This window comes from Neorhizobium sp. T7_12 (assembly GCF_002968535.1).
GTDB classification, from domain to species: domain Bacteria; phylum Pseudomonadota; class Alphaproteobacteria; order Rhizobiales; family Rhizobiaceae; genus Neorhizobium; species Neorhizobium tomejilense.
The window spans coordinates 833,735-1,064,420 of record NZ_PVBK01000001.1; the positions used below are offsets into that span (position 1 = coordinate 833,735).

Below are 230,686 nucleotides of genomic sequence, written 5' to 3' on the forward strand. Positions count from 1 at the left end.
CATCCAGCTCGGTGCGACGCCGGTGGTGCGCAAGGCGATCACCGCTGGCGAGATCGACATCTATCCGGAATATACCGGCAATGGCGCCTTCTTCTTCGAGAAGGGCGACGATCCGGCCTGGAAGAACCCGCAAAAGGCCTATGAGGCGGTCAAGAAGCTCGATTACGACGCCAACAAGATCGTCTGGCTGGCGCCGTCTTCGGCCAACAACACCTGGGCGATCGCGGTGCGCAAGGACGTTGCCGACGCCAACAAGCTGAAGACGCTGACCGACTTCGGCAAATATGTGACCGGCGGCGGCAAGATCGTGCTGGCTGCCTCCTCCGAATTCGTCAATTCGGCCGCAGCCTTGCCGGCATTCCAGACCACCTACGGCTTCAAGCTGAAGCCCGACCAGCTGATCACGCTCTCGGGCGGCGATACGGCTGCAACTATCGGTGCCGCCGCTAATAAGACCAACAATGCCAATGCCGCCATGGTTTACGGTACTGACGGCGGAATCGCGCCTTCCGGGCTCGTTGTTCTCGAAGACGACAAGGGCGTCCAGCCGGTCTACCAGCCGACCCCGATCATCCGCGAAGAGGTGCTCAAGAAGAACCCGAACATCGAGGCGGTGCTGAAGCCTGTCTTCGCCAAGCTCGATCTCGTCACGCTGCAGGACCTCAATGGTCGCGTGCAGGTGGGTGGCGAACCGGCTAAGGCGGTTGCCGAGGATTTTCTCAAGAAGAACGGCTTCCTGAAGTAATTCCTTTTCGGACCGGTTTCGTGTCAACATGGGCCGGGCGCTCCAGCGTCCGGCTTTTTCATCGGTCGCAGGTTGCTTATAGGCAGGGACGGTTTGAGAGTTCAGTTCGATAAGCTCGGCATCGTCATCGCCCTTCTAGCCGCTTACGGCTCGCTCTGGGCGTCGTTTGCGACGCTCAAGCCCAATCGGATCGTACAGGGCCAGGCGGAGGCGATGCTTCAGTCGCTGCCGGCTTGGGCGGGCTGGGGCCTGATCGGCGTGCTAGTTCTTGCGACCGCAGCAGCACTTTTTCGCACGTCACCCTGGATAAAGCTGGTCGCCGCCGTCGCAGCACTTGCGGCGCTGACGCTTTCGATCGGTTACGCCGCGACATTCCTGACGCCGGCCGGCAATACCTATGCCCGCGTCTCTCCCGCCTCGGGCTTCTGGATCCTTCTGTTCGCCTTTGCGCTTCTGGCTGCCGATGCGATCACGCGACTTGATCCTCCGCCGGGGATGCGGGTCCTGTTTCTGGTCCTGGCAGCGGCTGCGATCGGCGGGCTGCTGATGTCGGGAAGCTGGAACGGGCTGTCGATCATGAAGGAATATTCCGGCCGCGCCGATGTCTTCTGGGTCGAAGCGGGCAAGCATGTCGAATTGGCGCTTGGCTCGCTGTTTGCCGCAGTCCTGGTTGGGCTGCCGCTCGGTATCCTCTGTCATCGGGTGGCGCCGTTGAGGGATGGCGTGCTCAACACGCTGAACCTCGTCCAGACCATCCCCTCGATCGCGCTTTTCGGCCTGTTGATCGCGCCGCTCGGCTGGATCGCCGCCAATGTGCCGGGCGCTGCGGCGATCGGCATCCGCGGCATCGGGGGAGCGCCTGCCTTTGTCGCGCTGTTTCTCTATTCGCTGCTGCCTGTCGTCGCCAACACCGTCGTCGGGCTTGCGGGCGTGCCGCGCGCGGCAAACGACGCTGCCCGCGGCATCGGCATGACCGGCCGGCAGCGGCTGTTCAAGATCGAGTTCCCGCTGGCGCTGCCGGTGATCCTGACCGCGATCCGCATTGTGCTCGTCCAGAATATCGGCATGGCGACGATTGCCGCGCTGATCGGCGGTGGCGGTTTCGGCGTCTTCGTCTTCCAGGGCATCGGCCAGACCGCCATGGACCTTGTCCTGCTCGGCGCCGTGCCGACGGTGGCGCTCGCCTTTGCTTCGGCCGTCGTCCTCGACGCGCTGATCGAAATGAACTCCCGCGTCTCCAACGGAGCCAGATCCGCATGATAGAGATCGACGCCATCACCAAGCGCTATGACGGCATCACCGTCGTCGATAATGTTTCAATGGTGATCGAGCCGCGCACCGTCACAGTCGTCGTCGGCACGTCCGGCTCCGGAAAGACGACGTTGATCCGGATGATCAATCGGCTGGTGGAGGCGACCGAAGGAGCCATCCGGCTTGACGGGGAGGACAACCGGTCCATCCCGGGCTACGAGCTGCGGCGCCGGATCGGCTACGCAATTCAGGGCCATGGGCTTTTCCCGCACCGGACGGTGGCGCAGAACATTGCGACGGTGCCCGGCCTGCTCGGCTGGACGAAGGCCCGCACCGAGGCCAAGGTCGAGGAACTGCTGACGCTCTTCCAGCTCGAGCCGAAGACGTTCGGGCCGCGTTATCCGCACGAACTCTCCGGCGGCCAGCAGCAGCGCGTCGGGGTGGCACGGGCGCTTGCCGCCGAACCGAACGTGCTGTTGATGGACGAGCCCTTCGGAGCGCTCGACCCGATCATCCGCGCCAAGGCGCAGGAGGATCTGCTGGCGATCCAGAAATATTTCGCCACGACGATCGTGCTCGTTACCCATGACATGAACGAGGCTTTCCATCTCGCCGACAAGATTGCCGTGATGGACAAGGGCAGGGTGGTGCAATACGGGCCGCCGGCGGAACTCGTCCGTGCTCCGGCCACGCCCTTCGTCGAGACGCTGATCGGCGATGCGGAACGGCCGTTCCGGCTGCTTACGATTGCAACGATCGGAGCGGCGGCGGAGCCGGGCGAGGCGGAAGGAGAGCCGATCCGCGAGGACAGGAGCCAGCAGGAAGCGCTTGCCGATCTCATCTGGAGTGGTCGCGATGCACTTCCGGTCATCTCCAGGAGCGGCGCTCCGATGGGGCGGGTGACGCTTGACGCGATCCTCAAGCGCGCCGCGAGGCCGCGATGAAGGTTTGGGTGCCGACTATCCTGCGCAGCCTTCTGCTTCTCGTGCTGATCGCCTTCCTGGTATCGCCGGACAGTTTCGAGCCGCTGCTGAAGCCGCTCGTGCAGCCGAACGCGCCGGCGATCTACAATCAGGGCAGCCTGCTCAGCCTGACGCTGCTGCATCTGCGGACGGTCTTGATCGCGACGTTGGCGGCGACGATCATCGCCGTGCTGCTGGCGATCCTCGTCACCCGGCCGTTCGGGGCGGAGTTCCTGGCGCTTTCCCGGAGCCTCGTCAATATCGGCCAGACGTTTCCGCCTGTCGCGGTTCTGGCGCTTGCCGTGCCGGCTGTCGGTTTCGGCGAAAAGCCGACGCTGATCGCGCTGTTTCTCTACGGGCTTCTGCCAATCTTTGAAAACACGCTGACCGCGCTCACCAATCTGCCGCGATCGGTGATGGAGGCGGCGCGTGGTTCCGGCATGACACCTCTCCAGCGGCTCATTCAGGTCGAGTTGCCGCTGTCCTTGCCGGTGGTCGTCGCCGGCATCCGGCTTTCGGTGGTGATCAGTCTCGCCACGGCGACGATCGGTTCGACGGTTGCGGCAAAGACTCTCGGCGAAGTGATCATCGCCGGACTGCAATCCAACAACCTCGCCTTCGTGCTGCAGGGCGGACTGATCGTCGGCGCGCTGGCCGTGCTGATCTATGATGGGCTCTCGGCGATCGAGGCCATGATCGCCCGCCGGACGGGTGCGGCCTAGCCGTGGCTGGAATCGGTCGGCACGACCGGTTCGACATCCTGTTTCAGGTTGCCGCGATGGAAGATGAACAGGCCGGCGATGACGATGATGCCGGCGCCCGTCAGCGTCTGGACATCCGGGAAATCGCCGAAGAAAATCCAGCCAAGCACGATCGCCCAGAGCAGCAGCGTATATTGCAGCGGCGCCAGCACCGAGGCGGGCGCCAGTTTCAGCGAGCGGGTGATCAGCAGATGCGCGCCGCAGGAGACGATGCCGAGCAGCAGAAGGGCAAGCAGTTCTCCGGTATTGAACGGGCTCCAGCTTCCGATTGTGAGAAACGCACCGGCCACGAGACAGGCAAGCGTCTGCCAGGTGACGAGCGTCGCATCCGGGGTCGAGCGCAGCGTGCGATTCAGCACCAGCGTCAGCGCGAAGGAAAGACTGCCGATCAGCCCGAAGATCGAGGGCAATGACAGCATTTCCGAGGAGGGACGAAGGGCGATCACCACACCGATGAAGCCGATCAGGACTGCGAGCCAGCGCCGCCATCCGATGCGCTCGCCGAGCAGGAAATGCGACAGGGCGGCCACATAGATCGGGCCTGCCATGTAAAAGGTCATGACGTCGGCGAGCGGCATGTAGGCAACAGCGGCGTAGAAGAGGCCGGTGTCTGCGGTCGCCAGAACGATGCGCAGCACATGCAGTGATGGCTTCTCGACCTTGTAGAGTGCCGAAATCGGCTGGCGGGCGAGCATCGGGCCGAGCACGAAAAAGGCGCCGACCGACCGGATCAGCAGAACCTGGCCGACCGAAAAGCTCGCCACCAGCCATTTGCCCATGGCATCGTTGAGGGCGAACATGAAATCGCCAAGCAGCATCAGCAGTATGCCTGCCAGTACCGCATTGCCCGCTATCGCCGAGGCCGCTCTCTTGTTCATGCTGTGCGAGCGCTCCCGACTCTGATCATGCAATTTCGAAAGTGCGGACTTACCCGGCGAGCCTGCCACCTTGCAAGGGTCTTGGTGCACCGGTGGTTGTGGGAAAACTGATCGGCAGGCCGCGCTGCACGCGAACCGCAAGGAACGCGAAGCACTCGGCCTCGACTGCATCGCCGCGCCAGCCGAGCGTATCGGCGGAAACGGCCTTCACGCCGGCACGGCTTTCGAGCATCGACATGATCGTCGGGTTGTGGCGGCCGCCGCCGCTGACGATCAGGCGCTTCGGTCGATGTGGCAGCAGATCGAGCGCCTTGCCGACTGCGGACGCCGTGAAGGCCGAAAGCGTTGCCGCGCCGGTGGCCTCGTCAAGACCGTCCGCCATGGCGGCGGTGAAGTCGAAACGATCGAGCGATTTCGGATAGGGCGCCGTGAGGTAGGGATGCTCGAGAAGCTTTGCGAGGCGTTCTTCATCGACCTTGCCGGAGGCGCCAAGCGCCCCGTTGCGGTCCATCTCGCCGAGGCCCCGTGCCTTGATAAAATCGTTGAGCGGTGCATTGGCCGGGCCGGTGTCGAAGGCGATCATCAGATCCTTGCCGTCCCACCAGGTGATGTTAGCGACGCCGCCAAGATTGAGCACGGCCGTATCGCCGCTGGTATCGACGCCGCGCAGCAGAGCCGAATGATAGGCGGCGGCAAGCGGTGCGCCCTGGCCGCCAGCGCGTACATCCGCCGAGCGAAAGTCGTAGGCGACTTTGGTGCCGAGGATTGAGGCCATCAGCTCGCCATCGCCGAGCTGGCGGGTGTCGCCGAGCCTGTCTTTGGTGGGTGCCCGGTGCAGCACGCTCTGGCCGTGGAAACCGACGATGCCGATATCGGCCATGGTCAGCCCCGTGCCTTCGACCAGTTCCCTGACGGCGTAGGACTGCGCCTTTGTCAGCGCCTGTTCGGCCTCGCGGAAGATCGCCGGATCGGGTCCTTCGAAATTCCAGACGCGGGCCTGCGCGAGCGTTTCCTCCAGGAGGGTGCGGATTTCCGGCGGGTAAGGGGCGAGCGTATAGGCTCCGAACGTATCGATCGTCTCGCCGTCCGTCTTCAGGAGCGCCACGTCGATATTGCCGTCGAGGACGGTTCCGGTCATCAGGCCGACAGCCCAGATTGGCTCCATGATCAGCTCCTCAGGTTTGGTTCACGAGATTGCAGACCGCCTGCCTGAGCGGCAGGATGCCGCTGTCGAAATGGCGGGTCGGGTGGATGCGGTTGGTGAGCAGGGTCACGGCACGGCCCCTGTCGAAATCGATCAGCAGGCTTGTGCCGGTAAAGCCCGTGTGGCCGATCGTTCCGGGACTGCACAGGTTTCCACCCCACCAGTCGGCATAGGGATGTTCCCAGCCATGGGTCCGCCTGTTCGAGAGTGGCGCACGCATCAGCGCGATCGCATTCCTGGACGCCCCGGTGCCGTCGAGCAGGCTTTCGGCGAAGTCCAGAACCGACTTTACCGTGCCGAACAGGCCCGCATGACCGGAACCCTGCAGCGCCGAGCAATTTTCGTCGTGCGCTTCGCCCGACAGGATCCGCTGCCGCCAGGCGCAGTCTTCGGTCGCGGCCGATTGTTCCGGATCGGCGGACCAGGCGAAGCCCGGACCGGGATCGAGGTCGCGGATCGTCTTCTTCGCCAGCCGTTCGAGCGCGAAACCGAGCAGGATGAAGTTGATGTCGGAATAGACCGGCGGACCGGCCTTCCATTCCCGCTGCAGGATAAAGGCGCGGAGCAGGTCCGGATCGCGGCCGTAGGTATAGATCGGCTCGACACTCGGGAACGACGTCTGGTGGCCGAGGCACTGTCGGAAGGTGATTTTCCGTTCCCATGCCTCAACGTTGTATTGGCGCAGGTCCGGCAGCAGGGAGGTGAGCGGCGCGTCGAGATCGATCGTGCCTTCGTCGGCGAGCTTCAGAATGCGCGCCGTGGTGAAGATCACCTTGGTGAGCGAGGCGAGATCGAACCACGTGTCCACGGTCATCGGACGTTCAATCGGAACGACCTGCGCCGAGCCGATGGCGCGGGTCATGCGCCCATGTTTTAGGTCGACGATACCGAGCACTCCGCCGGGAATGCGTCTGTCGGTGACGGAACGCTCGAGCGGGGCGAAGGCGCGCTCGAAGACGGCAGCAAGCTCGGTACTGGCGGACGCTTTGTCTTTCATGTCGTTACATCCTCAGGCTTCCGCCCGCGCCCGGTGATCCGGTCCACAGATCTGCCACTCGGCGGGCGGCGGCTCAAAACCCGGTGGCCGAACCAGAGACGGGACCTGGCGCGTGTCGAGCTCGAAATGCTGGTTGCGGCGCTCGATGCTCGGCACGGCGGAGATCAGCCGCCTGGTATAGGAATGTTGCGGGCTGGACAGGACCGACGCGGCATTGCCGATCTCGACGATCTGGCCAGCATAAAGCACGGCGATGCGGTGGGCGATACGTTCGACGACCGCCATGTCGTGCGATACGAAAAGATAAGCGAGGCCATATTCGTGCTGCAGGTCGACCAGCAGTTCCAGCACCTTGGCCTGGACGGAGACGTCCAGCGCCGAAACCGCCTCGTCGAGCACGACGATCGACGGATTGAGCATCAGCGCGCGGGCGATGCAGAGGCGCTGGCGCTGGCCACCGGAGAACTCGTGCGGGTAGCGCAGCAGACTGTTTTCGGGCAGGCCGACGCGCTTCAGCAGCGCCACCATCTTTTCCCGCGTTCCGGTATCGATCCGGCCACCGGCGGCGATCACCGGTTCGGCAAGGATGCTGTCGATCCGCAGGCGCGGATTGAGCGAGGCGTAGGGGTTCTGGAAGACCATCTGCACGGAGGGGTCGCTGCCGTCGACGATCGTTCCGTTGTTGGCGGAGAAGCTGCCGCGCGTCGGCTTCACGAGCCCCAAGATGGCGCGGGCCGTGGTCGACTTGCCGGAGCCGCTTTCGCCGACGATCGCCAGTGTCTCGCCCGGCATCAGGTCGAAGCCGACATTCTCGACCGCATGGACCGAGCCCGGCGAACGGTTGAGGATGCTGCCGGCCACCTTGAAGCGCACCGTCAATCCATCGACCATCAGCGCGGGCGTGATCGCCTCGGATTTTTCTCGGCTGAAATCGGAACGGGCGGCGCGGCCGGATTCGAAATGCGGCACGGCGCTCAGGAGATGCTGGGTATAGGAATGTTTCGGCTGGTCGAGGACGTCGCCGAGCGGTCCCTGCTCGACCGCTTTGCCGGCCTGCATGACCATGACCTTGTCGGCAATGCCGGCAACGAGGCCGATGTCATGGGTGATGAAGATCATCCCCATGTCGGTCTCACGCTTCAACTCGCCGAGCAGCGCCATGATCTGGGCCTGGACGGTCACGTCGAGCGCCGTCGTCGGCTCGTCGGCGATCAGCAGGCGCGGATTGCAGGCGAGCGCCATGGCGATCATGACGCGCTGAAGCATGCCGCCGGAAAGCTGGTTCGGCGTGTATTTGAGGCGCCGGGCGGCATCGGGAATGCGGACCCGATCGAGTGCGTCCTTGGCCGCGGCCGTCGCCTGACGTCCGGTCAACCCGCGATGCAGGCGAAACGATTCCTCGATCTGGCGGCCGATCGTCAGCACCGGGTTCAGCGAGGTCATCGGCTCCTGGAAGATCATGCCGATCTCGGAGCCACGGATCTTTTCGAGCACCGGTTCCTGCGCCTTGGTGATGTCGAGAATGCTGCCATCGGCCCGTCTCAGCGTGATCGAACCGCCGATGATCCGGCCGCCGCCGAAATCGACCAACCGGTTGATGGAGAGCGCCGTGACCGATTTGCCGGAGCCGCTCTCGCCGACGATTGCCAGCGTCTCGCCGGCGTCGAGTTCGAAGCTGACGCCCTTGACGATCTCGTTCTGCTTCGGATCACGCCCGAAGCCGACACGCAGACCGGATACCGAGAGAAGCGATGTCATGGCGCGGACCTCCGCGTCTTGGGGTCGAGGATGTCGCGCAAGGCGTCGCCGAGCAGGTTGAAACCGAGAATGCTGATCATGATGGCGACGGCCGGGAAGATCAGCAGCCAGGGCGCGTTTTCCATCAGGTTGCGGCTGTCGGCGAGCATCAGGCCAAGCGAGGAGGCCGGCGGCTGGGTGCCGAGGCCGAGGAAGCTCAAGCCGGCCTCGGTCAGCAGCGACCATGCGAGCGCCAGCGTCACCTGTACGGTCAGCGGCGCGACCAGGTTCAGGAGCAAATGCCGGGTCAGGATATAGCGTCGGCTCGAACCGAAGGTGCGGGCAGCGTCGACGAATTCGCGGGCTTTGATCGAGAGCGCCGGGCCACGCACCACGCGGGTGAAAATCGGCGTATAGACGATGGCGATCGCTGCGACGCTCGTCCAGGTGCCGGGGCCGACAACGGCGATGATCAGGAGCGCGAGCAGGATGGCCGGGAAAGCGAGCAGCACGTCCATGATGCGCATGACAAGGCCGTCCCAGGCCTTTCCGAACCAGGCGGCGGTCAGGCCGAGCACGGTTCCGGCGAGCGTTGCCAGCGCCACCGAGCAGAAGGCGACGAGGAAGGACTGACCAATGCCGTTCATCAGCCGGCTGGCGACATCGCGGCCGAACAGGTCCGTGCCCATCCAGTAGGCCGCGTTCGGCGCATGCAGCCTGTCGATTCGGAACTGCTGCAGCGGATTGTGAGGTGTGATGCCGGACATGCCGAGCAGCGCGACGATCACATAGATCACCACGATCGTACCGCCGATCCTGCCGCTGGAATGGCTGAAAATTGCGCGCAGCATCGACATCAGTTGCCCTCACCGAGCCGGATGCGCGGATCGAGCGTCACATAGGCGAGGTCGACGAGCAGGTTGACCACCATGAAGTTGAAGGCAATGAACAGTACGCAGCCCTGCACCAGCGCATAATCGCGCTGCAGGATCGCTTCGAGCACCAGTCGGCCGAGGCCGGGCAGGGCGTAGATCTGCTCGACCAGCACGGCGCCGCCGAGCAGATAGCCGAACTCGACGCCGCTCAGGGTGACGACCGGGATCAGTGCGTTCGGCAAGGCATGGCGCCAGATGACGCTGCGTTTCGGCACGCCCTTGGAGCGGGCGGTGCGGACATAGTCGTCGGAGAGGACATCCAGCATGGCGGAGCGCGAGATGCGGGTGACGGAGGCGGCGAAGGCAAAACCGAGCGTGATCGCCGGCAGGATCATCTGGCCGAGATTGCGCAAGGGGTCGGTGAAGAACGGCGTGAACTCGCCCATGGCCGGCAGGATGCCGAAACCGGCCGACAGCGCATAGATGATCAGCAGGCCGACAACGAAGTTGGGTGTCGACTGGCCAATCATCGCGAAGATGCGCACCGCCAGATCGGACATCTTTTCGTTGCGGGTGGCGGCGAATACGCCGGCCGGCAGGCCGACGAGCAGCGCCACGCACATGGACATCAAGGCGAGCTGCAGCGTCAGCGGGAAACGTTCGAGGATGATGGTGAGCGCCGGCTTGCCGTGGATCACGGAAATGCCGAGATCGCCCTGGAGGACCCCCAGAAGCCAGCTCCAGTATTGCACCAGGATCGGCTTGTCGATGCCGAAATAGGCCGAGAGCGCCGCCCTCTGCGCCGGTGTCAGTAGGCCGGCTTCGGTGCCGAGCATCGCGGTGATCGCGTCACCCGGCACCAATCGAATTGCGACGAACACGAGGATGGAGACCCCGAGCATCACGAGCGGAAACGTCAACAGCCGTCGCGCCAGGTAACTCATTCGCCCACCAACCTCGTATCCGTCATGCTTTCGCGATTACTGCAACGTCACCTTGCTCAGGCCGAACAGCGAGCCTTCCGGCGTCGGCACGAAGCCCTGCACGTTCTTCTGCTGTGCCGTATAGCTGTAAGACGTGTAGAGCCAGGCCCAGGGGGCGACTTCGACGAGGTGCTTTTCGAAGTCGGCGAAGATGACCTTGCGCTTGGCAGGGTCGGTCTCGACGCGGCCCTTCTGCATCAGGCTGTCGAGCGTGTCGTCGATGTAGTTCGTGACCTTCTGCAGGTTGCCGGTCTTGGTCCAGTAACGGTTGTACATGGAATAAGGATCGGCACGGCCGCCGTTCAGCGCCACCGCCATGTCGAAGTCGCCCTTCAGCCAGGCGTCGACATAGACGTTGAGCTCCATCATCTTGATGTTGAGCTTGACGCCGATTTCGGCGAGCTGGGACTGGAGGACCTGCGCTTCGGCGGCGGCGGTCGCGGGTTCGCCATTGGCGGCGATCACGGTCGCGGTAAAGCCGTTCGCAAAACCCGCGTCAGCCATCAGCTTCTTCGCCTTGGCGATATCCTGCTTGTAGCAGAACAGCGTGCTGGCATCGGAGGTATAGCCGGGCATGGTCAGCGGGCCGGTGACCTTGCCTTCGCCGACCGAAGCCGTGTCGAGCACGTCCTTGCGGTCGATGGCGCAGGAGATTGCCTGGCGCACGGCGAGAACGTCCATCGGCTTGCGGGACGGGTTCATCTGCAGGACGTGGTAGGCGAGAACCGGCGTGCGGTTGAGCACAAGGCTTGGTTCCTTGGGCACGAGGGTTGCGACCAGCGGATCGTTGATCAGCGCGAAATCGACCTGTTTGGTGCGAAGCGCCGCAAGGATAGCCGTTTCGTCGGGCAGGACGCTGATGTCGATGCCGTCGATCGCGACCTTGCCACCGGCCCAATCCTTGTTGGCGGAGAGCGTTTCCTTGGAGTTCGGCTCCCACTTGTCGAGCTTGAACGGGCCGGAACCGAGCGCCTTGGTGCCGATGGTGCCGGCAGCGATTTCAGCGGCTGGTACGATGGCGGCGTTGATGCTCGCGATGGCGGTCAGGAGCGGCACGTCCGGCTGCGACAGCTTGAAGACGACGGTTGTCTGGTCCGGGGTCTCGATCGAGGCGATCGACAGGAAGTTGGCGCGCGCGGCGGCGGCGGTCTTTTCGTCGAGAAGGCGCTCGAACGAGGCCTTCACGTCGGCGGCGGTCACCAGCTTGCCGTCCTGGAATTTTGCGTTCGGATTAAGCTTGAAGGTCAGTTGCTTGGCGTCGGCTGCAAATTCCCAGGAGGCTGCGACGGCCGGGACGATCTGCAGGTCCTTGTTGAGGCGGACGAGCGGCTCGTAGATCAGTTCCAGGAGACGGATCGAGGAAAATGCAGTCTGCTTGTGTGGATCAAGGCCGGTCGCATCCTGCTTCCAGGCCATTTTCAGCGACGCGGCCGATGCCGGCGAGGCGATCGCGGTGGCGCCGATGGTGACGGCCAGCGCAAGGCCGGACAGCAGTTTAGTCGAAAGATGTCTTCCCATTTTTATTCTCCCTCTTTTGATATCTGTTCGTCGTCTCGACCCAGCCACATTCGAGCAGCGGCCCGTCATTCAGCAGCTTTACGCTGTCTTCCCATCAATTGCCTTGCGGAGGAAGCCTCCGGCATCGTTGAGCGCCACGCGCGCCGTATCGACATCCATTCCCGTCAGCGCGATCAGGATCGCCAGTTTGACGTCGTTGCCGGTGAGGTCAAGCACGCGGCGCGCCTCTTCCGTCGTGCAGCCGGTCGCCTGCATGACGATGCGGGCGGCGCGGGCGACGAGCTTCTGGTTGCTGGCATGCAGGTCGACCATCAGGTTCTGGTAGCTCTTGCCGATGCGGATCATGCTCGCCGTGGTCAGCATGTTGAGCACGAGCTTCTGGGCCGTGCCGGATTTCAGCCGCGTCGAGCCGGTGAGGATTTCCGGGCCGACCACCGGCGAGATGGCAATATCGGCAATGTCGGCGATAACGGCGTCGGGATTGCAGGAGAGGGCGACCGTCTTCGCTCCAAGCCCCTTGGCATAGTTCAGGGCACCGATGACGTAAGGGGTGCGGCCGCTGACGGCGATGCCGACAACGACGTCGTCGGCGGTCAGGCCGATGTCGACGAGATCCTGCTGGCCTTGTTCCGGGCTGTCCTCGGCACCTTCGACGGCGTGCTGCAGGGCGTGGCTGCCGCCGGCGATCAGGCCGACGACCATGCCTTCGGGGACGCTGAAAGTCGGGGGGCATTCGGAAGCATCGAGTACGCCGAGGCGGCCGCTGGTGCCGGCACCGATATAGACCAGCCGCGCGCCCTTCTGGAAAGCGCGAACGATTTCTTCCACGGCCTCGGCGATCTGCGGGATCACCTTCTCGACGGCTGCGGGAACGCCCTGATCTTCCCCGTTTATTTCACGCAGGACATCGACTGTCGGCAGCAGATCGATATCCATGGAGCGGGGATTGCGGTCTTCCGAAACCAGTCTTTCCAGTTCGGATATCAGCCGTTCGTCGCTCATGACCCTGCCTTCGAGATCAGAGTGCGGTGCAGCGCTTCGCAGGATCGGCGTCATACGATGTTGCTCCTCACCCTTTGTTACTCTTTCTCAAAGGATTAGGATCATCCATTCCATGAGTCAATTGAAAATTGGAATATATTATTCCATGTTGCCCAGCCTTTTCAGGAGGCTTTGACAGCTTGGCGGGCGAGGATGATTGCGCCTGAGACGGCATCGCCGTCGGCGGGCTTCAGGCGGCGGCGGACGTCGGGCGCCAGCCAGGCCTCGAGCGGGCTCGACAGGCCGCCAAGCAGGGTAACGCGCGGCGCGCCTTGATCGAACAGCGTGCGGACCAGCGTGTCGATCTGCTCGGCAGCACTTTGGACGATGCGACGGCCGGCGGAATCACCCTGGTCCGCATGCCGCATCACCATCGGCGCAAGCGAGGCATAGTCCGTGGCAGACGAACGATCCATCCAGGCTATGGCTTCGAAAGGATCGTTCTGGAAGCGCTGCATGACTTCGATCAGCAGAGCGGTTTTCTCGATCCGCCCGTCATGCGCGCGAAGCGCAAGTTGCACGGCTTTGAGGCCGAGATCTGCGCCGCTGCCTTCATCGGAAATGGGAAATCCATAACCGCCGACGCGCAGGCTGCGGCCTTCGGCAAAACCGAGACCGATCGAGCCGGTGCCGGCGATGACGATTGCGCCGTCGCGGCCGGAATGGGCGCCGAGGCAGGCGCCCATTCCGTCGCTGACGAAATCGATGCTGGCGAACGGATGCGGGATCGCCTTCAAGGCCTCGACCGAACCCTTGCGGCCGGTGCCGGCAAGCCCGATGCCCACATGGGTGCGGCCTATCTCGTCGGACCCGAACCCAGCCTCGTCGAAGGCGGCATTGAACGCGCGCGAGATCGAGGCCCAGGCCTGTTCGATGCCGAGCCGGGTCGTTGCAGGGCCGGAAAGACCCTGTCCAAGAACGGAGCCGGATTCGTCCTCAATACGGGCGCGGCAGCCGGTACCGCCGCCATCGACACCCAGGAAAAAGCGTTCGGTTCCGGCCGTCATGCGCTGATCCGCTCGATATCGGCTCCGCATTGGCCAAGCTTGCGGTCGAGTTGTTCGTAACCACGGTCGAGGTGGTACACGCGGTTGATGGTCGTTTCGCCTGACGAGACCAGTCCGGCGAGTACCAGCGAGACGGAGGCGCGCAGATCCGTCGCCATCACTTGCGCGCCCTTCAACGGCGCGCCGCCGCGTACCAGTGCGGTCGTGCCTTGTAGTGCAATACTGGCGCCGAGGCGCATCAGTTCCGGCACGTGCATGAAGCGGCTTTCGAAGACGGTTTCGCGGATCAGCGAAGCGCCTTCGGCACAGGCGGCGAGCGCCATGAACTGCGCCTGGAGGTCGGTCGGGAAGCCTGGATAGGGTTCGGTGGTGATATCCGTCGGCCTTAGCGGACCTTCGCGAGAAACGACAAGGCCGCGATCGCTCGGCCAGATACTGACGCCCATCGCCTCCAGCACCTGCACGATGGAGGCCATGTTTTCCAGCCGTGCGTTGGTGAGCTCCAGCATGCCACCGGTGATGGCGGCCGCTACGGCGTAGGTTCCGGCCTCGATGCGGTCGGGAATGCCGTGATGTTTCGCCGGCTGCCAGGTTGTTGAGCCCTGGACCAGGATGCGGTGGGTGCCGGCGCCTTCGATGCGTGCGCCCATGGCGATCAGGCAGGCGGCGAGATCGGCGACTTCGGGTTCGCGGGCGGCGTTGAGGATCTCGGTTTCGCCCCTGGCGGCGGTGGCGGCCATCATCGCCGTCTCCGTGGCGCCGACGGAGGGGGAGGGAAGCACGATGCGGCCGCCCTTCAATCCGCCCGGTGCCGAGGCGACGATCAGGCCGTTCTCGATATTGACGTCCGCCCCCAACGCGGCGAGCGCCTTGATATGCATGTCGACCGGACGCGCACCAATGGCGCAGCCGCCCGGCAGAGATACGCGTGCCTGGCCGAAGCGGGCGAGCAGTGGTGCAAGGACGAGCACGGTGGCGCGCATCTTGCGAACGGTGTCGTAGGAGGTCTCTTTCGAGACGATTGCCTTGGCGTCGACGATGGTGGAATGGCCCGTGCGGGTGACGGCGGCACCATGCAGCTCGACGACCCCCAGCATGTTTTCCACATCGCTGACCTGTGGCAGGTTGGTGAGCTCGACCGGGTAGGGGCTGAGCAGCGTCGCCGCGATCTGCGGGAGCGCCGCGTTTTTCGCCCCGGCAATGGTGACGGCTCCCTGGAGCCGATGACCGCCGACGATCCGTAATCTGTCCATGACGAAACCTGTCGAAGAGGTGCGGTGAATCTCAAATCAATCTGCGCTTCCTCGAAACTAAACCACGGCGCGTCTCTGTCAATCATTCGGAATTTTTTATTCCTTTGTGCGGCATTATCTGCGATAATCCATCCTCGGCTCGGGAATGGAAACGCTGTTGCGGAGGACCGTTCCGGTGATATCCTCCATCCGACCCAAGGCCGTATCGCGGAGCTTCCGAAGGAACGCATGTCAGTCTTAAAGAAGATCAACGCGCAGCTCGAGGATATGGCACCGGCAGACCGGGAGATTGGCCAGTTCATCCTCGACAATCCGGACCAGATGCTGCGGCTTTCCTCGGCAGCGCTTGCGGCCGAGACGGGGCGCAGCCAGTCGAGCGTCGTGAAATTCAGCCAGAAGCTGGGTTTTGCCGGATACCAGGAGCTGAAACTCGCCGTCAGCGAGGCGAAGGCGCAGGAATGGCATGCGCCTCCCGGAATGATCCACGGCTCGATCGAGGTCGGCGACAGCTATCTGACGATCCTGCAGAAGCTGATCGGCAGCAAGATGCTGTCCATGCAGCAGACGCTTGCGGTCAACAACGAGCAGGAGATCGAGCGAGCCCTGACGGCTCTCAACGATGCGCGACGCATCCATATGGCCGGCGTCGGGGCATCGTCGCTGGTCGCCCGCGATTTTTCCTATAAGCTGATGAAGCTCGGGCGCAACGTGCTGCATGACAGCGACAGCCATGTGCAGATGGCGAACGTCTCGACGCTTAACAATCAGGACGTGCTGCTGGCACTTTCCTATTCCGGCACCAGTTTCGAGACATTGAGGATCGCCGAACTGGCGCGCCAACGCGGCGCGACGGTGATCGCCATTACCGGTCTCAACGGCAATCCGCTGATGCAGGCGGCGGATATCCGACTTTATACGGTCGCGGACGAGGAGCGGGTGCGCTCGTCCTCAATCACCGCGCGCGATGCGCAGCTGATGCTGACGGACTTGCTGTTCATCCTGCTCGTCCAACGCCAGCCGGACGCCAATGAATACGTCCACAACAGCGAACTTGCGGTCTCGGTCCTGAAGGCCAAGTGATCCGCGAGTTCACGCGGCCATGCGATGCTTCAGACGCATGACCTTGAAGAAACCATTCGGGAACACGCGACGGATTTCCGCCACCTCGAAATCGCCTCGGCGCTTCGCCCATTCGACAATCCGGGCGATGCGGAAGGACGAGCTCCAGCCGACCCGATGCACCAGCGGCGCTACGGCTTCCTCGATCGCCCCTTGCAGGCCGCGCCCGTCGCCAAGCTTGCTCGCGACGATGATCTCGCCACCCGGGCGTAGCACGCGGGCGCACTCGTCAAGAGCACGTTCGGGATCCGGGATCAGCGTGATGACGAAGGGCAGGCAGACTACGTCGAACGAACGATCGGCAAATTCGAGATTGTGCGCATCCATGACATGCAGTGACTGAACGTGGGCGAGGCCGGCGCGCGCGACCTTCTCGCGCGCCTTGGCGATCATGTGTTCAGAAAGATCGATGCCGGTGACACGGCAGTGTTTCGGATAATAGGGCAATACGAGCCCGGTACCCACGCCGACTTCGAGGATGTCTCGTCCGGCTTCGGCGGCGAGCTTTGCGACAGTGCGATGCCCGTCGCGTAGCAAGCCTCGATAGACCCGGTCATAGACCGGCGCCCACCGTTCATACACCTTCTGCTGATGTTCGGCGCTGTTGCGGATAACTGCCAAGATCGTCCCCTCCGGTTTGCCGCGAATTGGGCTGAAACTCAGGACGAAAACGATAGTTCCGCTTCACGACGGTTTTGCGACGGAGGCTCAGACCTCAGAGCGCACGCATCGCGTCGATGAATTCTCTCGCCTTTTGCCCGATGGAGGCGAGGTCGACACCCGGTTTGTAAAGGGAGGAACCGATGCCGAAACCGGCTGTGCCCGCCTGCGCGTAGACAGCCATATTCTCGGGCGTGACACCGCCGACGGCGAGCACCGGGATATCCTTCGGCAATACTGCCTTCCATGCCTTGATGACATAGGGCGGGATCGCTTCCGCCGGAAAGGCCTTGATGCCGCTGGCGCCGGCCTCGATCGCCGCGAAGGCTTCTGTCGGGGTTGCGACGCCCGGCAGGCTCACCATGCCTGCCGCGCGACTGGCCTTGATGACCTCGACATTCGCGTTCGGCGAGATGATCACCTTGGCGCCGGTCGCGGCGACGTCGGCGACCTGGGCAGGTGTCAGTACGGTGCCGGCCCCGATCAGTGCCTGGTCTCCGAAACGTCTGACCAGCTTTTCGATGCTCTTCAGCGGGTCGGGGGAATTCAGCGGGACTTCGATGATCCGCCAACCCGCCTCGACGAGTACCTCGCCCACCGCTTCCGCTTCTTCCGGCTTGATGCCGCGCAGGATGGCGACGAGATTGCATGCCTTGAGCGCCTCTTGGAAGGTCATCTCGAAACTCCTTTATTGCGCGGCTTCGGCCGCGATCAGCATGATGCCGCGTTTCGCGGCGTTTTCCGGAGCGGGTTCGACTGTCAGGCCAAACAGCGGCGCGATCCGGCCGTAGCGGCTGTTGAGCACGTTGTTGCCGACGATGCCGATCGTATCGCCGTTCTTGAACCAGCCGGCGGCACGGGCCTGGCGGAATTCCGAGCCGATGACGAGGCCGGAGACGTAATCGAGGATATCTTCGGGCTTCAATTTGCCGTCGAGAATGCCGGTGCGGGCGCTGAAGATCGCCGACAGGAAGGCATCGGCGGCGGCCGATTCGCTCGCTGCGAAGTCCGCCCCGCGATCGAAACTCTGCCAGTCCGGCTCGGCGCCCGGCTGCGGCTCGAGAGCCTTGGCGATGAAGGAATGTTTGGTCAGAAGCGAAAATACCTCGCCGGTCGCGTAGGTCTGGAAACCGTCGACGCGGTTGTCCTTGACCCGTGCCCATTTGCTATGGGTGCCGGGCAGGACCAGGGTGCGTTCGCGCCCGAGGCCGTAGCCGACGATTTGGGTTTCCTCGCCACGCATCACATCCGGAAAGGGTTTTGCAGCCGGATCGCGCATGCCGGGCAGGAAGGTGATGACGGCGCCATTCTGAAGAACAAGTTTGCGCGTGCCGGCGGCAAGCTCGGCGATCCCCCCGGGCGTGTCCACATAGGGTACTTCGACCCAGCCGTTGCGGCTGGTGATCATGCCGCTTGCCAGGACGGGCAGGGGGCCATGCGCCGAAAACCATTCGCCCACGGTTTCCATCAACGCCTGCTCGAAGGCGCCGTTCTTGACGAACTGGATGCCACCGCTCGACGTATCGCGGGTATCGAGCGTTTCGCCGGTTTCCGAAACCAGCATGGCGCGCAGCGAACTCGTTCCCCAATCGAGGATGATCGAGGTGGGTTTTGGCATGGTCACATTTCTCCCGAAGCGGCTTTCGCCCCTTCGATAGCCCGTGACGTATCACCCTGTCGAGAGGCGACCCGGCGGAAACCGGCGGCGATGTCGGGCGTGACGAGATTTGTGCCCGCCCCGAAGATCTCGAGCGCCGTCTTGTAACGCTCGGCGAGCGCGGCGTGACCGACAATGTTGATTTTCCTCGGTTTGTCCTGTCCGAGCGCTTCCGATATTTCCGCGCCGATCATCAGGCCGGTCAGATAGTCGGCGATCTCTTCCGGCGCCAGACGATCGAACAGGACCAGGCTGCGCGCTGAAAAGACGCGGGCGAGGATGCGGCCGGGCAGCGTCTCTTGTTCAAGCGCCGTCTGGACCCCGCGGCGAAAGGCGTCCGGGCGCTCCTCGTAGGTTGCCGGGATGAGGCGCGAGACAAGCGAATCCTTGTTGAGCAGATTGAGGATTTCGCCCGACATGTAGGTGGTGATCGCCGTGATGCGGCCGCCCTCCATCGTCACCCATTTGGCATGCGGACCGGGCAGCACGAAGATGCCGTCGGTTTCCGTGAGACCGAAGAGCGACATTTCCTCACCGCGCATCACGTCGGGCAAGGGTTTGGTCTGGGCGATGCCGGGCAGGAAGATCAGCGGCGGCAGACCTTCGACCTCATGCGTAACCGCTTGGGCCAACAAATCCGCAGGCCCAGCCGGCACCGGGGCGAAGGGGCTTTCGATCCAGCCGTTGCGGCTGGTGATCATGCCGGAAAACAGGATTTTTTCGGCCCTGTCGATCCAGTCGCCGAGTTCTTCGCGGAGTGCGGTCTCGAAACCGCCGGCTGCGACCTTGGTCGTGCCGCGGTCGCTCTTCTTTTCGCCATGCACCGTGTCGTCGTCGAGAAGCAGCGCACGGAAGGCGGCGGAGGTCCATTCGATTGCAATATACATGAAACAATCCTCAAGGAATCAATAGGCAGGTTTGACCGGGAACCAGTCCTTGCGCTCGGTATCGAGATAAGCGCCGGCAATGCCTGGCACGCGGTATTTTTCAAGCATTTCGATATCCACCTCGACGCCGAGGCCCGGCCCTTCCGGCACCTCGAAGCGGCCATCCTTGAGAGCCGGCGGATTGGGCGAGATATCGCCGCCGAGATAGGCGCGCTCGGTATCGATGGCGATCGACATGTTGGGAAGCGATGCCGCGAGATGGATATAGGCCGATTGCGACAAGGCCAGTTCCGCGCCGGAATGCAGCGTCACCGGGATGCCGACCGCCTCGCAGATGGCCGCGGCCTTGATCGTCTGCCACAGGCCGCCAGCCTCGTGCGGATCGAGGAGCACGACATCGGCTGCATTGGCGCGGATGATGTTTCCGACATCGGACAGCGTATAGGCACTTTCGTCGAGCGCGATCGGCACCGTTGAGCGGGCAACGAGCGCCGCATGGCCGGCGAGATCGTCGAGCTCCAGCGGCTGTTCCACATAAGCCGGGTCGAAAGCCTTCAGCTTTTCGAGCTGGCGTTTTGCGGTCGCCGGGTTCCAGGCGCCGTTGACGTCAAGCCGCAACGGGTGGTCGCCTATCACCTTTCTGGATGTCTCGGCGAGCGCGATGTCGCTCCTTTCGTCGAAGCCGATCTTTACCTTGAAGGTGGTGTATCCAAGATCGAGGAACCGCTTCAGGCGTTCTGAAAGACCTTCGGGGTCGTTGGTGAAGAGATAGGCGGCGGCTTCGACATCGTTGCGCCAGCGGCCGCCCCACATGGCATAAAGCGGCAGGTTCGCCTGTTTGCCGAGCGCATCCCACATCGCCATTTCCATGGCGCAGATCGCCATCACTGCGGCGCGCTTGTGGTGATAGAAGCCGGCGCCGAGCACATGGCGGTGGAAACGTTCCGCATCCGCGACCGGGTAGCCGATCGCGAGGGGTGCGACGACATCGGCGAAGACTGCGGGCACGTTGGCGATTAGCGAGATTGTCTCGCCCCAGCCGATGATCCCGGCATCCGTCTCAATGCGGCAGATCAGCCGGGTCGTGCCGATTCGCCGCCCGGAACCCCAGAGAATGTCCTCGGTGAACGGCATACGGACCAGCCAATGGTCCACTTTGGTAATGCGCAAGATGTCCTCCCATGGACGGCAACTTCCTTGCCGCTTCAGTTTCGCTGTTGACATGGAACTTAGTTCCAAGATAACTCTCTTGGCAAGAGCGAGGCGGCGTGCTGTGGGAGCGGCATCAAAAATCGTCGTCCAGGGAGAGGGCATGGCCAAGGTACAATTGGAAGCGATCGACAAGGATGTCGCCAATGATACGGGCGGCGTGCCGGGTGTTCAGGCGCTGACGCGCGGCATCCAGATCGTCGATGCGGTGGCGGCGGAAGCCCGCGGCCTGCGCTTCACCGAACTGCTCGACCAGACCCAATTGCCGAAGGGCACGCTGCACCGGCTGCTGCAGGCGCTGGTCGACGAGCGGCTGCTCCACTTCGATACCCGCGACCAGGTCTACCGACTGGCGCCGCGGCTGTTCCAATGGGCGCACAAGGTCTGGGACAATTTCGATCTGCGCGGCGCGGCCGAACCGGAACTGGCGCGGCTTCGCGACCTGACGGGCGAGGCGATCCGCCTCGGCGTGCTCGACGGCGGCAGCGTCCTTTACATCGACCAGCGGGAAGTGCCGCAACCGCTGCGCCTCAACAACGGCGTCGGCTCGCGTGCAGCACCGCATGCCAGCGGCCTCGGCAAGGCGATCCTGGCGCATCTGTCGCTCGAAAAACGCCGCGCGCTGCTCGACGGCATCGAACTGGAACGGCTGACCCCGAACACGATCGTCAATGCCGAGGAACTGGGCCGCCAGCTCGATCTTACCAAGGCACGTGGCTACGCCGTCTCGGTCGACGAGCAGCATATCGGCATTTCCTCGGTCGCAGCACCCGTCCTCAACCATCGCGGCGAACCGATCGGCGCCATTGGTATTATCGGCCCGTCCTTCCGCCTGCCGGTCGACCGGCTGCACGCTTTCGGCCGCGACGTCATCGAGGCGGCGCGCCGCACATCCGGCAATTTTGGAGAGTTTCCCATGTCGCTTGCGGTCAAGCCGCGTCCTCTCGGCCCCGATCGCGCCGACGTGCGCTGCGTCATTCCGGCAAGCACGTTTCTCGGCGAAGGCCCGCACTGGTCGCCGGAGCACAAGAAGCTCTATTTCGTCGATATCCTGGCGCCCGCTGTCCATACCGGCGACCCCGCCAAGGGCACCTATACATCCATGCAGGTGCCGGAACTGATCGGCTTCGTCATCCCTCGCTCGCGCGGCGGCTTTGTCGCCGCCATGCATGGCGAGATTCGCGGCATCGATCTTTCGACCGGCGACATCACGACGATCTCGCGGCCGGAGGCCGACCGTCCCGGCAATCGCTTCAACGACGGCAAATGCGACCGTCGCGGCAGGCTCTGGGCCGGGACGCTGGCGATCGACACGACGCCGGACCAGGGGCGGCTCTGGAGGATCGATCCGGACGGTCGGTCGCGGGAGATGGATCGCGGTTTCCACGTCTCGAACGGTCTCGGCTGGAGCCCGGACGACCGCACCTTCTACTTTACCGATACCAACCGGCAGACGGTCTATGCCTACGACTTCGATATCGAAAGCGGCGAGGTCGCCAACCGGCGTGTGTTCATCACGGTGCCGGAGGCCGAGGGCAAGCCGGACGGCATGACGGTCGATGCGGAAGGTTTCGTCTGGATCGCCCATTGGGACGGCTGGTGCGTTACCCGCTACGACCCGCAGGGCAAGGTGGAGCGGGTGATCAACCTGCCGATCCCGCGCCCGACGAGCTGCGTCTTCGGCGGTGCCGACATGCAGACCCTGTTCGTGACATCCGCCCGCATCCGGCTTTCGGCAGCGCAGCTTTCCGAAGCGCCGCTCTCCGGCAGCGTGTTTTCCATCGATACCGGCATCAAGGGCCAGGCAGCCCAGATGTTCGGGGGCTGAGACATCAAGAGACACCCATGGCCAAGCTTGAACTCAAAGACATCCGTAAATCCTTCGGCTCGGCCGAAGTCCTGAAGGGCATCGACCTGACGGTCGAAGACGGCGAATTCGTCGCCTTCGTCGGCCCGTCCGGCTGCGGAAAATCGACGCTCCTGCGTCTCATCTGCGGCCTCGACGAGATCACCTCGGGCAAGATGGCGATCGACGGCGAACTGGTGAACGACGTGCCGCCCGCCAAGCGCGGCATTGCCATGGTCTTCCAGTCCTACGCGCTCTATCCGCATATGACGGTTGCCGAGAACATGGGTTATGCGCTGCGGCTTGCCGGCACGCCAAAGCAGGAGATCGAGACGCGTGTCACCCAGGCCGCCAAGAAACTCCGCATCGACACCTATTTGGAGCGCAAGCCCCGCCAGCTTTCCGGCGGCCAGCGCCAGCGCGTTGCGATCGGCCGTGCCATCGTTCGCGAACCACGTATCTTCCTGTTCGACGAACCGCTTTCCAACCTCGACGCCTCGCTGCGCGTGGAAATGCGCATCGAGATCGCCCGCATGAAGGATACGCTCGGCACGACAATGGTCTATGTCACCCACGACCAGATCGAGGCGATGACGCTGGCCGACAAGATCGTGGTGCTGAATTCCGGCCGCGTCGAGCAGATCGGTTCGCCGCTCGATCTCTACAACAAGCCTGTGAACCGCTTCGTTGCGGGCTTCATCGGCTCGCCGCGCATGAATTTCCTGGGCCTCGGCGCCAGGAAGAGCGAAGGCGTCTTTGCCGTTCCGGGCGGAGAGGTGCGTCTGCCGCGTAACCTGTCCTCCGCGCCGGCGGAGATCGGCATCCGGCCGGAGCATGTGGAACTGGTCGGCCGTGGCGCACCGGATTCGCTCGCTGGGACCGTGACCATGACCGAACATCTCGGCAGCGACACCTATGCCTATGTGGCGCTCGAAGGCTCCGAGGAGATGGTCGTCGTGCGGCTTTCCGGCGATCGGGCCGTCAAGCGCGGGGAACCGATCGGCGTGCATGTCGATCCGGCCATGATCCACGTCTTTTCCGTTGATGGCCTGTCACTGGCTTCGGCGCGTCCAGTCGCCCTGGAGGCCGCATGACCATTCATCCGGAACTCATCGCAAAGGCCGAGGTGGAGGCCGCGAAGTACCCCAGCCTCAAGGGCAGGGGTGTGCTGATCACCGGCGGCGGTTCGGGAATCGGCGCTTCGCTGGTCGAGCATTTTTGCGCCCAGGGCTGCAAGGTCGGGTTCCTCGATCTTAATGCCAATGTCGCCGACGAGACGGCCGCGGTAGTCGCGAGAAAGACCGGCAACAAGCCGTTCCATGGTACCGCGGACCTGCGCGACATCGACGCCCTGAAGGACGGGATCGAGGCGCTGCGATCCGAAATAGGACCGATCCGGGTGCTCGTCAACAATGCCGGCAATGACGACCGCATGCCGCTCGAAGACGTGACACCGGACTATTGGGACGAGCGTTTCCAGACCAACCTGCGCCATCAGTTCTTCGCGGTCCAGGCGGTCGTGCCGGAAATGGCGGAGGCTGGCGGCGGGTCGATCATCAACATGGGATCGATCTCGTGGATGCGCGGCGCGGCCGGGCTGATCTTCTATACGACCGCCAAATCCGCCGTCATGGGTATGACCAAGTCGCTCGCCCGCGAACTGGGGACACGCAATATCCGCGTCAATTCGATTGCGCCCGGCTGGGTGTTGACCGAGCGTCAGGTGGAGCGCGCCAAGCGCGTCTATCAGGGCAAGTTTTCTGAATACCTCGAGGTCCAGTGCCTCAAGGAGCATCTGCTGCCGCCCGATATCGCCCGCATGGCGCTGTTCCTGGCGGCAGACGATTCCCGCCTCATCACGTCGCAGACATTCATCGTCGATGGAGGCGTCGTTTAACGAGGGAAAGCGGATCCGGCGCTCGCCGCTTGACCTTTTTCGGGTTGAAACAGAGTTCCATCATCATCGTTTCGGGAGGATTTGATGAACACCTTTACCAGACTGATCGGCACCGCCGCCGTCGCGCTTGCGCTCGGCTCGGGTGCCGCCAAGGCAGCCGATCTCAGCTTCATGAGCTTCACGTACGCGGAAGAGGCTAACAAGGCGATCGTCCAGGGCGTCCTGGACAATTTTCAGAAGGCCGAGAAGCTGACGGTCGAGCCGCTCGGCTTCGCCTGGGGCGACATGCAGAAGAATATCTTTCTGCGCGCCCGGTCGAAGACCTTGCCCGATGTCGCCCAGCTTTCCGAACGCTGGCTGCCGACTTTCGCGAGCCTCGACAATCTCGTCGACCTGAACACGGTCTACGGCAAGGACAAGCTTCAAGCGGCTTTCGCGCCGGATGCGCTCGCCATGGGCAATATCAACGGCAAGCAGCTTGCGCTGCCGCTTCTGTCCGGTTCGATCGGCATGGTGGCCAACAAGGAAGTGCTCGCGAAGGCCGGCATCAATGACGCGCCGAAGACCGTCGACGACTTCAAGAAAGCTCTGATCTCGGTGCGCGACAAGGTGCCCAACTCGGTGCCGTACTCCATGGCGACCAAAAACAATGGCTCGATCCTGATCGACTTCATGGTCTGGAACTGGGTGCATGGCGGCCGGATCATCGACGACGCCGGCAAGGTCGTCGTCGACAGCCAGCAGAGCCGCGATGCGCTCGGCTTCATGGTCGGCCTGCTGAAGGACCGACTGGCGGCTCCGGAAATAGACCGCCCGGATTCGCGCCGCCTGCTGGCGCAAGGTGCGTCAGCCTTCTATCTCGACGCCCCGCAGACCCGCACTTTCCTGCGGGATTTCTCCGGCAAAGGCCAGGCATTCGATGCCAACGTGCTGCCGATGCCGACACCTGTGCTGAAGGCTGGCGACAAGTCCGTTTCCGTCCAGTGGGGACATCTGCTCGTGCAGTTCGCCGCCGGCGGCAAGGCCAAGGCCGACGATCCGGCCGACAAGTTCCTGACCTACATCATTTCGGACAAGGTGCAGACGGACCTTCCGTTGAAGATGAGCGCGCTGCCGGTCACCAAGTCCGCCCGCGCGGCGGTTGCCGACGACGCCTATCTCAAGAACTGGTCGGCCGCGACGGGTGACGCCCGCCGCAACGAAGTCGGCATCTGGTCCAATGCCGCCGACCTCACCAACATCATCGGCGAGGAAGTGCAGGGCGCGCTGCTCGGCCAGAAATCGGCCGACGATGCCATCAAGTCCATGCAGGCTCGGCTGACGACCAGCATGGAGAAGGCGAAGAAGTCGGAATAGGTCGGCGATCGCGGGTGAGGGCGATCCCCTCACTTGCGATTTCTAACACTTAGCTGCGCTAAGATGTTGAAATCGCGTTCTCTCCCGCAAGGGGAGAGATACCGGTGCCGCAAACTCGGCGTTCTACCTCTCCCCTTGCGGGAGAGGTTACAAAATCACGATCTTAGCTTCAGCTAAGTCGTAGATTTTGTTGGTGAGGGGACCGTACTTGCACAGGTCCCAAACTCGAAAGTGTATCGAACAGGAAATAGCCTCTATGGCCGTGATCGAAAACAATGTCGGAGCCTATCCGGTCTCGCCGCATGCGAACCGAGGGGGCCTGAAAGCGGGGCAGAACCGCATCGGGCTGCTTCTGCTGTTGCCGGCGGCGATCGCCTTTGCTGCGGTCATTCTCTATCCGTTTCTGTCGGCACTTGGCCTGTCGCTGTTCGAATATACCGTCGAGATGATGGAGCCGCGTTTCATCGGCTTCGAGAATTTTTATAAGATCGCATCGGATCCCGATGTCTGGGTGGCGTTCTGGACGACGGCCATCTATGTGGTGTTGACGACAACGGGCACGCTGGTCGCCGGTCTCGGCTGGGCGTTGATCATGAACCAGCCGTTTGCCGGCCGCGCGGTGCTGCGGTCGCTGTCGCTGCTGCCCTGGGTATTGCCCTCTACGGTCAGCGCCTTCATCTGGGGCTGGATCTTCAATTCCCGCTACGGCGTGCTGAACGCCTTCCTGATGGAGCTTGGCCTGATCGACTACCCGCAGGCCTGGTTGTCGACGCCTGAAGGCGCGATGCTCGCGGTGGTGCTGACCAAGATCTGGCTCTCCATCCCACTTTTCATGTCCTTTTTCCTGGCCGGCCTGCAGAACCTCGACAAGGAGCAGATCGATGCGGCGCGCGTCGACGGCGCCGGCAACTGGGCGGTGCTGCGCGACCATATCCTGCCGCATCTGCGTCCGGTTCTGATGATCGTCGTGGTTCTCGGTGTGATCGGCAATCTGCAGCAGTTCGATACGATTTACGCGCTGACCGGCGGTGGGCCGGTGCGGGCGACGACGGTTCTGTCCGTCGAGGTCTATCGCCGCGCTTTCGAGCAGTGGGATATCGGCTTTGCCTCCGCCGTCGGCGTCCTCTGGGTTGCGGCGCTCCTGCCGCCTGCCTTCCTCTATCTGCGCATGCTGGTGAAAGGAAACTGAGATGTTCGACCTTTCCTCCCGTCAGGCAAAAATCGTCTTCTTTGCCGCCCTTGCGGTGATCGGCTTCTTCCTGTTCTTCCCGCTCTACTGGCTGGTGATCTCGTCCCTGAAGGCGAATGCCGAGCTTTACCGGGTCGTGCCGACGCCGTTTCCGACCATGCCGAGCCTTGAGCATTTCATCCGGGCGCTGACCACCGGCAAACTGCCGATGTACCTGATGAACAGCCTGATCACCTCGACCTGCAGCGCCGCGCTGGTGACACTGCTGGCGCTCTATGCCGGCTTCAGCTTCGCCAAGTACCGCTATTTCGGCCGCCAGCCGGTGATGTTGTTCATGCTCTCGGCGCAGATGTTCCCGTTCGGCCTGCTGCTGATCTCCATCTATCCGCTGATGAGCGAGCTGAACCTGCTCGACACAAGGCCGGGACTGATCCTCAGCTACATCGTCTTTGCGCTGCCGGTCTCGACCTACATGCTCTACAGCTACTTTACCCAGGTGCCGGACGAGCTGATCGATGCGGCGCGGGCGGACGGTGCGAGCGATCTCCGGATCTTCCACACGATCGTCATCCCGATCTCGATCCCCCCGATCGTCACGGTGTTCCTCTATTCCTTCATGTGGTCCTGGAACGACCTTCTCTATTCGATGACGCTGATCGTCTCGGACGAGAAGCGCACCATCGGGCCGGGCCTGCTTCTCACCTATCTCAACGAGGTCAATTCCGACTGGGGCGGCGCCATGGCGGCATCGCTGATCGCGTCTGCGCCCATCGTCGCGGCCTTCATGTTCCTCCAACGTTACTTCATTCAGGGCGTCACCGCCGGAGCAGTCAAATGAGCAAGATCCTTGCCGGGGCTTTCCCCGTTCTTCCCACACCGTTCCGCGACGACGGATCGATCGACGAGGCGGACTTCCTGTCGATCATCGATTTCGCGTTGGAGAGTAACGTTGACGGCGTTGTGTATCCCGGTGTCGCCAGCGAGGTGGACACGCTGACGCCGGAGGAGCGCAAGCGGCAGGTCGAGGTGCTTGCGGATCGGATCGGCGGACGCATCCCGATCATTATCGGCGCCAGCGATCCGGACCCGAAGGCTGCGGCGAAACATGTGGCGCAGGCGGCCGAGATCGGGGCAGGGGCGGCGATGGTGATGGCGCCGTTGTCTCTCGGTAACGACATCGCTGCCCAGACCGCTTATTTCCGGGAAGTGGCGGCTGATGCGGGTGTGCCGATCATGCTGCAGAACCAGCCGAAGCCGATCGGCGCGGGGCTGACGCCGGAAGAAGTGGCGGCGGTTGCCAATGCCGTGCCGGAAATTCGCTACGTGAAGGAGGAGACCGCGCCCTGCGGCCAGCATCTCACACGCATCAAGGCTGCTGCCAACGGTTCGCTTGACGCGATCTTCGGCGGCGCCGGCGGACGTTACGTTACCGATGAACTGGCGCGCGGTGCGGCCGGCACCATGCCTGCTGCCGAGCTTGCCGATATCCATGCGCAGATGATCCATGCCTGGCAGAAGGGCGATGTCGCGACGACACGAAAACTCTATAACGTCTCTCTGCCGCTTCTGAATTTCCAGGCCATCTTCCGTATGCATATGACGAAGGAAGTGCTGCGCCGGCGCGGTGTCATCAAGCACACGTTCGTCCGCGGCAAGGGGCCGAAATTCGACGAGGGCGATGCCAAGGAACTGGCGTTGCTTCTGGCGGAGGCCGATCTGCCCTATACCAATCACAAGCCGAACTGAGCTAGAACCCATGCCGAAAAACGTCGTCGATGCGATCGTCTCGGTCGAGACCTTCATCATTTCCATTCCCCGCGAGGTGCCCTATCTCGGACCTCTGAAGGAAGGCGAGGCGATCAACGCGCGCGGTTACCTGATCCGCAAGGGCAACCGCACCATCTATCCCTCGACCGACATGACGCTGCTGATCAAGGTCACCGGCGAGAGCGGCAAGGTCGGCTGGGGTGAGTGTTATGGGATCGTCGCGCCGGAGGCGACCAAGGCGATCATCGACGACGTGCTCGGCCCGGTCATCATCGGCCGCGATCCGGGCGATGCGGCGGTCATCCACGAGGACCTCTACGACCTGATGCGGGTGCGCGGTTTCTTCGGCGGCTATTATCTCGACGCGCTGGCAGGCGTCGACATCGCGCTCTGGGATTTGACCGGCAAGAACCTCGGGGTGCCGGTCTCGACACTGCTCGGCGGGCGACGGCACGATACGATCCGCGCCTATGTCTCGGGCCTGCCGAAAGCGACGCTGAAGGAGCGTTGCGATCTGGCCGTCCATTGGGTCGGCAGGGGCTACAAGGGCATCAAGTTCGCGGCGGTGGTCTCCGAGGAGGATATCGTCAAGGAAATGGCGGCTCTGCGCGAAGCGGTCGGGCCGGATATCGACCTGATGGTCGACCTGCACTGGAAATTCGAGGCGGGCGAGGCGATCCGCATCATCCGGCGGCTGGAGCCCTACAATCTCTATTTTGCCGAAGCGCCGGTACAGCCGGAGAACCTCGAGGGGCAGGCGCGGGTTGCGGCCGGTATCGGCGTGCCGCTGGCGCTCGGCGAGGAATTGCGCACCACCTACGAATACAGGCCGCGCTTCGAAAAGCGGGCGATGAGCATCGTGCAGCCGGAAATGGGGCATACGGGCATTACCGAGTTCATCCGCATCGGCCAGATGGCGCAGGCCTTTCATATGAACATCATGCCGCACGCATCGATCAGCGTCGGCATCTTCATGGCGGCCAGCCTGCAGGCCGCGTCGGCGCTGCAGAACGTGCCCTATCACGAATACCAGCACTCGATCTTCGACCGGAACCTCACCTATACGGAGGGCGACATGGCGTCAGGCGAGGGCACCTACGTGGTGCCGACCGGTGCAGGTCTCGGCGTCGAGCCGAAGGAGGACGTGTTCGAGTTTGTCGTCAGACGGTGACAGGATCGTGAAGGGGCTGTCGCCGCATGGCGACTGCGGCGCAGCGCCTGAGATCATCACCGTGCGGCATCTCGGAACGCTTCGAAGATCACCCGGTGGCCGGCGTCGTTGGGGTGGGTGATGTCGGGTGAGGCGAGAAGTCCATCGCCGGGCTCTAACATCCGTTCGTAGACTGGGGCGTAAAAAATCGAGAATTGCCGGGCAAGCTCGCGGACCGCTTCCACATAACGCTCGAACCCCTGGCGGGTCTGGCCGGTGAACCCTGCGCTTCCAACCGAAAATCCGGCATCCGGAATATAGGGCGGGCTGCCGATCGCGATCCTTTGCCCGTGCCCGGCGGCGATCAGCCCCTTCAGGATACGGCTATAATCCCGCACGAAGCCTGCAACGTTCATGGTTTCGGGGGCCGCAGTGTAGCGAGCGTCATTGTAGCCGTAGAGGATCAGGATCGCGTCCTCGTGCGGTCGATCAAGAAGCGCTTGAACAAACCTCCCGATGCCATTGTTCAGTCTCGGCTTTCCATCGACAAATTTTGAGCCCTGCAACACCGTTCCCGGGATGGCGTGATGGCGGATCGGGAAGCCTTCGACCGCACCGGCAAACAGTGCCGGCCAGGCAAGTTCGGCCCGGGAGGCATTGAAGCCGGCGGTGATGCTGTCGCCGAATACGCGGGTGCCTGAAATTTCCAGCGATTTCAAATGCTCCGCAAACCTCATCAACTTTTCCTTCATTTTCCCGCTTGACAGCCACCGCCATAATCTTGTTTATACGTATTAGCTGCTAATACGCATTAGCAGTCAAGAGGAGAGAGGGAGGACCTTGCGTGGCTGCGCCTAAGCGTTTGACTCAGCACGACATTGCGAAATTGGCCGGCGTCAGCCAGGCGACCGTTTCGCTTGTGCTGAACGGCGCGCCAACAGCTCTGGCGCGTATTCCGCAGGAGACCCGCGAGCGCGTCCAGCAGGTCATCCGTACCACCGGTTACGTCGCCGATCCGATCGCGCGCCGGATGGCGAAGGGGCTCAATCGCATTCTCGGCGTGTTCACCTACGAGCCGGCGTTTCCAAGCGCCCAGGCAGACTTCTTCACGCCCTTCCTGCTCGGCATCGAGGAAGAGGCGCAGATCCAGAATTACGACCTTCTGCTCTTGACCGGCGCGGGCGTTGGGCAGGATCGAAAGATCTTTGCCGACGGCAATCGCTTGAGGATCGCCGACGGCTGCCTCGTGCTCGGCCGCGAATTCGACCGCGCCGAGCTGACGCGGCTGGTATCCGGCGACTATCCGTTCGTGGCGATCGGCCGGCGCGAGGACGCCGGCGGGCCCGTTCCTTATGTCGGCGGCGATTATGCGAACGGCACGCGGGCGCTGGTCGAGAAGGCAAGGGTGCTCGGGCATTCGAAGCTTGCCTATATCGGCCCGCCGGGACCGGCGGAATCGACTGCCGATCGGTGGTCGGGCTTCGATGGAGCCCTTGGTGACGGTCTCGAGCTTGTCCTGCATATCGAAACAGTGGGCCGCGCGGCAGACGAGATACTGGACGCGCTTTTCGGCAGCGGTGCGACCGTCGCCTTCTTCGTCGAGCTCGCCGATGCCGTGCGCGTCGAGGCGGCTGCCCGCGCGCGCGGCCTGTCCATTCCCGGTGACTTTTCCGCCGTCGTGCTGGGCAGCCATATCCGCGCCGAGCGCAGCCATGTGCAGTTCACCGCCTTCGACATCCCCCGCGAGGAGATGGGCCGGCAGGCGACTGCGATGCTGGTGCGCCGCATCGAGAGCGGCGAGCCTGGCCAACAAATTCTTCTGACCTGTGAACCGGTCGAGGGGGAAACCCTTGGACCCGCAAAAAGACGGACATGATCAACGTGACAGAGATGCATACGGATATTCTGGTGGTAGGCGGTGGTCTTGGCGGCGTTGCGGCAGCACTCGGTGCGTGCCGGGCAGGCCGCAGCGTGATCATGACCGAGGAGTTCGACTGGATCGGCGGCCAGCTGACCAGTCAGGCGGTGCCCTCCGACGAGCATACCTGGGTCGAGCAGTTCGGCATTACCCGCTCCTACCGGAAGCTGCGCAGCGGCATCCGCCAGTATTATCGCGACCACTATCCGCTGACCGAGGGTGCCCACGCCTGGGGCGACCTCAATCCCGGTGCCGGCTGGGTCAGTCGCATCTGCGCCGAGCCGCGCGTCAGTCTTGCCGTCATGGAAGCGATGCTGATGCCTTATCGCGGCGCCGGCAAGCTGAAGGTGCTGCAGCCGTATCGCCCGGTCGCCGCCGATGTCGACGGGGATACGGTGCGCTCCGTCACCGTTCGGCATCGCGACACCGGACGGGAGATCACCATCTCCGCCGCCTATATCCTCGATGCAACGGAGCTCGGCGATCTGCTGCCGATGACCGGCACGGAATATGTGAAGGGCTTCGAGGCCCAGTCCGACACCGGCGAGCCGAGTGCGCCGTCTGAAGTGCAGCCGGACAATGTCCAGGCCGTGTCGATCTGCTTTGCGATCGATCACGTCGACGGCGACCAGACGATCGACAAGCCGGAAAATTACGACTACTGGCGCACGTACCAGCCGCATTTCTGGGGCGGCCCGCTGCTCGGCTTCACCGCCCCGCATCCGCGTACGCTCGATTTCACCACCCGCTCGTTCACACCCAATCCGAATGACGATCCGCTCGCCGTCGATGCCGACCAGCGCAAGGGCGGCGGCGACGAGAACCTGTGGATCTTCCGGCGCATTGCCGCGCGCAATAACTTCGTGGCCGGCGCCTACACCTCAGACATCTGCCTCGTGAACTGGCCGATGATCGACTACATGGAAGGCACGATCATCGACCTTTCCGAAGAGGACAAGGCGAAACAGCTGAAATCGGCTGCCGACCTCTCCTATTCGCTGTTCTACTGGCTGCAGACCGAAGCGCCGCGTGTCGATGGCGGCCAGGGCTTTCCGGGGCTTCGCCTGCGCGGCGACATTACCGGCACCGAGCACGGGCTTGCCATGGCTCCCTATATCCGCGAGAGCCGCCGCATCAAGCCGGTTACCCGCGTCGTCGAGCAGGACCTGTCCTATTCGGTGCGCGGCGAAAAGGGCGCGGTCAACTACCGCGACAGCATCGGCATCGGCATGTACCGGATCGATCTGCATCCCTCGACCGGCGGCGACAACTATATCGACGTGCCGTCCTGCCCGTTCGAGATCCCGCTCGGGGCGCTGCTGCCGCAGCGGGTGAAGAACCTCATTCCGGCCGGCAAGAACATCGGCACGACCCACATCACCAATGGCTGCTACCGGCTCCATCCGGTCGAGTGGAACATCGGCGAGGTCGCCGGCATGCTCGCCGCCCATTGCCTCGACAAAAATCTTACGCCGCATCAGGTCCAGGAAAACGACGAGAAGCTCCAGAGTTTCCAGAGAGAGCTTACCCGTGAAGGCATCGAAATGCGCTGGCCGGACGTCGCCGCTTATTAGGACCGGCCGGGGGCCTGTCTATCAAACCAATCTTTGGAGGAGGAACGGGAATGAACTATTACAAGACATTGAAATCGGCGGTCGCCGCAATCGCGGTTGCCGTGCCGCTCGGCATTTCGCTCGTGGGGAGCGGCATTGCCAACGCCCAGGACGCGATCAACCTGCGCATGACCATCTGGAGCGCCAACGAGGCGCATCTGAAGCTGTTCAGCGACATCGCTGCCGGCTTCAAAAAAGACCATCCGAACGTGACGGTGACCTATGAGTCGCTGCCCTTCGATACCTATACGACGGCGCTGACGACCCAGATCGCCGGCGGCAATGCGCCTGACATGGCCTGGATCTTCGAGACCGCCGCCTATGACTTCGTCAATTCCGGCGCGCTCTATCCGCTGACGGACACGCTCAAGGCCACCAAGGGCTACAATGCGGAAGAACTGAGCACCACGGCCGCCGAGCGCTGGACCAAGGACGGCAAGCTGTTTGCCTATCCGTTCTCGACCTCGCCGTTTGCGATGTTCGTCAATAACGACCTCATCAAGGCTTCCGGCGCCAAGACTCCGGCGGAAATGATTGCAGCCAACCAGTGGACTTGGGACAACGCCATCGCCACCGCATCCACCGTTGGCAAGACCGGCAAGGGTGGCCTGATCGTCCGCGACTTCAACTATCAGATCTGGCAGAACCTCGCCTCCGTCTGGAACGGCTGGGGGGCTTCGCCCTGGAGCGCCGACGGCAAGACCTGCACGATGACCGAGAAGCCGATGGTCGACGCGCTGACCTTCATTCACAACGCCGTCTTCAAGAACAAGGCGATGCCGGGCCCCGGCGAAAGCGTCGACTTCTTCGCCGGCAATGCGGCAATGACGATCACCCAGATCAGCCGCGCCTCGCTGCTGCCGAAGGACAAGCCGTTCTCCTGGGATCTCGTGCCGCTGCCGAAGGGTCCGGCCGGCAATTATGCGCTGATCGGCCAGGCCGGCGTCGGTGTCATGCAGTCGGGCAAGAACGCGAAGACGGCCGCCGAATTCGTCGCCTATATGACGAACCCGGAAAACTCGGCCAAGCTCAGCCAGTTTTTCCCGTCGGCTCGCAAGTCGTTGCTGAATGCCGAAGTCCTGAAGAAGACCAATCCGCTGCTGAGCCAGGAACAGATCGACAAGGTCGTGATCTCCGGCATTGCCACCGGCAAGGTCATTCCGGGCCACACGGGCTTTGCGCAGATCCAGCAGGTGGTTCGTTCGGGCCTCGATGCCGTCTGGCGTCCGGATGCGAATATCCCGGCAGCCCTCCAGCAGATCTGCGGCCAGATCGGCCCGCTTCTGAAGCGCTAAGGGGGCTCGTGTCGATGGCTGTCGTGCAGCAAACCGCCCGTCCGGAAGGCCGGTCCTCATCGTCGTTCTGGACGGTCGCGCGGCGCGACAGCCTCGCCGGGTTTCTCTTCATCGCCCCGCAACTGATCGGGATCACGCTGTTCGTGCTGATCCCGCTCTGCCTCGTCTTCTGGTATTCGCTGCACGAGTGGAACGTGCTCGCCAATACCTTCACCTATACCGGCCTCGCGAACTACCAGATGCTTCTCGAAGACACGAGCCTGCCTTCGGTGCTCGGGGCGACGACGATCTTTTCCGCCGGGCTGGTGATCTTCAACCTGAGCCTGGCACTGCTGCTTGCGGTGCTGCTCAACCAGAAGCTCGCCGGCATCACCATCTTCCGCACGCTGTTCTTCTCGCCGGTCGTGGTGTCGCTGGTCGCCTGGACGATCGTTTGGGGTTTCCTGTTGCAGAAGAACGGCGGCATCAACGGCGTGCTGCTCGTCTTCGGCATCGATGGGCCGAACTGGCTGCGCGAACCGGTAACGGCGATGATCTCGGTCATCGTGGTGCAGGTGTTCAAGAATGTCGGCCTCAACATGATCCTGTTCCTCGCAGCCCTCCAGGGCGTGCCGAACGAACTCTACGAGGCGGCCCGCATCGACGGCGCCCCGCGCTTCAAGCAGTTCCGCCGCATCACCCTGCCGCTGATCAGCCCGACCATTCTGCTGACTTCGATCATCACCATCGTCGGTTCGCTGCAGGTGTTCGCGCAGATCGCGGTGCTGACGCAAGGCGGCCCGGGTCTCACGACAACGGTGCTCGTCTATTATCTCTACCAGCAGGCCTTCCAGTTCCATTTCTTCGGCTACGGCTCGACGCTGTCGATCATGCTGTTTGTGATCGTCGCCGTGCTGACCTTCGCCCAATGGCAGATGCGCAAGAGGATCGTTTTTTATGAAAGCTGAGCTCTCCCCGCGCAGACAAGTGTTTCTCTACGGCCTGCTCTGCATTCTCCTGATCCCCTTCGTCTTTCCGACCTGGTGGATGGTGACGTCGTCGGTGAAGCCGATCAGCGACATTTTTGCCTTTCCGCCGCAACTCCTGCCGGAAAGCTACGACTGGACGACCTATTCGAAGGTCTTCGAATTGCAGCCCTTCGTAAAGCAGTACTGGAATTCCGCCTATATCGCCGCACTGGTGACGATCGGCACGATGGTCGTGTCCTCCATGGCGGGCTATGCCTTCGCGCGCATCAAGTTTCCGTTCGCCAATGCGATCTTCATGGTCGTGCTGCTCGGGCTCCTGATCCCATCGGAAGTGACGATCGTGCCGCTTTTCCAGATGTTCCTGAAGGCGGGCATGGTCAACACCCACTGGCCCTTGATCCTGGTGCCGATCTTCGGCGCACCGAGCGTGTTCGCGACATTCGTGATGCGGCAGTTCTTTATTGCGCTGCCTGTCGAACTCGAAGAGGCGGCGCGGGTCGATGGCCTCGGGCGTTTCAAGATCTTTCGCAAGATCGCCTTGCCGCTTGCACGGCCGGCGCTCGCGTCTGTGGCGATCTTCACCTTCCTGCATTCCTGGAACCTCTATCTGGAGCCGATCGTGTTCCTGTCGAGTGCCGACAAATTCACGCTGCCGCAGGCGCTGACTCAATACACGGACGCCTATGGCGGCCCGATGTGGAACATCCAGCTTGCAGCCGCGACCCTGACGGCGCTGCCCGTTCTCATCGTCTTCATCATCGCGCAGAAGCAATTCGTCGAAGGGCTCGCGCATACCGGCCTCAAGGGTTGAAAAACTCACCTTTTGAAACACTGGGGCTGAAGAAACGGAAATCTGATTGATGGCTGAAGTTACCCTTTCCAATGTCCGCAAGAGCTATGGCGCCGTCGATATCATCCACGGCATCGACCTCGGCATCACCGACGGCGAGTTCGTGGTGCTGGTCGGCCCGTCCGGCTGCGGCAAATCCACCCTGCTCAGAATGGTCGCGGGGCTGGAGACAATTACCGGCGGCGAGGTGAATATCGGCGGGCGGGTGGTCAACGACCTCGATCCGAAGGACCGCGACATCGCCATGGTCTTCCAGAATTACGCGCTCTATCCGCATATGACGGTCGCGACCAATATGGGATTCTCGCTGGAACACCGCGGCGGCAGCAAGGCGGAGATCGCCGAACGGGTCAAATGGGCAGCCGACATTCTTGGTCTTGCGCCGTTGCTCGATCGCTACCCGCGCCAGCTTTCCGGCGGCCAGCGCCAGCGCGTTGCGATGGGCCGGGCGATCGTCCGCGACCCCAAGGTCTTCCTGTTCGATGAGCCGCTTTCCAATCTTGACGCGAAACTGCGCGTCGTCATGCGCGGCGAGATCAAAAGCCTGCATCAGAGGCTGAAGACGACCACCATTTACGTCACTCACGACCAGGTCGAGGCGATGACCATGGCGGACAAGATCGTCGTGCTGAACGGCGGGCGGGTCGAGCAGATCGGCGCGCCGCTCGACCTCTACGACCGGCCGGCCAACCAGTTCGTGGCAGGCTTCATCGGCTCACCGTCGATGAATTTCCTCACCGGCACGATTACGCCGGAAGGCTTCTCCGCGCCCGGTATTTTGCTGCCACTGCCCGAGGCAGCGCACGGGCACAAGGACCGAAAGACGGTCTACGGCATTCGTCCCGAACATTTCGCCCTGGACGACAGCGGCGTGCCTGCGGAAATCGTGCTGGTCGAGCCGATGGGTTCCGAGACGCAGGTGACGATGAAACTGGGCGAAACGCTGGTGACCGGCGTGTTTCGCGAACGGGTATCGTTGTCGCCGGGAGCGACGATCCGGGTGCGGCCGGAACTCGGTAATATCCATCTCTTCGCCGCCGATGGCGGCCAGCGTCTGAATTGAGGCCTGCGATGCCGAATTATCTCGAAACCAGGCTCACCAAGGCGCTGCGCGGCGGCGAATTTCCGGTCATCGTCTCGCTTGCCCGGCACGACCTCGATCTTGCCAAGGCGGCGATCGGGGTGGGGGCATTTGCGATCAAGGTGCATCTCAACGCCTATCACCGCGCGACCGGCACGACATTCGGCAGTTTTGCCGAGGAGCGGCCGTTTTTCGAGACGCTTGCGCCGCTCGGGGCGCCGCTGCTGGTGATGGCCGGCCAGGAGACGGTGCCGACGCCGGACGAACTCGATGCCTTGGCCAAACTGGGTTTTGAAGGTTTCAACGTTTATTTCGACCATCTTCAGCCGCATTTGCTGCAGTCGAAGCTCCGCCCGATCCCGGCGCTCGGCGAAGGGAGCACTGACGAGGATTTGAAGACCATCGTCGCCATTCCCGGCGCCATGATGGAGGCGTCCGTCGCGTCGTTTGCCGATTACGGCAAGCCGCTCAACGAGACCGATCTTGATCGCTACAGGGAAATCACGTCGAAGGCCGGCATTCCGGTCATCGCTCCGAGCCAGAAGCGTTTCGTGGCCGGCGATATGGCAAGGCTGAAGGCGGCGGGCATTGCGGCGCCGCTGCTCGGCGTCATCGTTACCGGTACGACGCCGAAGAGCCTGGAAGAGGCGGTCCGTCCGATCGTCGAGGCGGCAGTCGGCTGAGTGGTGGCGATGGATTGAATTTCTTCCGCCGGATCGCCATTTTAGGTGCAAATCCAAAACCGAAGGAGGAAAGCATGACGACGTCTACCGAACGGGCCGTATTGGCCGGTGGTTGTTTCTGGGGCATGCAGGACCTGATCCGGCGTCTGCCCGGCGTGGTTTCGACCCGCGTCGGCTATAGCGGCGGCGACGTGCCGAACGCGACCTACCGCAATCATGGCACCCATGCCGAAGCGATCGAAATCATTTTCGATCCGGCCAAGACCAGTTATCGCGATATTCTTGAATTCTTCTTCCAGATCCATGATCCGTCGACGAAGAACCGCCAGGGCAACGATATCGGCATGAGCTATCGTTCGGCGATCTATTACGAGAACGACGAACAGAAGCGCGTCGCCGAAGATACGATCGCCGATGTCAACGCATCGGGCCTATGGCCGGGCAAGGTGGTGACGGAAGTGGAGCCGGTCGGCGATTTCTGGCAGGCCGAACCGGAGCATCAGGATTACCTGGAGCGCTATCCGAATGGCTATACATGCCATTTCCCGCGTCCGAACTGGAAGCTGCCGAAGCGCGCCAGTGTTGCTGCCGCCGAATAAGCTATCTCGATTGCTGAATTGAAGGCGCTGCCATTTCGAAATGGCAGCGCCTTTTTTGTTTAGGCGAGCGTGTAGGCGGTCTTCACCACGGTGAAGAACTCCGCGGCATACTTGCCCTGTTCGCGCGGGCCGAACGACGAGGCCTTGCGGCCGCCGAACGGCACGTGGAAATCGACGCCCGCCGTCGGCAGGTTGACCATCACCATGCCGGCCTCGGAATTACGTTTGAAATGCGTCGCATGCTTGAGGCTGGTGGTGGCGATGCCCGCCGACAGGCCGAACGGCGTGTCGTTGGCGGTTGCCAGCGCCTCCTCGTAGTTCTTCACCCGGATGACGGAAGCGACCGGTCCGAAGATTTCCTCGCGCGAAATCCGCATCTGGTTGGTCGCTTCGGTGAACAGCGTCGGCTGCAGATAGAAGCCGGGCGTGTCACGCTTCACGAGTTCACCGCCGAAGGCGAGCTTGGCGCCCTCGTTCTTGCCGATCTCGATGTAGTCGGTGTCCTGCTTCAGCTGCTTGTCGTCGACGACCGGGCCCATATGGCTGCCGGCCTTCATGGCGTTGTCGACGTTGAGCGTCTTCAGCTTCTCGGTGAGTGCTGCGACGAACTTGTCGTGGATGCCTTCCGTCACGATCAGGCGCGAGGAGGCGGTGCAACGCTGGCCGGTCGAGAAGAAGCCCGAATTGGCGGCGGCTTCGACGGCCACGTTGAGGTCCGCGTCGTCGAGGATGACCATCGGGTTCTTGCCACCCATTTCGAGCTGGAACTTGCGGTTATGCTCGATCGAGGCGAGCGCGACGCGCTTGCCGGTGCCGGTGGAGCCGGTAAACGTGATGCCGGCGAGGTCCGGGCTGTCGAGCATGGCTTGGCCGACGACCGAGCCGCGGCCCATGACGAGGTTCAGGACACCTTTCGGCAGGCCGGCGCGGTGGAGGATGTCGACGATCGCCCAGCCGCAGCCAGGCACGAGATCGGCAGGCTTGAAGACGACGGTGTTGCCGTAGCAGAGCGCCGGCGCGATCTTCCATGCGGGAATGGCGATCGGGAAATTCCACGGCGTGATGATGCCGATGACGCCGAGCGGTTCGCGGGTGATCTCGACGCCGATATTCGGACGGGCAGACGGCACCAGTTCGCCGGTCAGGCGCAGCGCTTCGCCGGCGAAGAAATCAAAAATCTGGGCGGCGCGGATGACTTCGCCGGTCGCTTCGGGAAGGATCTTGCCTTCCTCGCGGGCGAGAAGGGCGCCGAGTTCGTCCTTGCGGGCGAGGATTTCGTCGGAGGTCTTTCTGAGGATCGCGTGGCGTTCGAGGATGCCGGAACGCGACCAGGCGGGGAATGCCGCCTTTGCCGCGGCGATCGCCTGTTTGGCGTCTTCGGCGCTGCCCTGGGCATACATGCCCACGACATCATTCGTGTCGGACGGGTTGATGTTCTTGGAAGCGTCCGAGCCGACCCATTCGCCGGCGATCAGGTTCTGGTAGATGGTCATGGACCTCTCCTTTCATGTGAAAGGCCCCGCCATGGGGGCGGGACCGTCAGATAGAGCTTGTTCAGTCGCTTACCTGAAAACGCTTGGCAGCCAGAGCGACAGGGCAGGGATGTAAGTCACGAGCAGCAATACTGCGATGCTGGCTCCGAAGAAAGGCCAGATTGTACGCATCGCTTCACGTATCGTGATGCCGCCGACCGCGCAACTGACGAAGAGCACGGTTCCGACCGGCGGCGTGTTGAGGCCGATGCCGGCATTGAGGATCATGATGACGCCGAAATGGACCGGATCGATGCCGAAGGCCTTGACGACGGGAAGCAGGATCGGTGTCGAGATGATGACCATCGGCGCCATGTCCATGAACGTGCCAAGGACCAGCAGGATGACGTTGATCATCAGAAGCACGATGATCGGGTTGTCCGAAACCGCGCTGATCGCCGCGATGATCAGCGTCTGGACCTGCAGGAATGCCATCAGCCAGCCGAACGCGGCCGCGGTGCCGATGACCAGCAACACCATGGCGGTGGTGCGCACGGCGCCCATGACGGCCTCGACGAAACCTTCCCAGTTCAGCTCTCGATAGACGAGCATCGCAACGAGGAAGGCGTAGATGACGGCAATGCAGGAGCTTTCCGTTGCCGTGAACACGCCGGAGCGGACGCCGCCGAAGATGATGGCGATCAGAAGGATGCCCGGCAGCGAAGCCAGCAGGTAATAACCGACACGGGCGAAGCCCGGGAAGGGGTCGGCCGGATAACCGCGCTTGACGGCAACCCACCAGGCCGTGATCATCAGCGCCCCGGCCAGCAACAGGCCGGGAACGATGCCGGCGGTGAAGAGGTCGGCGACGGAGACGTTGCCGCCCGCTGCGATCGAATAGAGGATCATGTTGTGCGAGGGCGGGATCATCAGCGCGATGATGGCGGCGTTGGCCGTCACGTTGACTGCATAGTCCCTGTCATAACCGCGCGCAGCCATCTGCGGGATCATCAATCCGCCGACGGCCGATGCGTCCGCCACGGCCGAGCCCGAGATGCCGCCGAACAGCGTCGATGCGACGACGTTGACCTGGCCGAGACCACCGCGCATGTGGCCGACAAGGCCTGCGGCGAAGCGGATCAGCCTCTGTGCGATGCCGCCGCGCACCATCAGGTCGCCGGCGAAGATGAAGAACGGGATCGCCATCATGGCGAAGACGTTCATGCCGGAATTCAGCTGCTGGAAGACGACGATCGGCGGCAGGCCCATGTAGAGGACCGTCGCGAAGGAGGCGATGCCGAGGCAGAAGGCGATCGGCATGCCGACCAGCATGAGGAATGTGAACGAACCGAAAAGAATGGCGTAGGCCATTACGCAGCCTCCTGCACGAGTACGTCGGCAGCAACTTCCTCGCCGATGGCGACGTCAACGAAGCGCTCCAGAGCGAAAAGGGAGATCATGGCGCCGCCGACGATCATCGGGAAGAAGTCGGTGCCGCCCGGCCAGCCGAGAACGGGAATGGTGGCCGACCAGGTACCCATGGCTAGCAGCGTCGAATAATAGGCCATGCCGATGCCGAAGAGCACGATCAGGCCCAGGCTCAGGAGATCCATTGCCTTCTGGATTGCCGGCGGCATGACGTAGCGAACGATATCGAGCCCGAGATGCACGCTCTCACGCACGCCGACGGCGGCTCCGAGCATGATGAACCAGGACATCAGATAGAGCGACAGCGGCTCGGACCAGCTCGGCGAGTCGTTGAGGACATAACGGCCGAACACCTGCCAGCCGACGATGAGGGTCATGGCGATCATGCCGATGCCGGAGATATAAAGTGATATGCGGCTAAGCCCGCCCAGGTAGGGCTTTATGGCCAGCATGAAGTTTCTCATGATCCTGTCCTCTTCGCGGCAGCAAGGCTGCCGGATATGCAAGAAAAAACCGGCCCTCTTGGCGAGGGCCGGTCTCTGGTCGGCTTACTTGACGGCCTGAATCTGTTCCAGCAGGGCCTTCTGCTTCGGATCGGTGACGAACTTGTCGTAGACCGGCTTCATGACGGCCGAGAACTCATCCTTGTTGACCTTGATGACGTTGGATCCACCGGCACGAACCTTGGCTTCCGAGGACTTTTCGCGGGCGGTCCAGAGTTCGCGCATCTTGACGACCGAGTCCTTGGCGGCCTGGCGGAAGATCTTCTGGTCTTCCGGAGTCAGCTTGTCCCAGGAGATCTTCGACATGACCAGGATTTCCGGGTTCAGGGAATGTTCGGTCAGCGTGTAGTTCTTGGCGATCTCGTAGTGACGGGCCGATTCATAGGAAGGCCAGTTGTTTTCCGCGCCGTCGACCACGCCGGTTTCGAGCGAGGAATAGACTTCGCCCATCGGCATCGGCGTCGGGTTGGCGCCGAAGGCCTGCATCATGGCGATCCAGAGGTCCGACTGCTGGACGCGGATCTTCATGCCCTTCAGGTCGGCGAGCTTGGTGATCGGCTTCTTGGTCGTGTAGAAGGAGCGCGCGCCGGAATCGTAATAGGCAAGGCCGACCAGGCCATGCGGTTCGAAGGCCTTCAGGATTTCGTCGCCGATCGGGCCGTCGACGACCTTGTGCATGTGCTCGGTCGAGCGGAACAGGAAGGGCAGGCCGAGAACGGTGGTCTGCGGCACGAGGTTGTTGAACGGCGCAGCATTGACGCGGTTCATATCGATGACGCCGAAACGGGTCTGCTCGATCGTGTCCTTTTCACCGCCAAGGACCGAGTTGTTCATCACCTGGATCTTGATGCGGCCGTTGGTGCGCTGGGAGACCAGTTCGCCCATGTATTTGACGGCATCAACGGTCGGATAACCGTCCGGATGGATGTCGGCGGAACGCAGGGTAACCTGTGCATTGGCGGCCGTCGCGCCGAGCGCGAGGCCGAAGGCAAGGCCGAGCAGTTTCGTGAGTTTCATGTTGTCCTCCTCTGTGTGAGCGCCGGAGCCTCCACGCCCCGGTCGTTGAATTTATCAGTCTTCCTCAGGCCTCCCGTGCCGTTTATCGGGCGGGCAGGCCGTAAAGTTCTTCGGGGTTTTTCACGAGTGCGAGCTCGCGTGCCGCATCGTCCCGCAACCAGCCGAGCACGGTATCGGTCAGCGCCGCATCATCCGGATAATCGGCCTGTTCGCGGGCGAGGTTATGCGGCCAGTTGGTGCCCCAGACGATGCGTTCCGGTGCATATCTGGCGATTTCCCGGGCGACCGCGGCGACATCGGCATAGTCCGGACCGCCGGCCTTCGAGGATTCGTAGACGCCGGCGAACTTGAACCAGCACTTGCCGCCGTCGATGAGGCGCTTGACGGCATCGACCTGCGGGCTATCGGGCGTGACGCCGGCGAAGAACTTGCCGTGGTGATCGAACACCCAGCGGGACTTAAGGTTCTTCAGGCGCTCTTCGTGGTCGAGAATGTTGCTGCCGTCGAACTGGACGGCGACCATCCAGTTGCGGGACGCAGCCTTGGCGTCGACGGCTTCGAGTTCCGACAGGTTCACCGCGCCGCCCGGCAGGTCCATGATGCGGGCGCCGACATTGCCGGCTGCTACGAGGCTGTCCAGTTCGGCTTCCGACGTGGTGCTGTCGATCACGCAGACGCCGCGGGCAACCGAACCGAATTCCGCAAGGCAGGCGTTGAGATTCGAATTATCACGCTGCTGGGCATTGCCCTGGGTGACGATGACCCGATCGATGCCGATCCAGCGCATGAACTGGAGATACTGGGCCGGGGTCGGCAAATCTCCGGCCGGAAGGCCGGGGCCGCCGGGCAAAGAGGGAAAGCCCGGCAGATATGCATGCATCTGGGTGTCGACCGCCCCCTTGGGCAGCCTGGTCTTGGGCGGAGTGCCGGAAAGGGTGCGGACGAGCATCAGATGTCTCCCATGCGGAATTCTTTGAGCGCATCGCGGTTGATCTCGATGCCGAGGCCTGGGCCGTTCGGGATCTGCACCACGCCGCGCTCGTGTTCGATCGGGGTTTTGATCACCGCCTGACGGAACGGATTGTGGGTACGGTCGAATTCGAGGATCGGTTCGATCGGATTGACCCGAACCGGGCTCGGGATCATCGCCGCCATGAACTGCAGGGCGGCCGCGATGTGCACGCCGGTGCCCCAGACATGCGGCACGACGCGGATGCCGTGAAGGGCTGCCATGTCGGCAACGCGCTTGGCTTCGGTAAAGCCGCCGACGCCGGCAAGGTCGGGCTGCAGGATATCGACGGCGCGGGTTTCCACCGGCTCGCGCATGCCCCAGCGGCTGTGCCAGGTCTCGCCGCCGGCGACCGGGATCGGCTGGCGGGCGCGGACTTCGCGATAGGCAGCGAGCTGTTCCGGTACGACCGGTTCTTCGAACCAGTCGATGTTGAGTTCAGCAGCCGCCTGGCCGAACTTGATCGCCTCGATGGCGTCGTAACCATGGTTGGCGTCGACCATCAGCCGCATGTCGGGGCCGACGGCGTCGCGCACCGCGCGGATGACCCGCAGATCTTCCTCGACGCCGAAGCCGATCTTGATCTTGCTGGCGTGAAAACCCTGTTGCCAATAACCGGCGACGTCGGTCGCATTGTCTTCCACGCGATCGACGCCGTCGCGCTTGAAGCTGCCGGTCGCATAGGCCTTGACGCTCTCGCGGAAGCGTCCGCCGAGCAGGATCGAGACCGGAACGCCGAAATGCTTGCCCTTGATATCCCAAAGCGCGATGTCGATGCCGGACAGTGCCGTGACGGCGAGGCCGCGCTGGCCCTGGTCGCGCAGCGCGTTATAGAGCCGCGCCCAGATCTTTTCGGTTTCGAGCGGATTTTCGCCGATCAGCCAATTTGCATAGGCCGCGACCACGGCGGCATTCGGCCGGGCCGGGCCGAGGCATTCGCCCCAGCCGATCGTGCCGTCGTCGCACTCGATCTCGACGAGCACATGGGCGCGGCGATCGAAGCGCATCGAGGCGCTTTCGAAGGCAACGTCGAGCCTGTGTTCGAGGAGATGGGTGCGGACGGACGCGATCTTCATGGATTAGCGCTTCCAGGGGCCGATGAGCTTCAGGAGCATCTCTTCTTCTTCCGCCGTCAGGTCGTCGAGCGGCGGGCGCACCTTGCCGGCGTCGAAACCCTGCAGGCGCACACCGGCCTTGATGGCCGAGACGGCATAACCCTTGCGGCGATTGCGGATGGCCATGAAGGGATAGAAGAAGTCCTTGAGGATTTCCTCGCAGCGGGCACGGTTGCCTGCGCGCAGCGACTTGTAGAAGTCGACCGCAAGACCCGGCACGAAGTTGAAGACCGCCGACGAATAAGTGGTGAAGCCGGCGCCGAGATAGGCTTCGGCGAAAAGTTCGGCGGTCGGCATGCCGCCGAGATACATCAGCCGGTCGCCCATGGTGGCGGTGATCTGTCGGACAAGCCCGATATCGCCGCTGCCGTCCTTGAAGCCGATCAGGTTCGGGCACTCGTCGCAGAGGCGCTTCAGCGTGTCGACCGACAGGATCGAGTTGTCGCGGTTATAGACCATGACACCGATGCCGACCGACTGGCAGATGCGCTTCACATGCTGGTAAAGGCCTTCCTGCGGCGCATCGATCATGTAATGCGGCAGCAGCAGGATGCCATCGGCGCCGGCCTTTTCGACCGCGCGGGCCATTTCCACGCCGACATGGGTGCCGAAACCGCAGCCGGAGACGATCGCCGTCTTGCCGGCGGCCTCCTTGGCGGCGGAAACGATTGTGGGGACTTCATTGGGAGACAGCGAGAAGAATTCGCCCGTGCCGCCGGCGGCAAACAGCACCGGTGCATCATAGCCCGACAGCCATTCCACATGGCGGCGATAGCTTTCCGGCTGAAACTCCCCTTCCGCGTCGAAATGGGTGACCGGAAAGGACAGCAGGCCGGCACCAAGTGCAACCTTGATTTCTTCAGGCGTCATCATTCAGAAAATTCCTTTGTAAGCGTCTCCTCCAGACAAAAATTGTCGTACAGGTCGCCTCGACTTGTGTCAACAAGTCATCTTACAGATTCGCGCAGCTCCCGGAGGAGGGTGCGATAGCGCAGCTGCGCGCCCCGCAGATGCCGGCGCATCGCGTCGCGGGCGCGTTCCTCGTCGCCGTCGGAAATCGCCACGACGATGGCGTTGTGCTCCTCGTCGAGCAGCTTGATATAGGCAGCCTGGTCAGCCTCCGAATCGTCCGGGCGCAGGGCCGCGCGCGGGATCAGGCTGCGGCCGATCATGGTCAGGAATTCGCGGAAACGCGGATTGTTGGTGGCTTCGGCAATGGCAAGATGCAGCGCGAAATCCGCCTCGCTGGTTGGTTTTGCGGCCTCGAGACAGGCGCGGACCGCATAATGGCGATCGAGAATGACCTCTTCCTGTGCGGGGGAGCGGCGAAGGGCGGCAAGCCCCGCAGCCTCGACTTCCACCGCGGTTCTAAGCTCCAGGAGTTCGATCATCGAGGATACGCGGGCAAGATCGATATTCGAGAGGGAGAGCATGACCGGCTGCACGTTGCGCGACGGCTCCAGCACGAAGACGCCGGCGCCCTGACGCGCTTCCACCAACCGGTCGGCGCGCAGCGATGCGATCGCCTCACGCACGACGGTGCGGCTGACGCCGTGCGCCTCGGTCAGCTGCGCTTCGCTCGGCAGGCGGGAGCCCGGCGGAAACTGGCCTGCCGCAATCGCCTGGCGCAGCGTTTCTCCGAGGCGGGAAACAAGCGTCCTCGATCCCTTGCCGGTATCGAGTCTGGTTTCAACGCTCATTCGTTCCTCCCTGCGCAGCGGCGCATCACAATATCGTGTCAACCCATATGTCAAGTCGAGCGCCGCTCCGAACCGCTCCAACTTATTGACCAGGTTTCGTCAACATGTATGATAAGTGTCGACGCTTGTCACGAATAAGTTGGCCGACAGACCGGCCATCACTGGATTGCCGCGGCCAATGCGCCGCTTTCGGAGGATGATTTCTTGAAAAGACTTTTGATCACCGGTGCCGGCGGCGGCCTCGGACGCGCCATGCGCTCGCGTCTCGCCGGTTTTGCCGAAACGCTTCGCCTCTCCGATATCGTCGATCTCGGCCCCGCCGGCCCCAATGAGGAAACGGTCGTCTGCGACCTCGGAGATGCCGACGCGGTCATGAAGCTGGTCGAAGGCTGCGACGGTATCCTGCATCTCGGCGGGGTTTCGGTCGAGGACAAGTTTTCGAAGATACTCAACGCCAACCTGCTCGGCCTCTACAATCTCTATGAAGCCGCCCGTGCACATGGCCAGCCGCGCATCCTGTTCGCCAGTTCCAACCATGTCGTCGGTTTCTACCGCCAGGACGAGCACATCGACATCAAGGCTCCGATGAAGCCGGATGGTCTCTACGGCGTTTCGAAATGCTTCGGCGAGGCTCTGGCGCGCATGTATTTCGAGAAATTCGGCCAGGAGACGGCGCTCGTCAGGATCGGCAGCTGCTTCGAAAAGCCGATCAACCACCGCATGCTGTCCGGCTGGATGTCTTATGACGATTTCGTGTCGCTGATCGGCTGCGTCTTCCGTGCGCCGATGCTCGGCTGCCCGATCATCTGGGGCATTTCCGACAATGACAGCAAGTGGTGGGACAATTCCCACGCGTCCTACCTCGGCTGGAAGCCCAAGGACAATGCCGAACGCTTCCGCGCCGAGCTTGATGCCAAGGGGCGTCCGGAGCCGACATCCCCGGCCGCTGTCTATCAGGGCGGCATGTTCACCCAAGACCCGATCTTCGCGGAGGACTGAGCCCGCACGGCGGGTTTTTGTTTCCGCCTTTTAGGCCCACCACATCAGCTTCTTCTACAACCTTCCCTCTTCCGGGAAGGTGTTTCCGGAGTTCTTGTGATGGGATTTATCGATATCAATCCTCCCGTCCCCGAAGATAGCGTGCTTCTCGACGCCTATTCGGAGACGGTTGCCGGCGCGGTCGACCGCGTCGGTCCCGCCGTCAGCCGCATCGAGCGGCTCGGCGGCGTTGCTGGCCAAGGCGGCCACGGATCGGGCTTTGCGATTTCGCCAGACGGCCTGATCATCACCAACCATCACGTCGTTTCCGACGCCAAGACCGTTCGTATCCGCAGCGCCAACGGAGCGGTCGGGCAGGGAGCTGTTCTCGGCCGCGACGCCGATACCGATATTGCGCTGGTGCGCGCCGACATGGACGTGCAGGCCTGGGCGCGGCTCGGCGATTCCCAGAAACTGCGGCGTGGCCATATCGCCATTGCGATCGGCAACCCTCTCGGTTTCGACTGGTCGGTGACATCAGGCGTCGTTTCGGCTTTGGGTCGCTCGATGCGGTCGTCGACAGGGCGGTTGATCGACGACGTCGTGCAGACCGATGCGGCTCTTAACCCGGGCAATTCCGGCGGGCCGCTGGTATCGGCCTCGGGCGAGGTGGTCGGCGTCAATACGGCGGTCATCCGCGGCGCACAGGGCATCGCCTTTGCGGTTGCCTCCAACGCGGCCAATTTCGTCGTCTCGGAGATCCTGCGCTTCGGCCATGTGCGGCGTGCCTTCATCGGTATCGTCGTCGATACGACCGCTCTACCGCGCCGCGTCGCGGTGAAGGCCGGCATGTTGCAGGAGACGACGGTGCGCATTCGCCGCATCGATCCCGGCAGCCCGGCCGACCAGGCGGGGTTGAAGGAGGGCGATTTCATCCTGGCCATCGACGGCCAGCCCGTCGGTGGCGCCGATGATCTGATCCGTCTGCTGGACGGGACGCGGATCGGCAAGGAGACGCCGATCTCCGTCTACGACCTCGACTCGCGGATCGTCGACCGCGTGCTGGTCCCAGCCGCACGGCCGCAGAGCTGAGCATGCTGTTGCTCTTCAGGTGCTCGTCCTCGAGGTCCTAGGCCAGCCGGTTGCGAAGTCTTTCCCGTGCGGTTTCATCGAGGCCGAGCGAAGATAGATAGGCCCCAATACCGTCGTGGCGATAACGGATATGGTCCAGCGCCTGCCGCATGCTGCGCGGCTCCGAGGCAAGAACGATATCGACCAGCTCGGGCGAGGTGCCGCGGCCGAGGGCGCGGTCCCTGAGGCGCGCGATCAGCGGCCCGGAGATGGTCGCCGTCAGAGCATAGTCTTCAACGATGGTCGCCTCATCGACGCCGGCATTGGCAAGCAGCAGCGCCGAGATCACGCCGGTGCGGTCCTTGCCGGCGCTGCAATGGAAGAGCACCGCTCCGTCCGGCGCGTCAGCAATGGTCTTCAGGACTTCGGCAATCGCCGGCTGGCAGTCGTCGATCGCCTGGCTATAACGGTCGCCCATGTCGTAGCTCAACACGGCATTCGCCATCATCTCGACCGGCGCCAGCGCCGAAAACAGCGGCGTGTTGTGGTAGCGCACTTCGGCATGACCCACAAATGGGTTGGCTTCGACGGCGATCTCGTGGGCGTTGCGCAGGTCGATGACGGTGGTCAGTCCGTTGTCCAGCAAGGTTTCGATATCGGCCTCGCTCAGGCGATGCAATGCGTCGCCGCGCAGGATCGAGCGCCAGCGGGTCAGGCCACCGTTGGCGGTTCCGTAACCGCCGAGGTCGCGGACATTGTGGGCGCCTTCCAGCGCGATCAGGCGTTCATGCGCGTTTTCTGGGGCTAACATCTCAGCGGATTCCGGATTTCATGAAGGATTCGATGACGTGGCGCTGCAGGACCAGATAGATGATCAGGATCGGCAGGCTGGCGAGTGCGGCAGCCGCCATCAGCGGCCCCCAGAGATTGCCCTCCTGGGTCATGAACATCTGCAGGCCGATCTGGACGACCGAGTTCTCCGGCTTTCTCGACAGAAGCAGCGGCCAGAAATACTCGTTCCAGGCGGAAATGAAGGCGATGATCGACAGGGAGGCGATCGGAGCGCCCATGTTCGGCACGACGATCTGCCAGAGAATCTTCCAGCTTCTGGCTCCGTCGATGCGCGCCGCTTCGAGGATCTCGGTCGGGAAGGAGCGCATCGCGTTATAGAGGAGCAGGATCGCGAAGGCATGCGCCGCATTCGGCACGATGAGACCGGTCAGCGTGTCCAGGAGGCCGAGCCGCGAGGCGAGCACGTAGTTGGGGATCATCGTGACCTGGAATGGCACCAGCCAGGAGAGCGCGATAAGGCCGTGGATGACGCCGGAGAGGCGCATGCGCCAGCGCACTAGCGCATAGGCCGCGAACAGGCCGGTCACGACCTGCAGCAGGGCGGTCGCCGCGGATACGATCGTGGTGTTGACCAGCATGCCGATCATCGGAATGCGGGTCAGCACGAAGACATAGTTTTCGAGCGACGGGTTGGACGGCCAGAGCGAGGTGGAAAAGGTCTCGTTTTCCGGCCGGAGCGAGGTGACGATCATCCAGTAGATCGGAAAGATCGACAGGAAAGACAGGAGGATCATCACCGCATGCACCGCAAGCCGGCGGGCGCCACCGGACTTGGCACCCTTAGACGCGCGTGAGGCGAGATCGGGTGAAACGTCAGTTGTCATAGATCGCAAACCTCTTGGTCAGCCACATGCATCCCGCCGCGATGACCGCAAAACCGGCAAAGGCGATCATGCCGGCCGCCGAACTCCAGCCGGCAGACATGGTCTGGAAACCGTATTCCCAGAGCAGGTAGAAGATGTTGGTGGTCGATTTCAGCGGGCCGCCATTGGTCAGCACGTTGATATAGGCAAAGCTCCACTGCGCCCCGAACAGGATCGTCATCATCGATAGAAGCAGGATGGTCGGCGAAAGCAACGGCAGTCTTATATCGCGGATGATCCCCCAGCGGCTGGCGCCGTCGATGCGCGCCGCCTCGATATAGGAGGGATTGATGCCGGCATTGGCGGCGGAAAATAAGAGAGTGGAAAAGCCGATCAGCTTCCAGCCGGTGATCCAGGTGAGCGTGGCGAGCGCGTATTTCGGGTCGGTCAGGAAGCCGATGCGGCCGAGACCGATCGTCTCCAGGCCGAGCGTGATCAGCCCCTGATCCTCGTTGAGCAGCCAGCGCCAGAGGATGGCGGCAACCACGGGCGCCACGATCATCGGTACGAAGATCAGCGCGCGGTAGATCGTCCGGGCGCGGCCTTCGAGATCCTGGGTCCAGATCGCCACGAAAAGGGGAATGATCACCGACATCGGGAAGAGGCCGAGAATGTAGAAAAGCGTGTTCCAGAGCGCGGCGCGCATCTCCGGCAGGGCGAACAGGCGCTGGTAGTTGGTGAGGCCGACATAGCGCTGCGGCGCGGTCGGCAGCATGTTCCATTGGTAAAAGGAGAGTTGGAACGCCTCGACCAGCGGCACATAGGTCCACATCATCAGGAGGCAGAGCGCCGGTGCGAGATAGAGCCAGGGCTGCACGGTGAACGTACCACGCTGGCGGGCAGCCGTGGACGCTCGGGCAAGGATGGGCGGTCTTGCGAGATCGGCCTGGATATCGGTCATGGAATTTTCCCCCGAAAGAACCCCGAGAGGGCAACGACGCCGGACGGGAAAGCGAGACCCGCCCGGCATCTCCTCGTAACGGTTACGGCATCAGGTCCTGGCCCTGATCCTGGGCGGCTTTCAGGGTTGCGATCGGATCGCCCTTGCCGAAGACGGCTTCGCGCACCGAGTCCATCATCATCTTCTCGACCTGGCGGTAGTTCGGGCCGGGGAAGGCGACGTTGGCGGTGAGGCGGTTCAGCTGTTCCAGGTTGGCGCGGAACATCGGGTTTTCCTTGACCCAGGGGCCGAGGTAGTTCGGGTCGTCGACGATATCGAGGCGCAGCGGCAGGTAGCCGATCTTGCTGGTGATGATCGTGTAGGCTTCCTTGCTCGTCAGGTACTTCAGGAGCTCGTAGGCCGCACGCTGCTTGGCCGGATCCTTGCTGAAGACGAACAGGGCGCTGCCGGAATTGGTCGGAGCGGTCGGCTTTTCGCCGAAGGACGGCATCGGGGCGATACGCAGGTCGAATTTGCCCTGGGCGGCCTTCTTGTAGGAGCCAAGCACCGCAGTCGTATAGACGAACATGCCGAGATTGCCCGCTGCAAAAGTGTCGGAACCGCTGGCCGGATCGATCCTGGCATGAGCCCCGCTATCGACGATGTCGCGCAGCATCTTGACGGCCTCGGCGGCATTCTTGTCCGCGTAAGTGAGCTTGTTGCCGTCGCGCACCTTGCCGCCGTTCGACATGACGATCGCCTGGTAGACGAAGGTGCCGTCGCTCGGGCCGTAGGCGCCCGGGAAGAAGCCGTTCTTGCCGGTCTTTTCCTTGATCGCCTTGCCGGCGATGTTGACGTCGGCCCAGGTCTTCGGCGGGTTGTTCGGGTCCAGACCTGCCTGCTTGAAGAGGTCGCCGTTGTAATAGAGGACTGGCGTCGAGAAGGTGTAGGCGAGACCGTAGGTCTTGCCGTCGACCTTGCCGAGTTCGAGACCCTTGGGGATCATGCCGGCGAGATGCTCTTTCAGTTCCGCCGGCTTCACCATGTCCTCGAGCGCATTGCCGCCGAGGTCGCTGGCGACGAAGATCAGGTCGCGGAAGGTCAGCTGGGCGACGTCCGGCTGCTTGCCGGCGACGATATCGGCCTGGACGCGGTTGATGATCTCGTTCGACGGAACGGCGATCGTCTCGACCTTCACGTTCGGGAATTTCTTCTCGAAACCAGCGATCAACTCTTTGGTGGCCTCGGAGCCTATGCCTGCGGAGGCTAGGTTGTAGTTGTAGAAGCTGATCGTGACCGGCTTATCGACCGTGGCGGGCATTTCGGCGAAGGCGCCGACCGGGAGGCCAAGAGGAAACATCGAGGCGGCGGTGAGTGTTGCCATCAGCTTGAGCGTGGTTCTGCGCAGCATTTGCGTGTCTCCGGGTGAGGGTTATTCAGCAGCGACGGGCATTGCCCGGGCCATCAGAAGTTCCAGCGGATAGGTATTGAGTTCGGCGCGGTCGGACGGCAGCGGAACGAAGGCCATGGTGAGGCCGGACGGGCGGATGGTGCCGATGCCGAAGGAGGCGCCCCTCACCATGCGCAGGATGTCGGTGCGCAGGATATCGGTCGCGGCGTGCTGGCCGGTGCCGACGACGACCGGGATGCCATGCCAGACCGAGACGCGGTCGTGATGGATATGGCCGCTGAGGATGCCGATGATGTTGCGGCCCTTCAGCAGTTCGCGGAAACGTTCCGACTGCGGGAAGTGGATCGTCCGCCAATGGGCGGCATCCGCTTCCTCGCCGAGCGCCGGTGGATGGTGGACGACGATCAGCTTCGGCAGGTCCGGATGGCTGTCGAGCGTCGAGGCGAGCCAGTCGAACTGTTCCGGATCGATGGTGCCGCCTATCAGGCCGGGGGTCGTCGAGTCGATGGTGATGATGTGGATGCCGTCGATGATCGTGTCGTGGTCGTAGGGTGCATCCGGATCATGCGCCTCGATGCCCATGCCCTCGTAGAAGCCGGGGCGGGTGTCGTGATTGCCGAGCGCATAGATGACCGGCACGTCGATCCTGGCGTCGATAATGTCCTTCAGCCGACGAAAACTTTCCGCATCGCCGCGATTGGTGAGATCGCCGCTGGCGATGACGAATTGCGGTTTCGGCGTCACGGTCGCGACGAGATCGAGCACCTGATGCAGCGTCTCGGTCGTGTCGCTGTGCAGATGGCTGTCATCGGCGGTGCCGATGTGCAGGTCGGTCAGATGGATGAATGTCGTTTCGCGTCGCACCGGATGCCTCCATGGAAGACGGTTTCGTCAGGAGGACCGTTAGAAGGGGTTTGTTTCCTGCTCGTGACGGATTTCGAATGCCGTTCGAAACCGGCTCAGCGGCGGAACATCGGCGCGATCACCTCGACCATGCGGGCGATGACGATGTCCGGATCATCGAGGTCGATGCCGTAATTGGTCAGCACTTCGGTGCGCGACCGGGAGCGGGTGACCTGTGAGCGGATGCCGAGCGCGCAATTGAGCCGCCAGCCGATATCGACCTCGTCGAGCCAGGGCGCGATCCGCTTCAGATGCGGGACGAAAGCCCGGTGATGTTCGACATTATCGATGATGCGGCGGTAGTGCGGTGCGCGTTCCCGGTGGGTCTTCGCCATCGAGGTGAAATGCGACAGGACCGGATAGCTGGAGGTCGGGTCGAGGCTCCAGCGGATCGAGGGACCGACTAGAGCTGCGATGACTTCATCGAGATCGGGCGGATCGGGCGCCCGTCGGTCGACAGCTTTGCGGAGCAGGCTCAACCGTTCCGCATTGAGCCGCCGATAGACACGCTCTGCGACCGCTGCGACAAGTTCTTCCTGCGAGCCGAAATGGTAGCTGATGGCGGAAGGCGTCGCATGTGCCTCGATGGCGATCCGCCGGGCGGTCAGATCCTCGAAAGCCTCGGCTTCGCAAAGCAGATGCTCGCAGGCATCCATGAGCCTCATGGCTGTGAGATTGGCGCGGCCGTGCATGAACTCACCCTCGACAACCGCAATCTAGGCAGATTTTGTGTAGGGCGGATGACAGCAGGCGGCCGACTGGGCCAGGTCGGCGCGGGCCGTTTCCTTGTCGAGCGGCCGGGCGAAAGGCACGGGCCAGCTGTCCCTTTCGTCATCTCCATCCTCGCCATCCCGGAACTCGTCCATGCGGTGCTTGATGGCCAGCGCATAGATCGTGTCCAGAATGTTCCGGTCACGCAAGTGCGGATCGCTCAACCCGAGCAGGGCCGCCCTGACGATCTTCTTGCTCGACGTCTTCGGGCAACGTTTGGTGACAAATTTGAACAATGCCTCGTCGGTCAGACCTTCCATGGCACCGTCGACCAGCGCCTCGTAGACCTTTCGCTTTTCTCCCATTGAACTCTCCAGCACCAAATCAGAACGTCTTGTCACGCAACTGTCATCATTCATTTCGAGGGAAATATGGCAAGGGGCTGGAACCAAAGTTGTAATGTATAGCGTTCACTGAAACATATCTGGCCAGTTGAAACTGCGGCGTCGTCTCCCTAGTTTCGCGGCGATCGAAGCGGGAGGGAACGGGTGAGGATAGGTGCAGGAATTCTCCGGGCGATGATTTGTCTCGTCCTGGTGCCGATAAATGTATCGGCGCAGAGCCAATGGCAGCCGGTGGAGCAGATTCAGACCTATCCCGTGACCGGTGATTCCGGCGTCGATCTCTACGCTTCCATCGGACAGCGCGGCCCCAAGATCGGCAAGGAAGTGCGCGCCATCGCCCACACCAATTTCAAGCTGACCTGGACCCGCGATTACCGACCTCAGACTGATGGCGCCTGCACGCTCGTTTCGGCGCGGCCGAAGCTGATCATCACCTACACGCTGCCAAAACCCGCATCGGCGCTTGCTCCCGATCTGAAGAAGAAATGGGATGTCTTCATTGCCGGCGTCTACAAGCACGAACTGGTCCACGGCGTCATGATCATCGACATGGTGAAGGAGATCGAGCGGGTGAGCGTGGGTCTCAGCGTCGCCAACGACCCGAAATGCACGAAAATCAGGACGGAACTGACGGCCAAGCTCGGCGAGATTTCGAAGGCGCAGCAGAAGCGCAGCAACGACTACGATCGGATGGAGATGAGCGAGGGCGGCAATGTCCACCAGCTCATTCTCCAATTCGTGAACGGCGCCGGTAAATAGGGCGCCGCCTGCATTGCTTCATCTGCAGTTTACCGGATCGCGGCGGCTCACCTATCTCCTGCGCATGACATTGACGACGAGCACGCCGACGATCGCCATGATGCCGCCGATCGCGCCGATCAGCGTGGGCACTTCGCCGAGCCAGAGGAAACCGATCAGGGTTGCGGTCGGAGGAACGCCGTAAAGGAAATTGGAGGCTCGGGCTGCCGACAGGCGCTTCAGGGCTATTGCCCAGGTGACGTAACCGATCACCGTCGGGAAGAGCACGAGATAGGCGATGCCCCAGTTCACCTCGGCAGGGGCGGAGGCGAGCGCCTGCAGGGCCGACGGTACGGCCGGCAACAGCGGAACGGAGCCGATCAGCATCAGCCAGGCCGTGACGGCCAATGCGGGCATACGGCCGAGGATCGGCTTCTGCAGCACGCTGGCAATCGCGGAGCAGAGGGCGGCACCGAGGATGAGGATCGCGTTCGGATCGAGATCGAAGCCGTCTTCTCCCGAGGCCGCGATCAGCGCCACGCCGGCAAAGGAGATCGCCGTTCCGACCCAGCCCCAGTGGCCGAACCGCTCGCCGAGCGCGAAAATGGCGATCAGTGCGGTGAAGACCGGCATGGTGTTGATGATGAAGCTCGCCGGACCTGCCGCGACCGTCCGTTCGCCCATGTTGAGGAGAACGGCATAGGCGGCGATGAAGAGCACTGCCGCGACGACGAGGCGGAGGATATCGCCCTTGGCCGGAAGAGCCGGCCGGGCAATTGCGAGATAGACGACCGCGATCAAGGCGGCCGGAACATATCGTGCCGTGGCGAGCTCGATCGGCGTCAGCGGCCCGAGCGCGATACGGATCACGGCGAAGGACGAGGCCCAGAAAACGATAGTCACCAGGATCGCCAGGAAGGCGATCACATCGAATCCCTGTTTTTCATCCGTTCCCGTGCTCATGGCGACCGTGCTCATCTCTTTCTCCCTCAAACTTGAAGTCTGGCAAAACTTGAAGTCAGGATTTAGCGCCTCTCATCCATGCTTGAAAAGCAACGCAATCGATGATCATATGTGCGTATGGTTCACAGCTCACAGACTTTGCCGCCACTTGATACGCTCGAGACCTTCGCGCGGGCCGCGCGTCTCGGATCGTTTTCCGCAGCGGCGGAAGAGGGCGGCGTCACCCATGGTGCCGTCTCCCGGCAGATATCCCGGCTGGAGCGCTGGATGGGCGTGCGGCTTTTCTCCCGCGAGGCCCGCGGCGTAACGCTGACACCGGAAGGCACACGGTTTTTCGCCCGCGCGGAGGAAGCGTTGGCCCTGCTCGGAGATACGGACGAGCGGTGGCTGCCCCGCCGAAACAAGGCGGTCGTCCGGCTTTCGGTGACGCCATCGGTCGCCTCGCTCTGGCTGTTTTCGCGCATGCCGAAGCTGGAGGCCAGCGATATCCACCTGGAAGTGATACTGGAACATCGGCTGGCGGACTTCAGCGAGGGCATCGACCTGGCGATCCGTTGCGGCAAGGGGCCATGGGCCGGCGTGCGCAGCCTGCCGCTCTGGCAGGAGAAACTCGTGCCGATCGCCGCTCCGGCGGTGGCCGAGCGTCTCGGCGGACGCACCGATGCAAAATCACTGCTCGAATTGCCGATCCTGCACGATTCCAATGTCGAGGCCTGGCGGCGATGGCTGGCTGTCGAGAGCGTCGATTACGTGCCGCGCGGGCAGGACCGGCGGTTCGAGGATTATAACCTGGTGATCGACGCCTGCGCGCATGGCCTCGGCATCGCGCTCGCCCGGCCCCCGCTTGCCGACGCCGCGCTTGCCTCCGGCCGGGTCGTCGCCGTGTCCGACAGGACCATCGATCACCACGTCGCCTTTCACCTGATCCGCCCGAACGACGCGATGAAAGCTTCTGCCGCCGAGTTTGCCCGGCGCTTCCTGCAGGAGGCCGGGTTCGACGAGACGGCGATCGCAGCCTTCATCGCGCCGGGACGGGGAAAGGGATAAACCTAGGCACCTACCGCATGCACTGAATACCGCCGATATCGGTAATCAGCTCAGCTTGGGCTGGAGGGCTCACTCGCCGCCATTCTCCCTGGCGAAGCGGGCGATATCGGCATGGGTGGCGAACCAGACGCCCTCGTGGCCCTGGATGTGCCTGATCAGATCCTCCAGCACGAAGATGCGCGAACGGTACCCGGACACATGCGGATGCATGGTCAAAAGGAACAGCCCGCCTTCGATATAGGCGCGGTCGAACTCCCGCTTGAAGATGTCGAGCACGGAGGTCGGCGGGGTGTAAGGGCGGAGCGCGGTAAACCGGTTCATATTGAAATAGACCGCATCGTCGCGGATCCACTCGACCGGCAGTTCGACCATGCCGGTCGGCTCGCCGTCCTCGACCAGTTCGTAAGGATCGTCGTCGGCCATCAGCGAGGAATCATAGATCAGCCCGAGCTCGCGCTCGATCTTCAGCGTCTCGTAGGAAAAGTCCCAGGAAGGCGTGCGCATGCCGACAGGGCGGATGCCGGTGATCTTTTCGAGCGTGTCGGCGGCGCGAAAATGCAGTTCCCGTTCCTTGTCGGCCGGAACCTTGGTGTTCACCTCATGGATCCAGCCGTGCAGGCCGATCTCATGGCCCTCGGCGATGACGCGCCGCTGCTCATCCGGGTAGAGAAGGGCTGCCACTGCCGGCACGAAGAAGGTCGCCGGAACATCGGCATTCTTCAGCGTCTCCAGGATGCGCGGCACGCCCATGCGGTTGCCGTATTGCCCCTGGGACATGCGGCCGATCGATTGACCGCCGTCGCGCAGTTCGTTGGTCTCATGGTCGCTGTCGAACGAAAGGGCGACCGCGCAACGCGCGCCGTCCTTCCAGGCTTTCGGTTTCAGCGAGCGGCCGGCGCGCACCTTGTTGACCTTGCCACGCCAGGTGGCCTCGTCCCACTCCCAGGGTTCCATATCCGTTCTCCCTTTTTATTCGGCCGCCTCCGGCAGGACCGGCACGGCCGCGAGCAGCCGCTTGGTATAATCGTGCTGCGGATCGGCATAGATCGTAGAGGCCACGCCTTCCTCGACGATTTTGCCGCGATACATGATCGCGACGCGGTCGCAGAGATGCCGGACGACGGACAGGTCGTGGCTGATGAAGATCAGTGAAAGGTCGAGCTCGGCGCGCAGGCGGATCAACAGATTGATGATCTGCGCCTGGATCGACACGTCGAGCGAGGCGACCGGTTCGTCGCAGACGACCACATCCGGCTGCATTGCGAGCGCGCGGGCGATCGCGATGCGCTGCCGCTGGCCGCCGGAGAACTGGTGCGGGAAACGGTTGGCGAAAGTCGGATCGAGCCCGACCGCTGCCAGCCATTCTTTCACATAGACCAGCGCTTCGGCGCGTGTCACCAGCTTGTGGGCGAGCGGACCTTCGGCGATGATATCGCCGATCCGCATGCGGCCGTTGAGTGACGCGAACGGATCCTGGAAGATCGTCTGGATGCGGGTGGTGATTTTTCGCGCATTGCGGCCGTCACTCATGACCGGCTTGCCGTTGAGACGGATCGTTCCGGAGGTTGGAATCGCAATGCCGGCAGCCATGCGGCCGAGCGTCGATTTTCCGGAACCGGATTCGCCGACAAGGCCAAGCACTTCGCCACGCTTCAGCGTGATCGACACGCCGTCGACCGCCTGGACGACCGGCATCGGCTGGGAAATGCCGGACTTGATCGCCAGGTTCCTGAACAGGCCCGCCGGCTTTTCGAAGCGCTTCATCGCATCGTCGATGACGAGATAGGGGCTGCCGAGCGGCGGCAGGTTCAGTGTCGCCGACTTGCGCGGCGGCGGTGCCGCATCCGCGATGCCGCTGCCGCGCAGCAGCAGTTGCCCGGGCTTGGCGCGTGAGGGCAACGCATCGAGCAGCGCCTTGGTATAATCGTGCTGCGGGCGGGTCAGCACGCCGAGCGCCGGACCGATCTCGACGATCTTGCCGTATCTCATCACCGCGACGCGGTCGGCGATCGACGAGACGATCGCCAGATCATGGCTGATCCAGATCAGCGCGGTGCCGAGTTCTGCCACCAGTTCCTTCATCTCGACGAGGATTTCCGCCTGGATCGACACGTCGAGCGCCGTTGTCGGTTCGTCGCAGATGATCAGCTTCGGCCGGTGCAGCAGGGCGATGGCGATGGCCACGCGCTGGCGCATGCCTCCGGAAAACTGATGCGGGAAGAAATCCACCTTGCGTTCCGGCTCGCTGATGCGGACCTGGGCGAGTGCCTTGATCGCTCTTTCCCGTGCGTCCGATGCGCTGATTTTTTCATGGGCTTCGAGTGCGAGCCTGATCTGGGTGCCGATACTCAGGACCGGATTTAAGGTCATCATCGGGTCCTGGAAGACCATCGAAATGGTCTTGCCGCGGATGGCGCGCAGTTCATGCGCGGGCAAGCCGATCAGCTCGTGGCCTTCGAGCCTGATCGAACCCTCGACGATGCGGCCGGGTTCGTCGATCAGGCCTATGATTGAGAAGCCGGTGATCGACTTGCCGGAACCGGATTCTCCGACCAGGCCGAGCACCTCGCCGGGCGCCAGCGAAAACGAGACGCCGTCGACCGCCTTGATCTCGCCGCGTCCGCTCGGGAACCAGGTCCTGAGGTTGGTGACTTCGAGAAGCGGAGCACTCGTCGTTTCGGTCATCGGCGGAGCCTTGGATTGAGCTGGTCGCGGATCTGGTCGCCGACGAGGTTGAGCGAGACGATGAACAGGATCAGCGCGACGCCGGGATAGATCGAGATCCAGTAGCGGCCGGAAAGCAGATACTGGAAACCGTTGGCGATCAGCATGCCGAGCGACGGTTCGGTCGGCGGCAGGCCGACGCCCAGGAAGGAGAGGGTGGCTTCGAGCGAAATGGCGCTTGCCACCTGCACCGTCGCGACGACGATCAGCGGCGGCAGCGAGTTTGGCAGGATGTGCTTGACGACGACGCGCCAGGGCGACAGCGGGATGGAGAGCGCCGCCTCGACATAATCCTTCTGCCTTTCGGCCGATGCCGCGCCGTGGGCGGTGCGAGCGAAATAGGCGTACTGGGCGAAGATCAGCGCCATGATCAGCTGATAACGCCCCTGGCCGAGAAGGGCCGCGATGACGAAGGCGAGCAGGATTGCCGGGAAGGAAAGCTGCAGGTCGACGATACGCATGGCAAGGCTCTCAAAACGGCCACCGATATAGGCGGCCGAGCAACCGACCACCGCGCCGATGACGAAGGCGATGCCGCCAGCGATCACGCCCATTTGCAGGGAGATGCGAAGCCCGTAGATGATCGCCGACAGGAGGTCGCGGCCTTGCGAGTCCGTGCCGAGCCAATGGGTGTAACCGCCGGTGCCGACATAACCCGGCGCACGGCGGGCATCGCGCAGCACGAGGCTGGTCAGGTCGTACGGATCTTGCGGGGTGACCAGCGGCGCGACGATCGCGGTCAGGACGATCAGCAGGACGACGATCGCGGCGCCCGTCGCGACCTTGTTGCGGAAGAATTCCTCGAGGAAACGGCCAAGCAGAGTATCGCGCATCAGGCACGGCCCTTTCGCAGGCGCGGATCAAGCAGCGCATAGGTTAAATCGACGATCAGGTTGATGACGATGAACAGAAAGGCGACGAGCATCAGGTAAGCGACCATGACGGGCCGGTCGAGCGAGGTGATGCTGTCGATGATCAGCTTGCCGAGGCCGGGCCAGGAAAAGATGGTTTCGGTGACGACCGCAAAGGCGAGCGTCGAGCCGAGCTCCAGGCCGAAGACGGTGACGAGCGGAATGGAGATCAGCCGCAGCACGTGCCGGCTCAGCACCGTGAATTCGGACAGGCCGGCGGCGCGGGCGAATTTCACCGTATCGCTCAGCATCAGTTCACGGGTGCCGGCGCGGGCGAGGCGGATCATCAAGGAGAACTTGAAGAGCGCCAGGTTCAGCGCCGGCAGCACGAGATGCGAGAGCCCGTCGCTGGTCAAGAAGCTGAAATCGACGCCGAACAGGTTCACCGTCTCGCCGCGTCCGCCGGCCGGCATGCAGCCGCACTGAACGGCAAACACCATGATCAGCATCAGGCCGAACCAGAAGGTCGGCACCGAGAATCCGAGGATCGAGATCGCCATGATGGCACGGGAAATCAGGCTATGCGGCCGGTAACCGGCATACATGCCGATCGGGATGCCGACGAGGCTAGCAAATAGAACGGCCGCCAGCGTCAGTTCCAGCGTCGCCGGCAGACGGGTGAGAATGAGTTGGCTGACCGGTATGCTGTAGACGAGCGAGCGGCCGAAATCGCCTTCGATCAGCCGGCCGAGAAAGGCGAAATATTGCCGCCACAGCGGTTGATCCAGGCCATACTGGGCAATAACCGCAGCACGAATGTCCTGCGTCGCATCCGGCGAGATCAGCACGTCGATGGGATTACCGACGGCATAGACGCCGCAGAAGACGAGCGCCGACATCGCGATGACCACGATCGCCGCCTGCCACAGGCGTTGCAAGACGAAACCTAACATATGTTCCCCTGTTCTTGTCCCCAGTCCCGTCTTCTGCGGGTTTCGTAGGGCGAGGCGCCCTGAAGGGTGCCTCGCCGTCAGTGCCAGTCGTTTTCGAGAAGATCACGGGTTTCGGCGACCGCCACGTCCCAGATCGCCAGCATGTCCTCGTCGGGCCGCTGGTAGAGGCCGTGATAGTTTCCGTCCCCGAGCAGTTTCCGCTTGCGGCCCGCACCGACCTGGGCAAGGCCGGCGAAATCCACTTTCGGCTTGGCGGTTGTCGGCTGACGCTGGTCCTTCGTACGGGTCCAGGGGAAGTTTTCCATCCAGGAAGCGTGCGAGGCGGCGGGATCGATCTCCTGAACCTTTGCCCAGGTCCGCGGCGCTCGCCACCAGTCATGGAACTTTACCGAACTGTCCGGATGGGCATTCAGCCATTCGGAGATGACGGCTGTCGCCGGCGTATTGCCGCCGTGGCCGTTGACGATCAGGATGCGGCGGAAGCCGGAACGGTGGATGCTATCCATCAAGTCGCGGATCACGCCGATATAGGTGGAGAGCGTCAACGTCAGGGTGCCGGGAAAGGTCGCAAACGACGAGGCGAGGCCATAGGGCACGACAGGGAAAACCGGGATGCCGAGGGGCTCGGCCGCGTCGAGCGAGATCTTTTCGGCAAGGATCATGTCGGTCGCGAGGCTGAGATAGGCGTGCTGCTCGACGCTGCCGATCGGAAGCACGCAACGGTCGTCTTCAGCCGCCCGTTCCTCCACCTGCATCCAGTTCATATCCGCGATCTTCATGAAATCTCCATGCGATGCGCGTGACGCGCAAAAACTAATCACAATCTCGCACAAAAGCACAAAAAATGTGCCTTGACAGGCGCTGCGCCGATCAAATGCAAAGTTCCATACGGAACTAAAAAAAGAGATTGACAGCCAAATAAGCTACCGTCAAGTTCCATACGGAACAAAATCCGGGCCGGGATTTCTGCGGGAGCTGACGGCATTGCAAATGGAAATCTCATCCTTCGATGCGCTCCTCAGGCAGGGTGGCAAGGCCGCGGCCGGCAGTCATGGCGTCGATGATCTGGTCTCCGTGAAGCTGTGGCAGAACCCCTGCTGGCTTTCGTTCCGCATCAATTTCCTGGCGCTGCAGTTCAACGAGCCGATCTATCGCTGGATCGAAAAAGAGTATGGGCTGGCCCGGCCGGAATTCGTTGTTCTCTATTCGCTCGGCCTTTCGAACGGCCTGACGGCGAGTGCCATCAGCAGCTCCTCGGGTTTCCCGAAGAATACGATGAGCCGGGCGATCCAGAAGCTGATCGACAAGAACATCATCCGGCGCGAGGTCGACGCGGCGGATCTTCGAAGCTTCGTCCTGTTCATCACGGACGAAGGAAAGCGCATCGTCGATCAAGCCATGCAGCCGATGGTGGAGCGCGAAAAGGTCATGCTGTCGGGGCTGACGCCTGCCGAAAAGCTGATGCTCTCCGAGTTGCTGGCAAAAGTCGTCGTGGACTCACCCAACTGGCCCCCAATGATAAATATAGAGGAGAACGAAGAATGACTATTCTCAAGACATTCCGCACAGCGGCTCTCGCCGCCGTACTGCTCGGCAGCGTTTCGGGTGCTGCACTTGCCGCCGACCTGATGATCGGCGTGCGCGCCGGCCCGCTGTCGGTCGATCCGCATTTCACCGCCGCCGGCACCCACGCCGAAGCGGTCAAGCATATCTATGACTCGCTGGTGAAATCCGGCAACAACCTCGAACTCGAGCCTGGGCTTGCGACCAGCTGGACCGCCATCGACAATACGACCTGGGAGTTCAAGCTCCGCCCCGGCGTCAAATTCCACGACGGCTCCGACTTCACCGCCGAGGACGTGAAGTTCTCGATCGAGCGCATTCCGGCAGTCACCGGCCCGAACCCGACCACCATCTATGTGCGCCGCGTCCGAGGTATCGAGATCGTCGATCCGTTGACGATCCGCATCAAGACCGATGGTGCCGCGCCGAACCTGCCCAATGACTTCATCCGCCTGTTCGTCGTGTCGCACACGGCTGCCAAGGACTTTTCCGCCAATGCCGACAAGGCTTCGGAGGGTTTCAATTCCGGCAAGGCGGCGATCGGCACCGGCCCCTACAAGTTCGTCTCCTGGACGCCGAAGGAACAGCTCGTTTTGCAGAAGTTCGACGGTTACTGGGGCGCAAAGGAGCCTTGGGACAAGGTGACCCGCAAGGAGATCCCTAATGATGCGGCCCGCGTTGCGCAGCTGAAAGCCGGCCAGGTCGACCTGATCTCGCGCATCCCGGCTTCCGATGTCCCGACGCTGGAGAAGGATACCAAGCTTACCGTCGTGCGCCAGAATAGCGTCTACCTCTTCAATATCGCCTTCGACTTCCGTGAAAAGCCGCCGCAGGTGAGCGCCAAGGACGGCTCGCCGCTGCCCAAGAACCCCTTCCAGGATCCCAAGGTGCGCGAAGCCTTCGATCTGGCGATCGACCGCGAAACGGTCACCGAGATCGCCATGGAGGGCATGGGCACCGTCCAGTCGCAACTCGTGACGCCGAACATCTTCGGCTGGAACCCTAACGTCAAATCCACCAAGGCCGATCCGGCAAAGGCCAAGAAGCTGCTTGCCGAAGCCGGATATCCGAACGGCTTCAAGGTGACCTTCTCCTTCACCAACGACCGCCTGCCGGGCGACAAGGATGTGGGCACGACGATCGCCCAGATGCTGACCGCAGTCGGCATCCAGGTGGAAGCGAACTCTCAGCCGGGCGCCGTCTTCTTCCCGGCCAACACGCGCGGCGACTACTCGATGACCATGTCGGGCTGGGGCACGCTGACGGGTGAATCGAACTATACGCTGTCTTCGCTGGCCCACAGCAACGATGCGACCACCAAGCTCGGCGCCTTCAACCTTCGCGGCTATGTCAACAAGACGATGGACAAGCTGATCGAGGACGCCGCTGTCGAGATGGACCCCAAGAAGCGCGAAAAATTCCTGATGGACGCCAATGCGCTGGTGTCGACCGATCGGCCCTATCTGGCGATCGCTTCGACCGTCTCGGCCTGGGGCATGAAGAAGGGCATCACCATCGTTCCCCGTTCCGACGAGGACACGCTGGCAATGAACATCCGCCCGGCGAAATAGGCCATCCCCCACCTACGAGCTACCGGCCGGGCATCTCGCCCGGCCTTTTTTCTGAAAACTTCAAGTTCGGACGGGGAGAAGGACCGATGGGAAAGATTGCGCTGGCGATCCACGGCGGCTGCGGCGTCATGGCAAAGCTCGACCTGAGCGACGAGGAATGGGCGTCTGCCCGCGTCGATCTCGGACGGGCGCTGAAAGCCGGCTGGGAAATCCTGACGGCAGGCGGTGCGGCGCTCGACGCGGTGCAGGCGGCCGTGGTCGTCATGGAGGATTCGCCGCATTTCAACGCCGGTTACGGCGCAGCGCTCAACACCAACGGCAAACATGAGCTCGACGCCTCGATCATGGACGGCCGCACGCTCGAAGCCGGCGCGGTGACGCTGGTTCGGCGTATCCGCAATCCGATCAAGGCGGCCCGCAAGATCATGGAAAAGGGCGATGCGATCCTGCTTGGCGGCGATGCGGCCGACGATTTCGCCCGCGAGGCGGGGCTCGACATGGTCGAGCCGGACTATTTCACCACCGAGCGCCGCATCAAGGCGCTGGCGGCGATGAAGGCGCATGCGGCGGCGGGTACAGCGGCGAAAGCCAGCGAGTCGGAAAAGCACGGCACGGTCGGTGCGGTGGCGCTCGACAGCGCCGGGCATCTGGCGGCGGCGACCTCGACCGGCGGCTACAACAACAAGCCGGAAGGCCGGATCGGCGACACCCCGATCATCGGCGCCGGAACTTACGCGCGCGACGGCGCCTGCGCCGTTTCCGGCACCGGCAAGGGCGAATATTTCATGCGTTATGCCGTCGGCCATGAAGTGGCGGCCCGCGTCTCCTATCTCGGCGAGAGCCTTGAGAAAGCCGCCGCAAAGGTCATCCAGGAGGACCTGAAGCAGCACGATATCGGGGCTGGGCTGGTGGCGGTCGGCGCTGACGGTTCGATCACCGCGCCTTACAACACGGACGGCATGTTCCGCGGCTGGGTGACGCCGGAAGGCGAATTCCACGTTGCCACCCATGGTGAGGTTTTCCCGATCAAACCCTGAACCGGCAGAGCTTCCGGCACGAAAAACCCGGCGGGATGACCGCCGGGCCTCGCGCCCTCCGGAGCCGCTCTTTTATTCGGCGGCTTGCTGCGGCTTCAGGACGCCGCGGCGAATCTGGTCTTCCTCTATGGATTCGAAGAGGGCGCGGAAATTGCCTTCGCCAAACCCTTCGTCGCCCTTGCGCTGGATGAACTCGAAAAAGATCGGGCCGATCACCGTTTTCGAGAAGATCTGCAGCAGGATCTTGGTCGTGCCGCCATCGACCACGCCTTCGCCATCGATGAGGATGCCGTGTTTCTTCATGCGGTCGATCGGTTCGTCGTGATCATGCACGCGGGCGCCGGACTTTTCATAATAGGTGTCCGGCGGGCCGGGCATGAATTTGAGCCCGTTTTCGGCGAGCTTGTCGGTCGCTTCGTAAATGCCGTCTGTTCCGACCGCGATGTGCTGGATGCCTTCGCCCTTGTACTTCTTCAGGAATTCCTCGATCTGGCTGGTCTCGTCCTTCGACTCGTTCAGCGGGATGCGGATCTTGCCGCAGGGCGAGGTGATCGCCCGGCTCACCAGGCCGGTGATGCGGCCGTCGATGTTGAAGAAGTGGATCTGCTTGAAATTGAAGAGTTCGCGGTAGAAGTCCCACCACTTGTCCATGTTGCCGCGATAGACGTTGTGGGTCAGGTGGTCGAGGTAATAGAAACCGACGCCTTCGGGCCTGGGGTTGCGTGTCTCCAGCCACTCGAATTCGGCCTCATAGGCCGACCCCTTCTCGCCGTAGGTCTCGATGAAATAGAGAAGCGAACCGCCGATGCCGACGATGGCCGGCACGTCGAGCGTCTTGTCCTTGCCCTCATAAGGCGTCGCACCCTTGGCGACCGCGTGGTCGAAGGCATGTTTGGCATCGACGACGCGCCATGCCATCGCCGGCGCGCAGGGGCCGTGTTCATCGACGAAGCGCATGGCATGGCTGCCCGGCTCGGCATTGACGATGTAATTGATGTCACCCTGGCGCCAGACGGTGATGTTCTTCGTCCTGTGCTTCGCCACCGGCCTGTAGCCCATGCGGGTGAACAGCTCTTCCAGCTTCTGCGGCTCCGGATGGGCGAATTCGACGAATTCGAAACCGTCGGTGCCTGCCGGGTTGTCAGTGGTGATCTCGGAAACCGGTGCGTCGTGCGGGAAAGGACCCATGGCAAACTCCTCCTGTCATTTGATCATCATGATGATGCAGGAGAGGCGCATTGTGCTTGCAATCTTGGCGAGGTTCTGCTCGATTTGTGCATGAAATGTGCGGATGTGAGGGGTTTCATGCACGATGGACGCGCTGGACGGATATGACCTGAAGATCTTGAGCCATCTGCAGACCGACGGACGGCTGACCAACAACGAATTGTCGGAACTCGTCGCGCTCTCCCCGTCACAATGTTCGCGCCGCCGGGCGCGGCTCGAGGGCGAGGGGTTCATCCAGACCTATCGGGCACATCTCAACCGCCAGAAACTCGGCCTCGACCTCCTGGTGGTGATCGCCGTGACGCTCGCCACCCACAACCGGGACAACGCCAAGCGGTTCGCACGCCTTGTCGAGGACCTGCCGGAAGTGCTGGAGTGCTTCTCGCTGACCGGCGAGATGGACTATCACCTGAAGGTGGTGACGCGCGATCTCGCGGGCCTCTCCCATTTCGTCAACGACATATTGTTGCCGCACGAGAGCGTGCAGCATGTCAAAACATCGATCGTTCTCAGCGTGTTGAAGGATTTTGGTGGGATTCCGATTCAAAAGCCCGCCAAGGCTTGAAGTTCGTCCGGCTCCGGCGGTTTCCCTTTGCCCGAGCGGCGGATGACCTGCTCGATTGCCGCTAGACCGGTCGATAGAGCCTCTATGCCACTCCCACCGAGTTCCGCCTCCAGTTCGGCCTGATAGCGGCGGGCGAGCTCGATCAGCTCCCGATAGGCTTGCTGCCCGCCGGCGGTCAGTTCCAGATGCTCGACCCGGCGGTCCGCATCGTCCTGGCTGCGCTTCAGCCAGCGGCGTTGTTCGAGCGCGAAGACGGCACGGCTGACCTTGGTCTTGTGCATGGAGGAATGCGCACCAACGGCTTTGGAGGTCATGCGGCCCGAACTGCCGAGCGCCGCAAGCGTGCGCCATTCCGGCCGGGTCAGGCCGTATTTCGCCTTGTAATGGGCGGCGAAGCGCAGGCCGACGAATTCGGCGGCGCGGTTGAGCCTGTAGGGGAGGAACTGTTCGAGTTCGAAACTATCGGTCGTCATGACGTTGATCGGGCGTTGATGGTTACAAAATTGATGGTTACGTTTGCAACCATATCGTCATCATGGGAGGAAACAAGCCATGCTGGACAAGATCGATCCGAACGCCACGCAATTTACCGGGGCGAATGCCGAAACGCTTGCCTACATGCCGGGTTTCGGCAACGATTTCGAAACAGAGAGCCTGCCCGGTGCCTTGCCGCAGGGGCAGAACAGCCCGCAGAAATGCAATTACGGGCTTTATGCGGAACAGCTCTCCGGTTCGCCTTTCACCGCGCCGCGCGGCACCAATGAGCGTTCCTGGCTCTATCGCATCCGCCCGAGCGTGCGCCATACCGGCCGGTTCACGAAGATCGACTATCCGCTGTGGAAGACGGCACCTCACATCGCCGAACATTCGCTGGCGCTCGGCCAGCTCCGCTGGAGCCCGGTGCCGGCGCCGACGGAGAAGCTGAACTTCCTCGAAGGCATCCGCACGATGACGACGGCGGGCGATGCGCTCTCCCAGTCAGGCATGGCGGCGCATGTCTATGTCTTCAACACCGACATGGTGGACGACTATTTCTTCAATGCCGACGGCGAAATGATGATCGTGCCGGAGACGGGGTCGATCCGCGTTTTCACCGAGCTCGGCAAGATGGATCTGGAGCCTTCGGAGATCTGCATCATCCCGCGCGGAACCATGTTCAAGGTGACCCGGCTCGGCGAGGAAAAGGTCTGGCGCGGGTATATCTGCGAAAATTACGGCGCCAAATTCACGCTGCCCGATCGCGGGCCGATCGGCGCCAACTGCCTTGCCAATCCGCGCGATTTCAAGACGCCGATGGCGGCCTACGAGGACAAGGAGACGCGCTGCCGCGTGCAGGTGAAGTGGTGCGGTTCCTTCCATCTGACCGAGATCGGCCATTCGCCGCTCGACGTGGTCGCCTGGCACGGCAATTACGCACCGTACAAATACGACCTGCGCACCTTTTCGCCGGTCGGCGCCATTCTCTTCGACCATCCCGATCCGTCGATATTCACGGTTCTCACCGCTCCCTCGGGAGAGGAGGGAACCGCCAATGTCGATTTCGTGATTTTCCCACCGCGCTGGCTGGTGGCCGAGCACACGTTCCGTCCGCCCTGGTATCACCGCAACATCATGAGCGAGTTCATGGGCCTGATCTACGGCCGCTACGATGCCAAGGAGGAGGGCTTCGTGCCGGGCGGCATGAGCCTGCACAACATGATGCTGCCGCACGGACCGGATTTCACCGGCTTCGAGAAGGCCTCGAACGGCGAGCTGAAACCCGTCAAGCTCGACAACACCATGGCCTTCATGTTCGAGACCCGTTTCCCGCAGCAGCTCACCAAATACGCGGCTGAACTGGAGACGCTGCAGGACAATTACGTGGATTGCTGGTCAGGCCTCGAGCGAAAGTTCGACGGTACGCCGGGGATCAAGTGAGGCGGCGCCACATAACGGTTGCCTTCTTGCGCGATCTCCACACATTCTGGGAGCAATACCAACGATAAAACGGGAAACACTCATTCATGAAGCTCGCGACACTGAAGGATTCCACCCGCGACGGCCGCCTGGTCGTCGTCTCGAAAGACCTGACCCAGTGCTCGGAGGTCGGCCATATCGCCCGCACCCTCCAGGCCGCGCTCGACGACTGGGACTATGTCGGTCCACGGCTTGAACGGGTCGCGGAGGGTATAGAGACCGGTTCGCAGCCGACCATCCGTTTCCACGAACATGATGCCGCATCGCCGCTGCCGCGTGCCTACCAGTGGGCGGACGGATCGGCTTACGTCAATCACGTCGAGCTGGTGCGCCGGGCGCGCAATGCCGACATGCCGGAAAGCTTCTGGACCGATCCGCTGATCTACCAGGGCGGGTCCGACAGTTTCCTCGGACCTCGCGATCCGATCCTGCTCGAAAACGAAGCCTGGGGTGCCGATATGGAAGGCGAGGTCGCGGTGATCCTCGGCGACGTGCCCATGGGGGCCTCTGTGGATGAGGCGCGGGAGGCGATCCGTCTCGTGCTTCTCGTCAACGACGTGTCCTTGCGCGGGCTGATCCCATCCGAACTCGCCAAGGGTTTCGGCTTCTTCCAGTCGAAACCATCCTCCGCTTTTTCTCCGGTCGCGGTCACGCCCGACGAGCTGGGTTCGGCCTGGGATGGCGGCAAGCTTTCCCTGCCGCTCAAGGTCGATCTGAACGGCAAGCCTTTCGGCCGGGCCAATGCCGGCGTCGACATGACCTTCGATTTCCCGCAACTGATCGCCCATGCGGCGAAGACGCGGCCGCTGATTGCCGGCACGATCATCGGTTCGGGCACGGTCTCCAACAAGCTCGACGGAGGTCCCGGCAAGCCGGTGGCCGATGGCGGAGCCGGTTATTCCTGCATCGCCGAAATCCGCACCATCGAGACGATCAACTTCGGCGTTCCGAAGACGCCTTTCCTGCATTTCGGGGATACGGTGCGAATCGAGATGAAGGACGACAAGGGGCATTCGATCTTCGGTGCGATCGAACAGACCGTGACGAGATACGAGAAGGCAGGATGAGCGATACGGTCCTCTACGATTACTGGCGGTCCTCGGCGAGCTACCGGCTGAGGATCGCCCTCAACATGGCGGCCGAAACATTCCGCACGGTTCCGGTCGACATCCTCGCCAAGGAGCACAGGGCGCAGGAACATCTCGCCCGTAACCCGCAGGGCCTGGTGCCGGTGCTGGAAATCGACGGCCACAGTTTCACGCAGTCGCTGGCGGTGATCGAATATCTCGACGAGACGCGCGGCGGCGCCTTCCTGCCGGGCGATGTCGTCGGGCGGCAGCGGGTGAGGGCGCTTTCCTACGTCATCGCCATGGAAATCCATCCGGTCTGCAACACGCACGTTGTCGGCCATGTCTTATCGATGACCGGCGGTGGCGACGACGCCCGGCTGGCCTGGATGCAGAAGTTCATCGGCGAAGGGCTTGCAGCCTTCGAGATACTACTCTCTTCCCCTTCGACCGGCACATTCTGTCACGGCGACCGGCCGGGGATGGCGGATATCTGCCTCGTGCCGCAGGTCTACAACGCCCGACGGTGGAGCGTCGATCTTTCGGCCTGCCCGAAACTTGTCGGGATCGCCGACCGCTGCGCCGAACTGAAACCCTTCGCCAACGCCCATCCCGATAAGGCCGGTCCCGACAGGGCGGTTCATTAAGTCTTCAGGTAGCTGATCACCGCGTCGGCGATCATGCCCTTGTGGCGCTCCATGGTCGCCGGTTCCGAAAGGTCACGGCGGAAGATCGTGCCGAACGTATAACGGTTGGAGACGCGGAAGAAGCAGAAGGCACTGATCAGCATGTGAATGTCGATCGGGTCGGCTTGCCGGGCAAATACACCGGCCGCGACGCCGCGATCGAGGATCGCCGCAATGGTCTCGATGACCGAGACGTTCAGGTCGCGGATCGCCTCGGACCGCAGCATATGTGCGGCGTGGTGGATGTTCTCGATGCTGACCAGCCGGACGAATTCCGGATTGGCCTCGTCATGTTCGAAGGTTGTCGAGATCAGCACCCGCAGCGCCTGTTCCGGCGGAAGGTTGGAAAGCTGCAGGTCCTCTTCCAGCGTGCGGATCTTGCGGTAGGCTCGCTCGAGAACGGCGAGATAGAGCCCCTCTTTGCTGCCGAAATAATAATAGATCATCCGCTTCGAGGTGCGGGTCTTCTCCGCGATCGCATCGACGCGGCCGCCGGCAAGGCCATGGGTCGTGAATTCCTCCGTCGCCACATCCAGAATGTCTTCCTGGGTGCGCTGCGGATCGTTTTTCCTGCCGTTTTCGCGTTTCGCCGCCATCCCCGAATCCGCCTTCACCGTTTCGTCCGCCATGCTCACAGAAACAGGCCTTGTGGACAACCGATTGTCCACATCGAATTTTCGTATTTGTTCCAAAGTCATAATGGGCCTGTGTGAGGCTTTCAATAGATGCTGCTTGACATACGCACTAGTTCGTACATTTTATCCGGATTGCCGGTCGATCCCTGAGGAGGCGGTCCCGGCGGAGGTTATCTTGTCAAAGGACCGAGTGGGCAGCCGTATCAGCGGTGGCCCTGGTCGACATCCGGTGACGGAAGCCTTGGGAGGACCGGAAGTGACACGAATAATCGATTTCTATTTCTTCGCGCTGAAGGTCGTCATCGCCCTGCTTCTGGCAGGCATGGTGGTGCTCGTCTTCGGCAATGTCGTGCTGCGTTATGCCTTCAACCAGGGGATCACCGTCTCGGAAGAGCTGTCGCGGGTCTTCTTCATCTGGCTGACGTTTCTCGGTGGCGTCGTTGCGATGCGCGAACACGGCCACCTCGGTGTCGATTCGCTTCTGAAGCGGCTGCCGCCGACAAGTGCCAGGATCGCCGTGCTAATGGGGCAGGGGCTGATGCTCGTCGCCACATGGCTGTTGATCAGCGGAAGCTGGACGCAGACGCTGATCAACCTGCCCGCCACCATGCCGGCAACCGGCATTTCGATGGGCTGGTTCTACGGGGCCGGCCTTGCCTTCGGGGTTCCGACCTTCCTCATCATCCTCTGGGACGCCTTCCAGGTGGCCACCGGCCGCATCGATATCGCGACTGCCCAACTGGTGCGCGACAGCGAGGAGGAAGTGGCGCTCGACCATCATCCGGAAGCCGCGGTTGCCGCCGCCGTCACCAAGGCCTGAGGAGAGACTGATGACGCTCACCATTTTTCTCGGCGCCCTTCTCGGCCCCATGGCACTCGGCGTGCCGATCGCGTTTGCGCTCATCCTCAGCGGCGTGGCGCTGATGATGTACATGGACATCTTCGACGCCCAGATCGTCGCACAGAACGTGCTGAACGGCGCCGACAGCTTTCCGCTGATGGCCGTTCCCTTCTTCCTGCTTGCCGGCGAGGTGATGAATACCGGCGGCCTGTCGAAGCGCATCGTCAATCTCGCCATGGCGCTGGTCGGCCACGTGCGCGGCGGTCTCGGTTTCGTGGCGATCTTCGCCGCCTGCGTGTTGTCGAGCCTTTCGGGTTCGGCGGTGGCGGACGCCGCCGCGCTCGGCGCGCTTCTTTATCCGATGATGATCAAATCGGGCCATGATCCGGCGCGGACCGGCGGACTGCTGGCATCGGCTTCGGTCATCGGGCCGATTATCCCGCCTTCGATCGGCTTCATCCTCTATGGTGTCATCGGCGGCGTCTCGATCACCAAGCTCTTCCTCGCGGGCATCGTTCCCGGCCTGCTGATCGCGCTGGCACTCTGCATCACCTGGCTGATCGTCGCCCGCAAGGAGCAGTTCGAACTGCCTCCGAGACAGAGCCGCGAGGTGCGCGTCAAGGCGCTCGTCGACAGCATCTGGGCGCTGATGCTGCCGGTCATCATCATCGTCGGGCTGAAGTTCGGCGTGTTCACGCCGACCGAAGCCGGCGTCGTCGCCGCTGTCTATTCGCTGTTCGTCTCGATGGTCGTTTATCGCGAGCTTGCGCCGTCCGAACTCTTCAACGTCTTCGTGGCGGCAGCGAAGATCACCGCGGTCGTGATGTTCCTGGTCGCCTGTGCCGCGGTTTCGGCCTGGCTGATCACTGTTGCCGACGTACCCGGCGATCTCGTCGCGCTGCTGGAGCCGCTGATGGACAACCAGACGCTGCTGCTGCTCGCGATCATGGTGCTGATCGTCCTGGTCGGTACCGCGATGGACATGACGCCGACCATTCTGGTGATGACGCCGGTGCTGATGCCGATCATCAAGCAGGCGGGTATCGATCCGGTCTATTTCGGCGTGCTGTTTATCATCAACAACTCGATCGGCCTGATCACCCCGCCGGTGGGCACGGTACTCAACGTCATCTGCGGGGTCTCCAAGCTGTCGATGGAAGACCTGATGAAGGGTGTGATGCCCTTCCTGATCGCCGAACTGATCGTTCTCTTCCTTCTCGTCCTCTTCCCGCAATTGGTGACCGTGCCGGTCGCCTGGTTCGGGCGCTGAGGCCGGGAAGCTTCTGCCAACCTAGTGCATATCAACCGGCCGTGGGGGACCCCGGCCACCAGTGGGAGGAAAGCATGTTCAACAAGATGATGAAACTGGCGCTCGGGATCGCCTTGCCGGTGATGCTGTTTGCCGGCACGGCATCCGCCGAAGTCCGCGCGCATACGCTGAAGTTCGCGGCCGCCAACAACAAGGGCCATCCGCAGGTCACGGGCATGGAAAAATTCGCCGAGATCGTCAAGGCGAAGAGCGGCGGCAAGATCGACGTCAAGCTGTTTCCGGGCGGCGTGCTCGGCGGCGACGTGCAGACCGTCTCCGCGCTGCAGGGCGGCGTGGTCGAGATGCTGGTGCTGAATGCCGGCATCCTGTCGAGCAACGTCAAGGCGTTCGGCGCCGTCGACCTGCCGTTCCTGTTCAACAGCGGGGAAGAAGCCGACAAGGTCATGGACGGCGCCTTCGGCAAGAGCCTTTCCGAAAAGCTGCCGGCGACCGGCCTCGTCGGTCTCGCCTATTGGGAACTCGGCTTCCGCAACCTGACCAACAACCGCCGCGCGGTCACCAAGCTCGAAGACATCAAGGGCCTGAAGATCCGCACGCTGCAGTCGCCGATCCCGATCGAGCTGTTCAACAGCCTCGGCGCCAATGCCGTGCCGCTCCCTTATACGGAACTCTACACCGCGCTTGAAACCGGAACGGTCGATGGTCAGGAAAACCCGTTCGCGAACATCATCAACGCCAAGTTCTACGAAGTGCAGAAGTACCTGACGGTCACCCGTCACCAGTACAATCCGCAGATCGTGCTGGTCAGCAAGAAGTTCTGGGACGGCCTCAACGAAGAGGAGAAGGGCATTCTCCAGTCGGCCGCGACCGAGGCCCGCGACTTCCAGCGCAAGGTTTCCCGCGAAGCGGACGCCAAGGCGCTCGACGAGATCAAGAAGACCGGCATGCAGGTCACCGAACTCAACTCCGCTGAAACCCAGAAGATCCGCGATGCCGTGAAGCCGCTGATCGACAAGTTCAGCGCCGATGTGGGTGCCGATACCGTTTCGCTGCTCTTCAAGGAACTGGACGCCGTCCGCAAGAAGTAACTTCCGCGCCGGCCCGTCTTCCCGGCGGGCCGGCTCTTCCACCGAAACGAGGCGCGATACCCATGGCCGAGACATTGCTGAAACCCTTGAAGGCCGGGCTGATCGGCGCCGGCATCCAGGCCTCGCTGACGCCGGCCATGCATATGAAGGAAGGCGCAGCTCAAGGCTTTCGCTACGAGTATGAGCTGATCGATCTCAATCTGCTCGGCCTGACGCCGAGCAGCCTGCCGGAGCTTCTGGACGACGCGGAAGCACGCGGGCTGATTGGCCTCAACATCACGCACCCCTGCAAGCAACTGGTCATTCCCTATCTCGACGACCTCTCCGACGAGGCGAGGGGGCTCGGCGCCGTCAACACGGTGGTGTTGAAGGACGGCAAGCGTTTTGGCCACAATACCGATTGGTGGGGTTTCGCTGAAAGTTTCCGGCGCGGTCTGCCGGGCGCCGATCTGAGTGCGGCGGTTCAGATCGGTGCCGGTGGCGCAGGCGTTGCGACAGCCTACGCGATCCTGTCCCTCGGTCTGAAGGCACTCACGGTGTTCGATCGCGAGACTGATCGGGCCGAGCAGCTCGCCCAAACGATGTCGGCACTTTTCCCGGACGCCTCGATCCAAGCATCATCGGACATCGTTTCGGCGATGCAGGACGTCTCGGGCATCATCCATGCAACGCCGACCGGCATGGCGAAATACCCGGGCCTGCCGCTGCCGCCGGAACTTCTCCAGCCGCATCACTGGGTCGCGGAGATCGTCTATTTCCCGCTCGAAACCGAGCTGCTAAGCGTTGCCAGCCAGCGCGGCTGCCAGGTGCTGAACGGCGGCGGCATGGCCGTCTTCCAGGCAGTCGGCGCCTTTCAGCTGTTCACCGGCCGGGAGCCGGATGCCGCCCGCATGCTCCAGCATTTCGAAGCACTGACAGGCTGACGGAAAACCTTCCGGCCCTGCTCGTCACATAGTGCCCATCTGCGGCGCCTGCGATTTTTGCCGGCTATCTCGGCAGTGGGTCTGGCGATCCTGGTTTGGCCGACTATAGTGGCCGGGCCGCACTTCTGCGGCATCATCCCCGCCGAAGAACGCCCAGGGTTATTGCCATGACGCTTGCCATTTCCGCCAAAGACATCGACGACAAGGCTCTTATCGACGAGTTGAAGCAGTGGGTCGAGATCGAGACGCCGACGCCGAATGCCGCGGCTGTCAATGTATTGGCGGATCGGGTCGAGGCGATCGGCAAGGCAGCCGGTCTGGAGACGGAGCGGGTGCCGGGCACGCTCGGTTTCGGTGATATCCTGGCGGTCCGCTCGCCGCGCCCGGCCGGCAGCAACGAAAAGACCGTTTTGATACTGGCGCATCTCGACACCGTGCATGCAGTCGGCGTGATCGACAACCAGCTGCCGCTGCGTCAGGAGCGAGACCTACTCTATGGCCCCGGCGTCTACGACATGAAGTCTGGCGCGCTGATGGCGCTCGAGGCGATGAAGCTCGCAGTCAGGCACGGCAGCAGGATGCCGATCGACCTGATTTTCGTGCCCGACGAGGAGATGGGAAGCCTTTCGTCGCGCGCCTTCATGGAAGAGGCGGCGAAGAATGCAGGTTATGCGCTGGTGGTGGAACCTGCCCGCGACGGCGGCAAGATCGTCGTCGCCCGCAAAGGGGTCGCCATGTACGATGTCACCGTGCGGGGGCATGCCGCTCACGCCGGTACGAGGCCGCAGGATGGTCGCAGTGCCATTCGCGGCGCCGCGCGGCTGGTTCTGGAGCTTGAGGCGCTCAACGACAGCGAACGCGGCGTTACCGTTACGGTCGGCACGATCCAGGGTGGGACGGGCCGCAACACCGTGCCGGCGGAATGCCGCCTGCAGGTTGACGTTCGTGTTCCCGACGATGTGATCGCCAGGGAGATCACCGGCAAGATCGAGGCGATGAAGACTGTCGATCCGGATATCACCTTCGAAATCGACGGCCAGATGAACCGTCCGCCGTTCGCGCAGACCGAAGAAGGCAGGCGTCTTTTCGATGTTGCCGCAGAGATCGCCGGCGGTCTTGGCATCGCGCTGGAAGGAATGACGACGGGCGGCGGCTCGGACGGCAATTTCACGGCAGCGCTCGGCGTGCCGACGCTCGACGGGCTCGGCGCAGACGGTGCCGGCGCCCATACGTTCAACGAACATATCTTCGTCAGCAGTGTTGCGCCGCGCACCGCCCTGCTCGCCAACCTGATGATCTCGCTCGACGCGAGATAACCTGTCTCAGGCCGGCAGGGTCACTTCGAACGAGTTGGCGATGCGGACCTTGCCGACCTCGATGACGTGCCGCATGGCGGAGATCGCCCTGTCAGGATCACGCGAGGCGACCGCATGGGCGATCCTCAGGTGGTTGGTGGCGACCTCGTCGATCTTTTCCGGCGAAGCAGCCGGCGAGGAGAGCTGGAAGGAAATGGCAAGCGCGGCCTCGATGAGTGCGCTCGCCGAGCGCATGAACGGATTGCCCGACATGCGGGCGATGGCGAGGTGGAATTCGAGGTCCACCTTGGCGATGGTTTCCGGGGTATGGGAGAGATCGTCGAATTTCGCGGCGATCGCGTAGAGCGCAACGATGTCGTCGCTGGAGGCGCGCAGCGCTGCTGCTGCTGCCGCTGCCGGTTCCAGCGCCATGCGCATTTCGGCGAGATGCTCGATGAATTCGAAATCCAGCCCGGATTCGAAACGCCAGCCGAGCACGTCCGAGTCGAAGAAGTTCCAGCTGGCCTTGTCGAGCACGCGCGTGCCGACCTTGGCCTTGGCTTCGACCAGCCTTTTGGCGGCGAGCGTCTTCATGGATTCTCGCAACACCGTGCGGGACACGCCGAAACGGGCCGAAAGCTCGGTGTCGCCGGGCAGCAGGGAGCCTTCCGGGATCTTGCCGGAAACGATCCCCCGGCCGAGCTCCGCCACCACATGCGCGTGGTTGCTGCGGCGCTTTCGCCCACTGATCGTCGTTTCCAGAAGTCCCACTCAGATCTCCTTCAGCCGGCTCTCGGCCAGTCGCCGGTTTGAATACCAGATGATTCCGCGCTGCAATACAATGAACACGAAGAGCAGGATGCCAATGACGATTTTCGTCCACCACGACGACAGCGTGCCGTCGAAGACGATGTAAGTCTGGATCAAGCCCTGGATCAAAATACCGATGAACGTTCCCGCGACCAGGCCGACGCCGCCAGTCAGAAGCGTGCCGCCGATGACGACGGCCGCGATTGCGTCGAGTTCGACGCCGACCGTCGCCAGCGAATAACCGGACGAGGTATAGAGCGTGTAGGCAATGCCGGCGAGGCCCGAGAGGAAGCCGGACAGCGCATAGATGCCGACCGTCGTGGAGCCGACGGGGACACCCATCAGCTCGGCCGACTGCTCGCTGCCGCCGATCGCATAGACATTGGCGCCAAAGCGGGTGCGAGCCGCGACGAAGGCGCCGACGACGAACACCAGCAGCATCAGCATGGCAAGCATGGTCAGACGGCCGCCGCCCGGGAAGCGGAAGTAGAAGCCTTGGATCGTGTCGATCATCTCGTGGCTGATCGGCACGGATTCCGTCGAGATCAGGTAGGCAGCACCGCGGGCCAAAAACATGCCGGCGAGCGTCACCACGAAGGGCGGAATGCCGAGATAACGGATCATCGCTCCCATCAGGCTGCCGAAAAGGGTCGAGATGACCAGGACGGCCGCAAAGGCGATCAGCGGGTGAACGCCGAGGGAGCCGACCAGGACGGCGACGAAAACGCTGGTAAAGGCGATCACCGAGCCTATCGACAGATCGATGCCGCCCGATAGGATGACGAAAGTCATGCCGACCGCGGCGATGCCGAGAAACGCGTTGTCTGTCAGAAGGTTGCCGATGACGCGCATCGACAGCATGTTCGGAAACTGCAGCACGCAGAGGGCATAGGCGATGACGAAGATGCCGAGCGTGGTGACGAAGGGCAGGTTGCGGGTATGGATCATCGAACCGTTCCTTCCGCCTTGTGGGATGTCTCGCGGGATGCGGTCTCGCCCTTGCGCCGCGAGGCCTTGACGAAGCCGAACAGCGCCATGATCGCCGGCGACTGCAGGGTCAGGACGACGATGATGATACCGGCCTTGATGATCAGGTTGAATTCCGGTGGGAAACCCGAGACCAGAATGCCGGTGTTGATCGACTGGATGATCAGCGCGCCGATCAGCGATGCGGTGATGGAAAACCGTCCGCCATTCAGCGAGGTGCCGCCGATGACCACGGCGAGGATCGCGTCGAGCTCAAGCCAGAGACCGGCATTGTTTGCATCGGCGCCGCGGATATCGGCGGTGACGATCAGGCCGGCGATGGCGGCGCAGATGCCGGAGATCGCATAGACGAAGAACAGCAGGAAGCGAGCGCGCACACCGGCAAGGGTCGCGGCGCGGCGGTTGATGCCGGTCGCCTCGATCAGGAAGCCGAGTGCGGAGCGGCGCACCAGCAGGCCGATGATCAGTGCCGCGCAGATCCAGATGAGGATCGGGATCGGAATGCCGCCGAGCGAACCGGAGCCGAGCGCCGCGAAGCTGTCATTGTTGAAGGTGAGGATGACGCCTTCGGTGATCAGCTGGGCGATGCCGCGGCCGGCCACCATCAGGATCAGGGTGGCGATGATCGGCTGGATATCGAGGAGGGCGACCAAAATGCCGTTCCACAGGCCGCAGAGGAGGCCGACGCCGAGCGAGATCAGGATCACGACCGGCAGCGGATAATCGTGTGCGATCAGCGTCGCGGCGACTGCACCGCAGATGGCGATCACCGCGCCGATCGACAGGTCGATGCCGCGGGTGGCAATGACCAGCGTCATGCCGATCGTCAACAGCGCAACGGGGGCGGCACGCACCAGGATGTCGATCAAACTGCCGTAGAGACGGCCGTTCTGGAACGAAACGTTGAGGAAGCCCGGCGCAACCGCCGTGATCAGAGCGAGGATGACCGCAAGCGCGATGATCTGAGGTGCCAGTCGTTTCAGCCGGCGGGTGAGGCGGTCCATCATGCTGCCTCCGTGTGGCCCGGCGCTGCGATCGCCTGCATGATGTTGTCGGCAGTCACCCGATCGCCCTTGAGCTCGGCGATATGCTTGCGGTCGGAAAGCACGATGACACGGTGGGCGATGGCGGTCAGTTCCTCCAGTTCCGAGGAGATAACGACCAGCGACATGCCATCGGCGCAGAGTTTTTCGATCATTTTCAGGATTTCCGCATGCGCGCCGATATCGATGCCGCGAGTCGGTTCGTCGAGGATCAGCAGACGGGGTCCGGTCGCCAGCCAGCGGGCGAGGATCGCCTTCTGCTGGTTGCCGCCGGAGAGGAATTTCATCTGCCTGTTGGCATCGGCCGGCCGGATATCCAGCGATTTGATGAAGCTTTCGGCAAGGGCTGCCTTTTCCCGCGAGGAGATCGGTTTTGCCCAGCCCTGGCGGGCCTGCACCGCAAGCGCGATATTATCCGCGACGGAAAAATCGCCGATAATTCCGTCCGTCTTGCGTTCTTCCGGGCAGAAGCCGAAGCCGTTGGCAATCGCCGCTTCCGGAGAGGAGAGGGCGACCTGCTGGTTGTCGACGGTCGCCGTGCCGCTGTCGGCACGGTCGATGCCGAAAAGCAGGAAGGCGGTCTCGGTGCGGCCGGAGCCGAGCAGGCCGGCGACGCCGACCACTTCGCCGGGCCGGATGTCCAGATCGAAAGGTGCGACGCTGCCGCGCTTGCCGTAGCCCGAGAAGCGGATCGGCGCTTCGGCGGTCGAGGCGATGGTTTCTTCCTGCGCCTGATGCTCGCGGGTGATGTGCTGCAGCTCGCGGCCGAGCATCATCGAGATCAGCTCCAGCCGCGGCAGTTCGGCCAGCTTGCGGGTACCGACGAGCCGGCCGTTGCGCAAAACCGTGACACGGTCGGCGACCGCATAAACCTGGTTGAGGAAATGGGTGATTATGATGATGCCGAGGCCTTCCTCGCGCAGCCGGCGCAGGACGACAAACAACATCTCTACCTCGTGAGCGTCGAGGCTCGCGGTCGGCTCGTCGAGCACCAGGACCTTGCCGGACAGATCGACGGCGCGGGCGATGGCGACAAGCTGGCGGACGGCAACGGAATAGGACGAGAGCAGGGCGTCGACGTCGATATCGAGGCCGTAGCGTTCCAGAAGCGCCTTCGAGCGGCGGCGCATTTCGCGGCGGTCGATCAGACCGAAACGGCGCGGCTGGCGGCCGAGGAAGAGGTTTTCAGCGACCGTCAGGTTTTCGAGGAGATTGACCTCCTGATAGACGGTGCCGATGCCGAGGCCTTGCGCCTCCGCGACGCTGGCCGGCGTCACTTCCGCACCGTCGAGGCGCATGGTGCCGTGATCGCGGCTATAGACCCCGGTCAGGATCTTGATCAGAGTCGATTTACCGGCGCCGTTTTCGCCGAGCAGCGCATGGATTTCGCCGCGCTCGAGCGTGAAGTCGACGGCGTCGAGCGCTGTGATGCCGAGGAAGGCCTTGCCGATGCCCCGGGCTTCCAAAAGTGAGTTTGTATCCGACATGCCTAAAGTCCCGCGTCTATCGAAGAACCGGAGCGGCGAGGTGCACCGCTCCGGTTGCTGAGTTGCCCGGCTCTAAGGGGTATGAGGTGGAGCCGGGCGGCGGGAGGTCAGTAACCGAGGCCCTTCTTGGCTTCGTAGACCTTCATCGGGTCATCCTTGGCGGTGTAGAGCTTCGATTCCGTCTGGATCCACTTCGGCGGAGCCTTCTTGTCCTTGAGATAGGCATTGAGGGCTTCGAAGGCGGGGCCGGCCATGTTCGGCGTCAGCTCGACCGTCGCATTGGCTTCGCCCTTGGCCATCGCCTGGAAGATATCCGGCACGGCGTCGATCGAGACGACCTTGATGTCGGTACCGGGCTTCAAGCCAGCTTCCTTGATCGCCTGGATGGCGCCAACGGCCATGTCGTCGTTATGGGCATAGACCGCGCAGATATCCTTGCCGCCGCCTTCAGCCTTGATGAAGCTTTCCATGACTTCCTTGCCCTTGGTGCGGGTGAAGTCGCCGGTCTGCGAGCGGGCAATCTTGATGTTGGAATGGCCCGCGAGCGCCTGTTCGAAACCCTTCTTGCGGTTAATGGCCGGCGAAGAACCGGTGGTGCCCTGAAGTTCCACGACCTTGCAGGTCTTGGAGCCGATTTCCTTGACCAGCCAGTCGCCGGCTACCTTGCCTTCAAACACCTGGTCGGACGTAACGGCCGTCAGGTAGAGGTCCTTCGGTGCGTCGATGTCGCGGTCGAGCAGGATGACCGGGATTTTCTCTTCCTTGGCTTCCTTGAGAACCGCATCCCAGCCGGTGGCGACCACCGGTGCGATGAAGATCGCGTCGACCTTTTGGGCGATGAAGCCACGGATCGCCTTGATCTGGTTTTCCTGCTTCTGCTGCGCATCGGCAAACTTCAGGGTAACGCCGCGTTTTTCGGCTTCCTGCTTGGTGACCGTGGTTTCAGCAGCACGCCAGCCGGATTCGGATCCGATCTGCGAGAAACCGACTGTAAGGGACGCGGCGGAAACGCCGGATGCCAACGATAGGGTAAGAGCGGCTACAGCTGCCGCGAGAGCTCTTTTCATCCTAAATCCTCCCAGAGATGATAAGCGAACTGACGGCCCAAGGATTGGCATATAATATTACTTTTTCAAGCGCTATTTTTGAAAAAATTTCAAGAAAGGCGGCATCCTGCCACTTTCGAGGGCAACAATCGATTGAATCCCTGGGATAAATGGCATTCTTAAAAAGATCTGGATTGCCGGAAGCGGTTTTCCTCCTCCTTGACAAGCCCGATGCCAATCCAATAGTCGTATTAATGACTACATCGGGCCTGATGGTTCTGATGGGAGGAGTGGCATGGCGGCAGGAGACGTCATGTTTGTATTGGAAGCATTTGGGTGATGAAATCGATGTTGCGGGTTCTTCAGGTCTTGGATGGCGCTGGTGCGTCTATTGTTGTCGCGTGGGATGGCGAAGGTGCTGCCCGGGCGGTGAACGGCGTTTCGTCAACCTATGATCTTGCCTGCCAAGCGATTGCCGCCGGCCAGACATTGGCTCAGCGGATCGAAGCGGCTGGTCTCGGCGATGTCGTCGATCTTGAAAAGGCCACGGGCGAGGGGCGCCTTGGCCTGCCGATCACCCATCCGGACCCGGCACATTTCATCGTCGCCGGCACCGGTTTGACGCATCTCGGCTCGGCCGATGGTCGCGACAAGATGCACAAGGCGGCACAGGCGGCGGAAAAGCCGACCGATTCGATGCGCATGTTCCTGATGGGCGTCGAAGGCGGCAAGCCGAGACCCGGCGAGGCCGGCGTGCAGCCGGAATGGTTCTACAAGGGCAACGGCTCGCAGCTTCGCGCCACCGGCAGCGATCTGGTATCGCCGGCCTTCGCGCTCGATGGCGGCGAGGAGCCGGAACTGGCGGGCATCTATCTCATCGGTCCGGACGGCACGCCCTTCCGGCTGGGTTTCTGTCTCGCCAACGAATTTTCCGACCACGTGACGGAGAAGGGCAACTATCTCTGGCTCGCCCATTCCAAGCTGCGCCAGGCGGCCCTCGGCGCTGAACTTCTGGTCGGCGACCTGCCGGATCACGTGGAAGGCACATCACGTGTGCGGCGCGGCGACGAGGTGATCTTCGAAAAGCCGTTCCTCTCGGGCGAGGCGAACATGTCGCACACGATCGCCAACCTCGAACATCATAATTTCAAATACGATATCTTCCGTCAGCCCGGCGATCTGCATGTGCATTTCTTCGGCACGGCGACGCTGTCGTTCTCGGAAGGGATCAAGACGGAGCCCGGCGACGTTTTCGAGATTTCCGCCGCCCCCTTCAAGCTGCCGCTCGTCAACCGGCTGACCGTCGCGGCGGATGCGCCCGTGACGATCAAGAAGCTCTGAGGCGGCCATGGCTCCCATCCGCGTCGCCATTGTCGGGCTTGGAAAGATCGCAAGGGATCAGCATCTCGGCGCGATCGAAGCGACCGACGGCATCGAGCTCGTCGCTGTCGCCAGCCGTCACGCCAAGCTCGACCACATCGCCTGTTTCCATGAGGTCGGCGATCTGCTCGCTTCGGACGTCAAATTCGACGCTGTTTCTCTCTGTACGCCGCCCGTCGGGCGTTTCGAGCAGGCAAAGGCGGTACTCGATGCCGGCAAGCATGTGATGCTCGAAAAGCCGCCGGGTGCGACGCTTTCGGAAGTCTACGCGCTGGAGAAGCTCGCCAGGGAAAAAGGCGTCTCGCTGTTTTCAACCTGGCATTCGCGCGCCGCCGCAGCTGTCGAGCCGGCGCGGGCGCTGCTTGCCAAACGCAGGATCCGCAGCGTTGCGGTGGAGTGGAAGGAAGATGTCCGCCACTGGCATCCCGGTCAGGCCTGGATCTGGGAGCCGGGTGGCCTCGGCGTCTTTGATCCCGGCATCAACGCGCTCTCGATCGTCACGCGCATCCTGCCGGAAAGTTTTCACCTCACCCGTTCCGAACTGACCTTCCCGGCCAACCGGGCGGCCCCGATCGCGGCAAGCCTCTCTTTCGAGACCGATGGCGGAGTTCCGGTCTCGGCCGAGTTCGACTGGCGCCAGACCGGGCCGCAGACCTGGGATATCCGCGTCGAGACCGATGAGGGTCCAATCGTTCTGACCCATGGCGGCAGCCGCCTTTTCGTCGATGGCAAAAGCGCGATCGTCGAGGAAGACAAGGAATACCGCAATCTCTATCGTGATTTCGTGACGCTGGTGGCAGAAAGCCGCAGCGACACCGATTTCTCGCCGCTGGTGCATGTCGCCGATGCCTTTATGCTGGGCCGGCGCATTCAAACAGACGTATTTGAGGACTGATGATGACCAATTCCGAAAACGTAACCTCGAACGAGATCGCCGAAACCGACCAGCGCCGACAGGAGGTCCGCAAGCTCCGCTCTCGCGCCTGGTTCGACAACCCGTCGAATGTCGACATGACGGCGCTCTACCTCGAGCGCTACATGAATTTCGGTCTCAGCCAGGCCGAGCTGCAGTCCGACCGGCCGATCATCGGCATTGCCCAGACGGGTTCCGATCTTTCGCCGTGCAATCGGCATCATCTGGAACTGGCACATCGCCTGCGCGAGGGTATCCGCGAGGCAGGCGGGATCGCCATCGAGTTCCCGGTCCATCCCATCCAGGAAACGGGCAAGCGCCCGACCGCCGGCCTTGACCGCAACCTTGCCTATCTCGGCCTCGTGGAAGTGCTCTATGGCTATCCGCTCGATGGCGTCGTGCTGACGATCGGCTGCGACAAGACCACGCCGGCCTGTCTGATGGCGGCGGCCACCGTCAACATTCCGGCGATCGCGCTGTCGGTCGGTCCGATGCTGAACGGCTGGTTCCGTGGCGAGCGCACCGGCTCCGGCACCATCGTCTGGAAGGCTCGCGAGCTGCTGGCCAAGGGCGAGATCGACTATGCTGGCTTCGTGAAGCTCGTCGCCTCCTCGGCGCCGTCCACCGGTTATTGCAACACGATGGGCACGGCGACGACGATGAACTCGCTTGCCGAAGCGCTCGGCATGCAGCTTCCGGGCTCTGCCGCGATCCCGGCGCCCTATCGCGACCGGCAGGAGGTTTCCTATCTGACCGGCCTTCGCATCGTCGAGATGGTCAAGGAAGACCTGAAGCCTTCCGAGATCCTGACCAAGGAAGCCTTCATCAACGCCATCCGCGTCAATTCGGCGATCGGCGGTTCGACCAACGCGCCGATCCATCTTAACGCGCTTGCCCGTCATATCGGCGTGGAACTCACCGTCGACGACTGGCAGACCTACGGCGAGGAAGTGCCGCTGCTCGTCAACCTGCAGCCGGCCGGCGAATATCTCGGCGAGGACTATTATCATGCAGGCGGCGTACCGGCCGTCGTCAACCAGTTGATGACCCAGGGCCTCATCCATGAGGACGCCATGACGGTCAACGGCAAGACGATCGGCGAGAACTGCCGTGGTGCCATCATCGAAGACGAGAAGGTCATCCGCCGCTATGACGAGCCTTTGAAGGCCCATGCGGGCTTCCGGGTGTTGCGCGGCAACCTGTTCTCCTCGGCGATCATGAAGACCAGCGTCATCTCGCCGGAATTCCGTCAGCGTTATCTCTCCAACCCGAACGATCCGGAGGCCTTCGAAGGCAGGGCGGTCGTGTTCGACGGGCCAGAGGATTATCATCACCGGATCGATGATCCGTCGCTCAAAATCGATGCGCATACGGTCCTGTTCATGCGCGGCGCCGGCCCGATCGGGTATCCGGGCGCTGCCGAAGTCGTCAACATGCGTGCGCCGGACTATCTCCTGAAGCAGGGTATTTCGTCGCTCGCCTGCATCGGCGACGGCCGCCAGTCGGGAACGTCGGGCAGCCCCTCGATCCTCAATGCCTCGCCGGAAGCTGCTGCCGGTGGTGGTCTCGCCATCCTGCGGACCGGCGATCGCGTGCGCATCGATGTTGGTCGCGGCACCGCGGACATCCTGATTTCCGACGAGGAGATGGCGGAGCGTCGCAAGGCACTCGAAGCGGCGGGGGGCTACCAGTACCCGAAGCATCAGACGCCCTGGCAGGAAATCCAGCGCAACTATGTCGGACAGCTCGAAACCGGCGCAGTGCTGGAGCCGGCCGTCAAATACCAGCGGATTGCCCAGACCAACGGCATTCCGCGCGACAATCACTGACCGTTTTGGTCCCCAGGGTGGCGGGGACCGCCCTTAGACAAGATTGGCGGCTCGAAGGGAGCCGCTCCAAAGGAGGAGTAATCCATGCGAATGTTCAAATATCTCGCGACCGCGGCCATGTTGGCCGGTCTGGTCGTCGCGGCTCCGGCCAGCGCACAGGAAAAGGGTCTCGTCGGCGTCGCCATGCCGACCAAGTCTTCCGCCCGCTGGATCGCGGACGGCGACAACATGGTCAAGGTTCTGAAAGAACGCGGTTACAAGACCGACCTTCAGTACGCTGAAGACGATATCCCGAACCAGCTCGCGCAGATCGAAAACATGATCACCAAGGGCGCCAAGGTTCTCGTCATCGCCTCGATCGATGGCACGACGCTTTCCGACGTGCTGCAGCAGGCCGCCGACCAGAAGATCAAGGTCATCGCCTATGACCGCCTGATCCGCGATACCCCGAACGTCAGCTACTACGCCACCTTCGACAATTTCCAGGTCGGCGTTCAGCAGGCTACTTCGCTGGTGAAGGGCCTCAAGGCCGACACCGAAAAGGGCCCGTTCAACATCGAACTCTTCGGCGGTTCGCCGGACGACAACAACGCCTTCTTCTTCTACAACGGCGCAATGAGCGTGCTTCAGCCGCTGATCGACAAGGGCGTGCTGAAGGTGGGCAGCGGCCAGGTCGGCATGGACAAGGTCGCGACGCTGCGCTGGGACCCGGCAACCGCCCAGTCCCGCATGGACGCAATCCTCTCGTCGACCTATTCCGGCAAAAAGCTGGACGGCGTTCTGTCTCCCTATGACGGCATCTCGATCGGTATCCTGTCGTCGCTGAAGGGCGTCGGTTACGGTTCGGGCGGTCAGGCGATGCCGATCGTTACCGGCCAGGATGCTGAAGTTCCGTCCGTCAAGTCGATCATTGCCGGCGAGCAGTCTTCGACGATCTTCAAGGACACGCGCGATCTTGCCAAGGTCACCGTCGACATGGTCGATGCTGCGATGAGCGGCAAGGAGCCTGTTGTCAACGACACCAAGACCTATGACAACGGCAAGAAGGTCGTTCCGTCATACCTCCTGAAGCCGGTCGTGGTTGACAAGACCAACTGGAAGCAGGTTCTGGTGGATGGCGGTTACTACAAAGAATCGCAGCTTAAGTAAGCCTTTTAATCCGCGCGGTGGTATTCTGCCGCGCGGACCTTTTTTTCGGAGTGATCATGCTCGATCCCGTTCAGCTTGCCGAAAAGCCACCCATCCTCGAGATGCGGGCGATTTCGAAGAGCTTTGGCGCCGTAAAGGCGCTTTCCGATGTCAGCTTCGCCGTTCAGGAGGGTGAGATCCATGCCCTCGTCGGCGAAAACGGCGCTGGCAAATCAACCCTCATGAAAGTGCTTTCCGGCGTTTATCCGCACGGTTCCTACGAGGGCTCCATCTTTTTCGGGGGTGAGGAGCGGCATTTCCGCGACATCAACGATTCCGAAAAGCTCGGCATCATCATCATCCATCAGGAGTTGGCACTCATTCCGTTGATGTCGATCGCGGAAAACATCTTCCTGACCAATCCCCCGGCGAGCCGCGGGGTGATCGACCGAAGCGAACGGCACAAGCGCACCCAGGCATTGCTCGCAAAGGTGGGGCTTACAGAACAGCCGGATACGCTGATCACCAATATCGGCGTCGGCAAGCAGCAGCTGGTCGAAATCGCCAAAGCGCTGTCCAAGGACGTGCGGCTGCTGATCCTCGACGAGCCGACCGCGTCGCTCAACGAGACCGACAGTGCCGCACTTTTGGAACTGCTCAAGGAATTCCGCCGCAACGGCATTACCTCGATCATGATCTCGCACAAGCTCAACGAGATTTCCGAGGTCGCCGACCGTATCACGGTGCTGCGCGACGGCCGCACCGTCGGCACGCTGGACTGCCATGCCGGTCCAGTCGACGAAGACGAGATCGTGCGACGCATGGTCGACCGCGACCTGGAAAGCCGCTATCCGAAGCGCGAACCAAAGATCGGCGACGTTATCTTCGAAGTCGAGAACTGGTCCGCCTATCATCCGATGCACTCGGACCGGCAGGTGGTGAAGAACGTCTCGCTGAAGGTGCGGTCAGGCGAGGTCGTGGGCATTTCCGGCCTGATGGGCGCCGGGCGCACCGAATTCGCCATGAGCCTGTTTGGCCGGTCCTGGGGGCGCCACGTCACCGGCACCGCCAAGCTGCACGGCAAGGAACTCGACCTTTCCGACGTCCACAAGGCGATCAAGGCCGGCCTTGCCTATGTGACCGAGGACCGCAAGCAGCTCGGGCTGGTTCTCTCGGAGGATATCCGCAAGAACGTCTCGCTCGCCCATCTCGGCGGCGTTTCTTCCCGCGGCGTCATCGACGACATCGCAGAGATGAAAGTGGCGCAGGAATTCCGTGGCCGGATGCGCATCCGCAGCCACAACGTCTATCAGGAGACCGGCAAGCTATCCGGCGGCAACCAGCAGAAGGTGGTATTGTCGAAATGGCTGTTCACCGGTCCCGACGTGCTCATTCTCGATGAGCCGACGCGCGGTATCGATGTCGGCGCGAAATATGAAATCTACACAATCATCAACGAACTCGCCGATGCGGGCAAGGCGGTGATCGTCATCTCGTCGGAAATGCCTGAGCTGATCGGCATCTGCGACCGTATCGTGGTGATGCACGAAGGTGCGTTTGTCGGCGAAGTGGCCGGCGAGGAAGCCACGCAGGAAAATATCATGCGCGCCATCATGCGGCGCAAAGGGAGAGAATAATGAGTACTCCGCAGGAAACGATATCGGCGCCTCAGAGCGTGGGCGGTTTTCTGAAGGACAATCTGCGCGATTTCGGCATGCTGATCTCGCTGGTCGTGATCGTCATCTTCTTCCAGATCGCCACGGACGGCGTGCTCCTGAGGCCGCTCAACGTCACCAACATCGTGTTGCAGAACTCCTATATCGTCATCATGGCACTTGGCATGCTGATGGTGATCGTCACCGGCCATATCGACCTGTCGGTCGGTTCGGTCGCGGGCTTCATCGGCGGTTTTGCCGGGTTGCTGATGGTTCAGTGGGGCCTGAATTTCGCCGTCGTCATCGTCATCAGCCTTGCTGTCGGTGGCTTGATCGGGGCGACCCAGGGCTATTTCGTCGCCTATTTCAAGATACCGTCCTTCATCGTCACACTGGCAGGCATGCTGGTCTTCCGCGGACTGATGATCGCCATCCTCGGGAGCCAGGCAATCGGTCCTTTCCCGCCGATTTTCCAGAAGCTTTCGTCCGGTTACGTCGTCGAGCTGATCTCGTCGACCGGCGGCCTCTACATCACCTCGTTCCTGCTCGGGTTGGTGCTTGCGGTCATCCTCATCGTGCAGAATTTCGCAAGCCGTAAGCGGCGCGTTTCGCATGGCGTCGAGACGGAGCCGTTCGGCTTCTTCGTGGCCAAGAACCTGCTGATCCTGGCGGGCGTCGGTTACATCGCCTTCCTGATCTCGTCGCATCGCGGCATGCCGAACGTGCTGATCATCATGGCGGTGCTGATCGCCGCCTATAGCTTCCTCACCACCCGCACGGTGATCGGCAGGCAGATCTATGCGGTCGGCGGCAACGCCCGCGCAGCCGAGCTTTCCGGCATCAAGACGACGCGGCTGGTGTTCCTCACCTTCGTGAACATGGGCGTGCTTGCGGCTCTCGGCGGCCTCGTCGTCGCCGCACGACTGAACAGCGCTACGCCGAAGGCCGGTACCGGCTTCGAACTGGACGTCATCGCGGCCTGCTTCATTGGCGGCGCATCCGCCTATGGCGGCGTCGGCAAGGTGACGGGTGCGGTCATCGGCGCCTTCCTGATGGGCGTGATGAACAACGGCATGTCGATCCTCGGTATCGGTATCGACTACCAACAGGTGATCAAGGGCCTGGTTCTGCTCGGCGCCGTCTGCGTCGACGTCTACAACCAGCGCCGCTGAGGCGCCGCTTTCCTTCAGGGATTGCTAGAACAAAACTCGAAAGCCCGGATGCGTCAGACGCCTCCGGGCTTTTTTTGCGTTTGACCTGTCAACCGCGACGGCTTTCAGGGGCGATGAGTGGAGCGATCCAGACCGGCTTCAGGTCGCCTGCTCGGTCACGGCCTCTTCGATGACATCCTCTGGGATATCGTCGAAGGACGAGTAGTTGAGGTTGTAGAGCTTCGAATAGAGCTTCTTGTTCTTCATCAGCTCGCGGTGATTGCCGCTCTCGATCAGCTCGCCGTTCTGCAGCACGATGATACGGTCCGCCTCGCGGATGGTTGCAAGGCGATGGGCGATGACGAGGCCGGTGCGGCCTTCGAGCAGCTTTACGAGCGCCTTCTGGATCAGCATTTCCGTATAGCTGTCGATATTGGCGGTCGCCTCGTCGAGCACCAGGATTTTCGCGTCCGCCACAAGCGCGCGGGCAAAACTCAGAAGCTGGCGCTGGCCGAGCGAGAGATTGCCGCCGCGCTGGCCAAGGATGCTCTCGTAACCCTCCGGCATGCGCATGATGAAGTCGTGGGCGCCGACTGCCTTGGCCGCCTCTATCACCTGTTCGCTGGTCGCGTCCGTCTTGTGGTAGCGGATGTTCTCGAACACCGTTCCGGTGAACAGGAACGGCTCCTGCAGCACCATGGCGATCTGCCGGCCGAGCGATTCCTGCGTCAGGTCGCGCACGTCGTGACCGCCGACCAGAACCTGGCCCTGCTGCACGTCGTAGAAACGGTGGATCAGCGACATGCAGCTGGACTTGCCCGAACCCGTCGGGCCGACCAGCGCGACCGTCTCGCCCGGGTTCACCTTGAAGCTTACATGTTTCAGGACGGGGTGCTTGGGATTGTAGCCGAAGACCACGTCCTTGAACTCGACCGAGCCGTCCATGCTCGATGTGAGGACCTTGGCGTTCGGCGCATCCCGGACGTCGACCGGCACGTCCAGCACTTCGGTCAGGCGCTGGCCGGATGCCATGGCGCGCTGCATCACCGAATATTGCAGCGTCAGCGAGCGGATCGGGTCGAAAAAGCGCTGGATGTAGAACAGGAAGGCGACCATGACGCCGACATCGAGCGCCTGGTTGAGCACGCGGGCGCCGCCGACCACGACGACCAGCGCCATCGCAAGGCCAGTCAGCGAGTCGACGATCGGCACCATCACCTGGGCGTATTTCGCTGCGTTCAGATGCGTGTTGAGGTTGGCGCGGGCCTTGTCGTCATAGAGCATGAAGTTGACGCTCTGGCGGTCCATGCTCTGGACGGCGCGCACGCCATGGATGGCTTCGGCAAGCGCGCCGTTGGCGATCGAGTTGGTTTCGTGCGCGGCCATGAACGATTTTCGCGCCCGTGGCAGCCAGAACAGGCGCACGACGAAGAGGACGGGCAGGGCGCAGAGCGTCAGCAGGCCGAGCTTGAAATCGAGCGTCAGCATCACGAAGACGATGCCGAACAAAAGGGTGATATCGCCGACCGAGAGAACCGAGGTTTCGAGGAATTCCTGCATGGAGTTGACGTCGCCCTGCAGGCGCGACATCAGGCGGCCGACCTCCGTCTTGTCCATCCAGGAGAGCGAGACGCGCTGTAGATGCGTGAACATCGCCCTGCGGATATCGAAGAGCACGTCTTCGGCCACACCGCCGACCAGCGTTTCCTGGGCATAGCTGGCCCCGAAATTGATGAGGATCGCCACGAGAAAGGCAACGATCGACCAGATCAATATCGACTGGCTGTCGCTGCCCGCCTGCATGCCGTGGTCGATCGCGTAACGGATGATCAACGGGATCAGGAGCTGCATGGCCGTGAAGGTCAGCACTGCAAGCACGGCCCAATAGATCTTGGTGCGGTAGGGCCGCACGAAACTCCAGATGCGCCTGACGATATTGCTGTCGAAGACCTTGCCGAAGATTTCCTCTTCGATGCGGTGCGAGCCGACCACCGCGCGGGGCGGGCGCCTGCCGTCGTCACGAACGTCGGAGCGTTCGGTTTCCAGTTCCTCGGCCATATATCCTCCCTCAGGCGCTGAGCGCGTCGTCGCCCGGACGTACCTGCAGATCGTAAAGCGCCTTATAGCGGCCGCCGAGCGCCAGCAGCTCGTCATGCGTTCCGCTTTCGACAATGCGGCCTTCTTCCATGAACAGGATCCGGTCGGCATGCATCAGCGAGCTCAGGCGATGGGCGACGATGATCGTCACCCGGTCGGCTGCATATCTGCGCATCGCGGTGCGGATGCGCTGTTCGGTGCCGGCATCGATTGCCGCCGTCGAGTCATCGAACACCATCACCGCCGGGCGCAGCATCAGCGCGCGGGCGATCGACAGGCGCTGCCGCTGCCCGCCGGATAGCGAGACGCCGCGTTCGCCGACGACCGTGCCGTAACCGGTCGGCAGGCCGAGCACGTAGTTATGGAGCTGGGCGCTTTCGCTGGCGCGCTCGATGCGTCCTTCCTTGGCCCACGGGTCGCCATAGGCGATGTTGTTTTCGATCGTCGTGGTGAACAGGAAACTGTCCTGCTGGACCACGGCCACCGACCGGCGCAGCGATTGCAGCGTGGCGCTGTGGATGTCCTGGCCGTCGATGGTGATCCTACCGCCCGTCGCATCGTAGAAACGCGGTATCAGGTGGGCCATGGTCGATTTGCCGCTGCCGGGCGGGCCGACGATGCCGATCGTCTCGCCGCGCTTCGCCTCGAAGGACACGCCGGTCAGGACCTGGTGCTTTTCGGCGCCCGGATAGGCGAAATCGACATTCTCGAACCGCAGCGTGCCGTCGGTGACCTTCAGCTCCTTGGCGTCCTTCTCGTCCTTGATGGCGATATCGAGGTCGAGCAGTTCGAACAGGCGTGCACCGCAGGTCGAGGCGCGGGCAAAGGCGTTGACCATCAGGCCGAGCTGGCGCACCGGCATCTGCAGGATGGTCATGAAGGTGAGGAAGGAGGTGAGTGTGCCGACGGTCATCTCGCCGGCCATTACCTTGGTGCCGCCGACCCAGAGAACGAGGCCCATGGAGGCGAAGAAGGACAGCGTCATGGCGCTGGTATTGGCGACCCGGATGCCGACGCGCTGATGCGCCAGCGACACCGCGCTCTTCGAGGCCGTGTCGAATTTTTCGAGCTCGTGGTCCTGGGCGGCGAAGGCACGCACGACGCGGATGCCGCCGAGATTTTCCTCCATCACGCGGGTCAGAACCGAAAGCCGTTCCTGGAGGTCGAGCCAGGTGGCGCGCAGCCGGAGCTGCGTCACCGACGACCGCCAGCCGACGAACGGCACGAAGCTCAGGGCCAGTAGGCCGAGCACCACGTCGGTCGACAGCAGAAGGTAGGCGCCGATGCCGATCAGCACGGTCAGCAGGACCATGCGCACCAGCGCGGTCGAGAAATACATGCGCACGCCTTCAAGGTCGAGCAGCCCGACGGTGATCAGGTCGCCCGAATGCATGCTGTCATGGAAGCTGAAGGAGAGCCGCTGGATCTTTTCGTAACAAGCAAGCCGGAGGCGATAGCCCATATGGTGGCCGACCGCCTCGCTGTAGTAGTTCTGGAAGAGGGTGAAAACGCCGCGGAGCACGCTGGCGCCGAGGAGCAGCAGGGCAGTCGTCAGAAGCGCATCCTGAGCCGCCTGGCCGGCATCGCCCCCGGTCAGCGCCACCTGCGTGTGGTCCACCGCCTGCCCGAGCAGCCGCGGGATCATCAGCTGGAAGGCGCAGGCGATCAGGGTCGCGCCGATCGCGAAGCTCGATTGCCACGGATGACGGAAGGCCATGACGGTAATGCGGGTCAGTATCGAGAAGCCTTTGCCCCAACCTGCCGCATTCACCAGCGCCAACGAAGCCGACGGCTTCGCAGCGCGAACTGTTGCATCGCTGCTCACGGTTTTATTCCAAAATGAATTACAGAGCCGGAAAAATATCCGGAAAGACGGCCATTATGAGATGAAGATTCGGGACCTCGATCTAGCCTGCATAATGGTGCTGAATCAGTCAACCGATTTGGACCAAAAACCGAGCCCGCTGTGGTGAATTTTTGACCTGTGTGGCGCCTGAATTTTCAGCAACGAGCCTGCCGGTATTCCAATGCCTGAGCATGCGGATGCGGGAGGAAAACGTCCATCAGGATGTTGACCGCGGTTTCTTTTGTCTCCGTGCATATCGCAAGCTCGGTTCCGTGCTGATATCGTCGCGCCGTAACTCACCAGAAAAGGTTCGGCTTTCGCATGACCAGCGGCCTGCATCACATCACCGCCATCACCCGCAAGATCCAGGCGAATGTCGATTTCTACACTGGCTTTCTCGGCCTGCGGCTCGTCAAGAGGACGGCGGGCTTCGAGGACGCCCGCCAGCTTCATCTGTTCTACGGCGACGGCGCTGCGACCCCCGGCTCGCTGATGACTTTCCTCGCCTGGGAGGATGGCTCGCTTGGGCGAGTCGGGCATGGGGCGCCGAGCGAGATCAGTTTTGCGATCGCGCCCGACGCGATCGGTTTCTGGCTGACGCGGGCGCTGCAGTTCAACGTCAAATTTTCCGGTCCGGCCCAGGAATTCGGCGAACCGGTGCTGCGGCTGACCGGCCCCGACGGCATCATCGTCAAGCTGGTCGGCGTCGAAGACACGACGCCCTGGGTCTGGTGGAGCGGCGGCGGCATAACCGAGGCGGATGCGATCCGAAAACTCCACGGCGCGACGATCCTTTCCGAAAAGCCGGAGCAGACGGCGGAATTTCTAACACGGCACATGGGCCTCAGGCTCGGGCCGAAGGACGGCAATATCCAGCGGCTGGTGTCGGATGCGCGAGATATCGTCGATGTCCGCGATGCCGGCGGCTTCTGGACTGCTGCACCCGGCACCGGCACGATCGACCATATCGCGTTTCGCGCCGTCGATCGACCCGAGGTCGAGGCAGTGCATGCGAAATTGCTGGCGGAGGATGCCGGTGAGATGAACATGCATGACCGGCATTATTTCCATTCGCTCTATGTCCGCGAGCCGTCCGGTACGCTGATCGAACTGGCGACGGACGGGCCGGGTTTCGCGGCCGACGAGCCGATTGAAACGCTCGGGTCCGAGCTGTTTATCCCGGCGCATTTCAAGGAAGACCATGACGTCCTGCGGGTCATGCTGCCGCAGTTCGGCCTGCCGGGGGAGGAGCGCATCATTTATCGCGACCTGCCTTTCGTGCACCGCATCCACATGCCGGAGAGCTGGGACGGTTCGACGCTGGTGCTGCTGCACGGCAGCGGCGGCAATGAAACGACCATGCTGCCCTTCGGCCGCAAGGCGGCTCCGAACGCCATGCTGATCGGGGTGCGCGGGCGGTCTACGGACGAGGGGCATCCGCGATATTTCCGTCGTTTCACGGAGACGACGTTCGATCAGAAGGAGATCGTCTCGGAAGCGGAGGCCTTCGTCGCCTTCGTGGAGGAACTCGGTCCGGCCTATGGCGTCGATCCGGCGCGGACGGGTTTTGCCGGCTGGTCCAACGGCGGCAACATGATCGGCGCGGTGATGCAGCTTCATCCGGACCTGATCCGCAAAGCGGTGCTGCTGCGGTCGATGAACTGCCTGGAAGATCGGCCGGCAGTCGATCTTTCCGGCACGCATGTCCTGTCGCTCAGCGCGACCGACGATTTTTACGGGTCGCTGGCCCGGGAACTCGAAGAGCGGCTTCTCGCTGACGGGGCGGAACTTACCGTCAGGACGCTCGATGCCAACCACGGGATCGGCACCGAGGACGAGATGATCGCCCGTGACTGGTTAGTGGAAAAAGGCTTCTGATCAATCGCCGTAATGCAGGGCGATGGCGTCGACGGCGGCGGATATGTCTGCCTTGAACCCCCGCCGCCGAAGCGCCATTCCATAGGCCGTCAGGTTGCCGAGCACGATATCGAAACGGGCGCGCTGGCCGGTGTGGTTGAGCCGGATCAACCGTTCGGCGCCGGGACCGACGCCGGCGGAAAGCTCGATACCGCGCGGGGCGACGGAGAGCACGGCGGTTGGATCGGCTGCGGCCGGAAGGCGGGCCGCCGTCACCAGGTTCGAACCGTGCAAGGCATCGACCCACAGTTCGCCGCCCATGGCGGCGAGTGCCGCACGTGTCGCGCGAGCGGCGCGGACATGCCGGGCGACGATCGCATCGATGCACTCCGCCTCGACGCGATCAAGGGCGGCTTCGAGCGCGAAAAATTCCAGCGGGGCGGTGGTGCCGGATAACGCGCCGCGGCCGGTTTCGAGCCAGGCTTTCTGGTCGATAAGCGAGAGAATGGAATCCCTTGGCGCCCCTTGTTCAGAAATCAGTTTCCAGGCGGCCGGGCTGACGGAGAGCGCCGAAACCCCGGCTGGTCCCGCCAGCGCCTTCTGCGGGCCGATAACGGCGATGTCGATGCCGAGTTCGTCGATGCCAAGTGCATGGCCGCCGATCGAAGCGACCGCATCCACCACCGTGACGATGCCGCGCGAGCGGGTGAGCGCTATGATCTCCTCCAGCGGGTTGCGGATGCCGCTTGCCGATTCCGCATGGACGAGGGCCAGGACCTTGATGTCCGGATGCGTATTCAGCGCCGCCTCGACCACTTCCAGCCCGATTGGGCGGGCGGGCTCTGCGGCGAGATCGACGACCTCGGCGCCGCCGCGCCTGAGCCAGGTGCCGAACCAGCCGCCATACATGCTGGTGACGATGTTGATCGCCTTCAGGCCGGGGCGGGCGAGGCTGAGGGCAGCCGCTTCCAGCGCGACGACGGCCTCCGCCTGGATCAGCAGGACGTCGTTTCGGGTCTTCAGGATTTTGGCTATCCGGTCAGCGATCACAGCGTAACGCGCGGTGGGGAAAGAGGGGGCGTCGTTCAGCGGGTTCCAGCGGTCAAACGTCATGGGATGGTCCTTCCGTTGGTTCTGTCAAAAGGCGTGGTATGGCATGGACCAGGGCCCTGGCCGCAGGTGATTGCGGATTTTCGATTACCTGCCGCATCGGCCCGGTCTCGACCAACTGCCCGGCATCCATGACGGCGATCCGGTGCGAGACGGCGCGCAGGACGGCGAGATCGTGCGAAACGAAAAGATAGCTGATGCCGCGCTCTTCTTGTAGCTCGACCAGCAATTCGAGGATCTTGCCTCGGATCGAGACGTCCAGCGCCGATACCGCCTCGTCGAGCACGATCAGCGACGGTTTTGTGGCGATGGCACGGGCAATGGCGATACGCTGCCGCTGGCCGCCGGACACTTCGCGGATCGACCGCTCGGCATAGTTCGCGGGCAGGCCGACGCGATCAAGCAGCGCCGCGATTTCTTGTCTGCGCTCAGCTCTCGGCACGAGGTTGTGGATGCGGAGCGGATCGTCCAGCACGGAGGCGACCGTGGCGCGCGGGTTGAAGGCGCCCAGCACGTCCTGAAACACCATCTGCATCCTGGCGCGACGATGGCGGAGATTCGCGCCGGACAGCGAAAGCCAGTCCTCGCCTTCGAACCGGATCGAACCGGCGTCGGCCGGTAAAAGCCGCATCAGGAGGCGGGCGAGGGTCGATTTCCCGCTGCCCGAGGCGCCGACGAGGCCGAGCGTTTCGCCGGATCCAAGCGTCAGTGAAACATCGCTGACCGCCGCGACTTCGCGGCCGCCGGACGAAAAACGCTTCGAGAGATTTTCGATCGCGAGCAGCGTCACGGCGCGGCCTCCCGGATGAGCGGAGGCGTCGTGAGATCGCGGTGGCTGGCGATCAGCGTCCTTGTGTAGGCCTCTCTGGGGGACGAGAGAACAAGTCCGGTAGGCCCGGCTTCAACGAGCCTGCCGTCCTTGAAGATTGCCACCCGGTTCGCAAAACCTGAAGCCAGTCCAATGTCGTGGGTGATGAAGATCAGCGTCATGCTGGCCTCGCGAACCAGTTCGTCGAGCAGCGAGACAATCTCGGCCTGCACGACCATGTCGAGCGCACTGGTCGCCTCGTCGGCGATCAGGATGCCGGGCTTGGCGGCAAGGGCGGCGGCAATCGCGACACGCTGTCGCTGGCCGCCGGAAAGCTGGTGCGGGAAGGCCCGCATCGCCTTGTCCGGCTGGGACAAGCGGACCCGCTCCAGCATTTTTAGCGCATGGGCATAGGCCTCTCTCCACGACAGGCGGAGATGCCGGCGGACGCCTTCCGCCACCTGTTCGCCGATCGTCAGAACCGGGTTCAGGCTGGAGGATGGGTCCTGGAAAACGAAGCCGAGATCGCGGCCGGGCAAAGGCGACCCGCCCGAAGACCATCGCATCTCGCCCGCCAGTTTCGCACCCGGCGGCAAGAGGCCGGCCACTGCGCGCGCAAGCGTGCTTTTACCGGAGCCGCTTTCGCCGATGATCGCCAGCCGTTCGCCCGTGGTGATGTCGAGGTCGATATGGTCCAGCGCCGGCAGCGTCTGGCCGCGATAGGTGACCGACAGGTTTCTGATCTCGCAAAGCGTGCTCATGGCTCCAGCCTCCGGCCGCCAAGCGCCTTGGTGAGGCCTTCGCTGAAGAGGTAGACGCCGACGACGGTCACCACCAGCGCGGTGCCCGGGAAGATCGACAGCGACGGTGAGGAGCGCAGGATGTTGCGGCCCTCGGCGATCATCGAACCCCAGGTGACGACGTTCGGGTCTCCGAGACCGAGGAAGGAAAGGGCGGCTTCGGTGAGGATCGCCGCCGCGACGATGATGGCGGAGAGCGCCAGAACCGGCGGCAGAGCGTTCGGCAATATCTCCCGGAAGGCGATTTCGGCCGGATGCATGCCGATCACCCGCGCGGAAGCCACATAATCCCGCTCGCGTATCGAAAGCACCTGCGCTCGTGTCAGCCGTGCCGGATCGGCCCAGGCGCCGAGCGCGATCGCCAGCACCACGACCGGCACCGAGGCGCCGATGACGCTGACGAAGGCGAGCGCCAGCAGGAAACTCGGGACGATCTGGAAGGCATCGACGACGCGCATCAGTCCCTCGTCGACCAACCCGCCGGCAAAGCCGGCCGTCAGCCCGATGCAGAGGCCAATTGCAATCGCGGCCAGCGCTGACGCAAGGCCGACCGCCAGCGACGTGCGAGTTCCGTGGATTATGCCGGCCAGCACATCGCGACCAAGCCGGTCTGTGCCGAGCGGAAAAGCGGGGTCGGTGAAGGGCGGCAGCAGCGCCCGGCCGGCGATGCGCAGCGGATCGCCGGCGGACAGCACCGGCGCGAACAATGCCACGAGCACCAGAGCCGCCAGGATACCGAGCCCGATCACGCCTTCCGGCGTCCGGACGAGATCGCGTAGGAGCCTCATGCACGCCCTCTCATGAATTGGGCTCCGAGGCATCGACGCGGGGGTCGAGTGCCGCATAGACGAGATCGACGAGAAGGTTGACGCAGATCACCAGCACGGCGCTGACGACGATGATGCCCATCAGCAGCGGCGCGTCGCGGCCGCTGACCGCCTCCTGCGCCAGCCGGCCGAAACCGGGAATGGCAAAAATGCTCTCGATGACGACGCTGCCCCCGAGCATGGCGGCCGATTGCAGGCCGAGCATGGTGACGAGCGGCAGAGCCGCGTTGCGCGCCACATGACGCAGCACGATGCGGCTGCGGGACAGCCCCTTGGAACGGGCGAAAAGCACGAAATCCAGCGTCCATGCCTCCGCCATGCCGGAGCGCATCACCCGCAGGAACAGCGCCATGTAGATCAGCGCCAGAGCGCCGACCGGCAGGACGAGGTGCCGGGCGATATCCATGACGCGGGCAAGGCCCACCTTGCCGGAGGCGATGGTCTCGATGCCCGAGGTCGGCAGCCAGCGGAGCTGCACCGCAAAGACGATGCTAAGAACCAGACCGAGCCAGAAGCTTGGGATCGCGTAAAGAATGAGGGAACAGGTGGAAAGTGCTCTGTCCATTATGCTTTCTGGTTTTGCGCCAGCGACGATCCCGAGCGCCGAACCGAGCCCGAAAGACAGTGCCGTGGCGCTGCCCATCAGCAGCAGCGTGTTCGGAAGGCGTTCGAGAATGAGGTCGAGGACGGGCCTGCCGAAGGCGACCGACCAGCCGAGATCGAATGTCGCCAGCGACGAGAAATAGAGCCAAAGCCGGGCGAGCATCGACTGGTCGAGGCCATAGGCCTGACGCAACGACTGGGCGACTGTCGCGTCGCCGCCGCCGATCGACAGGAGATAGGCATCCACCGCATCGCCGGAGGCGGATTCGAGCAGGAGGAAGGTCAGGACAACGACGATCAGCAGCACCGGAATGCTGCTGATCGCGCGACGTCGGATCAATCGAATGGCTCGGTTCACGCCGAAAAGCGCCTCTGAATCGGATAGTCCGTCAAGCCTATCACGATTTCAGCGCGGTATCCGACCAGTTCGATACGGCCCAGCGCGGATTGTTGGAGACGTTCTGCACCGTGTCGCGCGCCACCGTGATGAAGCCCCATTCGGCGACGTTGATCAGCGGCAGGTCGGTGGCGACGATCTTCTGGAACTGCTTGTAGAGTTCCGTGCGGGCCGCGGTATCGACCGTTTCCGCAGCCTTGGCGATGATGCCGTCCAGCTCCTTGTTCTCGTAGCCGCCCTGATTGGAGAAGGGCACACCGGCCGGAATTCCGGACCGGACGAGGATGGTCGTCGAGATCGCCGGGTCGCCACGGAAAACCGGCGGGCCGATGGCAAGATCGAAGTCGTGATCCGTGTAGACCGCCTTCTGGTGGGCGGCGGCATCGGCATTGATGAGCTGTGCATCGATGCCGACTGCCGCGAGCGCCTGGCGCAGGTAGTCGCCGAACTGCTTGGTCTCGTTGAAATAGGGCGCCGGGCGCAGTTTCAGCGAGAAACGGGTGCCATTGGCGCCCTTCTTGTAGCCGGCCTCGTCGAGCAGCGCATTCGCCTTGGCGGTGTCGAAAGCGTAGGTCGGCACGCTGGCGTCATAGAATTCCGGGGCGTTCTTCGGCACGGGGCCTGTCGAGGCGGCGGCGTAACCCAGGAAGATCGTGTCGACGACGAACTTCTTGTCGATCGCATGGTCGATCGCCTGTCGGACCTTGGCGTCGGCAAGCTCCTTGCGGCGGTGGTTGATCTCGACCACGAGCTGGTAGGTCAGCGCCTCATAGCCCTTGGAGATCACCTTGATGCCCGGCACCTTGGAAATGCGGGCGAGATCGGTGAGCGGCACGGCTGAGAAGGCGGCGAGCTGGATCTCTTCCGCTTCCAGTGCAGCACCTGCGCCGGCGCGATCCGGCAGGACCCGGAAGATTATCTCGTCGAGCTTCGGTTCGCCCTTGCCCCAGTAGTCGGCGTTCTTGGTCAGGCGGTAATATTCGCCCGGCTTGTATTCGGTGAACTTGAACGGACCGGTGCCCACCAGCTTCACGTTGGCAGGGTTGGTGGCGATATCGGTGCCTTCATAGAGATGTTTCGGCACGACGCTGCTGACCACCGGCAGGGCGTTGCGGATGAGCTGCAAGGGCGTCGGCTTGGAGAACTTGAAGACGGCGGTCGTCGCATCCGGCGTGTCGACGGCTTCGAGATTGGCGAAGACGAGGCGGCCGAGGTTCTGCAGCGGCTTCCAGATGTTGAGAGCCGAATAGGCGACGTCGGCCGAGGTGAATGGCTTTCCGTCATGCCATTTCACACCTTCGCGTAACTTGAAGGTTACGGACTTGCCATCGTCCGAGCCTTCCCAGGACGTGGCGAGGCGCGGCGCCAAGCCGTCCTTGCCGTCGAAGGAGGCTTCGGCGAGCGGCTCGACCACCTTGCTCGCGATGAAGAACACGCCGTTCGAGGCGACGATCGCCGGGTTGAGGTTTTTAGGTTCGGAATCTGCGGCGACGATCAACCGGTTGCCTGCACCTTGAGCAAGGGCGAAAGTCGGCAAAGCTGTCGAGGCGAGCAATGCACCGCCTGCCTGCAAAAGGGTCCGTCGGGATAGGTTGGCGATCGTCATTGCTCTCTCCTGCATCCAGCCATTTTCCAGCATATTGCCAGCGAAATGAACGGCCGCACAGGCAGGAAATTCCTCTGCGGAGCATTCGGAAACAAATTCTTGGGCGCGCAGGGATGGAAGGTGAATTTTCCATTGCGCTGTAAAGGCTTAGTGCCGGGTCTCCAGCTTGTCGCGAAGGGTAGCGAGGATCTCCTCCGCGAGCGGTGTATCGCCGACCGCGCGGGCGAGCGTCATCCCTCCGACCATCTGGGACAGGATGACGATCGACTTGCGGCGCCGACCCTCATCGCCGTTGCCATCGACGATCTCCTGCAGTAGCTGGAGGTGGTTTTCGATGCCTTCGGCGAACACCGATTGCACCGCTTCGCCCTGCCGAGAGGCGTCGGCGCAGAGAGAGGCGAGAGTGCAGCCCTTGGCCTTGAAGATCAGGTTCGGCCGGGACAGATACATGCTTGCGATCGCCTTGAGGGCCCTTTCGCGTGTATGTCCGATCGTCTGCCGCCAGTTCGCGGCATTGAGCGCCAGCGCCTGGCGCGTCGCCTCGGCTGCCAGGTCCATCTTGGATTTGAACTGGCCGTAAAATCCCCCATGCGTCAGGCCCGCCGCCTTCATCAGGTCGGCGATGCCGATGCCGTCAAAGCCGTATTCGCGGAACAGTTCGCCCGCTTTTAGCACCACGCGGGCGCGGTTCTCCTCGGCTTCCTGGCGGCTCACCTTCATCGTCTTCTCCTTCGAACATCTTGACTCTTATATTCTGATCGTCATCTAAAGGAGATAAATGATGATCAAAATTTAAATCGAGGTGAAACATGCCGGCAAGACCGAGCGACAGAATAGTGATCACCGGCATGGGCATGGTATCGCCTCTCGCCAGCGGCGTGGAAGCCACCTGGAAACGCCTGATCGAGGGCCGTTCCGGCCTGCGCCGGCTGTCCGACGAGATGGTACCGGATATCGACGCCAAGGTCGGCGGCGTGGTGCCCGGGATCGACGAGGACGAGTTCGGTTTCGATATCGACCTTGCGGTGCCGCACAAGGAGCGCAAGAAGATGGATCGCTTCATCGCATTTGCGCTCGAAGCCTCGCGGCAGGCGCTGGAGCAGTCCGGCTGGGTCGCCGATACCGACGACAAGCAGGACCGCACCGCAACGATCATCGCCTCCGGCATCGGTGGGTTCCATTCGATTGCCGAGGCGGTGCGCACGGTGGACGCGCGCGGCGCCGGCCGGCTTTCGCCCTTCACGGTCCCGTCCTTCCTCGTCAATCTCGCGGCCGGCCATGTCTCCATTCGCTACGGTTTCAAGGGGCCGATTGGCGCGCCGGTGACGGCTTGCGCAGCAAGCGTCCAGGCGATCGGCGACGGCGTGCGGATGATCAGGAGCGGTGAAGTCGATGTCGCGCTCTGCGGCGGCACCGAGGCCTGCATCAACCGCGTGGCGCTTGGCGGATTTGCGGCTGCACGTGGTCTCTCCACCGCATTCAACGACACGCCTGAAAAGGCGTCGCGGCCGTTCGATGCCGCACGCGACGGTTTCGTCATGGGCGAGGGCGCCGGCATCGTCGTCGTCGAAACGCTCGAACACGCGCTTGCGCGCGGCGCGACCCCGCTCGTTGAAGTGGTCGGTTACGGCACCAGCGCCGATGCCTATCACCTGACCGCCGGTCCGGCCGATGGTTCCGGGGCGAAAAGGGCGGTCCAGCGAGCACTGCAGATGGCAGGCCTTCAACCCGATGCGATCGGTTATCTCAACGCGCATGCCACATCGACACCGGTGGGTGACGCGGGCGAGCTCGCGGCCATCAAATCGGTTTTCGGCACCAGCAACGGCCCGGCGATCTCTTCGACCAAGTCGGCGACCGGCCATCTGCTTGGTGCGGCCGGTGGGCTCGAAGCGATCATCACCGCACTGGCGCTGCGCGACGGCATATTGCCGCCGACCCTCAACCTCGAAGATCCCGATCCGCTCGCCGAAGGGCTCGATCTCATCGGTCCGCAGGCCCGTAACGCGGAGGTCGAATACGCGCTGTCCAACGGTTTCGGCTTCGGCGGCGTCAATGCCAGCGTCATCCTACGCCGCTTCGACGAAAACGCATTTTAGGGAGAACCGCCATGTCTGAAGTCGTCATCGTCCAGCCGGTGCGCACCGCGATCGGCAAATATAACGGCTCGCTCGCCGGCATACCGGCGGTCGATCTCGGTGCTGCGGTCATCCGCGAGACGATCGCGCGCTCCGGCCTCAGCACCGCCGAGGTGGCCTCGGTCACCATGGGCAATGTCGTCCAGGCCGGCAACAAAATGAACCCGGCGCGGCAGGCGGCGATCCACGGCGGCCTGCCGGTCTCGGTGCCGGCAGTCACGGTCAACCGCGTCTGCGGCTCGGGCGCGGAAGCGATCGCCAGTGCGGCCAAGGATATCTGGCTCGGTCATGCCAAGGCGGCGATCGCCGGCGGCATGGAGAACATGGACCGCGCGCCCTACCTGATGAGCGGCGGCCGCTGGGGGTATCGCATGGGCCATGCGGAAATTTATGACAGCATGCTGCTCGACGGCCTGCACGATGCATTTTCCGACCGCCATTCCGGCTGGCATACCGAAGACATGATTGCCTCGCAGCAGATCAGCCGCGCCGATCAGGATCGCTGGGCGGCGCGTTCGCAACAGCGGTTCAGCGCCGCGCAGGCGGAAGGCAGGTTTGCAGCCGAGATCGTTGGCATCGACCTTCCGGTGAAGGGCGGCGTGAAAAGTTTTGCCGCCGACGAAACGCCGAGGCCGGATACCACGATAGAGGCGCTTGCCAAGCTCAAGCCGGCCTTCCGCGACGAGGGCACGATCACCGCCGGCAATGCGCCGGGCCTCAACAGCGGCGCGGCGGCGATGATCGTCGCCGACCGGGCGTTTGCCGAAGGTAGGGGCCTGCGCCCGATGGCGCGGCTGGTGTCCTATGGCGTTGCCGCCGTCGAACCCGGCATGTTCGCGCTCGCGCCGATCCCGGCCGTCAATGAGGCGCTGGAGCGTGCCGGCTGGGCGGTCGGCGATATCGAGCGGATCGAGATCAACGAGGCCTATGCGGCGGTGCCGCTCGCGGTCCTTAAAGGGCTCGGCCTGCCGGAGGATATCGCCAATGTCGAAGGCGGGGCGGTGGCGCACGGCCATCCGATCGGCGCGACCGGCGCGATCCTGACCACGCGGCTTCTCCATTCGATGCAGCGCGACGGCCTGAAGCGCGGTGTGGTGACGCTCTGCATCGGCGGCGGCCAGGGCATCGCGCTGGCGCTCGAAATGCTGTGATAGGAGCGGCAAAAAGCGCGGCAAGAGGGATTGCCGCGCTTTCCGTCTATCCAGGCAGAGAGGACCTTAGGGTCTTGGAGACCCTTACGGATAGATTTTCTTGGCCAGATCCATCATCGGGCCGTATTCGTTCATCTCGCGGGTGCCGAGCAGCTTGGCGCCGGCGAAGCGCTTGGATTCCGGGTCGAGCTGATCCTCGACACCCTTGGCCACCGGCAGCATCCAGGCCTTGGCGTAGGTGACCTGCGATTCCATGTCGAGGAAGTGGTTGATGAACAGTTTTGACGCGTTCGGATGCGGCGCGTTCTTCATCATCGCGAAATGGATCGAGACGTAGGGCACCCCTTCCGGCGGCACGATCACCTTGATCGGCAGGCCCTTCAGGTCGTTGGCGAATGCGAACATCTGCGGAATGTAGACTGGATATTCGCCCCGGGCGACACGCTTTGCGTCATTGCGTAGGTCGCGGCTGAAGACCGGCTTGTTTTCGGCGAGCTTCTCGTTGAACGCCTGGCCGAGGGCCTTGTGGAAGACCACGAACATCGTGCCGCCGGAACCGAGCGGGCGCATGTCGTCGGAGAGGATCTTGCCCTTCCATTTCGGGTCGGCAAGGTCCTTCCAGCTTTTCGGTTCGTCTTCCGGCTTGACCAGGCTTGTGTTGACCAGGATGCCATAGGCCTGCAGGAAACCCGGCACGTGGGTCTCGGTGATCTCCTTTCTCATGTCTTCGCGGATATTGGCGACGTTCGGGATGGTTCCGAGCGGCTGTACGAGGGTGCCCTGGGTGACGCCGGTCTCGATCGAGTTCGCCGAATGCATCTGGATATCGGCGATGAAACGACCGGCGGCCTGTTCGGCGCGCAGGCGCTCGGTCAGCTCGCTGGCGCGCAGATCGAGCGACTCGACCTTGATGCCGTATTTCTTCTGAAAGCTTTCGACGACGGCGAGAAAGTTCGGGGCGCCGAGCTGCGAATTGTAGACGGTGACGGTGCCTTCCTTCTTGGCGGCTTCCACCACCTTGTTCCAGTCGGCATCCTGCGCAAGCGCTGGGCTACAGAGCATCGCGCCGAGCATGAGCGCGGCCAATTTGGTGATGAGCGACATTTTTCCTCCCGAGATATTCGCTTGTGAAAAGGTTTCAGATCTCGACGATCACGTAGTCCTCGTCGATGGAGACCGGAAAGGTCTCGGCCTGGTACGGGCCTTCCGCGAGCGCGCCGCCCTTGGCGACGCTCACGTCGAAACTCTTGACGCGGGTGCGTGCCGGATCGCACCAGGATTTGCCGGTGCGGATGTCGAATTCCCAGCCGTGCCAGGGGCAGCGGACGAGTTCGCCATGGCGCGTCATGCGGTATTTGCCGGGCTCGTCGGATTCGGCGAGGCCGACGACCTGGCCGCGGCAGAGATCGGCGCCCTCGTGCGGGCAGCGGTTGGCAATGGCGAAAAACTCGCCCTTGACGTTGAAGAGGGCGATGTCGCGGCCGGCGACCTTCACCAGCTTGGACTTGCCGATATCGAGTTCATCGACCTTGGCGATTACGTGACGGGCCATGCTCAGCTCAATCCATAGAAGTTGACAGCGTTTCCGGCGAAGATTGCCGCTTTTTCGGCCGCCGACAGCGGCACCTTGAAGGCGTAGCGGGGATCGTCGAAATCCCAGTGGGGATAGTCGGTCGAGAACATCAGCCGGTCGGTGCCGATCCAGTTCAACGTGTCGGTGAGGTTCCTGGCCGGGTTCGGCTCTTCCATCGGCTGGGTGGTGAACCAGATGTTGGCCTTGAGGTATTCCGAGGGCGGCCGCTTCACATGCGGGACCTCGTCGCGCATCGCACCCCAAGCCTTGTCCATGCGCCAGCCGAAGGCCGGCACCCAAGAGAAGCCGCCTTCGACGAAGGAGATCTTCAGGCCCGGAAAATGCTCGAAGACGCCCTCGAAGATCAGGCTAGATATCACCGACTGCATGGTCTGCACCTGGCTGTGGTGCTCCTCGATGTAATAGGAAGGCCAGCCGGCGCCGGTCGCCTGATGCCCGCCGACGCCGCCGACATGCAGGGAGATCGGCAGACGGTGACTGACGGCCGCTTCGAAGATCGGCCAGTGGCGGCGTTTTCCGAGCGGCTCGATCGAGCGCGGCGGCAGCAGGACCTGCACGAAGCGCTTATCGGAGGCGCGGCGGTTGATCTCGGCGATGGCGCTTTGCGGGTCCTCCTGGGTGGCGATGATCGAGCCGCGCAGGCGCGGTTCCGGCTCCAGGAATTTGCCGACCTGCCAGTCGTTGATGGCAGACGCGATGGCGGTGGCGAAATCCGGGTGTCGCTGGCCGCTGGCGTTGAAGCGCAGCGGCACGAGCACGCCGATATCGATGCCGAGCCCGTCGAGGTGCTGTTCGCGCAGAAAGGGGAGGTCGGAACCCGGGGGACCGCCTGCCGGCGGCCAGCTGTCTACGCGCGAGACCTCCGGCACCATGCGCGGATGGGACAGGGTTTCAGACAGTCCCTGGCGGGTATGGCCGCCATAGGTTGCGAGATGATCCCGCCAGCGCTGCGACAGATAGGGATGTATTTCCGCCGGCGTCTTCATCGACGGATGGATATCGCAGTCGATCAGATTGTACTTGGCCTTCGCCTCGACCGGGCGTTCCAGCGTTTGGGTTTCGGTCATCGTGCGGCCTCCTTCTCAAAGCCCGCGGCGATCCGCGGATAGGTGGCGAGCGGGTTGTCGATCAGGATCTTCTTCGCCAGCGTCTCGCCGAACCTGGCCGAAAGCGCCTTGGTGCCTTCGAACTGCGCATGCGGATAGTCGGTCGAAAACAGCAGAAGATCGTCGCAGTCGATGTGTTCGAGCGTGCGGGCGAGCGCATCGGCTTCGAGCGGCGCTTCGACCGGTTGCAGCGTGAAGCGGACATGCCGTTTGACGATGTCGCTCGGCTGTTCGGTGACCCAGGGCGTCTCGGCCCGCACGCCGCGCCAGGTCTTGTCGGCCCGCCAGAAGAACGACGGCAGCCATGTGAAGCCGCTTTCGGCAAACACGACCTTGAGGTCCGGTACCTTGTGGAAGACGCCCTCGGCAATGAGGCTGAGGAGCTGGCTTTCGAAGATCGAGCCTTGAGCCACATAGGCCTCGACGAAGAAGCTCGGCCAGCCGGTGGCGGTCGGCGCGTGGCGGTTGCTGCCGCCGGCATGGATACAGAGCGGCAGCCTGTTGCGGGCGGCGGCCTCGTAGATCGGCCAGTAACGGCGCCGCCCGAGCGGCTCGTCGTTCTGGGCGAGGATCATCACCTGCACGAAACGCGGGTCCGCCGCGCGCTTCTCGATCTCGGCGACAGCGAGTTCGGCATTCTGGGCCGAGACGATGATCGAGCCGCGCAGGCGCGGCTCCTTGTCGAGCCATTCCCGCGCCAGCCATTCGTTGACGGCGCCGCAGAGCGCTGCGGCCATGTCGTCGGAATGCATGATCATCGAGCCGTGCAGCACGTTGCAGATCGCCAGCCGCGTTCCGAACGGATCGAGCGCCTGGGCGCGGACGGCTTCCAGCGTATCGCCGGCGAAGCCGCTTGCCGCCTTCCAGTCAGGACGGACATTGATCGGCGCGCGCGGCGGCGATGCGGTCATTGCCAGGCTCATCCGGTCGACGCCGCGCATGACAAAGGTCTCGCGCCAGTAGTCGTCGAGATAGGGCAGCAGCGTCGCGGTCGCCGGCGAGGCCGGATGCAGGTCGCAGTCGATGCCGCCGATGGTCGACAATCCAGGTTCGTTGCCCAGCGATCTCACCATTTCATTCATGTGAGTACTCCCATGTTCAGGGCAGGCGGTAGACGCGCTTTGCGTTGTCGCGAAAGATCTGAGCGCGCTCCGTCGGCGACAGCGGCACCTTGAAGGCGTAGCGCGGATCGTCGAAATCCCAATGCGGATAATCGGTCGAGAACATCAGCTTGTCGGTGCCGACCCAGCGCAGCGTGTCGAGCAGGTGGCGGTTGTTTTCCGGCTCCTCGATCGGCTGGGTGGTGAACCAGACGTTCTCGCGGATATATTCGGACGGCGGCCGTTTCACATGCGGCACCTCGGAGCGCATCCGTTCCCACTGCTTGTCGAGCCGCCACATCAGCGGTGCCGCCCAGGCGAAGCCGCCTTCGACGACGATCAGCTTCAGCTTGGGGAACCGTTCGAAGACGCCCTCGAAGACCATGCTGGTAACGACGCTCTGCAGGCTGTGCGAAAAGGCGTAGTGCTCCTCGATATAGAAATTCAGCCAGCCGGCGCCGCTATTCGCATGTTGGCCATAGGCTGCCGAATGCATGCCGATCGGCATGTCGTAATGTTCGGCAGCCTCGTAGATCGGCCAGTAGCGGCGACGTCCCGCCGGCTCGATGGTACGCGGCGGAATGGCGATCTGGGCGAAACTCCGGTCGCCGATACGCGCCTCGATTTCGGCAAGCGCCGCCGGCACGTCTTCCTGGGTGACGGAGATCGAGCCTTTCAGACGCGGGTCCGGGCCTGTCCATTTGTCGAGCTGCCAGTCGTTGACGGCAGCGCACATCGCAGCGCCGAGCTCCTGGTTCAGCGTCGAGGAACCGGCCGCCAAGGGTTGCAGGATGCCGTATTCGATGCCGAGCGGATCGAGCAACTGCTCCTGCAGATAGGCAAGGTCGGAGGCCGGCGGTCCGCCGTTCGGCGGCCAGGCGTCGCGGCGCATGCCGTTGCCGGGCGTCATGCGCGGGTAAGGCAGGGTGCCGACCACCGGATTGGCACTGCGCTGGCCGTAATCGGCCAGATGGTCGCGCCAGCGGACGGGCAGGAATTTCGCAAGTTCCGCAGGCGAACCGAAGGCGGGATGGATGTCGCAATCGACGATCCCGAGCTTGGCCTCGGTTTTGGTCTCCTTGTCCAGAACGGCTTGGTTCATGGCTTAGTCCTCCAGTCGCGAATAGGTGGCGAGTGCGTTCTCCCGAACCAGCCGGTCGATCAGGCGTTCCGGGAAACCGGCGGGGATCGCTGCCTCACCTTCGAATTGCGCATGCGGATAATCGGTCGAGAAGAGCAGCATGTCGTCGCAATCGAGATGCTCGATGATGCGTTCCAGTTCGGCCGGGTCGCGCGGCGCATCGAAGGGCTGCGTCGTCATGCGGATCTGGCGGCGGACGAGGGCCGACGGCGGCTCCTTGACCCAGGGGATCTCGATGCGGGCGCCGCGCCAGTCCTTGCTCATCCGCCACATCTGGCCAGGCAGCCAGGAGACGCCGGACTCGATCAGCACGATCTTCATGTCGGGGAACTTGCCGAGCACGCCTTCGGAAACGAAACTGCCAACCTGGGCTGCAAAACCCTGGACCTGATGGGCGTAATCCTCGGCGAGATAAGAGAGGAAACCACTTTGGCTCGGCGCATGGCGATAGGCGCTGCCGGCATGGACGCCGAGCGCAAAACCATGGCGCTGGGCGGCCTCGTAGACCGGCCAATAGATGCGGCGGCCGAGCGGCATTTCGCCCATGCAGAGCGTCAGCACCTGCACGAAACGCTTGTCATCGGCGAAGCGCTCGATCTCCTCGACGGCGGCTTCCGGGTTCTGCATCGGCAGAACGAGGGAGGCGCGCAGGCGCGGGTCGCGATCCAGCCATTCCGCCTTCAGCCAGTCGTTGGTGGCGCGGCAGACGGCGGTCGCAAGATAGGGATCGTAGATCGCATGCACGGCGGTGACGCAATTGAGGATCGCGTATTTGAGACCGTAGGGATCGAGCAGGTTTTTTCGCAGCTTTTCGACGCCCTTGCCCTCCGTCGCCTTCCAGTCTTCCCGGAAGAACGGCTTGGTGCGGGTCGGGAAATTGGTGAGCTCGAGACGGTCGACATCGCGCGTCGTGACGATCTCGCGCCAGTAATCGTCGAAATAGGGAAGAAGATCCTCTCGCCCCGGCGCGTCCGGATGAACGTCACAATCGATCGCGCCCAATTGCGAAAGCACAGGGCGCTGCTGGGTCACAGCAGTATCCACCGCTTAAAACCTCCCTTGTCTGTCGGCCCGGCCGCTCGTTTCGCGGCGGACCTGAACCTCACTCCCGGCCGGCGCGTCGACAGGCGATGGCCAACCTCGCATCAGCGATGCGTTTCCTCGATTTGGGAGGGTAAGCGGCACGGGGAGCCAAGAGAATATGCTTTTTCATCGTAGCGGCTTTCTCGATTCGAGAAAGCCAATCGGCTTTCAGTTTTTCTCCTGGAGCAAAGGCGTGGCGCTCACGCTGCTCGATCACCCGGAACGAGAGCCGCGTGCATATGGATGCGCAGCCATTCCATGAGCGCACGCACGGTCGGTTTGCGCGCCTGGGTCTGGGGGATAAGCGCCTTCAGCCAGAGTTCCGCCACGGGATAGTCCGGCAGGAGCTCGATCAGCTTGCCGGTCCGGATCGACTCTTCCGCCACGTAATTCGCCACCATGGCGACGCCACGGCCTCGCAGCGCTAGGTCGTGCAGGATCTGGGTATCGTTGGCGCTGAAGGAGGAGCGCACCTCGACATCGATCGGCCCGCCGGGGCTGCGGAAGGACCAGGTCGAACCCGTCGCGTGGAACGTCAGGCAGATGTGATTGACCAGATCGCGCGGATGTTTCGGCAGGCCGCGGTTTTCGAGATAGTCCGGAGCGGCGCAGAGTTTTCGCGGATAGGGGCAGAGCGGTTCGTCGACGACGTTGGAATAGGAGGCGGGCAGGGCGCCGAGCGCGATGTCGTATCCTTCTTCCGCCGGATTGACGGAGCGGTCGACCAGCGCAAGATCCATCGTGACGTTCGGGTTCTCCTGCTGAAAGTCGCTCAGGATGCGGGCGAGGAAGGCGATCGTCACCGTCGTCGGCGCCTTTATCCTCAAATGGCCCTCGATCCGCTGGGCGACGGCCGCCGCTCCGCTGATGGCGTCGTCGATCTCCTTGACCAGGGATTGGTAGCGGGGAAGGTAGCGCTCGCCGATCTCCGTCAGGATGATCTGGCGGGTCGAGCGGACGAAGAGTTTCACCCGCATCTGGTCTTCCAGCCGGCTGATGCGTTTGGTCACGACCGAGGGTGCGACGCCGAGATGACGGCCCGCCGCCGAAAAGCTGCCGGACCGGGCAACCGCCAGAAACGTGCGGATATTGATAAGCGTATCCAATGTCTTAGGTCTCCCATGCCGCCACGTCGGGCGGCCCTCCGTGTAAACGGTAACACAATTCATCTTTCTATTTTCGAGAAAAGTGAATGTAAAAAAATGGTGCTTTTCCCCTGCACGGGAAAAGGTCAATCTAACAGAAGAGGGAATTCCGGTGCCGGGTGGCATCGCCGCGACCGGCAGGGAGAGCCGGCGCTGATCGGAATTCAGATAAAGGGAGTTTGCAGTTGGCCAAGGCCAATCCGGTCCGAACCGAAGGCCCAAATGCTCCGCATCATGCGGTGCTTATCAGGGACCTTGTCAATCGCACGGTGCGCGCCAGATCGTTTCTGGAACATCGGTGAGCGGTCGGGATTGAGCCGGGGTTTTGGGCTCGGTTGCAGCTGTTCGGGAAAACGCCACCGCTTGCGGTGAAAAGGGAGATCGCGGTCGGTGGCCGCAGAAATTTTGAGCGTCGAGTGCCGGGATCGGGTCCCGGGCGCGATGCTCGATCGTCGGTTCCAGGGAGGAGAGACACGTGACGACAAACACATCCATGACTTCGGCCATTCAGAAGGCTTCGGCCATTCAAAAATGGTCGCGCCGGGTTTTCATGGCGGCTGCGGGCAGCCTTGCCATCTCGGCGGCGGCTGGCCTTCCTGCCTTCGCGCAGGATGCCGAGTGGCAGAAGGTGATCGACGCGGGCAAGAAGGAGGGCTCGCTCGTCCTCTATACCGCGCTCGTCGGCCAGCCGAGCACCAAGCAGATCGCCGAGGCCTTTACCAAGCAATACGGCATCTCGGTCGAAGTGCTTGAAGCGCGCGCCAGTGAAATCCGCGAGCGCGTCCGCGTCGAGCAGGCCGCGGGCCGCTTTGCTGCCGACGTGATGTTCACCAGCGAAGGGCAGACCATGCTCTACGACAAGGAGGACAAGTCCGTCGATCCGCTGCCGGTGACCCCGAATTCGCAAAAGATCGGCGACAAGTTCAAGCTCAAGGTGCCGATGGCCTCGGTCATGACCATTCCCTACGGGATCATGATCAACACCGGCCTCGTGAAGCCAGCCGACGAGCCGAAGAGCTGGAAAGACATTGCCGATCCCAAGTGGCAGGGCAAGATCCTGTCCGACGACCCGCGCGCGATCGGTGCCGGTTACCTCTGGTTCTTCTCGACCCATGACAAGATCGGCGAAGACTATTTGAGGAAGGTCGCGAGCCAGAAGCTCGTCTTCACCCGCGACCAGCGCGAGTCGCAGCGCCGCACCGCACGCGGCGAATATTCGATCTACATGCCGGTCATCATGACCGATTTCTCGGATCTGAAGGGGCTGCCGGTCAAGTTCATCATTCCGGAGGAGGGCGTTCCTTACGTTCTTTACGGCACCGTCATGCTCAAGAAGGCTCCGCACCCGAACGCCGCCAAGCTCTATCTCGATTTCATGCAGGGCCCGGTCGTGCAGAAAATCTATGCGAGCCTCGGCTACGGTCCCGTCCTTCCCGGCATGACCGAGGGCCTGCCGGCGGACGTCAAGGCGATTTCCGAAGCCAAGCTCTACGGCACGACGGACACGACCCGCCAGAACGAGATGCTGGCCAAGTCCAAGGACATCTTCAAGTAAGCCTCCCAGGCCGCCGCCGGTCCGATGTTCGGGCCGGCGGTGCCGTTTTTCATACCCGGAGCCGCGAGGATCCCATGACGATTATCCACAATCGCCCCCTAGACGACATCGCCGAAACTGCGCCGACGATTGCCGGCAATGCTTTCACGCGCGCCTTTTCGGGCGGATCGCTGTGGCGTCTGATCGGCATGCTGGTGCTGATCCTGATCCTCGGCTTCCTGACGATCTATCCACTCGCCATGCTGCTCTACGGCAGCCTGCATTCCACACCGCCCGGCATGGCCGGCGAGTTCAATCTGAACGGCTACCGGTCGATTATGACCACCCAAAACCTCATCGTTCTGGCCAACACGATCGGCATATCGCTCGCCAAAACCATACCGTCGCTGACGATCGCAGTGTTTCTCGCCTGGATCGTCGCGCGCACCGACACGCCCTTCCGGGGCACGCTGGAAGTGCTGATCACGCTGCCGTTCTTCATTCCTCCGATCCTGACCGCCATGGCCTGGGGCATGCTCGCCAACCCGCAGGTGGGCGTCATCAACATGGTGTGGCGCTGGCTGACCGGTGGTACCGATCCGCTCGTCAACATCTATTCCTATGGCGGCGTCATCTGGCACATGTGCCAATATTCGATCCCGTTCCTCTTCCTGTTCATGGTCGACGCCTTCCGGGCGATGGATCCGTCGCTCGAGGAATCGAGCCGCATGTGCGGCGCCTCGCGCTGGACGACTTTTCGCAAGATCACGCTGCTCCTGATGCTGCCGGTGCTGACCAGCTCCTTCATGCTGAGCTTCATCAAGGGCATCGAGACCTTCGAGTCGGCGCTGTTCTTCGGCCTGCCCGCAGGCATCAAGGTGATCACCACCGACATCTACGAGTCGATCAACCACCGCGCGACGCCCGACTACCAGTACGCGACGTCGCTTTCCTTCGCGATCATGGGGCTGATGTTCCTGCTCGTCATCTGGCAGTGGTGGATGCTGCGCGGCAAGAGCTTCCAGACCGTCACGGGCAAAGGGTTTCGCCCGAGCGTCATGGAACTCGGCCCGTGGCGCTGGGTCACCTTCGCCTTCTGCGTGCTGTTCTTCTTCGTCACGGTGGTGTTGCCGATCGGGCAGCTGATGCTCGGCTCGTTCTTCCGTTTCTTCGGCTTCTACACCTACGACATGCTGACGCTGGAGCACTACCGGAACGTCTTCGCCAACAGCGAATTCTGGCGGGCAGTCCGCAATACGATGGTGCTCGGTCTGCTCGGCGCCACCGCGACCATGGCGCTCGGCGCGATTGTCGCCTACATCTCGGTGCGAACCCGCTGGCGCGGACGCAACCTGATCGACAGCATGGCCTGGCTTCCCTGGATGATGCCGGGCATGGTGCTCGGCGTCGGGTTCCTATGGGCGTTTGCGATGCTGCCCGGCCCGATCCCGATCTACGGCACCATCTGGGCGCTGCTGCTGGCCTATATCGCGCTCGGCACGCCGGTTTCCGTGCGGGTGATGACCGGCGCCTATCACCAGCTTTCCTACGACCTGGAAGAATGTTCGCGTGTCCACGGAGCCAGCTGGTTCCAGACCATGTGGCGGATCATGGTGGCGCTTGCCTGGCCAGCCTTCGCCGTCGGCTGGGTACTGACTTTCTTCGGCATCATGCGCGAACTGTCGGCGTCGATCCTTCTCTACTCGGTGGGGTCGGAAACGCTGGCGGTCGTGCTGATGAAACTCTGGGCCAACGGCAATGCCGAACAGGTGAGCGTCATCGGCCTGATGATGATGCTTCTGGTCATCGTATTCCGCTGGGTCCAGCTCAGCTTCATCAAGGCCCGCATCAGCAAGCTTTAGGTTTCAGGCCCGGCGGCTGCGGCCGCCGGCCGATTTTTGGTTGTCGTTTAAGCGGATCCTGGCATCCGCTCCGAAAGGAAGAGAAATATGGCTTCGGTGACGCTCGAAAACGTGAGCCGCATGTATGGCGCGATAACTGCCGTGGACAACGTGAACCTGAAGATCAAGAGCGGCGAGTTCGTCACGCTGCTTGGGCCATCGGGCTGCGGCAAGACGACGACGCTGCGCATGGTGGCGGGCCTCGAGAAGAATACCGGCGGTCGCATCGCGATCGGCGACAATGTCGTGTCGGATTCGGAGAAGGGCTATTTCGTGCCCTCCGAACGCCGGCGTCTCGGCATGGTCTTCCAGTCCTATGCGATCTGGCCGCATATGACGGTGTTCGACAACGTCGCCTATCCGCTGCGCATCCGCCGTCGACCGGACAAGGAAATCAACGATCGCGTCATGAACGCGCTGCGCCTCGTCGAGATGGAGCAATATGCCGAGCGTCCGTCGCCGGCGCTGTCGGGTGGCCAGCAGCAGCGCGTCGCGATCGCCCGTGCGCTGGTGTTCGAGCCGGAAGTGCTGCTGCTCGACGAGCCGCTTTCCAACCTCGACGCGCGCCTGCGCACCCAGATGGGCGACGATTTTCGCGCGCTGCAGCAGCGGCTGAAGATCACCGCGCTCTACGTCACCCACGACCAGGCGGAAGCCATGGCGCTGTCCGACCGCGTGGTCGTCATGCATGGTGGCAGGATCCTGCAGGTCGGCGCACCGGAGGAAATCTACCGCCGGCCGGAAAACCGCCAGGTGGCCGCCTTCTTCGGAACGCCCAATCTCCTGAACGCGACGGTCAAGGACTGCCGTCCGAACGGCGGGCAATATTTCAAGCTCTCGGTCGAAGGCCAGGGCTGGTCCGGCGACTGTCATGCGGCGACCGAAATGCCGAAGGGCGCGGATGTCACGGTGATGGTTCGGCCGGAAAACCTGCATGTCCGCGACGCGGGCCAGGTGAACGGTGATCTTTCATGGTCAGGCGAGGTTTCGCAGGCGATCTTCCGCGGCTCGCACCGCTCGATCATGGTCAAGACGCCGGCGCAGATGCTGCATGTCGAGGCCTCCTCGCTCTCCAATGTCGATATCGGCCGCCCGGTCACGGTTGCTGCACCCGTGGAGGCTGCCTGGGCCGTGCGGAACTGATTGTTCTGGGCAGCCGGGGACTATCCGGCTCGGGTTTGGGCCGGAGATACGGAAAACTTGCGTTTTGTCGCAGATCTTCAATATTGAAGCGATGTTCCGGGCCGCCCTTCTCTGGCTCGGCGCGATCCGCATTTCGATATGGCGCAGGTGAGGCCCAAGCATGACCACAGGCACCCGAACTCAGAATCCTCCCGGGCCTGAGAAGCAGGAGACCCGCCAGCAGCACGTGATCGACAAGCTGAGGACCTGGGCGAGCGACGGCACGATCGATCCGCGCAAGAAACTCTCCGAATCCGGGCTTGCCGAGGCGCTCGGCGTGTCGCGCACGCCGATCCGGCATGCGCTGGCCGTGCTCGTTGAAGAGGGCGTGCTGCAGCGGGTTGGCGCCCGCGGCTACCGTGTCCGGGCCTACAAAGTTGCCGACGTGATCGAGGCAATCGAACTGCGTTCGATGATCGAAGGTTATGCGGCCAAGAAGATCGCCAGCGAAGGTCCGTCGCCGACGCTGGTGGCCGAACTCAAGGACTGCCTGCGCGAGGGTGACGATATCTTCGAGAACGGCGGCATCGACGATCCGGTCAACGAGGAGCGTTACGCGGCGATGAACCTGCGTTTCCACACGCTGATCGTCGAGGCGGGCGGCGGAAACCTGCTGCACCAGCTCACCAGCCTGTTCGACCGCGTGCCGTTCGGCGCGCCGGATTCGATCCGCTTCGACAACATCACCCGCAAGGAGCGGGCGCAGCACCTGCATTACGCGCACTGGCAGCACCATCACATGGTATCGGCGCTGATCGCCCGCGACGGCGCTCGCGCCGAAAGCCTTTTCCGCGAGCATGGGGAAGGGGTGAAGATCAGCCTTGGCATCAGCAAGGGGCTTTTCGCGATCGACGGCTCGCGCATCCTGCCGATCTTCGACCTCGACAGTCCGGCCGGCCATATCAATGGCCCGATGCAGGACGAAAACGAAGACTAGGGGCGTTGGCAGGCGCTAGGGCGAGATCCATTTTGGGATCCCAAAACGCCAATTTTCTTTGCGGATGGCGGCAATCCGGATCCAGTTTGTTTTTCCGCACCGCATCAATTATCACCATATATTATGCCAACGGCGCAATTCTAATGGGCTGTCGCGGCACTTTTGGCGGAGCGGCCAAAATCGGGTATTGTATCCCAAAAATGATTGCTCTATGAATTGCTTTGACCGGGAGGAGGCCTCGATTTCCGCCGAGCCGTCGAGGCGAGGTTCGAGAACCGGGCTGTTGGGAGGAGATGGCGGGAGGAGACCGCTGACCCTCAATTGCATGAGACATCTTGAGACGATGCATATCGTATCCCGAACCGGCTTTGCCGGCGGGCGGCATGCAGGAGAGCAACCGAGGGAAGGTTAAGAAAATGCCGAAGAATCTGACCCAGATCCTGAAAGAAAAGGGCAATACTGTCGAGATGCTGCGCAATTCGCGCATCGGCATGTATATCTATCCGGTCGTCGCACCGGAGTTTTCCAACTGGCGCACCGAGCAGATGGCTTGGCGCCATTCGGCGGTCCTGTTCGACCAGTCCCACCACATGGACGAACTGATCGTCGAAGGCCCGGACGCGTCCAGGTTCCTGGAAAGCCTGGCGATCAACAGCTTTGCCAATTTCGGCGTCGATCGCGCCAAGCACTACGTTCCGGTGACGCCTGCCGGACACGTTATCGGCGACATGATCATCTTCCGCGAGCGTGATGACAAGTTCGTGCTCGTCGGCCGTGCGCCGACCGCCAACTGGCTGCGCTACAACGCTTCGCTCGGCAAGCATGACGTCAAGCTCACCCACGACCCGCGTTCGCCTTCGCGCCCGGACGGCAAGGAAGTCAATCGCGTTCACTACCGCTTCCAGATTCAGGGTCCGGACGCTCCGAAGATCTTTGAAAAGATGAATGGCGGCCCGATCCCCGACATCAAGTTTTTCCATGTCGACTGGATCAATATCGGCTCCAAGAAGGTCCAGGCCCTGCGCCACGGCATGGCCGGCGCTCCCGGCCTCGAAGTCTGGGGACCTTATGCCGAGAAAGACGAAGTCCGCGAGATCATCGTCAAGGCCGCCAAGGATGCGGGCGTCGATCTCTACCTCGTCGGTGCGCGTGCCTATTCCACCAACACGCTCGAATCCGGCTGGATTCCGTCGCCGCTGCCGGGCATCTACACCGGCGCCGAACTGCAGGGCTATCGCGACTGGCTGACGGAAGACAGCTATGAAGCGACCGGCTCGATCGGCGGCAGCCTCGTCTCCGACAATATAGAAGACTACTACGTCAATCCGTACGAACTCGGTTACGGCATCTACATCAAGTTCGACCACGACTTCGTCGGCCGCGAGGCGCTGGAAAAGATGAAGGGTCAGCCGCAGCGCAAGAAGGTCACCTTCGAGTGGAACGCGGAAGACGTGATGAAGGTCATCGCCTCGAACTTCGTTCCCGGCGGCGAGGCCTACAAGTGGATCGACCTGCCGCAGCCGAACTATGCGTCTTCGAGCGCCGACAGGATCATGCATGGCGACAAGGTCGTCGGCATGTCGATGTTCAACGGCTACAGCTATAACGAACGCTGCATGCTGTCGCTCGGCGTCGTCGATGCGGATGTCCAGGAAGGCGACGTCCTGACGCTGATCTGGGGCGAACCGAATGGCGGCACGGGCAAGACGTCGATCGAAAAGGGCCACAAACAGGCCGAGATCCGCGTCCGCGTCTCGCCCACCCCCTATGCCGCCGAAGCCCGCGAAAACTATGCCGAAAGCTGGCGTACCAAAAAGGTCTGATATCCTCCCAGGATGTTGTACGAGAACGGCGCCTCCGGGCGCCGTTTTTGCGTTTGAGGAGGTGGCAGTTGTGATCTGGGGGGAGGCTCTGAACAACCTGGAAGTGTCCTGGAGTCAACTCAACTCGGGCGGCGCCTCACATAGGGTGTAAGCGCGATGATGAAGTCATGTATTTGGTTTCGCACATTCACCGCGCGGTGATGTCGATCGATCAGATCGCTCTCAGTATAGCGGATCCATTTTTTGTCCTCAAAAGCGACGAGATCGTGAGGAAAAGCTTCGCAGAGATACCAATTTTTATGAACGACATCATTACGTTCCCGTGCACTATTTCTAGCAAGGCGAAAAAGCTCGTCGAAACGAGATAGAACAGCCTCCGGCACTCGTAGGCGTAATGCTTCCCGGACGATATCAATTCTCATCTTGAAAGGGGCGCTCTCAATCGCCGTTCCAAGTTCGACGGCACCTTCACTGATGATCGAGCCGTCGGCGCTCAATTCAGCGATGGTCATTAATGCAAAAACGTGCCCAAGTTGATTGTCTATTTGGCCCATCGTTGCTGCCATTGCGCCAATATACATCGCTAACTTCGGCCGATCCAAAACGCCACTGGGCGTACTGTGAAAGCCTAAGCCAACAGGATTTTTGATCTCGTGCGGCATATCGCAAATAACCTTAGTGAGCTTTAGTACTTATCCGCCCGGCGGGCGATATGTGGGTATGCGACGGAGGTGGGCCGGTGAGCGGATTATTTAAGTAATTATGACAAAGCTATATCGACAACGCGATCCAGAATTAGAGGCTTTTTGATATCAAGCCGAAACGTGAGGAGGTAGCATGAGTTTTTGCGGCCCTTCGCTTGGGCTCAGGGCGCTCGTCATTGGAAATGACCATTGGACCGTTTCTTCGACTACGCAGACCATTCCGAACCCATCTTCCCCGGATTCATGATCCCCAGCGGGTCCAGTGCCGCCTTGATCCGGTTCATCACATCCACCGCCTTGCCGTGTTCCTTGCGCATGAACTTGAGCTTGGCGATGCCGATGCCGTGTTCGCCGCTGGCCGTGCCGCCGACGGCGAGCGCCCGTTCGACGACGCGATCGGCCATTTCGTCGGCTTCCTTAAGATGCTCCGGATTGTTCGGATCGATCAGGTAGGCGGTGTGGAAATTGCCGTCGCCGACATGGCCGATAATCTGGCCCGTCAGCGAGGAGGCGTCGATATCGGCGCGCGCCGCGACGATGCTTTCGGCGAGCCGTGAGATAGGCACGCAGATATCGCCGGTATAGAGCTCAAAGCCCGGAATGATCGCCTTGGTCGCCCAGAAAAGGTCGTGGCGGGCTTGCCAGAGTTTTGCCCGCTCGTCAGCATCGGCCGTCCAGCGGAAGGAGATTGCCTTGTGGCCCTTGGTGATCTCTTCGACCAGCTTCGCCTGTTCCTCGACCCAGGCGGACGTGCCGTGGAATTCGAAAAACAGCGTCGGGGCGACCGGCATGTCTAGCTTGGAATAGTTGTTGACGCTGGCGATCGCCACTTCGTCCAGAAACTCCACGCGGGCGACTGGAATGCCATATTGCACTGCCTCGATCACCGCTTCGACGGCATTGGCGACAGTCGGGAAAGGACAGAAGGCAACCGACACGGCTTCCGGAATGGGATGCAGGCGGACGGTGAGTTCGGTAATCACGCCGAGTGTACCTTCGGAGCCGACGAAGAGATGTGTCAGGTCGTAGCCCGACGAGGATTTTCTGGCCCGCGAGCCGGTCTGGATTGCCTCGCCATCGGGTGTCACTACCCGGAGGGCCAGCACGTTTTCGCGCATCGTGCCGTAGCGGACCGAAGTGGTGCCGCTGCCGCGCGTCGACGCCATGCCGCCGATCGAGGCATCGGCGCCCGGATCGACCGAGAACATTAGGCCGGTTTCGCGCAACTCCACATTGAGCTGCTTGCGGGTGACGCCGGGCTGGACAACGGCCAGCAGGTCCTCGGGCCGGATTTCGAGGACCCTGTTCATCTCGCGGGTATCGAGCGAGATGCCGCCGCGGATCGGGATCGTATGGCCTTCCATCGAGGACCCCGCACCGAAGGGCACGACCGGTACGCCATGCGCAGCACAGGCAGAAACGATCGCCCGGACCTCTTCTTCGGTGCGCGGAAAGGCGACGGCATCGGGCAGGTGAGGGGTGAGCCGCGACGTGTCATGGCTATGATGCTCCCGGACGGAAGCCGAGGTCACCAGCCTGTCGCCGAGAATGCCTTTGAGTTTCGCAATCGTCTGACCGACCGGCGTGACGAGATCATCCATTTTTTCTTCCTCCCTGATGCCGCAATGATGACTTGAATAATCGTGCCCCTCGATCCGGTACGGATCCAAAGCAACCAGGGCCGAAAATCCTGGCGCGTCCCGGCGTTTCCGCGAACGGTTTTGGACGCCGATACCGTATCCCAACCGATCGGCCGGCAGCTTCTACCGGCCGAACATTCCCTCCTTCAGATCAGGGTCTCCCAGCCCCGCCTTGTTACCCCATTCTTCCTGCCGTGTATGCATGAAGCGCTGCCGTGACATTCTAGACGGTTTGAACCAAGGTTGAAGTGCCTATCGGAAAAATCTCAGGAGCCCTGACTTTTTGTATCCCAAAGCGAAATGGAAGCTTGTCGTTTCAGCCTGGATGTGTTGAAATTCGAACGTTCGGGTAGGCGATGTCGGGAGGACGGCGTCACCTTGGGAGACCGGGCATGGGAGGAAATCGATGTATACACAGATGGCCGAGACAGTTGCATCTGCCACAGACATGGCGGGTTCGGTTTCGGCTGCTGAGATGACGAGGGGCTGCGCCGCTGCCGACCTTTCGCCGGCCGTTTTTATGGGCGCCGCAATTGCGTCTCTTCACGGAATTTCCAACGACTTTGTCGATCCGCCCGGGGCTTGAACTCTCCTGGTGGGTTGACCGCGATATTCGCTGGCCGCAGCGGGGAGGGAGCCCCGCCGGCCTCTGATCTCAAAGGGAGGAGAAACACATGAAACTGAAGGCATTGCTCGCTTCGGCCTGCCTCGCGGCGCTGATTGCACCCGCTCACGCCGCCGACGTGGAACTGACATTGTCGCACTGGGTACCCGCCACCCATGCGCTGCAGCCGGGCGGAATGGAGCCTTGGGCGAAATCGATCAAGGAAGCGTCCGGCGGGCGCATCAACATCACCATATACCCCGCCTCTCAGCTCGGCGCCGCACCCGATCATTACGACATGGCGCGCGACGGTATCGTCGATATCGGCTTCATCAATCCGGGTTATCAGCCGGGGCGTTTCCCGATCATCGCGGCGGGCGAAATTCCCTTCCTGATCGCCAATGCCAAGGGCGGGTCGCGGGCGCTCGACGAATGGTATGGGCAGTACGCCCAGAAGGAAATGAAGGACGTCTACGTCTGCATGGTGCATCTGCATGACCCGGGAACGTTGCACGGCGTCAAGGGACCGATCCAGGTTCCTGCCGACCTGAAGGGCAAGAACATCCGCCCGGCGCACGCGACCATGGCCCGCATGGTGAGCTCGCTCGGCGCCGCATCGGTGCAGGTGCCGGCGGGCGAAATGCGCGAACTGATCTCCAAGGGAGGTGCCGACATGACCGCCTCGCCCTGGAACTCGATCTATACGTTCGGTCTGCAGGACGTGACCAAGCATCATCTCGACCTGCCGTTCTATGCCACGACCTTCGCCTTCGTGATCAACAAGGCCAAGATCGACGGGCTTTCCGCCGCCGACCGTAAGGTGATCGACGATCACTGCACGCCCGAATGGGCCGAGAAGATGGCCAGCAAATGGGCCGATGCGGAAGCGGCCGGGCGCCAGAAGATGATCGATGCGGGCGGCCACACCCTCTACAAGCCAACCCCGGATGAGGTGGGCCTCTGGAAAAAGGCGACGGGTTCGCTGCAGGGCGAATGGGAGACTGCAGCCACCAAGGCCGGCATAGACGCCAAGGCGGCCTGGGCGAGCCTGCAGGAGACGCTCAAGAAATACGGCGCCGACGTGAAATAGCGCGGGCGGGACCATTCGCAGGCGGGTGCTGTCGCGGCGCCCGCCCTTTTCCATCCGTTCATCGAGTGCTGTCCATGAACCGCTATCTGGAACGCTTCAGCGACGTGGTCGATCTTGTGGCAGGCATCCTGCTGGGGCTGTGTACCATCCTGATCGTCGCTTCCACCGTTGGCCGCTATGTCCTGGCGTGGCCGATCCCCGACTCCTTCGATATTTCGCGCTATCTGATCGGCGCCTGCATCATGTGGGGCCTGGCGTCGCTCGGTTATCGCGGCGGGCACATTGCGGTCGACCTGCTCTACGAGCCTATGGGTCAGCGGGGGCGCCGCGTCCTCAATTTCATCGCCTGGGCGCTGCTCCTCGTCTTCACGGCCATGCTCGCCTACATGATGTTCTTCCGCCTCGCCAGCGCCTATCGGAGCAATGAAGCGACGTTCGATCTGCGCATCCCCGTCTGGCCATTGATCGGACTGATCTGGCTCGGCTGCGCATCGGCTGTCGTCACCACCGCGATCTCGCCTTTCGTTCGGCGCGAACCTGAAGATATCGATCCGCTTGAGGGCCATGGCGTATGAATACCGCTGATCTCGTCGCTATCGGCGGCTTTGTCGCCATGTTCGTGCTCATGGGCCTGCGCGTTCCGCTCGGCGTTTCGATGGGGCTGGTCGGCATATTCGGCTTTGCCGCCATGCGCGGCCTGTCGCCGGCGCTCAACCTGCTGACGACATCGCCGATCCGCGTCATTACCGACTTCAACCTGACGCTCGTGCCGTTCTTCATCCTGATGGGTGCCTTTGCCACCAATTCCGGCATGTCGCGGGAACTGTTCAGGACGGGCAATGCCTGGCTCGGACAGTTCCGGGGAGGGCTCGCCCTCTCCACGATCGGTGCCTGCGCCGGATTTGCTGCAATCTGCGGCAGTTCGATTGCGACCGCCGCGACAATGACCCGCATCGCGCTGCCCGAGATGCGCAAGGCGAAATACGCCGATGCCACCTCGACCGGTGTTATCGCCGCAGGCGGCACACTCGGCATTCTGATCCCGCCTTCGGTGATCATGGTGGTCTACGCCTTTCTGACGGAGACGGATGTCGCGCAGCTGCTGATGGCCGGCATCATCCCCGGCATCATGGCGACCTTCATGTACATGGCGACCGTGCTGATCGCCCATGGCAAGCGGTTGCCGCCCGGAAAGCCGTTCGAGCTGAGAGAAGCTCTCGCATCGCTTCGGGACGTCTGGGCCGTCATGCTCCTCTTCATCGCCGTCATCGGGGTGATTTATTTCGGCGTTGCGACAGCCACGGAAGCGGCGGCGGTCGGGGCCTTGATGACCATGGTCATCGGCTTGCTACGCGGCCGGCTGAATTATCGGTCCATCATGGCGAGCCTCGTGGAATCGCTGCGGACGTCGGTTTCGCTGTTCAGCGTGCTGATCGGCGCCATCCTTTTCGGCTATTTCCTGGCAATCACCCAGTCGCCGCAGAAGCTGACGGCACTGCTGGTCGGAATGGATCTCGGGCCCTATGGGACGCTGACGCTGATCCTGGTCATTTTCCTCATCGCCGGGGCTTTGATGGACGAGATGGCGATGATCATCCTGCTCGTGCCGATCGTGTTCCCGGTCGTCAGCCATCTTGGCTTCGACCCGGTCTGGTTCGGCATCATCATCGTCGTCGCCTGCCAGCTCGGCATGATCATGCCGCCCGTCGGCATCAATGTCTTCGTCATCAATTCGATTGCGAAGGATGTGAAGATCACCACGATCTACGGCGGCGTCATGCCTTTCATTCTCAACGATATCATCCGGCTTTTCCTGCTGGTGGCGTTCCCGGTGATTTCGCTCTGGCTGCCGCAAACGATGAGATAACGCACATGATGGCACCGAGCCTCAGACAGCTTTGCGAAATCCGCGCCGAACTCGGCGCGCCGATCGAGAAGGGAGGCGGCCCGGGCGGCCGCTGGCGGATCATCCCGATCATCGGCGGCGTGGTTGAGGGGGAGCGTCTTTCCGGGCGCGTCCTCAATCTCGGCGCGGACTGGCAGAGCGTCTATGATGCCGGTTACGCGGAACTCGATACCCGTTACGTGATCGAAACCCATGACGGGGCGATGATCGACATCCGCAATTTCGGTTTCAGGCACGGTCCGCCGGACGTGCTGGCGAAGCTGGCGGCGGGCGAGGCGGTCGATCCGGCGCTCTATTACATGCGCACCACGCCGCGCCTGCAGACCGGTGATCCGAGATACACCTGGCTCAACCACACCATGTTCATCGGCACCGGCGAACGTTTGGCAAATGCGGTCCGGATCGGGGTTTTCGAAGTGCTCTGATCCACCAGACGTTTCGAAACAAGAAGGCCGCCGGATTATGAACCCGGCGGCCTTCTGTTTGGACTCTATGGCCTCAGGCCATGTGGATCGTCTTGACCTCGAAGTAGTTTTCGAGGCCTTCGGGACCACCCTCGCGGCCGATGCCGGACTGCTTGAACCCGCCGAAGGGATGATGGATGTCGACGATCATGCCGTTGACCGTCACGCTGCCGGTCCGCATGCGGCGGGCAAACGCATAACCACGCTCCGGATCGGAGCTGAAGACCGCGCCGGACAGGCCGTATGTCGTGTCATTGGCGATCTTTGCGGCTTCGTCATCGTCCTTGTAGCTGATGATGGAGACGACCGGGCCGAAGATTTCTTCCTGGGCGATCTTCATGTCCATCGTCACGTCGGTGAAGACGGTAGGTTCGATGAAGTAACCGCGGTCGAGACCGGCCGGACGGCCGCCGCCGCAGGCAACCGTCGCACCGCCTGCACGGCCGGCAGCAATATAGCCTTCGACGCGGGCAAGCTGGCGCGCCATGGTGAGCGGGCCCATCTGGGTGGTGGGATCCGCCGGGTCGCCGACCTTGATGTTCTTCACCGCGCCGACATAGAGGTCGATGAATTCCTGTTTGCGGGATTCCGGCACCAGGATGCGAGTCAGCGAGAAGCAGACCTGGCCGGTGATTGGCATGGAATAGACCATCAGCGCCGGCAGGGCCTTGGCGAAGTCGGCATCGTCGAGAAGCACGGCCGCGGACTTGCCGCCGAGTTCGAGGCTGACGCGGGCAAGGCGGTCGGCGCAAGCGGCGGCGATCGTCTTGCCGGCAATGGTCGAGCCGGTGAACGACACCTTGTCGATACCCTGGTGGCGGACGAGGTAATCGCCGCCTTCGCGGCCGGCCGGAACGAGGTTGAAGACGCCCTTGGGCAGCCCGGCCTTTTCGATGCATTCGGCCAGAAGATAGGCGTCCAGCGGGGTTTCCGGCGAGGGCTTGGCGACAACCGTGCAGCCGGCGGCAAGCGCTGCCGAGACCTTGTAGTTGAGGAGCACCATCGGCGCGTTCCACGGCGTGATCGCGGCGCAGACGCCGACCGGCTCGCGCACGACACGGACTTCGCCGCCATCGGCGCGCTTGCGCTGATCGACGAACTCGTCGTTCTCGATCAGGCCTGCATAATAGTTGTAGAGGCCGGGGTTCTGGCCGACGAGCTTCTTGGTCAGGAAGATCGGCGCGCCGACCTGGGTGGTCCAGGCATTGGCGATCTCGTCGAGGCGGGCGGTCAGGAGGTCGGCGATCTTGCGCAGGTAACCGGCACGTTCCTTGAAGGTCATGCGCGGCCAAGGGCCATTGTCGAAGGCATCGCGGGCCGCGGCAACGGCCTTGTCGATATCGGCGTTGCTGGCTTCGGGATAGCTCATCAGCACTTCTTCGGTCACCGGCGAGATGACGTCGAGCTTGTTGGTGCCGAGCGGGGCGACCCATTCACCGCCGATGAAGAACTTTTCGGGAGTTTTCAGGACCTGTTCGTTTCTGACAGCGACATTCATTTCAGTCTCCTCCTCGGATAGAATGATTTCCAAAAGCCGCGGCCCCTTCATCTTGAGAAGGTCCCGCAGGCATGACGACAGTTCGTCGCCCTTTTCGCAGCGAACGGCCTTGCAGCCCTGCGCTTTGGCAATTTGCACGAAATCCATGTGGCCGATGTCGACGCCGTCGATGCGGCCGGAGCCACTCCGCTCGGCAATCGCCTTCAGCACCTTGTAGCCGCCGTTGTTGAGGATGACGATCATCAGATCGGCATCGTATTCGACGGCGGACCAGATCGACTGGATGGAATAGAGGCTCGATCCGTCGCCGATGACGGCGATGACCGGCTGTTCCGGCTTGGTCAGGGCCGCGCCGACCGAGCCGGGCAGAGCGTAACCGAGGCCGCCGCTGGCGGTCGCGAAAAAGCCGCCGGGCCGTTCGATCGGGAAGAAGTCGTGCAGCGCGTCACGGCCGCTTGGGGCTTCCTCGAAGACGATGCTGTCAGGCGAGCGAACGTCGGCGAGCGTCTGGTAGAAAAATTCCTGGGTGATGCCCTTCGGTGTTTTCAGGCGCGGAATGGTGCGGGCCGGTCCGCTCGTTCGTTGCGGACGGCAGTGCAGGCGGTAGACGAGGCTTTCCGTGGCGGCGCGCAGGTTCGAGACCATCGCGTTGCCGACGATGGCGCTCGCGGCCTGGGCCGGGTCGTCGGTGATCAGCCACAGTTCCGCACCTGCCGGAATATCCGGGCCGGAGCCGGCGAAATGATAGGTGAAGGCCGGCGCGCCGAGCACCAGCACGAGATCGGCGCCATGCAGGCAGTTCGCGAGCTTCGGCTGGAAGGCCGGCAGGAAACCGGCAAACAGCGGATGGCGCTCGGGAAAACTGCAGCGGGACGAAAGCGGGCTTACCCACACCTTCGCCTGCAGGATTTCCGCAAGCCGCACCGTGGCGTCCCAGGCATTGTTGATATCGACGCCCGGTCCGACAACGAGCACCGGCTCCTTAGCATCGTTCAGCCGGTGGGCCAGATCGTCGAGCGCCGAGGCTGGGGCGCTGATCACCGTTTCCACGTCGCGGATGGCGATCGGGGCTGCCTGTGCCTGCCAGTCGCTCAACGGAACCGATACCATGACCGGGCCGCGTGGCGCCTGCATCGCCATATAGTAGGCGCGGGCGATCGCCGCCGGCACGTCTTCGGCGCGGGCCGGTTCGCAGGCCCATTTCACATAGGGCTTCGGAAACGCGGTCGGGTTTTCGGCGAACAGGAACGGGTCGTGGGGGAGCAGTTCGCGGCTCTGCTGACCGGTGGTGATGATCAGCGGCGCGCGGTTGCGGTAGGCCGTGTAGATGTTGCCGAGCGCATGGCCGAGGCCGGCGGCGGAATGCAGGTTGACGAAGGCCGGCTTGCGGCTCGTCTGCGCGTAGGCGTCCGCCATCGCAACAACGATCGATTCCTGCAGGCCGAGCACGTAGGAAAAATCGTCCGGCACGTTGACGAACATCGGCAATTCGGTGGAACCCGGATTGCCGAAAATGCGGTCGATGCCCTTCTGCCTCAGAAAGTCGAAAACCGCCTCGCTTACGGTCTGTCCACGCAGCTTCGTGCTGCTGGACAGGAAATCCAGCGACATCTTGTTCATAGCTTCGAGGCCTCCTCCCGGCCTTCAGGGCTGCCACCCTGAGCGCATGTCTTGTGGTGGGAAGTGTCGCAGATAGCGCCCTATCTTGGAATTGAAGAATTTCCAATAATCCATTACATCAAGGCATGACTTTGGATGTGCGATCGGCTCAAATCGTTCTGGAATGCGCGCGGCGCGGCAGCCTCGGCGCGGCCGCCACCGCCTTGAACATGACTCAGCCGGCGATAACACGCATGCTGAAGCGGCTGGAGGACAGCTACGGCGTTCCTCTTTTCGAGCGCACGACGCGCGGCGTGGTGCCGACCGTTTTCGGAGATGCCCTGCTTCCCTATGCCAAACTGGTCGTTTCCGAGATCGGCAATGCAACAGACGTGATCCAGCAGATGCGCGGCGCCAGCCGCGGCGTGGTGCGGATCGGCGGGGTGGCGAGCGTCGTTGGCGGCTTCATCATCGCGGTGATCGGCGAAATGCGCAAACAGCATCCGGAAGTGCAGTACCAGGTCATCGAGGACCTGGAGGACCGGGTGCTGGAAGGGCTGAAGGGCGGAACGATCGATATCGCGATTTCGCCTGAGCCCTATCTCGACGACGACATTATCATGGCGACGCCTGATATCATGCACGATACGGTGTCGGTTTTTGCAAGGTCCGATCATCCGATCATCAAACGGGAGCACGTGACGCTCGCGGAAGCTGCAAAGTTCGACTGGGCCATGCCTCCACCGGGCACACCGACCGTCAGGGAGTGGCAGCGGCGGTTTCATGACAATGCGCTGGAGCCAAACGCGCCGTCGATCGTCTCCCGCTCAGTGCCGGTTCTGAAAGCCGCTGTTCTCTCGGAAGCGATGTTCTGCTGGATGCCGCTGCCCCTGGTGCGCGAGGAGGTGGAACGGGGCGACATGGCACGCGTCAACGTGCCCGAACTCGACTGGCAGCGGACGTTCCGCGTCTACCGCCGCAAGAAGGGCCTGATGACGCCGCCGACGGTCAATCTGCTGCAATGCATTCGCCGCGTCAGCGAGACCTGGTCGATGTAAGGGCAGGGCGATTTAGGCTCTACCTCTGCTTGGCACCTGCGCTCTTGCCGTCCGAACTCTTCGATCTTTCCTCGAAACGGTCGGCTCCCTTGGCGAGGTCCGATCCCTTCCGAGCTTCGACCTTCTTCTCTTCCTTGCGGGTGCTCTGCTTCAGACCACGTGCGGATTCCCGACCCTTTTCGGTCGGCGCCTGTTCGATACCCATGATTTCTCCTCCAGCGCCTGATTGGCGCAGCAGTCGAACGGGCGGCGCGTGAAGGCGTTCCCTCACATGCGCATCTTTTCCGGATCTGCGTCCCGTGTGATCAGCCGACGTTGCCGACCCGCGGCAGCGACGCGAACTCCTTGAGGTAGGCCCGCCAGCCGCCATAGGCGGTGATGTCGAGCGCGCCCTGAAGTGCGAACGGTTCGGCCAGAAACCCCTTGGCGGAGGTGCCGTCCGACAACGTGACGGTGCCGATGCCGAGCGGCGCCGGGATCGCCGCGACGAACAGGCCGAAGCCCGCCGGCGTCAGTTTCCAGACCTCGACCTCGATCTCGCCGCCTTCGCCTTCGGCGACGCGGACCATGCCGGGTTTCGGCGGCACCGTGCCGGCCAGCGCATAGAGCCTGTAGGCGGCAGAAGTCCGGGCAGTGCGGGAAAAGGTGCCGTCGAGATCGGTCAGCTGATGGTTGAGCGGCATGCCGGAAAGGTGCGCACCGACCACGATGACGTCGATCAGGTCGTCGCTTGCGACGACTGCTGGCGTTTCGGATGGCGCCGGAAGCGGCCAGCCGGTGGCGCCGAGAGAAAGCCCGCTCGCGTGGTGAAGGTCGCGGGCGACGGACGCGGTGAGACCGTCGCGACCGAAAGCCGCGAGCAGCGTGACGCTTGCCGGCAGGCCATCGGCACGGGTGCCGGTCGGCACGGCGATGCCACACATGTCGAGCAGATTGACGAAATTCGTATAGGTTCCAAGCCGCGAGTTTTCCCGGATCGGCTCCGCATCCAGGTCGGCACGGGTGTAGTGGGTCGGCGCGGTCGGCGCGCAGAAGAGATCGACGGATGCGATCAGAGGCGCCAGCGTCTTCTTCAGGGCCTGCAGTGCATATAGACCCTTGAAGGCGTCGGCCGCGGAGAGCGATTTGGCGCCGCCGTAGATTTTTCGCGTCACCGGGTGGAAACTCTCTTCCTTCGTGTCGAAGAACGGCTTTACCGCGGCATAACGCTCGGCGACCCAGGCGCCTTCGTAGAGCAGGTTGGCGACCTTGTAGAAATCGCCGAACGGCACTTCGACGATCCGATGTCCGAGCCTTGCGAGCATCGATACGGCGTCGCCGTAGGCGGCCTCCATGACCGTATCGCCAAAGAACTGCAGGTCTGCCCTGGCCGGCACGCCGATCGTCAGCACCGGCGCTGCCGAACCGAATCCGGTCACTGGGGCAACCTTCGAATAGGCGTCGGTCTCATCGTATTTCGCGGCGACGGAGAAGACCTTCCAGGCGTCGTCCGCAGTCAGAGCGAAGATCGAGACGCAGTCGAGCGTGCGGCAGGCGGGAATGACGCCTGTGGTCGACAGCGCGCCGACGCTCGGCTTCAGTCCGACGATATTGTTGAGGCCAGCCGGAATGCGCCCCGAGCCGGCGGTATCGGTGCCGAGTGCGAAGCTGACGATGCCCTGCGCGGTTGCCACAGCCGAACCGGAAGACGAGCCGCCCGGCACGAGCCTCGCGTCGATGGCGTTTTTGGGGATCGGGTAGGGCGAACGGACACCGACCAGACCGGTCGCGAACTGGTCGAGATTGGTCTTGCCGATGACAAAAGCACCGGCTGCCTTGAGCAGGCCGACCACAGTCGCGTCCTTCTTGGGCATGTAGGCATAGTCCGGGCAGGCGGCTGTGGTCGGCATGCCGGCGACGTCGATATTATCCTTGACCGCGAAGGGAATGCCGAAGAGCGGTTTCGCCGGATCAAAGGCGCCGAGGCTTGCGGCTTCCGCCAGCGCCGTCTCCCTGTCGGCCAGGTGGATGAAAATGCCGGGATCATCGACCTCGGCGATCCGCGCGAAAACCGCCTCGACGATCTGCGCGACACTGCCGCCATCCTGGTAGAATGCGTGAAGCGAGGCGATGTCGAAGGCGGGCGTCTGTTCCGGCAAGCTCATGCCATTTCCTCTTCCAGTATTGTCACCGGCCGGTCCCACTGGATCAGCACGACGCAGCCGGTATCGCTCCAGACGGAGTGTTCGGTGCCGGGCGCATTGACGATATAGCTGCCGCGGCCGTAGTCGCCGGCCTCGTCGGATTGCACGCCCTCGAGCACCAGAATGGTTTCGAGGCCTTCATGGCGGTGGCGGGGAACGCCGGCGCCGGCCTCGTATTTCAGTAGCGCCACACCCGGCTGGTCGCCCTCGAAGGGGCGGATCCAGTGGATCGTGACCTCGTCGCGGAAAGGCTCGAATTCCAAGTCTTTCCATCCACCTAGCGTCAGAAGTTCGCGGGTTGATTCAGGCATCGGTCATCCCCTTTGGCGTGATCCCGTCCAGAATGTCGTCGACATGAGCGGTCCAGCCGACGATCGCGCCCTGGGCGCGGATCATGGCGATGGCGGCGGCCTTGAACTCGGGAAAATAGCTCTCGGTCGCCTCTTCGGCGAGCAGGCATTCGTAGCCGCGGTCGTTCGCCTCGCGCATCGTCGTCTGGACGCAGACTTCCGTTGTCACGCCGGCAAAGACGAGCTGGCTGATGCCTTTCGCCTTCAGCACGTCACCCAGTTCGGTGGCGTAGAAGGCGCCCTTGCCGGGCTTTTCGATCACCACCTCGCCACCGATCGGCGCGAGTTCGGAGATGATCGCCGTGCCCGGTTCGCCTGAAATCAGAACCCGACCCATCGGGCCGAGATCGCCGATCCGGAGCGTTGGATTGCCGCGGTCGCGCTTGGCGGGCGGCAGGTCGGAAAGGTCCGGCTTGTGGCATTCCATCGTGTGGATAACCGGCAGGCCGGCATCGCGAAACCCCTGGATGAGGCGTTTGACGTCCGGCACGATCCTGGTGATGCGGCCGACATCGTTGCCGAGGCTGGCGCCAAAACCGCCAGGCTCGGCGAAGTCGCGCTGCATGTCGATGACGATAAGCGCCAGCGTTTCCGGTTTCGCCGGGAAGGCGAAGGGTTCTGCCTTGATCTCGATTATCCCCTCGGCCATCAGTGATGCCCCGCCATATGGGCGCCGATGACGCCGATATCGGCGGCGCGGATCGGTGTTTCGTAGACCAGCTTGCCTTCCGAGATCACCATGATGCGGTCCGACATTTCCAGCAGCTCGTCGAGGTCTTCCGAGAGCAGCAGCACGGCGGTGCCTGAGTTGCGGGCCCGCATGATGCGGGCGCGGATTTCGGCGACTGCGGAGAAATCCAAGCCGAAACAGGGGTTGGAGACGATCAACAGATCGACGTCGCCGGTGAGTTCGCGCGCCAGCACCGCCCGCTGCACGTTGCCGCCGGAAAGCGCTGATATCGGCGAGGAGGACGAGGCGGTCTTGACCTTGAAATCCGAGATCAGCGAGGAGGCGCGCTTCTTCATTTCGCCCTTGTTCAGCCAGATCGCATCCTTGCCGTCACCCTTCAGGTCGAAGGTGCGGAAGGCAAGGTTTTCGCTGACCGTCATTTTTGGCGCGCAGGCGTTCTGCAGCGGTTCTTCGGGAATGAAGCGGACATTGTTCCTGCGGGTCTCGGGGCGGGTCGCGCCGTAGGTCTCGCCGTTGACGGTCACGGTGCCCCTGTCGGTCGGGCGCTGGCCGGCGAGGATCTCGGTCAGTTCCTTCTGGCCATTGCCGGAAATGCCGGCGATGCCGACGATCTCGCCGGATCGGACCGTCAGGTTGTCGATCTCGATCGTCTTCAGCCCGGAGCGATCCGGCGCCTTGACCTGTTCGACCTTCAATACCGACTTCGCAGCCTCGGGCACCGGCAGGCGGCTGTCGAGTTCTGCAAGCTTGACGTCGCCGATCATCATTCCCGCCATATCGGAGGTGGAAAGTTCGCTGACCTTGCCGGTGCCGACCAGCTTGCCGCGACGCAGGATCGAGACCGCATCGGCAAACTTCGTCACCTCGTGGAACTTGTGGCTGATCATCAGCACTGTCAGTTCGCCGCGCTCGGTCATGCCGCGCACGATGCCGAGCATCTCGTCGGCTTCGGCCGGCGTCAGCACCGAGGTCGGTTCGTCGAGCACGAGGAAGGAACGGCCGAGATAGAGCTGCTTGACGATCTCCAGCTTCTGCTTCTCGCCGGCCGCCAGCTCGCTCACCGGCCGTTCGAGCGGGATCTGGAACGGCATGCGCTCCATGAAGGCGGCAAGATCCTTGCGCTCCTTCGCCCAGTTGATCACCGAGGGCACGGAGGTGCGGCTGATCACCAGGTTTTCGGCGCCGGTCAGCGACGGGACCAGCGTGAAATGCTGGTAGACCATGCCGAGCCCGTAGGTCGCGGCATCCTTGGGCGAGGCGACCGAGACTTCACGGCTGTCGACCGAGAGCGAGCCGGATGTCGCGTGGTAGAAGCCCATGATGCATTTGACGAGCGTCGACTTGCCGGCGCCGTTTTCGCCGAGCAGAGCATGGAACGAACCGGCGGGCACGCTGATCGAGACGTTGTCGAGCGCGGTGAAGGAACCGAACCGCATGGTCATGCCGAGCGTTTCGATGCCGACCGCCTTGCCGGCCTGGGGTAGGGGCGTATCGCGGACGATGCTCACTTCAAGTCTCCTTTTCGACGATAATAGCGACGGGGCCGCCGCCGGGTGGTCCCTGATGCTCGGCGCCGCCCGAGACGTAGAGGTCGGTCATGCCGAAAACGCCCGCGAGAACGCCGCCGACGAAAGCGCGGGCGTGGCGCGTGCCGGAAATGTCGGAATCGTCCAGCATCGTATGGCGCTTGCCGCCGATCTTGCCGGAAGGGTCCGGCTCGGCCTTGGCGAGAACCGCTGCAAGGCGGCTGTGTTCCGGCAGGCGTTCACGCGCCCGGCGGACTGAACGTGCGTCGATCGCGTTTTCCATGACCGCATGATCGATCGCGAACGGGCCGGACCACTGGGAGCTCATGCCGAGGACGATGATCTCGTGGTCGATCAGTTCGACACCGGCCGATGTCGAGGCGCAATTCGAGAAGAGGGCAAAACGGATACCGATATCGGCATCGGCGATTTCCGCTTCGTCGACCTCGCCAAGCGCCACCGCGACGCCGAGCGCGGAGGCGCCGCGCGACAGGCCCATCGACTTCAGCGTGTCGCGGGTCGCGACGGTGGCGCCCGCGGCCTCCGCCTCGGAGATCCGGCGCGACGTCAGCAGCGGGCATTTGATCTGGACGAAATGCACATCCGCCGGGTCGTCGATACCGGCATCCCGCATTGCCGCCCTGACCCCGTCGGCGACGAGCAGAACCTGTTGCCGGCGTCCGAGATGATGGGTGGGCAGAACGGGTGTGCGGGAGGCACCGATTGCAAGCGCTCGTTCGCCGGGCGCTTCCACAGTTTCGCGGGTGAAGATCGTCCAGTGCGGCGAAAGCGCGCCTTCGGTTCCACCCGACATGACGGTTGAAACCCCATCGACACCATGCCTGTGGAACAAGTCGTCGAAGCTGCGGGTCGCATATCCACGGCTGAAATCGTTGACGCAGCCGTTGCCTTCGGTCTTGCCGAGCACCGCCACGACGTTCTTCGCCGCAAGACCGCCCGCAAACAACGCCTCGACGCCGGCGACATCGTCCGGGCCGTCGGCGGGTATGCGATAGACGTGGGCACGCAGCGAAGGCATCAGGGCAGGGCCTTCACGAGTGCTTCGGAATTGGAGACGGCACCGAAGACGCCGCCCTGCATCTTGACCATCTTGATGGCAGCGAGGTGATTTCCGTAGTCGGTGGCGCCGCAGCAATCCTCGAGCATCAGGCATTCGAAGCCGCGGTCGTTCGCCTCGCGCATCGTCGTCGAGACGCAGACATCGGTGGTGATGCCGGTCAGCACGATGTTTTCGATGCGCTTCTGGTTGAGGATGAGTTCCAGGTCGGTGGCGCAGAAGGAGCCCTTGCCCGGCTTGTCGATGATGACTTCACCTTCGATCGGATAGAGCTCCGGGATGATGTCCCAGCCGGGCTCGCCGCGGGTGAGGATGCGGCCGCAGGGGCCGGGATCGCCGATGCCGGCGCCGATGCGCTGCGAGCGCCAGCGCTTGTTGGCGGGCAGGTCGGCGAGGTCGGGCCGGTGGCCTTCGCGCGTGTGGATGATGTGATAGCCCTTGGCCCGCATGGCGGCGAGCACCACCTTGATCGGCTCGATCGGTGCCTGGACCAGCGACAGGTCGTAACCCATGTGGTCGACATAACCGCCCTTGCCGCAGAAATCGGTCTGCATGTCGATGATGATGAGGGCGGTGTTCTGCGGTCTCAGATCGCCGTTATAAGGCCAGGCATAGGGATCGGCGTCGATATAATGCCCTTTGGTTTCAACCATCGCGTCCATCATTGTCTCTCCTATTCGCCAGCCAGCTTGAACGTCTCGCCATAAGACCGCACGGGTTTGTCGAAGCCGCAGGAGGTGCCGTCGGTGACCTTCACCGCGTCCTCCCAGGGCAGCCTGTATTTTCCGGCGATCAGATCGTGCATGTAGGTGTAGGGCGCATCGCCGGCTCCGCCTGCGACCGCGACGTAACCGCGATGGCCGAACTGGTAGATGTTGTTCTCGACGCCCCAGCCGAGCCGGGCCTCACGCACCAGGTCAGGCCGCACTTCGGCGGTGATGATCTCGTTGACGCGGCCGGATGTGCCGTGGGCGATGATCGTGCCGTCGAAATTGCAGACCATGCCTTCGCCCATCGAATCGAACGTGCCGTCAGAGCCGCACATGCACACACTCGCCGTCACCATCAGGTTGCAGAAGGCGTTTGACTGGTTGGTGAATTTCCAGCTTTCGCGGATCGGCGCGGTGTAACCGGCGGTGCGGATCATGATCTCGGCGCCCTTGTAGGCGCATTCGCGGGCCATTTCCGGAAACATGCCGTCATGGCAGATGATCAGCGCGAGTTTTGCGCCCTTCGGCCCGTCGATCACCGGAATGCCGAAATCGCCCGGCTCCCAGGGTTCGACCGGCACCCAAGGATGCATCTTGCGGTAATAGAGCTTCAGGTCGCCGTTATCGTCGATGACGATGCCGGAATTATAGGGCATGCCGCCGGGGTTCAGCTCCATGATCGAGAAGCAGCCGCAGATGCTGTTTTCCTTGCAGGCCTTCCGGAACGCTGCGACTTCCGGGCCGTCGAGCGTGCACATGATCTCCGGATTGATATCCATCGAAAGCCCGTGCAGCGCGTATTCGGGAAACACCACGAGATCCATGCCAGGCTGGTTGCGCCGGGCCTTGGCGACGAGATCGACGATCACCTGTGTCTGCCGGGCGAGATCCTCCCTGGTGACAGTAACCGGAAGCTGGAGCTGGACGAGGCCGATACCGACGCCGTGCTCCGATTTGTTGAGGCCGCCGAGCCCGTTCATAGAATATGCCCGTTCATGACCGGTCTCCCTTATTTCGTCAGCGACAGCGCGCCTGGCGCGCCTGCCAGCGAGCGGGTGGGCGAAGAGGTGGCAATCAAGATGATCAGGGTGAGCACGTAGGGTGCCGCGTAGAACAGGTAATAACCTTGCGTGACGCCGACCGATTGCAGGGCAGGCCCAAGTGCGCCGGCACCGCCGAACAGCAGCGCGGCAAGGAAACAGCCGATCGGGTTCCAGCGGGCGAAGATCACCAGCGCCACGGCCATCAACCCTTGCCCGGAGGAAATGCCCTCGTTCCAGGAGCCGGGATAATAGAGCGACAGATAGGCGCCGCCGATCGCGGCCAGCGATCCACCGGCGGCAGTCGCCAGCAGCCGCACCCGGTCCGGGCTGATGCCCATGGCGCGGGCTGCATCGGTGCTGTCGCCGACGACGCGGAGGATCAAGCCGATGCGGGTGTTCTTGAAGGCCCAGAACAGGAAGAGGGCCAGCGCAGCGCCGATGAAGAACAGCACGTTGATGTTGAGCGCCGCCTGAACCTGCGGCACCGCCGACCAGCCGCCGAGCGGAATGGAGGGCAGTTTTGGCGCCACCGGCTGGATGAAGGATTTTCCGAGGAAGAAGGCGAGGCCCAGGCCGAACTGCATCATCGCAATGCCGATGGCGATATCGTTGACCTTGGGCCATTTGCAGATCCAGCCGTGGATCGTGCCGAACATGGCGCCGGTCGCCATCGCCGCCAGCACGCCCAAGGTCGGCGAACCGGTCATCACAGCCACCGCATAGGCGGTCATAGCGCCGAAAACGAGCGTGCCTTCGAGCCCGAGATTGATGCGGCCGGAACGCTCGGTGATCGTCTCCCCGAGCGAGACGAAGATGAAGGGGGTGGAGACGCGGATGGCGCCTGCGAAGATCGCCAGCGGCACGCCCCAGAGGCCGATACCTGTGTCTTCCATCAGAGGCTCCTTTTCCAGAGGTCGGGATTGAAGATCTTGAAGCGGCCGTAAAAGGTCTCGCAGAAGAGGATGACGATGAAGAGCGTGCCCTGCAGCACCAGAACCGTCGCATCCGGAAGCCCCATGCGCCGCTGGATCAGGCCGCCCGATGCGGCGATGCCGCCGAGCAGGATAGCGACCGGGATGATCGCCAGCGGATTGTGGCGCGCCAGGAAGGCGACGAGGATGCCGGTATAACCGTAGCCGGCGGCGAGCGACGCGTTGGCGCTGCCCTGAACCGCCGCGACCTCGATCATGCCGGCGAGGCCGGCGAAACCGCCGGCAATGGCGGTGAAACCGACGATCAGCTTGCCGACCGGCAGACCTTGGATCTGCGCGGCGCGGACGTTGCCGCCGGCGATGCGGGCGGCGAAGCCGAAGCTGGTGATCTCGATCAGCACCCAAGAGAGGATGCAGGCGACGACGCCGATGACCAGGCCCCAATGCACGTCCATGCCGGGGATCTGGCCGAGCATGTATTCTTTCGGCAGAGGTTTGGTGGAGGGCTTGTTGAGGCTGGCCGGGTCACGCAGCAGCCCTTCGACGAACTGGTTCATCAGAGCAATCGCGATATAGGCCAGAAGCAGCGAGGAGATCGTTTCGTTGACGCCGCGATAGTGGCGCAGGAAACCGGCAAAGCCGATCCAGATGCCGCCGACGACCATGGCGGCGAAACCCATGAAGATGAACAGCACGATCGGCGGCACCACGCCGACGAAGGGCATGGCGCTGGCCGCCGCCGCGACGCCTCCCAGCACGACCGCGCCTTCCGCGCCGATGATGACGAGCCCGAGGCGTGCCGGCAGCGCGACGCAGAGCGCGGTGAGCAGCAGCGGTGCGGCCCGGGAAAGGCTGTTCTGGATCGAGAACCAGCTTCCGAAACCGCCCGTGTACATGAGCTGGAAAAGGGTGACCGGCGACTTGCCGATCGCCAGGATGAAGAGGGAGAAAAGCGCCAGGCCGATCAGGATCGCCACGAGCCCGATCGCCACGGGTTCAGCCCGTCGCGCCAGCCATTCGAGGACGGGGCGCAGCGAAGCACCGCTCCCCGTTGCTATCGATAGTCCCGGATCGTTCGCTTCGACCGTCATGGCGCTTCTCCTTCACCTCGAGATCAGGACGTGGACCCGACGACGCCCTCGACCAGGTAACCCATGCTTTCGAGCTCGATCGCATCCTCGGCAAACGACTTGCCGGCGGTGACGACGACATTGCCCTTGTTATCCTTGATCGGGCCCTTGAAGACCGAGAACTTGCCGGTCATGATTTCGGCAAGCGTCGCCTCGAAATTCTTGCGACCCTCGGCAGAGACGGCCGGTCCGAGCGGGCTCATCTTGACGAAGCCGTCCTTCAGGCCGCCGCGGACGAAATTGCCGAGCTTGCCGCCGCTCTGGGCCGCCTTGATGAAGTTCGTATAGACATTGCCCCAGGCCCATTCGGCGCCGGTCAGGTACTTGTCCTTGGCAAGCGCGCTCTGGTCGGCATGGTAACCGCAGACGAAGGCGCCGCGACGGGCGGCGGTCTCGACGACCACCTTCGGGCTGTCCACATGGCAGGTGATGACGTCGGCGCCCTGGTCGACCAGCGCGTTGGTGGCTTCGGCCTCCTTGACGGCGAGCGACCATTCGCCGGTGAAGATCACCTGGCAGGTGATGGTCGGATCGACCGAACGGGCGCCGAGCAGGAAGGAATTGATGTTCTGGACCACCTGCGGAATGGGCTTGGCGGCCACGAAGCCGATCTTCTTGCTCTTGGTCGCATAGGCCGCGGCTATGCCGTTCAGATACTGGCCCTGGCCGATATAGCCGAAATAGGAGCCGGTATTCATCGGGTTCTTGCCCTCGGTCCACAGGCCGCCGCAATGGCGGAACTGCACTTTTGGATATTTCGCGGCCATCGCCAGCATATGGGGGTCGAAATAACCAAACGAGGTCGGGAAGAGCAGGGTGGCGCCGTCGAGATTGATCATCGACTCCATGGTCTTCTGGACATCGACGGTTTCCGGAACGTTTTCCTCTTCGACCAGCGTGATGCCCGGCATCTTCTTGATGACGGCGGCACCCTCGGCATGCGCCTGGTTGTAGCCATAGTCGTCCTTCGGGCCGACGTAGATGAAGCCGACGGTCAGCGCCGTCTGCGCCATGACCCGCGAGCCGATCAGGCCGGGGACGGCACCAGCAGCCAGGCCGGCGGCGGAAGCCTGGAGGAAATTGCGGCGATTCATGGGAAGGAGTTTGGTCATCGGCATGCTCCTTGCGGCTCTGGGCCGGTTTCGAACGGGTACAGTAAAGTGCATGCAATGTGCGTGCCAGAACTCAAGCCTTTGGTATAGAATAGAAATTTTACAAGCCGAAAACTCTGCAACGGAAAGTGCATACAGATTCATCGCATTTTCGCTTAAGAAATAATCAATAGTTATTATTTGCTCAACAATTCTCGGGAGGGGCAATACGGCAATCGCCGGTGGTGCCTTTCCGACATCGGAAAGCTGAAAGTTACCGTGACGTTGGCGGCGTTATTTGACTTATGGAGTCCGGAACGGCATCTGTATGCAAATTGTGAAGTTTAAACAGAATCGTCCCGTGAAGCAGGCTAGGCGCAGAGAAGTCATCCGTACCGGAACCACCGTCGAACAGATGGTGCGGGCGATTGCCGACATGATCGTCACGGGCGCCCTCCTGCCGGGCGAGAAGCTCGACGAGATTTCGCTCGCCTCACGCTTCGAGGTTTCTCGAACCCCGGTGCGCGAGGCCCTGCGCGAACTCGGTGCCATGGGGCTTGTGGGCCGCGAGCCGAACCGCAGCGCCGTCGTCACCAACGTCACCGAGACCCATCTCCACTCGATGTTCGAGGCGATGGCCGAGCTCGAAGGTATTTGCGCGCGGCTGTCGGCGGAACGGATGACGGTGGACGAGCGGCGGGCGCTGGAGCTCGACCACCGCGGCTCGATGCGGCTGGTGCATTCAGGCGCGGAAGAGGAATATGCGGCGCACAATACCGAATTCCACACAAGGCTCTATCGCGGCGCCCATAACGACCATGTGTTCGAGATGGTGACCCAGACGCGGGCGCGGCTCGCACCCTTCCGCCGCGCGCAGTTCCGCCTGCCGGGGCGCCTTGCTAAATCCTATGAAGAGCACGATCAGATCGTCATGGCGATCATGCGCGCTGATGCGGTCGCGGCAGGGCAGGCCGCCTATTCGCATGTGGCGATCGTCAGCGATGCCAGCGCGGTGTTTGCAACGGCTGGGGAGTAGGCAAGGGGTTTTCTCAGGTCGGGTTCAGGCAAGCAACTTTGCAGCAAAAGCCGATTTTGATAAGCCTCGTCGCCCCATCAACTCTCACACGTCAGGGGTGGCTCATTCCGTGGCAGGATTCATCTCATGTTGCAATTTCGCTAAGTCGAGAGTCAGCTTTCCGAGCTCCGAAAACAATGCCTCTGCGAACTGTACCAACATCAATGAGGCCAAGACACTTTGCGCGTTTCCCTCGGAATCCACCTCGTCTACGTAAGTCGTCGTATGGGTGATCTTGTCGCGTCGAGAAAACATCCTCGTGTGGCCAGAGGCATTAGGATGGCATCGCTCTGACATCCGCTCAAAGTGAGCCAATACACCCGGAATGATCCGGTCCAATTTACCAATCACCGTCATGACGTTTTGCGCTGCGATTTCTGGATATTCGATAACCAGTACCCTATCACGAGTAGCAAAGGTGCTGCTGGCTAAAATCTCGTTGAGTGCAGCTAAATCCTTGGTTGCTAAATGAGTGACTGTGCGGTCCTTGAGGAGGGATATGGTGGCTACGGTTTCTATGATGGCCCTACCAGCCAAGAAAGTTCCGAGCGCACTTTTGTTATTCCAGCAGATTGCAACAGCGTCGGCCAAATGAACAATACGATGCTGGAGACCTTGGCTATAAACAGCGAGCTTCCATGCCATCTTTGACCTTAGAAATGGTCCGGCAATATTGATCTCGATCGCTCTGCTGTCTGAGAGGCGGCTCAGAATTCGATTGATATCGTCCACTGTTCCCTTGTCCTCGGGCGAAAGGCGGTCGTCCCATATGAAGCGTGCAGGTTCTTTAAGTTTAGCCATCTTAAAGTTCCTATAGTTTCATCTCGGCGCGCTAGGATCTGTACCAATATAATCACCTTTTTCGCCGCTTTGCCATGTTTGCCTCCGCCGCCGAAAAAGGCCTACTGCGCGGGCGAGTAAGTGCCGTGCCGACGCTTTTCTCAAGCATCGAATGAGCTAGGATTCGCGGATATCCAGGTAATGCCATCTGATCTTGTCAGGCTTTCCGCCTGCCCGGAAGGCTAGGAATTCCTCGTCTTCCCTCCACAAAACGTCAGCGCCGTGAGGCGGCGCCAACCGATTTCAGGGGATGCTCATTCCCGACCCGCGGACCGCGCCGAGACGAACACCTGTGGCTCGTAGGCAAAATCCTTGTCGAAGGGATAGGTCGGCTTCAGCTTGCGGTGGCGTTCCAGGCGTTCGACGAACTGGTCGACGACGCCGGGTGACAGGGCCATCAGGTTCGGATTGGCGATCGGGGCCAGTTCCGGGGAGAGATAGCCCGACTTCACGACGATGATCTTTGCGCCGTTCGGGTCGAGGCCGAGGCGGGTGAAATCGGCGATGTAGTGGTAGGGGCGGCGTTTGGCGGAGAGGACCAGTTCGATGCCGCCGATCGTGACAACCGCCTGCCGGTCGGCAAGGTCGGTGGTCTCGTGGAGGAACTGGACCTTGACCTTCGCCTTGACCGGCTTGCTGCCGATCGTGTCGAGCGAAGCGCCGATCGAGAGGTCGAGTTCGGCGCCGACGCCGGCCGCGTAGCAGGCCTCTGTCGCCGCCTTGTCGGCGATGCCGGCGAAGATGACGCCGGTTGCCTTTTTCGCGATCAGGTCGGCCAGCACTTCGGCACGATCGCCGACGCCGCCACCGGTCGGGTTGTCGCCGGATTCTGCAAGCACGACAGGGGCGGTTTTTGAGGCGATCGCCTTGTCGACACATTCCTCAATCGAACCGGTCTCGCAGCCGAACACGAATTTTTCGCGCGCATCCCAATAGGCTTTTGCGACGCGCCTGGCTTCCCGCTCGAGGACGGCGCGGTCAGTGCCGGTCATGATCGCGGCGGCCGTGCCGCGCGGCTCGTCGGCCCAGACGTAACCGACCATCAGCGAGGCATCCCAGACGCCGTCGATCGCGTCGATTTCCGGCATCATCTCGTAGAGGCTTTTGGCCGGCTCATCGACCGTCGAGGTGCGCTCGCCGGGCAATACGACCGGGATCGGTGCCCAGAGAAGGACCGGCTTGACGCCTGTCTTCAGGCTTTCGACCAGCATTTTCACCGAGCGACGCATCGTCTCCTCGACATCGATATGCGGCGCGGTGCGGTAGGTTGAATACATGTCGAGCGCGTCGATGATCCGCTGGCTGACATTGCCGTGCAGGTCGTAGCTGGCCGAGATCGTGCAATCCGGGCCGACCAGATCGCGGGCGGCGGTGATCCAGTCGCCCTCGGCATCCTCCATGCCCTGCACATACATGGCGCCGTGCATGGCGAGGTAGAGGCCGTCGAGCGGCAACAGAGGTTTCAGTCGGTCGAGGAACTCGGCCTTGAAGCGCTCGTAGGTCGAGCGGGAAACCGGGCCGCCGGCAATGGCGCGGCAATGGATGGTCGGCAAGAATTCGGCGTCGTAATCCTTGAGGAAGGCGAAATAGGGCGCTGCCGTCAGCTCCTCGCCGCGCACGACGCGGAAATCCTTTTCCTCGTTGAGAACCGGATTGTAGGTGCTGCATTCGATATGGATGCCGCCGACAGCAATGCGCAAGGGCATGGACATTGGGGGGAAACCTCAGTTGGAGTTGGGGCCGATCAGGAAATTATGGGCTGCGATGCTGGCAGCACCTCTGGCCCAGACGTCGCCATCGACACGCTTGATGCGGATCGGCGTCTGGCCGGCGTAACGCGGCAGCACGTTGGTTTCGATGGCCTGGTTGACCACCGTGCCGAACAGGCCGTCGAACGAGCCTTCGACATGGGTGATCAGGATCAGGCCGGGGTCGTTGATCTGGATGAGGTTGGCGATCGCCAGCCCGAGCGCCGAGCCGGCGCGGTGCAGGATGCGGATCGCGGCGGCGTTGCCGGTCGATGCTTCGTATTCGATATCCGACAGCGAGGTGCATTCGAGGCCCTCGGCGCGCGACATTTCCTTGATCGCCTTCATGGAGGAGACGGTGTCGAGGCAGCCGCGCTTGCCGCAGCGACAGGGGGAACCGCCGGGCTCGATGGTGCAATGGGCGATCTCGCCGGCGCCGCCGTGATTGCCGCGATAGAGCTTGCCGTCGATGAAATGGGCGCAGCCGATGCCGTCGCCGAGCGAGACCACGCTGAAACTCTGGATTTCGCGAGCGCTGCCGAACAGCTTTTCGCTGACGGCGACCGCCTTTGCGTCGTTCTCGATGAAGGTCTCGACGCCGGAGCGCTGGCGGATGATCTTTGCGAGAGGTACGTCCTGCCAGCCAAGCAGGGTGGACTGCACGCAATTGGCCTGGGATTCGTCGACGAAGCCGGACAGGGCGACGCCGATGCCCGAGAGTTTTTCCTTGGCGTCCGGATGGGCTTCGAGAAGGCTCGGGAGGCCTTCGGTGATCGCTTCGGCGATGACATGCGGATCGCGCGACAGCGGCATCGACTGGCGGGTGATGATCTTGCCGTTGAGGTCGCTGAGGATCATCGGCGCCGGGTCTTCGAGCAACGAGATGCCGACGAAGAAGGCGCATTCCGGATGCAGGTCGAGCCTCACCGACGGCCGGCCCTGGCCGTAGACCGTCTCCGTCTCGTGCAACACGCCGAGGTCGATCAGGTCGCGGGCAATGCCGCTCATTGCCGCTTTGCTGAAGCCCAGCAGGCTCGCCATCTCGGTCCGGCTGAGCGGGCCGGACTCGCTGATGACGCGCACAAGCTGGCGCTGGGAGGAGGTAAGCAGAGCGTTCAAGGCAGCTGTTTTCTGTTTGTGAAGGTGGGTTGACACTAAGTTCAGAAAATGAACAAATCAACGCCAATAAATTATAAAAATGATCTAAGGCGGCAACGACCGCCCTCGTGTCAACAAAACCAAGGGTGAACGACCATGACCATATTCCTGAAAAGTCGCCATTTCACGCTTGCCTGCGCGGTTGCGGGCAGCCTCGTGTTTCCGGTTGCCGTAAGCGCCGCGACGCTCAACGTGATGCAGACCGAAGCGCCGCGTTCCATGGATCCGGGCGACCAGACCGCGACCTATACCGCGGCCCTGCTCGACCCGATGTATGAAGGCCTCGTCAAGCGCGATCCCGATCTGTCGATGAAGCCCGCGCTTGCCACCGAATGGTCGGCCGACGCTTCCGGTCTGGTCTGGACCTTCAAGCTGCGTCCGGGCGTAAAATTCCATGACGGCACGGCCTTCGACGCCGACGCCGTGGTCAAGAATTTTGCCCGCCACCTCGATACCAAGCGCGGCCTCGCCGCCAGCGGTCGGCTGCGGACCTTCCTCGAAGGTGTCACCGCCGTCGACCCGACGACCGTCCAGTTCAAGCTGAAGACGCAGTATCCGGCCTTCCTCGCGCTACTCACGACTGGTCCCTGCCTGATGGTCAGCCCGACCGCGGATGCCGCCGGCACGGTCGGCTCCAAGGCTGTCGGCACCGGTCCCTACAAGTTGCAGGAATACAAGTCCGGCGAATACGTGCTGCAGACCAAGAATTCCGATTGGTGGGGCGGAGCCCCGAAGGGCGAAGATCAGATCAAGTGGAGCTGGACGGGCGAGCCTTCGGTCATGAACATGGCCCTGCAGACCGGCGATGCCGATGTCATCAATCCGTTCCCGGCCGCCTTTGCCGCGCAGGTCAAGGCAAACCCTGAGATGAAGCTTTCGACGACCGATGGTTCGGCCGTGTTCTGGGTCTCGCTCAATACCAAGCTGAAGCCGCTCGACGACGTCCGCGTCCGCCAGGCGCTGAACTATGCGACCGACCGCGACGGCCTCGTCAAGGCGTTCATGAACGGTTATGCGACGCCGGCCAGCTCTCCGCTCGCCCCGGTCACCCCCGGGTATGACAAGTCGCTGAATCCCTATCCGTACAATGTCGAGAAGGCCAAGCAGCTCCTGAAGGAAGCCGGTTACCCGGACGGCTTTGCCATGTCGACCATCGTCCAGGAGCAGGAATCGCGCATCGGCGAACTGCTGCAGGCGATGTGGGCGAAGGCCGGCGTCAAGCTGGACGTGCGCAAGATGGAAGGTGGCGTCTGGTCGAAGGCGGCTTTCCAGGATCCGGCCGGCAAGGAGAAGGACAATATCGGTTCGTCGATCGCCTCCTGGTCTTCCGGCGTCAACGGCGCCGACCTGCAGTTCCGCCCGCTCTATTACACGAAGAGCGCGTCGCCCGCCGGTGCGAACCTCGGCTTCTTCTCCGATGCCAAGCTTGACGAGTTGATCGACAAGGCTGCCTCGACGCTCGACGAAAAGGCGCGCAACGCGATCTATGTCGACGCCCAGAGGCAAGTGAACGAGCAGGCTCCGCATGTTCTGCTCTATACCAAGCAGGACCTGTTCGCGACGCGCGCCAGCGTGAAGGGTGCCTGGGTCATTCCGGGCGGCCTGATCGTCGTCAAGGACGCCAAGAAGTAATATCAACAATACGGCGGATGGAGAAATCCGTCCGCCGTTTCCTTTTATGAAACATGGGGCCGGGAAACCGGGTTCCAGGACAGGCGCATGAAAGCCTACATCCTCAAGAAATTGCTGGCTCTGCCGTTGATCCTGGTCGGCGTATCGCTGCTGGTCTTCGTGGCGATCCGCGCTCTGCCGGGTGATCCGGCGCGGCTGATGGCCGGACCCGAGGCGACCCAGGAGGCGGTCGACAACATGACCGTCCGGCTCGGCCTCGACCGCAGCCTGCCGGCGCAATACGCCTCGTTTGCCTATGGGGCGGTGAGGGGTGATCTCGGCACCTCGATCAAGTCGAAGTTGCCGGTCGTTGCCGAAATCAGCGAACGCCTGCCGTTCACGATCGGGCTGGCGATCACCGCCTATCTGATCGCCATCGGCATCGGCGTGCCGGCCGGGATGATCGCTGCGATCTACCGGCATGGCTGGCCGGACCAGTTCGTGATGATTCTTGCGATTGCCGGCGCCTCGATCGCCAATTTCTGGCTGGCGCTGATGGCGATGAATACGTTTTCCGTGCATCTTGGCTGGCTGCCGCTGCTCGGCGCCAGCTCGTGGAAAAGCTTCATCCTGCCGTCGATCACGCTTGCCGTGCTGCCGACGGCCGTCATCGCCCGCATGACGCGCTCCAGCATGATCGAGGTGATGAGCCAGGATTATATCCGCACGGCTTACGCCAAGGGCGTGGCGCCCAGCAAGATCTACTGGAGCCATGCGCTGCGCAACGCGCTCATCCCGATCATCACCATCGTCGGATTGAATTTCGGCAGCCTGATGGGCGGCGCTGTCGTGACCGAATCCGTCTTCAACTGGCCGGGTATCGGACGGTTTCTGGTCGATGCAGTGCGCTACCGGGATTATCCCGTCATCCAGGGCGTGACGCTGGTCGCGGTCACCGGCGTAGTGATGATGAATTTTCTCGCCGAGCTGCTGATCGCCGTCCTCAACCCGAAGATAAGGTTCGACTGATGGCGTCCGTTGACACCGATATCGCATCGCGGCGCCCGGCCGTTCTGCGGGGACTGCGCTGGATGGCGACCCATCGCAGCATCACGCTCGGTGGCCTGCTGATCGGCGTCATCGTTCTTGCGGCCATCTGCGCGCCGCTGATCGCACCCGCCGATCCCTATATGCAGGATCTGCTGGCGACCATGGAACCGCCGTCGCTGGCGCATCCGTTCGGCACCGACGACAACGGTCGCGACATCTTCGCCCGGGTCATCTTCGGGGCGCGCATCTCACTGCTTGAAGTGGTCCTGGCCGTAGGGCTGGCGGTGCTGGTCGGCGTGCCGCTCGGCATCCTGTCGGGCATGAGCGGCCGGTATGTCGACCAGGCGATCATGTGGACGATGGACATCCTGTTTGCCTTTCCGGGCATCGTGCTCGCCATCCTGATCGTCAGCGTGCTCGGCACCAGCCTGATCAACCTTTTGATCGCCATTGCCATTTTCTCCGTGCCGGTCTACGCCCGGCTCAGCCGAAACCTCACGCTGGGCCTGAAGCGCATGGATTATGTCGAAGCCGCCGTCTCGCTCGGCATCTCGCGCCGCCGCATCATGAGCCATTATATCCTGCGCAACGCGATCGGGCCGATCATCGTGCAGTCGACGCTGACCGCCGGCACGGTCATCCTGTCGGCCGCAAGCCTGTCGTTCCTTGGCCTCGGCGCCCAGCCGCCGCTTCCCGAGTGGGGCGCGATGATGAGCGACGGCCGCAACTATCTTGGCCTCAACATCTGGATGTCGCTGTTTCCGGGGCTGGCGATCATGATCACCGTGCTCGGCTTCAACATTCTCGGTGACGGTCTTCGCGATCTTCTGGATCCGCGCAAATGAGCATCGCCGCCACACCCCGTACGACAGGCCAGCCAGCAATTGGCAGCGTCGGGCCGGCAAAACCGGTCTTCTGCGTCGATATCGGCGGGTCGTTCATGAAATTCGCGGTCTCGCCGGCGCCGGGCGCGCTGGTGCCGCTGGAGAAGGTGGCGACGCCTGCCGCCAATTGGGACGATCTTGCGGCTTCTCTCGCGACGCTTATCGAGCGCAATGTGCAGGCGGGTGATCCGGCTTCGCCGCTGGCGCTGTCGATTGCCGGCCTCATCGACCCTCGGACCGGGTTTGCCACCTCGGCCAATATTCCCTGCATTACCGGAAGGCGGATCGGCGACGAGCTCTCAGGCATCCTCGGACGGCCGGTGCTGGCCGCAAACGATGCGGACTGCCTGACGCTCGCCGAGGCCAACGAGGGGGTAGGGCGAGGCCATGCGGTCGTCTTCTGCGCCATCATGGGCACCGGCATCGGCGGGGGACTGGCGATCGACGGACGGCTGGTGCGCGGCGCCGGCGGGGTCACCGGCGAGTGGGGTCACGGCCCGATCCTCAACACGACAGTCGAGCTCGGCGGCGAGACGCTGCATATTCCGCGCTTTTCCTGCGGTTGCGGCCAGTCCGGCTGCGTCGACACGATCGGCGGGGCGCGCGGCATCGAGCGGCTGCATCATTTCCTGCATGGCTGCGAAGAGACGAGTTATCGAATCCTCGAGGATTGGCAGGCGGACGAGGCGAAGGCGGCGAGGACCGTTGCCGTCTATCTCGAACTGATCGCCGATCCGCTGGCGCTGTCGGTCAATGTCACCGGCGCCTCTATCGTGCCGGTGGGTGGCGGGCTTGCCTCGGTCACGCCGCTCATCGATGCGCTGGACCGGGCGGTGCGCAAGCGTATCCTCAATCGCTTCGATCACCCGCTGGTGACACCGGCGCTCAGGCTGGAGGATGGCGGGCTGGTCGGGGCCGCCGTGCTCGGCCATCAAAGCGCCGGCTACGGTCGCGAGAGTGCCGTTCAAGGTCATTAAAGCGCCTTTCAGCGGCGCCTGCTGTTACAAGAGTGCCGGTCGTCAAGGAGACTGATCCTGTCCATCCTGCTCGAAGTCTGCGTCGATAGTCCCGAAGGTCTGGCGGCCGCCATCGCCGGCGGCGCAAACCGCATAGAACTCTGCGCGGCACTCGACGTCGGCGGGTTGACGCCGCCGCCGGGCATGATCGCGCTTGCCGCCAAGGCGCCGGTCCCGGTCTATGGGATCATCCGGCCCCGCGCCGGCAGCTTCGTCTACGACGCCGACAACGAGGCGGCGATGATGGCCGATATCGATGCGGTTCGGGCGGCGGGCCTTGCAGGCGTGGTGATCGGCGCGAGCCGACCGGACATGGTGCTCGACATGGGCTTGCTCAAGCGGCTGATGGCGCATTCACAAGGCCTCGGGGTGACGCTTCACCGCGCCTTCGATCTGGTGCCGGATCCGTTCGAGGCGCTGGAACAGGCGATCGAGCTCGGCGTCGAGCGTGTCCTGACCTCCGGCCTCAAGGTCAGCGGGCCGGACGGGACCGAGATGTTGAAGATGCTGGTGGAGCGGGCGGGGGACAGGGTTTCGATCATGCCCGGCGGCGGCATCAATCTCGCGACCGTCGAACGGGTGGTGCGCGAAACCGGCGTGCACGAAGTCCACAGCTCCTGCCGCCGGCCCGTCGGAAGCACGGACGAGCGCGCCATTGCCTTCGGTTTCCAGGCGCCTGTTTCCTATGAGACGAGCGGCGAGATTGTCCGGCAGATGCGCAGTTTGCTCGATGAATTGGAAGTGGCGCGGGACTGATGCTCAGGTGTCCGCCGATCGGCAGGCACGACTTTGCGGCAGGCCGCCGGGGGACGACGACCTGCCGCTCAGCAGTGAGGGAGGATGTTACGAAATTGAGGAGATATGCACTTCCATGGTCAGCGGACGGCCGCCACCGTCCGCTCATGCACTGCTATGCACTTTCATTCACTGTCATGCGCAGAGGCTGCGGAGTGCTTCGTGCTTCTTGATTTCGATGCAACGAATGCTCCGCAGTTTGATAAGGCCGGCCGCACGGAGTTTTGCGAAAACGCGCGACACCGTTTCGATCGTCAGGCCTAAATAGTCGGCTATATCCAGCCGGGTCATGGGTATGTCGAAATATTCGAGCCCGCCCTGGCGTTCCGCCATGTCGACGAGGAAGCCGGCGATCCGTTCCACCGCCGTCTGGCGGCCGATCATCATGATATGTTCCTGGGCGCGCAGCATGCCGCGCAGCGCCAGAGAAAGCAGTTCCGGCAAGGCCTGGTCGTTGGTGGCCCGGTTGATGCCGCGCAAGCCCGTCGGGGCGATGGCTTCCGCAAAGAAACTATGGGTCCGGTCAGCCTCGAACCCGAAAGTTTCTCCAGCCAGATGGAAAGCGATGACCTGCCTCCTTCCGTCCGACAACAGGCGGTGGATCCGCACGGCACCGAATTCGACGTGATAGAATGTACCTGCCTTGTCGCCGGGAGCGTAGATTTCGGCACCGGCATTGAAGGTCGTCACGGTATTGGCCCGGAAGAGACCCGCGGCCTGGGGTGCGATCACGATCTGGCTCTTGGTGAGCTCCAACTTCGTGGCATGAGCGGCTGCGGTGTGCATGTTCACGTCTCCCCTTGCTGTAGTCTCAAGATGACAGAAGACGTGCAGGGGAAAAATTGGGTTGTATCACTAGGGGGATTTACGTAGGGGCGGGCGGCAGGACAGCTTCGATCCGGCTCAGGCCGTGAGCGCAAGGTTCTTGACGAGACCCAGAAGATCGGCGCCGTTGAACGGCTTGGCGAGGCTCAGGACCGGGCCGATCTCGCCTTCGATGGGTGGAGACATGCCGTCGGTGAGCAGGATCACCGCCTGGCCCGACTGGAGCAGGCGCTGCAGGATATCGCTCGAGGAGCGCAGCACCTGGTCGTCAATGATCATGCAAAGCGTCGGGCCGAGGATGGCGGCGCTCTTGCGCCAGGATTCATGGGCCTCGACCCGGTAGCCCTCTACCTCGAGTGCGAATGTCAACGACTGCCTGAGACCGAGATCGGGCGCGATGACGACTATGCTTCTCGCTTGTGATAACACCAAACTTCCCGCGCGGGTGGGGGCAGCCGGAGAGCCGCTCAAATCAGACATCTAGGGCCTGCGTGGGGAGTGGCGCTTTGCGATAGATCAAGAAATTCCAATATTTTTGCGCCGTTCAATTGGGACCGAAACCGGCGGCGATCGCCATGCGAACGAGCTGTGGCAGGCTTTTCGCCTTCATCTTGGCCATCACGTTGGCGCGGTGCACCTCGACGGTGCGGGGGCTTATGTCTAGATCGTAGGCGATCGACTTGTTCGGCAGACCGGCAACCACGGCCGCCAGCACCTGCCTCTCCCGGTCGCTCAGGCTTTCAAGCCGCGTCTGAACCTCTGCCAGGTCGTCCGTATCGAGCATTTTATCCGACAGCAGTTCGGCCGCCCGCTGGATCGCTTCGATGATGACCGTGTCGCCGAACGGTTTTTCGATGAAGTCGACGGCACCCGCCTTCATCGCCTCCACCGCCATCGGCACGTCGCCGTGGCCGGTGATGACGATCGAAGGAATGCCGGTCCGGCTGGTTGTCAGCTTGCGGATCAGCTCGACGCCAGTCATGTCCGGCATCCTGAGGTCGGTGACCAGAACGCCATTTCGCACGCTCGGCGCGAACTGCAGGAAGGACGAGGCGGTTTCATGCATGCGCACTGCAAAGCCGTTCATTGTCAGCATGAAGGCAAGGGACTTTCTGACCGGCTCCTCGTCGTCGACGATATGGATCGTGTAGTCACCCGTCTGCATTCTCGCGTTCCTCCTTGTCGATCGGGAGTGTGAAACGGAACGTCGCTCCTCCGGCCTCATTGCGCGTCACCGTCATCTCGCCGCCATGCGCTTCGACGATGCGCTTGGAAATCGAAAGCCCTATCCCCATGCCGCCGGCCTTGGTGGTGACGAAGGGTTTGAAAAGCTGCCCGGCGATCTCTTCGGGAATTCCGGGGCCGGTATCCTGGACGATCACCTGGATCATGTCTTCGTCCTCCTGAAGGGTGCGGATGACCAGTTCCCGCCGCTGGCTGTCGCGCATCGCCTCGATGGCGTTGCGCATCAGGTTGGTGAGCACCTGCTGGACCTGAATGCGGTCGACGGTGACCATTTCCGGACCCTGCGCGAATTCGAAAACCGTCCGGACACCTTTTTCGCGCGAGCCGACCAGCGCCAGAGCGCCGGCTTCTTCGACCAGGCGGCGGATATTCTCCGGCGCCTTTTCCGTCTCGCCCTTGGTCACGAATTCCCGGAGATGCTTGATGATTCGGCCGGCCCGGAGCGACTGGTTCGCCGTCTCTTCCAACGCTTCGCGCATGCGCACCGCCACGGCTTCGTCCATGTCGCGCAGAAGGCGTGCGCAACCATGCACATAGTTGGCGATCGCCGAGAGGGGCTGGTTCAATTCGTGGGCAAGGGTGGATGCCATTTCACCCATTTCATTAAGGCGGGCGAGCCGGGCGAGTTCTCCCTGGATCTCCTGCAGGCGTGCAGCCGATTCCTCGCGTTCGGTCAGGTCGCGCACGAAGCCGGTGAAGAAGGTTTCCCCGCCGGTATGGGTCTCGCCGACAGCAAGCTTCATCGGGAAGGTCGAGCCGTCCTTGCGCCGCCCGACGACCACGCGGTCCATGCCGATGATCCGCTTCTCGCCGGTCCTCAGATACCTTTCCATGTAACCGTCGTGTTCGCGGCGGTAGGGTTCCGGCATCAGCATGCGCAGGTTCTGGCCGACCACCTCTTCTTCGCTGTAGCCGAACTGGCGGATTGCAGCGGCGTTGAAGGAAACGATCGTCCCGTCCCTTGTGCTGACGATGCTGGCATCGAGAACGGTGTCGAGGACGGAGCGAAGATGGGCTTCGCGGGAATCAGCTCTCGCCTGGGCTTTTCCGATCGCCTTGCGGGCGGAGTGAAGGATTTCGCCGAGCAGCGCGATCACCACGCCAATGGCGCTGAGCATGGCCATTTCCGAAAAAACGGCTCCCCGCGGCGTCAACTCCTTGATGATGTAACCTGCCAGAACGGAAAGGGCCACCGCGAAAAGCGAGGCCCGCAGGCCACCGATAAGGGCGGCAACCAGGATCGGCGGAATGAAGAACGTGAAAGGCGCCCTTTCGTCGAGGACGCCATGCAGCGAAATGCGCAGCCCGAACGCGATCAGCACGCCGACGGTCGCAATGACATAAACCTCGGCGGGGGAAAACCGACGGCTCAAGAAAGATTGAATATAGTCATCCTTCTTTTCGGCGAACGTCTTGGAAGCCATGATGCCTACCCGAAGCCGATCGTCTGCAGGAGGAACCCCATTCCTGTGTGCATCTGAAACCTGACAGCCTATCCTCGAATTCGTTCTAGCATGCGCGCGGATGCGGCGTCCAACGGCCGAAGCGGTTGTAGCTTAAAAAGCATATACTTTTGCGCGTTTATTTGTGCCGACGTGCGGGCGGGTGCCTGCACGAAAGAAAGCGGCGACGGTGCGCCGCTCCCGCCTATGCAACGAACCGCGAGGCCGAAGGGTTCATTGCTGCGGGATATTGGCAACCTTGACGTAGCCGGCCCAGGCCGCGACCTCCTTCTTGAGGTATTCCTGGCCTTCTTCCGGCGTCGAGACGAACACGTCGCCGCCCTGGTCGGTCACGAACTTCCTGACCTCTTCCTGACCGAGGACCTGCCTGGTCCAGCCATTGATCTTGTTGACGATATCCTTTGGGGTCGCCGAGGGAACCATCATCGCGAACCAGCCGACCTGGTCCATCGGGTAGCCGGATTCCGTCATGGTCGGAACGTCGGGAGCGCCCGGAATGCGCTTCGCGGAGCTGACGGCCAGCAGGCGGTAGCGGCCCTCGCGGAACTGCGACAGGGAGAAGACCGGATCCTGGGCGGCAAAGGCCATGGCGCCACTCATGATGTCGTTCATGGAATCGGCGCTGCTCTTATAGGCGACCTCGACCGTTTCGAGGCCGGCTTCCTGTTTGTAGATGGCTGCCAGCACCTTGCCCGACGTGTTGTTGACGGCATAGCTCGCGTTCGAGCCTTCCTTCTTCAGGTATTCGGTCAGCTCCTTCATGGTCTTGATCGGGCTCGATACCGGAACGGCGATCATGTGCGGCTGCTTGTTGACGGTGGCAGCGACCTGCAAGTCCTTCACCACGTCGAAGGGCGGCGTCTTGAACATGTGCATGTTGCCGGCAACGGCGCTGCCGGTGTGGAAGAAGATCGTGTAGCCGTCCGGCTTGGAGCGCGTGACGTACTGTCCGGCAATGTTGCCGCCGGCGCCGGGCTTGTTTTCGACGATGATGGTAGCGCCTGAGACCTTGGCGATCTTCTCGGCGAAAAAGCGGACGATGACGTCGGCGCCGCTGCCGGCCGGGAACGCGCAAATCATGCTGATGGTCTGATTTGGATAATCCGCCTGGGCCGCGGCCGGCGAAAGACCGAGGGCGCTACCGGCAACGGCGACCGATGCGGCAAGCATGAAACGACGAGTGACAGTCTGCATGAACTTCCTCCCATGGATGACCAGGTCTCGCAGTCGACGCCGGTCGGTCGCACCTCCCCGAGGCGACCTGATACAACATTGTATAATTATATTTGATTTAATCAACTGTTCTGGCTAAAAACCGTCCTACGCAGAAACGCGTTTTCGGGAGAGGAAGAATGACCGCCAATACGACAACTCAATCCGCCGCTGCGCTTGATCTCGACCGTTTCCGGTTGAAGAATTTCGTCGAGAGCCTGAGCGCCGACGAGCTCGAGATCCGCGAGGAGAAGGTCGATCTGGCCGATGTCGCGGCGATCCTGCAGAACAACCCGAAGGCCGTCTGGTTCAAAAATGCAGGTCCCGAAGGCCAGCAGCTGATCGGCAACGTGGTCGGCAGCCGTTCCCGTCTCGCAAAGGCTTTCGGCGTGCCCGCCGGCGACGTGGCACTCGAGATGCGCCGCCGCCTGTCGCTGAAGCCGGAACTGGTGAAGCTTTCCGGTGATGAAGCGCCCGTGCAGCAGGTCGTGCTGTCCGGTACTGACGCCGATCTCCTCAAGCTGCCGGTCCACGTTCAGCACGCGCTCGATGGTGCGCCCTACATTTCCGCGACGATCGACTATACGATCGACCCGAAGGACGGCCGCTACAATTGCGGCATGCGCCGGCTGATGCTGCGCGGCCCGCAGGAAGCGGGCGTCGACCTGATTGCGCCGAGCGACCTGCGCGTCATGTATATGGCCGCTTCCGAGCGGGGCGAGCGGCTGAACGTTGCCTATGTGGTCGGCTGCCATCCGATCGACATGGTGTCGGCCACCATGAAGGAGCCGGTCGACGAACTGGAACTGATCTCCTCCCTGCGCGGGGCGCCGCTGCCGGTCGTCAAATGCGTCACCAGCGACATCATGGTCCCGGCCGACGCGGAAATGGTCATCGAAGGCTATTTCGACGAGCGCGGTTACGTGGAGAAGGAAGGGCCCTACGGCGAATATCTCGGCTATTACGGCGTCGTGAAAACCAATCCGGTCTTCCATGTCACCGCCATCACCCACCGCAGGGACGCGCTGTTCCAGACCGCGACCATCAGCGGCAATCGCATGGACTTCACCGATACCTCCAACCTTGAAGCGCTGCGTATGGAGATGAACGTCTGGAAGACGCTCCGCGACGTCGTGCGCCAGCCGGTCGCCGTCTATGCGCCGGTCGCCGCCGGCGGCTCGATGAGCATGCGCTTCTCCATCCGCCAGACCTATCCGGGCGAGGCCCGTTCGGCACTCTATGCGGTTCTCGGCGCCGTCGGCGTCAAGAACGTCTTCGTCGTCGATCCGGATATCGACATCTTCGACGACAGCCAGATGGAATGGGCGTTCGGTACCCGCTTTCAGGCGGACCGGGATCTGGTGATCGCCACCGGCGTCCGGCTGTCGCCGCTCGATCCGTCGCTTCACGGCTCCCGCTCCGGCGCCAAAGCGGGCTACGACCTGACCTGGCCGATGCAGCATGCCCAGAGCTGGGAGCTCGTCACGCCGCAGGCTCCGTCCTATCCCGGCAATCGTTTCCCGTCGCTCGAAGCGGCTTTGAAGGATGGCGCCAAACATTTCGAGGAGTTGATGGCCGCCGTCGGCAGCCGCGATGGCCGCGAGGTCGTCCGCGAACTCGACACCTTCCGCTCCAAGGGGCTGGAGCGCGACGAGCGCGGCCGTTACTATCTTCCCCGATAGGATGATCCATTTCGGGACATTGTGCCTCACCGAAGCAGCCTTCCGGATGTAAATCCGGGAGGTTTTTCATTTTAAGTCGAGAAAGCTCTCTTACATCGGGCCGAACGGGCGAGGACCCCGTCAAACACCATTCATTTCTTGGGGGCGCGCCGTTATGCTTTCTCTAATGGATGGATTTCTATGGTAGTCCTACTACCCGCCCTCCTCTGGAGCAGAGATGTCTTACGCCGACAGCATCGATATTGCGGAGCGCAGACGGCTCGACGCTCTGGCGAACTACCGCATCGCGGGCTCCGGGCCTGAAAACCGCTTCGACCGAATCTGCCGTTTTGCCTCCGAGCTTTTTTCCACGCGCATGGCTTTCGTGACGCTGATCGAAGAAGATCGGCAATGGTTCAAGGCCTGTTCGGGTCTCGATATCCAGGAGACCGACCGATCCGAATCCTTTTGTGATCACACGATCCGCACGGACGATGTTCTGGTGGTGTCCGACGCCCGGCTCGATGCGCGGTTCTCCGGCCTGCCGATCGTCACCGGCGAACCATTCATCCGGTTTTATGCCGGTGCGCCGCTGATCTCGCCGGACGGTTTCCGGCTCGGAGCGCTGTGCATCGCCGATACGCAGGTGCGAGAAAGTTTCTCCGAGCGGGAAAGGCGAACGCTCGCCGGCCTTGCCGCCATGGTCATGGAGCACATGGAATTGCGTCGGGAGGGCATACCGCAGGCGACGGCTGCCAACTTTGCGGATGCCACCGATCTCTCGCTGATTACCGTCGATCCCACCGGCCGCGTCGAGTTCGTCAACCAGGCGGCGCTCGATATGTTCGGTTTCAGCCGGGAGGAGATGGTCGGTGGCTCGCTCGACCTTATCGTGCCCGAACGGTTCCGAGCCGCTCACAATGCCGGTCTCGCGCGCGTGGCCGCGGGCGGCAGTTCCATGCTCAAGGGCAAGACCGTCGAGATTTCGGCATGCCGCAAGGACGGCTCGGAGTTCCCGGTCGAGATGGCGCTTTCGATCTGGCACGATCAGCGCGGCGTCGGCGTGGGCGCCATCATCAAGGACATATCCGAACGCCGCGACCGCGACGTCCGGCTCCTGAGGCTGGCAAGCCAGGATACGCTCACCGGCTTGTGCAACCGGCCTCGTTTCGAAGACCTTTTGCGCGAGGAATTGGCGCGCAACCGGCCGCTCGCCGTGCTGCTGTTCGACCTTGATGGGTTCAAGGACGTCAACGATCGCCTGGGGCACGGCATCGGCGATTCCCTGCTGCAGGCGATCGGTGTCAGATTGCCGGCCGTTCTCGACCGCAACGTCACGGTCTCCCGGTTCGGCGGCGACGAGTTTGCCATTCTCATTCCCGGAACCGGGGATCCTCTCGTCGCCCAGAAAACTGCGAATGCGGTCATCGAGGCTTTCAAGATACCGTTCGAGGTTGCCGGGCACACGTTCCGCATCGGGGCGAGCGTCGGCTTTTCGCTTGCGCCGAACCATGGTTCCGATTCCGAGGAGCTCATCGCCAGTGCCGACTTCGCGCTCTACCGGGCCAAGCAGGCCGGCGGCCGGGTCGTGCGCATGTTCGAACAGTCGATGCGCAACGAAACCCTGGCGAAGCGAATGCTGCGGGACGAATTGCTGCGGGCGCTGAACAAGAACGAGTTGGTGCTGCACTACCAGCCGCAGGTGACGCTCGACACCGGGGAGGTATTCGGCGTCGAGGCGCTCATCCGCTGGCAGCATCCGGAGCGCGGGCTCCTGTCGCCGGCGGCCTTTCTCCCGGCTCTGGAGCAGAGTTCGATCGCGCTCGACGTGGGCTTCTGGGTGCTGGACGAAGCGGGCCGCCAGATGGCCGCCTGGGATGCGGCGGGGTATCCACCGATCAAGATGGGCATCAACTTGTTTCCCGCCCAGGTCCGGGCCGGCGATCTGGCGCGCAGCGTCGTCGACCTGATCGCACGCTACTCGCTCGATCCGCGTTTCCTCGAGATTGAGATCACCGAAACGGTCACGCTCAACGACGACGACCAGTCGCTCGAATCGATCCAGGCGCTGCGCGAACTCGGCGTCGGCATCGCCTTCGACGATTTCGGTACGGGCTACGCTTCGCTCGGTTCGCTGCAGCGCTATCCGCTGACGACGCTCAAGATCGACATGGGGTTCGTGCGCGATCTCCTGACCAAACCGCGCGATGCCGCCATTACCCGGGCGCTGATCGCGCTCAGCAGGGAGCTGGGGTTGAAGACGATTGCCGAAGGCATCGAGACCGAGGAGCAGGAGGCGGCGCTTCGCCTGATGGGCTGCGAGGCGGGGCAGGGCTATCGTTACGGCAAGGCGATGCCGGCCGACGAGGTCGCCCGGCTTTTCGTCCAACCGGTGGAAAGGCAGCGGATCCGGATCAAGTAATCCGGCCTGATGCCGCACAGGGCGGTGCCGGAACCGCGAGCAAAATCGGGGCGTTAGATGTCTTTTAGCGTATCGCGATAATCCCGTGGGAGATTTCCTGAACCCTCTTGATTTCAATTGTCAATATTAGCGGAAGCCCTATAACCTGTGATGCATTGGCATCAGGGACGGCGCATGTTCAGACTGACGGAGCTTTCCGAAATCGATCTGAATCAGTTGTTTAATCTCTCACCCAATCCCTATGTCATACTCGACCGGGAATTGCGGCTTGTCGGAATGAACGACGCTTATCTGGCGGTGACGGGGCGCAGCCGTGAAGAGCTTGTCGACCGTACCATGTTCGATGCGTTTCCAAGCGAACCGGATTCTGTCCCGGGCCGGCTGCTGCGCCAGTCCTTCGCCAAGGTCCTCTCCACCGCCGAGGTGGATCACCTGCCGCTCATCCCCTATCCGATCCCAGGTCCCGATGGAGAGCTCGAGGATCGTTACTGGAGCGCAACCCATACGCCGATCAAGGACGAGGCGGGGCGGCTGATCTTTATCCTGCAGCATACGGTGGACGTGACCGAACTTCACCTGCTGCGCAGCCGATCCGCGGGAGACGGCGTCCTCAAGGTCCATACGGATCTGATGCGCCGGGCCGATGCGGTCCAGGGGCAGAATGCCGCGCTCGGCGAGGAGCGGGAATATCTGCGCATGCTGTTCGAGCAGGCGCCCGGCTTCATTGCCGTGCTGCGTGGCCCGGAGCATATTTTCTCGATCGTCAACAGGTCGTACCGGACGATCGTCGGCCGCGAGGACCTGATCGGCAAGACTGTGCGCGAGGCTTTGCCGGATGTCGCCAGCCAGGGTGTCTACGAGCTGCTCGACGAGGTTTACCGGACCGGTACGCCCTATAGCGCCTATGGCGCGCGCGTCGTTTTCCAGTCCTCCGAAAACGCTGAGCCGGAAGAACGCTTTCTCGATTTCGTCTATCAGCCGATCCGCGATCACGACGGGATGGTCGATGGCATTTTCGTGCAGGGCCAGGACGTCACGGAGCTTCGCCGTGCACAGGAGGCGGCCCGCGAAAACGAGGACCGTTTCAGGACGCTTGCCCAGTCCTTGCCGACACATGTGTGGACGGCGACGCCGGATGGCCGGATGCAATGGTGCAACGACCAGATCTTCACCTATAGCGGCCTGGAGTCCTTCTATTTCGACAGGGAGCGGCGCTCTGAGATGCTCCATCCGGACGATTCGCCCCGGATTGCCGCCGCTTGGGGCGAGGCCTTGCGCACCGGAAGCCGGCTGGAGACGGAAATCCGCCTTCGCCGCCACGACGGCGTCTATCGCTGGTTCATCAGCCGCGCGGTGCCGATCAAGAATGCCGAGGGCGAGATCACTCTCTGGGTTGCCACCAATACCGATATCGACGAGCAGAAGAAGACAGAATCGGAGCTTTCGAGCCTCGCGGAAACCCTCGGCCACCGCGTCGAGGAAAGAACGATCGAGCTCGAGCGGACGCAGGAAGTGCTTCGCCAGAGCCAGAAGATGGAGGCGATCGGCAATCTCGCAGGGGGCATCGCCCACGATTTCAACAATCTCCTGCAGGTGATCACCGGCAATCTCCAGCTTCTCGGCCGGGAATTCGCGGGCAACGAAGTTGCCGAAAGGCGGTTGAACAGCGCGCTTGCGGGGGCTTCGCGCGGCGCCCGGCTTGCCTCGCAGCTTCTCGCCTTCGGCCGCCGCCAGCCGCTTTCACCGAAGGTGATCAATCTGAGCCGCCTGATCCGCGAGATGGACCATCTCCTGAGGCGCAGCCTCGGCGAAGCGATCGAGATCGACACGATCGTCGGCGGCGGGCTTTGGAATACGCTTGTTGATCCGAGCAATGTCGAGAATGCGCTCCTCAACCTCGCGATCAATGCACGCGATGCGATGAACGGGCAGGGCAAGCTGACGATCGAACTCGGTAACGCCTATCTCGACGACGAATATGCGCGCCACACGTTCGACATCGAGTCGGGCCAATACGTGATGCTCGCGGTCACCGATACCGGTACGGGCATGACGGCCGACATTCTGAGCAAGGTCTTCGACCCGTTCTTCACCACCAAGCCGGAGGGCAAGGGCACAGGGCTCGGCCTGTCGATGGTCTACGGCTTCGTCAAGCAGTCTGGCGGCCATATCCGGATCTACAGCGAGCCGGGAAACGGCACCACGGTGCGGATATATCTTCCGCGATCGATGGAGGACGAGGATGTGGTCGCCGAAAATACCGGTGGCGCTGCCCTCGGCGGAAACGAGACGATCCTGGTCGTCGAGGACGACGAAGCGGTGCGGGAAATCACCGTCAGCCTGCTTGCGGAACTGGGGTACCGGGTCCTGCGGGCCAAGGATGCCGACAGCGGGCTTGCGATCATCGAAAGCGGCGTGCCGATCGACTGCCTGTTCACGGACGTGGTGATGCCGGGGCGGCTGAAGAGCAGCGATCTCGCCAAAAGGGCCAAGGAGCGGCTGCCGCATCTCGGCGTGCTGTTCACCTCGGGCTACACCGAAAATTCGATCGTCCATGGCGGGCGGCTCGACCCGGGCGTCAATCTCCTGAGCAAGCCCTATACGCGGGAGGCGCTCGCCCGAAAAATCCGCCAGGTGATCGATCAGAGCCGGCAGGCTCCACAGCCGCGCTTGCCGGAAAGTCCTTCCGAGGCAAGTTTGGCCGATGCAAGTTTGGCCGAGGCAGCTTCGGCCAAGCCTGCCGTCGAACAACCATCGGCGCCGGATCTGCCGATCTCCGTTCTGCTGGTGGAGGACGAGGCGCTGATCCGCATCTCGACCGCCGATTTCCTGCAGGATGCGGGCATGACCGTGATCGAGGCCGGATCGGCTGCCGAAGCGCTTGCCGCGGCGGGCAGCGATCCGATCGACATCCTCGTCACCGACGTCCATCTGCCTGAAATGAGCGGCTTGCAGCTCGCCTTGAAATTGCGAGAAACGGTTGCCGACCTGCCGGTGATTTTCGCGACCGGCGACCGCAACGTGCCGGGATCGGAGACGCTCGGCAATACCGCGCTGATTACCAAGCCCTATGACTACGAGCTGCTGACGACCCGCATCCGGGCAATGGTGACGCTGCGCTCGGGCGGGTGATCCGTATTATCTCCGACGCCTTGCCGCTATTCATCTTTCAAGCCTGCGGCCACTTCGGTCTTGCGCAGCAGCCAGAGGACGATGATGCCGGCGCCGGTCGCCGTCATGGCGACGATCCACATGCCGAGGCCGACGCAAAGGCCGATCGCGCCAGACAGCCACATGCTGGCGCCGGTGGTCAGGCCCTTCACATCGCCGCGCATCTGGAAGACGACGCCGGCGGCGAGAAAAGCGATGCCGGCGGTAACGGCCTCGATGAGACGGATCGGGTCGATCTGGACCGTATCGGGGCGGTTTCCGAATTCATGCATGATCTGCAGGCCGGCGAGGGTGAACACGGCGGATGCGAGGCCGATCAGCATATTGGTGCGCAGGCCGGCGGAATTGTTGCGGAACTCGCGTTCCAGGCCGATCAAGCCGCAGAGGAGTGTTGCGCCGATCAGCCTCACCAGAAGCACTTCGATCGCAACGGGCGCCTCGTGGGAAAACTCTTCGGCGAGAACGTTGAGCATGGTTCACCATATCCGATGTTACAACTATGTGACACGGGAAACTGATGCAGGCATGGATGGTTCCGTCACCGCGGGGTGACGTTGAGTGGCACGCTTCAGATACGCCCTTCGGCCTCGACGATGACCTTCGTCAGGCTGCCGTTTGCCGGAAAGAGCGGGATGAGGCAGGCCTGCAGGGCGTGATAGATATCGCCCTTGCCGGGGAAGAGGGTGTGGGCCGGGGCGAGATCCTCGGTCAGTTCCTCGTGCCAGCCGCCGTTCTTGTGATCTATGAAACGGTTGGCGATCGTGCCCCAGATCAGCCGGTAGCTGTCCTCGTAGAAATCGTCGGCCGGCAGGTGCTCGTTGAGGAAATGCGCGGCACCGGCTGCCTCGCACATCGGCCACCACAGCTTGTTGGTCTTGGCGGGCTTGTCGTTCCAGTCGAGCGTGTAGAAGAAGCCGCCCTTCTCTTTGTCCCAACCCAGTGACATGGACTGGACGAACAGCGATTTCGCCGCATCCGGCATCCAGCCGTGCTTTTTATCCCCGAGCGTCCAAAGCTGCAGCAGGAGGCGCGACCATTCCAGCCAATGGCCCGGCGTGGTGCCGGCGGGGCGGAACATCTCGTCAGGATGGTAATAGTCCTTATCGATCGTCCATTCCGGATCGAAATGTTCGGCGACCCGGAACCCGACGCTGCCGGCGGAGCGGCGGATGACGAGGTCGGCGATGCTTTCCGCCTTGTCGAGATATGCCTTCTCGCCGGTCGCTTCGAAAGCGGCCATCAGCGCTTCGGTGAGGTGCATGTTGGAATTCTGGCCGCGATAGCTGCCGCCGTCGATCGGCGACCAGTCGCGGGCGAATTCTTCCGCGATCGCGCAGTGGCGCGGTTCCCAGAACCTGGTTTCCAGAACCTCGCTTATGTCGGCGAGCATCTGGTCGGCGAGAGGATGGCCGGCGACCTTTGCCGACGAGGCGGCGAGCAGCACGAAGGCGTGGCCGTAACCCTGCTTGGCGGAATCGGCTGCGCCGTCATCGTTGACCTGCCAGAAATAACCGCCATATTCGCTATCGCGATGGCGCTCCCAGAGCGTGCGCATGCCGTGGTCGATGATATCACCGGAGCCGGGCCGGCCGAGCAGGTAGCCGATCGAGAAACAATGGACCATACGCGCCGAGGCATGGATGCCCCGCGTCGGATTGGCGCCGCCGATCGGGGTGCCGTGGTCGTCGAGATCGAAGAAACCACCTTTTGGGTTCATCGCTCGGTACTGGAAAAAATCGAAGAGCCCGTCGCCCTCGTTCAGGAGCCAGCGACGATGATAGGGAAGGCTCGCCCACTTGGCTTCTGTCTGACCGGTGTCGCTCATGAAAACCTCGGAATCGCTATGGCGGGGCATTGGGGTCAGAACGCCTATAACGCCCGGCCGGTTTCATGTCATCGACTATTCTATATCGCACGGTGCACCGGTTATATATTGACATAAACATATCTTTATGCGGTTATTGAGGTATCCGGAAATGATGAAGGGCAGTGCCATGTTCGACGAACTCTTTGGTCCCGAAGCCGCCGCGCGCGATGGCGCGGAGATTCTCTCGGCACTCAAGGCCGCGGCTCGTGAGCGCATCCTCATCCTCGACGGTGCGATGGGCACTGAAATCCAGGGCCTGGGTTTCGACGAAGGTCATTTCCGCGGCGAGCGATTTGCCGGATGCGCCTGCCACCAGCAGGGCAACAACGATCTTCTGATTCTCTCGCAGCCGCAGGCGGTCGAGGAAATCCATTATCGTTATGCCAAGGCCGGCGCCGACATCATCGAAACCAATACGTTCTCCTCGACCCGCATCGCCCAGGCCGACTATCAGATGGAGAACGCCGTCTACGACCTGAACCGAGACGGCGCGCGGCTGGCACGGCGGGCGGTGCTGAGGGCACAGAAGGAAGACGGTCGCCGCCGTTTCGTGGCCGGCGCCATCGGCCCGACCAACCGGACGGCTTCGATTTCTCCCGACGTCAACAATCCCGGTTACCGGGCGGTGACATTCGACGACCTGCGGCTTGCCTATGGCGAACAGCTCGATGGGCTGATCGACGGCGGCGCGGATATCATCCTGATCGAGACGATCTTCGATACGCTCAACGCGAAGGCCGCGATCTTCGCCTGCGCCGAGCGTTTCGAGGCAAAGGGCATCCGCCTGCCGGTGATGATCTCCGGCACGATCACCGACCTTTCAGGCCGCACGCTGTCCGGCCAGACGCCGTCGGCCTTCTGGTCCTCCATCCGTCATTCGAAGCCCTTCACGGTCGGCCTCAACTGCGCGCTCGGCGCCGATGCGATGCGGCCGCACCTGCAGGAACTCTCGGGCGTCGCCGACACGTTCATCTCCGCCTATCCGAATGCCGGCCTGCCGAATTCATTCGGGGGTTACGACGAATCGCCGGACGACATGGCCCGCCAGATCGAAGGATTTGCTGCGGAAGGCCTGGTCAACGTCGTCGGCGGCTGCTGCGGATCGACGCCGGAACATATCCGCGCGATTGCCGAAGCGGTCGCACCGCACAATCCCCGCGAGGTGCCGGAGCACCGGCCGTTCATGTCGCTTGCAGGCCTCGAACCCTTCGAGTTCACCAAGGACGTGCCGTTCGTCAATGTCGGCGAGCGCACCAACGTCACCGGCTCGGCCAAATTCCGCAAGCTGATCACCGCCGGGGATTTTACCGCGGCGCTGGCGATTGCCCGCGACCAGGTGGAAAACGGCGCGTCGGTCATCGACATCAACATGGACGAAGGCCTGATCGATTCGCAGCGGGCGATGGTCGAATTCGTCAACCTGATCGCCGCAGAGCCGGATATCGCCCGGGTGCCGATCATGCTCGACTCGTCCAAGTTCGAGATCATGGAAGCGGGCCTGAAATGCGTGCAGGGCAAGCCGGTCGTCAACTCGATCTCGATGAAGGAGGGCGAGGAGAAGTTCATCGCACAGGCCAAGCTGCTGCGCAATTACGGCGCGGCCGTCGTGGTCATGGCCTTCGACGAGCAGGGCCAGGCCGACACCTACGAGCGCAAGGTGGCGATCTGCGAACGCGCCTACAAGCTCCTGACCGAGGAAGCGGATTTCCCGCCGGAAGACATCATCTTCGACCCGAACATCTTTGCGGTGGCCACGGGTATCGAAGAGCATAACAGCTACGGTCTCGCCTTCATCCAGGCGACGAAGACCATCCGCGAGCGCATGCCGCTCGTGCATATTTCAGGCGGCGTCTCGAACCTCTCCTTCTCGTTCCGCGGCAACGAGCCGGTGCGCGAGGCGATGCATGCGGTGTTCCTCTATCACGCCATCCAGGCGGGCATGGACATGGGCATCGTCAATGCCGGCCAGCTGGCGATCTACGAGAACATCGATCCGGACCTGCGCGAGGCCTGCGAGGACGTCGTCCTCAACCGCCGCGACGACGCCACCGAACGGATGCTCGATATCGCCGAACGCTATCGCGGGACCGGGGCCAAGGAAGCCAAGGAGAGAGATCTCGCCTGGCGCGAATGGCCGGTGGAGAAGCGCCTTTCGCATGCGCTCGTCAACGGCATCAACGAGTTCATCGAGGGCGATACCGAGGAGGCGCGTCAGAATGCGGAGCGGCCTCTGCATGTGATCGAGGGCCCGCTGATGGCCGGCATGAACGTGGTCGGCGACCTGTTCGGCTCGGGCAAGATGTTCCTGCCGCAGGTGGTGAAATCCGCCCGCGTCATGAAGCAGGCCGTCGCTGTGCTTCTGCCCTACATGGAAGAGGAAAAGCGCCTCAATGGCGGCGACCAGAAAAAATCGGCCGGCAAGGTGCTGATGGCGACCGTCAAGGGCGACGTCCACGATATCGGCAAGAACATCGTCGGGGTCGTGCTCGCCTGCAACAATTACGAGATCATCGACCTCGGCGTGATGGTGCCGGCGACCAAGATCCTGGAAACGGCGATTGCCGAAAAGGTCGATATCATCGGGCTTTCCGGCCTGATCACTCCGTCGCTCGACGAGATGGCGCATGTGGCTTCGGAAATGGAGCGCCAGGGTTTCGACATTCCGCTTCTTATCGGCGGCGCGACGACCAGCCGCGTGCATACCGCGGTCAAGATCCACCCGCGCTACAATCGCGGCCAGGCGATCTACGTGACGGATGCCAGCCGCGCGGTCGGCGTGGTGTCCGCGCTTCTGTCCGAAGACGGAAAGCCGAGCTACATCAGCACGGTTCAGGCGGAATATGCGAAGGTTGCCGCCGCGCATGCCCGCTCGGAAGCGGAAAAGACCCGCCTGCCGATCGCTCGCGCGCGCGCCAATGCCGAAAAGATCGATTGGTCGTCCTATCAGCCCAAGAAGCCGCAGTTCACCGGCACGAAGGTGTTCGAGACCTACGATCTGGCGGAACTGGCGAAATACATCGACTGGACACCGTTCTTCCAGACATGGGAGCTGAAGGGACGTTTCCCGGCGATCCTCCAAGACGAGAAGCAGGGCGAGGCGGCGCGCCAGCTTTATGCGGACGCCCAGGCGATGCTCGACAAGATCATTACGGAAAAATGGTTCCGGCCGCGGGCGGTGATCGGCTTCTGGCCGGCCAATACGGTGGGAGACGATATTCGCGTCTACACGGATGAAAGCCGCGCGGAAGAACTCGCGACCTTCTTCACGTTGCGTCAGCAGCTTTCGAAGCGGGACGGCCGCCCGAACGTGGCGCTGTCGGATTTCGTCGCACCGGTCGCGACCGGTCTCGACGACTATGTCGGCGGTTTCGTCGTCACGGCCGGCATCGAGGAAGTGGCGATCGCCGAGCGGTTCGAACGGGCGAACGACGACTATTCCTCGATCCTCGTCAAGGCGCTGGCGGACCGCTTCGCGGAAGCCTTCGCCGAATGCATGCACGAGCAGGTCCGCAAGGAATTCTGGGGCTATGCGGCCGACGAGCAGTTCTCGGCGGACGAGCTGATCACCGAGGCCTATCACGGCATCCGCCCGGCGCCCGGTTATCCGGCCCAGCCCGACCATACGGAAAAGGCAACGCTGTTCCGGCTGCTCGACGCGGAAGAGGCGACCAGCGTCGTCTTGACGGAAAGCTACGCGATGTGGCCCGGCTCGTCGGTCTCCGGCCTCTATATCGGCCATCCGGCATCCTATTATTTCGGCGTCGCCAAGATCGAGCGCGACCAGGTCGAGGACTATGCCAAGCGCAAGGGAATGTCGGTCGAGGAAGTGGAGCGCTGGCTGGGGCCGGTCCTCAACTACGTGCCGACGTCCGGCCAGGATGCGGTCGACGACGCGGCCTGAGGAGGCCGCCGCCAGATACGGCTCAAATGCAAAACGGCATCCGCGAGGATGCCGTTTTCGTCTGCGGACCGTCGGCCCTCCGCGATCAGTCGCGGATGATCAGGAAGTCGTGGGCGTTGAAGCGCAGCGTCAGGGTTTCGCCCGACTGTGGCAGGACCGCGTCCGGCGAATTGAACATGTCGAAGGAAATCTGGTTTCCGCCGACATCGAGCTTGGTGCGGATGACCGAGCCCAGGAAATGCGAGGAGAGGACCTGGCCGGTGAGCGACGTGTCGCCCTTTGCATTTTCCAGGAGCGAACCGGCTTCAGGGCGCAGCGCGATCGACAGCTTGTCGCCGCCCTTCAGCGCGCCGATCGATTCCCTCAACCTGATGGTGTTTTCGCCGACCTTGACGGTGTTGGCCGCCGGATCGACGACGGTCGCCTCGATGATGTTGAGCGTGCCGACGAAGGAGGCGACGAAACGGGTGGTCGGACGATTGTAAATTTCCGACGGCGTGCCGATCTGGTCGGCGCGGCCGGCATTCATGACGACCACTCGGTCGGAGATCGACAGGGCCTCTTCCTGGTCGTGCGTCACGAAAACGGTGGTGATGCCGAGCTGGCGCTGGATTTCACGAATCTCTTCGCGCAATGACACGCGAATCTTGGCATCGAGCGCCGACAGCGGCTCGTCGAGCAGCAGGACCTGCGGCTTTGGCGCAAGCGCGCGGGCGAGCGCCACGCGCTGCTGCTGGCCGCCGGACATCTGGTAGGGGTAGCGGTCGGCCAGATGGTCGAGGCTGATCAGCTTCAGCATTTCCTTGACGCGTGTTTCGATCTCCGTCTTGGACTTGCCGGCGACCTTCAAACCGAAGGCGACGTTGTCGAAGACGTTCATGTTCGGAAATAGCGCATAGGCCTGGAATACCATGCCGATATTGCGCTGATTGGTCTTCAGTGCGTTCTGGTTCCGGCCGTTGATCGAGATCGCACCATCGCTCGGGCTTTCGAACCCGGCGATCATGCGCAACACGGTCGTCTTGCCGCAGCCCGAGGGTCCGAGAAAGGAGACGAACTCGCCCTTCTCGATGGACATGTTGAAGTCCTTGACGACCTGCGTCGGGCCGAAGCTCTTCTTGATACTTTCGAGAACGAGGAACGACATCAAAATTCCTTAAGGCCTGGCCGGCGACAATTTGCCGAAGCGGGAAACGAGCTGGATCAGACCCATCGAGAGCCAGGTGATCGCAAACGCAATGACCGCCAGCGCAGAAGGCTCGTAAGCCTTGTTGGCGCCGACGAGCTGGAGATAGGGACCGAAGGCCGGACGGTTGAGAAGGGCCGCCATGGTGAATTCGCCCATGACGATCGCAAACGTGATGAAGGCGCCCGAGAGCACGCCCGACATGACGTTCGGGAAAATGCAGCGGAACATGATCGTCGGCCATTTGGCGCCGAGAATTTCGGCCGCCTCCGTCAGCGTCCGCACATCGATGGTCCGCATCGCGGTATCGACCGAACGGTACATGTAGGGAAGGGCCAGGGTCACGTAGGAGAAGGTCAGCAGGATGTTGGTGCCCTGGGTCGAGCCGGTGAACGGGATCCAGGACGAAGAATTGTAGAGACGCAGGTAGCCGAACACGATGACGATCGCCGGAATGACGAGCGGCAGGAGCGTGATGAATTCGACGACCGGCCGCATTTGCGGCAGGCGCAGCCGAACCCAATAGGCGGTCGGCACGATGAGGAACATGCCGACGATGATCGTCACCAGCGCCATCAGCATCGAGAAGCCGAAGGTGGCGCGGAACTGAGCGTCCGTAAACACCGACTGGTAGGCATCGAAAGAATAGGCGCCGCGCCGCATGCGCAGCGAGAACTCGAACGTGCCGATCAGCGGCACGAAGAAATAGATGGCGCCGATGGCAATCGCGATCCAGGCGAAGATTTTGTGCGCCTTCATTTCTGCCACCGTTCGGCGCGGCTGCGCAGCCAGATATAGAGGATGTTGGAAATACCGGTGATGACGATCATGCCGAGGGCCAGGGCATAACCCAGATTGGGATTATGCAGCACGTCGCCACGGATCTGGGCATAGAGCAGGATCGGCACGATGTTGAGCGAGGCACCGGTCAGCGCAAAGGCGGTCGCAATCGCACCGAAGGCGTTGGCGAAAAGGAGGAGCGTGGCGCCCATCAGGCTCGGCCAGAGGATCGGCAGCACGACCATGCGCCAGTATTGCCACGTGGATGCGCCAAGGATTTCGGACGCCTCGCGCCACTCCTTCTTCAATCCGTCCAGCGCCGGCGTCAGGATCAGTACCATCAGCGGGATCTGGAAGAACATGTAGGTGATCGTCAGGCCGAAGAAGGAGAGGAGGTTGAACCCCGTCGAATAGAGATTGAAGCCGAACCAGTCCCGCATGAAGATCGTGACCAACCCGGTCCGGCCAAGTGTCGCCAGGAAGGCGAAGGCGAGCGGCACACCGGCGAAGTTCGAGGCGACGCCTGAAAAGGTCAGCAGGCTGGAGCGGATCCAGGACGGCACGCCGCCGAGCACGACTGCCCAGGCGAGGAAAAAGCCGATCAACGCGCCACCCAGTGCCGAAGCGACGGATACCCGGATGCTGATCCAGTAGGCGCTCAGGATGGAAGGCGAAAAGAGATCGACAATGTTCTGAAACGTGAATTCGCCGGCCGGATTGAAGAAGGCGCCGACGATCAGATAGAGCGTCGGAACAATCAGGAAGGCGAGCGCGAATACCATGAACGGCACGATGCCGAGCCAGTCTATGACTGTCCGGCGATCGATGAATGACGTGGAAGCGGTGGTCATGAATGCTGGCCATCCAGGGAGAAACGGGAAAGCTCCCGCGCCGGGCGGCGCGGGAGCTCGGTCTTGTTCCGATTACTTTGCGACGTTGGCGCCGACTACGCTATCCCATTTCTTGGTAATGGTTTCCTTGGCGGCAGCCTGCTGGGCGAGCGTCGGGAATACGGCCTTCTCATAGGCCGCTGCCGGGGGCAGGGCGTCGAGCAGGTTCTTCGGAATCTTGTTGTTCTTGGCAAGATCGTTGAAGCGGATCGGGTGGCAATATCCCTTCAGCCAGCCGAGCTGACCTTCGTCGGAATAGAGGTATTCCATCCACAGCTTCGCAGCGTTCGGATGCGGAGCGAAGGCGGAGATCGCCTGGACATAGACGCCTGCAACGACGCCGGTTGCCGGAACCACGACCTCGAAGGGCGGGTTGCCCTTCAGGCTCTGGCCCCAGGACAGGGCATTATAGTCCCAGGCGATGATGATCGGCGTGGTGCCCTGCGCGAACGGCGCGGCCTTGCCGGTCACCGGAACGAAGTTGCCCTTCTTGTTGAGTTCGGCGAAGAACTTCAGGCCTTCGTCGCCGGCCTTGGCGGAGTCGCCCTTGGCGCCGGAGAGGCCGGCAGCGAAAACGCCCTGGACGGCCTGATTGGCGCTGCGGGGATCGCCGGCGAGCGCGACGGTGTTGGCGTAGTCGGACTTCAGGAGATCAGGCCAGTCCTTCGGAGACGTCTTGACGAGGTCCTTGTTCACTAGGAAAGCCAGAACGCCGTAATAGTCGCCGTACCAGTAGCCGTCGGCATCCTTGGCGTCGGCCGGGATCGAATCCCAGGTGGAGACCTTGTAGGGCTGGATTAGGCCCTCAGTCTTGGCGGACGGACCGAACGACAGGCCGACGTCGATGACGTCGGGAGCCTGCGGGCCCTTGTTGCCCTTGTTGGCCTTGATCGCTTCGATTTCGTCGCCGGAACCGGCATCCGGGTTCAATTCGTTGACCTCGAGGCCGTACTTCGCCTTGAAGCCGGCGATGACGTCGCCGTAACCGCACCAGCTATGGGGCAGGGCGATCGTGGTCAGCGTGCCTTCCTTCTTGGCGGCTGCGATCAGCTCGGCGCTCGGCTCGGCGGCTGCGATGGCGGTGGAGGCGATGACGATGGCAGTCGTCAGGGAAAGAAGACGTTGGGTCTTGTTGAGCAAGGTATCCTCCTAGGGGTTCAGGTAGTCCGGATCGTTTCGGCGCGACTCGTAGAGCCAGTTCATGTATCGTATGTGACAGCCCGGAGGATGAGTATCTGCTCATAAACCCCCGGATTGCCGGCATATTTCTTGAGCCCGACAATCAGTCGGGACGGCTCTGGCGGCCCGGCCGGCGGAACAGCATCGTCCGCTCGAAAAGACCTTCCAGAGAGTTCATGCGTTCGCGGGTCTCCTCCCATGTCGCGCTCTGGACCGCCTCGATCAGCGCTTCGACGACGAAGAGAGTAATGACGGAGCTGTCCCAGGCCGATGGCGCCTCGATCCGCACCTTGAACGTATGTTGCGCATGTTTGGCAACGGGCGAGGCCCAGACGTCGGTCAGCAAGATGATGACGACGCCGTTGGCCCGTGCGGCCTCCGCCAGCGTCGCCATCTCCTGCTCGTAGCGGCGGATGTCGAAGATCACCAACACGTCGCCGGCGCTCATGTTGAGAACATGCTGCGGCCAGGAACTGGAATTGGTGGAGATCAGGGTCGTCCTGGGACGGATGACCTGCATATGCGTGAAGAAGTATTCGGCCAGCGCCCCCGTGATGCGGCCGCCGACGAAATAGATGCTGCGGTCGCGATCACGCAGAAGTGCAGCCGCGCCCTCAAAGGTCGTGGTGTCGAGAGCCGAAAGCGTATCGCGCAGATTGGCGGTGATCGCGTCGGCGAAACGGTTGAGGATATGCGTGCCCGGCGCATTGGATGCCCAGCGGTCATGCTTGGCAATCGGGTTGGAGAGCGTCGCCTCGAGCTCCTGGTGGAGATGCGACTGGAATTCCGGATAACCTTTGTAGCCGAGCTTCTGCACCATGCGCGCGACCGTCGGCGTCGAAACGCCCGCGTTCTCCGCGATCACAGTGATGCTGCCGAGCCCTGACACCGGATAGTTCTCCAATAGGCTGTCCGCCAACTGTTTTTCCGCGCGCGTCAGGCTGTCGTAACGAACACGAATGACATCCGATACGGTGCGTGCAGTTGGTGGCACTAAAGCTGTTCCCTCCGGTCTTCGCCGGTTGTCGAAAGATTAACAATCGTTTCTGCAGAGAAGTCAACGGTGCGTTTGAAGAGAAATTTTCAGAATCACGTTGACGGCGGCCGGAAAGTGAAGAATTCTCTTCTTAATCCAATTTAAACGATTTTTCCCGGAACGCGTTCATGCTGGTCCAGTCGGAATTCTTCTCGGAGGCGGATGGCGAGCCCGTTGCCGTGGACAATGCAGGCGGCCGGGGAGAGGTGCTTCTCGTCTGCGAGCATGCCTCGAGACGCCTGCCGGAACGTTATGGCGATCTCGGGCTCTCGAAGGATGCGCTTGCCTCGCATATCGCCTGGGATCCGGGGGCACTTGCCGTTTCGCGACTGATGTCGAAGAGCCTTGACGCGACGCTGATCCACCAGCGGTTTTCTCGGCTCCTCTACGACTGCAACCGGCCGCCGGATTCGCCTGCCGCCATGCGTGACGTGTCCGAGATCTTCCGGATCCCCGGCAACGAGAACCTGTCGGAGGCGGAGAAATCGCGCCGGACCACGGCACTCTATCTGCCGTTCCACGGCCGCATCCGAGAGGAGATCGCGGCACGGCGGGCGAGGGGGCTGCAGACGGTGCTCGTCACCATTCACAGCTTTACGCCGGTCTATTTCGGCAAGGAGCGGCCCGTCGAGATCGGCGTGCTTCACGATACCGACAGCCGGCTTGCCGACCGGATGCTGCAGGCCGCATCCGACACGCATCTCTATCGCGTCGAGCGCAACGAGCCTTACGGACCGGCGGACGGCGTGACACATACACTGGAAGTCCACGCCCTGCCGGCGGGGCTTCTCAACGTCATGATCGAAATCAGGAACGATCTCATAACAGACGAAACCGGCCAGGGGGTCGTGGCCGATTTCTTGACAGGATTGCTGCGGGAAAGCCTCGCAGACATCCAAAGATAAGACCCGGGGAGCAGCAGCTCGCATGCCCGCGGTCGATCGCCGCGGGAAGAACAAACCGGATGGCCGCGATGGCGCGGTCTTTCTGCCAACAGGGGGAAGTCATGTCCGATTATACCGAAGGCGACAAAAAGCAGGATACCCATATCCTGCATTCCATGGGCTATGCGCAGGAACTCGAGCGTCGCATGAGCTCGTTTTCCAACTTCGCAATTTCGTTTTCCATCATTTGCATTCTCTCCGGCGGCATCAACTCGCTGGGCCAGGCGACTGCCGGCGCCGGCGGCGCAGCGATCGGTATCGGCTGGCCGCTCGGCTGCCTGATTTCCGGCATCTTCGCGCTCGGGCTCGCGCAGATCGGATCGGCCTATCCGACGGCGGGCGGGCTCTATCATTGGGGATCGATCCTCGGCAACCGCTTCACCGGCTGGCTTTCCGCCTGGCTCAACCTGCTCGGCCTCGTCACGGTGCTCGGCGCCATCAATGTCGGGACGTTCTATTTCTTCTTCGGCGCCTTCGGGCCGACTTTCGGCATCGAGGATACGCTGACGCACCGCGTGGTTTTCGTTGCCATCATCACCGGGCTGCAGGCCGGCATCAATCATTTCGGCATAGGTCTGACAGCGAAACTCACCGACTTTTCCGGCTATCTGATCTTTGCGACCGCGATCCTCCTGACGATCGCATGCCTTATCGCAGCCCCCGGCTTCGATTTCGCGCGGCTCTTCACTTTCGCCAACTATACCGGCACGGAGGGGGCGGCGCTCGTCTGGCCGACGAGCGTTTCCGGCTTGATGGCATTCCTTCTCGGCCTGCTCCTGCCGATCTACACGATCACCGGTTATGACGCCTCGGCCCATACATCCGAGGAAACCGTCAAGGCGGCGGAATCCGTGCCGCGCGGCATGATCTCGGCCGTCCTGTGGTCCGCCTTGTTCGGCTACATGATGCTGTGCGCGTTCGTACTGATGATCCCCAACATGGACGATGCGGCCAAGCAGGGCTGGAACGTATTCTTCTGGGCGATGGACGCGCAGATGAACCCGACCGTGAAGAGCATCCTGTATTTCCTGATCTTCATCTCGCAGCTGCTCTGCGGACTGGCCACCGTCACGTCGGTATCGCGAATGATCTTCGCCTTCGCGCGCGACAAGGGCCTGCCTGCGTCGTCGGTGCTCGCCAAGGTCAGCCCAAAACACCGTTCGCCCGTCGCGGCGATCTGGACCGGCTCCATCCTCGCCGTCCTGTTCGTCTGGTTCACCTCGGCGATCACCATTGCCGGCACGCCGGCCTATTCGATCGTCGTGTCTTGCACGGTCATCTTCCTGTTCCTGTCCTTCGCCCTGCCGATCGCGCTCGGGCTGTTCACGATCGGCACGGCGAAATGGCCGAAAATGGGACCCTGGAACATGGGGATTCCGGTCTACAGGCTGGTTGCAGTCCTGGCGATCATCTCGATGATCGTCATCTTCTTCATCGGCATTCAGCCGCCGAACGACTGGGCGCTCGAAATCACCGTCGGCTTCCTGGTGCTGACCGGAATCGTCTGGTTCGCCTTCGAGAACCGGCGCTTCATGGGACCGCCGATCGGCGATGCCATCGCCAAGCGACAGGCCGAGATCGCTGCTGCGGAAGCGGCTGTCGGAGAAAAGTAAGCGCGACCGGGCTGACGACCCTATGATCCCGCCGCCACGACACTCGAGAGGTTGTGGCGGTTCACCCTTTTGAAACGGATGTGAGGCATGACCCCGATTTACTCCTTCGACGATCTGAAACGCGATGTCGCCGACGGCCGCATCGATACGATCATCGCCGCCCAGGTGGACATGCAGGGCCGCCTGATGGGCAAGCGGTTCCAGGCGGAATATTTCGTCGAGAGCGCCTATCAGGAAACGCATAGCTGCAACTACCTGCTTGCGACCGATATCGAGATGGAGACCATTTCCGGCTACAAGGCGACCAGCTGGGAGCAGGGGTACGGCGACTATACGATGAAGCCGGATCTCGCGACGCTCAGAAAACTGCCCTGGCTCGAAGGCACCGCGCTGGTCCTCTGCGACGTGCTCGATCACCACACCCATGCGGACGTGCCGCATTCGCCGCGGGCGGTCCTCAAGAGACAGGTCCAGCGGCTCGCAGACATGGGCATGTCCGCCTTCATGGCGACCGAACTCGAATTCTTCCTGTTCGACCAGAGCTACGACCAGGCCCGCGAAAGCGGTTACCGCAATCTCAAGCTGGCGAGCGGTTACAACGAGGATTACCACATCTTCCAGACCACCAAGGAAGAGGAGGTGATGCGGGCGATCCGCACCGGCCTGCAGGGCGCCGGCATTCCGGTCGAGAATTCCAAGGGCGAGGCATCGCCCGGCCAGGAGGAAATCAACGTCCGTTACGCCGATGCGCTGACCATGGCCGACCGGCACGTGATCATCAAGAATGCGGCTAAGGAGATCGCCTGGGGCAAGGGCAAGGCTATCACCTTCCTCGCCAAGTGGAATTATTCGGCCGCCGGCAGCTCGTCGCACATCCACCAGTCCCTGTGGAGCGCCGACGGCAAGACGCCGCTGTTCTTCGACAAGGACAACGAGCACGGCATGTCGGAACTGATGAAACACTATATCGCCGGGCTGCTCGCCCACGCGAGCGAGATCACTTATTTCCTGGCACCCTACATCAATTCCTACAAGCGCTTCATGGCCGGCACGTTCGCGCCGACCAAGGCCGTCTGGTCGAAGGACAACCGCACCGCCGGTTACCGTCTCTGCGGCGAGGCGTCCAAGGGAATACGCATCGAATGCCGCGTCGGCGGTTCCGACCTGAACCCCTATCTCGCCATGGCGGCACTGATTGCGGCGGGCATCGACGGGATCGAGAAGAAGATGACGCTGGAGCCTGCCTTCGTCGGCGACGCCTATGGCGGCAAGGGTGTTCGAGAAATCCCGCGAACGCTGCGTGACGCGATCGAGCTCATGGACGGCTCGGAACTGCTGCGCTCCGCCTTCGGCAACGACGTCATCGACCACTATGTCCGCGCCGGCCAGTGGGAACAGGAGGAATACGATCGCCGCGTGACGGACTGGGAAGTGGCGCGCGGTTTCGAGAGGGCTTGAGATAATCGCAACGCTGAGGTGTGCTTGTTGTCATTATGGCATTATGTTAAGCTGTTTCCACAACCAGCGGGAATGGTCATGAGCCCTATAGACAGTGAATGGTTTTATCAGAAACTTGATCAAGGACAGAAATCCTTGCGCGATTTGGCTCGCTTCATGTCGCTCGATCCCAGTGCCGTATCGCGGATGCTGAAGGGCGAACGGAAGATGAGCGCAGATGAGCAGGACGATATCGCCGTCTTCCTCGGGATAAATCTCGAGGAGGTGGCCGCGCACCGGCGGGGCAAGGTGTTCGGATTTGAGGAGACGAAGCAAGGCAGCTATGACGCCACCGGCTACTTGGACCCTCAGCCAGCCAAAATGTTCACGAAAGACGATATCATCTACAAGGATGGCAAGCGTTGGATGGAAAAAGAGGACGGGACGCTCATAGAGTTGCATCCCGCCTACGGCTGCATGGCGGGAACGGTCACTGTCATGCCGGGCGTCGATCTCACCGCACCGATGGATTGGGATGAGGAATGGGGCGAGAAGCTTTATAATGAGTAGCCGCTTTCTGCTCGATACGTGCTTCGTGATCTGGATGTCGCAGAATGAGGCGTTGGCGCCGATGGCATTGGAGTCGCTGGCTGAAAGCAAGGCCCAGAAAATTCCGGTTTTCGTATCTTCCGTGACAGCGTGGGAGATGGGCATGCTGCTTTCGAAAGGGCGTATTCGTGAAACCCGGGATGCCGAGCAATGGTATCGCGACTATCTGCGAGATGGGGGCTTTGTTGAGCATCCGGTAACCTCTACGATCTTCGTTACCGCTTGCTTCCTGCCCCAACCCATCCACAAGGACCCGATCGACCGAATCCTGATCGCCACCGCTCGCGAACACGACCTGACCATCATCACGCGCGACCGCGCTATTCTATCCTATGGCGCTGCGGGCTATGTCCGCACGCTTGCCTGTTAACCCCTCGGGGGCCTGCTGATTTTCTGGAGCCTATATCAATGACAATGATCCAATGTATCTCGCCGGTCGACGGTTCGGTCTATGCCGAGCGTTCGGCCATGTCGGCGGAAGCGGCCGACGAAGCTATCGGGCGCGCACGGCATGCGCAGAAGGCGTGGGCGAAGCGGCCGCTCGAAGAGCGTGTCCATCTCGTGCTGAAAGGCGTCGCGCGTCTCAACGAGATGGTCGAGGAAGTGGTGCCCGAGCTTGCCTGGATGATGGGCCGGCCGGTGCGTTATGGCGGCGAGTTCAAGGGGTTCAACGAGCGCTCCAATTACGTCGCCTCGATCGCCGCCGATGCGCTCGCTCCGCTGCGCGTCGAGGACAGCGCCACGTTCGAACGTCGCATCGAACGGGAGCCGCATGGGGTCGTGTTCGTCATCGCGCCCTGGAACTATCCTTATATGACTGCGATCAACACGATCGCGCCGGCATTGATGGCCGGCAACGCGGTTGTCATCAAACATGCCTCGCAAACGCTGCTTGTCGGTGAGCGCATGGTGCGCGCCTTTGTCGAGGCCGGCGTTCCGGAAGACGTCTTCCAGAATATCTTCCTCGACCACGCGACGTCGGCGAAGCTGATTTCCCAGGGCATGTTCAATTTCATCAATTTTACGGGCTCGGTCGAGGGCGGACGGTCGATCGAGCGGGCCGCCGCCGGCACATTTACCGGCATCGGCCTCGAACTCGGCGGCAAGGATCCCGGTTATGTGATGGACGACGCCGATCTCGACGCCGCCGTCGATACGCTGATGGATGGCGCGACCTATAATTCCGGCCAGTGTTGCTGCGGCATCGAGCGCATCTATGTGCACGAATCGCTTTACGATTCCTTCGTTGAGAAGTCGGTCGCCTGGGTGTCGAACTACAAGCTCGGCAACCCGCTCGACAAGGAAACGACGCTCGGGCCGATGGCCAACAAGCGCTTCGCCAAGGTGGTGCGTCAGCAGATCACCGACGCGGTGGCGAGCGGCGCCAGGGCGCTGGTCGATCCGAAGCTTTTCCCGGCCGACGACGGCGGCGCCTATCTTGCGCCGCAAGTATTGGTTGACGTCGATCATTCCATGGAGATCATGCGGGAAGAGACGTTCGGCCCGGCTGTCGGCATCATGAAGGTGAAGAGTGACGACGAGGCGATCGGTTACATGAACGACAGCCGCTACGGGCTGACGGCGTCGCTGTGGACGCCGGATGTCGACCGGGCAAACCGGATCGGCAGCCAGCTCGAAACCGGCACGGTGTTCATGAATCGCGCCGACTATCTCGATCCGGCGCTTGTCTGGACCGGCGTCAAGGAAACCGGGCGAGGCGGTTCGCTCTCCGTCCTCGGTTTCCACAACCTGACCCGCCCGAAATCCTACCACCTGAAGAAGGTCACGAAATGAATATCGTCGCGAACTGGAGCTATCCGACCGCCGTCAAGCTGGGCCGCGGACGCATCAAGGAACTGGCGGACGCCTGCAAGACGCTCGGCCTCAGCAAGCCGCTCCTGGTCACCGACCGGGGACTGGCCTCGATGGCGATCACCGGCCACGCGCTCGACGTGCTCGAAGAGGCGGGCCTCGGCCGGGCGATCTTTGCCGACGTCGATCCGAACCCGAACGAGAACAACCTCGAAGCCGGCATCAAGGCCTACAATGACGGCGGCCATGACGGCGTCGTTGCCTTCGGCGGCGGTTCGGGCCTCGATCTCGGCAAGCTGATCGCCTTCATGGCCGGCCAGACACGGCCGGTCTGGGATTTCGAGGATATCGGCGACTGGTGGACCCGCGCCGACGCCTCGAAGATCGCGCCGATCGTCGCCGTGCCGACCACGGCCGGGACCGGTTCGGAAGTCGGCCGGGCAGGGGTGCTCACCAATTCCGCCACCCATGTGAAGAAGATCATTTTCCACCCGAAACTGCTGCCGGGCGTCGTCATCTGCGATCCGGAGCTGACGATGGGCATGCCGAAGGCGATCACCGTCGGCACCGGCATGGATGCCTTTGCCCATTGCCTGGAAGCCTATTCCTCGCCCTTCTACCACCCGATGTCCGGCGGGATCGCGCTCGAAGGCATGCGGCTCGTCAAGGAGTTCCTGCCGCGCGCCTATAGGGACGGGGCGGATCTCGAAGCACGCACCAACATGATGTCGGCCGCAGCCATGGGGGCGGTCGCCTTCCAGAAGGGGCTCGGCGCCATCCATTCGCTGTCGCATCCGATCGGCGCGGTCTACAACACTCATCACGGCATGACCAATGCGGTCGTCATGCCGCCGGTGCTGCGCTTCAATCGGCCGGCGATCGAGGAGAAGATCGCCCGCGCTGCGGCCTATCTCGGCATCGCCGGCGGGTTCGACGGGTTCTACGACTATGTCCTGTCATTGCGTTCGGAACTCGGCGTGCCCGAAAATCTCACGGCGATGGGGATCAAGCCCGACCGAATCGATGAGCTGACGGCCATGGCGATGGAGGACCCCAGCTGCGGCGGCAACCCCGTCACCATGACGATGGAGAATACCAAGGCGCTTTTCCTCGCCTGCTTTTAAGACTTCCAGACCCCGATGCATCGGCGTCGATCAAGCCCGGAAGGCAAAACTTCCGGGCTTTTCCGCATTTTAGAGCCAAAAGCTAAATCTCCTGAGTGATATTAATGGTGGCTAAATTTGCAATTCGTTAACCATGTTTGGAAAGGATGTGCTTATGACACCATGCTTCCCGGTGTCCTCGTGAGCGATGTGGCTCAAGACTTGTTCGAGGACCGAAAATGCCAGTAATTTCCTTTGCCAATGCCAAGGGTGGAGCCGGAAAAACGACCGCGGCACTCCTGCTCGCCACCGAACTTGCCCATCAGGGTTTTCGCGTCACCGTCATCGATGCCGATCCGCAGCGCTGGATCAGCCAATGGTTCGAGACCTCTCGCGCGGTGCGCAACATCGAGGTGGTATCGGAAGTCACACTCGCATCGCTGCAGTGTCACCTGCGGGAAATGGCATCGCGCACCGACTATTTCATCATCGACCTCGCCGGCGCCCGTGACGCGCTGGTCACCACGGCGATCGGCCTTTCCGACCATGTGATGATCCCGGTCCAGGGTTCTGCCATGGACGCCAAGGGTGCGGCGCAGATCCTCGACCTCCTGTCCTACATGAAGGAGAAGGCCGGCCTGGTGATCCCGCATTCGGTGGTGCTGACGCGGGTGACGTCCATGGTCACCACCAAGGCGCTGCTGACCATCAAAGGGCTTCTGGCAGCCCGCGGCGTGCATGTCCTCGATACGCCGATCGGCGAACGCATCGCCTTCAAGGAACTCTTCGAGACCGGCGGCACGCTGCACACGCTCGATCCGGCCAAGGTCAGCAATCTCGACAAGGCGAAGGAAAACGCCCGCTCCTACGCACAGGAAGTCATGCGGCTCATGCCCGTCAAGATCACCCGGTCCGTTGCGTCGCGCCTCTTCGGATTGAGCCGCTACGCAGCCTGATCACCATTGGACTTCTGTTCATCCCAAGACGTGTGTTCATTCCAAGACGTGGATTAAGAGGCGGTTGGTTCGAAAGAGCCGACCGCCTTTGCATATGCGCTGGCCGCTTGGGTAGCTGCGGCTGCCGTTCCGATCAGTTCGGGCTCTTCCAGATTGGCCGGAACGCTGCGCGCGGCGACGAATCGGTCGCGCATCTGACGCCAGTTCTGCTGGGCGAGGCTGCTGATTTCATTCGGCTGCATTCCGGACGTCGTCAGGATCTCGACTGTCAGCAGGTCGAATCGATCTTCCGAATGCATATAGCTCCAGCCGATCAGTCTGCTTTGCGGAAGCGACGCGACGAGGACGTGCAGCATCTGCTCGAGCGCGATACGTTCGGGAGCACCCAGCAGGACTTCGTCATGGGCGAGCGGTATCGCGATCGTCTTTTCATGATCTTTTTCGGCATGGCGACGGAAACCAGGTGGGCCGGAATTTTCAAGCATGACCTGGTTACAGACGCAGATGCAACGATTGCAGATCGCCGTGGCTGCCGGACCGGCAATGATCATCTCGACAGTACGGCGGTTTTCACCGCAAAAGGAGCAGACAGCTCTATCGTCGCCGCGTCCGAAGAGGAGGGACAGGGCGCCTTTGAGTCTCGTTGGGAAGTTCATTCCATCCACCGCCGATGTACATTTTTCTCGCGAAAAACTAGGGCGTCTTTTGGCTGAAGCCAGATTGCCAGGCAAACAAAAAGCCTTCGGCAGCGGGTGCCGACGGCTGATAGGTTGTGCCGGGATCTTACTCGGTGAATTCTACCGTCGTGCCTGGCTTGACCATCTTGGCAAGTTCCCTTGCGTCCCAGTTGGTCAGGCGGACGCAGCCGTGGCTGTTGGTCTTGCCGATCTTGGAAGGTTCCGGCGTGCCGTGGATGCCGTATGTGGGCTTCGAGAGTGCAATCCAGACCGTACCGACCGGGCCGTTCGGGCCTGGCGGGATCTGCAGGATCTGGTCGTTATTGCCTTGCTTGAAATTGATCTTCGGATTGTAGGTGTAACCGGGATCGAGCGCGATGCGTTCGACCGTATGGGTTCCAGTCGGCGAAGGCGTGTCGGTGGAGCCGATGGTGGCCGGATAGGCGGCGATCAGGCGCCCGTCCGCGCCGTAGGCGAAGACCTGTTTCCTGGCCTTGTCGGCGAGAATGCGGGTGACCTGACCGGCCTTCGGCTGGCCGGGATTGATCACCTTGATGGTCGAGCCGGGGATGGTGAAATCGACGCCGGGATTGAGCGCCTTCAGATAGTTCTCGTCCATGTGGAACTGCTCGGCGAGCTTCTCCGTCACGGACATATAGGACATGGCCGGCAGCTGCGACTTGTGGGCATAGTCTTCCGGGATCGACGCGACATAGGGACCGGCGGCATCGGCCGGGGTGATCGTGTAGTCGACGATCGGCAGGCCGCCCGAATAGGTCAGCCGCTGCATGATGTCTTCGGAATTGTTCGGATCGAGCGTCTCACCGGTCATTTCCTGCCAGGCGGCGATCGCCTTGTTGACGTTGTCGCCGAGATGGCCGTCGATCACGCCGGGCGAGATGCCTTCGCGGTCCAGGAAGACCTGAAGTGCTGCGATCTGGGCCTGCGGCTTCTTGGTGACGGTAATGATCGGCTTCTGCGGCAGAAGCGTTTCCGCCGGCCGCTGGTCCGGTTCGATCGAAGCCTCCTGCGGATAGCCCAAATCGTCGTCGGGGAGGGCCTGGTCATCCAGTGGCATGCGGCTGACCGAGCCTGGCCCTGGGATGCCGCCGGTAACGGCGCCTGGTTCGCCCGGCCGATACTCGCGGTAGTCGCGATAACCGCCTGCACCCTGCTGGTAACCGCCCGAATCGCGCAGCGACCGGTAACCGCCCGGCACCGGCGGATATTCCTGCCTCCGGTTGGGGCGATAGGTTTCCCCGCGGATTTCGGTCGCGACGACATTGCCGAAATGGTCGATGAGGACGCGGCGCCCCATGCCGTCTCGGCTGATGATGACGTCACGGCGATCCGGTTCATAGTCCAGGATCGAACCGTCGGGAGCGACGAGCATCGTTTCCGAAGGATAGCGGCCGTAGCGGTTCTGCGCCTCGGCGGAGGGAATTCCCTGTGCCGCGGTCAAGATCACCAGACTTGCGCATGCGAAAAATAGCCGCTTCACGATGTCACCGACTTCCTTGTTTCCTACTTAAACGTAATCGGGAAATCGGACATTGGTTCCCGCCCGTTCGCCTGTCGCCACAGACAAGTTAAATTTGACCGTAGTGTGGAAAAAGTGAATTCGTCATGAACGCACCGTTAAATTCACTTCACGATCGGTTAGAAGTTTTGACGAAACCGTGAAGGGAATGATTATGAAGGCTTTTTCCGCCGCCAACGGACCGAGGATTTTACTGGACCAGAGCTCCGTTCTCGATATCGGAGGCTGTTTTGTCGGCGATGTGGACCTTGCTCCGGGCCGGGCCATTCCGGACGACGGAGATCCGCGAATCGATCACTCGCTCGAAGGCTTTCTCTTCACCTGCGGGCCGGACCATATTCGTCACCCCGAGGCGATCGAGGGCGCCTCTGACGGCCGGAAATATCCGCTGCACGGATCCTTCTCCTCCCACCCCGCCGAAATCCTGTTTTGGGATGCGCAGGGGCCGGATGCGGAGTGCCGTGCCCGCGTGCCGCTGACCCTCGCGACCGGCGAGACGGCCCTCCTCGAACGCCATTGGCGGATCGACGGGGCGACGGGGGAGGTGAGCCTGTCGGACAAGGTCACCAATACCGGCTCGAAGCCGTTTGCGCGGGTGCATATGTACCACATGAATATCGGCGCCTGGCTGTTCGACGACCGGGTCCGGCTGAGCGGCGCGATGCTCGACAACGGCGGTTTCCCCTGGACCTTCGGAGGCGAGACCGGCGGCATATTCTGCGTCCCGGCGGCCGTCGAGGGCGAGCAGTGGGCCGAGATCGCGCTCGGCCCGATCGCGGCAATCGGCGGACTGACGCTGAAGGTGAAATTCAGGACCGATACGCTTCCGCATCTGCAGGTCTGGCGAAACCAGAAGGCGCCGGCGCATGTGCTTGGGATAGAGCCGGTTTCACATCGCCTGGCAAGCCGCCAGGAACTGGCGGCAAACGGAGAACTGGGCTTCGTCAAGCCCGGCGAAAGCGTCGAATACGGACTGCGCTTCTGCTTCGTCTGAGACCTGCCGTCCAGCGGCCGTCGCCCGATTGACGCCCGGGCGGCACCGTCGTAATGCTGGCGCCTCAATCAGAACGGAGGGCTCAAGCCATGGATATCCGCCAGATCAACGATGAGTATTCCGTCACCGGCCAGATCACCGTCGAGGATCTCGATCAGATCAAGGCCATGGGGTTCAAGTCGGTCGTCTGCCATCGTCCTGACGACGAAGAGCCGGGCCAGCCGCATTTCGCCGAGATCGAAGCTCGCGCCAAGGAACTCGGCCTCGACATCAGCCACATCCCGGTCGGCCGCATGGGCGTCGACGAACAGGGCGTCAAGGCGATGGTCGATGCACTCGACGAATTCCCGCGCCCGATGCTCGGTTTCTGCCGGTCCGGCGCCCGTTCGACAGCGATCTACGAAAAGAGCCAGCATCTGCGCGGCTGAAGATTTTCCGCGGCCTCGTGCCTATTGCGCGGGGTCTTTTCCCGAAGCTCAATTTTTTTGAGGAGAATTCCATGAGCATCCAGCGCATCGAGCCGGCCGCCCGCATGAGCGGCGCCGTCGTCCACGGCAACACCGTCTATCTGGCCGGTCAGGTCGGCGAAGGCGAGAGTGTCACCGACCAGTGCAAGGACGCGCTCGCCGAAGTCGACCGCCTGCTGGCGGCTGCCGGTTCCGACAAGTCGAAGATCCTGCAGACGATCATCTATCTCTCAGACATCGCCTATTTCGGCGAGATGAACGCCGTCTGGGAAGCCTGGATCGATCCGGCCAACCCGCCGGCCCGCGCCACCAGCGAAGCCAAGCTCGCTGCGCCGAAATACAAGGTCGAGTTCATCGTTACGGCTGCGATCTGATCGCTGCGATATTGATTCAGAAAGCCGGCCTATCGTTCTGATAGGCCGGCTTTTCCCGTTCAGGCCTTTTCGCGGATCTGGGTCAGCGTCCTTGCTGGCGTGATCGCTTCCGGATCGAGCCTGACCTCGATGATCGAGGGTTTGCCGCTGGCGCGCGCCCGTTCATAGGCAGGGCCGAACTCTTCCGTCTTCTCGACCAGCTCCCCGTGTCCGCCGAAGGCCTTGGCATAGGCGACGAAATCCGGGTTGACGAGGTCGGTAGCGCTGACGCGGCCCGGATACTCCCGCTCCTGGTGCATGCGGATCGTGCCGTAGATGCCGTTGTTGACGAGCACCGTGATGATCGGCAGTCCATAGCGGACGGCGGTGATGAATTCCTGGCCATGCATCATGAAACAGCCGTCGCCGGCAAAGCAGACGACTTCGCGTTCGGGAAACAGCTGTTTTGCGGCAACCGCGGCGGGGAGGCCGTAGCCCATCGAGCCGGAGGTCGGGGCGGACTGGGTGTTGTATTTGCGGAAGCGGTGGAAACGGTGCAGCCAGGTGGCGTAATTGCCGGCGCCGTTGGTGAAGATCGCGTCGTCGGGCACGTTCTCCTCGATCCACTGCATGATCGGCCCCATCCTGACCGGGCCGGGGCCGGCCTCCGGTGGCGTCGACCACTTGAGGTAGGAGTCGTGCAGCGCCGATTTCCGTTCGGTCCAGAGCGGGGCGGCCGGCGGATCGAGGTCCTTCAGGGCGGCGACGAATTCCGAAGGGGCGGCGCAGATCGGAAGGTCGGGCCGGTACATGCGCCCGAGTTCTTCCGGATCCGGGAAGACGTGGACGAGCTTCTGCTTCGGGTAGGGGATGTCGATCAGCGTGTAGCTGGAGGAGGGCATTTCCGACATGCGGCTGCCGATCAGCACCAGCAGGTCGGCCTCCTTGACCGCCTTGGCGAGCGCCGGATTGATGCCGATGCCGACATCGCCCGCATAGGACGGGTGCAGGTGATCGAACAGCATCTGGCGACGGAAGGAGCAGCCTACGGGCACCTTGAAGCGGCTGGCGAAATCCTGGAAATCGGCAACCGCCTGCTCGCTCCAGCGGGTGCCACCGAGGATGAACATCGGACGCTCGGCGTTCTTGAGCATGGTTTCGAATGCGGCGATCTGGTTTTTGCCGGGATGGCTTTCGACCGGCATGTAGGCACGGGCTTCGGGCGCCTCGACCTCTTCGACCAGCATGTCTTCCGGCAGCGTCAGCACGACCGGACCGGGGCGGCCGGAGGTGGCGACGGCAAACGCGCGGGTGACGAATTCCGGAATGCGGCGGGCGTCGTCGATCTCGCCGACCCATTTGGCGAATTCCGTAAAGGCGCGGCGGTATTCGACTTCCTGGAAGGCCTCGCGTTCCTTCATGTCGCGGCCGATCTGGCCGACGAAGAGGATCATCGGAATGGAATCCTGCCTGGCGATGTGAAGGCCGGCCGACGCGTTGGTGGCGCCGGGGCCGCGGGTCACCATGCAGATGCCGGGTTCGCCGCTGAGGCGCCCCCAGCTGTCGGCCATCATCGCGGCACCGCCTTCCTGGCGGCAGACGAGGATCTCGATCCCGCTTTCATACAGCGCGTCGAGCACGGCGAGATAGCTTTCTCCGGGTACGCAGGAGATGCGCTTGACGCCGTTCGCCTTCAGCGCCTCGACGATGAGCTGCCCTCCGGTCTTCATGACGGTGTTCATTTTTCTCTCCCCTCTTTTTCGATTTGATCGAGTTGCGCCAGCACGTCTGCGGTATGTTCGCCGAGCGCCGGGCTCGGCCGGTGATAGGCAAGCGGCGTTTCCGACAGCACGATCGGGCTACGCACGCCCGGGATGACGGTGCCGTCTGCCGCTTCCAGATCGATTCGGAGCCCGCGCTCCTTGACCTGCGGATCGTTGAACATTTCGGCGATCGAATTGATCGGCCCGGCCGGCACGGCATTGTCACCGCAGGCGGCGAGCAGCTCGGCCTTCTTCCATTTCGACGTCTGCGCGAGGATCAGCCGGCGCACTTCGACGCGGTTGGCGACGCGCGCCTTGTTGGTGGCGAAACGCTCGTCGTCGGCCATCCCGTCGATGCCGAGGATGCGGCAGAGGCGGCGGAACTGGCCGTCATTGCCGACGGCGAGGATCAGGTGGCCGTCTTCGGTGGCCAGGACCTCGTAGGGGCTGATATTCGGATGAGCATTGCCGAGCCGCACCGGTGCCTCGCCGGAAACCAGGTAGTTCATGTTCTGGTTGGCGAGGATGCCGGCCTGGACGTCGAGCAGCGCCATGTCGACATGCTGGCCTTCGCCGGTCTTCATCGCATGGATCAGCGCGCCCTGGATGGCGGTCACCGCATAGATGCCGGTGAAGATGTCGGCGATCGCGACGCCCGCCTTCATCGGCTGGCCGTCCGGCTCGCCGGTGATCGACATGAAGCCCGACATGCCCTGGACGATGTAATCGTAGCCGGCGAGATTGGCGTAGGGGCCGTTCTGGCCGAAGCCGGTGATCGAGCAATAGATCAGCTTCGGATTGATCTTTTTCAGGCTCTCGTAGTCGAGCCCGTATTTGACGAGGCCGCCGAGCTTGAAATTCTCGATCAGCACGTCGGCGGTTGCGGCTAGCCGGCGGACGATGTCCTGGCCTTCCTCGGTCTTGAGGTCCACGGCGATCGAGCGTTTGCCGCGGTTGGTGGAGTGGTAATAGGCGGCCGACAGGTTCTCGCCGTCCTTGCTCTTGACGAAGGGAGGACCCCAGGCGCGGGTATCGTCGCCGCCATCGGGATTTTCCACCTTGATGACGTCGGCGCCCATGTCCGCCAGCATCTGGCCGGCCCAGGGACCGGCAAGCACACGGGCGAGTTCGATGACGCGGATGCCGGTAAGCGGCGGTTTTTTAGGGGTCTGGGTCATGTCACGGGGTCACGGTTGATTTGGCGGCGCTGGTTACCGGCTTCATGGAGGCGACACGGCGTTCCCGCCAGATGATGTAGAGGCCGGAGCCGATGATGACCGAAATGCCGAGCCATTTGACCGGATCGGGGAAGTCGCCGAAGACCAGCCAGCCGAACAGGGTCGCCGAAACGATCTCGAAATATTGCAGCGGCGCGATCACTGATGCGGGCGCGGCCCGATAGGCGTAGACGGCCAGGATGCCCGACAGGGCTGCGAAGGCGCCGACGCCCGCGAGCCACAGCAGGGTCGTCCAGTCCAGCATGGAGGGCGTCAGGAAGGCGATGCCGGTCCGGTCGCCGACAAAGAGCAATATGGCCGAGATCGGAATTCCCCAGAGCGCCATCTGGAACTGCATCGACCAGGGATCTTCGCGATGCGCCAGCGCCCGGGTCAGGATCGCGAAGATCGCCACGCAGAAGGCGGTGACGATCGGCAGCAGCGCCACGAAACCGATCTCCTGGAAGCTCGGGCGGATGACGATCATGGCGCCGACGAAGCCGGCCGCGCAGGCGGTATAACGCCGCCAGCCGATGGTCTCCTTGAGGAAGATGCTGGAAAGCACCGTCAGGATGATCGGCTCGACGAAGAAGATGGCGATCGCATCGGCCACTTCCATGACTGCCAGCGTCGCCACGAAGCAGACCATGGAGACAGTGATGAGGGTCGCGCGGATCGCATGGAAGACGCTTAGCTGCCAGGAGAACGTCCGCCAGTATCCATTCCAGAGCACGATCGGCAGCATGCAGAGCGCCTGGAAAACGAAGCGGGCGGCAGTGATGAAGGTGGGCGATGCGGTATCGGTGGCAAGTTTGGAAAAGATGTCGATAAAGGGCGCGATCAGCATCGCGACGATCATCAGGCCGAGGCCGTTGACGATCCGGTTCGGGGCTGATGCGACAAGGCTTGCGGGCGACGAATTCATGGATTTCCTATAGCCGGGACCGGTTCCGGAAGCACTTGATTAAATGTCATGAACTCATTCCGTTTGATATGAAGGGCCGTTTTATATGGACTGTCGATTCAGATCGCCGGCGCCGGGACGGGCAGGGCGGCGCGGGCCCAGGCGGCGAATTCGGCCGTGGCGCGAGCCCGCACAGTATCGTTCAGCGTTTCGTGGCGGGTGCCCGGCCAGATCTTGGTGGTGACGTCGGAAAAGCCGTTGCGCTTCAAATGCTCGGACAGCCACAGGATTTCGCGGCCGCCATTGGTCGCCGGGTCCTCGGCGCCGCCGATCAGGTGGATAGGCAGGGTTTTCGCCAGCCGATCAACGAGTTTCGGCGCGCGAAAAGTGAGCTCGAAAAGATCGAGCCACAGCGAGACGCTGGCATCGAAACCGCACAAGGGATCGGCGATATAGGCGTCGACGACATCCCGGTCATGGCTCAGCCAGTCGAATTCCGTACGGTGGCCGGGAATAGACTTGCCCCAGGCTCCGAAGGTGAGTTTCGGCAGAAGCCCGCTTGGCACGTCGGAGCCTTTCAGGGCTTTTTCGATGCGCAGGATCACCTGCGCGGCGCGGCCAGCCGGGCCGGGGTGGAAATTGGAATTCCAGACCGCGACGGCATCAAAGCTGTCGGGATGGTCTACGGCGGCATTGAGCGCGATCAGGCCGCCCATGGAATGGCCGAAGAGCAGGGCCGGCAGGCCGGGATGGGCATCCGCCGCCACGTCGCGCATGGTTTTAACGTCCGCGAGCACCAGGCCGACGCCGTCGTGCCGGGCAAAGCGGCCGATCGGTGCGTCCGGAACCGTCGTTTCGCCGTGACCGCGATGATCGAAGGCATAGACGTGGAAGCCGTGGCCGGCCATGGCCTCGGCGAAAGCCCTGTAGCGCCTGGAATGCTCCGCAAGCCCGTGAGAGATCAGCAGGATGGCGAGGCCCGGCTCCGCCGCCGGTTGGTAATGATAGGCAAGGTTTGCGCCCGTCGGGCTCTTAAACCGCCTCGTTTCGTCGAACATCCTCGCTCCCTCGACCGTTCGCGCATTGCTCCCGGCCACCAATTCGCCTACATAGCGGCAAACCGAAATTCCCCCCGGAGCACTTTTATCCATGGCACGTCAGTTCATCTATCACATGTCGGGACTCAACAAGTCCTACGGCGCCAAGAAAATCCTTGAGAACGTCAATCTGTCTTTCTACCCGGATGCCAAGATCGGTATCCTCGGCCCGAACGGTGCCGGTAAGTCGACCGTGCTGCGCATCATTGCCGGTCAGGACAAGGAATATACCGGCGAAGCCTGGCTCGCAGAAGGCGCGACCGTCGGCTATCTCGAACAGGAACCGCATCTCGATGAGTCCAAGACGGTTTTCGAGAACGTCATGGAAGGCGTCGCCAAGAAAACGGCCGTCCTCGACCGTTACAACGAACTGATGATGAACTATTCCGACGAGACCGCCGACGAGGGCGCCAAGCTCCAGGACGTCATCGACAGCCAGAACCTATGGGATCTGGAAAGCCAGGTCGAGATGGCCATGGAAGCGCTGCGCTGCCCGCCGCGCGATTCGGAAGTCACCAGCCTGTCGGGCGGTGAACGCCGCCGCGTGGCTCTCTGCCGTCTCCTGCTGTCGCAGCCGGACCTGCTGCTGCTCGACGAACCGACCAACCATCTGGACGCCGAAACCATCGCCTGGCTCGAAAAGCACCTGCGCGACTATCCGGGCGCCGTGATGATGATCACCCACGATCGCTACTTCCTCGACAACGTCACCGGCTGGATTCTCGAGCTCGACCGCGGCCGCGGCATCCCGTACGAAGGCAATTACTCGGCCTACCTGCTCGCAAAAGCCAAGCGCATGCAGCAGGAAAACCGGGAAGAGGCCGGCCGCCAGAAGGCAATCAGCCGCGAACAGGAATGGATCGCTTCCAGCCCGAAGGCCCGTCAGGCCAAATCCAAGGCGCGTATCAAGTCCTACGAACAGCTGGTGGAGGCCGCCGACAAGCAGCGTCCCGGCGATGCGCAGATCATCATCCCGGTCAGCGAGCGTCTCGGCCAGGTGGTCATCGAGATGGAAGGCATCACCAAGGGCTTTGAAGGCCGCACGCTGATCAACGACCTGTCGATCAAGCTGCCGCCGGGCGGCATCGTCGGCATCATCGGTCCGAACGGCGCCGGCAAGACGACGCTGTTCCGGATGATCACCGGCCAGGAAACACCGGATGCCGGTTCGATCCGGGTCGGCGAGACCGTCCACCTCGGTTACGTCGACCAGAGCCGTGATGCGCTGGACGGCAACAAGACCGTCTGGGAAGAAATCTCGGGCGGCGCCGAAATCATCAAGCTCGGCAAGTTCGACATGAACTCCCGTGCCTATTGCGGCGCCTTCAACTTCAAGGGCGGCGATCAGCAGCAGAAGGTCGGCAACCTCTCGGGTGGTCAGCGCAACCGCGTTCACCTTGCCAAGATGCTGAAGGCCGGCGGCAACGTTCTCCTCCTCGACGAACCGACCAACGACCTCGACACGGAAACGCTGGGGGCGCTCGAAAGCGCGCTGGAGAACTTTGCCGGCTGCGCCATCATCATCAGCCACGATCGCATGTTCCTCGACCGTCTGGCGACGCATATCCTTGCCTTCGAAGGCGACGGCCACGTGGAATGGTTCGAAGGCAATTTCGAGGACTATGAGCAGGACAAGGTCCGCCGACTCGGCCCCGACGCCCTCAACCCGGGCAGTCAGGCTCACAAGCGTCTGACGCGTTAATCTTTTTTAGCTTCACCTAATTCAAAACCCCGGCTCTTCCGGGGTTTTCGTTTTATGCAAGATTAATAAAGGCTAAAATTCGAACCCCCAAAATTATGGGTATTTTTGACGTAGCCCGATAAAGACAATTGCAAAGATTGCCAGCGCATTTTCGCCCAGGGAGACCATGTCCGCGTGGGTCTTGACGCTGTCATGATGACGGCCCGCTTCAAAGGGTTTTTCATGCTGCGTTTGATCGAACGTCTGCCTTTCCGTACATCGTTGACGCTTCTTGCTTCCGTTCCGCTCTTGGCCGTGATTGGGCTCGGCGCGTTCGTCACGTTGAATAGCTACGGCGCTTATCAAAAGCTCTCCGGCGCGGCGGCCCTTGAACGTCTGGCTGGGGCGAGTGGACGGCTGATGCTTGCCTTGCCGGTTGAAAGTGCAGCTTCGCCCGATCAGCGCAGCCAGATGCGCCAGAAGACCGATGAGGCCTACAAGGCGATCGTTTCAGGCTACAACGAAGTGGTCAGTGCCGGCTATGCGGACACGCTCTTGACCGACATCAAACGCACTCTCGACGAACGATACGCCAAGATTTCGGAGTTCCGCGGCAAGGTGGACGCTGGACCCATCGAGGCGATGGTGCCGCTTCTCTATCTGCAGCCGCTTTCCGCATCTTCCATCCAGCTGACCGCGCGAACCGGCAATATCATGGAGGATCGCGATCTCCAGCAGGGAGTAACCGGCTACGGCGCCCTGCTGCAGTATAATGAAGGTTTTCTCGTCCTTAACCGGATCGGTATGCAATATACCAAGAACGGTACGCTTTCACTTGAAGAGTTTGCTCGCTTTGGTGCCGCAACGACCCAGATCCGAATCTACGGTCAGCTCGTGCGCGAGTTCGTAAATCCTGCGATTGTTGGCCAGCTGGACACTTTCATGCAGTCGGCCCCAGGTCGATTGGTTCAGCAAAGGATCGAGGAAATGGCGAAGAATACGGCCTTCACGCCTGCTCCTGCCGATCTGGATAACTGGACCCGAGCAATGGCATCGCGTCGCGACTTCGTCGGCCAATTGTTGGTTGAAACCGCGGCAAGCGTCCACGCACAAGCCACTTCCAAGCTTGGCAATTCCTACAATTCATTGTTGACGTCGCTGACGCTGCTTGGCGCGTTTGTCATCGCCGCCATTGCCCTGTCAGTCGGGATCGCTCGCCAGCTATCCAAATCAATTCGTCGGGTCGGCGACCGTATGGCAAGCCTTGCCTCCGGCAATACCGAGGAGGCGATCCCCTACGCCGATCGCAAGGATGAAATCGGCGCGATGGCCCGTTCGGTCGGGGTTTTCCGCGAAGCCGCTATCCGCAATCTTGAGTTGGAAACCGAGGCGGAAGCCACCCGTCGTCGCTCGGAAGCCGAGCGCATCGAAATGCAGCGCCAGAGCGAGGCGGATACCGAGGCGAAGTTGACCCAGGCTACCGGTGCGCTCGCCGCCAACCTTCGCCGTCTTGCCGCCGGCGACATGCTTTGCGAAGTGAACGAAGCTTTGGCGCCGCAGTTCGAAGGCCTGCGCCACGACTTCAATACCTCGGTCCGCCAGCTGCGCGACGCGCTGCTGAGCGTCGGCAATTCGGTTTCCACCGTCACCAGCGGTTCGAGGGAAATCTCCGACGCGTCCGACAACCTGTCCAAGCGCACCGAGCAGCAGGCTGCTTCGCTGGAAGAAACGGCGGCAGCACTCGAAGAGATCACCGCCAACGTCGTTTCGACCTCCAAGCGCACCGGCGAGGCCCGCGACGTCGTCCGCGACGCGCGGACCCGCGCGGACCATTCGGGCCAGGTCGTCCGCAACGCGGTTGCTGCCATGGAGCGGATCGAGAAGTCGTCCAGCCAGATCTCCAACATCATCGGCGTGATCGACGAGATCGCTTTCCAGACCAACCTGCTGGCGCTGAACGCCGGCGTGGAAGCGGCGCGGGCCGGTGAAGCCGGCAAGGGCTTTGCGGTCGTCGCCCAGGAAGTCCGCGAACTCGCCCAGCGCTCGGCAAACGCCGCCAAGGAAATTAAGTCGCTGATCTCCAACTCGGCGGTTGCCGTCAGCGAAGGCGTCAAGCTCGTCAGCGAGACGGGCGAGGGGCTCAGCGTCATCGAGCAACTGGTCCAGACCGTCAACGGTCACATGGATGCGATCGCAATCGCGGCACAGGAACAGTCGGTCGGCCTTGCGCAGGTCAACACCGCCGTCAACCACATGGACCAGTCGACTCAGCAGAATGCCGCGATGGTCGAAGAGATGAACGCCGCCGGCGCCGGCCTTGCCCAGGAGAGCGGCAAGCTCAGCGATCTCCTCTCGCACTTCCAGCTCGGCAGCAGCGCCTCGGGCCAGCTTCGCGAGACGGCGAGCCGCATGCGCGCGCCGGCGGCTCCGGCCTCGCGCCCGGTTGCCGCTGCACCGAGCCGTCCGATGCCGGCGCGCGCTCCGGTTTCCCGCGGAAATACCGCCCTTGCGCACTCCGCCGACGAGTGGGAAGAATTCTGATCTTCCCGGCACAAACAGAACTTGAGAGGGCGGCTTCGGCCGCCTTCTGCGTTTCAGGCGACCTCGTCGGATCCATCAGTTGCCGCTTGCATAGAACGGCAAAACGATATAAACATATCTTTATATCTTGATTGCGTAAGGATGCGGCTGAATGGGATTGGCGCTCGACACCCTGGTGGACGTACTGAAAACAGCCGGCGAGCCGACGCGCTTCCGCCTGCTTGCGCTTCTCGCTGCCGGGGATCTCACCGTCACCGATCTTACCGAAATCCTGGGCCAATCGCAGCCGCGCATTTCGCGGCATCTGAAGCTGCTTGCCGAAGAGGCGCTGATCGACCGCTATCAGGAAGGCGCCTGGGCCTATTTCCGGCTGAAGCAGGAAGGCAAGGCGGCAACGCTGGTGAGAACGCTGCTCGCCGCCTCCTCGGAGGAGGATCCGGTCCTGCTCAGGGACAGCGAGCGGCTGACGACGGTCAAGCGTCTGCGTGCCGAACGTGCGCAAGCCTATTTCACGCGCAACGCATCCGAATGGGACGAGCTTCGCCGCCTGCATATCAGCGACGCGGCAGTCGAATCGGCGCTGCTCAAGCTGATCGGCCCGGCGCCCGTCGACGCGCTTCTCGATCTCGGCACCGGCACCGGCTGGATCCTCCAGCTTCTGTCCAACATCTACCGTCGCGCCGTTGGCATCGACGCGAGCCGCGACATGCTCTCGGTCGCCCGCTCCAATCTCGACAAGGCCGGTATCGTCAAGGCATCCGTCCGGCATGGCGACATTCTCAACCTGCCGCTCGAAGGCCAGGATTTCGACCTGATCACCGTTCACCAGGTGCTGCACTTCCTCGACCAGCCGGAACTGGCGATTGCCGAGGCAGCCCGCGTGCTGCGTCCGGGCGGCCGCCTGCTGATCGTCGATCTCGCACCGCATACGCTCGAATACCTGCGCAATGACCACGCCCATGTGCGTCTCGGCTTCTCCCATCAGGTGATGGCTGAGTGGCTCGAGAAGGTCGGCCTCGAAGTCGAGCAGGCGATCGATCTTGGCTCCGGCAAGGAAGGCGGGCTCACGGCCACTGTCTGGCTCGCCCGCGACCGCCGCCTGCTGATCGCCGCCCATCATGCATCCGCCCAATCGCAAACCGTCCTTTAAGGGAGCTGAACCAATGACCGCCGATAGCGAAACTTTCAGCGTTTCCTTCGAATTCTTTCCGCCGAAGTCGGAAGAGATGGAGGGCCAGCTCTGGGATACGGTCGATGAACTGGCGCTCTGGGATCCGAGGTTCGTTTCGGTCACCTATGGTGCGGGCGGTTCGACCAAGGCGCCGACGATCAACACGGTGCGCCACCTGGTTGGCGAGACCTCGCTTGCGACCGCCGCACATCTGACCTGCGTCGATGCCACGCGCGAAGAAACCCATTCCGTCGTCGGCGAGTACCGCGCCGCCGGTATCCGCCACATCGTCGCCCTGCGTGGCGATCCGGCGAGCGGTGTCGGCACCGACTATCGCCCACATCCGCAGGGTTATGCCAATGCCGCGGAGCTGGTGCGCGGCCTGACGGAACTCGGTGGCTTCGACATTTCCGTCTCCGCCTATCCCGAAAAACATCCGGAAAGCGCCGATCTTGGCGCAGACATCGAAATGCTCAAGCGCAAGGCGGATGCCGGCGCCGCCCGGGCACTGACCCAGTTCTTCTTCGACAACGACGTTTTTGAACGTTACCTCGAAAAGGTCCGCGCCGCCGGCATCGCAATCCCGATCGTGCCGGGCATCATGCCGATCCAGAACCTGACCCAGCTCAAGCGTTTCGCCGGACGCTGCGGTTCCTCGGTTCCGTCTTTCCTGGATGCCCGTTTCGAAGGGCTGGACGACAAGCCCGAGGATCGCGCCAGCGTGGCTGCCGACATCGCCGCCGAACAGATCGAAGATCTGATCCGCCGCGGCCTTGGCGACTTCCACATCTACACGATGAACCGGGCACCGCTCGTCTCCGCCGTCCTTCAGCGGCTTGGCCGCCGGCAGATCCGCACGCCGCGGATCGCCGCTGCCTGAGCGCAATGAAAAAAACGCATGCTCCTACGAAAGGAGCATGCGTTTTCACCGGAAGTGCTGATTATCAAACGGTCTTGGATGCGATATCTTGAACTGGTAGTGGAACTGGTGGCGCTCAAATGAAGAGCATGGATGCCACAAACACAAACGCTGCACTGACTACCAAGACATTGAGAGAGTATGTACGTCCCATGTCTGCCTCCTTGCGTTGACGGGCAGACTTTATGTCGGTTTTGTGCCGGTTGGGAAGCGTATTTCTATGCTGCAGCGCCGTCCGCCTGTTCACCTTATCCCTGCACGGATCTCGTAAGCCACTGATTTTTATCGGTAAAGCATCCGTTAATCTTAATTTCCGCAGAGTTAAAAAGCCGTGTACGGCTGTTAACTTCTGACATATTCCGTGATGGTTTCGATCCGTTACGACGCGCCGGACGGCGAATTGCTGCGCTTGCGAAGGAGCCTTCCGTCGAGCAGGACCAGGCCGAAACCGATCAGCAGCATGCCGATGAGGTCGGTTGCCTCCAGTCTTTCGCCGAGGAAAAGCGCGCCGAGGAGGATCGCGCTCGGAGGCACGACGAGTGTGACCAGAGAGGCATTCGTCGCGCCGGCCATCCCAAGGATACGGAAATAGAGGAGATAGGCGAAGGCGGTCGACAGGAGCGCCAAGGCGAGGATTGCAAGGACGGCATGCGTCGACGGGGCGGGCAGCGCCCAGGGCTGGTCGGCGAGCAGCGACACGGGCAGCATCATCAGGCTGGAGGCCGTGAGTTGTCCGGTGGCGCTGACCGGCGCTGGCAGGCCGCGGAAACGTTTGCCATAGGTGCCGGCCACTCCGTAGGAGATCGCCGCAAGAATCGGCAGGATCAGCGCCCAGAGCGGCGCGGACGCCGCCGCCGTGACGCCCGGACCGATCAGCACGGCTGTCCCGGCAAGACCCGCAAGGCAGCCGGCGATTTTTGCCGGTGTCAGTTTTTCGTCGGCGGTCCAGCGATTGGCGATCAGCACCGTCCAGATCGGCGTGGTCGCGTTGAGGATCGAAGCGAGGCCGGCGCCGATCTCGGTCTGGCCGAAGAAGATCAGCGTATGGGGAAGGGCGTTGTTGATGAAGCCCATGACCAGGAAGGACCGCCAGTGGATTCTAAGCGTCGCATAGAGCCCGAACCGGCCGTGCAGATAGATGTGCAGCGCCGCTGCTGCCAGGAACAGGCGCAAGAAGACGAGGGTGAAGGGCGGCACTTCCACGACTGCGACGCGCGCGAAGAAGAAGGATCCGCCCCAGATCGCCCCGAGCAGCAGGATCAGGGCCCAGGCGGTGGCGCTGGGCTTCGGAATGGCGGCGCTTGTCATGCAAAATCCCCCTCACGGTCAAGGTCAGGGGATATCCCTTTGTTCCGCGAACCGCCACCCGATTTCGGTCGGACGGCGGCTGTATTTCAGAGCGCGGAGAGCAGGGTCTGGGTCGGCCAGCCGTCGGCCGGCTGACCGAGGCGCGCCTGTTCCTTCTGGACGGCCTGGCGCGTGCCCGACCCGAGGATGCCGTCGACCTTGCCGATATTGTGGCCGAGCGCTTCCAGCTTGGTCTGCAGCGCCTTCATGCCGGTGTCGTCCAGGCCCTGGTCCGGCGTGCCCTTCAGATAGGTCGGAGCACCCGAAAGCCGGGTCGCGAAATAGGCGGCCGAGGTCGTGTAGATGAACGACTGGTTCCATTCCAGATAGATGCTGAAGTTTGGATAGGTTAGGAAAGCCGGTCCCTTGCGGCCCTGCGGAAGGATGAGGGCTGCGGGCAGGTTGCCGAAGTTGGTCACGCCGTCGCGCGGCGTGACGCCCAGCTTGAACCATTCGCTGGCCGGGACCTCGTTGCCGAGGCCGGACCTGTCCCAGGGGAGGTTCTCCGGCAGCGTCACTTCCTGGATCCACGGCTGGCCAGGCTTGAAGCCCATGCTCTGGATGAATTTTGCGGCCGTGAGGATAGCGTCGGGGGAACTGGCCTTGACGTTGATATGGCCGTCGCCGTCACCATCGACGCCGTGGGCGATAATATCCTCGGGGAGCATCTGCACCTGGCCGATTTCGCCGGCCCATGCGCCCGTGTTGGTGGACGGATTGAGGTCGCCGTGCTGGACCATCTCGATCAGGGCGATCAACTGCGGGCGGAAAAGCTGCGGGCGACGGCAGTCGTGCGCGAGCGTCACCAGTGCGTTGCGGGTGTTGAAATCGCCCTGCACGGCGCCGAAATCGGTCTCCATTCCCCAGAAGGCGGTGATGACGCCGGGCGCCACGCCGAATTCCTTCTCCGCGCGGGCGAAGACCTCCCCATACTGCTTGATTTTCTGGCGGCCGATGTCGAGGCGTGCCTGGCTGACGGTGCGCTGCGAAAATTCGAGGAAGGTCTGGCGGAAGACGCCCTGAGCCCGGTCGCGGGACAAGACTTTCTGGTCGATCTGGGCGCCGGCGAGCGCTTCGTCTACCGCGCTTGCCGAGGCGCCCTTGGAAATGGCTTCCGCCTTGACGCCGTCGAGGAAAGCGCCGAGATCGCCGCCGCAGGCGATAGCCGGGGCCTGGGCGAGGGCGGTGGAGGCAAGGCAACTGGTGATGACGGAGGCAAGGGCGAGGCGGCGGGCAAAGCGAGCGGACATTCGGCGTTCCTAGAATCTGAGTAAGCGCCGTCCGATCTCGGAAAATTTTGTGACCGAAACGTGGACGGCAGCCGTGTTGGCGCAGTTTTTATCGCAACTGCTCACACATTGCCAGACACCTGTTTCGTCGGGTGCACGGGGTTTACTTTGAGACTGCCGCAACCCAGTTGTGCCAGTTCTTGGAGGTGCCGGCAAAGACATTGATATCCATCTCGCCCTTGATGCCCGGCACGACGCCCGTCGAGGTATACTGCCAGAAAGCCCAGCGGCGATCCGGGTAGATCCTGGTCGGATGCTGCGCCACGGCGCGGAGCCAGAAGTGGTAGTTGCTGAAGGCGCCGACCAGATTGTCCCGGTGGAAGTCCACCGACGTATAGATGATCGGCCGCTTGCCGTAATGGGCCTCGACGCGGTCCATGAAGCGCTGCATGGAGGCGCGCACGGTCTCGGGATCGGGGCGGGTCTTGCAGGTCGGCGAGGAATGGTTCCATTCCATGTCGAGGACCGGCGGCAGCTTCACCGCGTCCTTCGGGACATTGTTGATGAACCAGTCGGCCTGTTCGTCGGCTGTCGAGCAGAAATAATAGAAGTGGTAGGGGGCATAGGGAATGCCGGCAGATGCGGCGCCCCGCCAGTTCAGTTCGAAGGTCGGGTCGATGCGATCCTTGCCTTCCGTCGCCTTGATGAAGACGAAGGCGATGCCGGATTTTTTCACGGCGGGCCAGTCGATATCGGTGCCGTTCCACTTGGAGACGTCGATGCCGTGGACCTCGTGGAGCCCAGGGTGGGTTTTGCCGAAATCCTGCGGGTCACTGTCCTTGAACCGCATCTTCTTGACCGATGACGTTTCCATCAGGTCATAGCTTGAGGATGTGCATCCCGTGGCAAGGAGCGCGGTGGCAAAGAGGGCCAGAAGGAGCCGAGGCATGAACATCCCGTGTGGTGTCGACGTGGAAGCCTCTTGCCCCGTTCGACGCAACACAGGGAGGCATGAACTCCATATTCACCATAACGTCGTAAAAAATCGGTTAGGGCAAGAGGATTTCATGCCGGAGATGCGGGAGCCCACCGCTTCAGCCGCGGCGGCGGATGACAGCGTGCCAGGCATAACCCCGACCGATCTCCTCGAAGATCATGTCCGCATCGGCCGCAGTTAGCTTGCTTTCCAGCACTTCGTGCAGGTCTGGCCGCGGCGTGACGTGGAAACGCATGAGCCAGGCCTTCAGGAACCGCCCGAACCAGCTTGGCAGCCGTTCCTGCTGGCCGAAATCGACGATGTGGAGGGAGCCATGCGGCGCCAAGGCCGCAAGCGCGGCATCGATCGCCTTTTCCCAGTCGGGAATCATCGACAAGGCGTAGGAAATCAGGATGCGATCGAAGCCGGTCGCACCGAACTCTTCCGCCGTGAAATTGGTGGCGTCGGCGACGCGAAATTCCGGGACGATCGGCTTGCCGCGGAAATTGGCCCGGGCGCTTTCCAGCATCTCGGCGGAGATATCGAGGCCGTAGAGCCTGGCCGCCGGATATTGCCGGTGGGCGAGGGCGAGGTTCCGGCCCGTGCCGCAGCCGACTTCGAGCAGCGAGGCATTCGGCGGGACATTCAGTCCTGCAATCGCCCGGTCGCGGCCGAAAAGGTAATATTTGCGGGTGATGTCGTAGATATGGCGCTGATACCGGTACATGCGGTCCATGCGCTCGGCGTGGCCAGTCGGCAGGGAGTTACGCGCCATATCCGTCGCCATCAGGCTTTTTTCACATAGATGTGGAAACCGCCGTAAATTGCCGAGCGGTCTTCCAAGTTGAGTTCGTTGGAGCGCTCTTCCAGATAGGACCACTGGTCGAAAAGGGCCGGGGAAAGGCGACCGTCGAGCACGCTCTTTTCGGCCGCCGTGCGGAAGATCACGCGGGCACCGGGCGCGGCCGTGCGGCTGATTTCCGACCAGACGTCGTTCAATTGCTCGTCCGTCATCCAATCCTGCGCGTCGAGCAGGACGTAGCGATCGACCGAACCGGCGGACTTCTGGGCCAGCAGTTCCGTGAAGCTGGCATGGTGGACCGTGACGCGCTCGGCATTGTCGCGGATGGCGCGGTAGTTTTCAGCCTTGAGATAGGTCGGCAGCGTGCCTTCCTCCGGCTTCGGATAACGTCGCATAAAGGCCTGCCAGGCGAAATAGTTGTCGCGCAGCGGGAAATGGCAGGCGAGCTTTTCGAGGCGCTGGCGCAGGACCGGCGCGATCGATCCGTCCGAGGCGAGGCTCGCCAACTCGTCATATTGCTGCGGCGGAATGCCGAGGCCGAACAGCGAACTCTTGCGGCTGGTGATCCAGCGGATCAGCGGCCTGTCGAACAGCGGAGCGATGCGATCGTCGAAGAACTGGCGCTGTTCGCGCAACGATTTGGCGTCGGCCATTTGGGTGAGGTCGATGCCATGCAGGCGGGCGATCAGGTGGCCGGCGCCGATGAAGCGGCCGAGCAGGCCTGTCTTGTAGATATTGCGGTCGAACACTTCGATCCGGCGGCGGCCGGCGAGGGTGCGCTTGTCCCAGTAGGCGCGGGTCGCGGCATCGAGGTTCGGCGCGATGAACGCATCGTAGCTCTTGCTGTTGGTACGGATGCCGTCCATGCCGAAGTGGCGCACGACATCGCCATGGCCGGGCAGGTGGTGGAAGGCTGCGAGCTTCAGGCGGTTCAGCGCGACGTGATGCGGGTTCAGGTCGACGACGTCGATCTTCTTCGGCGAGCGGGACAGATAGGCCAGCATGTTGCAGCCGCCGGAACCGATGGTGACGATCGAATGCTCGCCGGAAAGCTCCATGGCGGTCATGTCGACTTCCGGGTCTTCCCAGATCTGCGGATAGACGAGACCGGAGAACAGGAGGCCGAAAAGCCTTTCTGAGAAACCCTGCCGGGATAGAGCTTTATGCTGCAGAAGGGCGTCCTTCAGCTTCTGGTTTTTCCGAAAACCGGCTTCCTGTGCAATATCCGCCATGGTCGAGTCCCGCTTTGTCCAGAGTTTCAGCGCGTGTAAACCTGTCATGCTACAGATTGATGACGCCGCCTGTGGCCAGTCCCTCGATCGGCCCCACGCGGCCGAACAACCCCTTCCTTGGCGTCGAGAATCCTGATTGCATGCGGCCCTTGAAATGGAGGCAGGCATGCGGTTGTTGGTGCGGTTCGTGAAAATCCTCTGCGGCGTCATCGTCGTCGGCCTGATCGGGCTCGGGATCTGGCTCTATACATCGCCGCCGGAACTGCTGAGGGTCGGAAGCGGCTATTCGGCCAAGATGGTCTGCTCGAACGTCTTCCTTGCCGGCCGCGACAGCAGCGAGGTCCTCGCCGTCGACGTGCAGGCTCCGGGTCACCCGCTTCTGAAATTGATGCGGGTCTCCGTCGATCGAACGGAGAAACGGGTTCATGCCGCGCTGCTCGGCATTTTTGCCGGCAATGACGCGGTCTATCGCGACGGGCTCGGCTGCGCCGTGGTCCCCGACGGTACGCCGGCCGCTGTTGCCGGCGTTCCGGTGCCTGCCGTTACGTCAGTCGATCCATCCGCGCTTTGGCCGGAAGGCGGAAAAGTCGAATCCGATCCGTCGGTTGTGCGGCTTCTTTCAGATGCGGGTCTTGCCGGTCCGGGCCTTCGGGCGGTGGTCGTGGTCAAGCGGGGACGGATTGTCGGCGAGACCTATTCGACCGGTTTTTCCAAGGATACGCCGCTGCTCGGTTGGTCGATGACCAAGACCGTGAATGCTGCGATCCTCGGCACGCTCATTCGAGACGGAAAGCTCTCACTGGAGGACAAGGGCCTGTTCCCGCAATGGCAGGGCAACCAGCGCGGCGATATCCGGATTGCCGACCTCGCCGCCATGGAAAGCGGGCTTGCCTTCAACGAGAACTACGGCACGGTGGCGGATGTCACCCGCATGCTCTATATCGAGCCGGACATGGCGAACTTCGCGGCCGACCAGCCGCTGGAGGCCGACCCCGGCACGCGGTTCGGTTATTCTTCCGGCACGGCCGTGATGCTCTCGAAAATCTGGATGGACCGGATCGGCGACAGGGCCGCGGCGCTGTCCTATCCCCGCAACGCGCTGTTCGGCCCGCTCGGCATGGAAAGCGCCGTCATGGAGACCGATGCGGCAGGCACCTTCGTCGGCAGCTCGTATATGTATGCGACCGCCCGCGACTGGGCCCGGATCGGGCTGCTGCTTGCGCGGGACGGCGTGTGGAACGGCAACCGGATCCTGCCGCAAGGTTTCGTCACCCTGATGCACCAGGCCAATGCCACGTCGAACGGCCGTTATTCGAAAATGCAGACATGGCTGCCGGGCAAGAATAATCCGGACATCCCGGCGGATGCGTTTTTCCTGCAGGGGCATGATGGGCAGACCATCACGGTCATCCCGTCGCTCGATCTGGTGGTGGTGCGGCTCGGGCTGACGCCGAGCTGGAACCGTTACGATCCGACCCGGCTGGTCGCCGAGGTGGTGAAAGCAACAACGGCGCCCTGAGGCGCCGCTGAACATTTTCTATCAAGGCACTTTCAGCCCGGCTATTTCTCGAGGACGTCCAGCATGTTCTTGCGTTTGGCGTCGTAATAATAGCCGCGCGCATAGAGCTTGATGGCGTTGTCGTTTCTGTTGTCGGCGACAAGCCAGGCGCCGCGCAGATATTTGATCGCGTATTTGAGATTGGTCTCGGCATCGAGCAGGCCGGCCGGTGGGCCTTCGTAGCCCATCGACTTGGCGGTCGAATACTTGATCTGCATGAGGCCCCAGTAGCCGTTCTTGTGATAGGCCTTGGGATCGTACTTGCTTTCCCGATGCACGACGCGGTGCACCAGCGATTCCGGCACGCCGTACATGCCCGCATAGCGCTTGATGAGCTTGCTCAATTCCGGCGGCGCACCGGTGGCCGTGGACGGCATCGGCTCGCCGGGAGCCGGCGGGAATTCCACGGCGGACAAGGCGGCAACGGCTCTCGGCTGCGCTGCATAGGCAAGCGTCGCAGTGTCCGGGCGCGGGGTCGGCACGACGGTCTGAAGCGCGACCATGTCCGGTGTCAGTTCCCGTTCGTCCAGCGCGATCGCCGGAGCTGCCGCCGGCTGGATCCTGCCTTCGCTGACCGCCGGTGCGATCGGCGGCGACACGAGGCGTCCGCCCTTTGGCGTGGCAAGGTTCGCCGGCTGGGTCGACGCGAGAATCGTCGATGTGGTCGGAGCAACGGGCGGCGGCATCATCGCTGGCCCGGGCGCGGGGGCGAAAGCGACGAGCGGCGCCATGATGGGCGATGCCATTGCGGCGGACTGAACGGACATCGCATCGGCGGCGGCCGGCACCGGAACGGGAAGTCTTGCGGTCTTGGCGAGCGCCACGGTCGGCTGCGTGCCGACCGTCTGGGCGACCGAGGCGACCTGAACTCCCGGAGGGGTCATCTGGCCTGCAGTCTGAGCCTGTCCGTTTAACGGGAGATCGGATCTGTACTGGATAGTCGTCTGGCCATCTGCGGAGGCCGTCTGGGCAGGTCCGGTCGCCTGGCCGCTGGTCGGGGCAACCGTCTGTGTCGTTGCAAGCTTCTGCTCGCGCTCGACACTCGAACATCCGGCCAGAACCGAAGAAACGGCGCACGCCACAACCGTCCCGCGGCCGAGGAATCGGATTATCGCCATTGGGTCGCTTTCATGAAAAATGGTTACCCCAGTCCGCCCAAACGCCACCAAAAGAGTGTTTTGATTAACCTATTGGGCAGCGTCCGACAAGATGGCGAGCGTCAGGCTGCGATCCGGCGATAGCCGGCTGTGACCGCGCGCCGCGAAATGAAGCGCGTCTGGGGCTTGCGTGAGGCGGAGTTGAAATTGGCGGGCCGCCGCCTGCGGTTGAGCACGCGGCGCGGAAAAAGCACGTGAATCCCGGCTCCAAGCGCGGCGCAGATGAGGAAGGTCGCCTGCATTTCGAGAAGCTGGGGCAGGAGGGAGCGGTCGGGATCGACGAACTGGGCGAGCACGGCTGCAAGAACGACGGCATAACGCGCCCGGAAGGCGGATTTGCCGAACAGGCATCCGAAGATCCGCGCTGCCCGACATTCGGGAAGATTGTCGTTATCGGCAATCGGGCCGGAGATTCGTGGATCCTGGTAGGACCAGATCACATAGAGCATCAGATAACCGAGCCCTGCCCAGGAGATCACGTCGATGAGCTTGGGAAGATAGACGGCGATCAGGGCCATGGGGATCATCGCCACGATCAGGGCCGCCGACATTCCCACGGCAAGCCCCGGGACCGTCGCGATCGCCGTGCGGCGACCGCGCTGGAGAGAGAAGCTGGCAGTCAGACAAGCGATAGGGCTCGGAAGGAGGGCGAGAAAGATCGCGGTCGCAGCAAAAGCGAGCCAGATGTCAGCCGTCATTCCATTTCCTCCCGGACGCCTGTTGAGCGGCGCCCGCTAGTTTTCTTGTCTCAAGCCGTTTCGAAGGGCTGGCCGATATGGTCCATCACTTCGCCGAACCATTTTGCAGTCAGATCGAAATGTTTTCCACCCTTGATTCTGGGAAATTCGATCGTGCGCAGTTTTCCGCCCTGATCCTCGTCGTGGCCGGTCACGCCCGAGACCTTGTTCAATGCGCTTTCGACGGCGAGATCGACCATGCCCTGGATGAGCCGCAGGTCCTGGCCGTTTGCCGGCGCCGAGCGGGCGAAGTAGCCGGATTTCTGCACCATGGAGCGATCGGCGCCGATCAGCGCCGCGAACTGCTTCTGGAACCAGCCGCCGACATTGATCGTGTCAATCTTAACATGGCCGAACGCGTCGCGCTTGATCGATTCGCCTGCCGCTTCCCGTTCGGCGACGATCGTATCGAGACCGGCACCTTCCGACACGAACAAGGTTACGAAACCGCGCTTGTCCATGACGTCCTTGAGGCGTGCGGCCTCCTTTTCGAGGTCGAAGGCCATCTCCGGCAGGTAGACACCGTCGATGTTCTTCATCGCGCTGTTCATCATGAAGCCCTCGACATATTCGTTGCCTTTGGTCTTCTGAATATAGGCCCGTGCAGTCGCGGCGGTAAGCCAGCCGCAGTGACGTCCCATCACTTCGTGAATCACAAATGTGCGAGGAGCGGCACTCTGCTCGTTCGAAACGTTGTCGAAGAAAGAGGCGCCGACTTCGGCAGCCGTCCAGGCGCCGAGCGACTGGCGGATCGGCACGATATCGTTGTCGACGGTCTTCGGCAGGCCGACGACGGTCAGGTCGTAGCCATTGGCGCCGAGATAGGCTGCGAGGTCGGCGGCCGTCGTGTTGGTGTCGTCGCCGCCGATCGTGTGGAGGATGGTGATCCCATCGGCCGCCAACCGCTCGGCGGCAACGCGAAGCGGGTTCTCCCCTTCCTTGACGAGGCCGCGCTTGACGCAGTCTGCGGCATTGGTGAGCTTGACGCGGCTATTGCCGATCGGCGAGCCGCCGTAGCGGTGCAGCAGATGGGCCTTTTCGCGCATGTCATTGGTGATTTCGATGCGGTCGCCGAGCAGAACGCCCTGATAACCGGAACGGTAGGCGACCATCTCGATATCCGGCGCGACGTCGTTGTAGCGCTCAATCAGGCCGCCGACGGCGGAAGACAGGCAAGGCGCGAGGCCCCCTGCGGTCAGCATTGCTACTTTCTGTTTGGCCATCGATCCTCCTTGACGCGCATGCTCGCGTACAGTTCAAAACCGCTGGAATGGATGCGACAGAGACAGGCCCCTGTAAAGTGAATTTCTCAAGAAAAACCGCAGCTTCGACTTCTCGGTGCAGGAGAGCCTAATATAATCGATTCAACTGCCGCAGCCCCTTCGTCCCGCCTGTGGAAAAAGAGTTTTGGAGGCTTTCCAATTGTCCCGAAGTGCAGGGTCACCTGTCTGTGAGCGCCGGTGATTGTTCGGAAAACATGAACATAGTTTAATCTAAGACGGACCGTTGGTCGCCTTGCAATCCCAATTATAATCTGGTCCACTGCGCTCATGATCTGGGATTTTGCCTGCCTTCACTTTTCTTCCCTTTGGGAACGGCTTCTCGGCGCCATGGGCGACGCGGCCGGGAACGCGCTCGGCCGTGTCATCGAGGTGATCCGCACGACGTTCGAGGGTGATCCGGAAACACGCCGGCAGGTGTCTTTCTCGGTCGCAATCATCGCGCTGTCGGCCAAGATGGCGAAGGCTGACGGTATCGTCAGCGAGGCCGAGGTCAAGGCCTTTCAGCAGATATTCGATTTTCCCGACGAGGAAGCCCGCAACGTCGCGCGCCTCTATAACCTCGCGCGCCAAGATGTCGCGGGCTACGAAGCCTATGCGACGAAGCTCGCCGGCTTGTGCAGCCCGGGCGCGGGCAAGGCTGCAAATTGCCCGATGCTGGAAAACGTCGTCGACGGGCTGTTCCACATCGCCAAGGCGGACGGCCTGGTGCACGAGGCGGAGCTTGCCTTCCTTTTCCGTATCGCCGAAATCTTCCGTATCGACGAGGGGCATTTCCGCCGCATCATGGCGCGACACGTGCATCTCGACGGACGAGACCCCTATCTTGTGCTCGGCGTTTCGCCGGAAGACGATTTCGCAAAGATCCGCAAGCAGTACCGCTCGCTGGTGTCCGAACATCACCCGGACCGTCTGATCGCCCGCGGCGTTCCGGCTTCGCTGCATGCCGCTGCCAATGAGCGCATGGCCGCGCTCAATGCCGCCTATGCGGCGATCGAGAAAGAGCGCCGCGCCGCATGATGCCGTTTTACGCCGACTATGCCGGCGCGACGGTAAGGCCTTCCCCCAATCACGGCGAGCGCGCCGGCGGGCGCAGGCCCGACATGATTATCCTTCATTACACAGGCATGCCGATCGGCGACCAGGCGCTTTCCTGGCTCTGCAACGAGGAGAGCCAGGTCTCGAGCCACTATTTCGTCCACGAGGACGGGGGCGTGGTGCAGCTTGTGCCGGAGGATCGCCGTGCCTGGCACGCCGGCAAGAGCTCCTGGGCCGGCGAGACCGACATCAATTCCTGTTCGATCGGCATCGAGATCGCCAATCCAGGCCATCCCGGTGGCCTGCCGGACTATCCGTCCGCGCAGATCCAAGCCGTCGTCGAATTGTGTCGCGATTGCGGCCAAAGGTGGCAAATCCGACCGGAAAGAGTGCTTGGACATTCCGATGTCGCCCCTATCCGCAAGGTCGATCCGGGCGAAAATTTCCCTTGGGAAAAGTTGTACCTTGACGGGATAGGTCATTGGATCGATCCAGCGCAAATCCGTGGCGGACGGTTTTTCCAGTTCGGCGAGAGCGGCCAGCCTATCGAGGCCCTGCAGTCGATGCTGTCACTCTATGGCTACGGAATTGAAATCACGGGAAATTTCTGCGAGCGCACGAAGGGCGTGGTCGAGGCGTTCCAGCGTCATTTCAGGCCGCAGTTGGTCGACGGGATCGCCGATTTCTCCACGATCGACACGCTTCATCGGCTGCTCAAGTCCTTGCCAAAATTCAATTAATACGGGCGCCGCGCCGGTCGTTTGGGCCTGCGTCGAAATCGCAAAATTTTGCAGTGCCACATCATCTCCTTATTAGCCCGGTCTAAAGGACCCGCTAACGGCAGCCGCCATGTTGGACGGGGGTTGCAGAGATAAACGACCAGGATTCGTGAAAACATCGCGCCGTCAATCCGGCGACGCGCTGAGAGGGTGTTTGCGTAACGACACCCGCGATTCCTGTTGGTCCGGAGACACTTCACCTACATGAATATTATGATTGTTGCTGCCGCGGCGGGCCTTGCCATGCTGGTCGCGGGAACCGAACTCGTGCGTGCTGAGGACGACGCCGTCACCACCTACACCAAAGCGCTCATCATTCCATGGGAAACGCGCGAAACCGGTTTTGCAGCGCCCACTGACGAAGCCAGGCGCCTGGTTCGGCAGCTTCATTATACCCAGCTGATCTCGAAATATGCGGACGAATACGATGTTCCTGAAGAGCTTGCGCTGGCGGTGGTGCAGATCGAGAGCAACTTCCGCCCGACCGTCAAGGGCAGTGCGGGCGAGATCGGGCTGATGCAGATCAAGCCGGCGACGGCGAGGCTGATGGGTTACCGCGGGCCGGACTACGGCCTCTACGATCCGGAGACGAATATCCGCTACGGTATGAAATACCTGGCCGGCGCGCATGAACTCGGCGGCGGCAAGATCTGCGGCACCATCCTCAAATACAATGCCGGCCACGGCGCCAAGCGCATGAACCCGGTTTCCAAGCGCTATTGCAACCGGGTGCAGGCGGTGATCGAGACCGCTGAGCAGACGGCCGAACAGACTGCGTCGCTTTCGCCTGTGGCATTTTGATTCCGAAAACGGCTAGAAGTGCTTCTGACAGAAGACATTTCGGCCGGTGGAATCGAAAGGCGAGGGCATGACGGAGCGGTTCAGATTTATCGTGATCGGGAGGGGCATGATGGGCGCTGCGGCTGCCCGCTACCTCTCGAAATGGACCGACGGTATTGCGTTGGTCGGTCCCGGTGAGCCGGCGGACTACGGGCGCCATGAAGGCGTCTTTGCCAGCCACTACGACGAGGCGCGCATCACCCGGACGATCGATCCCGATCCCGTGTGGGCGCGCCTCGCCAACCGTTCGATCGAACGTTACGGCGAGATCGCCCGCGAAAGCGGCTTGGATTTCTATTCCGAGTCTGGCTGCCTGCTGGTCGGCCCCAAGCACGGCGAGGGACCTTCCTATGTCGCGAACGTCCTCGATGCGGCAGGCAAGCTCGGTGTTTCGACCGAGACGCTGTCGAATCTCGATCTTGCCGATCGGTTCGGCTTCTTCTCGTTCCCGCAGGCGAGCGAGGGTGTCTGGGAGCCCAGGAATGCCGGGCACATCAATCCGCGCCGGTTGGTGAAGGCCCAGGCTCTGATCGCCGAACGCCAGGGCACGGCAATTATTCCCGAAACGGTTTCCTCGGTGCGACAGGATGGCGATCAGGTCACCGTCACGACCAGCGAGGGCAACAGCTATGTTGCCGAAAAAGTGCTGGTCGCAGCCGGAGGTTTTTCGATCAACGAACGGCTGCTCGGCGCACGCCTCGACCTCAGCGTCTATGCCCGCACTGTCGCCTTCTTCGAGGTCGACGAGGCCACCATGGACATCTGGGGCAGGGTGCCTTCGCTGATCTGGAAATGGCGCGAGGGCGAGGACGGCATCTATCTCCTTCCGCCGGTGCGGTATCCCGATGGCAAGATCTATCTGAAGATCGGCGGCGATCCGGATGATCTGCTGCTGCCGACCGAGCCGGACATCCGCGCCTGGTTCCGCTCGGGCGGACGGGAAAGTACCAGGGCGCGGCTTGCCGAGATCATGACGCGGCTGATGCCGGAACTCGACCTCTCCCGCTCGTCGATGGCGGCCTGCGTCACCTCGTTCACGGCGACCGGATATCCGGCAATCGCCATGACGCAAGCCTCCCGAATCGGCATCCTCAGCGGCGGCTGCGGGGCGGCGGCGAAGAGTTCCGACGAGATCGGCCGGCTCGGCGCCGAGCTGATCTTCCATGGGAAAATCCGGGACGAAGCCTATTCGACGGATTTCCGGGCGGATTATCTCTAAGCCGATTATCTCCGGCCTGATTACTTCTCGCCTATGGCTTTCGCTCTCCATCTCGGTTATGGACCGCCTGCCAGTTGGCCGGGCAGCCGCGCTTTACCAATGCCGAAAGGCGGTAAGGTGAGGAAAGTCCGGGCTCCACGGAAACACGGTGCCGGATAACGTCCGGCGGGGGCGACCCTAGGGAAAGTGCCACAGAAAGGAAACCGCCCCGCTTGCTGTACCGCTTTCGACAAAGCGGCAGAGCTGGCGGGGTAAGGGTGAAAGGGTGGGGTAAGAGCCCACCGCGCTTCTGGTAACAGCGGCGGCAAGGTAAACCCCACCGGGAGCAAGACCGAATAGGGATGACACGGGCCGCGTGAAAGCGTGGCTACAGCCTGTTTCCGGGCCAGTCATCCGGGTGGGTTGCGTGAGGCGACATGCAAATGTCGTCCCAGATGAATGGCTGCCACGTTCCGGTGCTTGCACCGGGGCCATACAGAACCCGGCTTACAGGCCAACTGGCGTTTACCTCCTCTCGCCGTCGCGATTCTGTCTGCGCCCTTGGCGAGGGAGAGACGTCCTGCGGCCGCTTTTTGCGGTGCAGCGTTTATATCAGGAGTTTCGAAAGCTCCTTTGTTTGTCGGAGCTTAACAAGTGTCCACAGTTCACTTGTCGGACACTGCCGAGGCGGTTTCTTCACTCCTTCCGATAACTCTTTGTTAAACTTAACAGCTTATAAATAAATCCCATCTGGGAGTGGCTAGCGGGGCTTCTCCCATTGACGCCCATATGGTCCCATGGTATCCCAAAATCGCACTGCACAAGGGCGAATGAGCGCCCGCCAACCCCTGAGTTTCGGTCGTCCTACGGCCGGGCGGTTATCCGCCCATCCGGGCGGCGAAGCTGTGTTTGGTGTTGTGTCAACGGGTGGACGGGCTTCCGTCCTGAACCATAACGGAGCGGATGTTTGGCGTGATGAGCCGCTTCCTGTCGAATGCGACGAACAGGATCGATGCGAAGGGACGGGTCTCTGTTCCGGCGAGTTTTCGTTCGGTTCTTTCGGAGCGCGGGATCCAGGAGCTTTATTGCCTCCAGGATTTCACCTATCCGGCGATCAGCGTCGGCGGGCCGGATCTGCTCGATCGTTACGAGCGGCAGATCGCTTCCGTCGATCCGTTTTCGCCGGAAGCGAACCGGATGTCGCTGCTTGTACACGGTGGCGGCGTCTTCATGAGGCTCGATGCGGAGGGCCGGCTGATGGTCACGGATTTCATCCGCGACTTCACGGGAATCAGCTCGGACGTTACATTCGTTGGGCGCTCGGATCATTTTCAACTTTGGCAGCCGCAGGCGTTCCACGAGGCGCAGGCGGTGGCGAGAGAGGGGCGCTTCGGTTCGCGTCCCGCGTAAGACAGGGGAACGGAATGGCGGCGAATCCAGGCGACGGAACAACCGAGCCCGAAGGCGGACCGGTTCGTCACATTCCGGTTCTTCTGAAAGAAGTTCTGGAGGCACTCGAGCCTCGGGCCGGCAAGGTCATTCTCGACGGTACGTTCGGGGCGGGCGGTTATACATCCGCCATTCTTGCCGCCGAAGCCGAAGTGATCGCGCTCGATCGCGACCCGAATGCGATTGCCGCCGGCAAGGCGCTTGCCGATGCCCATAAAGGCCGCCTCCACCTCATTCAATCGCAGTTCTCCAGTCTTGCCGACCACGCGCCGGAAGGCGGGCTCGATGGCGTCGTGCTCGATATCGGCGTCTCCTCGATGCAGATCGACGAGGCTGATCGCGGCTTTTCCTTCCAACGCAACGGACCGCTCGACATGCGCATGTCGGCGAGCGGCGTCTCCGCAGCGGATGTCGTCAATCGCGCCAAGGTCGGCGATCTCACCCGCATCTTCGGTTTCCTCGGTGAGGAAAAGCACTCGGGCCGTATCGCCCGCGCCATCGAGAAGCGTCGCCTGACTGAACCCTTCACCACGACGCGCGAACTCGCCAACCTCATCGAGACGGTCAATCCGCGCAAGGCCAAGGACAAGATCCATCCGGCGACCCGCGTCTTCCAGGCGCTGCGTGTCTTCGTCAATGACGAGCTCGGCGAGCTTGCTCAGGCGCTGTTTGCCGCCGAGCGAGCGTTGAAGCCCGGCGGTCGGCTGGTCGTCGTCACCTTCCATTCGCTGGAAGACCGGATCGTCAAGCAGTTCTTCGCCGATCGTTCCGGGAAGGCCTCCGGCTCGCGCCACCTGCCGATGGTCGAGGCAAAGCCCGCGATCTTCGAGCCGCTCGGCAAGTCGATGATCTCGGCGAGCGATGAGGAGGCGGAACTCAATCCGCGCGCCCGTTCCGCCAAGCTTCGCGCCGGGGTCAGGACGGAAGCTCCGCCACGGTCAGCCGACATCTCCATTTTCGATCTGCCCGATCTCGCCAGCCTTGCAAAGATGGGAGCCTGATACATGCTGCGTAGCTTCGATCTTGTCCTGATCGGCGTGATGACGGCAGCGGCCGTCGTCACCTATTCGATCAAGCACCGCGCCGACGAGAAGCTCAGCGAAGTTCGCCGGCTGGAGTCGGAAATCAAGTTGGAGAAAGACACGATCGATCTCCTGAAGGCGGACTGGGCTCTGCTGACCCAGCCGAACCGACTGCACCGGCTAATCAACGTCTACAGTTCCGAGCTGGCACTGGCTCCCACGGAGACGACGCAGCTTGCGATGCCGAAGGAACTGCCGATGCCCAAGGCCCGGCTTCCGCAGCCCGAGACCACGATCGAGGACATCATCGCCGGAAAGAACAGCGAGGTTGCCGCCGCGCTGAAGGGGGTTGCCGCCGCCAAGGCCAAGCCCGCCGCCAAAATTCCCGTGCCGCAGCGGCGCGGTCCCATCGAAGTCATTTCCACAGGATCGGTGAAACGCTGATGTCTTTCCTGTCCCGCATCATGATCGTCAAGAGCCGCGCGCATTTCTCCTCCGGCAGCCGTGGCCGCGGCTCCGAGAAGGCCTCCTTCGAGGGGACCCGCAAGCGCAAGTCCGCCCAGGCGAAAAACCGCGTCGGCCTGCTGATCGCCGGTTTCACGGTCTTCTACTGCGTCGTCGGTGGCCGGCTGATGCAATATGGGGTCGCGCAGCCGCTGACGACGTCGAGCATCCTGCCGGCGGACCGCCTTCTGGCGTCGCGCCCCGACCTCGTCGACCGCAACGGCGCGGTTCTGGCGACCGACATCCGCACCGTTTCGCTGTTTGCCGAGCCCAACAAGATCGTTGATGCCGACGAGGCGATCGAGAAGCTCTCGACGGTTCTGAACGACCTCGACGTCAAGGGCACCTATTCGAAGCTGACCTCGAACTCGCGTTTCCAGTGGCTGCGCCGCCAGTTGACGCCGAAGCAGCAGAGCCAGATCCTGGCGCTCGGCATTCCGGGCATCGGTTTTCGGCCCGAGAAACGCCGTTTCTATCCGGGCGGCCCTACCGCCGCGCATGTCGTCGGTTACGTCAATATCGACAACCGCGGCGTTGCCGGCATGGAGCGTTACGTCGACAATCAGGGGCTTGCCGATCTCGCGGCCGTCGGCATGACTTCCAGCCAGCCGCTGGAGCCGGTCAAGCTGTCCATCGACCTGCGTGTCCAGTCGATCGTCCGCGACGTCGTGTCCGAGGCGATCAGCAAGTACCGGTCCATCGGCGCCGGCGCGGTCGTTCTCGATGTCCATACCGGCGAAATCGTCGCCATGGCGTCCGCGCCCGATTTCGATCCCAACAATCCGGCCGAAGGCGGCGAGGAGGGATGGTTCAACCGCATGTCGAACGGCACGTTCGAAATGGGCTCGACCTTCAAGTCCTTCACGATCGCCATGGGCCTCGACTCCGGCAAGGTGAACCTTCAGAGCACGTTCGACGCCCGGTTCCCGATCCGCATCGGCGGCTTCACGATCAAGGATTTCCACGGCAAGGGGCGTGTGCTGAGCGTGCCGGAAATCTTCCAGTATTCGTCCAACATCGGCACCGCCAAGATTGCCGATACAGTCGGCATCGAAGGCCACAAGGATTTCCTGACCAAGCTCGGCCTGCTGACCAAAATGCACACGGAGCTTCCGGAAGTCGCCTCTCCGAGCCAGCCGCGCGAATGGAAGAAAATCAATTCGGTCACCATTTCCTTCGGCCACGGTGTATCGACGACGCCGTTGCAGACGGCGGTTGCCGGTGCGGCGCTCGTCAACGGCGGAAAATACATCCCGCCGACCTTCTTGCCGCGCAATCGAGCGGAGGCCGACAAGATCGCGACCCAGGTGCTCAAGCCCTCGACCAGCAAGGACATGCGCTTCCTGTTCGAATGGAACGGCGCCAACGGATCGGGCCGGAATGCGCGCGTCGCGGGCTTCAACGTCGGCGGCAAGACGGGTACGGCGGACAAGGTGGTCAACGGACGTTACGCCCATGACAAGAACTTCAACGCCTTCCTCGCGGCCTTCCCGATGGACAATCCGCAATACGTCGTCTTGACGTTCTGCGACGAACCCAAGACCGACAAGGGCAACGGCGCGGCTCTTGCCGCGACGTCCGCCGCTCCGATGGTCAAGGAGATCATCACCCGCGCCGCGCCGATTCTGGGTGTAAAGCCGAAATTCGGCAATGACGGTTCTGCCCTGCTTGTGTCTTATTGAGCGATAACAACTTGAGCGGACGATTCGAGGGGACGACGCTCAGAATGGACGATCAACCGATGAAATTGCGAGAACTCGCCGGACAGGATTTCCCGGAAATAGCCGACCTGATGGCCGGGCCTGCAGGCGATCTCGAGGTGACCGGGCTTACTTCCGACAGCCGGAAGGTAACCCCGGGCATGCTCTTTGCGGCACTCGCAGGCACCAAGGCGGACGGTTCGAGCTATATCGGCGATGCCGCCGCCCGCGGCGCGGCCGCGGCGATTGCAGGGCATTCGGCGGAAGCGGGCATTCCGGTTCTTGCCGTCTCCAATCCGCGCCGGCTCCTGGCACTGGCGGCCGCCCGTTTCTACCATGCGCAGCCGGAAACCATGGTTGCCGTCACCGGCACCGCCGGCAAGACCTCCGTTGCCTCGTTCACCCGCCAGATCTGGGCGCATGCCGGCCATGCCGCGGCACAGATCGGCACGACCGGCGTCGTCTCGCCCACCCGCAACGACTACGGAACGCTGACCACGCCGGATCCGGTCGACTTGCAGCAGCTGCTGGCGGAACTGGCTGCCGAAGGCGTTACCCATGCCGCCATGGAGGCTTCCAGCCATGGCCTCGACCAGAGCCGGATCGACGGCGTGCGTCTTTCCGCCGCCGGCTTCACCAATCTCGGCCGTGACCACATGGACTACCATCCGACGATCGAAAGCTACATGGCCACCAAGATGCGGCTCTTCGATACGCTGATGCCGAAAGGCTCGCCGGCCGTCATCTTCGCCGACGACGCCTGGTCGGAAGAGGCGATACGAGTGGCGACGGTTGCCGATCTCGAAGTCCGCACCGTCGGCCGAAAGGGCGATTATCTGTGCCTCAAGCGCGTCGAGCATTTCCGGCACAAGCAGATGGCCGAGATCCACATCGGCGACCAGATTTTTGAAGTCGATATTCCGCTTACCGGTGATTTCCAGGTGGCGAACGCGCTGGTCGCGGCAGGACTTGCGATGTCGACCGGGGTTCCGGCTGCCGTTGCCATGGCCGCGCTCGAAAAGCTGGTAGGCGCCTCGGGTCGTCTCGAGCTGATCGGCCAGACAAAAGCCGGCGCGCTCGCCTATGTGGATTATGCCCACAAGCCGGACGCGCTGGAAAACGTGCTGACCTCCGTGCGCCCGTTCACGACCGGGCGGGTCATCGTGGTGTTCGGCTGCGGCGGCGACCGCGACAAGGGCAAGCGGCCGATCATGGGTGACGTGGCGACGCGGCTTGCCGATATCGTCATCGTCACCGACGACAATCCGCGTTCCGAGGTTCCCGAGGTGATCCGTTCCGAGATCATGGCGGCGGCTCCGGGCGCAATCGAGATCGGCGACCGGGCCAAGGCGATCCGCCAGGCAGTCAATATGCTGCGGGCCGGCGATACGCTGATCGTCGCGGGCAAGGGCCATGAACACGGCCAGACGATCGGCACGACGGTCCTGCCGTTTTCCGATCACGTCGAAGTCCGCAAGGCACTGGAGGAGATGAAATCGTGAGCTGGCTATGGACCTCCGAGGATTTGACGTCTGCCATGGGCGGCCGGCCGATCGGTGCGCTTCCGGCGGGCATCACCGGCATCTCGATCGACAGCCGTTCCATCGGCCAGGACGAGGCTTTTTTCGCTATCAAGGGCGATCGCGTCGACGGTCATGACTATGCAAGTCTCGCGGTTGCCAACGGTGCGACGCTGATCGTCGTCAACGAGGCGAAATTGCCCGCGCTCGGCAAATTGACGGTGCCGATGATCGTGGTGGAGGACGTTCTCGCCGCTCTTGGCAAATTGGCGCTTGCGGCGCGTGACCGCAGCAGGGCCCGTATCGTCGCGGTGACCGGTTCGGTCGGCAAGACCACCACCAAGGAGATGCTGCGCCATGCGCTTGCGCCTTCCGGAAAGGTGCATGCCGCCGTCGCGTCCTTCAACAATCACTGGGGCGTACCGCTGACACTCGCCCGCATGCCGGCCGATACCGATTTCGGGGTCTTCGAGATCGGCATGAACCATCCCGACGAGATCCGCCCCCTGGTCAAGATGGTGCGCCCGCATGTGGCGATCATCACCACGATCGCCGCTGCCCATCTCGGTCATTTCAAGAACCTCGAGGAAATTGCAGCCGCCAAGGCCGAGATCTTCGAAGGCCTGGAGCCGGGCGGTTCGGCGGTCCTCAACCGCGACATCAAGCAGTTCGGCTTTCTTCAGAAAAAGGCGCAGGAGGCGGGTGTCTCGCACATCCATACCTTCGGCCAGCACGCCAAGGCGGATTTCCGGCTGGCGGATTTCGAAGGCAACGGGGAAAACTCGGTCGTCTGGGCGGTGCTGAACGGCGAGACCTCGGAAGTCCATATCGGTGCTCCCGGTCGCCATATCGCCGAGAACGCCATGGCGGTCCTCGGCGCCTGCCTGCTGGTCGGCGCGGACATGGCTGGTGCCATGGCGGCGCTTGCGGGGCTGAAGCCGGTCAAGGGCAGGGGCGAGCGCCACCGCCTCGGCATTGGCGAGGGCCATCTGACCCTGATCGACGAGAGCTACAACGCCAACCCTGCCTCGATGCGGGCGGGGATCGCGCTCCTGGCGGCGGCGACGCCGGAACTGACCGGCCGGCGTATCGCGGTCCTCGGCGACATGCTGGAAATGGGTGGGTTTTCCGCCAAGGTGCACGAGGAGCTGGCAGGTCCGCTGCTCGCCGCCGGTATCGAACATGTCTGGCTGGCGGGTGCGGAAATGACGGCGCTGCGCGACGCGCTGCCCGACAGCGTCGACGTGCAATATTACGAAAAAACCGCGGATCTCGCCGATTTCGTGGTGCGCTCGGTGATCCCCGGCGACGTGGTGATGGTGAAATCCTCGCTTGGCATCGGTTTCGGCAAGATCGTGGCCGCGCTTATTGACAACTATCCGGCATTCTCCGACACGGAACGCCACTAATTGAGACGCGGCTTCTAGAAAGGGCGCTGAATGCTGATCTGGCTTGTGGAACTGGCGGACAAAGTCCAATTTTTCAACCTGTTCCGGTACATCACCTTCAGGACGGGCGCTGCGCTCTTTACGTCTGCGCTGATCGTCTTCCTGTTCGGGCCGATGATCATCGCATCGCTTCGCCTGCGTCAGGGCAAGGGACAGCCGATCCGTGCCGACGGGCCGCAGACCCATTTCAAGAAGGCCGGCACGCCGACCATGGGCGGGCTGATGATTCTCGCCGGCATCGTCGGCGGCTCGCTGCTCTGGGCCGACCTTTCCAACGTCTACGTGGTGGCTACTTTGCTCGTCACGCTGGGTTTCGGCGCGATCGGCTTCTATGACGACTATCTGAAAGTCACCAAGCAGACCGACAAGGGCTTTTCCGGCAAGGCCCGCCTCGGCATCGAGTTCGTGATCGCGGGAATTGCGGTCTTCTTCATGATGCGGGTGGCTCTCGCCACCGGCCAGTCGAGCAATCCGACGCTCGGCACCTCGGTCGCCTTCCCGTTCTTCAAGGACCTGTTCATCAATCTCGGCGTCTTTTTCGTGCTGTTCGGCGGTTTCGTCATCGTGGCGGCCGGCAATGCGGTGAACCTGACGGACGGGCTCGACGGGCTCGCCATCGTGCCGGTCATGATCGCCGCGGCTTCCTTCGGCGTCATTGCCTATCTCGCCGGCAACGCGGTGTTTGCGGGATACCTGCAGATCAATTTCGTGCCAGGCACCGGGGAGCTCGCCGTCATTCTCGGAGCGGTGATCGGAGCGGGCCTCGGCTTCCTCTGGTTCAACGCCCCGCCGGCCGCCATCTTCATGGGCGATACCGGATCGCTGGCACTCGGCGGCCTGATCGGTTCGGTCGCGGTTGCCACCAAACACGAGATCGTCATGGCAATCGTCGGTGGCCTGTTCGTCATGGAGACGCTGTCGGTGATCATCCAGGTCGGCTTCTTCAAGATGACCGGCCGGCGCGTCTTCCTGATGGCGCCGATCCATCACCATTTCGAAAAACTCGGCTGGACGGAAAGCCAGGTAGTGATCCGTTTCTGGATCATTGCCGTCGGCCTTGCCATGCTCGGCCTTTCGACGCTCAAGCTGCGGTGACACGGCGATGATCGCGGTCACCACATTCAAGGACAAGCCGGTCGCGCTGTTCGGCCTCGGCGGCTCGGGGCTGGCCACGGCCAGGGCCTTGGTTGCCGGCGGCGCGAAGGTGGTCGCCTGGGACGACAATCCCGACAGCGTTGCCAAGGCGGCGGCCGATGGCATCGCGACCGCCGATCTGCGCGGTATCGACTGGTCTGTCCAGGCCGCCTTCGTGCTGTCGCCGGGCGTGCCGCTCACCCACCCGAAACCACATTGGAGCGTCGACCTCGCCCGGTCTGCCGGCGTCGAGATCATCGGCGATGTCGAGCTTTTCGTTCGCGAGCGTCGGGCGCATGCGCCGGATTGCCCGTTCATCGCCATTACCGGCACCAACGGCAAGTCGACGACCACGGCGCTGATCGCCCATATCCTCACGACGAGCGGCCGCGATACCCAGCTCGGCGGCAATATCGGCACGGCGATCCTGACGCTCGATCCGCCGACGGCGGAGCGTTATTTCGTCGTCGAATGCTCGTCTTACCAGATCGATCTGGCGCCGACGCTCAACCCGACCGCCGGCATCCTGCTCAACCTGACGCCTGATCATCTCGACCGCCACGGCACCATGCAGCATTATGCCGACGTCAAGGAACGGCTGGTTGCCGGTAGCGGCACGGCCGTGATCGGCGTCGACGATTCGTTCTGCGCCCTGATTGCCGACCGCGTCGAGCGGGCCGGTGTCGCGGTCAAGCGGATTTCCAAGCGGGTCGTCGTTGCCGACGGCCTCTATGCCGAGGGCAGCCGGATCATTGAGGCGCATGGCGGCGCGGCGTCGCTGCTTGCCGATCTCGACGGTATCGAGACCCTCAAGGGCAGCCACAACGCCCAGAACGCGGCGGCGGCTATCGCCGCCTGCCTGGCGGTCGGCGTGTCGCGGGACGAGATCCGGGCGGGACTGAAATCCTTTCCCGGTCTGAAGCATCGAATGCAGCCGGTCGGTCGCCGGGGTCAGGTCGTGTTCGTCAACGATTCGAAGGCGACCAACGCGGATGCGGCAGCGCCGGCGCTCTCCAGCTACGACCGCATCTACTGGATTGCCGGCGGCCTGCCGAAGGAGGGCGGCATAGTCAGCCTCGCTCCACTCTTCCCGCGTATCGTCAAGGCCTATCTGATCGGAGAAGCCGCACCGGCATTCGCGGCGACGCTTGGCGAGGCGGTGCCCTACGAGATTTCGGGCACGCTCGAAAAGGCGGTCGCGCACGCAGCGGCGGATGCAGGAGCCGATACGACGCCGTCCGCGGTGATGTTGTCGCCGGCCTGCGCCAGCTTCGATCAGTTCAAGAATTTCGAGATTCGCGGCGATGCCTTTGTCGGCCATGTCGCGGGTCTCGACGGCGTCACGATGTTGGTCGATTTAGATTGATCGAGACGGAAAAGGGGAACGACAGATGGTAAGCCGCGCAGACCGTGGGCCGCTCGCAGACTGGTTCTGGACGATCGACCGTTTCTTCCTCGTCGCCTTCGTTTTGCTGATGGGCGTCGGTTTCATGCTCTCCTTCGCGGCATCGCCGGCGGTCGCCGAGCGTATCGGCCTCAACAGCTTCCACTTCGTCGAGCGTCACGCGCTGTTCCTGCTGCCGTCGCTGGTGGTGATGGTCGGCCTGTCCTTCCTGACGCCGCGGCAGGTGCGGCGGACCGCGATCGTCCTTTTGATCATCTCGCTGACGCTGATGGTGCTGGCGCTGTTCTTCGGCGTCGAGGTCAAGGGATCGCGGCGCTGGATCGGCGTCGGAATGTTCTCGATCCAGCCGTCGGAATTCATGAAACCGGCCTTCGTCGTCGTCTGCGCCTGGCTGTTTGCCGAGCACGCGCGGCAGCCGGAAATCCCCGGCAATCTCTTCGCCATCATCCTGTTCGGCATCGTCGCGGCGCTGCTCGTCGCCCAGCCCGACCTTGGCCAGACCATTTTGACCAGCGTCGTCTGGGGCGGCATGTTCTTCATGGCCGGCATGCCCTGGCTGTGGATCGTGCTGCTCGGCGGCGTCGGTGCGGGCGGCATCGTCACCGCCTATTACATGCTGCCGCACGTGACTGCCCGCTTCGACAAGTTCCTGACCGGCGAGGGCGACCGCTTCCAGATCGAGACGGCGCATGAAGCGATCCTGCAGGGCGGCTGGTTCGGGCAGGGGCCTGGCGAGGGCATCGTCAAGCGCATCCTGCCGGACAGCCACACGGACTTCGTGTTCTCCGTTGCAGCCGAAGAATTCGGCATTATCTTCTGTATGGCACTTGTGGCGATCTTCGCCTTCATCGTGCTGCGCGGCCTGAACCACGCCTTCAAGGAGCGCAACGACTTCAACCGGTTCGCGGTCGCTGGCCTCGTGCTGCAGATCGGCATGCAGTCGCTCATCAATATCGGCGTCAATCTCGAACTCATGCCGGCCAAGGGCATGACGCTCCCCTTGATCTCCTATGGCGGCTCCTCGATGATCGCGATCTGCATCACTGCAGGCTTCATCCTGGCGCTGACCCGCCATCGTCCGGAGAAACGAGCGCAAGAGCGGAGCCTGTTCCGGGTCGCCCAGGGCGTACCCGCGGAGTAAAAGTCGAATGACCAAGGGCATCATATTGCTTGCCGCTGGGGGAACCGGCGGTCATGTGTTTCCGGCGGAAGCGCTGGGACACGAACTGAAGGCGCGCGGTTATTCCGTGCATCTCGTCACCGACAGCCGGGCCGAGCGTTATGCCGGCACGTTTCCGGCCGACGAAATCCATGTCGTTCCGTCCGCCACGTTCGGATCCAAGAACCCGGTCGCGCTTGCCCGCACCGGCTGGAAGCTGTGGACGGGCCTGCGGGCCGCGCGCCGCCTGATCGGCCGCCTGAAGCCGCTCGCCGTTGTCGGTTTCGGCGGTTATCCGACCGTGCCGCCGCTGATGGCCTCGACCGCCATGGGCGTGCCGACGATGATCCATGAACAGAACGCCGTGATGGGCCGCGCCAACAAGGCACTGGCCGCCAAGGTCCAGACGATCGCCGGCGGGTTCCTGCCGGAGGGCAGCGGTCCCTATGCGGACAAGACCGTCACGACGGGCAATCCGGTGCGTCCGGCCGTGCTTGCGGCCTCCAATATTCCCTATGTCGCCTCCCGCGGCGGCGATCCGTTCCGGCTGGTCGTGTTCGGCGGCAGCCAGGGCGCGCAGTTCTTCTCATCGGTGGTGCCGACGGCGCTCAGCCTGCTCGACCAGACCGAGCGCGATCGTGTCGTCGTTACCCAGCAGGCGCGTCCGGAAGACAAGGATCGGGTCAGCTCCTGCTTTGCAAAGCTCAAGGCACCCGCCGATATCTCGTCGTTCTTCTCGGACATGGCCGAACGGCTGGCGACGGCACATCTGGTCATCTGCCGCTCCGGTGCCTCGACGGTGTCGGAAATTGCGGTGATCGGCCGGCCGGCCATTCTCGTGCCTTACCCGCATGCTCTGGATCATGACCAGGCGGCCAATGCCGCGGCGCTGGTGGCGACCGGCGGTGCGAAAGTCGTGCCGCAGTCGGAGCTTTCACCGGAAAAGCTCGCCTCGATCATTTCGGGTGCGATGAAGGATCCGGATAAGCTCGAAAGAATGGCAGCGGCTGCCAAGTCCGCCGGACGGCCGAATGCAACCGGCCAGCTTGCGGATCTGGTCGTGGCGATCGCGGAGCGGAAATCGATTTCGGAATTCAAGGGAGTGCGCGCATGAAGATGCCGAAGGCCATAGGGCTCGTTCATTTCATCGGCATCGGCGGTATCGGCATGAGCGGTATCGCCGAGGTGCTGCATAATCTCGGCCACAAGGTCCAGGGATCCGACCAGGCCGACGGCGCCAATGTCCAGCGCCTGCGCGACAAGGGCATCCCGGTCTTCGTCGGCCACCAGGCCGAGAATATCGGCGATTCCGAGGTGGTCGTCGTCTCGACCGCGATCAAGAAGAACAATCCGGAGCTGATGGCCGCGCGCGAAAAATCGCTGCCGATCGTCCGCCGCGCCGAAATGCTCGCCGAGCTGATGCGCTTCCGCAATGCGATCGCCATCGGCGGCACACATGGCAAGACCACTACGACCTCGATGGTCGCCGCGCTGCTGGAGGCAGGCAGCCTCGACCCGACCGTCATCAACGGCGGCATCATCAACGCCTACGGCACCAATGCCCGCATGGGCGAGGGCGAGTGGATGGTGGTCGAGGCCGACGAATCGGACGGCACATTCCTGAAGCTGCCCGCCGATGTCGCCGTCGTCACCAATATCGATCCCGAACATCTCGACCATTACGGCAATTTCGACGCGGTGCGCGCCGCCTTCCGGCAGTTCGTCGAGAACGTGCCGTTCTACGGGTTCGGCGTGCTCTGCCTGGACCATCCGGAAGTGCAGGCGCTGGTCGGCCGTATCGAGGACCGCAAGATCGTCACCTATGGCGAAAACCCCCAGGCGGATGCGCGTTTCTCGAATGTCCGCATGGAAGGCACCAAGTCGATCTTCGACGTGGAAATCCGCCGCCGCCGCACCGGCCGGGTGTTCCAGTTCAAGGACCTGGCTCTGCCGATGCCCGGGCGCCACAACATTTCCAACGCCACTGCCGCGATCGCCGTCGCCAACCGGCTCGGCATTTCGGAAGAGGATATCCGCAAGGGGCTCGCCAACTTCAGCGGCGTCAAGCGGCGCTTTACCCTGACGGGGACATGGAACGGCGTTTCGATCTTCGACGACTACGGTCACCATCCGGTGGAGATCAAGGCCGTGCTGCGGGCAGCCCGCGAATCGTGCCAGGGCCGCATCATCGCGGTGCACCAGCCACATCGTTACACGCGTCTGTCGAGCCTCTTCGAGGATTTTGCCAATTGCTTCAACGATGCCGACAGCATCATCTTGGCGCCGGTCTACGCCGCCGGCGAGGAGCCGATCGAAGGTGCCAATTCTGAAACGCTGATTTCGCGCATCCGTTCGGGCGGCCATCGCGACGCAAGATACATGGCGTCGCCGACAGAACTCGCTTCGATTGTATCGGGCATTGCGAAGCCGGGTGATTTCGTGGTTCTTCTGGGAGCGGGCAATATCACACAGTGGGCCGCGGCGTTGCCGAAGGAACTGGAAAGCATATCGGGACAGTAGGAAATGAAACAGGTGAACGGGGAAAAGCTTCTGGCGTCGTTGGGGGATGACGTCGACAAACTGCGCGGAAGGCTGACGCCGGACGCGCCGATGGATCGCGTCACCTGGTTCCAGGCCGGCGGGCTCGCCGAACTGATGTTCCAGCCCCATGACGTCGACGATCTCGTGACTTTCCTGCAGATACTGCCGGAAGAGGTGCCGCTGACGGTGGTCGGCGTCGGTTCGAACCTGCTCGTCCGCGACGGAGGAATTCCCGGCGTGGTTCTACGCCTCTCGGCCAAGGGGTTCGGCGGGGTCGATCTCGTCGGCGACAACCGTATTAAGGCCGGCGCGATCTGCCCCGACAAGCACATTGCCGCAATGGCGATGGACAACGGCATCGGCGGTTTCGCCTTCTATTACGGCATCCCCGGCTCGATCGGCGGCGCTTTGCGCATGAATGCCGGCGCCAATGGCGGCGAGACGGCCGGACGCGTCGTCGAAGTGCATGCCGTCGACCGCAAGGGCGGCACGCATGTCTTCTCTACCGCCGAGATGGGTTACAGCTATCGCCATTCCTCGGTCCCGGAGGACATGATCTTTACCCACGCGGTCTTCGAGGGATATCCCGAGGAGCGGGCAAAGATTCGCGCCGAGATGGATGCCGTGCGTCAGCATCGCGAGACGGTGCAGCCGATCAAGGAAAAGACCGGCGGCTCGACCTTCAAGAACCCGGAAGGCCATTCCGCGTGGAAGCTGATCGACGAGGCAGGCTGCCGCGGGCTGGTCAGCGGCGGAGCACAGATGTCGTCGCTGCATTGCAACTTCATGATCAATATCGGTTATGCCAGCGGCTACGACCTCGAATATCTCGGCGAAACCATTCGCCAGCGGGTCTTCGAACATTCCGACATCAAGCTCGAATGGGAAATCAAGCGCCTCGGCATCTTCATGCCCGGCCGCGAGGTGAGACCCTTTCATGGCATGACAAGCGAATGACGGTACTCGACCGGGGTGAGGCAAAGGCCCCCGGTTGGCGGGTTATCTTGTAAATTTAAGACGTTGCAGCGGTCATCTCGTGTTTTGATTCAGTTGGATAGCGCCGGTGACGCCGGTGCAACCTTGGATATTTCACGAGATGCTTATTCATTGAGCATTCATGAGAGTATATTGCATAATACCCCTGTTTGAATGAGATTCGTGCCAAGAACCGGCAGGGTGCCGGGGGCACGAGCAGGGGGATATCCGATGTTTAAAAAATTAGCGGCCGAGTTTTTCGGCACTTTCTGGCTTGTCTTCGGTGGATGCGGCAGCGCGGTTCTGGCTGCTGCATTTCCGGATCTCGGTATCGGCTTCGTCGGCGTAGCGCTCGCGTTCGGCCTGACGGTGCTGACCATGGCCTATGCGGTCGGCGGTATTTCCGGTGGGCATTTCAATCCGGCGGTATCGGTGGGACTGACGGTGGCGGGCAGGTTCCCGGCATCAAGCCTGCTGCCTTATATCGTCGCTCAGGTGGTTGGGGCGGTCGTTGCTGCCCTGGTTCTCTATCTCATCGCCTCCGGCAAGGCTGGTTTCCAGCTCGGCGGCTTTGCGTCCAACGGCTATGGCGAGCATTCGCCCGGCGGTTATTCGTTGAACTCGGCGCTGTTGATAGAACTGGTTCTCACCGGTTTCTTCATCTTCATCATTCTGGGCGCGACGGGGCCGAAGGCGCCGGCCGGGTTTGCTCCGATCGCGATCGGCCTTGGGCTGACGCTGATCCATCTGATCTCGATCCCGGTCACCAACACATCCGTCAACCCGGCACGTTCAACCGGGGTCGCGCTGATCGTCGGGGACTGGGCTGTCGCACAGCTTTGGCTTTTCTGGGTTGCGCCGATCGTAGGCGCCGTCCTCGGCGCACTGGCGTGGAAGCTGGTGGACGATTCGGAAGAGCGGGCCGCGGCCTGATCTTTTCTTCCCGGTAAGAGAGCCCGCGAAGCCGCCCGCTTCGCGGGCTTTTCCGTGCCCCGAACTCTCGGGGACCGCCCTCCGATTCGAAAGGCTCAATCGTCCTTTTATTGCCGTTCCGAATGTTGCCGCAAACTGGGCGTTAACATCCAGCGATTCGATTTTTCCTTTGTTTTCATGCTTTTGGCTACCCGGGTTAATCAAGGTAAACGGTTTGTTAACTATATTCGGGCACTAATGCAGGCATGCCTAACGTCCGGCGAGAATCGTCAGAGAACAGGTTGGCGCAAGCGCCGTACTAGAGAGTGTAGTCCTTTTTGGCGGGAGTGATTGATGAGTGACAAGCACGTGGCTGTTTTGATGGGAGGATTTTCCTCCGAGCGGCCTGTTAGCCTGTCCTCGGGCGCTGCCTGTGCGGATGCTCTTGAAGGCGAAGGCTATCGCGTCACCCGCGTCGATGTCGGCCGGGATGTCGCGGCCGTTCTCTCGGAGCTTCGGCCGGACGTAGCCTTCAATGCCTTGCACGGGCCTTTCGGTGAGGACGGAACGATCCAGGGCATTCTCGAATACCTCGAAATTCCCTACACCCATTCCGGCGTGCTTGCCTCGGCGCTCGCTATGGACAAACATCAGGCCAAGCACGTCGCCAAGGCATCCGGCATTCCCGTCGCCGAAGCCAAGGCCATGAGCCGCTTCGATATCGGTAACGCTCATCCGATAAAGCCGCCCTATGTGGTGAAGCCGGTTCGCGAAGGGTCGTCCTTCGGTGTTGTGATCGTCCAGGAAAATCAGTCGCATCCGCCGCAGATCATCGGCTCGGCCGAGTGGCGCTACGGGGATCGTGTCCTGGTCGAGCGCTATATCTATGGCCGCGAACTCACCTGCGGTGTGATGGGCGACGTGGCGCTTGGCGTCACCGAAGTGGTGCCTCTCAGCCACGCCTTTTACGATTACGATGCGAAATATGCGGAGGGTGGTTCGAAACACGTCATCCCGGCGCAAATTTCACCGAATATTTACCAAAAGATTCAAACACTAGCGCTCAAGGCGCATCAGGCGATGGGCTGCCGTGGCGTCAGTCGCTCCGACTTTCGCTACGACGACCGCTTCTCCGAGAACGGCGAG

At 62.4% G+C, this 230,686-nt stretch carries 204 protein-coding genes and 1 other RNA gene (2 of these 205 cut by a window edge); 101 read left to right on the forward strand and 104 right to left on the reverse strand.

The window, feature by feature from the left end; translation table 11 throughout:
- The 4 genes from C5J26_RS04225 to C5J26_RS04240 form a co-directional block, all read left to right on the forward strand.
- Positions 1-745, forward strand: the 3' portion of a protein-coding gene (locus tag C5J26_RS04225) for an ABC transporter substrate-binding protein (RefSeq protein WP_105400619.1). The gene continues 167 nt to the left of window position 1, outside the view; the window shows 745 of its 912 coding nt (coding positions 168-912); its start codon lies beyond the left edge, outside the window; the stop codon is at positions 743-745.
- A gap of 93 nt (positions 746-838) precedes the next feature.
- A complete protein-coding gene (locus C5J26_RS04230; protein ID WP_105400620.1) occupies positions 839-2,005 on the forward strand; it encodes an ABC transporter permease in 1,167 nt (388 codons plus the stop codon).
- A complete protein-coding gene (locus C5J26_RS04235; protein ID WP_105400621.1) occupies positions 2,002-2,940 on the forward strand; it encodes an ABC transporter ATP-binding protein in 939 nt (312 codons plus the stop codon). Before C5J26_RS04230 ends, C5J26_RS04235 begins: the two co-directional genes overlap by 4 nt.
- The gene (locus tag C5J26_RS04240; protein ID WP_105400622.1) at positions 2,937-3,680 is read left to right on the forward strand and encodes an ABC transporter permease; all 744 of its coding nucleotides are present in this window, start codon (positions 2,937-2,939) and stop codon (positions 3,678-3,680) included. Before C5J26_RS04235 ends, C5J26_RS04240 begins: the two co-directional genes overlap by 4 nt.
- Here C5J26_RS04240 and C5J26_RS04245 read toward each other — a convergent pair.
- The 10 genes from C5J26_RS04245 to murA form a co-directional block, all read right to left on the reverse strand.
- The gene (locus C5J26_RS04245) at positions 3,677-4,597 is read right to left on the reverse strand and encodes a DMT family transporter (RefSeq protein ID WP_105400623.1); all 921 of its coding nucleotides are present in this window, start codon (positions 4,595-4,597) and stop codon (positions 3,677-3,679) included. The genes C5J26_RS04240 and C5J26_RS04245 overlap by 4 nt on opposite strands.
- A gap of 49 nt (positions 4,598-4,646) precedes the next feature.
- On the reverse strand, positions 4,647-5,762 hold the full coding sequence (locus C5J26_RS04250; protein WP_105400624.1) for an anhydro-N-acetylmuramic acid kinase: 1,116 nt from the start codon (positions 5,760-5,762) through the stop codon (positions 4,647-4,649).
- 10 nt (positions 5,763-5,772) lie between these two features.
- Complete coding sequence (locus C5J26_RS04255) at positions 5,773-6,798, reverse strand: serine hydrolase (protein WP_105400625.1); 1,026 nt, start codon at positions 6,796-6,798, stop codon at positions 5,773-5,775.
- Positions 6,799-6,810: 12 nt separating this feature from the next.
- Positions 6,811-8,556: an ABC transporter ATP-binding protein gene (locus C5J26_RS04260; protein WP_105400626.1), complete on the reverse strand. Its 1,746-nt coding sequence runs from the start codon at positions 8,554-8,556 to the stop codon at positions 6,811-6,813.
- Positions 8,553-9,392, reverse strand: coding sequence for an ABC transporter permease (locus C5J26_RS04265; RefSeq protein ID WP_205412830.1), 840 nt, complete (start codon positions 9,390-9,392; stop codon positions 8,553-8,555). The genes C5J26_RS04260 and C5J26_RS04265 overlap by 4 nt, the downstream gene beginning before the upstream one ends.
- Positions 9,392-10,354 carry an ABC transporter permease gene (locus tag C5J26_RS04270; RefSeq protein ID WP_046633253.1) on the reverse strand — a complete coding sequence of 321 codons (963 nt, stop codon included), beginning with the start codon at positions 10,352-10,354 and terminating at the stop codon, positions 9,392-9,394. Before C5J26_RS04270 ends, C5J26_RS04265 begins: the two co-directional genes overlap by 1 nt.
- Before the next feature lie 36 nt (positions 10,355-10,390).
- Positions 10,391-11,911, reverse strand: coding sequence for an ABC transporter substrate-binding protein (locus C5J26_RS04275; RefSeq protein ID WP_105400628.1), 1,521 nt, complete (start codon positions 11,909-11,911; stop codon positions 10,391-10,393).
- Positions 11,912-11,989: 78 nt separating this feature from the next.
- Positions 11,990-12,913, reverse strand: coding sequence for an N-acetylmuramic acid 6-phosphate etherase (gene murQ / locus C5J26_RS04280; RefSeq protein ID WP_105400950.1), 924 nt, complete (start codon positions 12,911-12,913; stop codon positions 11,990-11,992).
- 161 nt (positions 12,914-13,074) lie between these two features.
- Positions 13,075-13,959 carry an N-acetylglucosamine kinase gene (locus C5J26_RS04285; protein WP_046668607.1) on the reverse strand — a complete coding sequence of 295 codons (885 nt, stop codon included), beginning with the start codon at positions 13,957-13,959 and terminating at the stop codon, positions 13,075-13,077.
- The gene (gene murA / locus C5J26_RS04290) at positions 13,956-15,212 is read right to left on the reverse strand and encodes a UDP-N-acetylglucosamine 1-carboxyvinyltransferase (RefSeq protein WP_105400629.1); all 1,257 of its coding nucleotides are present in this window, start codon (positions 15,210-15,212) and stop codon (positions 13,956-13,958) included. Before murA ends, C5J26_RS04285 begins: the two co-directional genes overlap by 4 nt.
- A 228-nt stretch (positions 15,213-15,440) precedes the next feature.
- Between murA and C5J26_RS04295 the strand changes: the two genes are divergently transcribed.
- Positions 15,441-16,292: a MurR/RpiR family transcriptional regulator gene (locus C5J26_RS04295; RefSeq protein WP_105400630.1), complete on the forward strand. Its 852-nt coding sequence runs from the start codon at positions 15,441-15,443 to the stop codon at positions 16,290-16,292.
- Positions 16,293-16,301: 9 nt separating this feature from the next.
- On the opposite strand, the gene C5J26_RS04300 is transcribed toward C5J26_RS04295, so the two are convergent.
- The 5 genes from C5J26_RS04300 to C5J26_RS04320 form a co-directional block, all read right to left on the reverse strand.
- Entirely contained in the window at positions 16,302-16,952 is a 651-nt protein-coding gene (locus C5J26_RS04300; RefSeq protein WP_105400631.1) for a class I SAM-dependent methyltransferase, read from the reverse strand.
- Positions 16,953-17,046: 94 nt separating this feature from the next.
- Positions 17,047-17,667, reverse strand: coding sequence for a 2-dehydro-3-deoxy-6-phosphogalactonate aldolase (locus C5J26_RS04305; RefSeq protein ID WP_105400632.1), 621 nt, complete (start codon positions 17,665-17,667; stop codon positions 17,047-17,049).
- A 12-nt stretch (positions 17,668-17,679) separates the two neighbouring features.
- Positions 17,680-18,609 (reverse strand): 2-dehydro-3-deoxygalactonokinase, encoded by a 930-nt coding sequence (locus C5J26_RS04310; RefSeq protein WP_105400633.1) that lies wholly within the window; start codon positions 18,607-18,609, stop codon positions 17,680-17,682.
- A 2-nt stretch (positions 18,610-18,611) separates the two neighbouring features.
- Positions 18,612-19,535 carry a 2-dehydro-3-deoxygalactonokinase gene (locus C5J26_RS04315; RefSeq protein WP_105400634.1) on the reverse strand — a complete coding sequence of 308 codons (924 nt, stop codon included), beginning with the start codon at positions 19,533-19,535 and terminating at the stop codon, positions 18,612-18,614.
- A gap of 18 nt (positions 19,536-19,553) precedes the next feature.
- Complete coding sequence (locus tag C5J26_RS04320; RefSeq protein WP_172745748.1) at positions 19,554-20,705, reverse strand: mandelate racemase/muconate lactonizing enzyme family protein; 1,152 nt, start codon at positions 20,703-20,705, stop codon at positions 19,554-19,556.
- A gap of 142 nt (positions 20,706-20,847) precedes the next feature.
- Between C5J26_RS04320 and C5J26_RS04325 the strand changes: the two genes are divergently transcribed.
- The 8 genes from C5J26_RS04325 (at position 20,848) to C5J26_RS04360 (ending at position 29,970) form a co-directional block, all read left to right on the forward strand.
- Positions 20,848-22,572, forward strand: coding sequence for an SMP-30/gluconolactonase/LRE family protein (locus C5J26_RS04325; protein ID WP_172745749.1), 1,725 nt, complete (start codon positions 20,848-20,850; stop codon positions 22,570-22,572).
- 17 nt (positions 22,573-22,589) lie between these two features.
- A complete protein-coding gene (locus C5J26_RS04330) occupies positions 22,590-23,684 on the forward strand; it encodes an ABC transporter ATP-binding protein (RefSeq protein ID WP_105400637.1) in 1,095 nt (364 codons plus the stop codon).
- The gene (locus C5J26_RS04335; RefSeq protein WP_105400638.1) at positions 23,681-24,487 is read left to right on the forward strand and encodes an SDR family NAD(P)-dependent oxidoreductase; all 807 of its coding nucleotides are present in this window, start codon (positions 23,681-23,683) and stop codon (positions 24,485-24,487) included. The genes C5J26_RS04330 and C5J26_RS04335 overlap by 4 nt, the downstream gene beginning before the upstream one ends.
- Positions 24,488-24,571: 84 nt before the next feature.
- A complete protein-coding gene (locus C5J26_RS04340; RefSeq protein ID WP_105400639.1) occupies positions 24,572-25,843 on the forward strand; it encodes an ABC transporter substrate-binding protein in 1,272 nt (423 codons plus the stop codon).
- Positions 25,844-26,099: 256 nt separating this feature from the next.
- Complete coding sequence (locus tag C5J26_RS04345; protein ID WP_105400640.1) at positions 26,100-27,032, forward strand: carbohydrate ABC transporter permease; 933 nt, start codon at positions 26,100-26,102, stop codon at positions 27,030-27,032.
- A 1-nt stretch (position 27,033) separates the two neighbouring features.
- The gene (locus C5J26_RS04350; RefSeq protein ID WP_105400641.1) at positions 27,034-27,870 is read left to right on the forward strand and encodes a carbohydrate ABC transporter permease; all 837 of its coding nucleotides are present in this window, start codon (positions 27,034-27,036) and stop codon (positions 27,868-27,870) included.
- Positions 27,867-28,778, forward strand: a complete 912-nt coding sequence (locus C5J26_RS04355) for a dihydrodipicolinate synthase family protein (protein WP_105400642.1) — start codon at positions 27,867-27,869, stop codon at positions 28,776-28,778. The genes C5J26_RS04350 and C5J26_RS04355 overlap by 4 nt, the downstream gene beginning before the upstream one ends.
- Positions 28,779-28,788: 10 nt before the next feature.
- Complete coding sequence (locus C5J26_RS04360; protein ID WP_105400643.1) at positions 28,789-29,970, forward strand: mandelate racemase/muconate lactonizing enzyme family protein; 1,182 nt, start codon at positions 28,789-28,791, stop codon at positions 29,968-29,970.
- A 56-nt stretch (positions 29,971-30,026) separates the two neighbouring features.
- On the opposite strand, the gene C5J26_RS04365 is transcribed toward C5J26_RS04360, so the two are convergent.
- Complete coding sequence (locus C5J26_RS04365) at positions 30,027-30,686, reverse strand: SGNH/GDSL hydrolase family protein (protein WP_105400644.1); 660 nt, start codon at positions 30,684-30,686, stop codon at positions 30,027-30,029.
- A 107-nt stretch (positions 30,687-30,793) separates the two neighbouring features.
- On the opposite strand from C5J26_RS04365, the gene C5J26_RS04370 reads away from it, so the two are divergent.
- The 8 genes from C5J26_RS04370 (at position 30,794) to msrA (ending at position 38,956) form a co-directional block, all read left to right on the forward strand.
- Positions 30,794-31,825, forward strand: a complete 1,032-nt coding sequence (locus C5J26_RS04370; protein ID WP_105400645.1) for a LacI family DNA-binding transcriptional regulator — start codon at positions 30,794-30,796, stop codon at positions 31,823-31,825.
- 14 nt (positions 31,826-31,839) lie between these two features.
- Entirely contained in the window at positions 31,840-33,441 is a 1,602-nt protein-coding gene (locus tag C5J26_RS04375; RefSeq protein WP_105400951.1) for an FAD-dependent oxidoreductase, read from the forward strand.
- Positions 33,442-33,491: 50 nt separating this feature from the next.
- The gene (locus C5J26_RS04380) at positions 33,492-34,775 is read left to right on the forward strand and encodes a sugar ABC transporter substrate-binding protein (protein ID WP_105400646.1); all 1,284 of its coding nucleotides are present in this window, start codon (positions 33,492-33,494) and stop codon (positions 34,773-34,775) included.
- Between the two features lie 14 nt (positions 34,776-34,789).
- Positions 34,790-35,722 (forward strand): carbohydrate ABC transporter permease, encoded by a 933-nt coding sequence (locus C5J26_RS04385; RefSeq protein ID WP_105400647.1) that lies wholly within the window; start codon positions 34,790-34,792, stop codon positions 35,720-35,722.
- A complete protein-coding gene (locus C5J26_RS04390) occupies positions 35,712-36,554 on the forward strand; it encodes a carbohydrate ABC transporter permease (protein WP_105400648.1) in 843 nt (280 codons plus the stop codon). The genes C5J26_RS04385 and C5J26_RS04390 overlap by 11 nt, the downstream gene beginning before the upstream one ends.
- Positions 36,555-36,603: 49 nt before the next feature.
- Positions 36,604-37,656 carry an ABC transporter ATP-binding protein gene (locus C5J26_RS04395; RefSeq protein WP_105400649.1) on the forward strand — a complete coding sequence of 351 codons (1,053 nt, stop codon included), beginning with the start codon at positions 36,604-36,606 and terminating at the stop codon, positions 37,654-37,656.
- Positions 37,657-37,664: 8 nt separating this feature from the next.
- Positions 37,665-38,357, forward strand: a complete 693-nt coding sequence (locus C5J26_RS04400) for a hypothetical protein (RefSeq protein WP_105400650.1) — start codon at positions 37,665-37,667, stop codon at positions 38,355-38,357.
- Positions 38,358-38,431: 74 nt separating this feature from the next.
- A complete protein-coding gene (gene msrA / locus C5J26_RS04405; protein ID WP_046633284.1) occupies positions 38,432-38,956 on the forward strand; it encodes a peptide-methionine (S)-S-oxide reductase MsrA in 525 nt (174 codons plus the stop codon).
- Between the two features lie 59 nt (positions 38,957-39,015).
- On the opposite strand, the gene C5J26_RS04410 is transcribed toward msrA, so the two are convergent.
- The 8 genes from C5J26_RS04410 to C5J26_RS04445 form a co-directional block, all read right to left on the reverse strand.
- Complete coding sequence (locus C5J26_RS04410) at positions 39,016-40,449, reverse strand: aldehyde dehydrogenase family protein (protein WP_105400651.1); 1,434 nt, start codon at positions 40,447-40,449, stop codon at positions 39,016-39,018.
- A gap of 69 nt (positions 40,450-40,518) precedes the next feature.
- The gene (locus C5J26_RS04415) at positions 40,519-41,799 is read right to left on the reverse strand and encodes a TRAP transporter large permease (protein ID WP_105400652.1); all 1,281 of its coding nucleotides are present in this window, start codon (positions 41,797-41,799) and stop codon (positions 40,519-40,521) included.
- Positions 41,799-42,320: a TRAP transporter small permease gene (locus tag C5J26_RS04420; protein WP_105400653.1), complete on the reverse strand. Its 522-nt coding sequence runs from the start codon at positions 42,318-42,320 to the stop codon at positions 41,799-41,801. The genes C5J26_RS04415 and C5J26_RS04420 overlap by 1 nt, the downstream gene beginning before the upstream one ends.
- 84 nt (positions 42,321-42,404) lie before the next feature.
- Entirely contained in the window at positions 42,405-43,376 is a 972-nt protein-coding gene (locus tag C5J26_RS04425; protein WP_105400654.1) for a TRAP transporter substrate-binding protein, read from the reverse strand.
- Positions 43,377-43,458: 82 nt separating this feature from the next.
- Positions 43,459-44,325 (reverse strand): amidohydrolase family protein, encoded by an 867-nt coding sequence (locus tag C5J26_RS04430; protein ID WP_105400655.1) that lies wholly within the window; start codon positions 44,323-44,325, stop codon positions 43,459-43,461.
- Complete coding sequence (locus C5J26_RS04435; protein WP_105400656.1) at positions 44,325-45,461, reverse strand: mandelate racemase/muconate lactonizing enzyme family protein; 1,137 nt, start codon at positions 45,459-45,461, stop codon at positions 44,325-44,327. The genes C5J26_RS04430 and C5J26_RS04435 overlap by 1 nt, the downstream gene beginning before the upstream one ends.
- A 3-nt stretch (positions 45,462-45,464) precedes the next feature.
- On the reverse strand, positions 45,465-46,370 hold the full coding sequence (kdgD, locus tag C5J26_RS04440) for a 5-dehydro-4-deoxyglucarate dehydratase (RefSeq protein ID WP_105400952.1): 906 nt from the start codon (positions 46,368-46,370) through the stop codon (positions 45,465-45,467).
- 77 nt (positions 46,371-46,447) lie between these two features.
- A complete protein-coding gene (locus tag C5J26_RS04445) occupies positions 46,448-47,200 on the reverse strand; it encodes a FadR/GntR family transcriptional regulator (protein ID WP_105400657.1) in 753 nt (250 codons plus the stop codon).
- 204 nt (positions 47,201-47,404) lie between these two features.
- On the opposite strand from C5J26_RS04445, the gene C5J26_RS04450 reads away from it, so the two are divergent.
- Complete coding sequence (locus C5J26_RS04450; RefSeq protein WP_105400658.1) at positions 47,405-48,199, forward strand: NAD(P)-dependent oxidoreductase; 795 nt, start codon at positions 47,405-47,407, stop codon at positions 48,197-48,199.
- A gap of 99 nt (positions 48,200-48,298) precedes the next feature.
- Positions 48,299-49,270 carry a S1C family serine protease gene (locus C5J26_RS04455; RefSeq protein ID WP_105400659.1) on the forward strand — a complete coding sequence of 324 codons (972 nt, stop codon included), beginning with the start codon at positions 48,299-48,301 and terminating at the stop codon, positions 49,268-49,270.
- A 37-nt stretch (positions 49,271-49,307) separates the two neighbouring features.
- Here the strand turns inward: C5J26_RS04455 and C5J26_RS04460 are convergent, their stop codons facing one another.
- From C5J26_RS04460 to C5J26_RS04490, 7 genes are all read right to left on the reverse strand, one after another.
- Complete coding sequence (locus C5J26_RS04460) at positions 49,308-50,060, reverse strand: tyrosine-protein phosphatase (protein WP_105400660.1); 753 nt, start codon at positions 50,058-50,060, stop codon at positions 49,308-49,310.
- A 1-nt stretch (position 50,061) separates the two neighbouring features.
- Positions 50,062-50,925, reverse strand: a complete 864-nt coding sequence (locus C5J26_RS04465) for a carbohydrate ABC transporter permease (RefSeq protein ID WP_105400661.1) — start codon at positions 50,923-50,925, stop codon at positions 50,062-50,064.
- On the reverse strand, positions 50,915-51,865 hold the full coding sequence (locus tag C5J26_RS04470; protein WP_105400662.1) for a carbohydrate ABC transporter permease: 951 nt from the start codon (positions 51,863-51,865) through the stop codon (positions 50,915-50,917). Before C5J26_RS04470 ends, C5J26_RS04465 begins: the two co-directional genes overlap by 11 nt.
- An 82-nt stretch (positions 51,866-51,947) precedes the next feature.
- Entirely contained in the window at positions 51,948-53,255 is a 1,308-nt protein-coding gene (locus C5J26_RS04475) for an ABC transporter substrate-binding protein (RefSeq protein ID WP_105400663.1), read from the reverse strand.
- A gap of 21 nt (positions 53,256-53,276) precedes the next feature.
- Positions 53,277-54,119, reverse strand: coding sequence for a metallophosphoesterase (locus C5J26_RS04480; RefSeq protein ID WP_105400664.1), 843 nt, complete (start codon positions 54,117-54,119; stop codon positions 53,277-53,279).
- 95 nt (positions 54,120-54,214) lie between these two features.
- Positions 54,215-54,850: a TetR family transcriptional regulator gene (locus C5J26_RS04485; protein WP_105400665.1), complete on the reverse strand. Its 636-nt coding sequence runs from the start codon at positions 54,848-54,850 to the stop codon at positions 54,215-54,217.
- A 24-nt stretch (positions 54,851-54,874) separates the two neighbouring features.
- Complete coding sequence (locus C5J26_RS04490) at positions 54,875-55,234, reverse strand: hypothetical protein (RefSeq protein WP_105400666.1); 360 nt, start codon at positions 55,232-55,234, stop codon at positions 54,875-54,877.
- A gap of 213 nt (positions 55,235-55,447) precedes the next feature.
- On the opposite strand from C5J26_RS04490, the gene C5J26_RS04495 reads away from it, so the two are divergent.
- Positions 55,448-56,032, forward strand: coding sequence for a DUF922 domain-containing Zn-dependent protease (locus C5J26_RS04495; RefSeq protein ID WP_172723829.1), 585 nt, complete (start codon positions 55,448-55,450; stop codon positions 56,030-56,032).
- A 51-nt stretch (positions 56,033-56,083) separates the two neighbouring features.
- Here C5J26_RS04495 and C5J26_RS04500 read toward each other — a convergent pair whose 3' ends face one another.
- On the reverse strand, positions 56,084-56,989 hold the full coding sequence (locus C5J26_RS04500) for a DMT family transporter (protein WP_105400668.1): 906 nt from the start codon (positions 56,987-56,989) through the stop codon (positions 56,084-56,086).
- Between the two features lie 102 nt (positions 56,990-57,091).
- Between C5J26_RS04500 and C5J26_RS04505 the strand changes: the two genes are divergently transcribed.
- The gene (locus C5J26_RS04505) at positions 57,092-58,021 is read left to right on the forward strand and encodes a LysR substrate-binding domain-containing protein (protein ID WP_105400669.1); all 930 of its coding nucleotides are present in this window, start codon (positions 57,092-57,094) and stop codon (positions 58,019-58,021) included.
- A 69-nt stretch (positions 58,022-58,090) separates the two neighbouring features.
- Here C5J26_RS04505 and C5J26_RS04510 read toward each other — a convergent pair whose 3' ends face one another.
- From C5J26_RS04510 to C5J26_RS04530, 5 genes are all read right to left on the reverse strand, one after another.
- Positions 58,091-58,975 carry a polysaccharide deacetylase gene (locus C5J26_RS04510; RefSeq protein ID WP_105400670.1) on the reverse strand — a complete coding sequence of 295 codons (885 nt, stop codon included), beginning with the start codon at positions 58,973-58,975 and terminating at the stop codon, positions 58,091-58,093.
- A gap of 15 nt (positions 58,976-58,990) precedes the next feature.
- Positions 58,991-60,706: an ABC transporter ATP-binding protein gene (locus tag C5J26_RS04515; RefSeq protein WP_105400671.1), complete on the reverse strand. Its 1,716-nt coding sequence runs from the start codon at positions 60,704-60,706 to the stop codon at positions 58,991-58,993.
- Complete coding sequence (locus C5J26_RS04520) at positions 60,703-61,578, reverse strand: ABC transporter permease (protein ID WP_046667477.1); 876 nt, start codon at positions 61,576-61,578, stop codon at positions 60,703-60,705. The genes C5J26_RS04515 and C5J26_RS04520 overlap by 4 nt, the downstream gene beginning before the upstream one ends.
- Positions 61,578-62,549 carry an ABC transporter permease gene (locus C5J26_RS04525; protein ID WP_105400672.1) on the reverse strand — a complete coding sequence of 324 codons (972 nt, stop codon included), beginning with the start codon at positions 62,547-62,549 and terminating at the stop codon, positions 61,578-61,580. Before C5J26_RS04525 ends, C5J26_RS04520 begins: the two co-directional genes overlap by 1 nt.
- 77 nt (positions 62,550-62,626) lie before the next feature.
- Positions 62,627-63,328 (reverse strand): creatininase family protein, encoded by a 702-nt coding sequence (locus tag C5J26_RS04530; RefSeq protein WP_105400673.1) that lies wholly within the window; start codon positions 63,326-63,328, stop codon positions 62,627-62,629.
- A gap of 211 nt (positions 63,329-63,539) precedes the next feature.
- Here C5J26_RS04530 and C5J26_RS04535 point away from each other — a divergent pair, with 211 nt between their 5' ends.
- From C5J26_RS04535 to C5J26_RS04545, 3 genes are all read left to right on the forward strand, one after another.
- Entirely contained in the window at positions 63,540-64,094 is a 555-nt protein-coding gene (locus tag C5J26_RS04535) for a MarR family winged helix-turn-helix transcriptional regulator (RefSeq protein ID WP_245440353.1), read from the forward strand.
- Positions 64,091-65,683, forward strand: coding sequence for an ABC transporter substrate-binding protein (locus C5J26_RS04540; RefSeq protein WP_105400675.1), 1,593 nt, complete (start codon positions 64,091-64,093; stop codon positions 65,681-65,683). The genes C5J26_RS04535 and C5J26_RS04540 overlap by 4 nt, the downstream gene beginning before the upstream one ends.
- 86 nt (positions 65,684-65,769) lie before the next feature.
- Positions 65,770-66,720, forward strand: coding sequence for an isoaspartyl peptidase/L-asparaginase family protein (locus tag C5J26_RS04545; protein WP_105400676.1), 951 nt, complete (start codon positions 65,770-65,772; stop codon positions 66,718-66,720).
- A gap of 72 nt (positions 66,721-66,792) precedes the next feature.
- Here the strand turns inward: C5J26_RS04545 and hppD are convergent, their stop codons facing one another.
- Entirely contained in the window at positions 66,793-67,908 is a 1,116-nt protein-coding gene (gene hppD, locus C5J26_RS04550) for a 4-hydroxyphenylpyruvate dioxygenase (protein WP_105400677.1), read from the reverse strand.
- A 124-nt stretch (positions 67,909-68,032) separates the two neighbouring features.
- On the opposite strand from hppD, the gene C5J26_RS04555 reads away from it, so the two are divergent.
- Entirely contained in the window at positions 68,033-68,512 is a 480-nt protein-coding gene (locus C5J26_RS04555; protein WP_046599717.1) for an Lrp/AsnC family transcriptional regulator, read from the forward strand.
- Here C5J26_RS04555 and C5J26_RS04560 read toward each other — a convergent pair.
- Positions 68,491-68,985, reverse strand: coding sequence for a MarR family winged helix-turn-helix transcriptional regulator (locus tag C5J26_RS04560; protein WP_105400678.1), 495 nt, complete (start codon positions 68,983-68,985; stop codon positions 68,491-68,493). The two genes, C5J26_RS04555 and C5J26_RS04560, sit on opposite strands and share 22 nt — an antisense overlap.
- A gap of 79 nt (positions 68,986-69,064) precedes the next feature.
- Between C5J26_RS04560 and hmgA the strand changes: the two genes are divergently transcribed.
- The 3 genes from hmgA to maiA all read left to right on the forward strand — a co-directional run bounded on the left by hmgA (position 69,065) and on the right by maiA (position 72,182).
- Positions 69,065-70,429, forward strand: a complete 1,365-nt coding sequence (gene hmgA, locus C5J26_RS04565) for a homogentisate 1,2-dioxygenase (protein WP_371681884.1) — start codon at positions 69,065-69,067, stop codon at positions 70,427-70,429.
- A gap of 86 nt (positions 70,430-70,515) precedes the next feature.
- The gene (locus tag C5J26_RS04570) at positions 70,516-71,535 is read left to right on the forward strand and encodes a fumarylacetoacetate hydrolase family protein (protein WP_105400679.1); all 1,020 of its coding nucleotides are present in this window, start codon (positions 70,516-70,518) and stop codon (positions 71,533-71,535) included.
- On the forward strand, positions 71,532-72,182 hold the full coding sequence (gene maiA / locus C5J26_RS04575) for a maleylacetoacetate isomerase (RefSeq protein ID WP_105400680.1): 651 nt from the start codon (positions 71,532-71,534) through the stop codon (positions 72,180-72,182). The genes C5J26_RS04570 and maiA overlap by 4 nt, the downstream gene beginning before the upstream one ends.
- On the opposite strand, the gene C5J26_RS04580 is transcribed toward maiA, so the two are convergent.
- The gene (locus C5J26_RS04580) at positions 72,179-72,817 is read right to left on the reverse strand and encodes a TetR family transcriptional regulator (RefSeq protein ID WP_105400954.1); all 639 of its coding nucleotides are present in this window, start codon (positions 72,815-72,817) and stop codon (positions 72,179-72,181) included. The two genes, maiA and C5J26_RS04580, sit on opposite strands and share 4 nt — an antisense overlap.
- A 295-nt stretch (positions 72,818-73,112) precedes the next feature.
- Between C5J26_RS04580 and C5J26_RS04585 the strand changes: the two genes are divergently transcribed.
- The 5 genes from C5J26_RS04585 to C5J26_RS04605 all read left to right on the forward strand — a co-directional run bounded on the left by C5J26_RS04585 (position 73,113) and on the right by C5J26_RS04605 (position 78,294).
- Positions 73,113-73,676, forward strand: coding sequence for a TRAP transporter small permease (locus tag C5J26_RS04585; protein ID WP_105400681.1), 564 nt, complete (start codon positions 73,113-73,115; stop codon positions 73,674-73,676).
- Positions 73,677-73,686: 10 nt separating this feature from the next.
- A complete protein-coding gene (locus C5J26_RS04590) occupies positions 73,687-74,967 on the forward strand; it encodes a TRAP transporter large permease (protein ID WP_046633353.1) in 1,281 nt (426 codons plus the stop codon).
- A 74-nt stretch (positions 74,968-75,041) separates the two neighbouring features.
- Positions 75,042-76,055 (forward strand): TRAP transporter substrate-binding protein, encoded by a 1,014-nt coding sequence (locus tag C5J26_RS04595; RefSeq protein ID WP_105400682.1) that lies wholly within the window; start codon positions 75,042-75,044, stop codon positions 76,053-76,055.
- 62 nt (positions 76,056-76,117) lie between these two features.
- A complete protein-coding gene (locus C5J26_RS04600; RefSeq protein WP_105400683.1) occupies positions 76,118-76,978 on the forward strand; it encodes a shikimate dehydrogenase in 861 nt (286 codons plus the stop codon).
- Positions 76,979-77,145: 167 nt separating this feature from the next.
- The gene (locus C5J26_RS04605; protein ID WP_105400684.1) at positions 77,146-78,294 is read left to right on the forward strand and encodes a M20 family metallopeptidase; all 1,149 of its coding nucleotides are present in this window, start codon (positions 77,146-77,148) and stop codon (positions 78,292-78,294) included.
- A 6-nt stretch (positions 78,295-78,300) separates the two neighbouring features.
- Here the strand turns inward: C5J26_RS04605 and C5J26_RS04610 are convergent, their stop codons facing one another.
- From C5J26_RS04610 to ytfQ, 5 genes are all read right to left on the reverse strand, one after another.
- Positions 78,301-79,044 (reverse strand): FadR/GntR family transcriptional regulator, encoded by a 744-nt coding sequence (locus C5J26_RS04610; protein WP_105400685.1) that lies wholly within the window; start codon positions 79,042-79,044, stop codon positions 78,301-78,303.
- On the reverse strand, positions 79,045-80,031 hold the full coding sequence (gene yjfF / locus C5J26_RS04615; protein ID WP_105400686.1) for a galactofuranose ABC transporter, permease protein YjfF: 987 nt from the start codon (positions 80,029-80,031) through the stop codon (positions 79,045-79,047).
- Complete coding sequence (locus tag C5J26_RS04620) at positions 80,028-81,077, reverse strand: ABC transporter permease (RefSeq protein ID WP_105400687.1); 1,050 nt, start codon at positions 81,075-81,077, stop codon at positions 80,028-80,030. The genes yjfF and C5J26_RS04620 overlap by 4 nt, the downstream gene beginning before the upstream one ends.
- The gene (locus C5J26_RS04625; protein WP_105400688.1) at positions 81,074-82,600 is read right to left on the reverse strand and encodes a sugar ABC transporter ATP-binding protein; all 1,527 of its coding nucleotides are present in this window, start codon (positions 82,598-82,600) and stop codon (positions 81,074-81,076) included. The genes C5J26_RS04620 and C5J26_RS04625 overlap by 4 nt, the downstream gene beginning before the upstream one ends.
- Positions 82,601-82,707: 107 nt before the next feature.
- On the reverse strand, positions 82,708-83,667 hold the full coding sequence (gene ytfQ, locus C5J26_RS04630; protein ID WP_046667494.1) for a galactofuranose ABC transporter, galactofuranose-binding protein YtfQ: 960 nt from the start codon (positions 83,665-83,667) through the stop codon (positions 82,708-82,710).
- Between the two features lie 327 nt (positions 83,668-83,994).
- On the opposite strand from ytfQ, the gene araD1 reads away from it, so the two are divergent.
- From araD1 to mmsB, 6 genes are all read left to right on the forward strand, one after another.
- A complete protein-coding gene (araD1, locus tag C5J26_RS04635; protein WP_105400955.1) occupies positions 83,995-84,987 on the forward strand; it encodes an AraD1 family protein in 993 nt (330 codons plus the stop codon).
- 7 nt (positions 84,988-84,994) lie between these two features.
- Entirely contained in the window at positions 84,995-85,921 is a 927-nt protein-coding gene (locus tag C5J26_RS04640; RefSeq protein WP_105400689.1) for a Gfo/Idh/MocA family protein, read from the forward strand.
- Between the two features lie 2 nt (positions 85,922-85,923).
- Complete coding sequence (locus tag C5J26_RS04645; protein ID WP_105400956.1) at positions 85,924-87,768, forward strand: IlvD/Edd family dehydratase; 1,845 nt, start codon at positions 85,924-85,926, stop codon at positions 87,766-87,768.
- 117 nt (positions 87,769-87,885) lie between these two features.
- On the forward strand, positions 87,886-88,917 hold the full coding sequence (gene chvE, locus C5J26_RS04650; protein ID WP_245282809.1) for a multiple monosaccharide ABC transporter substrate-binding protein: 1,032 nt from the start codon (positions 87,886-87,888) through the stop codon (positions 88,915-88,917).
- Between the two features lie 56 nt (positions 88,918-88,973).
- The gene (gene mmsA / locus C5J26_RS04655) at positions 88,974-90,533 is read left to right on the forward strand and encodes a multiple monosaccharide ABC transporter ATP-binding protein (RefSeq protein ID WP_046667670.1); all 1,560 of its coding nucleotides are present in this window, start codon (positions 88,974-88,976) and stop codon (positions 90,531-90,533) included.
- Positions 90,533-91,723, forward strand: coding sequence for a multiple monosaccharide ABC transporter permease (mmsB, locus tag C5J26_RS04660; RefSeq protein ID WP_105400691.1), 1,191 nt, complete (start codon positions 90,533-90,535; stop codon positions 91,721-91,723). Before mmsA ends, mmsB begins: the two co-directional genes overlap by 1 nt.
- Positions 91,724-91,861: 138 nt before the next feature.
- On the opposite strand, the gene C5J26_RS04665 is transcribed toward mmsB, so the two are convergent.
- Both C5J26_RS04665 and C5J26_RS04670 read right to left on the reverse strand, forming a co-directional pair.
- Positions 91,862-93,760, reverse strand: a complete 1,899-nt coding sequence (locus C5J26_RS04665; RefSeq protein ID WP_105400692.1) for an ABC transporter ATP-binding protein — start codon at positions 93,758-93,760, stop codon at positions 91,862-91,864.
- A 10-nt stretch (positions 93,761-93,770) separates the two neighbouring features.
- The gene (locus C5J26_RS04670) at positions 93,771-95,624 is read right to left on the reverse strand and encodes an ABC transporter ATP-binding protein (protein WP_206051153.1); all 1,854 of its coding nucleotides are present in this window, start codon (positions 95,622-95,624) and stop codon (positions 93,771-93,773) included.
- 342 nt (positions 95,625-95,966) lie between these two features.
- Here C5J26_RS04670 and C5J26_RS04675 point away from each other — a divergent pair, with 342 nt between their 5' ends.
- Entirely contained in the window at positions 95,967-97,523 is a 1,557-nt protein-coding gene (locus tag C5J26_RS04675; protein ID WP_105400694.1) for a VOC family protein, read from the forward strand.
- On the opposite strand, the gene C5J26_RS04680 is transcribed toward C5J26_RS04675, so the two are convergent.
- The 7 genes from C5J26_RS04680 to C5J26_RS04710 form a co-directional block, all read right to left on the reverse strand.
- Complete coding sequence (locus C5J26_RS04680; RefSeq protein ID WP_105400695.1) at positions 97,524-98,615, reverse strand: aminotransferase class V-fold PLP-dependent enzyme; 1,092 nt, start codon at positions 98,613-98,615, stop codon at positions 97,524-97,526.
- Complete coding sequence (locus tag C5J26_RS04685) at positions 98,605-99,402, reverse strand: ABC transporter ATP-binding protein (protein WP_105400696.1); 798 nt, start codon at positions 99,400-99,402, stop codon at positions 98,605-98,607. The genes C5J26_RS04680 and C5J26_RS04685 overlap by 11 nt, the downstream gene beginning before the upstream one ends.
- Positions 99,399-100,181, reverse strand: a complete 783-nt coding sequence (locus tag C5J26_RS04690; RefSeq protein ID WP_105400697.1) for an ABC transporter ATP-binding protein — start codon at positions 100,179-100,181, stop codon at positions 99,399-99,401. The genes C5J26_RS04685 and C5J26_RS04690 overlap by 4 nt, the downstream gene beginning before the upstream one ends.
- Positions 100,178-101,008, reverse strand: coding sequence for an ABC transporter permease (locus tag C5J26_RS04695; RefSeq protein ID WP_105400698.1), 831 nt, complete (start codon positions 101,006-101,008; stop codon positions 100,178-100,180). The genes C5J26_RS04690 and C5J26_RS04695 overlap by 4 nt, the downstream gene beginning before the upstream one ends.
- A 10-nt stretch (positions 101,009-101,018) precedes the next feature.
- Positions 101,019-102,008 (reverse strand): ABC transporter permease, encoded by a 990-nt coding sequence (locus C5J26_RS04700; protein WP_105400699.1) that lies wholly within the window; start codon positions 102,006-102,008, stop codon positions 101,019-101,021.
- A 40-nt stretch (positions 102,009-102,048) separates the two neighbouring features.
- Positions 102,049-103,653: an ABC transporter substrate-binding protein gene (locus C5J26_RS04705; RefSeq protein ID WP_105400700.1), complete on the reverse strand. Its 1,605-nt coding sequence runs from the start codon at positions 103,651-103,653 to the stop codon at positions 102,049-102,051.
- Between the two features lie 147 nt (positions 103,654-103,800).
- On the reverse strand, positions 103,801-104,373 hold the full coding sequence (locus tag C5J26_RS04710; protein ID WP_105400701.1) for a TetR/AcrR family transcriptional regulator: 573 nt from the start codon (positions 104,371-104,373) through the stop codon (positions 103,801-103,803).
- 89 nt (positions 104,374-104,462) lie between these two features.
- Here C5J26_RS04710 and fabF point away from each other — a divergent pair, with 89 nt between their 5' ends.
- Positions 104,463-105,752, forward strand: a complete 1,290-nt coding sequence (gene fabF / locus C5J26_RS04715) for a beta-ketoacyl-ACP synthase II (RefSeq protein WP_105400702.1) — start codon at positions 104,463-104,465, stop codon at positions 105,750-105,752.
- Positions 105,753-105,763: 11 nt separating this feature from the next.
- Complete coding sequence (locus C5J26_RS04720; protein ID WP_105400703.1) at positions 105,764-106,942, forward strand: thiolase family protein; 1,179 nt, start codon at positions 105,764-105,766, stop codon at positions 106,940-106,942.
- Between the two features lie 84 nt (positions 106,943-107,026).
- Here C5J26_RS04720 and C5J26_RS04725 read toward each other — a convergent pair whose 3' ends face one another.
- From C5J26_RS04725 to C5J26_RS04755, 7 genes are all read right to left on the reverse strand, one after another.
- Positions 107,027-108,046 carry an extracellular solute-binding protein gene (locus C5J26_RS04725; protein ID WP_105400704.1) on the reverse strand — a complete coding sequence of 340 codons (1,020 nt, stop codon included), beginning with the start codon at positions 108,044-108,046 and terminating at the stop codon, positions 107,027-107,029.
- Positions 108,047-108,080: 34 nt separating this feature from the next.
- Positions 108,081-108,494, reverse strand: coding sequence for a Rieske (2Fe-2S) protein (locus C5J26_RS04730; protein ID WP_007765211.1), 414 nt, complete (start codon positions 108,492-108,494; stop codon positions 108,081-108,083).
- A 2-nt stretch (positions 108,495-108,496) separates the two neighbouring features.
- Entirely contained in the window at positions 108,497-109,603 is a 1,107-nt protein-coding gene (locus C5J26_RS04735) for an amidohydrolase family protein (protein ID WP_105400705.1), read from the reverse strand.
- Positions 109,600-110,724, reverse strand: coding sequence for an amidohydrolase family protein (locus C5J26_RS04740; RefSeq protein ID WP_105400706.1), 1,125 nt, complete (start codon positions 110,722-110,724; stop codon positions 109,600-109,602). Before C5J26_RS04740 ends, C5J26_RS04735 begins: the two co-directional genes overlap by 4 nt.
- A gap of 16 nt (positions 110,725-110,740) precedes the next feature.
- Positions 110,741-111,844, reverse strand: coding sequence for an amidohydrolase family protein (locus tag C5J26_RS04745; protein ID WP_105400707.1), 1,104 nt, complete (start codon positions 111,842-111,844; stop codon positions 110,741-110,743).
- Positions 111,845-111,847: 3 nt separating this feature from the next.
- Entirely contained in the window at positions 111,848-112,927 is a 1,080-nt protein-coding gene (locus C5J26_RS04750; protein WP_105400708.1) for an amidohydrolase family protein, read from the reverse strand.
- A gap of 239 nt (positions 112,928-113,166) precedes the next feature.
- On the reverse strand, positions 113,167-114,072 hold the full coding sequence (locus tag C5J26_RS04755; protein WP_046633401.1) for a LysR family transcriptional regulator: 906 nt from the start codon (positions 114,070-114,072) through the stop codon (positions 113,167-113,169).
- A 514-nt stretch (positions 114,073-114,586) separates the two neighbouring features.
- On the opposite strand from C5J26_RS04755, the gene C5J26_RS04760 reads away from it, so the two are divergent.
- The 5 genes from C5J26_RS04760 (at position 114,587) to C5J26_RS04780 (ending at position 121,488) form a co-directional block, all read left to right on the forward strand.
- On the forward strand, positions 114,587-115,666 hold the full coding sequence (locus C5J26_RS04760) for an ABC transporter substrate-binding protein (RefSeq protein ID WP_172745750.1): 1,080 nt from the start codon (positions 114,587-114,589) through the stop codon (positions 115,664-115,666).
- A 74-nt stretch (positions 115,667-115,740) separates the two neighbouring features.
- A complete protein-coding gene (locus C5J26_RS04765) occupies positions 115,741-117,507 on the forward strand; it encodes an iron ABC transporter permease (RefSeq protein WP_245441072.1) in 1,767 nt (588 codons plus the stop codon).
- Between the two features lie 87 nt (positions 117,508-117,594).
- Positions 117,595-118,689 (forward strand): ABC transporter ATP-binding protein, encoded by a 1,095-nt coding sequence (locus C5J26_RS04770; RefSeq protein WP_105400710.1) that lies wholly within the window; start codon positions 117,595-117,597, stop codon positions 118,687-118,689.
- 160 nt (positions 118,690-118,849) lie between these two features.
- On the forward strand, positions 118,850-119,665 hold the full coding sequence (locus tag C5J26_RS04775) for a GntR family transcriptional regulator (protein ID WP_105400711.1): 816 nt from the start codon (positions 118,850-118,852) through the stop codon (positions 119,663-119,665).
- A gap of 416 nt (positions 119,666-120,081) precedes the next feature.
- Entirely contained in the window at positions 120,082-121,488 is a 1,407-nt protein-coding gene (locus tag C5J26_RS04780) for an aminomethyltransferase family protein (RefSeq protein ID WP_038543673.1), read from the forward strand.
- 119 nt (positions 121,489-121,607) lie between these two features.
- Here C5J26_RS04780 and C5J26_RS32540 read toward each other — a convergent pair whose 3' ends face one another.
- Complete coding sequence (locus C5J26_RS32540; RefSeq protein ID WP_172745751.1) at positions 121,608-122,150, reverse strand: hypothetical protein; 543 nt, start codon at positions 122,148-122,150, stop codon at positions 121,608-121,610.
- Between the two features lie 248 nt (positions 122,151-122,398).
- Positions 122,399-123,793 (reverse strand): FAD-binding oxidoreductase, encoded by a 1,395-nt coding sequence (locus tag C5J26_RS04790; protein WP_105400713.1) that lies wholly within the window; start codon positions 123,791-123,793, stop codon positions 122,399-122,401.
- A 713-nt stretch (positions 123,794-124,506) separates the two neighbouring features.
- On the opposite strand from C5J26_RS04790, the gene C5J26_RS04800 reads away from it, so the two are divergent.
- The 4 genes from C5J26_RS04800 (at position 124,507) to C5J26_RS04815 (ending at position 127,857) form a co-directional block, all read left to right on the forward strand.
- Positions 124,507-125,526: a TRAP transporter substrate-binding protein gene (locus C5J26_RS04800; protein ID WP_105400715.1), complete on the forward strand. Its 1,020-nt coding sequence runs from the start codon at positions 124,507-124,509 to the stop codon at positions 125,524-125,526.
- Between the two features lie 74 nt (positions 125,527-125,600).
- Positions 125,601-126,101 carry a TRAP transporter small permease gene (locus tag C5J26_RS04805; protein ID WP_105400716.1) on the forward strand — a complete coding sequence of 167 codons (501 nt, stop codon included), beginning with the start codon at positions 125,601-125,603 and terminating at the stop codon, positions 126,099-126,101.
- Positions 126,098-127,393, forward strand: a complete 1,296-nt coding sequence (locus tag C5J26_RS04810; protein WP_105400717.1) for a TRAP transporter large permease — start codon at positions 126,098-126,100, stop codon at positions 127,391-127,393. Before C5J26_RS04805 ends, C5J26_RS04810 begins: the two co-directional genes overlap by 4 nt.
- A gap of 5 nt (positions 127,394-127,398) precedes the next feature.
- Positions 127,399-127,857, forward strand: coding sequence for a DUF3237 domain-containing protein (locus C5J26_RS04815; RefSeq protein ID WP_105400718.1), 459 nt, complete (start codon positions 127,399-127,401; stop codon positions 127,855-127,857).
- A gap of 73 nt (positions 127,858-127,930) precedes the next feature.
- Here C5J26_RS04815 and mdlC read toward each other — a convergent pair whose 3' ends face one another.
- Positions 127,931-131,014, reverse strand: a complete 3,084-nt coding sequence (gene mdlC / locus C5J26_RS33585) for a benzoylformate decarboxylase (protein ID WP_206051154.1) — start codon at positions 131,012-131,014, stop codon at positions 127,931-127,933.
- Positions 131,015-131,151: 137 nt separating this feature from the next.
- Between mdlC and C5J26_RS04830 the strand changes: the two genes are divergently transcribed.
- Positions 131,152-132,051, forward strand: coding sequence for a LysR family transcriptional regulator (locus tag C5J26_RS04830; protein ID WP_172745752.1), 900 nt, complete (start codon positions 131,152-131,154; stop codon positions 132,049-132,051).
- A gap of 19 nt (positions 132,052-132,070) precedes the next feature.
- Here C5J26_RS04830 and C5J26_RS04835 read toward each other — a convergent pair whose 3' ends face one another.
- From C5J26_RS04835 to C5J26_RS04885, 11 genes are all read right to left on the reverse strand, one after another.
- Positions 132,071-132,256 (reverse strand): hypothetical protein, encoded by a 186-nt coding sequence (locus tag C5J26_RS04835; protein ID WP_105400720.1) that lies wholly within the window; start codon positions 132,254-132,256, stop codon positions 132,071-132,073.
- A gap of 100 nt (positions 132,257-132,356) precedes the next feature.
- On the reverse strand, positions 132,357-134,195 hold the full coding sequence (gene atzF / locus C5J26_RS04840; protein WP_105400721.1) for an allophanate hydrolase: 1,839 nt from the start codon (positions 134,193-134,195) through the stop codon (positions 132,357-132,359).
- Positions 134,192-134,545 carry a cupin domain-containing protein gene (locus C5J26_RS04845; RefSeq protein WP_038587764.1) on the reverse strand — a complete coding sequence of 118 codons (354 nt, stop codon included), beginning with the start codon at positions 134,543-134,545 and terminating at the stop codon, positions 134,192-134,194. The genes atzF and C5J26_RS04845 overlap by 4 nt, the downstream gene beginning before the upstream one ends.
- On the reverse strand, positions 134,538-135,221 hold the full coding sequence (locus C5J26_RS04850; RefSeq protein ID WP_105400959.1) for a cysteine hydrolase family protein: 684 nt from the start codon (positions 135,219-135,221) through the stop codon (positions 134,538-134,540). The genes C5J26_RS04845 and C5J26_RS04850 overlap by 8 nt, the downstream gene beginning before the upstream one ends.
- A gap of 11 nt (positions 135,222-135,232) precedes the next feature.
- Positions 135,233-136,783 carry an ABC transporter ATP-binding protein gene (locus C5J26_RS04855; protein ID WP_105400722.1) on the reverse strand — a complete coding sequence of 517 codons (1,551 nt, stop codon included), beginning with the start codon at positions 136,781-136,783 and terminating at the stop codon, positions 135,233-135,235.
- Position 136,784: 1 nt separating this feature from the next.
- The gene (locus tag C5J26_RS04860; protein ID WP_105400723.1) at positions 136,785-137,840 is read right to left on the reverse strand and encodes a ring-opening amidohydrolase; all 1,056 of its coding nucleotides are present in this window, start codon (positions 137,838-137,840) and stop codon (positions 136,785-136,787) included.
- Positions 137,840-138,541, reverse strand: coding sequence for a cysteine hydrolase family protein (locus tag C5J26_RS04865; protein ID WP_105400724.1), 702 nt, complete (start codon positions 138,539-138,541; stop codon positions 137,840-137,842). Before C5J26_RS04865 ends, C5J26_RS04860 begins: the two co-directional genes overlap by 1 nt.
- A gap of 11 nt (positions 138,542-138,552) precedes the next feature.
- The gene (locus C5J26_RS04870; RefSeq protein WP_105400725.1) at positions 138,553-139,569 is read right to left on the reverse strand and encodes a formamidase; all 1,017 of its coding nucleotides are present in this window, start codon (positions 139,567-139,569) and stop codon (positions 138,553-138,555) included.
- Positions 139,570-139,598: 29 nt separating this feature from the next.
- On the reverse strand, positions 139,599-140,525 hold the full coding sequence (locus tag C5J26_RS04875; RefSeq protein ID WP_046633422.1) for an ABC transporter permease: 927 nt from the start codon (positions 140,523-140,525) through the stop codon (positions 139,599-139,601).
- Entirely contained in the window at positions 140,525-141,655 is a 1,131-nt protein-coding gene (locus C5J26_RS04880; RefSeq protein ID WP_105400726.1) for an ABC transporter permease, read from the reverse strand. Before C5J26_RS04880 ends, C5J26_RS04875 begins: the two co-directional genes overlap by 1 nt.
- Positions 141,656-141,678: 23 nt before the next feature.
- Entirely contained in the window at positions 141,679-142,806 is a 1,128-nt protein-coding gene (locus C5J26_RS04885; protein ID WP_105400727.1) for a BMP family ABC transporter substrate-binding protein, read from the reverse strand.
- Between the two features lie 340 nt (positions 142,807-143,146).
- Between C5J26_RS04885 and C5J26_RS04890 the strand changes: the two genes are divergently transcribed.
- A complete protein-coding gene (locus C5J26_RS04890; protein WP_105400728.1) occupies positions 143,147-143,821 on the forward strand; it encodes a GntR family transcriptional regulator in 675 nt (224 codons plus the stop codon).
- Positions 143,822-143,923: 102 nt separating this feature from the next.
- On the opposite strand, the gene C5J26_RS04895 is transcribed toward C5J26_RS04890, so the two are convergent.
- The 3 genes from C5J26_RS04895 to C5J26_RS04905 form a co-directional block, all read right to left on the reverse strand.
- Positions 143,924-144,661: a hypothetical protein gene (locus C5J26_RS04895; RefSeq protein WP_105400729.1), complete on the reverse strand. Its 738-nt coding sequence runs from the start codon at positions 144,659-144,661 to the stop codon at positions 143,924-143,926.
- 293 nt (positions 144,662-144,954) lie between these two features.
- Entirely contained in the window at positions 144,955-146,400 is a 1,446-nt protein-coding gene (locus tag C5J26_RS04900) for a M81 family metallopeptidase (protein ID WP_105400960.1), read from the reverse strand.
- Between the two features lie 24 nt (positions 146,401-146,424).
- Complete coding sequence (locus C5J26_RS04905) at positions 146,425-147,567, reverse strand: ROK family transcriptional regulator (RefSeq protein ID WP_245441073.1); 1,143 nt, start codon at positions 147,565-147,567, stop codon at positions 146,425-146,427.
- Between the two features lie 135 nt (positions 147,568-147,702).
- Between C5J26_RS04905 and C5J26_RS04910 the strand changes: the two genes are divergently transcribed.
- From C5J26_RS04910 to C5J26_RS04930, 5 genes are all read left to right on the forward strand, one after another.
- The gene (locus tag C5J26_RS04910) at positions 147,703-149,238 is read left to right on the forward strand and encodes an ABC transporter substrate-binding protein (RefSeq protein WP_105400730.1); all 1,536 of its coding nucleotides are present in this window, start codon (positions 147,703-147,705) and stop codon (positions 149,236-149,238) included.
- 87 nt (positions 149,239-149,325) lie between these two features.
- Positions 149,326-150,246 (forward strand): ABC transporter permease, encoded by a 921-nt coding sequence (locus tag C5J26_RS04915; protein ID WP_105400731.1) that lies wholly within the window; start codon positions 149,326-149,328, stop codon positions 150,244-150,246.
- Positions 150,246-151,112, forward strand: coding sequence for an ABC transporter permease (locus tag C5J26_RS04920; protein ID WP_105400732.1), 867 nt, complete (start codon positions 150,246-150,248; stop codon positions 151,110-151,112). Before C5J26_RS04915 ends, C5J26_RS04920 begins: the two co-directional genes overlap by 1 nt.
- Positions 151,109-152,128, forward strand: coding sequence for an ROK family protein (locus tag C5J26_RS04925; protein ID WP_105400733.1), 1,020 nt, complete (start codon positions 151,109-151,111; stop codon positions 152,126-152,128). The genes C5J26_RS04920 and C5J26_RS04925 overlap by 4 nt, the downstream gene beginning before the upstream one ends.
- Positions 152,129-152,185: 57 nt before the next feature.
- Positions 152,186-152,923: a copper homeostasis protein CutC gene (locus tag C5J26_RS04930; protein ID WP_105400734.1), complete on the forward strand. Its 738-nt coding sequence runs from the start codon at positions 152,186-152,188 to the stop codon at positions 152,921-152,923.
- Positions 152,924-153,097: 174 nt separating this feature from the next.
- On the opposite strand, the gene C5J26_RS04935 is transcribed toward C5J26_RS04930, so the two are convergent.
- From C5J26_RS04935 to C5J26_RS04955, 5 genes are all read right to left on the reverse strand, one after another.
- Positions 153,098-153,748, reverse strand: coding sequence for a helix-turn-helix domain-containing protein (locus C5J26_RS04935; protein WP_105400735.1), 651 nt, complete (start codon positions 153,746-153,748; stop codon positions 153,098-153,100).
- Between the two features lie 117 nt (positions 153,749-153,865).
- The gene (locus C5J26_RS04940; protein ID WP_172723832.1) at positions 153,866-154,216 is read right to left on the reverse strand and encodes a transcriptional regulator; all 351 of its coding nucleotides are present in this window, start codon (positions 154,214-154,216) and stop codon (positions 153,866-153,868) included.
- Between the two features lie 115 nt (positions 154,217-154,331).
- Entirely contained in the window at positions 154,332-154,952 is a 621-nt protein-coding gene (fixJ, locus tag C5J26_RS04945) for a response regulator FixJ (RefSeq protein WP_046667538.1), read from the reverse strand.
- Positions 154,939-156,456 (reverse strand): PAS domain-containing sensor histidine kinase, encoded by a 1,518-nt coding sequence (locus C5J26_RS04950; RefSeq protein WP_105400737.1) that lies wholly within the window; start codon positions 156,454-156,456, stop codon positions 154,939-154,941. Before C5J26_RS04950 ends, fixJ begins: the two co-directional genes overlap by 14 nt.
- A gap of 252 nt (positions 156,457-156,708) precedes the next feature.
- Complete coding sequence (locus tag C5J26_RS04955) at positions 156,709-157,689, reverse strand: tripartite tricarboxylate transporter substrate binding protein (protein ID WP_105400738.1); 981 nt, start codon at positions 157,687-157,689, stop codon at positions 156,709-156,711.
- 158 nt (positions 157,690-157,847) lie between these two features.
- Between C5J26_RS04955 and C5J26_RS04960 the strand changes: the two genes are divergently transcribed.
- The 3 genes from C5J26_RS04960 to C5J26_RS04970 all read left to right on the forward strand — a co-directional run bounded on the left by C5J26_RS04960 (position 157,848) and on the right by C5J26_RS04970 (position 164,922).
- Complete coding sequence (locus C5J26_RS04960; RefSeq protein WP_105400739.1) at positions 157,848-159,389, forward strand: UbiD family decarboxylase; 1,542 nt, start codon at positions 157,848-157,850, stop codon at positions 159,387-159,389.
- 217 nt (positions 159,390-159,606) lie between these two features.
- Positions 159,607-161,790, forward strand: a complete 2,184-nt coding sequence (locus C5J26_RS04965; RefSeq protein ID WP_105400740.1) for a bifunctional diguanylate cyclase/phosphodiesterase — start codon at positions 159,607-159,609, stop codon at positions 161,788-161,790.
- A gap of 174 nt (positions 161,791-161,964) precedes the next feature.
- Positions 161,965-164,922, forward strand: a complete 2,958-nt coding sequence (locus C5J26_RS04970; protein ID WP_172745753.1) for a PAS domain-containing protein — start codon at positions 161,965-161,967, stop codon at positions 164,920-164,922.
- Positions 164,923-164,948: 26 nt separating this feature from the next.
- On the opposite strand, the gene C5J26_RS04975 is transcribed toward C5J26_RS04970, so the two are convergent.
- Both C5J26_RS04975 and C5J26_RS04980 read right to left on the reverse strand, forming a co-directional pair.
- A complete protein-coding gene (locus tag C5J26_RS04975) occupies positions 164,949-165,434 on the reverse strand; it encodes an MgtC/SapB family protein (RefSeq protein WP_105400742.1) in 486 nt (161 codons plus the stop codon).
- Between the two features lie 95 nt (positions 165,435-165,529).
- Positions 165,530-166,786, reverse strand: coding sequence for an AGE family epimerase/isomerase (locus C5J26_RS04980; RefSeq protein ID WP_105400962.1), 1,257 nt, complete (start codon positions 166,784-166,786; stop codon positions 165,530-165,532).
- 169 nt (positions 166,787-166,955) lie between these two features.
- On the opposite strand from C5J26_RS04980, the gene metH reads away from it, so the two are divergent.
- Entirely contained in the window at positions 166,956-170,729 is a 3,774-nt protein-coding gene (metH, locus tag C5J26_RS04985; protein WP_105400963.1) for a methionine synthase, read from the forward strand.
- Between the two features lie 85 nt (positions 170,730-170,814).
- On the opposite strand, the gene C5J26_RS04990 is transcribed toward metH, so the two are convergent.
- The 5 genes from C5J26_RS04990 to C5J26_RS05010 all read right to left on the reverse strand — a co-directional run bounded on the left by C5J26_RS04990 (position 170,815) and on the right by C5J26_RS05010 (position 175,758).
- Entirely contained in the window at positions 170,815-171,876 is a 1,062-nt protein-coding gene (locus tag C5J26_RS04990; protein ID WP_105400743.1) for an ABC transporter ATP-binding protein, read from the reverse strand.
- A gap of 9 nt (positions 171,877-171,885) precedes the next feature.
- Positions 171,886-172,674 (reverse strand): ABC transporter permease, encoded by a 789-nt coding sequence (locus C5J26_RS04995; RefSeq protein ID WP_105400744.1) that lies wholly within the window; start codon positions 172,672-172,674, stop codon positions 171,886-171,888.
- Positions 172,671-173,546, reverse strand: a complete 876-nt coding sequence (locus C5J26_RS05000) for an ABC transporter permease subunit (protein ID WP_046608687.1) — start codon at positions 173,544-173,546, stop codon at positions 172,671-172,673. Before C5J26_RS05000 ends, C5J26_RS04995 begins: the two co-directional genes overlap by 4 nt.
- 72 nt (positions 173,547-173,618) lie before the next feature.
- Entirely contained in the window at positions 173,619-174,725 is a 1,107-nt protein-coding gene (locus tag C5J26_RS05005) for an ABC transporter substrate-binding protein (RefSeq protein WP_105400745.1), read from the reverse strand.
- A 142-nt stretch (positions 174,726-174,867) separates the two neighbouring features.
- Entirely contained in the window at positions 174,868-175,758 is an 891-nt protein-coding gene (locus C5J26_RS05010; RefSeq protein WP_105400746.1) for a MurR/RpiR family transcriptional regulator, read from the reverse strand.
- 170 nt (positions 175,759-175,928) lie between these two features.
- On the opposite strand from C5J26_RS05010, the gene C5J26_RS05015 reads away from it, so the two are divergent.
- The 8 genes from C5J26_RS05015 to C5J26_RS05050 all read left to right on the forward strand — a co-directional run bounded on the left by C5J26_RS05015 (position 175,929) and on the right by C5J26_RS05050 (position 184,274).
- Positions 175,929-176,705: an N-formylglutamate amidohydrolase gene (locus tag C5J26_RS05015; protein WP_105400747.1), complete on the forward strand. Its 777-nt coding sequence runs from the start codon at positions 175,929-175,931 to the stop codon at positions 176,703-176,705.
- Between the two features lie 101 nt (positions 176,706-176,806).
- Positions 176,807-178,357, forward strand: coding sequence for an amino acid permease (locus tag C5J26_RS05020; RefSeq protein ID WP_105400964.1), 1,551 nt, complete (start codon positions 176,807-176,809; stop codon positions 178,355-178,357).
- 87 nt (positions 178,358-178,444) lie between these two features.
- Positions 178,445-179,815, forward strand: a complete 1,371-nt coding sequence (locus tag C5J26_RS05025) for a glutamine synthetase family protein (RefSeq protein WP_105400748.1) — start codon at positions 178,445-178,447, stop codon at positions 179,813-179,815.
- Between the two features lie 78 nt (positions 179,816-179,893).
- Positions 179,894-180,364, forward strand: a complete 471-nt coding sequence (locus C5J26_RS05030; RefSeq protein WP_105400749.1) for a helix-turn-helix transcriptional regulator — start codon at positions 179,894-179,896, stop codon at positions 180,362-180,364.
- Positions 180,357-180,773, forward strand: a complete 417-nt coding sequence (locus C5J26_RS05035) for a type II toxin-antitoxin system VapC family toxin (protein ID WP_105400750.1) — start codon at positions 180,357-180,359, stop codon at positions 180,771-180,773. The genes C5J26_RS05030 and C5J26_RS05035 overlap by 8 nt, the downstream gene beginning before the upstream one ends.
- A 38-nt stretch (positions 180,774-180,811) precedes the next feature.
- Positions 180,812-182,197: an aldehyde dehydrogenase family protein gene (locus C5J26_RS05040; protein ID WP_105400751.1), complete on the forward strand. Its 1,386-nt coding sequence runs from the start codon at positions 180,812-180,814 to the stop codon at positions 182,195-182,197.
- Positions 182,194-183,339: an iron-containing alcohol dehydrogenase gene (locus C5J26_RS05045; protein WP_105400752.1), complete on the forward strand. Its 1,146-nt coding sequence runs from the start codon at positions 182,194-182,196 to the stop codon at positions 183,337-183,339. Before C5J26_RS05040 ends, C5J26_RS05045 begins: the two co-directional genes overlap by 4 nt.
- A 218-nt stretch (positions 183,340-183,557) precedes the next feature.
- Positions 183,558-184,274, forward strand: a complete 717-nt coding sequence (locus tag C5J26_RS05050) for a ParA family protein (RefSeq protein WP_105400753.1) — start codon at positions 183,558-183,560, stop codon at positions 184,272-184,274.
- 53 nt (positions 184,275-184,327) lie between these two features.
- Here the strand turns inward: C5J26_RS05050 and C5J26_RS05055 are convergent, their stop codons facing one another.
- A complete protein-coding gene (locus tag C5J26_RS05055; RefSeq protein ID WP_172723834.1) occupies positions 184,328-185,005 on the reverse strand; it encodes a ClpX C4-type zinc finger protein in 678 nt (225 codons plus the stop codon).
- Positions 185,006-185,057: 52 nt separating this feature from the next.
- The gene (locus C5J26_RS05060; protein ID WP_371681885.1) at positions 185,058-186,452 is read right to left on the reverse strand and encodes a L,D-transpeptidase; all 1,395 of its coding nucleotides are present in this window, start codon (positions 186,450-186,452) and stop codon (positions 185,058-185,060) included.
- 193 nt (positions 186,453-186,645) lie between these two features.
- Between C5J26_RS05060 and C5J26_RS05065 the strand changes: the two genes are divergently transcribed.
- The 3 genes from C5J26_RS05065 (at position 186,646) to C5J26_RS05075 (ending at position 188,326) form a co-directional block, all read left to right on the forward strand.
- Positions 186,646-187,485, forward strand: coding sequence for a DUF4432 family protein (locus C5J26_RS05065; protein ID WP_105400755.1), 840 nt, complete (start codon positions 186,646-186,648; stop codon positions 187,483-187,485).
- A gap of 89 nt (positions 187,486-187,574) precedes the next feature.
- Positions 187,575-187,913 (forward strand): TIGR01244 family sulfur transferase, encoded by a 339-nt coding sequence (locus C5J26_RS05070; protein ID WP_046633474.1) that lies wholly within the window; start codon positions 187,575-187,577, stop codon positions 187,911-187,913.
- A 71-nt stretch (positions 187,914-187,984) separates the two neighbouring features.
- Positions 187,985-188,326 carry a RidA family protein gene (locus C5J26_RS05075; RefSeq protein WP_046607449.1) on the forward strand — a complete coding sequence of 114 codons (342 nt, stop codon included), beginning with the start codon at positions 187,985-187,987 and terminating at the stop codon, positions 188,324-188,326.
- Positions 188,327-188,385: 59 nt separating this feature from the next.
- Here C5J26_RS05075 and C5J26_RS05080 read toward each other — a convergent pair whose 3' ends face one another.
- The 4 genes from C5J26_RS05080 to C5J26_RS05095 all read right to left on the reverse strand — a co-directional run bounded on the left by C5J26_RS05080 (position 188,386) and on the right by C5J26_RS05095 (position 193,247).
- A complete protein-coding gene (locus C5J26_RS05080; RefSeq protein WP_105400756.1) occupies positions 188,386-190,047 on the reverse strand; it encodes a thiamine pyrophosphate-binding protein in 1,662 nt (553 codons plus the stop codon).
- On the reverse strand, positions 190,044-191,246 hold the full coding sequence (locus C5J26_RS05085; protein WP_105400757.1) for a CaiB/BaiF CoA-transferase family protein: 1,203 nt from the start codon (positions 191,244-191,246) through the stop codon (positions 190,044-190,046). Before C5J26_RS05085 ends, C5J26_RS05080 begins: the two co-directional genes overlap by 4 nt.
- A 1-nt stretch (position 191,247) precedes the next feature.
- Complete coding sequence (locus C5J26_RS05090) at positions 191,248-192,210, reverse strand: DMT family transporter (RefSeq protein WP_105400758.1); 963 nt, start codon at positions 192,208-192,210, stop codon at positions 191,248-191,250.
- A 98-nt stretch (positions 192,211-192,308) separates the two neighbouring features.
- A complete protein-coding gene (locus C5J26_RS05095; RefSeq protein ID WP_105400759.1) occupies positions 192,309-193,247 on the reverse strand; it encodes an alpha/beta fold hydrolase in 939 nt (312 codons plus the stop codon).
- A 91-nt stretch (positions 193,248-193,338) separates the two neighbouring features.
- On the opposite strand from C5J26_RS05095, the gene ettA reads away from it, so the two are divergent.
- The 4 genes from ettA (at position 193,339) to metF (ending at position 199,559) form a co-directional block, all read left to right on the forward strand.
- A complete protein-coding gene (ettA, locus tag C5J26_RS05100; protein ID WP_105400760.1) occupies positions 193,339-194,988 on the forward strand; it encodes an energy-dependent translational throttle protein EttA in 1,650 nt (549 codons plus the stop codon).
- Positions 194,989-195,210: 222 nt separating this feature from the next.
- Entirely contained in the window at positions 195,211-197,508 is a 2,298-nt protein-coding gene (locus C5J26_RS05105; RefSeq protein ID WP_105400966.1) for a methyl-accepting chemotaxis protein, read from the forward strand.
- A 151-nt stretch (positions 197,509-197,659) separates the two neighbouring features.
- Positions 197,660-198,658 (forward strand): metalloregulator ArsR/SmtB family transcription factor, encoded by a 999-nt coding sequence (locus C5J26_RS05110; protein WP_046667564.1) that lies wholly within the window; start codon positions 197,660-197,662, stop codon positions 198,656-198,658.
- Between the two features lie 13 nt (positions 198,659-198,671).
- Positions 198,672-199,559, forward strand: coding sequence for a methylenetetrahydrofolate reductase [NAD(P)H] (gene metF, locus C5J26_RS05115; RefSeq protein WP_105400761.1), 888 nt, complete (start codon positions 198,672-198,674; stop codon positions 199,557-199,559).
- 417 nt (positions 199,560-199,976) lie between these two features.
- Here metF and C5J26_RS05120 read toward each other — a convergent pair whose 3' ends face one another.
- From C5J26_RS05120 to C5J26_RS05140, 5 genes are all read right to left on the reverse strand, one after another.
- Positions 199,977-200,906 carry a DMT family transporter gene (locus tag C5J26_RS05120; RefSeq protein ID WP_105400762.1) on the reverse strand — a complete coding sequence of 310 codons (930 nt, stop codon included), beginning with the start codon at positions 200,904-200,906 and terminating at the stop codon, positions 199,977-199,979.
- Positions 200,907-200,992: 86 nt separating this feature from the next.
- A complete protein-coding gene (locus C5J26_RS05125; RefSeq protein WP_105400763.1) occupies positions 200,993-202,195 on the reverse strand; it encodes a lytic murein transglycosylase in 1,203 nt (400 codons plus the stop codon).
- 142 nt (positions 202,196-202,337) lie between these two features.
- Positions 202,338-203,123 carry a GH25 family lysozyme gene (locus tag C5J26_RS05130; RefSeq protein ID WP_105400967.1) on the reverse strand — a complete coding sequence of 262 codons (786 nt, stop codon included), beginning with the start codon at positions 203,121-203,123 and terminating at the stop codon, positions 202,338-202,340.
- Positions 203,124-203,268: 145 nt separating this feature from the next.
- The gene (locus tag C5J26_RS05135; protein ID WP_245441077.1) at positions 203,269-203,925 is read right to left on the reverse strand and encodes a class I SAM-dependent methyltransferase; all 657 of its coding nucleotides are present in this window, start codon (positions 203,923-203,925) and stop codon (positions 203,269-203,271) included.
- A gap of 11 nt (positions 203,926-203,936) precedes the next feature.
- Positions 203,937-205,184 carry a DUF3419 family protein gene (locus C5J26_RS05140; RefSeq protein WP_105400765.1) on the reverse strand — a complete coding sequence of 416 codons (1,248 nt, stop codon included), beginning with the start codon at positions 205,182-205,184 and terminating at the stop codon, positions 203,937-203,939.
- Between the two features lie 166 nt (positions 205,185-205,350).
- On the opposite strand from C5J26_RS05140, the gene C5J26_RS05145 reads away from it, so the two are divergent.
- On the forward strand, positions 205,351-206,703 hold the full coding sequence (locus tag C5J26_RS05145) for a serine hydrolase (protein ID WP_105400968.1): 1,353 nt from the start codon (positions 205,351-205,353) through the stop codon (positions 206,701-206,703).
- Between the two features lie 41 nt (positions 206,704-206,744).
- Here the strand turns inward: C5J26_RS05145 and C5J26_RS05150 are convergent, their stop codons facing one another.
- The 3 genes from C5J26_RS05150 to C5J26_RS05160 form a co-directional block, all read right to left on the reverse strand.
- Complete coding sequence (locus C5J26_RS05150) at positions 206,745-207,860, reverse strand: transglycosylase SLT domain-containing protein (RefSeq protein WP_245441079.1); 1,116 nt, start codon at positions 207,858-207,860, stop codon at positions 206,745-206,747.
- 101 nt (positions 207,861-207,961) lie between these two features.
- The gene (locus tag C5J26_RS05155) at positions 207,962-208,597 is read right to left on the reverse strand and encodes a LysE family translocator (RefSeq protein WP_105400766.1); all 636 of its coding nucleotides are present in this window, start codon (positions 208,595-208,597) and stop codon (positions 207,962-207,964) included.
- A 50-nt stretch (positions 208,598-208,647) separates the two neighbouring features.
- Positions 208,648-209,859, reverse strand: a complete 1,212-nt coding sequence (locus C5J26_RS05160; RefSeq protein WP_105400767.1) for a pyrophosphate--fructose-6-phosphate 1-phosphotransferase — start codon at positions 209,857-209,859, stop codon at positions 208,648-208,650.
- A 327-nt stretch (positions 209,860-210,186) separates the two neighbouring features.
- Between C5J26_RS05160 and C5J26_RS05165 the strand changes: the two genes are divergently transcribed.
- The 19 genes from C5J26_RS05165 to C5J26_RS05255 form a co-directional block, all read left to right on the forward strand.
- Positions 210,187-210,936, forward strand: coding sequence for a DnaJ family molecular chaperone (locus C5J26_RS05165; protein WP_172723835.1), 750 nt, complete (start codon positions 210,187-210,189; stop codon positions 210,934-210,936).
- Positions 210,933-211,694: an N-acetylmuramoyl-L-alanine amidase gene (locus tag C5J26_RS05170; RefSeq protein ID WP_105400768.1), complete on the forward strand. Its 762-nt coding sequence runs from the start codon at positions 210,933-210,935 to the stop codon at positions 211,692-211,694. Before C5J26_RS05165 ends, C5J26_RS05170 begins: the two co-directional genes overlap by 4 nt.
- 243 nt (positions 211,695-211,937) lie before the next feature.
- Positions 211,938-212,534: a lytic transglycosylase domain-containing protein gene (locus C5J26_RS05175; RefSeq protein ID WP_105400769.1), complete on the forward strand. Its 597-nt coding sequence runs from the start codon at positions 211,938-211,940 to the stop codon at positions 212,532-212,534.
- 67 nt (positions 212,535-212,601) lie between these two features.
- On the forward strand, positions 212,602-213,792 hold the full coding sequence (locus C5J26_RS05180; RefSeq protein WP_105400971.1) for an FAD-binding oxidoreductase: 1,191 nt from the start codon (positions 212,602-212,604) through the stop codon (positions 213,790-213,792).
- Positions 213,793-213,862: 70 nt separating this feature from the next.
- Positions 213,863-214,297: RNase P RNA component class A (rnpB, locus tag C5J26_RS05185), an RNA gene on the forward strand.
- A 449-nt stretch (positions 214,298-214,746) separates the two neighbouring features.
- On the forward strand, positions 214,747-215,181 hold the full coding sequence (gene mraZ / locus C5J26_RS05190; RefSeq protein ID WP_245441105.1) for a division/cell wall cluster transcriptional repressor MraZ: 435 nt from the start codon (positions 214,747-214,749) through the stop codon (positions 215,179-215,181).
- 14 nt (positions 215,182-215,195) lie between these two features.
- Positions 215,196-216,221 carry a 16S rRNA (cytosine(1402)-N(4))-methyltransferase RsmH gene (gene rsmH, locus C5J26_RS05195; protein WP_105400771.1) on the forward strand — a complete coding sequence of 342 codons (1,026 nt, stop codon included), beginning with the start codon at positions 215,196-215,198 and terminating at the stop codon, positions 216,219-216,221.
- 3 nt (positions 216,222-216,224) lie between these two features.
- Complete coding sequence (locus tag C5J26_RS05200) at positions 216,225-216,686, forward strand: hypothetical protein (RefSeq protein ID WP_105400772.1); 462 nt, start codon at positions 216,225-216,227, stop codon at positions 216,684-216,686.
- Positions 216,686-218,428, forward strand: a complete 1,743-nt coding sequence (locus C5J26_RS05205) for a penicillin-binding protein 2 (RefSeq protein ID WP_105400773.1) — start codon at positions 216,686-216,688, stop codon at positions 218,426-218,428. The genes C5J26_RS05200 and C5J26_RS05205 overlap by 1 nt, the downstream gene beginning before the upstream one ends.
- Positions 218,429-218,487: 59 nt before the next feature.
- Positions 218,488-219,948, forward strand: coding sequence for a UDP-N-acetylmuramoyl-L-alanyl-D-glutamate--2,6-diaminopimelate ligase (locus C5J26_RS05210; RefSeq protein ID WP_105400972.1), 1,461 nt, complete (start codon positions 218,488-218,490; stop codon positions 219,946-219,948).
- Complete coding sequence (locus C5J26_RS05215) at positions 219,945-221,375, forward strand: UDP-N-acetylmuramoylalanyl-D-glutamyl-2,6-diaminopimelate--D-alanyl-D-alanine ligase (RefSeq protein WP_105400774.1); 1,431 nt, start codon at positions 219,945-219,947, stop codon at positions 221,373-221,375. The genes C5J26_RS05210 and C5J26_RS05215 overlap by 4 nt, the downstream gene beginning before the upstream one ends.
- A 30-nt stretch (positions 221,376-221,405) precedes the next feature.
- Positions 221,406-222,509 carry a phospho-N-acetylmuramoyl-pentapeptide-transferase gene (gene mraY, locus C5J26_RS05220; protein ID WP_046633517.1) on the forward strand — a complete coding sequence of 368 codons (1,104 nt, stop codon included), beginning with the start codon at positions 221,406-221,408 and terminating at the stop codon, positions 222,507-222,509.
- Positions 222,510-222,516: 7 nt separating this feature from the next.
- Entirely contained in the window at positions 222,517-223,914 is a 1,398-nt protein-coding gene (gene murD / locus C5J26_RS05225) for a UDP-N-acetylmuramoyl-L-alanine--D-glutamate ligase (RefSeq protein ID WP_105400775.1), read from the forward strand.
- Between the two features lie 25 nt (positions 223,915-223,939).
- A complete protein-coding gene (gene ftsW / locus C5J26_RS05230) occupies positions 223,940-225,094 on the forward strand; it encodes a putative lipid II flippase FtsW (RefSeq protein WP_046633521.1) in 1,155 nt (384 codons plus the stop codon).
- A gap of 7 nt (positions 225,095-225,101) precedes the next feature.
- On the forward strand, positions 225,102-226,226 hold the full coding sequence (gene murG / locus C5J26_RS05235; protein WP_105400776.1) for an undecaprenyldiphospho-muramoylpentapeptide beta-N-acetylglucosaminyltransferase: 1,125 nt from the start codon (positions 225,102-225,104) through the stop codon (positions 226,224-226,226).
- Positions 226,223-227,632, forward strand: coding sequence for a UDP-N-acetylmuramate--L-alanine ligase (murC, locus tag C5J26_RS05240; protein WP_046633525.1), 1,410 nt, complete (start codon positions 226,223-226,225; stop codon positions 227,630-227,632). The genes murG and murC overlap by 4 nt, the downstream gene beginning before the upstream one ends.
- Positions 227,633-227,635: 3 nt before the next feature.
- Positions 227,636-228,610 (forward strand): UDP-N-acetylmuramate dehydrogenase, encoded by a 975-nt coding sequence (murB, locus tag C5J26_RS05245; RefSeq protein ID WP_105400777.1) that lies wholly within the window; start codon positions 227,636-227,638, stop codon positions 228,608-228,610.
- A gap of 249 nt (positions 228,611-228,859) precedes the next feature.
- Positions 228,860-229,561 carry an aquaporin Z gene (gene aqpZ / locus C5J26_RS05250; RefSeq protein WP_105400778.1) on the forward strand — a complete coding sequence of 234 codons (702 nt, stop codon included), beginning with the start codon at positions 228,860-228,862 and terminating at the stop codon, positions 229,559-229,561.
- A 333-nt stretch (positions 229,562-229,894) separates the two neighbouring features.
- Positions 229,895-230,686, forward strand: partial view of a D-alanine--D-alanine ligase gene (locus C5J26_RS05255; RefSeq protein ID WP_105400779.1) — the 5' portion only. It continues 135 nt past the right edge of the window; 792 of the gene's 927 nt are visible here — the first part of the coding sequence; it begins with the start codon at positions 229,895-229,897; its stop codon lies off the right edge, out of view.

Excerpts from the sequence above, each read along its gene's own strand:
- C5J26_RS04435 (WP_105400656.1), bottom strand. The coding sequence starts at position 45,461 with ATGAAGATCGCGTCCGTCCGCACCCATCTCCTCGAACACAGGCTCGAC.
- C5J26_RS04955 (WP_105400738.1), bottom strand. The coding sequence starts at position 157,689 with ATGCAGACTGTCACTCGTCGTTTCATGCTTGCCGCATCGGTCGCCGTT.
- C5J26_RS04925 (WP_105400733.1), top strand. The coding sequence starts at position 151,109 with ATGAGCATCGCCGCCACACCCCGTACGACAGGCCAGCCAGCAATTGGC.
- C5J26_RS04540 (WP_105400675.1), top strand. The coding sequence starts at position 64,091 with ATGACTATTCTCAAGACATTCCGCACAGCGGCTCTCGCCGCCGTACTG.
- C5J26_RS04880 (WP_105400726.1), bottom strand. The coding sequence starts at position 141,655 with ATGACGGTCGAAGCGAACGATCCGGGACTATCGATAGCAACGGGGAGC.
- C5J26_RS04570 (WP_105400679.1), top strand. The coding sequence starts at position 70,516 with ATGAAGCTCGCGACACTGAAGGATTCCACCCGCGACGGCCGCCTGGTC.
- msrA (WP_046633284.1), top strand. The coding sequence starts at position 38,432 with ATGACGACGTCTACCGAACGGGCCGTATTGGCCGGTGGTTGTTTCTGG.
- C5J26_RS04805 (WP_105400716.1), top strand. The coding sequence starts at position 125,601 with ATGAACCGCTATCTGGAACGCTTCAGCGACGTGGTCGATCTTGTGGCA.
- C5J26_RS05120 (WP_105400762.1), bottom strand. The coding sequence starts at position 200,906 with ATGACAAGCGCCGCCATTCCGAAGCCCAGCGCCACCGCCTGGGCCCTG.
- C5J26_RS05015 (WP_105400747.1), top strand. The coding sequence starts at position 175,929 with ATGCTGGTCCAGTCGGAATTCTTCTCGGAGGCGGATGGCGAGCCCGTT.
- mdlC (WP_206051154.1), bottom strand. The coding sequence starts at position 131,014 with ATGAACAAGATGTCGCTGGATTTCCTGTCCAGCAGCACGAAGCTGCGT.
- C5J26_RS05050 (WP_105400753.1), top strand. The coding sequence starts at position 183,558 with ATGCCAGTAATTTCCTTTGCCAATGCCAAGGGTGGAGCCGGAAAAACG.
- C5J26_RS04340 (WP_105400639.1), top strand. The coding sequence starts at position 24,572 with ATGAACACCTTTACCAGACTGATCGGCACCGCCGCCGTCGCGCTTGCG.
- aqpZ (WP_105400778.1), top strand. The coding sequence starts at position 228,860 with ATGTTTAAAAAATTAGCGGCCGAGTTTTTCGGCACTTTCTGGCTTGTC.
- C5J26_RS04725 (WP_105400704.1), bottom strand. The coding sequence starts at position 108,046 with ATGTCGCTCATCACCAAATTGGCCGCGCTCATGCTCGGCGCGATGCTC.
- fabF (WP_105400702.1), top strand. The coding sequence starts at position 104,463 with ATGCCGGCAAGACCGAGCGACAGAATAGTGATCACCGGCATGGGCATG.
- C5J26_RS05200 (WP_105400772.1), top strand. The coding sequence starts at position 216,225 with ATGCTGCGTAGCTTCGATCTTGTCCTGATCGGCGTGATGACGGCAGCG.
- C5J26_RS05030 (WP_105400749.1), top strand. The coding sequence starts at position 179,894 with ATGAGCCCTATAGACAGTGAATGGTTTTATCAGAAACTTGATCAAGGA.
- C5J26_RS04860 (WP_105400723.1), bottom strand. The coding sequence starts at position 137,840 with ATGCCTTCGCTGCGTGCCCACGTCTATCGCATACCCGCCGACGGCCCG.
- C5J26_RS04800 (WP_105400715.1), top strand. The coding sequence starts at position 124,507 with ATGAAACTGAAGGCATTGCTCGCTTCGGCCTGCCTCGCGGCGCTGATT.
- C5J26_RS05080 (WP_105400756.1), bottom strand. The coding sequence starts at position 190,047 with ATGAACACCGTCATGAAGACCGGAGGGCAGCTCATCGTCGAGGCGCTG.
- C5J26_RS04380 (WP_105400646.1), top strand. The coding sequence starts at position 33,492 with ATGAACTATTACAAGACATTGAAATCGGCGGTCGCCGCAATCGCGGTT.
- C5J26_RS04420 (WP_105400653.1), bottom strand. The coding sequence starts at position 42,320 with ATGAGAAACTTCATGCTGGCCATAAAGCCCTACCTGGGCGGGCTTAGC.
- C5J26_RS05140 (WP_105400765.1), bottom strand. The coding sequence starts at position 205,184 with ATGGCGGATATTGCACAGGAAGCCGGTTTTCGGAAAAACCAGAAGCTG.
- C5J26_RS04415 (WP_105400652.1), bottom strand. The coding sequence starts at position 41,799 with ATGGCCTACGCCATTCTTTTCGGTTCGTTCACATTCCTCATGCTGGTC.
- maiA (WP_105400680.1), top strand. The coding sequence starts at position 71,532 with ATGAGCGATACGGTCCTCTACGATTACTGGCGGTCCTCGGCGAGCTAC.
- C5J26_RS32540 (WP_172745751.1), bottom strand. The coding sequence starts at position 122,150 with ATGCCGCACGAGATCAAAAATCCTGTTGGCTTAGGCTTTCACAGTACG.
- C5J26_RS04295 (WP_105400630.1), top strand. The coding sequence starts at position 15,441 with ATGTCAGTCTTAAAGAAGATCAACGCGCAGCTCGAGGATATGGCACCG.
- C5J26_RS04970 (WP_172745753.1), top strand. The coding sequence starts at position 161,965 with ATGTTCAGACTGACGGAGCTTTCCGAAATCGATCTGAATCAGTTGTTT.
- C5J26_RS04325 (WP_172745749.1), top strand. The coding sequence starts at position 20,848 with ATGGCCAAGGTACAATTGGAAGCGATCGACAAGGATGTCGCCAATGAT.
- chvE (WP_245282809.1), top strand. The coding sequence starts at position 87,886 with ATGTTGGCCGGTCTGGTCGTCGCGGCTCCGGCCAGCGCACAGGAAAAG.
- C5J26_RS04640 (WP_105400689.1), top strand. The coding sequence starts at position 84,995 with ATGGCTCCCATCCGCGTCGCCATTGTCGGGCTTGGAAAGATCGCAAGG.
- C5J26_RS04515 (WP_105400671.1), bottom strand. The coding sequence starts at position 60,706 with ATGACCGAAACGACGAGTGCTCCGCTTCTCGAAGTCACCAACCTCAGG.
- C5J26_RS04695 (WP_105400698.1), bottom strand. The coding sequence starts at position 101,008 with ATGAGGCTCCTACGCGATCTCGTCCGGACGCCGGAAGGCGTGATCGGG.
- murA (WP_105400629.1), bottom strand. The coding sequence starts at position 15,212 with ATGGACAGATTACGGATCGTCGGCGGTCATCGGCTCCAGGGAGCCGTC.
- C5J26_RS04960 (WP_105400739.1), top strand. The coding sequence starts at position 157,848 with ATGACCGCCAATACGACAACTCAATCCGCCGCTGCGCTTGATCTCGAC.
- C5J26_RS04730 (WP_007765211.1), bottom strand. The coding sequence starts at position 108,494 with ATGGCCCGTCACGTAATCGCCAAGGTCGATGAACTCGATATCGGCAAG.
- C5J26_RS04810 (WP_105400717.1), top strand. The coding sequence starts at position 126,098 with ATGAATACCGCTGATCTCGTCGCTATCGGCGGCTTTGTCGCCATGTTC.
- C5J26_RS04705 (WP_105400700.1), bottom strand. The coding sequence starts at position 103,653 with ATGACGATCGCCAACCTATCCCGACGGACCCTTTTGCAGGCAGGCGGT.
- C5J26_RS05180 (WP_105400971.1), top strand. The coding sequence starts at position 212,602 with ATGACGGAGCGGTTCAGATTTATCGTGATCGGGAGGGGCATGATGGGC.
- C5J26_RS05175 (WP_105400769.1), top strand. The coding sequence starts at position 211,938 with ATGAATATTATGATTGTTGCTGCCGCGGCGGGCCTTGCCATGCTGGTC.
- mraY (WP_046633517.1), top strand. The coding sequence starts at position 221,406 with ATGCTGATCTGGCTTGTGGAACTGGCGGACAAAGTCCAATTTTTCAAC.
- C5J26_RS04710 (WP_105400701.1), bottom strand. The coding sequence starts at position 104,373 with ATGAAGGTGAGCCGCCAGGAAGCCGAGGAGAACCGCGCCCGCGTGGTG.
- C5J26_RS05075 (WP_046607449.1), top strand. The coding sequence starts at position 187,985 with ATGAGCATCCAGCGCATCGAGCCGGCCGCCCGCATGAGCGGCGCCGTC.
- C5J26_RS04535 (WP_245440353.1), top strand. The coding sequence starts at position 63,540 with ATGGAAATCTCATCCTTCGATGCGCTCCTCAGGCAGGGTGGCAAGGCC.
- C5J26_RS04765 (WP_245441072.1), top strand. The coding sequence starts at position 115,741 with ATGACGATTATCCACAATCGCCCCCTAGACGACATCGCCGAAACTGCG.
- murQ (WP_105400950.1), bottom strand. The coding sequence starts at position 12,913 with ATGAGCGACGAACGGCTGATATCCGAACTGGAAAGACTGGTTTCGGAA.
- C5J26_RS04915 (WP_105400731.1), top strand. The coding sequence starts at position 149,326 with ATGAAAGCCTACATCCTCAAGAAATTGCTGGCTCTGCCGTTGATCCTG.
- C5J26_RS05105 (WP_105400966.1), top strand. The coding sequence starts at position 195,211 with ATGCTGCGTTTGATCGAACGTCTGCCTTTCCGTACATCGTTGACGCTT.
- C5J26_RS04375 (WP_105400951.1), top strand. The coding sequence starts at position 31,840 with ATGCATACGGATATTCTGGTGGTAGGCGGTGGTCTTGGCGGCGTTGCG.
- hppD (WP_105400677.1), bottom strand. The coding sequence starts at position 67,908 with ATGGGTCCTTTCCCGCACGACGCACCGGTTTCCGAGATCACCACTGAC.
- C5J26_RS04740 (WP_105400706.1), bottom strand. The coding sequence starts at position 110,724 with ATGAATGAAATGGTGAGATCGCTGGGCAACGAACCTGGATTGTCGACC.
- C5J26_RS04895 (WP_105400729.1), bottom strand. The coding sequence starts at position 144,661 with ATGGCTAAACTTAAAGAACCTGCACGCTTCATATGGGACGACCGCCTT.
- C5J26_RS05135 (WP_245441077.1), bottom strand. The coding sequence starts at position 203,925 with ATGGCGCGTAACTCCCTGCCGACTGGCCACGCCGAGCGCATGGACCGC.
- C5J26_RS04490 (WP_105400666.1), bottom strand. The coding sequence starts at position 55,234 with ATGGGAGAAAAGCGAAAGGTCTACGAGGCGCTGGTCGACGGTGCCATG.
- C5J26_RS04530 (WP_105400673.1), bottom strand. The coding sequence starts at position 63,328 with ATGAAGATCGCGGATATGAACTGGATGCAGGTGGAGGAACGGGCGGCT.
- C5J26_RS04835 (WP_105400720.1), bottom strand. The coding sequence starts at position 132,256 with ATGGGTATCGAACAGGCGCCGACCGAAAAGGGTCGGGAATCCGCACGT.
- C5J26_RS04485 (WP_105400665.1), bottom strand. The coding sequence starts at position 54,850 with ATGCACGGCCGCGCCAATCTCACAGCCATGAGGCTCATGGATGCCTGC.
- C5J26_RS04315 (WP_105400634.1), bottom strand. The coding sequence starts at position 19,535 with ATGTATATTGCAATCGAATGGACCTCCGCCGCCTTCCGTGCGCTGCTT.
- C5J26_RS05040 (WP_105400751.1), top strand. The coding sequence starts at position 180,812 with ATGACAATGATCCAATGTATCTCGCCGGTCGACGGTTCGGTCTATGCC.
- ftsW (WP_046633521.1), top strand. The coding sequence starts at position 223,940 with ATGGTAAGCCGCGCAGACCGTGGGCCGCTCGCAGACTGGTTCTGGACG.
- fixJ (WP_046667538.1), bottom strand. The coding sequence starts at position 154,952 with ATGCAGACGGGTGACTACACGATCCATATCGTCGACGACGAGGAGCCG.
- C5J26_RS04950 (WP_105400737.1), bottom strand. The coding sequence starts at position 156,456 with ATGGCTTCCAAGACGTTCGCCGAAAAGAAGGATGACTATATTCAATCT.
- C5J26_RS04425 (WP_105400654.1), bottom strand. The coding sequence starts at position 43,376 with ATGAAACTCACGAAACTGCTCGGCCTTGCCTTCGGCCTCGCGCTCGGC.
- C5J26_RS04975 (WP_105400742.1), bottom strand. The coding sequence starts at position 165,434 with ATGCTCAACGTTCTCGCCGAAGAGTTTTCCCACGAGGCGCCCGTTGCG.
- C5J26_RS04595 (WP_105400682.1), top strand. The coding sequence starts at position 75,042 with ATGTTCAACAAGATGATGAAACTGGCGCTCGGGATCGCCTTGCCGGTG.
- C5J26_RS04285 (WP_046668607.1), bottom strand. The coding sequence starts at position 13,959 with ATGACGGCCGGAACCGAACGCTTTTTCCTGGGTGTCGATGGCGGCGGT.
- C5J26_RS04260 (WP_105400626.1), bottom strand. The coding sequence starts at position 8,556 with ATGACATCGCTTCTCTCGGTATCCGGTCTGCGTGTCGGCTTCGGGCGT.
- C5J26_RS04400 (WP_105400650.1), top strand. The coding sequence starts at position 37,665 with ATGCCGAATTATCTCGAAACCAGGCTCACCAAGGCGCTGCGCGGCGGC.
- C5J26_RS04470 (WP_105400662.1), bottom strand. The coding sequence starts at position 51,865 with ATGACCGATATCCAGGCCGATCTCGCAAGACCGCCCATCCTTGCCCGA.
- C5J26_RS04385 (WP_105400647.1), top strand. The coding sequence starts at position 34,790 with ATGGCTGTCGTGCAGCAAACCGCCCGTCCGGAAGGCCGGTCCTCATCG.
- mraZ (WP_245441105.1), top strand. The coding sequence starts at position 214,747 with ATGAGCCGCTTCCTGTCGAATGCGACGAACAGGATCGATGCGAAGGGA.
- C5J26_RS04590 (WP_046633353.1), top strand. The coding sequence starts at position 73,687 with ATGACGCTCACCATTTTTCTCGGCGCCCTTCTCGGCCCCATGGCACTC.
- murD (WP_105400775.1), top strand. The coding sequence starts at position 222,517 with ATGATCGCGGTCACCACATTCAAGGACAAGCCGGTCGCGCTGTTCGGC.
- kdgD (WP_105400952.1), bottom strand. The coding sequence starts at position 46,370 with ATGACGCCTGAAGAAATCAAGGTTGCACTTGGTGCCGGCCTGCTGTCC.
- C5J26_RS04410 (WP_105400651.1), bottom strand. The coding sequence starts at position 40,449 with ATGACCATCTACCAGAACCTGATCGCCGGCGAATGGGTCGGCTCGGAC.
- C5J26_RS05025 (WP_105400748.1), top strand. The coding sequence starts at position 178,445 with ATGACCCCGATTTACTCCTTCGACGATCTGAAACGCGATGTCGCCGAC.
- C5J26_RS04620 (WP_105400687.1), bottom strand. The coding sequence starts at position 81,077 with ATGATGGACCGCCTCACCCGCCGGCTGAAACGACTGGCACCTCAGATC.
- C5J26_RS04350 (WP_105400641.1), top strand. The coding sequence starts at position 27,034 with ATGTTCGACCTTTCCTCCCGTCAGGCAAAAATCGTCTTCTTTGCCGCC.
- C5J26_RS04680 (WP_105400695.1), bottom strand. The coding sequence starts at position 98,615 with ATGACGTTTGACCGCTGGAACCCGCTGAACGACGCCCCCTCTTTCCCC.
- C5J26_RS04910 (WP_105400730.1), top strand. The coding sequence starts at position 147,703 with ATGACCATATTCCTGAAAAGTCGCCATTTCACGCTTGCCTGCGCGGTT.
- C5J26_RS04495 (WP_172723829.1), top strand. The coding sequence starts at position 55,448 with ATGATTTGTCTCGTCCTGGTGCCGATAAATGTATCGGCGCAGAGCCAA.
- C5J26_RS04885 (WP_105400727.1), bottom strand. The coding sequence starts at position 142,806 with ATGACCAAACTCCTTCCCATGAATCGCCGCAATTTCCTCCAGGCTTCC.
- C5J26_RS04995 (WP_105400744.1), bottom strand. The coding sequence starts at position 172,674 with ATGAAGGCGCACAAAATCTTCGCCTGGATCGCGATTGCCATCGGCGCC.
- C5J26_RS04875 (WP_046633422.1), bottom strand. The coding sequence starts at position 140,525 with ATGGAAGACACAGGTATCGGCCTCTGGGGCGTGCCGCTGGCGATCTTC.
- C5J26_RS05210 (WP_105400972.1), top strand. The coding sequence starts at position 218,488 with ATGAAATTGCGAGAACTCGCCGGACAGGATTTCCCGGAAATAGCCGAC.
- C5J26_RS04580 (WP_105400954.1), bottom strand. The coding sequence starts at position 72,817 with ATGGCGGCGAAACGCGAAAACGGCAGGAAAAACGATCCGCAGCGCACC.
- ettA (WP_105400760.1), top strand. The coding sequence starts at position 193,339 with ATGGCACGTCAGTTCATCTATCACATGTCGGGACTCAACAAGTCCTAC.
- C5J26_RS04355 (WP_105400642.1), top strand. The coding sequence starts at position 27,867 with ATGAGCAAGATCCTTGCCGGGGCTTTCCCCGTTCTTCCCACACCGTTC.
- C5J26_RS04330 (WP_105400637.1), top strand. The coding sequence starts at position 22,590 with ATGGCCAAGCTTGAACTCAAAGACATCCGTAAATCCTTCGGCTCGGCC.
- C5J26_RS04555 (WP_046599717.1), top strand. The coding sequence starts at position 68,033 with ATGGACGCGCTGGACGGATATGACCTGAAGATCTTGAGCCATCTGCAG.
- C5J26_RS04365 (WP_105400644.1), bottom strand. The coding sequence starts at position 30,686 with ATGAGGTTTGCGGAGCATTTGAAATCGCTGGAAATTTCAGGCACCCGC.
- C5J26_RS04845 (WP_038587764.1), bottom strand. The coding sequence starts at position 134,545 with ATGCCTGAATCAACCCGCGAACTTCTGACGCTAGGTGGATGGAAAGAC.
- C5J26_RS04465 (WP_105400661.1), bottom strand. The coding sequence starts at position 50,925 with ATGACAACTGACGTTTCACCCGATCTCGCCTCACGCGCGTCTAAGGGT.
- C5J26_RS04735 (WP_105400705.1), bottom strand. The coding sequence starts at position 109,603 with ATGACCGAAACCCAAACGCTGGAACGCCCGGTCGAGGCGAAGGCCAAG.
- C5J26_RS04305 (WP_105400632.1), bottom strand. The coding sequence starts at position 17,667 with ATGACCTTCCAAGAGGCGCTCAAGGCATGCAATCTCGTCGCCATCCTG.
- C5J26_RS05130 (WP_105400967.1), bottom strand. The coding sequence starts at position 203,123 with ATGCCTCGGCTCCTTCTGGCCCTCTTTGCCACCGCGCTCCTTGCCACG.
- C5J26_RS04525 (WP_105400672.1), bottom strand. The coding sequence starts at position 62,549 with ATGTTAGGTTTCGTCTTGCAACGCCTGTGGCAGGCGGCGATCGTGGTC.
- C5J26_RS05155 (WP_105400766.1), bottom strand. The coding sequence starts at position 208,597 with ATGACGGCTGACATCTGGCTCGCTTTTGCTGCGACCGCGATCTTTCTC.
- C5J26_RS04790 (WP_105400713.1), bottom strand. The coding sequence starts at position 123,793 with ATGGATGATCTCGTCACGCCGGTCGGTCAGACGATTGCGAAACTCAAA.
- C5J26_RS04990 (WP_105400743.1), bottom strand. The coding sequence starts at position 171,876 with ATGTCGTTCCTCGTTCTCGAAAGTATCAAGAAGAGCTTCGGCCCGACG.
- C5J26_RS04745 (WP_105400707.1), bottom strand. The coding sequence starts at position 111,844 with ATGAACCAAGCCGTTCTGGACAAGGAGACCAAAACCGAGGCCAAGCTC.
- C5J26_RS05125 (WP_105400763.1), bottom strand. The coding sequence starts at position 202,195 with ATGTCCGCTCGCTTTGCCCGCCGCCTCGCCCTTGCCTCCGTCATCACC.
- murG (WP_105400776.1), top strand. The coding sequence starts at position 225,102 with ATGACCAAGGGCATCATATTGCTTGCCGCTGGGGGAACCGGCGGTCAT.
- C5J26_RS05070 (WP_046633474.1), top strand. The coding sequence starts at position 187,575 with ATGGATATCCGCCAGATCAACGATGAGTATTCCGTCACCGGCCAGATC.
- yjfF (WP_105400686.1), bottom strand. The coding sequence starts at position 80,031 with ATGATCCATACCCGCAACCTGCCCTTCGTCACCACGCTCGGCATCTTC.
- C5J26_RS04345 (WP_105400640.1), top strand. The coding sequence starts at position 26,100 with ATGGCCGTGATCGAAAACAATGTCGGAGCCTATCCGGTCTCGCCGCAT.
- araD1 (WP_105400955.1), top strand. The coding sequence starts at position 83,995 with ATGTTGCGGGTTCTTCAGGTCTTGGATGGCGCTGGTGCGTCTATTGTT.
- C5J26_RS04690 (WP_105400697.1), bottom strand. The coding sequence starts at position 100,181 with ATGAGCACGCTTTGCGAGATCAGAAACCTGTCGGTCACCTATCGCGGC.
- C5J26_RS04265 (WP_205412830.1), bottom strand. The coding sequence starts at position 9,392 with ATGTCGATGCTGCGCGCAATTTTCAGCCATTCCAGCGGCAGGATCGGC.
- C5J26_RS04510 (WP_105400670.1), bottom strand. The coding sequence starts at position 58,975 with ATGGAACCCTGGGAGTGGGACGAGGCCACCTGGCGTGGCAAGGTCAAC.
- C5J26_RS04335 (WP_105400638.1), top strand. The coding sequence starts at position 23,681 with ATGACCATTCATCCGGAACTCATCGCAAAGGCCGAGGTGGAGGCCGCG.
- C5J26_RS05090 (WP_105400758.1), bottom strand. The coding sequence starts at position 192,210 with ATGAATTCGTCGCCCGCAAGCCTTGTCGCATCAGCCCCGAACCGGATC.
- C5J26_RS05165 (WP_172723835.1), top strand. The coding sequence starts at position 210,187 with ATGATCTGGGATTTTGCCTGCCTTCACTTTTCTTCCCTTTGGGAACGG.
- C5J26_RS04770 (WP_105400710.1), top strand. The coding sequence starts at position 117,595 with ATGGCTTCGGTGACGCTCGAAAACGTGAGCCGCATGTATGGCGCGATA.
- C5J26_RS05000 (WP_046608687.1), bottom strand. The coding sequence starts at position 173,546 with ATGACCACCGCTTCCACGTCATTCATCGATCGCCGGACAGTCATAGAC.
- C5J26_RS05205 (WP_105400773.1), top strand. The coding sequence starts at position 216,686 with ATGTCTTTCCTGTCCCGCATCATGATCGTCAAGAGCCGCGCGCATTTC.
- ytfQ (WP_046667494.1), bottom strand. The coding sequence starts at position 83,667 with ATGAAAAGAGCTCTCGCGGCAGCTGTAGCCGCTCTTACCCTATCGTTG.
- C5J26_RS04500 (WP_105400668.1), bottom strand. The coding sequence starts at position 56,989 with ATGAGCACGGTCGCCATGAGCACGGGAACGGATGAAAAACAGGGATTC.
- C5J26_RS04605 (WP_105400684.1), top strand. The coding sequence starts at position 77,146 with ATGACGCTTGCCATTTCCGCCAAAGACATCGACGACAAGGCTCTTATC.
- C5J26_RS05035 (WP_105400750.1), top strand. The coding sequence starts at position 180,357 with ATGAGTAGCCGCTTTCTGCTCGATACGTGCTTCGTGATCTGGATGTCG.
- C5J26_RS04815 (WP_105400718.1), top strand. The coding sequence starts at position 127,399 with ATGATGGCACCGAGCCTCAGACAGCTTTGCGAAATCCGCGCCGAACTC.
- C5J26_RS04920 (WP_105400732.1), top strand. The coding sequence starts at position 150,246 with ATGGCGTCCGTTGACACCGATATCGCATCGCGGCGCCCGGCCGTTCTG.
- C5J26_RS04935 (WP_105400735.1), bottom strand. The coding sequence starts at position 153,748 with ATGCACACCGCAGCCGCTCATGCCACGAAGTTGGAGCTCACCAAGAGC.
- C5J26_RS04475 (WP_105400663.1), bottom strand. The coding sequence starts at position 53,255 with ATGCTGCGCAGAACCACGCTCAAGCTGATGGCAACACTCACCGCCGCC.
- C5J26_RS04445 (WP_105400657.1), bottom strand. The coding sequence starts at position 47,200 with ATGAGCGTTGAAACCAGACTCGATACCGGCAAGGGATCGAGGACGCTT.
- C5J26_RS04505 (WP_105400669.1), top strand. The coding sequence starts at position 57,092 with ATGGTTCACAGCTCACAGACTTTGCCGCCACTTGATACGCTCGAGACC.
- C5J26_RS04430 (WP_105400655.1), bottom strand. The coding sequence starts at position 44,325 with ATGCTCGTCCGCACCCTTTCCGGCACTCCGCCCAAGACCAGGCTGCCC.
- C5J26_RS05045 (WP_105400752.1), top strand. The coding sequence starts at position 182,194 with ATGAATATCGTCGCGAACTGGAGCTATCCGACCGCCGTCAAGCTGGGC.
- mmsA (WP_046667670.1), top strand. The coding sequence starts at position 88,974 with ATGCTCGATCCCGTTCAGCTTGCCGAAAAGCCACCCATCCTCGAGATG.
- C5J26_RS04520 (WP_046667477.1), bottom strand. The coding sequence starts at position 61,578 with ATGCGCGATACTCTGCTTGGCCGTTTCCTCGAGGAATTCTTCCGCAAC.
- C5J26_RS04460 (WP_105400660.1), bottom strand. The coding sequence starts at position 50,060 with ATGTTAGCCCCAGAAAACGCGCATGAACGCCTGATCGCGCTGGAAGGC.
- murB (WP_105400777.1), top strand. The coding sequence starts at position 227,636 with ATGAAACAGGTGAACGGGGAAAAGCTTCTGGCGTCGTTGGGGGATGAC.
- C5J26_RS04545 (WP_105400676.1), top strand. The coding sequence starts at position 65,770 with ATGGGAAAGATTGCGCTGGCGATCCACGGCGGCTGCGGCGTCATGGCA.
- C5J26_RS05085 (WP_105400757.1), bottom strand. The coding sequence starts at position 191,246 with ATGACCCAGACCCCTAAAAAACCGCCGCTTACCGGCATCCGCGTCATC.
- C5J26_RS04965 (WP_105400740.1), top strand. The coding sequence starts at position 159,607 with ATGTCTTACGCCGACAGCATCGATATTGCGGAGCGCAGACGGCTCGAC.
- murC (WP_046633525.1), top strand. The coding sequence starts at position 226,223 with ATGAAGATGCCGAAGGCCATAGGGCTCGTTCATTTCATCGGCATCGGC.
- C5J26_RS04390 (WP_105400648.1), top strand. The coding sequence starts at position 35,712 with ATGAAAGCTGAGCTCTCCCCGCGCAGACAAGTGTTTCTCTACGGCCTG.
- C5J26_RS04235 (WP_105400621.1), top strand. The coding sequence starts at position 2,002 with ATGATAGAGATCGACGCCATCACCAAGCGCTATGACGGCATCACCGTC.
- C5J26_RS05160 (WP_105400767.1), bottom strand. The coding sequence starts at position 209,859 with ATGGCCAAACAGAAAGTAGCAATGCTGACCGCAGGGGGCCTCGCGCCT.
- C5J26_RS04665 (WP_105400692.1), bottom strand. The coding sequence starts at position 93,760 with ATGGCCGAGGAACTGGAAACCGAACGCTCCGACGTTCGTGACGACGGC.
- C5J26_RS05065 (WP_105400755.1), top strand. The coding sequence starts at position 186,646 with ATGAAGGCTTTTTCCGCCGCCAACGGACCGAGGATTTTACTGGACCAG.
- C5J26_RS05110 (WP_046667564.1), top strand. The coding sequence starts at position 197,660 with ATGGGATTGGCGCTCGACACCCTGGTGGACGTACTGAAAACAGCCGGC.
- C5J26_RS04270 (WP_046633253.1), bottom strand. The coding sequence starts at position 10,354 with ATGAGTTACCTGGCGCGACGGCTGTTGACGTTTCCGCTCGTGATGCTC.
- hmgA (WP_371681884.1), top strand. The coding sequence starts at position 69,065 with ATGCTGGACAAGATCGATCCGAACGCCACGCAATTTACCGGGGCGAAT.
- C5J26_RS04240 (WP_105400622.1), top strand. The coding sequence starts at position 2,937 with ATGAAGGTTTGGGTGCCGACTATCCTGCGCAGCCTTCTGCTTCTCGTG.
- C5J26_RS04310 (WP_105400633.1), bottom strand. The coding sequence starts at position 18,609 with ATGCCAAAACCCACCTCGATCATCCTCGATTGGGGAACGAGTTCGCTG.
- C5J26_RS04720 (WP_105400703.1), top strand. The coding sequence starts at position 105,764 with ATGTCTGAAGTCGTCATCGTCCAGCCGGTGCGCACCGCGATCGGCAAA.
- C5J26_RS04645 (WP_105400956.1), top strand. The coding sequence starts at position 85,924 with ATGACCAATTCCGAAAACGTAACCTCGAACGAGATCGCCGAAACCGAC.
- C5J26_RS05170 (WP_105400768.1), top strand. The coding sequence starts at position 210,933 with ATGATGCCGTTTTACGCCGACTATGCCGGCGCGACGGTAAGGCCTTCC.
- mmsB (WP_105400691.1), top strand. The coding sequence starts at position 90,533 with ATGAGTACTCCGCAGGAAACGATATCGGCGCCTCAGAGCGTGGGCGGT.
- C5J26_RS04250 (WP_105400624.1), bottom strand. The coding sequence starts at position 5,762 with ATGGAGCCAATCTGGGCTGTCGGCCTGATGACCGGAACCGTCCTCGAC.
- C5J26_RS04980 (WP_105400962.1), bottom strand. The coding sequence starts at position 166,786 with ATGAGCGACACCGGTCAGACAGAAGCCAAGTGGGCGAGCCTTCCCTAT.
- C5J26_RS04865 (WP_105400724.1), bottom strand. The coding sequence starts at position 138,541 with ATGGACGCGATGGTTGAAACCAAAGGGCATTATATCGACGCCGATCCC.
- C5J26_RS04600 (WP_105400683.1), top strand. The coding sequence starts at position 76,118 with ATGGCCGAGACATTGCTGAAACCCTTGAAGGCCGGGCTGATCGGCGCC.
- C5J26_RS04455 (WP_105400659.1), top strand. The coding sequence starts at position 48,299 with ATGGGATTTATCGATATCAATCCTCCCGTCCCCGAAGATAGCGTGCTT.
- atzF (WP_105400721.1), bottom strand. The coding sequence starts at position 134,195 with ATGAGCTTGCCGGAACAGACGCCCGCCTTCGACATCGCCTCGCTTCAC.
- C5J26_RS04275 (WP_105400628.1), bottom strand. The coding sequence starts at position 11,911 with ATGGGAAGACATCTTTCGACTAAACTGCTGTCCGGCCTTGCGCTGGCC.
- C5J26_RS05150 (WP_245441079.1), bottom strand. The coding sequence starts at position 207,860 with ATGGCGATAATCCGATTCCTCGGCCGCGGGACGGTTGTGGCGTGCGCC.
- C5J26_RS05020 (WP_105400964.1), top strand. The coding sequence starts at position 176,807 with ATGTCCGATTATACCGAAGGCGACAAAAAGCAGGATACCCATATCCTG.
- C5J26_RS04775 (WP_105400711.1), top strand. The coding sequence starts at position 118,850 with ATGACCACAGGCACCCGAACTCAGAATCCTCCCGGGCCTGAGAAGCAG.
- C5J26_RS04395 (WP_105400649.1), top strand. The coding sequence starts at position 36,604 with ATGGCTGAAGTTACCCTTTCCAATGTCCGCAAGAGCTATGGCGCCGTC.
- metH (WP_105400963.1), top strand. The coding sequence starts at position 166,956 with ATGTTCGACGAACTCTTTGGTCCCGAAGCCGCCGCGCGCGATGGCGCG.
- C5J26_RS04245 (WP_105400623.1), bottom strand. The coding sequence starts at position 4,597 with ATGAACAAGAGAGCGGCCTCGGCGATAGCGGGCAATGCGGTACTGGCA.
- C5J26_RS04255 (WP_105400625.1), bottom strand. The coding sequence starts at position 6,798 with ATGAAAGACAAAGCGTCCGCCAGTACCGAGCTTGCTGCCGTCTTCGAG.
- C5J26_RS04675 (WP_105400694.1), top strand. The coding sequence starts at position 95,967 with ATGACCAGCGGCCTGCATCACATCACCGCCATCACCCGCAAGATCCAG.
- C5J26_RS04870 (WP_105400725.1), bottom strand. The coding sequence starts at position 139,569 with ATGAACGGGCTCGGCGGCCTCAACAAATCGGAGCACGGCGTCGGTATC.
- metF (WP_105400761.1), top strand. The coding sequence starts at position 198,672 with ATGACCGCCGATAGCGAAACTTTCAGCGTTTCCTTCGAATTCTTTCCG.
- C5J26_RS05145 (WP_105400968.1), top strand. The coding sequence starts at position 205,351 with ATGCGGTTGTTGGTGCGGTTCGTGAAAATCCTCTGCGGCGTCATCGTC.
- C5J26_RS04560 (WP_105400678.1), bottom strand. The coding sequence starts at position 68,985 with ATGACGACCGATAGTTTCGAACTCGAACAGTTCCTCCCCTACAGGCTC.
- C5J26_RS04625 (WP_105400688.1), bottom strand. The coding sequence starts at position 82,600 with ATGTCGGATACAAACTCACTTTTGGAAGCCCGGGGCATCGGCAAGGCC.
- C5J26_RS04360 (WP_105400643.1), top strand. The coding sequence starts at position 28,789 with ATGCCGAAAAACGTCGTCGATGCGATCGTCTCGGTCGAGACCTTCATC.
- C5J26_RS05095 (WP_105400759.1), bottom strand. The coding sequence starts at position 193,247 with ATGTTCGACGAAACGAGGCGGTTTAAGAGCCCGACGGGCGCAAACCTT.
- rsmH (WP_105400771.1), top strand. The coding sequence starts at position 215,196 with ATGGCGGCGAATCCAGGCGACGGAACAACCGAGCCCGAAGGCGGACCG.
- C5J26_RS04780 (WP_038543673.1), top strand. The coding sequence starts at position 120,082 with ATGCCGAAGAATCTGACCCAGATCCTGAAAGAAAAGGGCAATACTGTC.